This is a genomic window from Delftia sp. JD2 (assembly GCF_001682645.1).
Classification (GTDB): Bacteria; Pseudomonadota; Gammaproteobacteria; order Burkholderiales; family Burkholderiaceae_C; genus Comamonas; species Comamonas acidovorans.
The window spans coordinates 57,672-220,852 of record NZ_LFJT01000002.1 but is presented as its reverse complement, the minus strand read 5'-3'; the positions used below and the strand labels follow the sequence as shown (position 1 = coordinate 220,852).

At 67.1% G+C, this 163,181-nt stretch carries 156 protein-coding genes, 3 tRNA genes, 1 other RNA gene and 1 riboswitch (1 of these 161 only partly in view); of the genes, 78 read left to right on the top strand and 82 right to left on the bottom strand.

Going from position 1 to position 163,181, the window contains the following annotated elements; genetic code table 11:
- Positions 1 to 117: 117 nt before the first annotated feature.
- The 9 genes from ACM14_RS02155 to ACM14_RS02115 all read right to left on the bottom strand — a co-directional run bounded on the left by ACM14_RS02155 (position 118) and on the right by ACM14_RS02115 (position 9,912).
- Positions 118 to 915, bottom strand: coding sequence for an SDR family oxidoreductase (locus tag ACM14_RS02155; RefSeq protein WP_065345121.1), 798 nt, complete (start codon positions 913 to 915; stop codon positions 118 to 120).
- Position 916: 1 nt separating this feature from the next.
- Entirely contained in the window at positions 917 to 1,930 is a 1,014-nt protein-coding gene (locus tag ACM14_RS02150) for an ABC transporter substrate-binding protein (RefSeq protein ID WP_034395520.1), read from the bottom strand.
- Between the two features lie 37 nt (positions 1,931 to 1,967).
- On the bottom strand, positions 1,968 to 2,729 hold the full coding sequence (locus ACM14_RS02145; protein ID WP_016450562.1) for an ABC transporter permease: 762 nt from the start codon (positions 2,727 to 2,729) through the stop codon (positions 1,968 to 1,970).
- Complete coding sequence (locus tag ACM14_RS02140) at positions 2,726 to 3,502, bottom strand: ABC transporter ATP-binding protein (protein ID WP_065345125.1); 777 nt, start codon at positions 3,500 to 3,502, stop codon at positions 2,726 to 2,728. The genes ACM14_RS02145 and ACM14_RS02140 overlap by 4 nt, the downstream gene beginning before the upstream one ends.
- 35 nt (positions 3,503 to 3,537) lie before the next feature.
- Entirely contained in the window at positions 3,538 to 5,025 is a 1,488-nt protein-coding gene (locus ACM14_RS02135) for an acyl-CoA reductase (protein ID WP_065345120.1), read from the bottom strand.
- Positions 5,022 to 6,140, bottom strand: a complete 1,119-nt coding sequence (locus tag ACM14_RS02130) for a long-chain fatty acid--CoA ligase (protein ID WP_065345119.1) — start codon at positions 6,138 to 6,140, stop codon at positions 5,022 to 5,024. The genes ACM14_RS02135 and ACM14_RS02130 overlap by 4 nt, the downstream gene beginning before the upstream one ends.
- Before the next feature lie 67 nt (positions 6,141 to 6,207).
- Positions 6,208 to 6,299: riboswitch (TPP riboswitch) on the bottom strand.
- A 59-nt stretch (positions 6,300 to 6,358) separates the two neighbouring features.
- Positions 6,359 to 7,408: a DUF418 domain-containing protein gene (locus ACM14_RS02125; RefSeq protein WP_065345118.1), complete on the bottom strand. Its 1,050-nt coding sequence runs from the start codon at positions 7,406 to 7,408 to the stop codon at positions 6,359 to 6,361.
- Positions 7,405 to 8,031 carry a TetR/AcrR family transcriptional regulator gene (locus ACM14_RS02120; protein WP_063325956.1) on the bottom strand — a complete coding sequence of 209 codons (627 nt, stop codon included), beginning with the start codon at positions 8,029 to 8,031 and terminating at the stop codon, positions 7,405 to 7,407. Before ACM14_RS02120 ends, ACM14_RS02125 begins: the two co-directional genes overlap by 4 nt.
- Before the next feature lie 51 nt (positions 8,032 to 8,082).
- Positions 8,083 to 9,912 carry a CocE/NonD family hydrolase gene (locus ACM14_RS02115; RefSeq protein WP_065345117.1) on the bottom strand — a complete coding sequence of 610 codons (1,830 nt, stop codon included), beginning with the start codon at positions 9,910 to 9,912 and terminating at the stop codon, positions 8,083 to 8,085.
- Between the two features lie 357 nt (positions 9,913 to 10,269).
- On the opposite strand from ACM14_RS02115, the gene ACM14_RS02110 reads away from it, so the two are divergent.
- A complete protein-coding gene (locus ACM14_RS02110) occupies positions 10,270 to 10,566 on the top strand; it encodes a zf-TFIIB domain-containing protein (protein ID WP_065345116.1) in 297 nt (98 codons plus the stop codon).
- Between the two features lie 81 nt (positions 10,567 to 10,647).
- Positions 10,648 to 11,148: a MarR family winged helix-turn-helix transcriptional regulator gene (locus tag ACM14_RS02105; protein WP_013801754.1), complete on the top strand. Its 501-nt coding sequence runs from the start codon at positions 10,648 to 10,650 to the stop codon at positions 11,146 to 11,148.
- A gap of 6 nt (positions 11,149 to 11,154) precedes the next feature.
- On the opposite strand, the gene ACM14_RS02100 is transcribed toward ACM14_RS02105, so the two are convergent.
- Positions 11,155 to 12,042 carry a 4-hydroxyphenyl-beta-ketoacyl-CoA hydrolase gene (locus ACM14_RS02100; protein ID WP_013801753.1) on the bottom strand — a complete coding sequence of 296 codons (888 nt, stop codon included), beginning with the start codon at positions 12,040 to 12,042 and terminating at the stop codon, positions 11,155 to 11,157.
- 195 nt (positions 12,043 to 12,237) lie between these two features.
- Between ACM14_RS02100 and ACM14_RS02095 the strand changes: the two genes are divergently transcribed.
- The 9 genes from ACM14_RS02095 to ACM14_RS02055 all read left to right on the top strand — a co-directional run bounded on the left by ACM14_RS02095 (position 12,238) and on the right by ACM14_RS02055 (position 22,370).
- Entirely contained in the window at positions 12,238 to 13,947 is a 1,710-nt protein-coding gene (locus tag ACM14_RS02095) for a tannase/feruloyl esterase family alpha/beta hydrolase (protein WP_065345115.1), read from the top strand.
- Positions 13,948 to 14,120: 173 nt separating this feature from the next.
- The gene (locus ACM14_RS02090) at positions 14,121 to 15,269 is read left to right on the top strand and encodes a porin (protein WP_065345114.1); all 1,149 of its coding nucleotides are present in this window, start codon (positions 14,121 to 14,123) and stop codon (positions 15,267 to 15,269) included.
- A gap of 49 nt (positions 15,270 to 15,318) precedes the next feature.
- Positions 15,319 to 16,311: a tripartite tricarboxylate transporter substrate-binding protein gene (locus ACM14_RS02085; RefSeq protein WP_034395494.1), complete on the top strand. Its 993-nt coding sequence runs from the start codon at positions 15,319 to 15,321 to the stop codon at positions 16,309 to 16,311.
- A 66-nt stretch (positions 16,312 to 16,377) separates the two neighbouring features.
- Entirely contained in the window at positions 16,378 to 16,863 is a 486-nt protein-coding gene (locus ACM14_RS02080) for an Rrf2 family transcriptional regulator (RefSeq protein WP_063325713.1), read from the top strand.
- Positions 16,850 to 17,749, top strand: a complete 900-nt coding sequence (locus tag ACM14_RS02075) for an NAD(P)/FAD-dependent oxidoreductase (protein WP_065345113.1) — start codon at positions 16,850 to 16,852, stop codon at positions 17,747 to 17,749. The genes ACM14_RS02080 and ACM14_RS02075 overlap by 14 nt, the downstream gene beginning before the upstream one ends.
- A gap of 147 nt (positions 17,750 to 17,896) precedes the next feature.
- Positions 17,897 to 20,050, top strand: coding sequence for a TonB-dependent siderophore receptor (locus ACM14_RS02070; RefSeq protein ID WP_084027248.1), 2,154 nt, complete (start codon positions 17,897 to 17,899; stop codon positions 20,048 to 20,050).
- Positions 20,051 to 20,132: 82 nt separating this feature from the next.
- Positions 20,133 to 20,405: a hypothetical protein gene (locus ACM14_RS02065; protein WP_063325716.1), complete on the top strand. Its 273-nt coding sequence runs from the start codon at positions 20,133 to 20,135 to the stop codon at positions 20,403 to 20,405.
- Positions 20,386 to 20,724 (top strand): hypothetical protein, encoded by a 339-nt coding sequence (locus tag ACM14_RS02060; RefSeq protein WP_013801745.1) that lies wholly within the window; start codon positions 20,386 to 20,388, stop codon positions 20,722 to 20,724. The genes ACM14_RS02065 and ACM14_RS02060 overlap by 20 nt, the downstream gene beginning before the upstream one ends.
- Complete coding sequence (locus ACM14_RS02055) at positions 20,721 to 22,370, top strand: PepSY domain-containing protein (RefSeq protein ID WP_065345111.1); 1,650 nt, start codon at positions 20,721 to 20,723, stop codon at positions 22,368 to 22,370. Before ACM14_RS02060 ends, ACM14_RS02055 begins: the two co-directional genes overlap by 4 nt.
- 73 nt (positions 22,371 to 22,443) lie before the next feature.
- Here ACM14_RS02055 and ACM14_RS02050 read toward each other — a convergent pair whose 3' ends face one another.
- The 3 genes from ACM14_RS02050 to ACM14_RS02040 all read right to left on the bottom strand — a co-directional run bounded on the left by ACM14_RS02050 (position 22,444) and on the right by ACM14_RS02040 (position 25,423).
- On the bottom strand, positions 22,444 to 22,662 hold the full coding sequence (locus tag ACM14_RS02050; protein WP_013801743.1) for a hypothetical protein: 219 nt from the start codon (positions 22,660 to 22,662) through the stop codon (positions 22,444 to 22,446).
- 93 nt (positions 22,663 to 22,755) lie between these two features.
- Positions 22,756 to 23,556, bottom strand: coding sequence for a class D beta-lactamase (blaOXA, locus tag ACM14_RS02045; protein WP_065345110.1), 801 nt, complete (start codon positions 23,554 to 23,556; stop codon positions 22,756 to 22,758).
- 172 nt (positions 23,557 to 23,728) lie between these two features.
- Complete coding sequence (locus ACM14_RS02040) at positions 23,729 to 25,423, bottom strand: long-chain fatty acid--CoA ligase (protein WP_034395477.1); 1,695 nt, start codon at positions 25,421 to 25,423, stop codon at positions 23,729 to 23,731.
- A gap of 238 nt (positions 25,424 to 25,661) precedes the next feature.
- On the opposite strand from ACM14_RS02040, the gene ACM14_RS02035 reads away from it, so the two are divergent.
- Complete coding sequence (locus ACM14_RS02035) at positions 25,662 to 26,201, top strand: pyridoxamine 5'-phosphate oxidase family protein (protein ID WP_065345109.1); 540 nt, start codon at positions 25,662 to 25,664, stop codon at positions 26,199 to 26,201.
- A 1-nt stretch (position 26,202) separates the two neighbouring features.
- Here ACM14_RS02035 and ACM14_RS02030 read toward each other — a convergent pair whose 3' ends face one another.
- The 4 genes from ACM14_RS02030 to hrpA all read right to left on the bottom strand — a co-directional run bounded on the left by ACM14_RS02030 (position 26,203) and on the right by hrpA (position 32,672).
- Positions 26,203 to 26,706 (bottom strand): hypothetical protein, encoded by a 504-nt coding sequence (locus ACM14_RS02030; protein ID WP_065345108.1) that lies wholly within the window; start codon positions 26,704 to 26,706, stop codon positions 26,203 to 26,205.
- 2 nt (positions 26,707 to 26,708) lie between these two features.
- A complete protein-coding gene (locus ACM14_RS02025; protein WP_065345107.1) occupies positions 26,709 to 27,611 on the bottom strand; it encodes a LysR family transcriptional regulator in 903 nt (300 codons plus the stop codon).
- A gap of 70 nt (positions 27,612 to 27,681) precedes the next feature.
- Positions 27,682 to 28,332: a cysteine hydrolase family protein gene (locus tag ACM14_RS02020; RefSeq protein ID WP_065345106.1), complete on the bottom strand. Its 651-nt coding sequence runs from the start codon at positions 28,330 to 28,332 to the stop codon at positions 27,682 to 27,684.
- Between the two features lie 266 nt (positions 28,333 to 28,598).
- Positions 28,599 to 32,672 (bottom strand): ATP-dependent RNA helicase HrpA, encoded by a 4,074-nt coding sequence (hrpA, locus tag ACM14_RS02015; protein WP_065345105.1) that lies wholly within the window; start codon positions 32,670 to 32,672, stop codon positions 28,599 to 28,601.
- Positions 32,673 to 32,886: 214 nt separating this feature from the next.
- Here hrpA and ACM14_RS02010 point away from each other — a divergent pair, with 214 nt between their 5' ends.
- Positions 32,887 to 34,053, top strand: coding sequence for a metallophosphoesterase (locus tag ACM14_RS02010; protein WP_065345124.1), 1,167 nt, complete (start codon positions 32,887 to 32,889; stop codon positions 34,051 to 34,053).
- A gap of 27 nt (positions 34,054 to 34,080) precedes the next feature.
- Here the strand turns inward: ACM14_RS02010 and ACM14_RS02005 are convergent, their stop codons facing one another.
- A complete protein-coding gene (locus ACM14_RS02005; protein WP_065345104.1) occupies positions 34,081 to 35,190 on the bottom strand; it encodes a lactonase family protein in 1,110 nt (369 codons plus the stop codon).
- Positions 35,187 to 35,930 (bottom strand): ABC transporter substrate-binding protein, encoded by a 744-nt coding sequence (locus tag ACM14_RS02000; RefSeq protein ID WP_065345103.1) that lies wholly within the window; start codon positions 35,928 to 35,930, stop codon positions 35,187 to 35,189. Before ACM14_RS02000 ends, ACM14_RS02005 begins: the two co-directional genes overlap by 4 nt.
- 286 nt (positions 35,931 to 36,216) lie before the next feature.
- On the opposite strand from ACM14_RS02000, the gene ACM14_RS30365 reads away from it, so the two are divergent.
- Together ACM14_RS30365 and ACM14_RS01990 are read left to right on the top strand one after the other, a co-directional pair.
- The gene (locus ACM14_RS30365; protein ID WP_084027244.1) at positions 36,217 to 36,924 is read left to right on the top strand and encodes a hypothetical protein; all 708 of its coding nucleotides are present in this window, start codon (positions 36,217 to 36,219) and stop codon (positions 36,922 to 36,924) included.
- The gene (locus ACM14_RS01990) at positions 36,872 to 37,618 is read left to right on the top strand and encodes a Fic family protein (protein WP_065345101.1); all 747 of its coding nucleotides are present in this window, start codon (positions 36,872 to 36,874) and stop codon (positions 37,616 to 37,618) included. The genes ACM14_RS30365 and ACM14_RS01990 overlap by 53 nt, the downstream gene beginning before the upstream one ends.
- 15 nt (positions 37,619 to 37,633) lie before the next feature.
- On the opposite strand, the gene ACM14_RS01985 is transcribed toward ACM14_RS01990, so the two are convergent.
- The 3 genes from ACM14_RS01985 to ACM14_RS01975 all read right to left on the bottom strand — a co-directional run bounded on the left by ACM14_RS01985 (position 37,634) and on the right by ACM14_RS01975 (position 40,938).
- The gene (locus ACM14_RS01985; RefSeq protein ID WP_065345100.1) at positions 37,634 to 38,779 is read right to left on the bottom strand and encodes an AAA family ATPase; all 1,146 of its coding nucleotides are present in this window, start codon (positions 38,777 to 38,779) and stop codon (positions 37,634 to 37,636) included.
- Between the two features lie 35 nt (positions 38,780 to 38,814).
- Complete coding sequence (locus tag ACM14_RS01980) at positions 38,815 to 39,669, bottom strand: RNA ligase family protein (protein WP_065345099.1); 855 nt, start codon at positions 39,667 to 39,669, stop codon at positions 38,815 to 38,817.
- A gap of 411 nt (positions 39,670 to 40,080) precedes the next feature.
- The gene (locus ACM14_RS01975) at positions 40,081 to 40,938 is read right to left on the bottom strand and encodes a LysR family transcriptional regulator (protein ID WP_065345098.1); all 858 of its coding nucleotides are present in this window, start codon (positions 40,936 to 40,938) and stop codon (positions 40,081 to 40,083) included.
- 120 nt (positions 40,939 to 41,058) lie between these two features.
- On the opposite strand from ACM14_RS01975, the gene ACM14_RS01970 reads away from it, so the two are divergent.
- Positions 41,059 to 41,442: a tautomerase family protein gene (locus ACM14_RS01970; RefSeq protein ID WP_013801721.1), complete on the top strand. Its 384-nt coding sequence runs from the start codon at positions 41,059 to 41,061 to the stop codon at positions 41,440 to 41,442.
- Between the two features lie 36 nt (positions 41,443 to 41,478).
- Here the strand turns inward: ACM14_RS01970 and ACM14_RS01965 are convergent, their stop codons facing one another.
- On the bottom strand, positions 41,479 to 42,363 hold the full coding sequence (locus ACM14_RS01965; RefSeq protein ID WP_065345097.1) for a LysR family transcriptional regulator: 885 nt from the start codon (positions 42,361 to 42,363) through the stop codon (positions 41,479 to 41,481).
- A 132-nt stretch (positions 42,364 to 42,495) separates the two neighbouring features.
- On the opposite strand from ACM14_RS01965, the gene ACM14_RS01960 reads away from it, so the two are divergent.
- Together ACM14_RS01960 and ACM14_RS01955 are read left to right on the top strand one after the other, a co-directional pair.
- On the top strand, positions 42,496 to 43,485 hold the full coding sequence (locus ACM14_RS01960) for a tripartite tricarboxylate transporter substrate binding protein (RefSeq protein WP_065345096.1): 990 nt from the start codon (positions 42,496 to 42,498) through the stop codon (positions 43,483 to 43,485).
- Positions 43,486 to 43,498: 13 nt separating this feature from the next.
- Entirely contained in the window at positions 43,499 to 45,130 is a 1,632-nt protein-coding gene (locus ACM14_RS01955; protein WP_065345095.1) for a gamma-glutamyltransferase family protein, read from the top strand.
- Positions 45,131 to 45,145: 15 nt separating this feature from the next.
- Here the strand turns inward: ACM14_RS01955 and ACM14_RS01950 are convergent, their stop codons facing one another.
- On the bottom strand, positions 45,146 to 46,141 hold the full coding sequence (locus ACM14_RS01950) for a tripartite tricarboxylate transporter substrate binding protein (RefSeq protein ID WP_013801717.1): 996 nt from the start codon (positions 46,139 to 46,141) through the stop codon (positions 45,146 to 45,148).
- Positions 46,142 to 46,167: 26 nt separating this feature from the next.
- Positions 46,168 to 47,052, bottom strand: a complete 885-nt coding sequence (locus tag ACM14_RS01945; protein WP_084027242.1) for an amidohydrolase family protein — start codon at positions 47,050 to 47,052, stop codon at positions 46,168 to 46,170.
- Positions 47,053 to 47,128: 76 nt separating this feature from the next.
- Between ACM14_RS01945 and ACM14_RS01940 the strand changes: the two genes are divergently transcribed.
- The 3 genes from ACM14_RS01940 (at position 47,129) to ACM14_RS01930 (ending at position 50,092) form a co-directional block, all read left to right on the top strand.
- A complete protein-coding gene (locus ACM14_RS01940) occupies positions 47,129 to 48,127 on the top strand; it encodes a LysR family transcriptional regulator (protein WP_065345093.1) in 999 nt (332 codons plus the stop codon).
- 51 nt (positions 48,128 to 48,178) lie between these two features.
- Entirely contained in the window at positions 48,179 to 49,384 is a 1,206-nt protein-coding gene (locus ACM14_RS01935; protein WP_013801714.1) for an MFS transporter, read from the top strand.
- A gap of 78 nt (positions 49,385 to 49,462) precedes the next feature.
- On the top strand, positions 49,463 to 50,092 hold the full coding sequence (locus ACM14_RS01930) for a DUF4124 domain-containing protein (protein WP_065345092.1): 630 nt from the start codon (positions 49,463 to 49,465) through the stop codon (positions 50,090 to 50,092).
- Between the two features lie 62 nt (positions 50,093 to 50,154).
- Here ACM14_RS01930 and ACM14_RS01925 read toward each other — a convergent pair whose 3' ends face one another.
- The 4 genes from ACM14_RS01925 to ACM14_RS01910 are packed head-to-tail and all read right to left on the bottom strand — an operon-like array spanning position 50,155 to position 55,027.
- The gene (locus ACM14_RS01925) at positions 50,155 to 51,300 is read right to left on the bottom strand and encodes an ABC transporter permease (protein ID WP_065345091.1); all 1,146 of its coding nucleotides are present in this window, start codon (positions 51,298 to 51,300) and stop codon (positions 50,155 to 50,157) included.
- A 1-nt stretch (position 51,301) separates the two neighbouring features.
- The gene (locus tag ACM14_RS01920; RefSeq protein WP_047219430.1) at positions 51,302 to 52,516 is read right to left on the bottom strand and encodes an ABC transporter permease; all 1,215 of its coding nucleotides are present in this window, start codon (positions 52,514 to 52,516) and stop codon (positions 51,302 to 51,304) included.
- Positions 52,517 to 52,529: 13 nt separating this feature from the next.
- On the bottom strand, positions 52,530 to 53,579 hold the full coding sequence (locus tag ACM14_RS01915) for an HlyD family secretion protein (protein WP_013801710.1): 1,050 nt from the start codon (positions 53,577 to 53,579) through the stop codon (positions 52,530 to 52,532).
- Complete coding sequence (locus ACM14_RS01910) at positions 53,576 to 55,027, bottom strand: TolC family protein (RefSeq protein WP_065345090.1); 1,452 nt, start codon at positions 55,025 to 55,027, stop codon at positions 53,576 to 53,578. The genes ACM14_RS01915 and ACM14_RS01910 overlap by 4 nt, the downstream gene beginning before the upstream one ends.
- Positions 55,028 to 55,310: 283 nt before the next feature.
- Here ACM14_RS01910 and argA point away from each other — a divergent pair, with 283 nt between their 5' ends.
- The gene (gene argA, locus ACM14_RS01905) at positions 55,311 to 56,657 is read left to right on the top strand and encodes an amino-acid N-acetyltransferase (protein ID WP_012206372.1); all 1,347 of its coding nucleotides are present in this window, start codon (positions 55,311 to 55,313) and stop codon (positions 56,655 to 56,657) included.
- Positions 56,658 to 56,828: 171 nt separating this feature from the next.
- On the opposite strand, the gene bla is transcribed toward argA, so the two are convergent.
- Positions 56,829 to 57,740 carry a class A beta-lactamase gene (bla, locus tag ACM14_RS01900; RefSeq protein WP_065345089.1) on the bottom strand — a complete coding sequence of 304 codons (912 nt, stop codon included), beginning with the start codon at positions 57,738 to 57,740 and terminating at the stop codon, positions 56,829 to 56,831.
- A gap of 109 nt (positions 57,741 to 57,849) precedes the next feature.
- On the opposite strand from bla, the gene ACM14_RS01895 reads away from it, so the two are divergent.
- The 3 genes from ACM14_RS01895 (at position 57,850) to ACM14_RS01885 (ending at position 60,227) form a co-directional block, all read left to right on the top strand.
- Positions 57,850 to 58,707, top strand: a complete 858-nt coding sequence (locus ACM14_RS01895) for a LysR family transcriptional regulator (protein ID WP_065345088.1) — start codon at positions 57,850 to 57,852, stop codon at positions 58,705 to 58,707.
- A 93-nt stretch (positions 58,708 to 58,800) separates the two neighbouring features.
- The gene (locus ACM14_RS01890; protein ID WP_013801706.1) at positions 58,801 to 59,472 is read left to right on the top strand and encodes a glutathione S-transferase; all 672 of its coding nucleotides are present in this window, start codon (positions 58,801 to 58,803) and stop codon (positions 59,470 to 59,472) included.
- A 107-nt stretch (positions 59,473 to 59,579) separates the two neighbouring features.
- Positions 59,580 to 60,227: a LysE family translocator gene (locus ACM14_RS01885; RefSeq protein WP_013801705.1), complete on the top strand. Its 648-nt coding sequence runs from the start codon at positions 59,580 to 59,582 to the stop codon at positions 60,225 to 60,227.
- A 35-nt stretch (positions 60,228 to 60,262) separates the two neighbouring features.
- Here the strand turns inward: ACM14_RS01885 and ACM14_RS01880 are convergent, their stop codons facing one another.
- From ACM14_RS01880 to rpiB, 7 genes are all read right to left on the bottom strand, one after another.
- Positions 60,263 to 61,219 (bottom strand): sugar-binding transcriptional regulator, encoded by a 957-nt coding sequence (locus ACM14_RS01880; protein ID WP_012206377.1) that lies wholly within the window; start codon positions 61,217 to 61,219, stop codon positions 60,263 to 60,265.
- Positions 61,220 to 61,264: 45 nt separating this feature from the next.
- On the bottom strand, positions 61,265 to 62,386 hold the full coding sequence (locus ACM14_RS01875; protein ID WP_065345087.1) for an alcohol dehydrogenase catalytic domain-containing protein: 1,122 nt from the start codon (positions 62,384 to 62,386) through the stop codon (positions 61,265 to 61,267).
- A 48-nt stretch (positions 62,387 to 62,434) separates the two neighbouring features.
- The gene (locus ACM14_RS01870) at positions 62,435 to 63,415 is read right to left on the bottom strand and encodes an ABC transporter permease (protein WP_016448253.1); all 981 of its coding nucleotides are present in this window, start codon (positions 63,413 to 63,415) and stop codon (positions 62,435 to 62,437) included.
- Between the two features lie 48 nt (positions 63,416 to 63,463).
- On the bottom strand, positions 63,464 to 64,228 hold the full coding sequence (locus ACM14_RS01865; RefSeq protein WP_065345086.1) for a GolD/DthD family dehydrogenase: 765 nt from the start codon (positions 64,226 to 64,228) through the stop codon (positions 63,464 to 63,466).
- The gene (locus ACM14_RS01860) at positions 64,225 to 65,274 is read right to left on the bottom strand and encodes a substrate-binding domain-containing protein (RefSeq protein WP_065345123.1); all 1,050 of its coding nucleotides are present in this window, start codon (positions 65,272 to 65,274) and stop codon (positions 64,225 to 64,227) included. Before ACM14_RS01860 ends, ACM14_RS01865 begins: the two co-directional genes overlap by 4 nt.
- Positions 65,275 to 65,337: 63 nt before the next feature.
- Entirely contained in the window at positions 65,338 to 66,840 is a 1,503-nt protein-coding gene (locus tag ACM14_RS01855) for a sugar ABC transporter ATP-binding protein (protein WP_065345085.1), read from the bottom strand.
- Positions 66,841 to 66,842: 2 nt separating this feature from the next.
- Positions 66,843 to 67,316, bottom strand: a complete 474-nt coding sequence (gene rpiB / locus ACM14_RS01850; protein ID WP_012206383.1) for a ribose 5-phosphate isomerase B — start codon at positions 67,314 to 67,316, stop codon at positions 66,843 to 66,845.
- A 294-nt stretch (positions 67,317 to 67,610) separates the two neighbouring features.
- Between rpiB and dhaL the strand changes: the two genes are divergently transcribed.
- Positions 67,611 to 69,407 carry a dihydroxyacetone kinase subunit DhaL gene (gene dhaL / locus ACM14_RS01845; protein WP_065345084.1) on the top strand — a complete coding sequence of 599 codons (1,797 nt, stop codon included), beginning with the start codon at positions 67,611 to 67,613 and terminating at the stop codon, positions 69,405 to 69,407.
- A 3-nt stretch (positions 69,408 to 69,410) separates the two neighbouring features.
- Here dhaL and ACM14_RS01840 read toward each other — a convergent pair whose 3' ends face one another.
- The 7 genes from ACM14_RS01840 to ACM14_RS01810 form a co-directional block, all read right to left on the bottom strand.
- Positions 69,411 to 69,917: a disulfide bond formation protein B gene (locus tag ACM14_RS01840; RefSeq protein WP_065345083.1), complete on the bottom strand. Its 507-nt coding sequence runs from the start codon at positions 69,915 to 69,917 to the stop codon at positions 69,411 to 69,413.
- Positions 69,918 to 70,015: 98 nt separating this feature from the next.
- Positions 70,016 to 71,143 (bottom strand): sulfate/molybdate ABC transporter ATP-binding protein, encoded by a 1,128-nt coding sequence (locus ACM14_RS01835; RefSeq protein ID WP_013801698.1) that lies wholly within the window; start codon positions 71,141 to 71,143, stop codon positions 70,016 to 70,018.
- A gap of 38 nt (positions 71,144 to 71,181) precedes the next feature.
- Positions 71,182 to 72,180 carry a sulfate ABC transporter permease subunit CysW gene (gene cysW / locus ACM14_RS01830; RefSeq protein WP_013801697.1) on the bottom strand — a complete coding sequence of 333 codons (999 nt, stop codon included), beginning with the start codon at positions 72,178 to 72,180 and terminating at the stop codon, positions 71,182 to 71,184.
- A gap of 1 nt (position 72,181) precedes the next feature.
- Positions 72,182 to 73,087: a sulfate ABC transporter permease subunit CysT gene (gene cysT, locus ACM14_RS01825; protein ID WP_013801696.1), complete on the bottom strand. Its 906-nt coding sequence runs from the start codon at positions 73,085 to 73,087 to the stop codon at positions 72,182 to 72,184.
- A 74-nt stretch (positions 73,088 to 73,161) separates the two neighbouring features.
- Positions 73,162 to 74,163, bottom strand: coding sequence for a sulfate ABC transporter substrate-binding protein (locus tag ACM14_RS01820; protein ID WP_065345082.1), 1,002 nt, complete (start codon positions 74,161 to 74,163; stop codon positions 73,162 to 73,164).
- Positions 74,164 to 74,321: 158 nt separating this feature from the next.
- Complete coding sequence (locus ACM14_RS01815; RefSeq protein ID WP_013801694.1) at positions 74,322 to 74,981, bottom strand: alpha/beta hydrolase; 660 nt, start codon at positions 74,979 to 74,981, stop codon at positions 74,322 to 74,324.
- A gap of 115 nt (positions 74,982 to 75,096) precedes the next feature.
- Positions 75,097 to 76,026 (bottom strand): LysR family transcriptional regulator, encoded by a 930-nt coding sequence (locus ACM14_RS01810; protein ID WP_016453282.1) that lies wholly within the window; start codon positions 76,024 to 76,026, stop codon positions 75,097 to 75,099.
- Between the two features lie 176 nt (positions 76,027 to 76,202).
- Here ACM14_RS01810 and ACM14_RS01805 point away from each other — a divergent pair, with 176 nt between their 5' ends.
- A complete protein-coding gene (locus ACM14_RS01805; RefSeq protein ID WP_012206392.1) occupies positions 76,203 to 76,841 on the top strand; it encodes an FMN-dependent NADH-azoreductase in 639 nt (212 codons plus the stop codon).
- Between the two features lie 103 nt (positions 76,842 to 76,944).
- Here the strand turns inward: ACM14_RS01805 and ACM14_RS01800 are convergent, their stop codons facing one another.
- Positions 76,945 to 78,060 carry a hypothetical protein gene (locus ACM14_RS01800; RefSeq protein WP_065345081.1) on the bottom strand — a complete coding sequence of 372 codons (1,116 nt, stop codon included), beginning with the start codon at positions 78,058 to 78,060 and terminating at the stop codon, positions 76,945 to 76,947.
- Between the two features lie 263 nt (positions 78,061 to 78,323).
- Between ACM14_RS01800 and ACM14_RS01795 the strand changes: the two genes are divergently transcribed.
- Entirely contained in the window at positions 78,324 to 78,812 is a 489-nt protein-coding gene (locus ACM14_RS01795) for a hypothetical protein (RefSeq protein ID WP_012206393.1), read from the top strand.
- Positions 78,813 to 78,912: 100 nt separating this feature from the next.
- Here ACM14_RS01795 and ACM14_RS01790 read toward each other — a convergent pair whose 3' ends face one another.
- The 4 genes from ACM14_RS01790 to ACM14_RS01775 all read right to left on the bottom strand — a co-directional run bounded on the left by ACM14_RS01790 (position 78,913) and on the right by ACM14_RS01775 (position 82,054).
- Positions 78,913 to 79,461, bottom strand: a complete 549-nt coding sequence (locus tag ACM14_RS01790) for an NADPH-dependent FMN reductase (protein WP_065345080.1) — start codon at positions 79,459 to 79,461, stop codon at positions 78,913 to 78,915.
- Between the two features lie 84 nt (positions 79,462 to 79,545).
- Complete coding sequence (locus ACM14_RS01785) at positions 79,546 to 80,376, bottom strand: MetQ/NlpA family ABC transporter substrate-binding protein (RefSeq protein ID WP_065345079.1); 831 nt, start codon at positions 80,374 to 80,376, stop codon at positions 79,546 to 79,548.
- 62 nt (positions 80,377 to 80,438) lie between these two features.
- Positions 80,439 to 81,104, bottom strand: a complete 666-nt coding sequence (locus ACM14_RS01780) for a methionine ABC transporter permease (RefSeq protein ID WP_012206396.1) — start codon at positions 81,102 to 81,104, stop codon at positions 80,439 to 80,441.
- Between the two features lie 68 nt (positions 81,105 to 81,172).
- Positions 81,173 to 82,054, bottom strand: coding sequence for a methionine ABC transporter ATP-binding protein (locus ACM14_RS01775; RefSeq protein WP_065345078.1), 882 nt, complete (start codon positions 82,052 to 82,054; stop codon positions 81,173 to 81,175).
- A 386-nt stretch (positions 82,055 to 82,440) separates the two neighbouring features.
- On the opposite strand from ACM14_RS01775, the gene ACM14_RS01770 reads away from it, so the two are divergent.
- The 6 genes from ACM14_RS01770 to ACM14_RS01745 all read left to right on the top strand — a co-directional run bounded on the left by ACM14_RS01770 (position 82,441) and on the right by ACM14_RS01745 (position 87,892).
- The gene (locus ACM14_RS01770) at positions 82,441 to 83,181 is read left to right on the top strand and encodes an energy-coupling factor ABC transporter ATP-binding protein (RefSeq protein ID WP_065345077.1); all 741 of its coding nucleotides are present in this window, start codon (positions 82,441 to 82,443) and stop codon (positions 83,179 to 83,181) included.
- 17 nt (positions 83,182 to 83,198) lie between these two features.
- Positions 83,199 to 83,792 carry an energy-coupling factor transporter transmembrane protein EcfT gene (locus tag ACM14_RS01765; RefSeq protein WP_043820550.1) on the top strand — a complete coding sequence of 198 codons (594 nt, stop codon included), beginning with the start codon at positions 83,199 to 83,201 and terminating at the stop codon, positions 83,790 to 83,792.
- Between the two features lie 70 nt (positions 83,793 to 83,862).
- Entirely contained in the window at positions 83,863 to 84,456 is a 594-nt protein-coding gene (locus ACM14_RS01760; RefSeq protein WP_012206400.1) for a biotin transporter BioY, read from the top strand.
- On the top strand, positions 84,449 to 85,957 hold the full coding sequence (locus tag ACM14_RS01755) for an AMP-binding protein (protein WP_065345076.1): 1,509 nt from the start codon (positions 84,449 to 84,451) through the stop codon (positions 85,955 to 85,957). Before ACM14_RS01760 ends, ACM14_RS01755 begins: the two co-directional genes overlap by 8 nt.
- Positions 85,954 to 87,162 (top strand): thiolase family protein, encoded by a 1,209-nt coding sequence (locus ACM14_RS01750; protein ID WP_065345075.1) that lies wholly within the window; start codon positions 85,954 to 85,956, stop codon positions 87,160 to 87,162. Before ACM14_RS01755 ends, ACM14_RS01750 begins: the two co-directional genes overlap by 4 nt.
- Before the next feature lie 4 nt (positions 87,163 to 87,166).
- Positions 87,167 to 87,892, top strand: coding sequence for a nitroreductase (locus tag ACM14_RS01745; RefSeq protein WP_016453292.1), 726 nt, complete (start codon positions 87,167 to 87,169; stop codon positions 87,890 to 87,892).
- A gap of 187 nt (positions 87,893 to 88,079) precedes the next feature.
- On the opposite strand, the gene ACM14_RS01740 is transcribed toward ACM14_RS01745, so the two are convergent.
- The 4 genes from ACM14_RS01740 to ACM14_RS01725 form a co-directional block, all read right to left on the bottom strand.
- Positions 88,080 to 88,898 carry a MetQ/NlpA family ABC transporter substrate-binding protein gene (locus ACM14_RS01740; protein ID WP_012206404.1) on the bottom strand — a complete coding sequence of 273 codons (819 nt, stop codon included), beginning with the start codon at positions 88,896 to 88,898 and terminating at the stop codon, positions 88,080 to 88,082.
- Between the two features lie 134 nt (positions 88,899 to 89,032).
- Entirely contained in the window at positions 89,033 to 89,383 is a 351-nt protein-coding gene (locus ACM14_RS01735) for a single-stranded DNA-binding protein (RefSeq protein ID WP_012206405.1), read from the bottom strand.
- A gap of 230 nt (positions 89,384 to 89,613) precedes the next feature.
- Positions 89,614 to 89,690: transfer RNA gene (locus ACM14_RS01730), tRNA-Pro, on the bottom strand.
- A gap of 107 nt (positions 89,691 to 89,797) precedes the next feature.
- Positions 89,798 to 92,851 (bottom strand): FAD-binding and (Fe-S)-binding domain-containing protein, encoded by a 3,054-nt coding sequence (locus ACM14_RS01725; protein ID WP_065345074.1) that lies wholly within the window; start codon positions 92,849 to 92,851, stop codon positions 89,798 to 89,800.
- Positions 92,852 to 93,003: 152 nt separating this feature from the next.
- Here ACM14_RS01725 and ACM14_RS01720 point away from each other — a divergent pair, with 152 nt between their 5' ends.
- The gene (locus ACM14_RS01720; RefSeq protein ID WP_065345073.1) at positions 93,004 to 93,903 is read left to right on the top strand and encodes a LysR substrate-binding domain-containing protein; all 900 of its coding nucleotides are present in this window, start codon (positions 93,004 to 93,006) and stop codon (positions 93,901 to 93,903) included.
- A 100-nt stretch (positions 93,904 to 94,003) separates the two neighbouring features.
- On the opposite strand, the gene ACM14_RS01715 is transcribed toward ACM14_RS01720, so the two are convergent.
- The 10 genes from ACM14_RS01715 to aceA form a co-directional block, all read right to left on the bottom strand.
- Positions 94,004 to 94,080 (bottom strand) — tRNA-Pro (locus tag ACM14_RS01715).
- A 30-nt stretch (positions 94,081 to 94,110) separates the two neighbouring features.
- Positions 94,111 to 94,521, bottom strand: coding sequence for a MerR family transcriptional regulator (locus ACM14_RS01710; RefSeq protein ID WP_065345072.1), 411 nt, complete (start codon positions 94,519 to 94,521; stop codon positions 94,111 to 94,113).
- Between the two features lie 189 nt (positions 94,522 to 94,710).
- Complete coding sequence (locus ACM14_RS01705) at positions 94,711 to 95,043, bottom strand: integration host factor subunit alpha (RefSeq protein WP_012206409.1); 333 nt, start codon at positions 95,041 to 95,043, stop codon at positions 94,711 to 94,713.
- A gap of 33 nt (positions 95,044 to 95,076) precedes the next feature.
- Entirely contained in the window at positions 95,077 to 97,524 is a 2,448-nt protein-coding gene (pheT, locus tag ACM14_RS01700) for a phenylalanine--tRNA ligase subunit beta (RefSeq protein WP_065345071.1), read from the bottom strand.
- A gap of 75 nt (positions 97,525 to 97,599) precedes the next feature.
- A complete protein-coding gene (gene pheS / locus ACM14_RS01695; protein ID WP_012206411.1) occupies positions 97,600 to 98,652 on the bottom strand; it encodes a phenylalanine--tRNA ligase subunit alpha in 1,053 nt (350 codons plus the stop codon).
- Between the two features lie 110 nt (positions 98,653 to 98,762).
- Positions 98,763 to 99,122: a 50S ribosomal protein L20 gene (gene rplT, locus ACM14_RS01690; RefSeq protein ID WP_012206412.1), complete on the bottom strand. Its 360-nt coding sequence runs from the start codon at positions 99,120 to 99,122 to the stop codon at positions 98,763 to 98,765.
- 26 nt (positions 99,123 to 99,148) lie between these two features.
- Entirely contained in the window at positions 99,149 to 99,352 is a 204-nt protein-coding gene (rpmI, locus tag ACM14_RS01685) for a 50S ribosomal protein L35 (protein WP_012206413.1), read from the bottom strand.
- Positions 99,353 to 99,555: 203 nt separating this feature from the next.
- Entirely contained in the window at positions 99,556 to 100,173 is a 618-nt protein-coding gene (gene infC / locus ACM14_RS01680; RefSeq protein ID WP_012206414.1) for a translation initiation factor IF-3, read from the bottom strand.
- An 80-nt stretch (positions 100,174 to 100,253) separates the two neighbouring features.
- Complete coding sequence (gene thrS, locus ACM14_RS01675; RefSeq protein WP_065345070.1) at positions 100,254 to 102,185, bottom strand: threonine--tRNA ligase; 1,932 nt, start codon at positions 102,183 to 102,185, stop codon at positions 100,254 to 100,256.
- 308 nt (positions 102,186 to 102,493) lie between these two features.
- Positions 102,494 to 103,825, bottom strand: coding sequence for an isocitrate lyase (gene aceA, locus ACM14_RS01670; protein ID WP_013801675.1), 1,332 nt, complete (start codon positions 103,823 to 103,825; stop codon positions 102,494 to 102,496).
- Positions 103,826 to 104,187: 362 nt separating this feature from the next.
- Here aceA and ACM14_RS01665 point away from each other — a divergent pair, with 362 nt between their 5' ends.
- The 8 genes from ACM14_RS01665 (at position 104,188) to hemP (ending at position 109,664) form a co-directional block, all read left to right on the top strand.
- Complete coding sequence (locus ACM14_RS01665) at positions 104,188 to 105,144, top strand: DMT family transporter (RefSeq protein ID WP_065345069.1); 957 nt, start codon at positions 104,188 to 104,190, stop codon at positions 105,142 to 105,144.
- 216 nt (positions 105,145 to 105,360) lie between these two features.
- Positions 105,361 to 105,660 (top strand): SWIB/MDM2 domain-containing protein, encoded by a 300-nt coding sequence (locus tag ACM14_RS01660; protein ID WP_012206418.1) that lies wholly within the window; start codon positions 105,361 to 105,363, stop codon positions 105,658 to 105,660.
- 117 nt (positions 105,661 to 105,777) lie between these two features.
- Complete coding sequence (locus ACM14_RS01655; protein WP_065345068.1) at positions 105,778 to 106,905, top strand: alpha-hydroxy acid oxidase; 1,128 nt, start codon at positions 105,778 to 105,780, stop codon at positions 106,903 to 106,905.
- A 106-nt stretch (positions 106,906 to 107,011) separates the two neighbouring features.
- Positions 107,012 to 107,284: a bacterioferritin-associated ferredoxin gene (locus ACM14_RS01650; protein ID WP_012206420.1), complete on the top strand. Its 273-nt coding sequence runs from the start codon at positions 107,012 to 107,014 to the stop codon at positions 107,282 to 107,284.
- A 101-nt stretch (positions 107,285 to 107,385) separates the two neighbouring features.
- Positions 107,386 to 108,087, top strand: coding sequence for an energy transducer TonB (locus ACM14_RS01645; protein WP_013801672.1), 702 nt, complete (start codon positions 107,386 to 107,388; stop codon positions 108,085 to 108,087).
- Between the two features lie 15 nt (positions 108,088 to 108,102).
- Positions 108,103 to 108,825: a MotA/TolQ/ExbB proton channel family protein gene (locus ACM14_RS01640; protein WP_012206422.1), complete on the top strand. Its 723-nt coding sequence runs from the start codon at positions 108,103 to 108,105 to the stop codon at positions 108,823 to 108,825.
- Between the two features lie 3 nt (positions 108,826 to 108,828).
- On the top strand, positions 108,829 to 109,242 hold the full coding sequence (locus ACM14_RS01635; RefSeq protein WP_013801671.1) for a biopolymer transporter ExbD: 414 nt from the start codon (positions 108,829 to 108,831) through the stop codon (positions 109,240 to 109,242).
- Between the two features lie 200 nt (positions 109,243 to 109,442).
- Entirely contained in the window at positions 109,443 to 109,664 is a 222-nt protein-coding gene (gene hemP / locus ACM14_RS01630) for a hemin uptake protein HemP (protein WP_012206424.1), read from the top strand.
- Positions 109,665 to 109,925: 261 nt separating this feature from the next.
- Here the strand turns inward: hemP and ACM14_RS01625 are convergent, their stop codons facing one another.
- The gene (locus tag ACM14_RS01625; RefSeq protein WP_034395358.1) at positions 109,926 to 110,333 is read right to left on the bottom strand and encodes a heme-binding protein; all 408 of its coding nucleotides are present in this window, start codon (positions 110,331 to 110,333) and stop codon (positions 109,926 to 109,928) included.
- 190 nt (positions 110,334 to 110,523) lie between these two features.
- Here ACM14_RS01625 and ACM14_RS01620 point away from each other — a divergent pair, with 190 nt between their 5' ends.
- Both ACM14_RS01620 and ACM14_RS01615 read left to right on the top strand, forming a co-directional pair.
- Positions 110,524 to 111,216 carry a Bax inhibitor-1/YccA family protein gene (locus ACM14_RS01620; protein WP_012206426.1) on the top strand — a complete coding sequence of 231 codons (693 nt, stop codon included), beginning with the start codon at positions 110,524 to 110,526 and terminating at the stop codon, positions 111,214 to 111,216.
- A gap of 135 nt (positions 111,217 to 111,351) precedes the next feature.
- Positions 111,352 to 111,711 carry a hypothetical protein gene (locus ACM14_RS01615; RefSeq protein WP_198820203.1) on the top strand — a complete coding sequence of 120 codons (360 nt, stop codon included), beginning with the start codon at positions 111,352 to 111,354 and terminating at the stop codon, positions 111,709 to 111,711.
- Between the two features lie 101 nt (positions 111,712 to 111,812).
- Here the strand turns inward: ACM14_RS01615 and rlmD are convergent, their stop codons facing one another.
- Both rlmD and ACM14_RS01605 read right to left on the bottom strand, forming a co-directional pair.
- The gene (gene rlmD / locus ACM14_RS01610) at positions 111,813 to 113,285 is read right to left on the bottom strand and encodes a 23S rRNA (uracil(1939)-C(5))-methyltransferase RlmD (RefSeq protein ID WP_065345067.1); all 1,473 of its coding nucleotides are present in this window, start codon (positions 113,283 to 113,285) and stop codon (positions 111,813 to 111,815) included.
- A 76-nt stretch (positions 113,286 to 113,361) separates the two neighbouring features.
- Positions 113,362 to 113,679, bottom strand: a complete 318-nt coding sequence (locus ACM14_RS01605; protein ID WP_013801667.1) for a hypothetical protein — start codon at positions 113,677 to 113,679, stop codon at positions 113,362 to 113,364.
- A gap of 187 nt (positions 113,680 to 113,866) precedes the next feature.
- Here ACM14_RS01605 and ACM14_RS01600 point away from each other — a divergent pair, with 187 nt between their 5' ends.
- The 4 genes from ACM14_RS01600 to ACM14_RS01585 are packed head-to-tail and all read left to right on the top strand — an operon-like array spanning position 113,867 to position 116,202.
- Complete coding sequence (locus ACM14_RS01600) at positions 113,867 to 114,427, top strand: GbsR/MarR family transcriptional regulator (protein ID WP_034395350.1); 561 nt, start codon at positions 113,867 to 113,869, stop codon at positions 114,425 to 114,427.
- Between the two features lie 32 nt (positions 114,428 to 114,459).
- Positions 114,460 to 115,329: an NAD-dependent epimerase/dehydratase family protein gene (locus tag ACM14_RS01595; protein ID WP_065345066.1), complete on the top strand. Its 870-nt coding sequence runs from the start codon at positions 114,460 to 114,462 to the stop codon at positions 115,327 to 115,329.
- Complete coding sequence (locus tag ACM14_RS01590) at positions 115,322 to 115,726, top strand: DoxX-like family protein (RefSeq protein ID WP_065345065.1); 405 nt, start codon at positions 115,322 to 115,324, stop codon at positions 115,724 to 115,726. The genes ACM14_RS01595 and ACM14_RS01590 overlap by 8 nt, the downstream gene beginning before the upstream one ends.
- The gene (locus tag ACM14_RS01585) at positions 115,723 to 116,202 is read left to right on the top strand and encodes a DUF2269 domain-containing protein (RefSeq protein ID WP_012206433.1); all 480 of its coding nucleotides are present in this window, start codon (positions 115,723 to 115,725) and stop codon (positions 116,200 to 116,202) included. The genes ACM14_RS01590 and ACM14_RS01585 overlap by 4 nt, the downstream gene beginning before the upstream one ends.
- A 28-nt stretch (positions 116,203 to 116,230) precedes the next feature.
- Here ACM14_RS01585 and ACM14_RS01580 read toward each other — a convergent pair whose 3' ends face one another.
- The 7 genes from ACM14_RS01580 to ACM14_RS01550 all read right to left on the bottom strand — a co-directional run bounded on the left by ACM14_RS01580 (position 116,231) and on the right by ACM14_RS01550 (position 123,066).
- A complete protein-coding gene (locus ACM14_RS01580; protein ID WP_012206434.1) occupies positions 116,231 to 116,446 on the bottom strand; it encodes a molybdopterin-binding protein in 216 nt (71 codons plus the stop codon).
- A 54-nt stretch (positions 116,447 to 116,500) separates the two neighbouring features.
- Positions 116,501 to 117,481, bottom strand: coding sequence for an ATP-binding cassette domain-containing protein (locus ACM14_RS01575; protein WP_065345064.1), 981 nt, complete (start codon positions 117,479 to 117,481; stop codon positions 116,501 to 116,503).
- A gap of 15 nt (positions 117,482 to 117,496) precedes the next feature.
- Complete coding sequence (gene ssuC, locus ACM14_RS01570; RefSeq protein WP_065345063.1) at positions 117,497 to 118,348, bottom strand: aliphatic sulfonate ABC transporter permease SsuC; 852 nt, start codon at positions 118,346 to 118,348, stop codon at positions 117,497 to 117,499.
- 11 nt (positions 118,349 to 118,359) lie between these two features.
- Positions 118,360 to 119,520 (bottom strand): FMNH2-dependent alkanesulfonate monooxygenase, encoded by a 1,161-nt coding sequence (gene ssuD, locus ACM14_RS01565; protein ID WP_034395335.1) that lies wholly within the window; start codon positions 119,518 to 119,520, stop codon positions 118,360 to 118,362.
- A 38-nt stretch (positions 119,521 to 119,558) separates the two neighbouring features.
- Positions 119,559 to 120,614 carry an aliphatic sulfonate ABC transporter substrate-binding protein gene (locus tag ACM14_RS01560; RefSeq protein ID WP_043820577.1) on the bottom strand — a complete coding sequence of 352 codons (1,056 nt, stop codon included), beginning with the start codon at positions 120,612 to 120,614 and terminating at the stop codon, positions 119,559 to 119,561.
- A 23-nt stretch (positions 120,615 to 120,637) separates the two neighbouring features.
- The gene (locus ACM14_RS01555) at positions 120,638 to 121,639 is read right to left on the bottom strand and encodes a sulfonate ABC transporter substrate-binding protein (protein WP_016448337.1); all 1,002 of its coding nucleotides are present in this window, start codon (positions 121,637 to 121,639) and stop codon (positions 120,638 to 120,640) included.
- 404 nt (positions 121,640 to 122,043) lie between these two features.
- A complete protein-coding gene (locus ACM14_RS01550; RefSeq protein WP_013801660.1) occupies positions 122,044 to 123,066 on the bottom strand; it encodes a sulfate ABC transporter substrate-binding protein in 1,023 nt (340 codons plus the stop codon).
- A 144-nt stretch (positions 123,067 to 123,210) separates the two neighbouring features.
- On the opposite strand from ACM14_RS01550, the gene ACM14_RS01545 reads away from it, so the two are divergent.
- From ACM14_RS01545 to ACM14_RS01505, 9 genes are all read left to right on the top strand, one after another.
- Positions 123,211 to 123,483 carry an oxidative damage protection protein gene (locus ACM14_RS01545; RefSeq protein ID WP_013801659.1) on the top strand — a complete coding sequence of 91 codons (273 nt, stop codon included), beginning with the start codon at positions 123,211 to 123,213 and terminating at the stop codon, positions 123,481 to 123,483.
- A gap of 172 nt (positions 123,484 to 123,655) precedes the next feature.
- Positions 123,656 to 124,324 (top strand): trimeric intracellular cation channel family protein, encoded by a 669-nt coding sequence (locus ACM14_RS01540; RefSeq protein ID WP_012206442.1) that lies wholly within the window; start codon positions 123,656 to 123,658, stop codon positions 124,322 to 124,324.
- Positions 124,325 to 124,339: 15 nt separating this feature from the next.
- Positions 124,340 to 126,280, top strand: coding sequence for an FAD-dependent 5-carboxymethylaminomethyl-2-thiouridine(34) oxidoreductase MnmC (gene mnmC / locus ACM14_RS01535; RefSeq protein WP_065345062.1), 1,941 nt, complete (start codon positions 124,340 to 124,342; stop codon positions 126,278 to 126,280).
- Positions 126,281 to 126,471: 191 nt separating this feature from the next.
- Positions 126,472 to 128,553, top strand: a complete 2,082-nt coding sequence (locus ACM14_RS01530) for a TonB-dependent siderophore receptor (RefSeq protein WP_065345061.1) — start codon at positions 126,472 to 126,474, stop codon at positions 128,551 to 128,553.
- A 22-nt stretch (positions 128,554 to 128,575) separates the two neighbouring features.
- Positions 128,576 to 129,463: a tungsten ABC transporter permease gene (locus tag ACM14_RS01525; RefSeq protein ID WP_228676870.1), complete on the top strand. Its 888-nt coding sequence runs from the start codon at positions 128,576 to 128,578 to the stop codon at positions 129,461 to 129,463.
- Positions 129,464 to 129,496: 33 nt separating this feature from the next.
- The gene (locus ACM14_RS01520; protein WP_065345060.1) at positions 129,497 to 130,045 is read left to right on the top strand and encodes a DUF2478 domain-containing protein; all 549 of its coding nucleotides are present in this window, start codon (positions 129,497 to 129,499) and stop codon (positions 130,043 to 130,045) included.
- Positions 130,046 to 130,050: 5 nt separating this feature from the next.
- A complete protein-coding gene (locus ACM14_RS01515; protein ID WP_047326851.1) occupies positions 130,051 to 131,112 on the top strand; it encodes an iron ABC transporter substrate-binding protein in 1,062 nt (353 codons plus the stop codon).
- Entirely contained in the window at positions 131,112 to 132,125 is a 1,014-nt protein-coding gene (locus tag ACM14_RS01510) for an iron ABC transporter permease (RefSeq protein WP_065345059.1), read from the top strand. The genes ACM14_RS01515 and ACM14_RS01510 overlap by 1 nt, the downstream gene beginning before the upstream one ends.
- A complete protein-coding gene (locus tag ACM14_RS01505; protein ID WP_047326849.1) occupies positions 132,118 to 132,951 on the top strand; it encodes an ABC transporter ATP-binding protein in 834 nt (277 codons plus the stop codon). Before ACM14_RS01510 ends, ACM14_RS01505 begins: the two co-directional genes overlap by 8 nt.
- Here ACM14_RS01505 and ACM14_RS01500 read toward each other — a convergent pair.
- Entirely contained in the window at positions 132,887 to 133,735 is an 849-nt protein-coding gene (locus ACM14_RS01500) for a hypothetical protein (protein WP_235434607.1), read from the bottom strand. The genes ACM14_RS01505 and ACM14_RS01500 overlap by 65 nt on opposite strands.
- A 450-nt stretch (positions 133,736 to 134,185) precedes the next feature.
- Here ACM14_RS01500 and ACM14_RS01495 point away from each other — a divergent pair, with 450 nt between their 5' ends.
- The 8 genes from ACM14_RS01495 to ACM14_RS01460 all read left to right on the top strand — a co-directional run bounded on the left by ACM14_RS01495 (position 134,186) and on the right by ACM14_RS01460 (position 141,475).
- A complete protein-coding gene (locus ACM14_RS01495) occupies positions 134,186 to 136,018 on the top strand; it encodes a nitrite/sulfite reductase (protein ID WP_013801649.1) in 1,833 nt (610 codons plus the stop codon).
- Between the two features lie 28 nt (positions 136,019 to 136,046).
- Positions 136,047 to 136,430: a DUF934 domain-containing protein gene (locus ACM14_RS01490; RefSeq protein ID WP_034395300.1), complete on the top strand. Its 384-nt coding sequence runs from the start codon at positions 136,047 to 136,049 to the stop codon at positions 136,428 to 136,430.
- A 1-nt stretch (position 136,431) separates the two neighbouring features.
- The gene (locus ACM14_RS01485) at positions 136,432 to 137,190 is read left to right on the top strand and encodes a phosphoadenylyl-sulfate reductase (protein WP_065345058.1); all 759 of its coding nucleotides are present in this window, start codon (positions 136,432 to 136,434) and stop codon (positions 137,188 to 137,190) included.
- A 41-nt stretch (positions 137,191 to 137,231) separates the two neighbouring features.
- Positions 137,232 to 138,164 carry a sulfate adenylyltransferase subunit CysD gene (cysD, locus tag ACM14_RS01480; protein ID WP_013801646.1) on the top strand — a complete coding sequence of 311 codons (933 nt, stop codon included), beginning with the start codon at positions 137,232 to 137,234 and terminating at the stop codon, positions 138,162 to 138,164.
- Complete coding sequence (locus ACM14_RS01475; protein WP_065345057.1) at positions 138,164 to 139,555, top strand: sulfate adenylyltransferase subunit 1; 1,392 nt, start codon at positions 138,164 to 138,166, stop codon at positions 139,553 to 139,555. Before cysD ends, ACM14_RS01475 begins: the two co-directional genes overlap by 1 nt.
- A 164-nt stretch (positions 139,556 to 139,719) precedes the next feature.
- Entirely contained in the window at positions 139,720 to 140,049 is a 330-nt protein-coding gene (gene fdxA, locus ACM14_RS01470; RefSeq protein ID WP_012206456.1) for a ferredoxin FdxA, read from the top strand.
- Between the two features lie 13 nt (positions 140,050 to 140,062).
- The gene (locus ACM14_RS01465; protein WP_065345056.1) at positions 140,063 to 141,115 is read left to right on the top strand and encodes an NAD(P)/FAD-dependent oxidoreductase; all 1,053 of its coding nucleotides are present in this window, start codon (positions 140,063 to 140,065) and stop codon (positions 141,113 to 141,115) included.
- Between the two features lie 87 nt (positions 141,116 to 141,202).
- Positions 141,203 to 141,475, top strand: coding sequence for a hypothetical protein (locus tag ACM14_RS01460; RefSeq protein ID WP_224986237.1), 273 nt, complete (start codon positions 141,203 to 141,205; stop codon positions 141,473 to 141,475).
- A 45-nt stretch (positions 141,476 to 141,520) separates the two neighbouring features.
- On the opposite strand, the gene asd is transcribed toward ACM14_RS01460, so the two are convergent.
- Entirely contained in the window at positions 141,521 to 142,375 is an 855-nt protein-coding gene (gene asd, locus ACM14_RS01455; RefSeq protein ID WP_065345055.1) for an archaetidylserine decarboxylase, read from the bottom strand.
- Positions 142,376 to 142,825: 450 nt separating this feature from the next.
- Here asd and infA point away from each other — a divergent pair, with 450 nt between their 5' ends.
- From infA to ACM14_RS01440, 3 genes are all read left to right on the top strand, one after another.
- Entirely contained in the window at positions 142,826 to 143,074 is a 249-nt protein-coding gene (gene infA, locus ACM14_RS01450) for a translation initiation factor IF-1 (RefSeq protein WP_012206460.1), read from the top strand.
- Between the two features lie 60 nt (positions 143,075 to 143,134).
- Positions 143,135 to 143,211 (top strand) — tRNA-Pro (locus ACM14_RS01445).
- A 258-nt stretch (positions 143,212 to 143,469) separates the two neighbouring features.
- Complete coding sequence (locus tag ACM14_RS01440; RefSeq protein ID WP_065345054.1) at positions 143,470 to 143,904, top strand: YbaY family lipoprotein; 435 nt, start codon at positions 143,470 to 143,472, stop codon at positions 143,902 to 143,904.
- Positions 143,905 to 143,975: 71 nt separating this feature from the next.
- Here the strand turns inward: ACM14_RS01440 and ACM14_RS01435 are convergent, their stop codons facing one another.
- Positions 143,976 to 144,599, bottom strand: coding sequence for a glutathione S-transferase family protein (locus ACM14_RS01435; RefSeq protein ID WP_065345053.1), 624 nt, complete (start codon positions 144,597 to 144,599; stop codon positions 143,976 to 143,978).
- Between the two features lie 101 nt (positions 144,600 to 144,700).
- Between ACM14_RS01435 and ACM14_RS01430 the strand changes: the two genes are divergently transcribed.
- A complete protein-coding gene (locus ACM14_RS01430; RefSeq protein ID WP_084027239.1) occupies positions 144,701 to 145,165 on the top strand; it encodes a ribonuclease HI family protein in 465 nt (154 codons plus the stop codon).
- Between the two features lie 39 nt (positions 145,166 to 145,204).
- Here ACM14_RS01430 and ACM14_RS01425 read toward each other — a convergent pair whose 3' ends face one another.
- On the bottom strand, positions 145,205 to 145,531 hold the full coding sequence (locus ACM14_RS01425) for a tetratricopeptide repeat protein (protein ID WP_084027250.1): 327 nt from the start codon (positions 145,529 to 145,531) through the stop codon (positions 145,205 to 145,207).
- A 982-nt stretch (positions 145,532 to 146,513) separates the two neighbouring features.
- Complete coding sequence (locus ACM14_RS01420) at positions 146,514 to 150,332, bottom strand: ExeM/NucH family extracellular endonuclease (protein ID WP_065345050.1); 3,819 nt, start codon at positions 150,330 to 150,332, stop codon at positions 146,514 to 146,516.
- A 457-nt stretch (positions 150,333 to 150,789) separates the two neighbouring features.
- Here ACM14_RS01420 and ACM14_RS01415 point away from each other — a divergent pair, with 457 nt between their 5' ends.
- Together ACM14_RS01415 and ACM14_RS01410 are read left to right on the top strand one after the other, a co-directional pair.
- Positions 150,790 to 151,086 (top strand): H-NS histone family protein, encoded by a 297-nt coding sequence (locus ACM14_RS01415; protein ID WP_065345049.1) that lies wholly within the window; start codon positions 150,790 to 150,792, stop codon positions 151,084 to 151,086.
- A 97-nt stretch (positions 151,087 to 151,183) separates the two neighbouring features.
- Positions 151,184 to 151,402 carry a hypothetical protein gene (locus tag ACM14_RS01410; RefSeq protein ID WP_013801634.1) on the top strand — a complete coding sequence of 73 codons (219 nt, stop codon included), beginning with the start codon at positions 151,184 to 151,186 and terminating at the stop codon, positions 151,400 to 151,402.
- Positions 151,403 to 151,545: 143 nt separating this feature from the next.
- On the opposite strand, the gene ssrA is transcribed toward ACM14_RS01410, so the two are convergent.
- The 4 genes from ssrA to ompA form a co-directional block, all read right to left on the bottom strand.
- Positions 151,546 to 151,923: a transfer-messenger RNA gene (ssrA, locus tag ACM14_RS01405) on the bottom strand.
- 12 nt (positions 151,924 to 151,935) lie between these two features.
- Complete coding sequence (locus ACM14_RS01400) at positions 151,936 to 152,601, bottom strand: HAD family hydrolase (RefSeq protein WP_013801633.1); 666 nt, start codon at positions 152,599 to 152,601, stop codon at positions 151,936 to 151,938.
- A gap of 5 nt (positions 152,602 to 152,606) precedes the next feature.
- Positions 152,607 to 153,329, bottom strand: a complete 723-nt coding sequence (gene ubiG, locus ACM14_RS01395; RefSeq protein ID WP_012206516.1) for a bifunctional 2-polyprenyl-6-hydroxyphenol methylase/3-demethylubiquinol 3-O-methyltransferase UbiG — start codon at positions 153,327 to 153,329, stop codon at positions 152,607 to 152,609.
- An 84-nt stretch (positions 153,330 to 153,413) separates the two neighbouring features.
- Complete coding sequence (gene ompA / locus ACM14_RS01390; protein WP_012206517.1) at positions 153,414 to 154,073, bottom strand: outer membrane protein OmpA; 660 nt, start codon at positions 154,071 to 154,073, stop codon at positions 153,414 to 153,416.
- A gap of 229 nt (positions 154,074 to 154,302) precedes the next feature.
- Between ompA and gyrA the strand changes: the two genes are divergently transcribed.
- The 6 genes from gyrA to rpsA form a co-directional block, all read left to right on the top strand.
- Positions 154,303 to 156,969: a DNA gyrase subunit A gene (gene gyrA / locus ACM14_RS01385; RefSeq protein ID WP_034395021.1), complete on the top strand. Its 2,667-nt coding sequence runs from the start codon at positions 154,303 to 154,305 to the stop codon at positions 156,967 to 156,969.
- A 123-nt stretch (positions 156,970 to 157,092) separates the two neighbouring features.
- Positions 157,093 to 158,202: a 3-phosphoserine/phosphohydroxythreonine transaminase gene (gene serC / locus ACM14_RS01380; RefSeq protein WP_063325831.1), complete on the top strand. Its 1,110-nt coding sequence runs from the start codon at positions 157,093 to 157,095 to the stop codon at positions 158,200 to 158,202.
- Positions 158,203 to 158,221: 19 nt separating this feature from the next.
- Positions 158,222 to 159,322 (top strand): prephenate dehydratase, encoded by a 1,101-nt coding sequence (gene pheA, locus ACM14_RS01375; protein ID WP_013801628.1) that lies wholly within the window; start codon positions 158,222 to 158,224, stop codon positions 159,320 to 159,322.
- On the top strand, positions 159,322 to 160,200 hold the full coding sequence (locus ACM14_RS01370) for a prephenate dehydrogenase/arogenate dehydrogenase family protein (protein ID WP_065345048.1): 879 nt from the start codon (positions 159,322 to 159,324) through the stop codon (positions 160,198 to 160,200). The genes pheA and ACM14_RS01370 overlap by 1 nt, the downstream gene beginning before the upstream one ends.
- Positions 160,201 to 160,314: 114 nt before the next feature.
- A complete protein-coding gene (locus tag ACM14_RS01365; RefSeq protein WP_065345047.1) occupies positions 160,315 to 162,342 on the top strand; it encodes a bifunctional 3-phosphoshikimate 1-carboxyvinyltransferase/cytidylate kinase in 2,028 nt (675 codons plus the stop codon).
- A 166-nt stretch (positions 162,343 to 162,508) separates the two neighbouring features.
- A protein-coding gene (gene rpsA / locus ACM14_RS01360; protein ID WP_288124655.1) for a 30S ribosomal protein S1 crosses the window boundary here: on the top strand, positions 162,509 to 163,181 show its 5' end (the start). Its footprint extends 1,031 nt past the window's final position; only the first 673 of its 1,704 coding nucleotides appear in the window; its start codon is at positions 162,509 to 162,511; its stop codon lies beyond the right edge, outside the window.

Sequence of the window (163,181 nt, the reverse complement as noted above, 5' to 3'; positions counted from 1 at the left end):
GTGCGGCAGCGGCGGCGGCCTCCAGCGCGCCTGTGGCGCTGCCCGCCAGGACCACGGCACCCCGCCGCGCCACGGCGGCCGAGATGGCGGAGGAGTGGGAGCAGTTCTAGAACAGGCTCAGCGCATCACCAGGCCGCCATCGACGAACAGTACCTGTCCCGTCATGAAGCCGCTCAGTTCCGATGCCAGGAACAGCACCGGCCCCGCCACGTCTTCGGGGCTTGCCAGGCGGCGCAGCGGCGTGGCGGCCATCAGCGATTCTCGGAAGGACTCGCGCGTGTCCTGCGTGCCCTGCGTGGGATAGACCAGGCCCGGCGCCACGCAGTTGACGCGTATGCCCACGGGCCCCAGCTCGCTGGCCAGGTTGCGGCTGAAGGCCACCAGCGAGGCCTTGGCCGTGGTGTAGTCGTGGTAGGGCACGACGGGGTGCTCCACCAGGTTGCTGGCGATGTTGACGATGCTGCCCCGCGCGCGCTGGCGCATCTGCGGCAGCACCGCGCGGCAGACGTTGAAGGCCGCGCCCACGGCACCGTCGTACTGGGCCTGGTAGTCGCTCCATTGCAGGTCGTCGAAGCGGCGGCGGCGCTCGGGGTCGAAGGCGTAGGGTTTGAAGGCGTTGTTGACCACGATGTCGATGGCGCCGGCCTCGCGCGCAATGGCCTCGGTCATTGCCTGGACGGCGGGTTGCGAGCCCACATCGGCCTTGATGGCCCAGGCATCGCCTCCGGCCTGCTTGCCCGCCGCCTGGCAGGCCGCCACGGTGCGGGCGGCGGCTTCGTCGTTGGACAGGTGGTTGACCACCACGGTGGCACCCTCGCGCGCAAAGGCGATGGCAATGGCCGCGCCTATGCCGCGGCCAGCGCCGGTGACCAGCACCACCTTGCCTTGCAGGCCCAGGGAAGACGGCTGTGCCATCTCAGGCCCCGGGCAGCAGGCTGGTGTCCACCACGTCGGACACCTTGATCTGCCTTTGCACCATGCCCAGCGCGCGGTAGGCGTCGGCGCCCTTTTGCAGGGCGGCCAGGTCGAAACTGCCCAGCGGCTTGCCGGCCTGCAGCGGCTGCGAAGACGCATTGCGCAGGCGGATCACGTCCAGGTTGATATCGCGCTGGGTGCCGTCGATGGCGTGCTTGCCGGCCAGCGTGGCGGCTTCCTCGGGGTTGGCCATCATCCAGGCGGCGCTGTCGCGGTAGCCCTTGAGGAAGGCGCGCAGCAGGTCCTTCTTGTCGCGCAGCGTGTCCTCGCGCACCACGAACATGTCGCTGGAGATGTTGAGGTGGTCGCGCACCTGCATCACATCGACCTCGCCAATGCCTTTGCGCAGGCCCACGGCCAGGCCGGTGTCGGTGGCGGCCGTGGCATCGACCTGCCCCTGCATCAGCGGCGCGAAGTTGAGCAGGCCGGTGACGACGATGGTCACGTCCGATTCCTTGAGGCCGGCCTGGTGCAGCATCACCAGCAGGTTCTGGCGCGTGCCGCTGGACAGGCTGTAGACGCCGATCTTCTTGCCCTTGAGGTCCGCCGGCTTGCGGATGCCGGCCGACTTGAGCGAGACCACGTTGAACACGTTCTGCGGGTAGATGTCGTAGATGGCGACCAGCTTCTCGCCCTTGTCCAGCGCCATGAAGAAGGAGCCGGGGTCGGTGAAGGCCACATCGGCCTGGCCGCTGAGCATGTTGCGGATGGCGTCGCCGCCGCCCGCGCCGGGCAGGTAGGCCAGCTCCACGCCCTGGGCCTTGAAGAAGCCCTTGTCGGGCTCGGCCAGGATGTTGGTGATCTCGCTGATGGGCTTGCTCCAGCCGGCCAGGCGGATCTTGCCCTGGGCGGGCGCGGCGGCTGCCGAGGTGCCGGCCAGAGCCAAGCCTGCCAGGCCAGCGGTGGCGCCCAGCAGGCTGCGGCGGGTGAGGAAGGGGGATTGCGGTGTGTGCATGGCGCTTGGGGAAAAGGTTTCGGAAGTGTTCAGGGGGTCAGGCGGCGCGCGAGCGCAGCAGCCGGCGCTCCAGCACCAGGCAGGCCTGGTACAGCAGCAGGCCCATGGCGGCGATCAGTACCAGGGCCGCAAACATGAGGGTGGTGTCCATCATTCCCTGGGCGGCAATGACCACGGCGCCCAGGCCGCGGCTGGCGCCCATGAATTCGGCCACCACGGCGCCGACCAGGGCCAGCACCACGGCCACGCGCAGGCCCGCAAGAATGGCGGGCAGGCCCGTGGGCAGCTTCAGGCGCAGCAGCGTCTGCAGCCGCGTGGCGCCCAGCATGCGAAACAGCTGCAGCCGCTGGGCATCGACCTGGCGCAGGCCGGTCAGGGTGTTTTCCATCAGCGGGAAAAAGCAAATCAGCGCCGTGATCAGCACCGTGGGCAGCATGCCGAAGCCGAACCACAGCACGAACAGCGGCGCCAGCGCCAGCTTGGGCACGACCTGGCTGACCACCACATAGGGCTTGAGCACACGCTCGAGCAGCTCGGATTCAGCCAGGGCCATGCCCGCCAGCAAGCCGATCGCGCTGCCGGCCGCCAGCCCCAGCAGCAGGGCCTGGAGCGTCGCCCAGATGTGCGGCCAGAAATAGCCCGTGGCCAGCCCCGTCCACAGCGATGCCGCAATGGCCGAGGGCGCCGGCAGCACCAGGGCGGACAGGCCCCATTGCCGCACCAGCAGCTCCCACAGGCCCAGCAGGACCAGCGCCAGCGCGGCGGCCAGCAGGCGGGCATGGAACAAGGACACCGTCATGCCGCCGTCCTGTCCATGGCTGCGCGCACGCGGGCGCAGTGCTCGTTGAACGCCGGCCCGTGGCGCATGGCCTGGGTGCGCGGCGCGGGCAGATCGACCGCCATATCGGCCACGATGCGCCCGCCGTGCATGAGGGCGATGCGGTCGCCCAGGTAGGCGGCCTCGTTGATGTCGTGGGTGACGAAGAGCACCGTGGTGCCGCGCTCGCGGCAGGTGCGCAGCAGGTCGTCCTGCAGCTCGGCGCGCGTGATGGCGTCCAGCGCGGCAAAGGGCTCGTCCAGCAGTAGCAGCGGCGGATCGAGGACCAGCGCCCGTGCCAGCGCCACGCGGCTTTGCTGCCCGCCCGAGAGATGGCGCGGATGGCGCTGCGCGTGGCTGGCCAGGCCCAGCTGCTCCAGCAGCGCCAGGGCGCGTTGCTCGTCCTGCGGCGCGGGGCGCCTTTGCAGCGACACGGGCAGCAGCACATTGCCCAGCGCCGTATGCCACTCCAGCAGCGTGGGTGCCTGGAACATGAAGCCCAGCTGCGGGCCTGGCTCGGCCAGCTCCGCGCCACGCAGCAGAATGCGGCCCGACTGCGGCCTGAGCAGCCCCGCCGCCAGCTTGAGCAAGGTGGTCTTGCCGCAGCCGCTGCGGCCCAGCAGGCAGTGGATCTCACCGGCCTGCACGCGCCAGTCCACGCCGTCCACCACGGGCGGGCGGCCCGGGTAGGTGAACACCACCTGTTCGATATCGAGAAACGCCATGCCGTCAGTCCCGTCTGTGATGACCGTCATGCCCGTCATGCCCGTCGTGCCGGTGTGCATGGATGTCAATCCGCATACGGGGCGAACGGCTGCGCCGCCGCCTCGGCAGATTGCTCGATCTCGGTCATGCGCACCAGGTCCAGCAGGTTGAAGCGGCCGTCATGGTGCCAGCCGGCCTCGGGCATGCTCATGGAGCCGATGGCGCTGATGCGTGTGACGCCGGCCGCGCCCAGCAGGCCCGCCAGCCGGTACAGCTGCTCGGGCGAGGCGGCAATGCCGGCCGTCTGCAGGTAGTCACGCTGCGCGGCCACCACGGGCACGGCGTCATCCAGGCGGTCCACACCCACCACGGCAATCGTGCGGTACAGGGCCGTGGGCGCCAGCGGCTGCAGGCTGTCGCTGTACGCCACGCTCCAGGGTGCGTCAACGGGGCCCAGCAGTTGCTGCGCGTCGCCCGACCATTCCACGGACTGTTGCCAGCGGGCCACGGCGGCGCCCTCCTCCAGCTCCAACGGCCGGCGCGCAAAGCGCCGCTGCAGGTTGGCCAGCTCGGCCGCCAGATAGTCGGCAAAGGCACGCGCAGAGACGGGGGCGCCGCGCTCCACGTAGAAGACATGGGGCGAGTAGCAGCCCTGCTGGTCGTAGCGCATCACGTCCCAGGCCGCCAGCCGCGCCACGGCGGGCGCCTTGAGCGTGTCCAGCGCGGCAGCGCCCACCATGCCAAAGCCCAGCTTGTGGCCGTGCGGCAGAAAGCGCGTGGTCACGGGCAGGCGCTGGCGCAGTGCCTGCAGCGTCTGGTTGCCGCCGTAGGCGAGCACGGTGTCGGCCTCGGCGTGGAGCGCGGCGGCTCCACCGCCATCCACGCCATCGGCGCCATCCACACCCCCCGCACCACTCCACCACACCACGGCCAGGCAATCGGCCAGCGGCGGATGCACCTCGGCCAGCAGCCGTGCGAACCAGCCCGCGAACAGCGGCTCGGCGCTGGCCAGCTTGCCAATGGCGGGCGCCTTGACCAGCAGGCCGCAGACCAGGCTCCACAGCGACAGCGCAGGCACATTGCCGGCCCAGCTGTGCATCAGCAGGTCAGGCCCGAAGGCACGCACCGCGCCGCCCTTGGGCGCGGGCTGGAAGCCGTCCAGCACGGCCGGGTTGGCAAAGTCCTCGGCCACGAAGCGCCGCAGCTGCGCGGCGCGAAAGGTCTTGAAGAAGCCCGTCAGCCCCAGGCGCACCATGTCGGCGTCATAGCCGCTGACCACGGGCAGCCAGGTCTCGGCCTGGCGCCGATAGGGATCGCTGCGGTCCAGCAGGCGGGCGATGGCGCGGTCGATGGCGTCGATGATCTCGGCCACGGGCATGGCCCTGAGGTGGCGGTCGGCGGCTCGGCGCACATGGGCTGCCAGCGCATGCATCTGCGGGCCGGTCAGCAGGGGCACGGAGACTTCCAGCCGCACGCCGCCGCGTTCGAAGGGCAGCACATGCCACTGCACCTCGTCCTCGCGCAAACCAGGCAGTTCGGGCAGGTAGCCGGCCGTGATCCGCTCGATGTTCATGCAGCAGCGGCCTTCACGAATTCATCGACCGCCAGCGAGCAGCCCTTGGCCGCTGCGCCCTCGGCACGCCCCAGCAACAGGAAACCGCTGTTCTCGCCATGGCCGGCCCACAGGCCCACGTCCTCGGTGAGGATGGTGGTGACCGCGTTGTAGTTGGCCAGGTCGCAGTGCACGAGAATGCCGCGCTCGCCGGGCGCCACGCTGCGGCCGGTGACGGGCTCGACCAGGCGCGAGCGTATCCAGTGCGGCCCCGACTTGACCGAGGGCAGCGTGGCATTGCCATCGTCATAGAACTGCGTGCTCAACTCGGTCATGCCGTACATGTTGATGCAGTGGCTGCGCGGCACGCCCAGCAGCCGGGACAGGTCGGCGTAGAAATCCTCCAGCGGCAGCTCGCGCGACTGGCCCTTGTAGCCGCCCGTGTCCAGAATGCGGCTGCCCGGCGGCAGACGGAAGCTGCGGCCCTGCTCGCGCAGTGCGTCCATCACATGCACCAGGCTGAAGCTGGCGCCCAGCAGCGCATAGGGGCGGCCGCTGCGCTCGGATTCCTCCAGCACGGCGCACAGGCCGGGCATGTCCAGGCCGTCGGGGGTGAGGAAGTAGCGGCTGTCGGGAGTGCCGAATTCCGTCTTGGCCAGCGCCAGGTAGTGGGCCAGCGAAGAGTTGGGCATGGCCTGCTCGTCGGGAAAGAGGATGCCCATGGGCAGGCGCTCGTGCCCGGCCATGAAGCGCTGCGCGAAGTTGCGCGTCATCGACGCATCGTAGACATCGAGCGCGGGATGGAAGTGGCGCCCGCGCGAAGACAGTCCCTTGGCCTGGCCCGTGGTGCCGCTGGTCATGAACACGCGCTCCGAGGGCGAGGCCGGCTCGCTGCGCAGCTCCATGGCCTTGAACGCGTCAATGGGCACGGCGGGAATGTCGCTCCAGGTCTTCACATTGCGCAGCGTGGCACCGCGCCGCTGGCAGAAGCTGCGAAACGGCGCATTCGATTCGTATTGGTAGGCGAACAGCCGCAGCGCCAGTGCGTCGAACTGCTCGTCGGTGCAGCCGTCCATGGCGATGAATGCAAGCAGGTCTGCGACCAGAGAAGCCGCCTGGGGCCGGGCCTTGTCCATGGAATTCCTTCGAGAGCTGGGACGTGGTGCTCCGAAGGCTCCCCCGGCCGTGGCGCATGGGCGGCCACGCAGGGGTGCAAGCTCTTCTTCCGCCGGAATGACCCGGTTCAAGTTCTCGGGTGTGGATCTCAGCACTGGCGTGCACCCCGGAGCGGAGGGCTATCTTACAGCAGGGTCGCCAAGGGTGCAGGACCGGGACAATCCTGCTGCGGGCCGTATCAGCCCACGGCCGTCAGCCGCCGCATCACCCACTCCACGGGCCCCTGCGCCACCTTCTTGCTCCAGGCCCAGGCGGCCAGGCTGGCGATGATCACGTAAAGCGCGGCGGCCACGGCCACTTCGCGCAGGCTGCGTGATCCGTCCAGCGCGCCCATGGCCTCCAGCAGGCCCATGCCGATGAGGATGTGTGCCAGGTACAGGGTCAGCGTCATGCGCCCGGCCGGCAGCAGGCCGCGCCACGGTCCAGCGGGCCAGCGGTCGGCCAGCCGCAGGCAGGCGCCTATGGCAATGCTGGCGCAGCCCAGGCCCATCAGCAGGTAGGCTGGGCCGGGCGGCATGGGGCCGGTGGCCAGCCAGGCAGCCCATTCACTCTGTGCCGCAAGTACCGAGACGGCGCAGGCCGCGCCCACCATCAAGCCGCCCGCAGCCACCAGGCCCCATTGCACGCGCGGCTCGGCCAGCGGCAGGCGCGCCAGCAGCATGCCGCAGAGGAAGAACGCAAACCAGGGCAGCACCGGATGGAAGCCGTTGAACAGCAGGTTGCGCGCAAAGCCGGCCGGCTCCCACAGGCCCTGGTAGGACAGGCTCGCCCAGTCCCAGCCCTGGCTGTAGTCCAGCTGCAGCAAGGCCGTGGTGGACAGCACGGCCACTGCCGCCATGCCGGCCAGCAGCGCCCTTGCGCCGGCCTGCAGCCAGGCGATGGCCAGCACGAAGTAGATCGCGTAGTAGTGAATGATGTCGGCCGGAAAGATCAGCAGGTTCATGCCACCGGCCACCAGCAGGAACAGCGCGCGGCGCAGCGTCCAGAGGCGCGCCGTGGCCGGCTCCAGCGAGCGCGTGGCCAGCACCAGGCCCAGTCCCGCCAGCACCACGAAGGTGGCCGAGGCCTTGCCCTCCAGAAAATGGAAGAACGACAGCAGCCAGCCAGGCTCCTGCAGCGCGGGATGCATGGCCTGCTTGAAGTTGACGAACACCATGCCTGCCAGCGCCAGGTAGCGCGCCAAGTCCAGCCCCGCCAGGCGGGCGCCCCTGCCGGTGGCGTGCCTCATGTCGCGTCCCCCCGTGCCTCGCCTCCAAGAAGGCAGGCCAGCAAGGCGGGATGCAGCACATCGACCCCTTCATCCGCCCCCGCGTCTTCTTGCGGCGTCACCGCCAGCGCAAAGCGCAGCGCATCGCTTTCCACGGCGTCCAGCAGCAGTTGCGCGGCCAGGCGCACGGGCACGGCGGGCCGCAAGAGGCCCTGCTGCGCCCCGCGCTCCATGAAGCCTGCCAGGCCGTCGAGCATGCGCCTGCGGTTGGCCTCGAAGGCCGGCGCCAGCCCGGGCGAACGCGCGATCTCGGACAGGCATTCGGCGCTGAGCACGGCCCATTCCCGCTGGCGGCACAGCGCCTGGTAGGCGGCCAGGAATTGCGCCACCACAGGCAGCGAAGGGGCTGCGGCCCGCTCCAGCGCCTGCAGCAAGGGCAGCAGCTCGGTCTGCTCCTGCGTGGCGACCTCGGCAATCAAGGCCTGCTTGCTGTCGAAGTGGTTGTACAGATTGCCCAGGCTCACCGAGGCAGCCTGCGCGATGTCGCGCATGCTGGTGCAGTGAAAGCCGCGCTCCACGAAGCACTGCAGGGCGGCCTCCACGATGACAGCCCGGCGCTCGCTGATGTCTTCTTTCTTTTTCATGCCTCGAATGATGAACGAACGTTCATTCATAGTCAACACCGGGGCATGAAATCACAGCGGCGGCAGGGGGCCCACGCCCGAAGGAACGGCCTCCTCGTTGGGCCTGCAGGGCTGGCGCAGCATGCGCCGGCAGTCCGGCAGCTGCCGCTCATGGGCATAGGCGATGTGGCCCAGCACGATCTTCGAGGGCCGGCTGCGGTCCAGCCAGACGGTGTTGGTCGAAGGCGTGGACAGATGGTCGAAGGCCCAGTACCCGGTCTGCGAAGGCGTGTCCAGGGTCACGCGCAGGCTGGAGCCCGCGCGGAACACATGGGCGAATTTCTGGATTTCCACGCGCATCAGCGTGGGCTCGTCGGGGCGCAGCGGGCGCACGGCGGCCTCGGTGAAATCACCCCAGGGCCGCAAGGCGGTGGAGCGCTGGCCGTCCAGCGCACGCATGGAAGCACGCAGCCAGCCACGCTGCACGAACATCTCCTGGCCGTCGGGACGCACCTCCGAGACGGTGACCTGAACATCGGTGTCACCGGCCGTGGCGCTGAGCCACAGGTCCAGCGAGGCCTCGCCATAAAAGCTCAGCGCGCGCGGCAGCGGGGCCGTGGTGAAGCGCAGCAGGCCCTGCCCGGCGGGACTGGCCGTCCATTGGCCCGCGCCGGACTCGGTGTCCGCGTCGGGATGGTTGGCCTCGGCGCCCGGCAGCGGGTAGCGGTAGCTGGCCGACTGGCGCTCGGCCTGCGGCGGCGCATCGCCCAGCCCGCCGCCCGGCTGCAGCCACAGCGTCATGGGCGTGACGCGCACGGGCAGCCGGTCAAAGCTGGCCACGGCCGAGGGACGCAGCTGCCCATAGTCGCCCCCACCGTTCATCCACTGCATTTCCTGCGCCAGCAGCACGCGCGGCGTGTGCTCGAAGCCGTTGCTCTCGCCCTTGAGAAAGCGCGCGTAAAAGCGCTTCATGGTCTCGCGCAGAAAGGGGGCGTTGTCGGTGTGGTGGTCGCCGTTGGAGCTGATCAGCCACATCTTGTCCGGGGCGATGCTGTCCTCGTAGTAGCCCATGCGGGTGCCCACCTGCTCGTCCTGCCAGGACTGGGTGCCCAGCGTGGGGATGTCGATGCGGTGCGTGGAGTTCATGGCGCTCTTGAGCGCGTAGCGGGCGCCGAAGAAGCGGTCCTCGTCCAGCCAGCGCGCCATGTCCAGGTCAGGGCGCTGGATCTTGCGGATGTTGTCCTCCACGACCTGGGCGCATCCGGTATCGCCATCCAGCGCCCTGGCATCGTCGGCGGCCTTGCGCCATATCGCGGGGAACTGCCGCCACCAGTTGGCGGGAAAGCCGATGTTCTGGATGCCGCCCGGATAGGCCACGTCGCGGTAGGGATCGGCCACGTTCTTGCCCGGCGCGATCGCCTTGAGGCTGGGCGGACGCTGGGCCGCCACCCACAGCTGGTCGTAGCCCGAGTACGAATAGCCCACCATACCCACCTTGCCCGTGGACCACGCCTGGCGCGCCGCCCACTCCACCGCATGCGCCCCGGCCGCGCCCACGGAGGCGTCCGCCCACTGGTTCTCGCCGGTGGAGCAGCCCGTGCCGGGCACGTTCAGGCCCATCACGGCATAGCCTTCCTTGGTCCATTCCTGGGTGGTCTGTTCCGTGACCGAGCCCGATCCGTAGCCGTCGTACTCCATCAGCACGGGAAACGGCCCCGGCCCCTTGGGAAAGACCACCGAATAGCGCATCTTGTTGCCGTCAGGCAGCTGGATGTAGCCCCAGATGCGCGGCCCGGGGTTGGTGCTGCCCGAAGAGCCCCCGCCGCAGGCCGCGAGGCCCAGGGCAAGGGTGGCGATGCCGGCCGCGCCGAGCCACGCGCGGGAATGGCGAAAAGTCATCATGGATGGTCCTCCTGGTTGCTGATGCAGACATGCCCGCAAGGGGGCAGGCCGCAATGTAGGACCGTCCGGGCGCATGGCGCACGCGTAAGCTGAAGGGGGCTAAAGGGGGGATGAAGGGGCGCTGAAGCGCGCCTGAAGACAGGCTGAAGGCAAACGCGGCCAGTCGCCACGGCCTTCGGCCCCAGGCCACGGCGGCATGGACTGGCACGAGATGGTGATGGCGCTTGGAGCGACGGAACTATCCATCGCCCCCGCAGTCGAACGGCCTTCGCTGGAGACCTCAACGCATAACAGCCCGGCCCACACTCCATCGTTGCCGATGGAGCCACTGCCTGAACAGGCAAAGGTGAAACTGTCATGCAATGTCCCGCCTGCCGAGATGCCACGCTCATCATCTCCGAGCGCCAGAACATAGAGATCGACTACTGCCCCCAATGCCGCGGAGTCTGGCTGGACCGCGGAGAGCTGGACAAGCTCATCGAGCGCTCCGCCGCCCAGGCACCCTCCGTGCCCGCCTCGCCAGCAGCCTATGAACGCCCGCAGGAACGGCGCGCGGGCCCTGACGGATCCCATGACCGGCGCGAGCACTCCAGCCACGATGGTTACCGCCGCAAGAAGCGCGAGGGCTTTCTCTCCGATCTTTTCGACTTCTAGCACCAGGGCAAGTCCGCTGCGCCGGCATCGGGACATGGCAGCCGCACCCCACTATGATTCGGCTTTCAGTTCCTTGTCCCCATGCCCCGCGCCCGCACACCCAAGCCCGCTCCTGCCGCAGAGAACACGGCCCCGTCCAGCACTGCAGCGCCGGGGCCGTCCATCGACGCCTCCTTCCTGCACACCCTCGTGGGCTACAACGCCCGGCGTGCCTCGCTGTCCATCATCGAAGTGTTCGTGGAGCGCATGGCCACCCACGATCTCAAGATGGTGGAGTTCTCCGTGCTCTCCCTGGTGTCCCACAACCCCGGCATCACCTCGCGCCAGCTGTGCGCGGCGCTGGATGTGATGCCGCCCAACCTGGTGGGCCTGATCGCAGCGCTGGAGCGCCGCAAGCTGATCGAGCGGCGCACCCACCCCACCGACCGCCGCGCCGTGGGCGTGCACCTGACGCCGGCGGGCGCCGAGCTCACGGCCCGGGCGGAAAGAACGGCGGCGGAATTGGAAATGGATGCCACCTACCGCCTGACCGACGCCGAGCGCAGGACGCTGATCCAGCTGCTGCAGAAGATCTACAACTGAGCGCGCTCAGTCCGCCTTCTCCGCTGCCGGCTGCTCCAGCCCCAGCAGCCGCACCGCGTTGCCCTTGAGGATGCCGGGCATCACCTCGGGCTTGAAGCCGGCTTCCTGGAAATCCTTCATCCAGCGCTCGGGCGTGATCAGCGGATAGTCGCTGCCGAAGAGCACGCGGTCCTTGAGCAGGGTGTTGGCGTACTGCACCAGCTGCCGGGGAAAGTACTTGGGGCTCCAGCCCGACAGATCGATCCAGACATTGGGCTTGTGCAGGGCCACGGACAGGGCCTCGTCCTGCCAGGGAAAGCTGGGGTGGGCCATCACGATCTGCATATCGGGAAAGTCGATGGCCACGTCGTCCAGGTGCATGGGATTGCTGTAGGCCAGGCGCAGGCCGCCGCCGCAGCGCATGCCGCTGCCTATGCCGCTGTGGCCCGTGTGGAAGATGGCCGGCAGTTGGTACTCGGCCACCACCTCGTAGATCGGCCAGGCCATGCGGTCGTAGGGATGGAAGCCCTGCACCGTGGGGTGGAACTTGAAGCCCCTGACGCCCTCTTCCTCGATCAGCCGCCGCGCCTCGCGCGCACCCATGCGGCCCTTGTGCGGATCGATGCTGGCGAAGGCCACCATCATGTCGCTGTTGGCCCGCGCAGCCTCGGCGATCTCCTCGTTGGGAATGCGGCGCCGGCCCAGCTGCGACTCGCTGTCCACCGTGAACATCACCAGGCCCAGGTTGCGCTCGCGGTAATAGGCCACGGTCTCGGCGATGGTCGGGCGCCTGCCGTTGCCGAAGTACTTGTCGGCGGCGCGGTCGTACTCCTCGCCGTAGTTGTCGAACGGGTTCCAACAGCTCACCTCGGCATGCGTGTGGATGTCGATAGCAATGAGTTTTTCGTGGTCCATGTCTGTCTCCTGTGCGGCCTGCTGCCTGCCCCGGCATCAAGGGGAAGTCCCAATAAGAAATTCGCAAAGGCCGCTTGAATTGGTTATTAAATATAACCAAAATCGCGGCCATCAGAAAGCGATGCGGATGCGGGCAACGGCTGCCACGCACCGGTTTCGCGCTGAGGCTTCACACCACCTTCCGAGGAGACAGACATGGACAGAAAGATCCACAAGACCCGTTCCCGCGCCTTGCCGGCCACGCTGGCCGCCGCCCTTCCCGCCCTGCTGCTGTCGGCCTGCGGCGGCTCGAGCGACGGCATCGCGCAGCTGGCCGAGGCCCGCCCCGCCACGCTGCTGTCGTGCACGGACCTGGCCGCGAAAATATCCTTCCCCAACACCCGCATCACCGCCGCCGAGACCGTGGCCGCCGGCACGCTGACGGTGGCAGGCAAGCCCATTGCCGAGCACTGCCGCGTGACCGGCCGCATGCACGAGCGCGTCAGCACCGTCGATGGCCAGAACTACGCCGTGGGCTTCGAGATGCGCCTGCCGCGCGACTGGAACGGGCGCTTTTTCTACCAGGCCAACGGCGGCCTGGACGGCAGCGTGAGCACGGCCGTGGGCGCACTGGGCGGCGGGCCGCTGGGCAATGCGCTGCAGATGGGCTTTGCCGTGCTCAGCTCCGATGCGGGGCATGCAGGCAGCCTGGGCCCCTTCTTCGGCCTGGACCCGCAGGCGCGGCTGGACTACGGCTACCAGGCCGTGGGCAAGCTCACGCCCATGGCGCGCAGCGCGCTGCAGACGGCCTATGGCAAGGGCCCGGACCGCTCCTACCTGGGCGGCTGCTCCAACGGCGGGCGCCACGCCATGGTGGCCGCCTCGCGCTATGCCGACCAGTACGACGGCATCATTGCCGGCAACCCCGGCACGCGCCTGCCGCTGGCGGCCATTGCCAACATTGCCGGCGCCCAGGGCTATGCGAAGCTGGCCACCACGCCCACCGACCTGGGCACGGGCTTCACCCAGGCAGAGCGCCGCCTGGTCAGCCAGGCCGTGCTGGCCCGGTGCGATGCACTGGACGGCGCCACCGACGGCATGGTGCAGGCCGGCGCAGCCTGCCAGGCGAGCTTCGACCTGGCGCGCGACGTGCCCACCTGCGGCGGTGCGCGCGACGGCAGCTGCCTCAGCGCCGAGCAAAAGAGCACCATTGCCGGCCTGTTCAAGGGCGCCACCACCAGCGGCGGCAGCCGCATCTACAGCAGCTTCCCGTATGACGCAGGGCTGGATACGGCCGGCTGGGCCGGCTGGAAATTCTCCAACTCGCTGAACCTGGACACCGGCGCCGTGGGCCTGGTCTGGCAGGCGCCACCGGAGAGCCCGGCCAGCTTCAACGGCCCGCAGTTCGCGCTGACAGGCAGCGTGGACAGCATGCTGGCCAAGGTCCAGGCCACGACGGCGCTGTACACCGAAAGCGCGCTGTCCTTCATGCTCCCGCCCGACTACGGCAAGCTGCCCGTGCTGCGCAACCGGGGCGCCAAGCTCATGGTCTACCACGGCACGGCCGATCCCATCTTCTCCAGCGACGACACCGTGCAGTGGTACGACACGCTGCGCCGCAACCATGGCGATGCAGCCGACTTCGCCCGCCTGTACCTGGTGCCCGGCATGAACCACTGCAGCGGCGGCCCGGCCACCGAGCAGTTCGACATGCTCAGTTCCCTCGTGGCCTGGGTGGAGAAAGGCCAGGCCCCAGACCGCGTGATCGCCAGTGCGCGCGGCGCAGGCAATGCGGGCGGCGCCAACGCCGACCTGCCCGCCACCTGGTCGCCAACGCGCACCCGGCCGCTGTGCCCCCATCCGCTGGCCGCTCACTACAACGGCAGCGGCGACATGGAAAGCGCTGCCAGCTTCAGCTGCCGCTGACCGTGCACTGAAGGCGGGCGGCGCCTGAACGGTCCGCCCCCTTCCGCCCTCATCCACCCCCTTGTCCGCAGTCCCGCCCCCGGCGGGGCCGGGCAACGCTGCGCCTGAAAAAAAGGCGCGCGGACACCCACGCCAAGACGGCAACGATTTTTCAAACCAGAGGAGACATCACCATGCAAAAAACCCCTTCCCCGCTGACCCTAGCGGCCGCCGCCGTGCTGGCCCTGGCCGGCTCCAGCACCAGTTTCGGCGCCTTCGCGCAAGGCACCTCCAGCGTCACGCTCTACGGCATCGTCGATGTGGGCGTGGAGCACCTGAACAACGTGGCGGCGGGCGGTGGCCTCAGCCGCATGCCATCGACCACCAGCCTGGTGCCCTCGCGCTGGGGCCTGCGCGGCAGCGAGGACCTGGGCGGCGGCCTCAAGGCCATCTACACGCTGGAGTCGGGCTTTGCGCCCGACCAGGGCACCTTCAACCAGGGCGGGCGCGGCTTTGGGCGCCAAAGCTGGGTGGGACTGGGCGGCAACTGGGGCAGCCTGACCATGGGCCGCCAGAACTCCATGCTGTTCTGGTCGCTGCTCGATTCGGACATCATCGGCCCGGCCGTCTTCGCCATGGGCTCGCTGGACGCCTACATTCCCAACTCGCGCGCCGACAACATGCTGGCCTGGCGCGGCAACTTCGGCGGCCTGGCGCTGGGCGCGGGCTACAGCTTCGGGCGCGATGCCGTCAACGCAGGCCCCAGCCCGGCAGGCACCAACTGCCCGGGCGAGAGCGGATCGGACACGCAGGCCTGCCGCCAGTGGTCGCTGTATGCCAAGTACGACACGCCCGTCTGGGGCGTGGCGCTGGGCTACGAACAGCAAAACGGCCGCACGCCGGCCTCGTCCACCGACCCGGTGTTCGGCGGCATGACCTCCAGCGCCAAGCATGACGAGCGGCTGCACCTGGGCGGCTACTTCAAGCTGGCCGGCGTGAAGGTCGGCGGCGGCCTGCTGCGCCGCGACAACGATGGCGACGCCGTCAAGCCGCGCAGCAACCTCTGGTACGTGGGCGCCTCGTACCCGGTCACCGAGGCGCTGGTGCTCGAAACCCAGTGGCTGACGCTGCGCTACCGCGGCGTGTCGGGCTACGACTCCGACCTGCTGGTGGCACGCGCCATCTACAACCTGTCCAAGCGCACGGCGGTCTACACCCAGCTCGGCCACATCCGCAACGACCGCCTGGCCACCGTCTCGGTCAGCGGCGGCGCCCCGGGCAGCAACACCGCGCCGGGCCGCTCGCAGACCGGCATCAACGTCGGCATCCGCCACATGTTCTGAGCCTGTTCTTTCCAGCTTTTCCTTTTTTCGATTTCACCAGGAGACATCCATGCAGATGCATCGCCGTCATTTCGTCCAGGCCCTGGGCAGCGCCGCCGCCCTGGGGTCGCTGTCGCCACTGCAGGCCCTGGCCCAGGCACTGGACCAGGTCAAGATCATGTACGGCTTTCCGGCAGGCAGCTCGGGCGACAGCGTGGCCCGCCGCGTGGCCGAGCGGCTGGGCGGCACGCCCTACAGCAAAGGGCCGGGCTTTGTGGAAAACAAGCCCGGCGCCGGTGGCCGCATCGCGGTGGAGGCCCTGAAGAACGCCCCGCCCAACGGCTCGGTGCTGGCGCTGGCGCCCGTGTCGGCCTTCTCGGTCTACCCGCACATCTACCCCAAGCTGACCTACAAGCCCGAGGATGCGATCCCCGTCTCCATCGGCGCCGTCATCTACCACGGCCTGGCCGTGGGGCCTGCCGTGCCGGCCGAGGTCAAGACCCTCAAGGACTTCCTAGCCTGGGCCAAGGCCCACCCCGACCGGGCCAACTTCGGCTCGCCGGGCGCGGGCTCCATGCCGCACCTGCTGGGCGCGCTGCTGAGCCTGCGCTCGGGGGTGGAACTCAAGCACGCGCCCTATCGCGGCACCGTGCCCAGCATCACCGACCTGGTGGGCGGGCAGGTCGCGGCCACCATGAACCCCAGCGGGGACTACCTGCAGTATTTGAAGGCGGGCCGCCTGCGCGTGCTGGCCACCTCGGGCAAGCAGCGCTCGCCCTTCCTGCCCGACGTGCCCACCTTCACCGAACTGGGCTTCCCCGATGTCACGGTGGAGGAATGGTTCGGCTTCTACGCTCCCGCCAAGACCCCGGCCACCACCATTGCCAACGCCAACGCGGCCATCACGGCCGCGCTCAAGGACAAGGCCGTGATCGACGGGCTGGCCGCCCTGGGCCTGCTGGCGCGCGGCAGCACGCAGCAGGAAATGGCGGCCGACCAGCAGGCCGAGTTCGAGCGCTGGAGTTCGCTGGTCAAGCAGATCGGGTTCACGGGCGAGTCCTGATCAGTCGGCGGCAGGCCCATTCCCCTTCACGGGACAAGGCCACACTCATGCAACAAATAATGTTGCATGAAACAGAACAGCCAATTCTCGGACGTCCTCCATGTGCTGCTGCACATGGCCGAGGGCGATGGACCTGCCACCTCCGACATGCTCGCCGCCGCGCTGCAGACCAACCCGGTCGTGCTGCGCCGGTTGATGTCGGGCCTGCGCGATGCAGGCCTTGTCACCTCCGCCAAGGGCCACGGCGGCGGCTGGGTGCTTTCTTGCGAACTGGACCGCACCACGCTGCGCGACGTGCATGAGGCCCTGGGCGCGCCCGGCCTGGTGGCGCTGGGCTTCAGGGAGGACCGGCCCGAATGCCTGGTCGCCCAGGCCGTGAACGAAGCCCTGAGCAACGCGGTGCAGCAGGCCGAGGCCGCCCTGCTTGCACGCCTGGGCACGGTGACGCTGGCTGCCCTGTCCCATGACTTCCACGCCCGCCTGGCCCGCCATCGCGCAGCAGGCGGCCAGGGTTGGCACCAACTGCAGGAGCACTCGCATGAAACACGTTGATTTCGCCGTCATCGGCGGCAGCTATGCAGGCCTGTCCGCCGCGCTGCAACTGGCGCGTGCGCGCCGCCAGGTGCTGGTGGTCGATGCCGGACTGCGGCGCAACCGCTTCGTGGACCAGGCCGGCGAGACATCGCACGGCTTTCTCACCCAGGATGGCGTGGCCCCCGCCCAGATCGCCGCCCAGGCCCGGCAGCAGCTGATGGCCTATCCCACCGTGCAGTGGCTGGACGGCACGGCCGAAGACGCCCGCGTGGCGACCGATGGCCGGCTGGAGTTCCGTGCAGCGGGCACGGCCATCAGCGCTGCCCGCCTCGTCCTGGCGCCGGGCGTGCATGACAGCCTGCCGCCCGTGCCGGGACTGGCCGAGCGCTGGGGCCGCAGCATCTTTCACTGCCCGTACTGCCACGGCTACGAGATGAATGCAGGGCGCATCGGCATCATCGCCAGCTCGGCCCTGGCCCACCATCACGCCGTCATGCTGCCCGACTGGGGCCAGACCACGCTGCTGCTCAACGGTGCCTACACGCCCGGCGCCGAAGAACTTTCCACCCTTGCGCGCCGGGGCACCCAGGTGGAGACCACGCCCATCGCCCGCCTGGAAGGCCGGGCCGACGTGGTGCTGCAGGACGGCCGCCGCCTGGTGATGGACGGCCTGTTCACCCAGCCGCGCACCCGCATCGCCAGCCCCGTGGCCGAGCAGTTGGGCTGCGCCCTGGAAGAAGGCCCCATGGGCACCTTCATCAAGGTCGCGGAAGGCCAGGCCACCAGCGTCCCCAACGTGTTCGCCTGTGGCGACGCGGCCCGCGCGGCCGGCAACGTGGCCATGGCGGTGAGCGATGGCGCCATGGCGGGCATTGGCGCGCACCGGTCGATGATGGGGTGGTGATGGCGGCGGGCCTTGGGCCCGTGCATGGACGCAGATCAACTGCCCGCCGGACGATGCGTGGATACAACAACTTCCCATGCTAACTAAATCCGTAAATATAATTAAGACTGATTCTCATTGATATCTACAACATCAAGAGTCCAGTCCATGCACACCACCAACGGCCGCGCGCTGCGGTTCAACTCCATTGTTCTGGCCATGCTGGCCGCCGGCGCCGGGTCCACGGCGATCGCACAGGATGAAGCGCAGGCGCCGACCGCAACGACGCCGACGCTGTCGCAGATCGACGTGCGCGACAAGTACGAGCGCGAGGACCTGCCCACGCTGGCACCGGGGCGCAAGGCCGCCAAGGGTGCACGCCTGGGCATTCTGGGCGCCACCTCCATCGTGGACGCGCCGGTGCATGTCAACGCCTACACCCGCGAGCTGGCCGAGGACTGGTCCGCCCTGTCGCTGCAGGATGTGCTGGAAAACGATGCGGCCGTGGTCTTCACCACCAACAAGGGACACCTGCTGCAGAACTTCAACCTGCGCGGCCTGGATGTGACGGCCATGGACATCGCCACCAACGGCCTGTACGGCGTGGCGCCAGCCAATTCGGTGCCCATCGAGATGTTCGAGCGCGTGGAGGTGATGCGCGGCCCCAACGTGCTGCTGTCCGGCATGCCGCCGCTGGCCAGCGTGGCCGGCTCCGTCAACATGGTCACCAAGCGCGCGCTGGCCCAGCCCATGGCGGACCTGACGGCCACCTACGTCTCGGACTCCTACCTGCAGATGCATGCCGACGTGGGCCGGCGCTTCGGCCCCGAGCAGCGGCTGGGCCTGCGCTTCAACGGCGTCTACGGCTCGGGCGACATGGGCGCCAAGGATGAGAGCCAGAAGCGCCGCGTGGGCGCCCTGGGCCTGGACTACCTGGGCGACAGGGCCCGCTTCTCGCTGGACCTGTACAACAGCATCACCAAGATCGACGGCGGCAGCCCGGGCATGTTCAGCTTCCTGGGCAGCGCGGCCATCCCCGGCGTGGGCCGGCTGCTGGCACCGCCCAGCGGCGACGTGAACATGTTCCGCGGCACCCACGGCCAGTACGACAACAGCGGCCTGCTGGCGCGTGCCGAGGTGGACTTCACGCAGAACTGGCAGGGCTATTTCGCCTTCGGCGCCTCCGAGGCGCAGGGCAAGGGCCTGCTGTTCGGCACCCGCGCCATCGTCACGGGCCTGGACGGCACCACGCGCGGCGCCATCTACAACGTGCACACCGAGTCCGAGCGCCGCACGGCCGAGGCCGGCGTCATCGGCAAGCTGAGCACGGGCAGCGTGCAGCACCGTCTGCAACTGTCGTTCAACATCCTCAAGCACAAGGAAGGCACCTACAACACGGCCTGCAACTACTGCTACACCACCAACATGTACGAGCCGACGACGCCCACCTTCCCGGGCGCGCCGCAGTGGAAGGGCTACACCACCGAGAACGAATTCCGCTCGCTGGCCCTGGCCGACGTGATGAGCTTCGCCAACGACAAGGTGCTGCTGACGCTGGGCGCACGCCACCAGACGGTAAAGACGCCGCTGGTCAACGGCGTGTCGTCCAACTACAGCAAGAGCCGCGTCTCGCCCATGGCCGGCCTGGTCGTGCGGCCCTGGGGCGACAACGTCTCGCTGTACGCCAACTACACCGAAGGCCTGGAGCCCGGCCGCACCGTGGGCGCGGGCTTTGCCAACACCGGCGAGACCCTGGCGCCCATGCAGACCAAGCAGGGCGAGGTGGGCGTGAAGCTGCAGGCGGGCCAGACCACGCACACGCTGAGCGCCTTCCGCATCGAAAAGCCGTCCATCATCACCAACAGCGGCAATGCCCAGGTGCTCGATGGCGAGCAGCGCCTCAAGGGCCTGGAGTGGAGCGCCTTCGGCAAGCTCACGCAGACGCTGTCGCTGCTGGGTGGGGTGGAGTACATCAAGTCGCGCCAGATCAACTCCGGCCGTGAGAACTACGGCGTGCCCAAGCTGCGCGCGCGCATCGGCATCGACTGGGAAACGCCCGTGCAGGGCCTGTCGGTCGGCGGCCGCGTGCTGTACACCGGCTCGCAGTGGGTGGACTCCGGCAACAAGCTGCGCGCCCCGGCCTGGAACCGCTTCGACCTGATGGCCAAGTACGAGACCAGGTTCGGCGCCACGCCCGTGCGCTTCAATGCCAGCGTGGAGAACGTGACGGACAAGAACTACTGGATCGGCATGTTCACCGACGGCTTCGTCATGCCCGGCGCACCGCGCACCTTCCGGCTGTCGGCCACCGTGTCGTTCTGACCGCCTGACGCACTGCGCGGGCCACCCGGCGGGGCGCATGTTGTGTCCCGCCGGGTCTTTTGCTTCCCACGATCGAATTTCCATGCCGCTCTTCACCGTCGCCGGCCTGCTTGCCACCTCGCTGGCCTGCCTGTGCATCTACGCCGCCTCGCCCAACCAGAGGCTGTGGGCCGCCGCCTGGCCGCGCCGGCCTGCCCTCCTGGCCGGTGGCGGCCTGCTCGCAGCGGGCTGGCTGGCATTCGCCCAGGACATGCGGACGCTGGCCGCCACGTTCACCTGGCTCACCCTGCTGATGCTGGCCTTCGCCCTGCTGCCCTATATCGGAGCGCTGTTCCATGGCCGACGCACACCCTGAGGCCCGCCCGCGCAAGCCGGCCCCCATCCGGCCGGACTGGATCTCCAAGACCCTGGCCGGCCTGCTGCTGGGGCCGGGCCTGGCGATCAGCGCCAGTGGCCTGCTGGCCGCCCTGCTGCACGGCATGCCGCTGGCGGTGAGCGGGCAGCTGGTCATGTGGCTGGTGCCGCCGGTCTGGCTGCTGGTGCAGTCCCTGGTGTATTTCTTCTCCAGCGGCCTGCGCGCCTGGGCCTGGCTGGGCGGGGCCAACGCGCTGGCCCTGGCCGCCTGGTGGCTGGTGCGCGCGGCAATGCACAGCAGCGCAGGAGGCCTGTCATGAGAGCCGACTACATCCGCATCTACAAATCCGTACACACCTGGACGGGCATCCTCAGCGGCATGGCCTTGTTCATCGCCTTCTACGCGGGTGCGCTGACGGTGTTCAAGGAACCCATCCGGCGATGGTCCACGCCGCCTTCCGCCGTGGTGCAGGCCGTGCCCATGGACGAGGTGCAGCCGTTGATCGCCCGGACCCTGGCCAGCACGCCGGCGGCCGCGCGCGGCGCCATCGTGCAGCTGCAGGGCGACAACGCCATACCGCGCCTGCAATGGCAGGTGCGCGATCCCAAGGCCGACGACCATGACGAAAGCGCCGTACGCCACTACACGGCCCAGCTGTCGGCCGACGGCAGCGTGCAGATCAGCGAGCAGCGCCCGTCCCGCCTGGTGGAGTTCATCGACGTGCTGCACCGCGTGGTCGGCCTGCCCGTGGACTCGGACCCCAACCGCTGGATCATGGGCGCGATCTCGGCCCTGTACTTCCTGGCCCTGGTGTCGGGCGTGGTGATCCTGCTGCCCTCGCTGGTCAAGGACTTCTTCGCCCTGCGCGTGGGCAGGAACCTCAAGCGCATGTGGCTGGACGCGCACAACGTGGTGGGCATCGTCAGCCTGCCCTTTCACATCGTCATGGCCCTGAGCGCCGTGGTCTTCGCCTACCACGACCAGATCTTCGACGTGCAGGACAGGCTGATCCACGAAGGCCAATGGGCCCAGACCTTTGCGCGCCCCTCGGGCAAGGCCCCGGACGCGCCGGCACGCAATCCGGCCGACATGCTCACGCCCTCCCGACTGGTGGAGATCGTCAAGGCCGCCGCGCCCGGCTTCGAGCCCGAAAGACTGCAGTACGCCCAGGTCACCGGCCCCAAGCCCACCGTGCGCGTCTGGGGCAGGAATCCCCAGGCCGTATCGCCGCGCGCCGTGGGCGGCTTTGCCATGCTCGATCCGTACAGCGGCAAGCTGCTCTCGGCCGACTACCTGTCAGGCGGACAGAGCACGCCCAACCTGTTCATCAGCAGCTTCTTCGCGCTGCACATGGCCTCCTTCGGCGGACTCGCGGTCTGGTGGCTGTACTTCCTGCTGGGCCTGGCAGGCGCGTGGCTGTTCTACGGCGGCAATCTGCTGTGGGTGGAGACGCGGCGCAAGGCCCAGCGCAAAGGCGCAGACTTGCCCGTGCAGCGGCGCGACACGGCCCTCATGGCCTCGGCCACCGTCGGCGTCTGCCTGGGCTGCGTGGCCGGCATTTCCGCCACCATTGCCGCCGCCAAGTGGCTGCCGGGCCGCGTCGATGACCTGGCCGCATGGCACATGGGCATTTACTACGCCGTGTTCTTCACCAGCATGGCCTGGGCCTTCGTGCGCGGCGCGGCACGCGCGGCCCCGGCCTTGCTGTGGCTGGCCGCTGCCTGCACGGCCGCGATCGCGCTGTCATCGCTGGTGGGCTGGCTGGCGCCAGGCACCGGCGCGTGGGTGGACACCTCGCTGATCGGCCTGGACCTGACGGCCGTGGCCGGCGTGCTGGCCCTGGCCTGGATGGCGCGTGCCACGGCACGGCGCACGCGCAGCGGCCCGCAGGACAGCGTGTGGTCCGCGCCGCGCGACAGGCCGGCGCATCAGGACACCAAGGACTCACCGGCACCGGCCAGCTGACCTGGCCGGCACGCCATGGGAGTGCGCAGGTGGGCCGGTTGCCTGGTGGGCCGGCCCATCCCCGCTGCTGGGTCTATCCGAAAATGGCGCCGCCCGCATCCAGCGAGGGCGGCCGCAGAAGATCGGCATTGACGCCCATGGCCTCGCTGGCCCGCTCCACGGCCTGCCAAAGAGGGGCGGGCATCTGCAGTATTTCCTCGGGGGAGTTCGCGCGGGCAATCCAGTCGCTGATCTCAACGTGCTGCTCGGGGGTGAGCAGGTCCAGGTTCAGCATTTCGTCAATGGTCTTCATCGGGTGTCGGTCTGTCGCTCTTGTGCGGGAGATGTGCGGGAAATGTGCGGGAGATATGTGGGCGAGGTGCGGAAAGGAAACGCCCGTGCATTGTCAGCGGTCCGCGGCAGGCAGTCGCTGCAGCAGGGCATCGCGTGCGCGCAAGCCGGCATTGGGCTTTTGCGCCTGCTCATCCTGGATCAGTGTGGCGAACACCAGCCTGCGCTGGTCCTTGGTGGCCCAGCCCACATACCAGCCGTAGGCCCGGCTGGCATCGTAGCGGTTGTCGCTGCCGGGCGACCCGGTGCCGGTCTTGCCATGCACGGTCCAGCCGTCCACAGGCACGGGGTGCCGGGTGATGCGCGCAGTCATGTCGATGGCCTGACTGCTCACAGACAGTTCCCGGCGCACGATCTTGCGCATGAAGGCCACCTGCTCGGCCGCCGAGATGCGCAGCGAGGACACCACCCACGCGCCGTTGTGGCCGGGATGGGCCACGGCAACGGCGGAGACATCCTCGTTGCCGTACTGGAAGGCCCTCACGTAGGCGCCAAACCGCTGTTGGCCCAGCTCCCGCGCCACCTGCTGCGAGTACCAGAACACCGAGTCCTTCATCCAAGCCTGGGGCGTGATCTCGCGCCGCCAGGCATCGCCGCCCCAGTCCGGATACTCCGGTTGGTACGGCCACGCAGGCCGGGACTCGTCCTGCAGGATGCCGGCGTCATAGCCCATCAGGCTGATGGCGATCTTGAAGGTGGAGGCCGGCGTGACGCGCTCGGCACAGGCCGGGCCGCTGTGCACCAGGGACTGGCCCGTGTCGGCGTCGGCGACGATGGTGCACAGTTCGTGCGCGCAAGCGGGAAGGCAAAAAAATGCTGCCACGACCGTGGCAGCGGACCCAGGAAATCCAAGCATGTGCTGTGTACTGTGTGCTGTCTGATGCAGTGTTAGTGTCTGGCGCGCGATCATAGATGCGCGCGCAGCCTTCGCAACGCCCATGCAGCAAACATCCCCACAGCGTCCTCGGCGGCCGCGTCAGGAACGCGCCGAGGGCAAGGGCTTCAGGTTTTGAGGCCCTGAGGGCCGGTCAGCCGGCCTCCGCCTCCTGCAGCTGCCGCCACATCACCTTGCCGCTGCCGCTCTTGGGCAGGGCCTTGACGAACTGCACGATCTTGGGCGCCTTGTAGACGGCCATGTTCTCGCGGCACCACTGGATGATGTCCTCGGCCGTGGTGTCTTCCTTGCCGGCACGCAGCACGACGACCGCCTTGACCGACTCGCCGCGGTAGGCGTCTCGCGTGGAGATCACGCAGGCCTCCTGGATGGCGGGGTGGCGGAACATCAGCGATTCGACCTCGGCCGGCCAGACCTTGAAGCCGCTGGCGTTGATCATGCGCTTGAGGCGGTCGGTGATGAAGTAGTAGCCGTCCTCGTCCACGTGGCCCAGGTCGCCGGTGCGAAAGAAGCGCTTGCCGTCGATCTCCATGAAGACCTGGGCCGTGGCGTCGGGCCGCTTCCAGTAGCCGTCGAAGACCTCGGGGCCGTGGACGACGATTTCGCCCTGCTCGCCCTGCGGGACATCGGCGCCGGTTTCGGGGTCGATGACACGCGCCTCGGTGCTCATGAAGGGAATGCCCAGGCATTGCTGCTTGGGATGCTCGAACGGGTTGCTGTGCGTGGGCGCGGCCGTCTCGGTCAGGCCGTAGCCCTCGCTGAAGCGCAGGCCGTATTGCTCCAGCAGGCGCTGGGCCACGGCCTGTGGCATGGCCGCACCGCCGCCGCCGATGTACTTGAGGCTGGTGAGGTCGAACTGCGCAAAGTTGGGGCTGCCCAGCAGGTCGATGACCATGGTGGGGATGTTGGTCCAGCTGGTGACCTGGTAGCGAGAGATCAGCCGCCCCGCCAGCTCGCGGTCCCAGCGCGGCATGACGACCAGGGTGGCGCCCACGAAGATGGCCGTGTGCAGCACCGAGACCATACCCGTGATGTGGAACATGGGCACGACGGCCAGGACCACGGTCTCGCTGGTGCCGCTGCCCCAGTAGCTGCCCGCCACGGCGTTGTGGTTGATGGAGCGGTGCGGGTGCATGCAGCCCTTGGGGTGGCCCGTGGTGCCGCTGGTGTAGGGCAGCACGGCCATGTCGTCGCGGCCCACCACATGGGGCGGCGCGGCTTCGGTGCAGGCCAGGGCCTGCTGCCAGGTGTGGACGCTGCCGCCATCGAGCACGGCCGGCTCACGCCGGGTGAGCAGCCAGTCGTGCCACTGCACGGGCGGGGCGTCGTCGCCCTGCACCCCGGCATCGAAGGCGTCCGTGAACTGGGTGACGACCAGGTGCTCCAGCCGCTGGCCGGGCGCCAGCGCATTGCTGGCCTTGGCCAGTTCGGGGGCCAGGTCGGCCGTGGTGATGGCGACCTTGGCGTCGGCGTCGGTGATGTAGTGCCTGAGCTCCTCGGCCATGTTCATGGGGTTGACCGGCACCACCACCGCATTGGCGCGGAAGATGGCGTAGTGCGCCAGGATGAGTTGCGGCGTGTTCTGCATCAGCAAAATGACGCGGTCGCCGCGCTGCACGCCCAGGCTGTGCAGGTAGGCCGCCATGCGCTCCGTGCCCTCGCACAGCTCGCGGTAGCTGATGGAGCTGCCGAAGTAGCGGATGGCTGCCTTGTCCGGGTAGCGTCGCGCATTGACGGCCAGGTTGTCCCAGACGCTGGTAGCGGGCACGGTGATGGAATGGGGCAGGCGGCTGGGCCAGAAAGCGTGGTGCGCGGGCTGGGAGGGCATGGGTGGATGGGCTTTGAAGTGTCGGTGAGTGGAAGGGACGGCGGCAATCCGCCTTGCCAGCGAGGCTAGGCCCACACCCGCTTCCCGGCATTGGGGAAGGCCCCAGGAGATCGTCGCCAAAGTGACGCTTGAGCGCCCATGGCATACCGCTGGCACCGCAACTCGCCTTGTGCTTTCGCAAGCCGGCCACGGGCACGCCTTAAGTACGCCACAGGTACGCCACAGGTACGATGGCGCCATGCCCTCCACGCCCGCCATGCCCCACCTGTCCCGCCTGCAGCTGTCGCTGCGCGATCTGCTGGCCCGCCACCGCAGCGCGGCCCTGGCCACCCAGCCCGCCGACTCCCCTGCCCCCGGGGCTGGCGATGCACTGCCCGCTCCCCGGCTGTCCATGGTGCCCTGGGCCTGGAATGCGCAGTTTGGCTGCTTTGTGCTGCACGTCAGCGCACTGGCAGCGCACACGCGGGCCATGGAGTTGCACCCGGCCGTCAGCCTGCTGGTGTGCGCGGCCGAAGTGGACGGCGAGGGCGTGCATGCACTGGAGCGCGTGGCCATTGAAGGCGTGGCCAGCACACCGCCGCCCGGCAGCGTGCTGGCCGATGGCGCGCGCGACAGCTATGTGCTGCGCTTCCCCGAAGCCGCGTTCATGACCGATCTGGGCGACTTCCGCTTTGTCTGCATCACGCCATCCATCGCCCGGCACGTGGCGGGCTTTGGCGCGGCGCGCGATGTGTCGGCCCATGACCTGATCGAAGCACTGAGCATCCAGGCCAGCTGACTCACGCGCCCCGCACGTGGGCCGCGATCAGGGCGCCCGCCGCATCGCCCTGCCCCGCCACGCAGGCGCGCACATGGTCCTCCCACATCTGGCCCTGCTGCTCCACCTGGGCATGGACAAAGCGCTGCAGCATGCGCCGGGGATCATCGCAGCGCTCATAGGCATACGGATCGCTGCGCGTGCACAGCGCCTTGAACTGCAGCCAGGCGGCCTGCCGCGTCACGGGCATGCCCTGCAGGCGCTGCCACTGGTGCAGCAGCTCATGGGCAAAGATGCCTGCGATCTGCGGATGCGACAGGCGCAGCGGCTGGCGCGGATCGGACTGCGTGAAGAAGGCGCGCGGCATGAAGATGCGCCCGCCATTCATGGACAGCGCCCTGCGCGTATCGCCCAGCCGCCGCTGGTACAGGCGCAGGCGCGGCAGCAGCGCATCGAGCGAGGCGCCGAAATGCGTGCGCACAAAGGCCTGCTCCTGCGCATCCAGTGGCCGGCTCCAGAAGACCATGCTCAGCCGCCTGGCCCCTGCCGATAGCGCCGCGCCATGAAATCCACAAACGCGCGCACGGCCGGGCGCAGATGCCGCGTGCGCGGATACAGCGCGTGGTAGCTGTACTGCCCCAGATGAAAACAGGGCAGCACCCGCACCAGCTGGCCGCGCTCCACGGCCGAGCGCACGGTATGCCAGGTCAGCGCCGCAATGCCCCGGCCTGCGCGTGCGGCCTCGAAGATGGTGGCCACTGAATCGGTGCGCAGCGCCGTGTGCGGCTGCACCTCGGTCACGGCGCCCTGCCCGGACACCACACTCCAGCGCAATGGGGCCGGGCCCGCCGCAAAGGCCAGCGCGCGGTGCTCGGCCAATTGCCCGGGCGCCTGCACCACGCCCTGGCGCATCAGGTAGGCGGGCGACGCCACCAGCACCAGCGGCGAATGCGTGAGCAGCCGCGCTTGCAGCCCGCTGTCCGGCAATTGGCGGCTGATGCGCACGGCCGCATCCACGCCCTCGGCCACCAGGTCCACCAGCCGGTCGGTGCACAGCAGCTGCAGCTCCAGATCGGGGAATTGCTGCTCGAACTCGGGCAGCCAGTCGCCCAGCTCGATGGCGCCCACGGCCAGCGGCAGCGTGATGCGCAACACACCCGCCACGCGCGCACGACGCTGCGCCAGCGCGGCCTCGGCCGCATCGAGCTGCTCCAGCAACTGCACACAGCTCTGGTAGTAGCTGCGCCCCGCATCGGTCAGGCTCAGCCCGCGCGAATTGCGCTGCAGCAGCTGCGTGCCCAGCTCCGACTCCAGCCATTTGACATGGCGCGACGCCGTGGAATGCGTCATGCCCAGCCGGTCCTGGGCCGCCGTGAAACCCTGCGCGTCCACCACGCCGCAGAACACCCGCATGGCTTGCCATCTGTCCATTGCTCATGCACTCCTTTGGCGGGAATTGTGGAGCATGGACCGCTGATGCCGCCCAGCCCGCCCAGCCCGCTCAGCGCAGCGCCAGCTCCAGGATGCCGTCCGTGGACAGCACATCGCCGAACACATCCTCGATCTCGGCCAGCGCGGCACGGTGCAGGCTGTCGGCGTCCACGGATTCGCCGTTGCTGCGCGTGATGGCACGTGTGGCCACGGCATCGCTGGCCACGATGACCTCGAAGCCCAGCGGCGCGGCATCGCGTGCGGCGCCGGCCACGCAGGCGTGGGTCATGAGGCCGCAGATGACCACGGTGGTGATGCCACGCGCGCGCAGCTGGTCGGCCAGGTCGGTGCCGACGAAGGCGCTGACGCTGCGCTTTTGCACCACGGTGTCGCCCGCGCGCGGCTGCAGGCCGGGGTGGAACTGGACGGCGCTGCCATTGATGGCGAACACGGGCGCACCTTCAGGGGCAATGTGCTGGATGTGGAACACGGCAACCTGCCCGGCATCGGCCCATTGCAGCAGGCGCCGGGCCTGCTCCAGGACCTGCGGGCCGCGCGGGATGGGCAGGCGGCCGCTGAAGTACTCGTTCTGGAAGTCGATGACCAGCAGCGCCGTGGCACCCCGTGGCAACTGGCTGCGCCCCGGCGCGCCGGACAGGGCGCGGAGGGTGGGATGGCTGGTGGATTGGGTGGCCTGGCTGGCCTGTTCTGCGAGTGACATGCAGTGCTCCTGAAAACGGGAAGTGGTTGATGCCTGCAGTCTAGAAACGCACAGGCCCCGCCGCAACGCCATGGAGCGGCCAGCATCTGTGCAGGTTCTGCACAGATCGCCCGTGCTTTGAAAAATGCCCCATCTCTGTGATGGCGCATACGGCCTTGGGCCTTGCATCGCTCCAACCGGCCGCGTGCCGGTGAAGCCGGCGATGCCGCATTGAAACATGGCCTGCGGCCCTCCCGCTCAAGAAAGGGCCGCAGGCCGGCACGGCGCTAGTTCTGCAGCTGCTGCCAGACCTTGTCCAGCCGCTTGATGCTGACCGGGTACGGCGTGCGCAGCTCCTGGGCGAAGAAGCTCACGCGCAGCTCCTCCAGCATCCAGCGGTACTCCTGCATGCGCGCGTCGATGTGGCCCTTGCGCTCGGCCACCAGGCGCCAGTAGCGCTGCTCCAGCGGGCGCAGCTCGGTCAGGCGGCTGGCGTCGCGCGCAGGGTCGGCGCGGTACTTGTCCAGGCGGCTGGTGATGGCCTTGAGGTAGCGCGCGTAGTGCTGCAGCTGGGTCCAGGGCGCGGCCGCGATGAAGTTCTTGGGCACCAGGCGCTGCAGTTGCTGGGCGGCGTCGGCCGTGGCGTCAGGCGCGTTCTTGGTGTCCTTGATCTTGCGCTGCGCCGCCGCGTACTCGACCAGGATGGTGGAGGCCATGCGCGCCACCTCGTTGGCGATCAGCGTCAGCCGGCCGCGTCCGTCCTGCACGCGCTGCTTGAACTGCGCGTCGTTGGTGGGCAGCGGCTCCTGCAGGAAGGCGCGGTCTATGGCCACGTCGATGATCTGCTCGCGCAGTTCCTCCTGCGTGCCCAGCGGCATGTAGGCGACGGCCATCTTCTGCAGGTCTGGAATGTTCTTTTCCAGGTACTTGAGCGCGTCGCGGATCTGCAGCGCGAACAGGCGGCGCAGGCCCACGCGGTGGCGTGCGGCCGCAACCTCGGGCTCGTCGAAGACCTCGATGCCGACGGCATCGCCATGGTCGATCAGCGCAGGGAAGCCGATCAGCGTCTGCCCGCCCCGGCCGATCTCCATCAGCTCGGGCAGCTCGCCAAAACTCCATTCCTTGTAGCGGCTGTCGGCGGGCTGGCTGGGCTTGGCATTCCTGGCAGGCGTGGCCTGGTCGGGCTTTTCCGCCTTGGCAGCGGGCGCAGGCTTCCTGCCGGCTTCGGGCGCGGTGGCAGCGGGTGCAGAAGGGGCCTCCGTGACCGACGCCACCTTCAGCGCGGCCAGCGCCTGGAAGGCGCCGCGCGCCTTGGCGCCCAGTTCGGCCTTGAGCGCGCCCAGGTTGCGGCCCTGGCCCAGCTGGCGTCCATGCTCGTCCGTGATGCGGAAGTTCATGAACAGGTGCGGGCTGAGCATGTCCAGCTTGAAGTCGGCGCGCTTGACGTCCAGCGAGGTCTCGTCGCGCACCTGCTTGAGCAGGGCATCGATCAGCGATCCCTGGCCCCAGCGTTCGGGCGTGGTGAAGAGTTCGGCCAGGCGCTGGGCGCTTTCGGGCAGGGGCACGAAGCGGCTGCGCGGGCGCTGCGGCAGGCTCTTGAGCAGGGCCTGGAGCTTGTCCTTGAGCATGCCGGGCACCAGCCATTCCACGCGCTCGTCGCTGACCTGGTTGAGCACGAACAGCGGCACGGTGACGGTGATGCCGTCGCGCGCGTCGCCGGGGCTGTGCAGGTAGCTGGCCGTGCAGTCCACGCCGCCGAGCTTGACCACCTTGGGAAAGGCCTGGGTGGTGATGCCGGCCGCCTCGTGGCGCATCAGTTCGTCGCGCGACAGGCGCAGCAGGTCGGCGTTTTCCTTGGCCGCCTCGCGGAACCAATGGTCGAAGGTGGCGCCGCTGAACACGTCCTTGGGGATCTGCTGGTCGTAGAAGGCGTAGATCAGCTCGTCATCGACCAGCACGTCCTGGCGGCGGCTCTTGTGCTCCAGCTCCTCGACCTTGCGCACCAGCTTGAGGTTGGCGGGCAGGAAGTGCCAGCGCGTATCCCACTGCCCCTCCACCAGGGCCTGGCGGATGAAGATCTCGCGCGCGGACTGCGGATCGATGCGGCCATAGCTCATGCGGCGGCCGTTGTAGACCACCAGGCCATAGAGCGTGGCGCGCTCCAGCGCCACCACATCGGCCTGGTTCTTGGACCAGTGCGGATCGAGCAGCTGCTTCTTGAGCAGGTGGGCGCCGACTTCCTCCAGCCACTGCGGATCGATGGCGGCAATGCCCCGGCCGTACAGGCGCGAGGTTTCCACCAGCTCGGCCGCAACGATCCAGCGCCCCGGCTTCTTGGACAGGTGGGCGCCCGGGTGCGGGTAGAAGCGGATGCCGCGCGCGCCCAGGTAGGCGTCGCTTTCATCGCCCTTGTAGCCCAGGTTGCCCAGCAGGCCGGACAGCATGGACAGGTGCACGGCGTCGTAGCCTGCGGCCTCGGTGTTGATCTTCCACTTGTGCTCGTTGACCACGGTCAGCAGCTGCGAGTGGATGTCGCGCCATTCGCGCACGCGGCGGATGTTGATGAAGTTCTGGCGCAGCAGCTGCTCCCACTGGCGGTTGCTGAGCTTGTGCGAGGGCTCGTCATCCGTGCCGGGACCGGTGTCCTGCGGATGGAAGGCCGCCAGCGCCTCGGCCGCCGGGGCGGCCACGCTCTGCCCGCCGCTGCGCTGGGCCACGGGCAGGAAGGCGGCATTGCGCGCCGATGGCTTGGCGGCAGGCGCCTGGGCCGTGGCCATTTCCTTGCGGCTCTTGGCCACCACCTTGCCGCTACGCGCATCCTGCAGCCATTTCCACAGGCGCAGGTAGCCGCTGAATTCGCTTTTCTCGTCGTCGAACTTGGCGTGCTGCTGGTCGGCCTGCTGCTGGGCCTCCAGCGGCCGGTCGCGCACGTCCTGCACGGACAGGGCGGAGGCGATGACCAGCACCTCGGCCACGGCACCGCGCGTGCGCGCCTCCAGGATCATGCGGCCCACGCGCGGGTCCAGCGGCAGGCGCGACAGCTCGCGGCCCATGGGCAGCAGCTCGCCGCGCTCGTCCACGGCGCCCAGCTCGCCCAGCAGCTGGTAGCCGTCGGCAATGGCGCGGCCCGAGGGCGATTCAAGGAAGGGGAAATTCACCACGTCGCCCAGGCCCAGCGACTTCATGCGCAGGATGACGCCGGCCAGCGAGGAGCGCAGGATTTCTGGGTCGGTGAAGCGCGCGCGCGTGCCGAAGTCGGCCTCGTCGTACAGGCGGATGCAGATGCCGTTGGCCACGCGGCCGCAACGGCCCGCGCGCTGGTTGGCCGCTGCCTGGCTGATGGGCTCGACCAGCAGCTGCTCGACCTTGCTGCGGAAGGAATAGCGCTTGACGCGCGCCGTGCCCGCATCGATCACATAGCGGATGCCGGGCACGGTCAGCGAGGTCTCGGCCACGTTGGTGGCCAGCACGATGCGCCGGCCCGTGTGGCTGTCGAAGATGCGGTCCTGCTCGGCCTGCGACAGGCGCGAGAACAGCGGCAGCACCTCGGCATGGCGCAGCACGGGCTGCTGGGCCAGGTGCTTGCGCAGGTGGTCGGCGGCCTCGCGGATCTCGCGCTCGCCGGGCAGGAACACCAGGATGTCGCCGCTGACGCCGCCGGACCACAGCTCGTCCACGCCTTCGGCAATGGCGTCGTTGAGGTCGTGGTCGCGCTTTTCCTCGAAGGGGCGCCAGCGCATCTCCACGGGGTAGGTGCGGCCCGAGACCATGATCACCGGCGCAGGCCCCTTGGGGCCTTCGAAGTGCCTGGAGAACCGCTCGGCATCGATGGTGGCCGATGTCACCACCACCTTGAGGTCGGGGCGCCGGGGCAGGATCTGCTTGATGTAGCCCAGCAGGAAGTCGATGTTGAGGCTGCGCTCGTGGGCCTCGTCGATGATGAGGGTGTCGTAGGCCTTGAGCAGCGGGTCGGTCTGCGTCTCGGCCAGCAGGATGCCGTCCGTCATCAGCTTGACCGAGGCGTCCTTGGACAGCCGGTCCTGGAAACGCACCTTGTAGCCCACCACATCGCCCAGCGGCGTGTTCAGCTCCTCGGCAATGCGCTTGGCCACCGAGCTGGCGGCAATGCGGCGCGGCTGCGTGTGGCCGATCAGGTGGCCGCGCACCTGGCCCTTGTCGTCGGGCGTGGCGTTGACCTTGCCCCGGCCCAGCGCCAGCGCGATCTTGGGCAGCTGCGTGGTCTTGCCCGAGCCCGTCTCGCCGCACACGATGATGACCTGGTGCCGGTCCATGGCCTCCATGATTTCCTCACGGCGGGCGGATACGGGCAGGGATTCAGGGAAGCTGATCTTCAAAGGCATAAGGGGCTGGATTATCCCCGCGCCATGCCGGCGGCGCCACGCGGCTGCAGATTTCCATACGCCTGCCCTGTGCCGCCCGTATGAAAACCCCCGCAGGCCAGGGCCTTCGCCAGTGCGGGCCGGCCGCATGCAAGGCATTGCGCACAATCGGCGCTCGCCTTGCCGTCCGCGCCCGGCGCTGGCCGCCTCACCCGCCTTCCTCGATCTGCTCCCCATGGTTTCTCTTGCCGCCCTCGTCATTCCGCTATTGGCCCTGTGGCTGTGGTGGCCCGTCCGCCTGATGCCGCGCCGCGCACGCCTGATGGCGGCCGTCGCCACGGCGGCCCTGGGCTGCACGCCCGCCCTGCTGCTGGTGCTGCTGCGCGAGGGCACGGTGGAATACCGCACGCTGGCCTATCTGCAGGTGCCGGGCGGCTGGGTGCTGGCCATGCTGCTGATGCTGGCCGTCTTCATCGTGCTGCGCGACGGCCTCTGGGCGCTGGCCGCCGTGGCCCGGCGCGAGGACTGGAAGCAGCGCCTGCACGCGCCGCTGCTCACGGCCGGCGCCCTGGCCCTGGCGGGCCTGCTGTCGGCCTGGGGCGTGGCCAATGCGCTGCGCCCGCCCGAGGTGCACGAACGCACGCTGCGCCTGCCCGGCCTGCCCACCGGCCTGGAAGGCCTGCGCGTGGCCGTGCTGGCCGACATCCACGCCAGCCCCATCAACAACGCGCGCTATGTGCAGACCATCGTGGACCGCACGCTGGAGGCGCGGCCCGACCTCATCGTGCTGCCCGGCGACATGGTGGACGGCGACGTGGGCAGCGGCCGCGCCAACGTCGCGCCGCTGGCGCAGCTCAAGGCACGCTACGGCGTGTGGGCGGCGCCCGGCAACCATGAGTACTACAGCGGCTACGACGCCTGGATGGCCGAATTCCGCCGCCTGGGCCTGAACCTGCTGGAAAACCGCATGCAGCTGATCGATGTGCAGGGCGCGCGCCTGGCGCTGTCGGGCATCGGCGATCCGGCCTATGGCCGCCTGTCGCGCCAGAACACCGACCCGTCCGTGGCCGAAGGCGTGCCGCCCGACATCGACACCGTGGCCCGCCAGGCCAAAGAGGCCGGTGCGCAATACCACCTGCTGCTGGCCCACCAGCCCAAGACCGCCCGCGACAACGCTGCCCACGGCGTGGGCCTGCAGCTGTCGGGCCATACGCACGGCGGACTGATCCTGGGCATGGACCAATGGCTGGTGGCGCCCGCCAACGACGGCTTTGTGCGCGGCGAGTACGAGGTCGGCGCCATGAAGCTCTTCGTCAGCGCCGGCGCAGGCCTGTGGGCCGGCTTTGCCGTGCGCCTGGGCGTGCCGGCCAGCATCGACCTGCTGGTGCTGCGCGGCGCCTGATCCTGCCCCGGAGGGCAGCGTGGACGGCTACCGCGCGAACACCATGCACACCGGGCTGGCGCAGTGGGTGCTGACCAGCGGGCGCCAGACGTCATCCCGGGCATGGCAGACGATGCTGGCGCTGTCCTCGTTGAGCACATAGAGCAGGCGCCCGTCGGGCGAGGCCGTGAAAAAGCGCGGCGTGCGCCCGCCCGAGGCGAAGCCGCCACTGGCGTGCAGCAGCCCCGTCAAAGGATCGACATCGAAGACCGCAATGCCGTCAGCGCCGCGATTGGACACCAGCACCTGCCGGCCGTCGCGCAAGACCTCGATGCCCGCCGCCCGGCTGTTGCCCACAAAGCGCTCCGGCAGGGTGGACAGGATCTGCAAGCCCTGCAGCGCCCCGGTGGCCGCATCGAAGCGGCAGGTGAGCACGGTGTTGTCCAGTTCGTTGACCACATAGGCGCAGGCCAGCGCAGGATGGAAGGCGATATGCCGCGGGCCCGAGCCTTCGCGGCAGTCCAGCCAGGGCTGGGGCGCAGGCACCAGCCGCCCGTGCTCGAAGGCGAAGATGAAGATCCGGTCCTGCCCCTTGTCAGGCACCAGCACGAAGCGCCCGTCCGGCGAGAAGGGGTTGAAGTGCGGCTTGGCAAACGGCTGCTCCTTGCGATACGGCCCGGGTTGGCCCGGTAGCGCAAGCCGCTGCTGCACGGAGCCCAGGCGCCCGTCCGGTGCGATCGACATCACGGCCAGCGTACCGCCTGGCCCGCCATACCCCCGGTGGCCGTCGCTGGCAGCCGGCTCGCCCAGATGGTCGGAGACCACCAGCTGCCGTCCGCCCGGGGCGATGGCCAGGTGCACCGGGTTGCGCCCGCCGCAGTCCCGGGTCTGCAGCAACGCCAGGCGGCCCGTTGCGGTATCGCGTGCGAAGACGCTGACCTCATGGCCATCGCCATGCACGGTGTAGAGCCGGGTGGCGGCTGCATCCAGCGCCAGGAACGAGGGGTTGGCAAGCCCGTCCACGGTCTGCAGATGCTGCAGGCCGCCCGTGGCTTCGTCCACGCGATAGACGGTGATGCCCTCGCCACGTGCGTCGCGCTCGCGCGTGGTGCGCGAACCCACGTAGGCGTACAGGGGGCGCGACGCACAGGTGCTCATGCCGATGCGCCCGCCAGCGGTGCGACGGCCGCGCCCTGAATGCCATGGCGCTGCAGCGCCTCGGCCACAAAGCCGCAAGCCTTGGCCTCCTCCACAAAGGCCGCCAGCACGCGCAGGGCCTCATCGCCCCGCCCCTTGGGCAGGCCCATGGCCTGCTGGATCACCATGAAGCGGCCCGGCAGCAGGCGCAGGCCGGGCAGGCGTGCGGCATCGGCCTCCAATTGCTGCTTGACGCCGGCGGCCACGTCGGCCGTCGATTCCACAAAGGTCTGCACCACGGCGGGCGAGGACACGGCGCGCTCTATCTGCGCATGCTTGAGCTCTCGGCTCAGGTACAGGTCATAGGCGCTGCCCTTGCCGACCACCACGGTGTGCCCGGCCCGGTCCACCTGGGCGTTGTCGGTCAGCGGCGAATCCTGGCGCACCAGGTAGCTGCCCTCGATCAGCACATAGGGCGCGGTAAAGCCGATGCCCGCGCCACGCACGGGGTCCACGGCAAAGAAGCCGAAGTCGGCCTCCTCGCGCGTGACGGCATCCACCGACTTGGCGGCCGTATCGAAGACCACCAGGTCCAGCTCCAGCCCCAGCTGCTGCGCAAGGCGCCGGGCCAGGTCGATGGACACGCCTGCGGGCTGGCCATCGGCCTGCAGCCGCGCAAGGATGGGATTGCCGGTGTTGATGGATGCGCGGATGCGGCCAAGCGGCGCGAGGGTGGACAGCAGCTGGGAGGAAAGGTTCATGGATGGCTTTCGGGTTGGCAGACGGAAAGGGGCGGCAGTCTTCAAGACTTCATTGTCTGCGCACCAGCCATAACCAGGGTGCGCGGGTCTGCGGGTCCGCAGTAGGCGCGCATGGCGGGTTGGTGCCTGGTCCCTGTCTGCTGCGCAATCCATACGGAAACACCGGCTGAATTCCAGTGCAATACTTGCCGACCAAGCAGCATTTGACATGCGTATAAACTGTTGTGGTTCAATAAGAAATCATCGAATTACAATCAATCCATGTAGGAATCTATCGGGACGACAAATGAACTTGGGTAGCAAACTTCAGATATCGCTGAGCAAGCGTTCCGGCAACATCGTGCTCAGACGTGATTTGGCGAGGTTGGCAAGCGCATCCCACCTCAGTGAAGCTCTCCATGACCTGGTCACCGATGGTCGCCTGTTCCGCTTGAGCTCCGGTGTCTACGCCAAAGCAAGGCCGGATGCCAGCGGCGAGCCACAGTTGCCGGCCAGCAGCGACGTGCTGGTCAGGGAAGTTCTGGACAGGCTTGGCATCCGTTTTCGCAGCGTGGACCTGGTCAGCGAGGCAGGCTGTGACACCGTGCTGATCGATGCCGGCGGCCAACGACTCTCGCGCAGCTTTGATCTTGGTGACGTCACGGTGCGCTATGTCCATAGCCCGTTGGAGCCCGAGGAGCCCGACGAAGCCTTGTCCGGCGATGTGGACGCCTTGCCGACCGAAAGCGTACGCCAGTTTGTCGAGCGGCTGGCCCGCACGCACCACATCCAGCACCAGCGTACCGGACTGGACGACTATGCACAGGCAGTCACACGCGCTGCAGGAGATGAAGTGGAGCTCGACAGCACGGGCAAGCTGCTCGTGGCCTTGAAGAAAAAACATGTCATCAATGGCCGGCAGCTTGCCAGGCTGATGACCAATCACATGAGGGAGGTGCAGGATGTTCGATCCGTTCGGGGACTTCGAAAGCGCGGGCTACCTGCGCAACATTGAAGGACTGAAAGACGCCCGTGAGGTCAAGATCCAGGAACACCTCTTTTTCGAGGCCAACCTGGAAGAAGCACTTGCCTTTCTGGCAAGCATCCGGGGCCGGATTGGCTACCGCGATTTTTTGCGCGTTCACGCCATCCTGTTTTCCGACTTCTACCCCTGGGCCGGCCAGGACAGGCATGCGCTGGGCGTGGGCGGGCTCGTCGGCAGGGGTGCAGGCCTGCAATTCGAGGTGTCAGAGCTGTGCCAGCGCGCCGTCGAATGGGGCCTGGACATGGGCAACGATGCAGGCACCCTGCGCGACAAACCTGGTGCAGTCATGGGTGCGTTTGCCTGGGGCCACCCCTTTCTCGACGGCAATGGACGCAGCATGCTGCTGATCCACGCCGAGCTATGTCACCGCGCGGGCTTTGCCATCGACTGGCTGGCATCCAACAAGGATGCTTATCTGCAGGCACTGACCCAGGAGATCCAGAACCCGCAAGGCAGACACCTCGATGCCTATCTGCGCCCCTTGATCACCTCTGCCAACACGCAGGCCACCTTGCTTGATCATCTGCTGGCGTTGCCAGGGCTGAAGGGTCCGGGCGATGACGTGCATCGCCCGAACATGAACGTGGCATACCGGGCCGACGACCAGAAAGCAGCCCAGTCCTATCTGGAGATGAAGCGGGCACGCGGCGAACACGCCGCTTGACAGCGGTACAGCCCCCTACCCCTCATTGACCAGCAACGACAGCGCATGCGCCTCGGTAGGCAAAGGCACGTCCCAGCGCTGCAGCAGGCTGAGCAGGGCCGCGTTGGTCAGCGTGGTGTCGCGCGCGCGGTTGCGGGCCAGCAGGGTTGGGCGGCTGGCTTCCAGGTGCACGAGCTCCACGCGGGCGCCGTAGGCCAGGCACAGGTCCACGGTCTTGCCGCGCATCTGGCGCGACAGGTGGGTGGCGTTCCAGACAAAGGGCCGGCCCGCGCGCAGCAGGGCCTTGGCCTTGTCCACGGCGTGGTGGGCGGCCGCGCCCTCGTTCTGGCCGTGGCGCAGGCCCAGCTCCGTACGCGCATCGTCGAAGGAGACCACGGGCAGGTCGCCATGGTGGGCGGCCACCCAGGTGTTCTTGCCGCTGGCCGGCAGGCCGCACATGACGATGGCGCGGGAGCCGGCCTGCTCGTGCAGCGCATAGTCGGGATGCAGCTGCGCGCCCCGGAAGTAGCGCACCGCCGTCTCGGCCGAGGCAAAGCGGCGTGGCGTGCGCAGGCAGCCCTCCTCCAGCGCGAACTCGCGCACCAGTTCTATGTTGACGAGCACGGACGCAATGTCCGGGCAGATGCGCCCGCGCATGTCGGCCCGCGCCAGCAGGGTGAGCAGGTGCAGGTCCACCTGCCAGGACAGCTCGCGCACGATGAACTCGGGCGAGAGGCCGCGGCGCGAATCGGCAAAGGCGAAGAACGGCACCTGGTGCACGGCGATCAGCCGGCAGATGGCCTCGCGCTGGTCCACGGGCGCGCCGGCTTCCCAGAGCATGAGCCGCGCATCCAGCGCACCCCGGCGCGAGTGGCCAGGCTGGCCGATGCGGCCGTCCTCGCCCACCACGGTGGTCGAGCACTTGGCCACGTCGTGCAGCAGCGCGGCCAGGAAGACCGTCTCGCGCTCGGTGGCGGTGAGCGCCGCATGGCCGGGGTCGGCCAGCAGTTCGCGCACCACCATCTGCGTGTGCGTCCAGACATCGCCTTCGGCGTGATAGACGGGGTCCTGCGGCGTGGTTTTGGCCTGCTCCAGCTGGGGGAAGGCGGCCAGGCAGGCCACGAAGTCGGGGTCGGCGCCGGGCTGCGGCACCAGGGACTGGATCTGTTTCCAGTTCGTCATGGAAATCTCCTTGCGATGGGTCTGCGCTGCAGGCCTCACCAGCTTTTTGAAATATCGGCCGCAAAGATGTCTGCGCCCTCGCGCAGCCCGTTGGGGACGATGGGCCGCTCGCTGTGGTGCGAGCCCGAGTCGAGGATGACCTGCACGAAGTCCGGCCGCACGAACTTGTAGCGCGCTACGGTCTGGCCGCCCTCCTCCACCTTGAGGTACAGGCCCTCGGCCAGTTCGGAGCCGTCGGTCTGCCGCCAGCACAGCGGCAGGTCCAGCTTCTGGCGGGCCACCACCTGCTCGAAGGCCTGGCGCCAGCGCGCGCTGCGGCCCAGCGAGGGAGCCAGCAGCGCCAGCAGGTCCTGCATGCGCCGGGGCGCCGCCCCGCTGTAGAGCACGGGCACCGAGACCACGGGCACGCCGGCCAGCAGGGCATGGCGGCGCGGTGTGTCCAGGAAGCACTGCGCCGAGCGGTCCCAGATGTCGAACTCGCAGAACCAGTGCGGCAGCGCGTCGTAGAACAGCGAGTGCTTGGCGTACATCCACTCGCCAAACACCTGGTAGCGGTCGTCCAGCAGGGACAGCAGCGCGCCCTCATGGGCCTGGGCCCATTGCTTGAAGAGGTTGAACTGGCGCTCGCGCCCGCCGGGCCGCTCGCTGTCCAGGTAGTGGCCGCGCGACTGCAGCAGCAGCTGGCCGTCGCCGGCAAAGCTCAGCGCGGCGTTGGCGCCGTCGAGTTTTTCCTCGACGACGATGTGCCGGCCGGCCAGCCGCTCATAGGGCACGGCGTCGTCCTGGTCACCGGACTGCAGGCGCGAGCCGCGCAGGTGCGGCGTGCGGGGGTACTTGAGGATCTCGACGCTCGAAAGAAAGTGAGCGCCTTGGGCAATGGATGGGGTCATGTCGTGCTTTCCGAAAACGATGCAGCACCCCACGGCGCCATGCCATGGGGCGGGAAAAGCCGACGACGACGCCAGGCGCCGCAATGCAGGGGATGCAGCGACAGCGCGGCCTGGCCCGTGGTGGCCGGGCCGGCAGGCTGTCGAAGGGGAAGATGGCAGGACTGTCGGCACCGTCCGCAAACCGGACGGTCAGCCGCAAGCCCTCAAAAGGCCACGCACCGCAGCGCACACGCAAAAGACATCCGGGGCAATGCCAGGATCAGCGTGTGACGAAGTCGTTCAGCAGGAAGCTGTGCGGCGGGGCATGGTGCACCTCGAAAGGGTGAGGGTGGATGGGAGGGGTGCGAGTCTATCGCCCGTTGCCCCGCAGGCACAAGCGGCTGCGCGCCATGCCGGGCCGATTGTTGGCTGCTAGCCACGCACGGCGGACTTGAAGGCGGCGCCCAGCGCATCCAGCGCCGCGCGCGGCCGGCCTTCGCGCACGCGGGTGTGCAGCAGCACGGGCAGGCGCGGCAGCGTGGGCAGGCCCAGGCGCGGGCCCACGTCCACGGCGCCCAGGGCCAGCATGCGCGGCGCCAGCGCGGCCACGCCCAGCCCCGCCATGACGGCGGCCGAGACAGCGGCCACGCCGCCGCCCACGAACACCTCGGTCCACGGCATGCGCGCCGAATCCAGCAGTTGTCCGGCCATGGCGCGCACGCCGCAGGGTTCGGCCAGCGTGGCCAGCGGCAGGGGCTCGCCCGCGCGGTGCTGCCAGCCGGGCGCGGCAAACCAGCCGAAGGGCTCCTCGGCCAGCAGCTCGCCGTCATCGCGCCCGGCATGCGTGCGAACGATCACCGTGTCGTACTCGCGCCGGTCAAACCCCTGCAGCAGCGGGCCGGACGATGCGATGCGGATGTCGATCAGCAGCTGCGGGTCCTGCGCATTCATGCGGGCGATCAGTGCCGGCAGCTCAGGCCCGGCCACGTGGTCGCTGATGCCGATGGTCAGCCGCTGGCGCGTGCTGACGGCCAGCGCCAGTGCGCGCTCATGGGCCTGCAGCAGTTCGCGCGCATGGGGCAGGAAGTCGGCGCCCAGCGCCGACAGCTGCACGTGGCGCGGCGTGCGCTCGACCAGCCTGCAGCCCAGCCTCAGCTCCAGCCGCTTGAGCTTGAGGCTGACGGCGGCCTGCGTGGTCTGCATGGCTTCGGCCGCGCGCGTGAAGCTGCCCAGCTCCGCGATGTGCACGAAGCTCTGCACGGCATCCAGGTCAAGGGGTCGTTGAATCATTGCAATTCATTATTACTGATATCAGCAATCATGGCTTTTCAAAATAGCTGGCACGGCCTACCTTCGAGGCTCCCACAACGCAACTCAACTCAACTCAACTCAACGCAAAGGAGCCACACCATGCCCATGACCCGGATCAACATGCGCGCCGGCAAGTCCCCGGCCTACCGCCAGGCCATCTGCGACAGCCTCTACCGCGCCATGCGCGAGACCTTCAACGTGCCGGAGGACGACCAGTTCATGACCATCACCGAGCATGACGGCGACAACTTCCGCTACGGCGCCTCCTACCTGGGCGTGGCGCGCAGCGACGATCTGGTGCTGGTGCAGCTGACGGTCAGCAACACCCGCAGCCTGGAGCAGAAAAAGGCGCTTTTCCGCCGCATCGCCGAGCTGCTGGTCGAAAGCCCCGGCCTGCGGCCCGAGGACGTGTTCGTCAACCTGGTCGAGGTGGACAAGGAGAACTGGTCCATGGGCCACGGGCTCGCGCAATACGCAACTTAAGACACGCGGATCGGCGCAATACCCACAGCGCCGCGCTCAGGCCGGCACCGCCAGCGCCGCCACGAATTGCTGGCCCACGGCGGTGATGATCTCGGCGCGCGCCGCCGTGCGCAGCTGCACCAGGGCGATCTGCCGGCTCTCGGCGGTCTGGGCAATGGGCAGCACGCGCAGGCGTGGGTCGCCCTCCCAGCCATGCCGCGCCAGATTGGGCAGCATGGCCACGCCCATGCCGTCGCGCACCAGCTCCACGATGGTCTCGATGGAGTTGAGCTCCAGGAACTCCTGGGGCTTGGCCCGCAGGCGGCGCAGCGTGCGCTCCACCAGCTCGCCCGTGTGCTCGGTGCGGTCGAAGCGGATGAAGGGATAGCGCTCCACCATGTCGGCTGGCGCCGCGGACCGGGCGGCGCGCGGCGCCAGCAGCACCATGGGCTCGGCATACAGCGGTGTCCAGACCAGCGAGGGGCGCTTGATGGCCGGGTTGTAGACCACCACGGCCGCATCCAGCTCATGGTTCTCCACCTGGGCGATCAGCCGGTTGGACTTGCCCGAGACCACATGCAGGTCCACCGCCGGATGGTGGCGCTTGAGCTCCAGCGTGGCGCGCACCAGCTGGCTCAGCGCCGAGACGATGGAGCCGAACTGCACGGTGCCGGCCAGCGGTGCGTCGGCCCGCGTGCCGTGCTTGGCCTGCTCGTACAGCGCCACCAGCTGGGTGGCAATGGGCACCAGCGCCCGGCCCTGCTCGTTGAGCGTGACCAGCTTGCCCTGGCGCGCGAACAGCTTGCGCTTGAGGTCGTTTTCCAGCGTGCGCATCTGCAGCCCCACGGCCACCTGGGTCAGCGCCACGCGTTGGCCTGCCGCGGTGAAGGAGCCCTCGGCCGCCACGGCCAGAAAAGTGCGAAGAATGCGCAGGCTTGGCATAAAAGTTTTACTTTCAAGATTCGTAAGAAATTCCAGCTTTCACCAAACAGTTTCTATCATCAAAATCGCTGGCAACCGATAGCCGATCGTCCTGATCGCACCCTCCCACTTCCCGGATTTCTGGAGATCTCCATGCCTGCACCCGTGTCCCGCCGCCTGCTTGTCTGCTGCGCCGCCCTGTTGACCTGCGCCACGCCCGGCTGGGCCGCGCCCGCCGCCGATGCCTGGCCCTCGCAGCCGCTGAAGATCATGGTGGGCTTTGCCGCCGGCGGCGCCAACGACATCGTGGCCCGCATCCTGGCCAAGGAGCTGCAGCAGCGCCTGGGCCAAAGCGTGGTGGTGGAAAACCGCGGCGGCGCGGGCGGCCTGATCGCCAGCGAAGTGGTGGCCAAGGCGCCCAAGAACGGCTACACGCTGCTGCTGGGCTCCATCGGCAGCAACACCGTGGCGCCCGTACTGGCCAAGAAGCTGTCGTTCGACCCGCGCAAGGACCTGGAGCCCATCACCCTGGTGGCCGAGTCCGGCAACGCGCTGCTGGTGAACGCCGCCCTGCCCTACAAGACGGTGCAGGAAATGATCGAGGCCGCGCGCAAGGCGCCAGGCAGCATCAACTACGCATCGTCGGGCAACGGCTCCACGCTGCACCTGGCCGGCGCGCTGTTCGCGCAGCAGGCCGGCGTGAACCTGGTGCACGTGCCCTACCGCGGCAACGGCCCGGCCATCACCGATGTGCTGGGCGGCCAGGTGCAGGCCATTTTCTCGGGCATTCCGCCCGCCATCACCTCGGCCAAGACCGGCCAGACCCGCATCCTGGCCGTGACCACGAAGCAGCGCGTCAAGAACCTGCCCAACGTGCCCACCGTCGCCGAGGCCGGCCTGCCAGGCTATGCCTTCACGTCCTGGTACGGCCTGTTCACCACGGGCGGCACGGACCCGGCCATCGTCGAGCGGCTGGCCCAGGAAGTGCGCAAGATCATGGAGCGCCCCGAAGTGCAGGCCCAGTTCGAGGCCCAGGGCCTGGACCCCGAGACCAGCGACCCCAAGTCCTTCAAGCAGCAGATCGACCGCGAGCTGACGCGCTGGAGCCGTGACGTGAAGACCATGGGCATTACCGCCGACTGAGGCAGGTTCTTTCATGCACGCCTCTTCCTCTCCCTTCACTCCCGGCAATCCCTACGACTCCAGGCGGGTGCCCGTGTTCGCGCGCAATGCCGTGTCCACCTCCCACCCGCTGGCGGCGCAGGCCGGCCTGCGCATGCTGTGGGCAGGCGGCAACGCGGTGGACGCGGCCATTGCGGCGGCGGCGGCCATGACCATCGTCGAGCCGGTGAGCAACGGCCTGGGCTCGGACGCCTTCTGCATCCTCTGGGATGGCAAGGAACTGCACGGGCTCAACGCCAGCGGCCGCGCACCGCAGGGCTGGGCGCCCGAGTACTTCCACCAGCGCTATGGCCGCCAGGACAAGCCGCCGCGCCGGGGCGTGGACTCCATCACCGTGCCGGGCGCCGTCAGCGCCTGGGTGGCCCTGCACGAGCGCTTCGGCAAGCTGCCCTTTGACGCGCTGATGGAGCCGGCCGCCGAGATCGCCGAGCGCGGCTACCTGGTTCCGCCCGTGGTCCAGCAGAAATGGGCCGCAGGCGCGCCCGAGCTGCAATCGCAGCCGGGGTTCAGGGAAAGCTTCCTGCCCCGGGGCCGCGCGCCGGAAGTGGGCGAGCTGTTCCGCTTTCCCGCCGCAGCGCGCGCCCTGCGCGCCATCGGTGCCACGCGCGGCAAGGCCTTTTATGAAGGCGAGATTGCCCGGGCCGTGACCTCGTTCGTGCAGCAGCACGGCGGCTGCCTGGGCATGGCCGACATGGCCGCGCACGAGGTGCAATGGGTGCAGCCGCTGGCCAAGGACTACCGCGGCCACACGCTGCACGAGATCCCGCCGGGCGGGCAAGGCATTGCCGCGCAGATCGCGCTGGGCATTCTGTCCAACTTCGACCTGGCCAGCCTGCCCGTGGATGGCGTGGCCTCCCAGCATCTGCAGATCGAGGCCATGAAGCTGGCCTTTGCCGACATCTACCGCTACGTGGCCGACGCGGACATGGAGGTGACGCCCGCACAGATGCTCGACGACGCCTACCTGGCCTCGCGCGCCAGGCTCATCGATCCGCGCCGTGCGCAGGACTTCAAGGCCGGCAACCCCGTGAGCGGCGGCACCATCTACCTGACGGCAGCCGACGAGAACGGCATGATGGTCAGCTTCATCCAGAGCAACTTCTCGGGCTTTGGCTCGGGCGTGGTGGAGCCGACCTTCGGCATCAGCCTGCAAAACCGCGGCCACGGCTTCGGCACCGACCCCCAGCACCCCAACCGCGCCAATCTGGTGGGCCCGGGCAAGCGCCCCTTCCACACCATCATTCCGGCCTTCCTGACCCGCGACGGCCAGCCCGTGATGAGCTTCGGTGTCATGGGCGGCAACATGCAGCCCCAGGGCCACATGCAGACTGTGGTGCGCATGCTGGACTACCGCCAGTCGCCCCAGGCGGCCTGCGATGCGCCGCGCTGGCGCGTCAACGAAGGCCTGGCCATCAACGTGGAAGGCGGCATGGACCCGGCCACCATTGCCGGCCTGCAGGCGCTGGGCCACCAGGTGGAGGTCATCCACGACCCCTACCAGGACTTCGGTGCCGGCCAGTTCATCTGGCGCATGGGCGATCCCGCCGTAGAGGGCTATCAGATCGCCAGCGACCCGCGCCGCGACGGGCTGGCGGCCGGGTACTAGAAGTGCGCGCGGCGGCTACTCCGCGCGCAGACGCCCCTGCCGGGTCAGCCGCGCCGCCAGCGCGGCTTCTTCGCTGACCAGGCGCTGCAGCACGGCCGCGCTGGCCGGGAAGGGCTCGCTGCCCAGCTCGCGGATCAGGCGGCTGAACTCCGGGTCGGCCACAGACTGGGAGATCCAGCCATACAGGCTGTCCACGCTGGCCGTGGGCGCACCCTTGGGCGCGAACACGCCCACGAAGGTGGTGGCATCGAACACCGGCAGGCCCAGCTGGGCCAGGTCGGGCACATCGGCCAGCCCGCCCCCGGCGCGCGGCCCCAGCACGAACAGCGCGCGCAGGGCGCCGCTCTTGATATGCGGCGTGGAGCTGGTGATCTGGTCCACCACGGCGTCGATCTGCCCGCCGATCAAATCGACCAGGGCCGGCCCCGATCCCTTGTAGGGCACGGGATTGACGCGCACCTTCACGGCATCTTCCAGCTGCAGCACGGCCAGGTGATTGGGCGAGCCCGGGCCGGCATGGCCCACGGTCACGCTGCCATCCTTGGCCTTCATCGCCTTGATGAAATCGGCAGCGGTCTTGAAGCGCGCGTCGTTGGCGCGCACCACCACGACCACGGGCGTGCGGCTGACCACGGCAATGGGCGCAAAGCTGTCGGCGCGGTAGGGCAGCTTGATCATCTCGGGCAAGGTGCCCAACTGGCCCGGCGTGGCCACCAGCAGCGTATGCCCGTCCGGCTCGGCGCGCGCCACCCAGCCCGAACCCACGGCACCACCGCCCCCCGCACGGTTGTCCACGATCACGGACTGCCCCGCATGCCGGGCCAGCGGAATGCCCAGCGTGCGGGCCACGATGTCCACGTTGCCGCCCGGCGCAAAGGGCACGACCAGCGTGAGCGGCTTGGCGGGAAATGCGCGCGCCTGCACTGCCGATGCAGCCGATGCCGCAGCCAGCGCCGCGAAAGATACCGCCGTGCGGATAAAGCCTCTGCGGCCCGATGTGATTCGATTCATTTTCTCTGTCTCCTGCTATTTGAAAATCAATGACCCCAATACAGGCGCGCGGGGTTATCGACCAATACCGTGTGCCTGTATTCCTCTGGAACCCAATCCACCAATGCCTGCGCCAATTCGCCAGCGGAATTCGAACGGGCCTTTATTCCGGGATGCGGCCAGTCCGACCCCCATACGATCCGGTGCGGATTGGCCTGCACCAGGGCATGTGCAATGGGAACCACGGCCGGGTCCACGGCCGATGCCGTTGCCGATATCCGGTAGGCGCCCGAGAACTTCACCCAGGCCCGGCCTTCCTTCATCAGCGCCTGCAGGTTGCGGCTGCCCGGCCCATCGGCGCCCAGCTGGCGCGACGGGTGGCCGAAGTGATCCACCACCACGGCCACGCCCATGTCGGCCACGCGCTGCGCCAGGCCAGGGTCTTCATCCACGTTCACCAGCAATTGCACATGCCAGCCCAGGCCCCGGATGCGGTCGGCCACGGCCCGCAGGCTGGAGACGGAAACTCCGCCCGAAAACAGCGCATTGCACCGCGCGCCGCGCACGCCCAGGGCGTGCAGCGCTTCGATCTCTGTATCCGGCGTGTCCTCGTAGATCACGGCCACGCCCCGCATGCGGCCTGCTTCGGCATGGCGCAGCGTCTGCTTGAGCAGGCCGTGATCGCGGCCATACACGCTGGGCTGGACCAGAACGCAGCGGTCCACGCCCAATGGGCGAAAGGCTTTCCAATAACCGTCCATGGACGCGACGGCCGGTGTATAGGCGCGTTCCGCAATCAACGGAAAATCATCGGAACGACCAAATACATGGAAATGGGTATCGCAGGAATTTTCCGGAAACAGATATTGTTCCGCTGGATTTTCGACTGCGTCGGAATCACCGGCACAACGGTTGAAACTGGGTGAATTCATGGGCGTTCATTTCAAAGCTGATGCATTGTCGTGACGCACGTAAAATTCAGTCAAGCTCATCTTTGTCATCATCAAAATGAACAGCATTCAACATGCAGACGGCGCGCCCCGGGCTCCGATCAACCTGCGCAGCATTGACCTCAACCTGCTGGTGATCTTCGAGGCCCTGGTGGAGGAACGCAGCGTGGGCAAGGCCGCCGCGCGGCTGGGCATCACCTCCTCGGCCGTCAGCCACGCGCTGCGCCGGCTGCGCACCCAGTTCAACGACCCGCTGCTGCTGCGCACGGCCGAAGGCATGTCGCCCACGCCCGAGGCCGTGCGCCTGGCGCGCAGCTTCCGCAAGGCCTTCAGCGAGATCGAAAGCGCCATCGAGGTCAGCAAGGGCTTCGATCCGGCCACGGCGCGGCGCAATTTCCACCTGCGCCTGTCCGACTACGTGGGCGTGCTGCTGCTCCCGCAGCTGTGCATCCATCTGCGTGCGGTGGCGCCGGGCATCAGCCTGTCGGTGCAGTCCTTCGACGGCCGCCAGCCCTCGGACCGCGTCGAGTACGAAGGCGTGGAGATACGGTTGTCCGTCTCGCGCGGTCGCTCGGTGCTGTCGGCCTCCCGGCGCCTGCTGGACGACCAGTGGATGGTGCTGATGCGCAAGGACCATCCGGCCGCCGCCTCCCCGCTCACGCTGGAGAAATACCTGGAGCAGGGCCACCTGAAGGTCACGGGCGTGGGCAGCAGCATCGTGGACGAACTCCTGGCCGAGCGCGGGCTGGCGCGGCGCGTGATGTTCCAGGTGCCCACCTGGCTGGGCATGGTGCCCGTCATCGAATCCACCGACCTGGTGGCCGCCATGCCCGCGCACTGGATGCACAGCGTGCTGTCCGGCTCCAACTGCGTGGCGCGCCCCATGCCCCTGCCCGAGCTGGCCCTGTCCATCGACGCCGTCTGGCATCCGCGCAACGACCATGACGCGGGGCACAAATGGTTCAGGGATCTGATCCACCAGATCTTCCAGGAGGCGTACAGCAAATCCCTGCTCCAGCAGCGCCTGGACAGGGCTGGCACGCGGAGCAACGCTTAACCCAGCCCTCATGCTTTTCGGTGAAGATGCGGTCTTTCCGCCGCACAAGCCATGACACCAGAACAACACACTCCAGCGCTGCAGCGCCGCAACCTCGGCCTGCTCGTGGCCGCGCAATCGCTGGGGGGCGCGTCGCCGCCCATCATCATTTCGCTGGGCGGCCTGGTCGGCCAGCAGCTGTCCACCAATCCCACGGCCACCACGCTGCCGGTCAGCATCTACCAGCTGGGCCTGGCGCTGTCCACGCTGCCCGCGGCCTGGCTGATGCAGCGCATGGGGCGGCGCACGGCCTATGTGCTGGGAGCCATCCTGGGCGTGGTCTCGGGCGTGATCGCGGCCCAGGGCATTGCACACTCCGATTTCGTGACCTTCTGCATCGGCACGGCGCTGGCGGGCTTTTACGCGGCCTGCGTGCAGAGCTACCGCTTCGCGGCCACCGACGCCATGACCGACCCCGCCGAGCAGGCGCGCGCCATCTCGCGCGTGATGATCGGCGGGCTGATCGCGGCCATCATCGGCCCGCAGGTGGTGATCTGGACGCGCGACGCCCTGCCCATGACACCGTTCGCAGGCAGCTTCTACAGCCAGGCCGTGCTCGCCCTGCTGGCCTTGCCGCTGCTGCTGGGCCTGAAGCTGCCGCCGCCCCAGGCCCGTGCCGTGGCGGGCGAGGCCCGGCCGCTGGCCGAGATTGCGCGCACGCCGCAGTTCATCGTGGCGGCTTCCGCCGGCGTGGTCAGCTACGGCCTAATGGCCTTTCTGATGACGGCCGCGCCCATGGCCATGGTGGGCTGCGGCCACACGGTGGGCGAGGCGGCGCTGGGCATCCAGTGGCATGTGCTGGCTATGTTCGCGCCCAGCTTCTTCACGGGCCGGCTGATCGCGCGCTTCGGCAAGCGCCGCATCACGGCGCTGGGGCTGGTGATGATCGCCGCCTCGGCCCTGATGGCGTTGATGGGGCTGGAGCTGCTGCACTTCTGGGGCTCCCTGGTGCTGCTGGGCGTGGGCTGGAACTTCGGCTTCATCGGCGCCACGGCCATGGTGACCGAGTGCTACCGCCCTGCCGAGCGCGCCAAGGTGCAGGCCCTCAATGACTTCCTGGTCTTCGGCACCGTGGCCGTGGCCTCGTTCGGCTCGGGCCAGCTGCTGCACACGGCCGGCTGGGACGGCATCAACACCTGGCTGCTGCCCATCGTGGGCGTGGTGCTGCTGATGCTGGCCGTGCAGGGACGGGGTCGCGGCGCGGGCGCGCCGGCCTGAAGTGTGAAGCGCATGTCGGAACGGACGCCATGCCAAGCCATCGGAAATCGTGGTCCAGACCTCTTGTGGAGAGAATCCATGCGTGAAGCCATTGCGCTGTTGTGCGGCCTGGCATTGGCAGTTCCAGCCATGGCGCAGATCTATCAATGCAGGGATCCATCCGGAGAAATGAATTTCTCCGACCGTCCATGCAACAGCGCGCAAGTCGGCGGCATGATCGAGCGCCGAAAGACGGATGCGGAGATTCTCCAGGAGCGCGCCGAGGCCGCGCGGGCCAACGAGCGCAAATACCGCCAGCAGGCCGTCGACGCACAGCGGCGCCAGATCGATAGCCAGCAGCGCATGATCGACCAGCAGGCGCAGCAGCCCACGCCTGCATCAGCCTCCCCGGGCTGCAGCCAGGCTCGCAAGGAGCTGGAATTCGTCTCCAGCATACGCAGTCTCTCCGAAGGCGAAAAGCGCATGCGCATGAATGCGCAGATCTCCAACGTGAACGCATCCTGCGGCACGAATATGCCCTTGCTCCAGGAGCCACCCAAGATTGTCCTGACCCCTCCCGCCGGCACCCGCACCGTAAAGCTCGACCGGTGCAAGGCAGACAGCTGCTTCGACATCAAAGGCAACCTCTATCGCCGGTATCGCGACACCTTGACCGCCTACAACGGGCTGATCTGCCTGCTGGAAGGCGACACGATTCGCTGCGACTGAGCAGCGCCGTCCAACCCATGATGGGCCCGCCAAGGAGGGCCTGTGCTGAACGCAGCACCAGGCTACTTGCGGCCACCCTCGGGCAGGTCCACGCGGCGGCTGCCCAGCCAGAGCACGGCCACCCAGCCCAGCAGCGCCAGGGCCAGCAGCACGGACAGATGCCATAGCGCCGCCTCCAGCGGCGCGCCTGCCTGGTTCAGGCGCAGCGAGGCCTGGATGGCCGCCGTGCTGGGCGACAGCCAGCGCAGCGCCTGCAGCAGTTGCGGCAGGGCCTCGGCCGGCCAGCTGAAGCCGCCGACGAAGGCCAGCGGGATGGAGGTGAACAGCACCACCTGCATGGCACGCTCGCGGTTGGCCAGCCACCAGCCCAGCAGCGCCGCCGCCCCCGCCACGGCCGGGACGAAGACGGCCAGCAGCGCCAGCGCGCCCCAGGGATTGCCGCCGCGCGGATAGTCGTGCCAGACGAAGATCCAACCGAAGTAGTACAGACCCGAGAGCCAGCCCAGCGTGCACAGCGCCAGCAGCCGCGCCAGCCAGGTGCGTGCCGGCGCCCTGTCCAATCCCTGCTCGCGCCAGGTTCCCACCAGCAGCGCGCCGCCCATGAGCAGCGTCTGCTGCAGGATGATGATGGCCACGGCAGCGACGACGAAGCTGCCGTAGCCTTCCGTCGGATTGAACAGGGCCTGCATCTGCAGGTTGACGGGCGAGCGGCTGGCCTGGGCCTGCAGTGCGCTCTGTCCGCCGGCCGTCAGGCGCCGCAGTTCCACCCCGGCCGAGACCGTGCCGAAGGCCTCGGCAAAGCCGTACTGCACCTGCTTGGCGGCCAGCGGGTAGGCACCGTTGGCATAGACGGGGACCACGGCCTCTTCGCTGCGCACCACGCGGCGCTTGAGGTCGCGCGGCAGCAGCGCGTAGCCCATGACGCGGCCATCCAGCAGGGCCTGCTGCGCCTGGGCCTCGTCGCCCGTGACCAGGGTCACCTCGATGCGCGGGCTGGCCTGGGCAAAGCGCAGCATCTGGCGCGCCAGGCCGCTGTCGTCGTGCTGCACCACGGCCACGGGCACGCGCTGCACGACCTCCTGCCCATAGAACCAGGGATAGAAGAAGCCGTAGAGCACGGGCGCGCCCACCAGCAGCATGAGCACGCCCACGTCGCCGAACACGGCACGCAGGGCGCTGATGAAGTCTTGCGCAAAGCCCCTGGCCATCTCAACGCCCTCCCCATTTGTCGGGGCGGGAAAGGCCGCGCGCCAGGCCTGCCGTGGCCAGCAGCAGCAACACCAGCGCGGCCAGCAATAGCCCGGCCACCACGGGCAGGCTCTGCACGATGGGCGCGCCCATCTGCAATTGCTCTATCTGCAGCCGCGCATAGTGGGTATAGGGCATGGACAGGGCCCAGGCACGTGCCGAATCGGGCATGGCCAGCAGCGGAAAACCCACGCCGCTGAACGCAAAGGCCGGCGCCGACAGCAGGCCCGCGCCCGACAACGCCGTGCGCAGCGACAGCGTGAGCGCCGCCAGCAGCGCCCCCGCCGCCAGGCTCACGGCGATCAGCAGCAGCAGGGCCAGCGCCACCCAGGCCAGGCTGGCAGCGCCCTGCCCCGGATGCCAGCCCCGTCCGGCCGTGAGCCACAGCATGGCCAGCGTACCGCCCAGGCCCAGGCTGGCCCAGGACAGCGCCAGCTTGCCCGCCAAGGCGCCCGCAATGGCGCTCCAGCCGGGCTTTCCCGGGCCCGCAGCCTCGGCCATCCACTGGCCCAGCGTGCGGTCGCGCAGCTCGCGCCCCACGGACCAGGCGCCGGCCGTCATGCCCAGGATGTGCAGCAGCGCGGGAATCAGCGCCGCCGCCAGGAACTGCTCGTAGTTGGTGGAGATGTTGAACAGCGACACCAGGTTGGTGCGTATGGGCTCCATGCGCACGCGCAGCGCCTGGGCCGGGTCGCCGCGCTTGGCACGGGCCTGCATTTCCACGCCGGCCGACAGCGTTCCCACCACCTGGCGCAGGTCGCGCTGGATCAGGCTGGAATGCGTGGCCAGCTGGGCGTTGTGCATGAGCACCACGTCGGCCCCCTGGCCCCGCTTGATGTCGCGCGCAAAGCCGGGCGGGATCTGCACCACGGCGTAGGCATTCATGGACTGCAGCGCCCATTGCGCCTCCGAGGCATTGAGCGCCTGCGACTGCACGGCCAGGCCCGGCGTGGCGTCCAGCATGCGCACCAGCTGGCGCGACAGGGCGCTGTGGTCCTGGTCCCAGACGGCGACAGGCAGGCGCTGGACCAGCCCTGCCGAGAAGATCCAGACCATGAGCAGCAGCGCCAGCAGCGGCACCCAGCTGACCATGGCCAGGTCCCAGGGCCGCCCGCGCAGCAGCCGCCATTCGCGCCGCAGGCTGGCGGCAAAGGCCGTGGGCGGGTTCGCGCTCACTGCCGCCGGCCGCTCAACGGCCGCCTTCCACGACCACGCTCATGCCGGGCCGCGCGCCTGCAATGGGCTGCTGCGGCCGCGCGCGGACCTCGAAGGTGCGCGCATCGAAGCCCTGGCCGGCGCGCGTGGCGCGCCAGGTGGCGAAGTCGGGCAGCACACCCAGGTAGTAGACCTCGAAGCCGGCCTCGCGGTTGTCCAGGCCCGGCAGGCGGCCGGTGAAGCGGCTGCCCTGGGCAAAGCGTGCAAGCTGGTCCTCGCGCACATTGAGCACCACCCACTGGTCGGCCAGGTCCACCACGGTGACCACGGCCACGCCCTGCGGGGACAGCTCGCCCTGGCGGGCCAGCACCTGGACCACCTCGCCGCCCACGGGGCTGCGCAGCTCGGTCTCGGCACGCGCGGCCTCCACCTCGGCGACCACGCCCTGCACCTGGCGTGCCTGGGCCTGGGCAGCGCTGCGATCCTCCTGGCGCGCGCCCGAAGCCGCCATTTCATACTGCGCACGCGCAGCCAGCGCCTGGTCGCGCGAGGCGCGCCAGTTGGCATCGGCTTCATCGCGCTTCTGGGCCGCAACCAGTCCCTGGTCGAACAGGCTTTGCACGCGGCGCAGCGAGGTCTGGGCCAGGTCGGCGGCCGTCTGGGCGCGCTGCCAGTTCAGGCGTGCCATCTGCACTTCCTGCGGGCGGGCGCCGGCCTGCGCCTTGTCGGCCTGGGCCTGGGCGGCATCGCGCGCGGCCTCGGCCTGGGCCAGCTTGGCGCGCACCTCGGGGCTGTCCATCTCCACCAGCAGATCGCCAGGCTGGATCTTCTGGCCTTCGGTGACGCGCACCTTGGCGATGCGCGCCGTGACCTTGGGCGCGATGTCGGTCTCGCGTGCCTCCATCTGGCCCTGGAAATACAGGGGGGCGGGCTGCGCCGCACGCCAAAAGCCCCAGGCCACGAGCAGCAGCACGGCCAGCACGATGGCCAGGGCCAGCCAGGGGCGCCTGCGCCCCGGCGGCACGGGCGCGGGGCCGGGTGCTTCGGGGGCGCTGCGGGGATGGTCGGGCGTGGCTGTGCTCATGGTGCGTCGGGTGGGATCTGTATGTCGGCCTGGGCCATGAATCGGTCGAATTCCTCGCTCTGGCCCGTGCTCTCCAGCAGTGCGGCCAGGGCCTGCACATACTGGTTGGCCAGTTCGGCACGCTGGGTCTGGACCTTGGCGAGATTGAGGCTGGCATCGATCAGGTCCAGCGTGGTGCTGGTGCCTTCCCGCAGGCCGGCCTCGCGCAGCCGCAGCAGCTCGCGCGCAAGATCCTCCTGGGCCTGCTGGGCCTGGTACTGGCGGCGTGCCTGCTCCACGCCCAGCCAGTTCTTTTCGACCAGCAGCGCGATGTCGCTGAGCGCCTGGGCTTCGGTCAGCTCGGCCTGCTCGATCTTGCGCTGCGAGGAGGCGGCCAGCGCATCGCGGTCGATGCTGTCCCACAGCGTCCAGCGCACGGCCACGCCAGCCACCCAGTTGGGCTTGCCGCTGGTATTGACCTCGCGCGAACCGAAGGCCAGCAGCTGCGGCCGGCGCAGCGCCTCCTGGGCGTCGTGCAGGGACTCGGCCTGGCGCTTCTTGGCCTGGACCTTGTCCAGACCCGGATGGTGCGACTGGGCCGTGGCGACGAAGCCGTCCAGCGGCGGCAGAGGCCGGCTGCTGACGAACAGCGGCGTGCTGGGCAGCACCTGCCGCTGCGCCTTGACCGTGCGCGCCAGCGCCGCTGCGGCCAGGTCTGCGTCGTCGCGCGATTTGCGCGCCTGCTGCTCGGCGTCGGCCAGCGCGGCACGGGCCTGCAGGCGCTCCAGCCGGGAGATCACGCCCGCCTTGAGCATGCTTTGCGCGGCCGCGTCATGCACGCGCACGCCTTCAAGCGCACGCTCGCGCAGCCGTGCGGCCCGCTCGGCCAGCTGGGCGCCGAAGTAGCGCTGCACCAGCAGCGAATGCAGGGCGTGGCTGCTGCTGGCGGCATCGGCCAGGGCTTCGTCGGTGGCAGCGTCCAGGCCACTGCGTACCGCATCGGACAGGCCGCCCAGGTACAGCGGCCAGACCAGGGACAGGCTGGCCGAGGCATTCGTGCTCTTGCGCTGCAAGGCATAGGAAGTGGGCAGTTGCGGCAGCGAGGGAATGGCCGGCCCCACCGAGGGCGGCAGCTGGCCGAGGACGCCGTCCAGGGTGCGCCGCGCAGGATCGAGATCGATGTCGGCATTGGCCGAGTAGCGGTAGCCCAGGCCCGTGATGGCCACGGAAGGCCCGCCCAGCCCCTGCGTACCCTGGCGTCTGAGCCGCGCGCTTTCCACGGCCTTGGCCGAGGCGGCCAGTTGGTCGGAGCCCTGCAGCAGCGCCTGGCGGGCCTGCACGAAGCTCATCGCGGCGGCGGCCTGGGAGGCCGGAGCCTCCCCTGCAGCCTGGGCTGCCCCTGCGACCATGCCCAGCGCCGCCAGCCACGGCACAAGGCGCGCGGGCCGCGCAAGCAACGGAAAAAACATGGAAGCGCTCAATGGCATGAATGGGGGCGCCTTGCGTGGTTCACCGATGGTGGCGAAGCTTACACGGGCTTGCAGGCGGGCCCCCGTCGGACAAGGTCCTGTGCCTTGTGCCCCCGGCACTGTGCAGCAGGGCCGATTTGCGTGGCGTTCCATCCCATTTCTGTGCGCAGGTGTCGCGCCATGCCGCTACACTGGCGCCTGCCTGCGCGAGCATGTCCTGGCGGACCTGTCCGCAGGCCTTTTTTTTCTGCCCGGCATCGGCCCGATGCCCCGACTGACCACCATGTCCACCGTCTTCAACTTCACCTTCGTCCCCTGGTTCCGGTCCGTGGCTCCCTATATCCACAAGTTCCGACACCAGACCTTTGTGGTGGGACTGACGGGCGAGGCCATCGCATCGGGCAAGCTCAGCTCCATCGTCCAGGACCTGGCCATGATCCAGGCCATGGGCGTGAAGATCGTGCTGGTCCATGGCTTCCGTCCCCAGGTCAACGAACAGCTTGCCGCCAAGGGCCATGAGGCCCAGTACTCGCGCGGCGTGCGCATCACCGACTCCGTGGCGCTGGACTGCGCCCAGGAAGCCGCCGGCCAGCTGCGCTACGAGATCGAGGCCGCCTTCAGCCAGGGCCTGCCCAACACGCCCATGGCCGGCGCACGGGTGCGGGTGATCTCGGGCAACTTCCTCACGGCGCGGCCCGTGGGCATCGTGGACGGCGTGGATTTCAAGCATTCGGGCCTGGTGCGCAAGGTCGATGTCAGCGGCATCCGCAGCGCACTGGACATGGATGCCATGGTGCTGATGTCGCCCTTCGGCTTCTCGCCCACCGGCGAGGCCTTCAACCTGAGCATGGAAGAGGTGGCCACGCGCGTGGCCATCGAACTGAAGGCCGACAAGCTGATCTTCATGACCGAGGTGCCGGGCATCCGCATGGACCCCACGGGCCCGGCCGACGAGACCAACCCCATCGACACCGAGCTGCCGCTGGCCACGGCCCGCCGCATGCTGGCCGAGCTGCCCACGCCCGAGCAGCCCACGGACACGGGCTTTTACCTGCAGCACTGCGTGCATGCCTGCGAGCACGGCGTGGAGCGCAGCCACATCCTGCCCTTCGCCATCGACGGCGCGCTGCTGCTGGAGATCTATGTGCACGATGGCATCGGCACCATGATCATCGACGAGAAGCTGGAAGAGCTGCGCGAGGCCACGCCCGACGACGTGGCCGGCATCATCCAGCTGATCGAGCCCTTCGAGAAGGACGGCACCCTGGTCAAGCGCAGCCGCACCGAGATCGAGCGCGACATCGCCCACTACACCATCATCGAACACGATGGCGTGATCTTCGGCTGCGCCGCGCTCTACCCCTATCCCAGCGCCAGGACGGCCGAGATGGCGGCCGTCACCGTCTCGCCCAAGAGCCAGGGCACGGGCGACGGCGAGAAGCTGCTCAAGCGCATAGAGCAGCGCGCCAAGGCCCAGGGCCTGGACAGCCTGTTCGTGCTGACCACGCGCACCATGCACTGGTTCATCAAGCGCGGCTTCCAGCCCGTGGACCCCGACTGGCTGCCCGAGGCGCGCAAGGCCAAGTACAACTGGGACCGCAAAAGTCAGGTCCTGGTCAAGAAGTTGTAACCCCCTGAGGCGCTGTGCGCCTTCCCCCTCACGAGGGGGGCATACGGGCGGCCGGCGACACCCTCGGTGCGGGGGCGGCGCGGCCGGCCCAGGCCCTTCCTCGGTGTCTCTCGTCTTCAGGCCGCGCCAATTTTCTGAAATCGCCCAAATCAAGCGACATGGTGGCGCAACTTAGCCTTTCACCGCGGCCTGCCAGCGTGCGGCCGCCTTGCCGGCCGCTGCCAGCGCCGCATCGCGCTGCGGCGCGTCGGCCGGGCATTCGGTGAGGTAGCCCGTCACCAGCAGCGGTGCGCTTTGCGGCGTGGGCCAGGCGATGACGGCATCGTTGGCCGTGCCGCGATCGCCGGTGCCCGTCTTTCCACCCACGCGCCAGCCGGCCGGCATGCCTGCGCGCAGGCGCTTGTCGCCCGTGCGGCTGGCCACCAGCCATTGCTGCAGCAGGGCGCGGCCATGGCCGTCCAGCACCGATCCCAGCAGCAGGCGCTGCATGCTTTGCACCATGGCCAGCGGCGTGGTGGTGTCGCGCTCGTCGCCGGGCAGGCCTTCGTTGAGCTCGGGCTCCATGCGGTCCAGGCGCGTGGTCTCGTCGCCGCTGGCGCGCAGCCACTGCGTCAGCGCCTGCGGGCCGCCGCTGGCGTCCAGCAGCAGGTTGGCGGCCGTGTTGTCGCTGAGCACCACGGCGGCCTCGCACAGTTCGGAAATGGTCATGCCGCCGCCATCACCGGCACGCGGGCCGCTGGCCGGCGAGTAGGGAACCAGCCGGGAGCTGGCGTAGTGCACGCGGCGCGACAGGCGCTCATCGCCCTGCTGCACGCGGTCCAGCACCTGGGCGGCCAGCAGCAGCTTGAAGGTGCTGCACATGACAAAGCGCTCGTCGCCGCGGTGGTCCACGCTGGCGCCCGACTCCGCCTCCAGCACGGCCACGCCGAGCCGGCCGCCCACACTTTTCTCGATGCGCGCCAGCTCGGTCCTGAAGGCCTGGTCGGCAGCCCCCTGTTTTTTTGATGGCAGGGCGCAGCCGGCCAGCCCGGCCGCCATCCAGGCGGCCGCGCCGCCCGTCATCAGAAAATCGCGTCTTTGCATTGTTTTTCCTTTTCAGTTGCAGATCGACAACCGCAACGATAGCGCCGCACCCAATCTGCGACCAGCGTGAATAATTGGCAGCATCCCTTAGAAAAACTATTGGCTCACCATGCAACTGCCCCTCAATGCCCTGCGCATGTTCGATGCGGCCGCGCGCCATCTCAACCTGACGCGGGCGGCCGACGAGCTGTGCGTGACCCAGGCCGCCGTCAGCCAGCACATCCGCAACCTGGAGGAGCGCCTGGGCAAGCCGCTGTTCCGGCGCCTGCCGCGCGGCCTGGCGCTGACCGACGAGGGCCATGCGCTGTGGCCTGCCGTGGCCGAGAGCTTTGCGCGCATAGAGCATTCGCTGCAGCAGGTGGCCGAACCGCGCCCGCGCGAGGTCCTCACCGTGGGCGTGGTCGGCACCTTCGCCATCGGCTGGCTGATTCCCAGGCTGGGCCAGTTCCAGCAGCAGCACCCCTACATCGACCTGCGACTGCTCACGCACAACAACCGCGTGGACCTGGCCGGCGAAGGGCTGGATGCGGCCGTGCGCTTCGGCGACGGCGCCTGGCAGGGCACGCGCGCCGAGCTGCTGCTGCGCGCGCCGCTGACGCCCATGTGCACCCCGGCCCTGGCCCAGCGCGTGCGCCAGCCGGCCGACCTGGCCGGGCAGACGCTGCTGCGCTCGTACCGCCTGCAGGAGTGGGAGAGCTGGTTTGCCACGCTGGACCAGAGCGCGCCGCTGGCGCGCGGGGCCATGTTCGACTCCTCGCTGACGCTGGCCGAGGCGGCCGCCCAGGGCGCGGGCGTGGCCCTGCTGCCGGCGCGCATGTTCCAGCACCTGCTGCAGCAGGGCCGGCTGGTGCGCCCCTTCGAGCAGGAGGTGGACACGGGCGCCTACTGGCTGACCCACCTGCGCTCGCGCGCACCCAGCGCGGCGCTCAAGACCTTCAGGCAATGGCTGCTGGCGCAGCTGCAATAGCCACGGACGCCCGCGGCAAGACCCGCAGGCCGCCTGACTTTGGCCCCGGCGCTATCATCTGCCGCTTTTGGCCCCTAGCCCCGTCCCCGCTCCATGACCCAGACCCTGCCGGTTCTCTACTCGTTTCGCCGCTGCCCCTACGCCATCCGCGCCCGCCTGGCGCTGGCCCATGCCGGCCTGGCCTGCGAGCTGCGCGAAATCAACCTGCGCAACAAACCGCAGGCGCTGCTCGACGCTTCGCCCAAGGGCACGGTGCCCGTGCTGGTGCTGGAGGACGGCCGCGTGATCGAGCAGAGCCTGGATGTCATGCTGCACGCGCTGCGCGCCAATGACCCGGATGGCTGGCTGGCACCGACCAGCGGTTCGCTGCCGGACATGCTGGCGCTGATCGAGCGCAACGACGGCTTTTTCAAGCACGCCCTGGACCGCTGCAAGTACCCCGAGCGCTATACGGCCGAAGAGGTCAACCACGCCCAGGCCGATGCCCTGACCTGGCTGGCCGAGCTGGACGACCAGCTGGAGGCCACCGGCTACCTGTTCGGCCAGAACCCCAGCCTGGCCGACATGGCCCTGCGCCCCTTCGTGCGCCAGTACGCGCGCATCGACGAGTCGCAATGGAACGAGCAGCCCTGGCCGCACCTGCAGGCCTGGCTGCAGCGCTGGATCGATTCGGCCCTGTTCGCCGAAGTGATGGAAACCTACCCGGGCTGGGTGCCCGGCACGCGCGGCCCGGTCTTTGCCGCCGGCGGCGTGGGCAGCGACTGACGCCTGCCCCCCCCCGTGTGCCCTGCCCCGGGTCGGCAGGGGCTGCGCAAGGCAGGCAAAGCTGGCACAGTGGCAGGCTGTTGCCAACCGCATGAGCCTTCGCCGACATGACCCTCGCCACCCTGCTCGTCTTCTCCCTGGTCGCGCTGATCGCGATCATCACCCCCGGCCCCACCGTGCTGCTGGCGCTGGCCAATGGCTCGCGCCACGGCGTGCGCCGCGCCCTGCCGGGCATGCTGGGCGCCGTGCTGTCGGACTTCGTGCTGGTCGGCGCGGTCGCGCTGGGCCTGGGCGCGCTGCTGGCGGCTTCGGAGTTCTGGTTCTCGGTGGTCAAGTGGGCGGGAGCGGCCTACCTGGCCTGGCTGGGCCTGCGCATGCTGCGCAGCCAGGGCGGATCGCTGTCGGCACCCCAGGGTGACGGCAAGGCAGAGGCCGGCGCCGACGGCTACAGCGCCCGCACCGTGCTGTTCAAATCGTTCCTGGTCGCCGTGACCAATCCCAAGGGCTACCTGTTCTGCTCGGCCCTGCTGCCGCAGTTCATCGACCCGGCGGCCGCCCAGGCGCCGCAGTACATCGCCATTGCGCTGGTGTTCGCGCTCATCGATTTCCTGGTGATGCTGGCCTATGCCTTCGCCGGATCACGCGCCGCGCGGCTGCTGCGCGGGCGGGCCGTGATGTGGCTGGACCGCCTGTGCGGCGGCATGCTGCTGGCGCTGGCAGGCTCGCTGGCCTTCTACCGCCGCGCGTCGAACTAGGCGCGCCGCCCAAGAGCCGCGCCTCCCCCACTGCGTCAGCGCGTCGTCCCCATGACATCGTCCAGCTGCAGCACGGCCGCCGCGTTGGCCGTGGTGGTGGCCAGCGTGTCGATGGCGCCGGTGCGCAGTGCGCCCAGGATGGCCGTGACCTTGCTGGATTCGGCCGCCACGGCGATGACGTTGGGTATGCGCAGCAGGTCCTCGCGGCTCAGGCCGATGACGCGGTCCTGCATGGGGGTTGCGGCCGGCTGGCCGTGGATGTCGATGAAGTCGTAGCCCATCATGTCGCCCACCGTGCCCGCGCGGCGGGCGTCCGAGATCTCCTGCGCGGAAAACCAGCCCATGCGGGCCATGTTGCTGTCCACGCTGACATCGCCCACGCCGATGAGGGCGATGTCGGCGCGGCGCGCCTTGTCCAGGGTGTGCCTGACGGTGTCGTTGTCCAGCAGCGCCTTGCGCAGTTGCGGATCGCCCACCAGGGCCGGCGCATAGAGCGATTCGGACTTGCCGCCAAAGCGCGCGGCCAGGCGGCGCGCGATGTGGTCGGCGTTCATCGCCTCCCCGCCACGGTAGGAGCCGCCGATGGCGCTGACGAAGTGGCATTCCCGCCGTGTGGCGGACAGGGCGTGCTCGGAGACCGAGGACACGTTGCGCCCCATGCCCACGGCCACGATGGAGCCATCGACCAGGATGCGCTCCAGCTCGCTGGCCACCAGGCCTGCCAGCAGTTCGCGCTGCCGGTCGGCATCCTTGTGGTCCACCGCGATCAGCGCGCGCTTGATGTGAAAGCGCTCGGTCAGCTGCCGCTCCAGGTCGGCGGACACCAGCGAATGCGGCCGCACGCGGATCTCGACAATGCCCTCTTCCTGCGCGCGGCGCAGCAGCCGCCCGACGGTGGCGCGCGAGATGCCGAACTCCTTGGACAGTTGGTCCTGCGTGCATCCATCGACGTAGTACAGGGTCGCCAGTCGCGTCAGGTCGCTTTCAGTCAAGGGTGCCTCCAAGGGTGCCGGGAAAGGCGCGCAGTGTAGCGCCGCTCACCGGGCCTCGCCAGCGTGGGGCAGCAGCAGGACCTTGACCGAGTCCATGGAATCGGCCACCCGGATGGCGCTCTCCCACTCCGACAGCGCATAGCGGTGGGTGACGATGCCCTCGGAGGTGACCAGCCCGCGCGCCAGCAGGTCGATGGCGATGGGGTAGCAATGGGCGCTGAGGTGGGCGCCGCGCAGGTCCAGCTCCTTTTCCTCGCCGATGATGGACCAGTCCACCGTGGTCTCGCGCCCGAAGACGCTGAACTCCACGAAGCGGCCGAGCTTGCGCACCAGGTCCAGCCCCTGCGTCACGCCCGAGGGCGCGCCCGTGGTCTCTATGTACACATCACAGCCATAGCCGTCGGTCAGTGCGTGCACGATGGCGCGGGCATCCTCGCGCGCGGGGTTGATGGTCACGTCGGCGCCGCAGCGGCGTGCCAGCGCCAGGCGCTGGTCCGACAGGTCCATGACCACCAGCCTGCGCGGCGTCTTCAGGCGCGCCACCTGGGCCATGAGCAGGCCCAGCGTGCCCGCGCCGGCGATGACCACCACATCGTCGAGCTGGATGTCGCCGCGGTTGACGGCATGGATGGCGCAGGACAGTGGCTCGGTGATGGCCGCATCCTCGAAGTCCACGCTCTCGGGAATCCGGTGCACCACGGCGCGGGCCGACAGGCGCATGTACTCGGCCATGCCGCCATCGGCCACCTGGCCCTGGAAGCCGTAGACATCGTGCACCTCGCACATCCAGCGAAAGCCGGTCCTGCAATAGCGGCAGGCATGGCAGGGCACGATCTGCTCGGCGATCACCCGGTCACCCAGCTGCACGCCGTGGTGCTCCTGGGCACCCTCGCCCACCTCCACCACATGGCCCCAGAACTCGTGGCCCGCGATCACCGGCGGGCGCACATAGGCGGGGCGGCCTTTTTCCGGATCTCCCCAGAAGCGCGGCGCGCCAGCCCAGCATTTGCAGTCGCCCGCGCAAATGCCGCAGGAAGCCACGCGGATGACCAGCTCGCGCGGCCCGGCCTGCGGACGCGCGACGCGTTCGAGCCGGTAATCCCTGGGGCCGTGGCAGACCACGGCCAGCATGTTCGTATCGGCGGCGTCAGGCAGGGTGTTTTGCATGGAACTCTCCCGGATTGCAGATGGTGGACAGGACGTGGGCGCAGCGCTTCATGCCCTGCGGCGCGAACTGTCGAGCAGCACGGCGCCGACGATGATCACGCCCTTGATCAGCTGCTGGTAGTACGAGGACACGCCCAGCAGGTTCAGCCCGTTGTTGATCACGCCGATGAGCAGGGCGCCGACGACCGTGCCGCCCAGGCTGCCCGTGCCGCCCGACAGGCTGGTGCCGCCGATCACCACGGCCGCAATGGCGTCCAGCTCGTAGGACACGCCGGCCTGCGGCAGCGCCGCCGTGGTGCGCGACGCCAGCAAAATGCCGGCCAGCCCCGCGAGCAGGCCGCTGACCACATAGACCAGCAGCACGATGGCGCGGGTGTTGATGCCGCTGGTCTTGGCGCTGCGCAGGTTGCCGCCCACGGCGTAGATGTAGCGGCCATACACGGTGTAGCGCAGCACGAAGGCGAACACCGCGACGGCAACGGCAAAGATCACGATGGGCATGGGCACGGGTCCCAGCTGGCCGGCGCCGATGGCAAGAAAGCCGTCGGGCAGCTCGGACACCGGCATGCCGTCGTTGTAGATGTAGGTCAGGCCGCGCGCCGCACTGAGCATGCCCAGCGTGGCCACGAAGGGCGGCACCGCGAACCAGGCCACCAGCAGGCCGTTGACGCCGCCCAGCAGCATGCCCACGCCCAGCCCGGCGCCCACGCTCACCGCCAGCCCCTGGCCATCGGCCGCCAGCCAGGCGCCGACCATGCCGGCCAGCGCCAGGATGGCGCCCACCGACAGGTCGATGCCCGCCGTCAGCACCACGCACGTCATGCCGATGGCCAGGATGCCGTTGATGGAGGTCTGGCGCAGGATGTCGGCCCAGTTGCCCCAGGTCATGAAATGGGGGTTGGCCAGCGCCAGCGCGGCGCACAGCGCAACCAGCGCGATGACCACGCCGTAGCGCTCGCGCAGGCTGCGCAGGTCCAGCGCGCGCCGCCCCAAGAGCGGCGGCGAAGATGCGGCTTGAAGATTCGTCATGGAGGACTCCCGCGTTGATGGAAGAAAGGCGTGGGGCCGGCAGGCCGCTCACTGGATGGAGTAGCCCCCGTCGATGACGATGTTCTCGCCCGTCAGCATGCCGGCGTGCGTACCGGCCAGGAACACGGCCAGCCGCGCCACCTCCTCGGGCTGCGCAAAGCGGCCCGTGGGGATGAGTGCCCGCATGGCCTCCCCCACCTGCCCGGCCCAGGCCTGGCGGCCCAGCGGCGTGTCCACCACCGTCGGCGAGATGGCGTTGACGGTGATGCCGTCGGACGCCCACTCCAGCGCCAGCACGCGCGTCAGCCCCACCAGGCCCGCCTTGCTGGCGCAATAGGCGGCATGGCGCCTGAGCGCGACCACGCTGGCCTGCGAGGCCAGGTTGATGATGCGTCCGTGGCGCTGGCGTCGCATGGCCGGTGCCACCGCCTGGGCCAGCAGCAGCGGCGCCGTGAGATTGACGGCCAGCGTGCGCTCCCAGGCCGCCTCGCTGATTTCGCCGGCCGGCTCCAGCAGCGCCACGCCGGCGCTGTTGACCAGGATGTCGATGCGGCCCGTGGCCTCCAGCACCGTGGCCACCGCCTGCTCCACGCCCGCAGGCCTGGTCACATCCACTGCCAGCGCCAGGTGGGGCCTGGGCTCCGCCAGGCTGGCCGCGGCCACGTCCAGTGCCTGCCGCTCCAGGTCCAGCAAGGCGACGCGCGCCCCGCCCGCCGCGAGCTGCCGGGCAATCGCCAGGCCGATGCCGCCCGCGCCGCCGGTGACCAGGGCCGTGCGGCCGTCGAAGTCCCGCTCCAGGCTGTCGGCGCTCATTTGCGCACCTTCTGCAAGAATGCGTCGGCATTGGCGGGCACGATGGCGGTCCAGGGCACCTCGTAGGATTTGGCCGTGCCATCGCCCCAGGGCATGGCCTGGGCATACTCGCCCCATACCCCCGAGCGCGGCCGGTAGGACGGGCCGACAAGCTGGCGCAGCAGCACATCCAGCGCGCCCTGCGCCTGGGCCTGGGCGTCCTGGAAATTGGTGGTCATCTCGCCGCGCTTGACGGCCGTGATGGCGGCGGCCACACCGTCCACACCCACCACCGGGATGGTCTTGATATCGATGCCCTTGGTCTTGATGGCCTGCACCGCGCCCAGGGCCTCGTCGTCGTTCTGGGCGATCACGCCCTGGATCTGGCCCGGGAATGCGGTCAGCCAGTTCTCCATCAGCCCCATGGACTCGGCACGCGACCAGTTGGCGGTCTTGCGCGCCAGCACCTTCACGTCCTTGTGGCGGGCCAGCACCTCGTCATTGCCGCGCGCCCGCTCGATCTGTGCCGACTGGCCTATGGGCCCCTCGATGACGACGATATTGCCCTTGCCGCCGATGGCCTTCATCAATGCCTCGGCCTGCATGCGGCCGGCCACCACATCGTCATTGCCCACGTAGGAGGTCAGCACATCGCCCTGCACGCGCGTGTTGGAGCCCACCACGGGAATGCCGGCCTTCACCGCCTTCTGCACGGGCGCCGCACCCGCCTTCAGGTCGATGGGCACGAAGAGGATTCCGTCGTACTTCTGCGTGATCATGGTGTCGAACTGGTTGCTCTGCGTCAGCGCGTCGTAGTTGCCGTCGAACACGGTGATCTGCACCGTACCGTCCTTCACGGCCGGATGCGCCTTCAGCTCCTTGGTCCACATCTGCATGAACTCGCCCTTGAGCCCATAGACGGCCGCGCCTATGCGGTAGGGCTTGGCCGGTGCTGGTACTGGTGCCGACAGCGGGGCCGGAGCCTGGGCCCGGACCTGCGCCGCGGCCAGGAACAGCCCACCGGCAAGCGCGGCGGCAAGCACGGTGGTGAAGCGGAAAAACGGCATGGTCATGTCTCCTGTGTGTTGTGAAAGGCAAGGGGAAAAACGCAGCACGGGCATCGCCCGGGCTCAGGACGCGAGGTGCATCAGCGCCTCCTGCGTGATGCCGTGGCCGGCCACCACGCGGTCAAGCCGGCCTTTGCGGAAGATGGCAATGCGGTCGCTCAGCTCCAGCAGTTCCGGCGCCTCGGAGGACACCACCACCACGGCATGGCCCTGCTCGGCCAGCGAGGCCAGGAAGGCGTACACCTCGCGCTTGGCGCCTTCGTCGATGCCGCGCGTGGGCTCGTCGCACAGCAGGCAGACGGGATTGGTGGCCATGCAACGGGCCAGCACCACCTTCTGCTGGTTGCCGCCGCTCAGGCCCGAGACCGGCATGGCCGGGCTGGCCAGCTTCACGCGCAGGCGCTGCAGCAGGCCGCCCACCAGCACGCGCTCTGCCGCGCCATCCACCACCCCGGCGCGCTGCAGGCCCGGCAGTGCGGGCAAGCTGGTGTTGAAGCGCACCGAGGAGCTCATCACCAGCCCCGTGGCCTTGCGGTCCTCGGTCACCAGGGCCAGGCCCGCCTTGATCGACGCCGCCGGATTGCCGCGCGGCAGGGGCCGTCCGCCCAGGCTCGCCTGCCCCTGGTCGGCGTGCGTGAGGCCGTACAGGCAGTTGAGGAATTCGCTGCGGCCCGATCCCATCAGTCCGTAGATGCCCAGCACCTCGCCGGGGGCGACGTCCAGGCTGATGTCCTCGAACTCGCCCCGGCGCGTGAGCCCCTGCACCGACAGCAGCGGCTCGCCCGGCGCCGCAGCCCTGCGCTCGCTGGCGGCAGCGCGGACCTCCCGGCCCACGATAAGCTTCACCAGCTGCCGCCGGTCGATATCGGCCAGCGCGCCGGTCTGCACGAAGCCGCCATCGCGGAACACCGTGTAGCTGTCGGCAATGGTGAAGATCTCCGTCAGGCGGTGCGACACGTAGAGGATGCCGGCGCCCTGCGCGGTCACGCGGCGTATCGCGTCGAAGAGGATGGCGGTCTCGCTTTCGCCGATGGCCGAGGTGGGCTCGTCCATGATGATCAGCTCGCTTTGCCGGCTCAGGGCCTTGGCAATCTCCACCAGCTGGGTCTGCGCCAGGCTCAGGCGGCTCATCTGCGCACGCGGATCGATATCGAAGCCCAGCTGCCTGAGCAGCGCATCCGCCTGCTCCAGCAGCGCGGCATGGCGGACCACCACGCCAGCGCGCCGGGGCTCGCGGCCCAGGAAGATGTTCTCGGCCACGCTCATGCCCGGGATGGGCGACAGCTCCTGCGTGATGATGGACAGGCGGTGCGCCAGCGCCTCGTGCGGCGTGGCGAAATCCACCGGCCGGCCCTTGAGCAGTATCTCGCCGGCATCGCGCCGCAACAGGCCCATCACGATGTTCAGGAAGGTGGATTTGCCTGCGCCATTGCCGCCGCACAGCGCGTGCACGCTGCCCGCCTGCAGCTCAAGGCAGCCGTTGCGCAGCGCAGGCACGCCGCCGAAGCTCTTGGCCACCCCGCGAGCCTGCAGCAGTGCGGTGCCGGTGCGGGTGCCGGTGCCCATGGTCACGCGCCCTGCCCGCGCCCGGCCGCGGCGGCCTGCGAGCGTTCGAAGCCGGTGATGGCATCCACCTTCAGGGCCGAGCTGCCGCCATCGAAGCGCGATGCAAGGAAGCGGTCCACGATGGCCTTGGCCAGTTCCACCCCGATCACGCGCGAGCCCAGCGTGATGATCTGCGCGTCGTTGCTGCGGCTGGCGCGCTCGGCCGAATAGGTGTCATGCGCCTGCGCGGCGCGGATGCCTGCCACCTTGTTGGCCGCAATGGCCATGCCTATGCCCGTGCCGCACAGGAGAACGCCGCGCTCATGGCGGCCCTGGACGATGGCCTGCGCCACCGCGATGCCGATGTCGGGGTAGAGCACCGGCTCGCCGTCGTGCGTGCCGAAGTCGGCCACTTCGTGGCCCTGGGCCAGCAGATGCTGCTTCACGGCGTTCTTGAGGTCGCAGGCGGCTTCGTCGCAGCCGATGGCCAGCTTCATGGCATCCCCTTCATTACAAAAGACCATAACATGATCATTTGATCAATGTTTTTTGAGAGTCTTCTCAATCGAAGAGCAGTTGTCAAACAACGATAGCTATGTGAATCGGCAAGATGAATACGTAACCTGTTGAATTTTCTACAAAAACCATCAAATCCTATCGTTTTCCCCTGGCTATTGAATAGCCAAGGGGCATTGACATGCCAATTTCAACAAATCAAAAATGACCATTCAATGATCATATGAACGGTCTTCGGCACACCTGCCGGGACTGCACTTGGAGGAGACAAAGGCATGACTACCAACCGCGTGATCAACGACCCCGACCGGGTGGTGGAGGACATGCTCCAGGGATGGATCGCCGCCCATGGCGACACCCTGCGCATCGACGCCGGCAATGCCCGCGTCGTGCGCCTGCATGGCGCGCCACGCAGGGGCAAGGTGGGCATCGTGACGGGCGGCGGGTCGGGCCACGAACCGGCCTTTCTGGGCTATGTGGGCGCAGGCCTGTGCGACGCCGCCGCCGTGGGCGAGGTCTTCTCGTCCCCCACGGCCAGAAGCTTCTACGACGCCATGCGCGCAGCCGATGGCGGCGCCGGCGTGGCCTGCCTGTATGGCAACTACGCGGGCGACAACATGAACGTGGCCATGGCCGTGCAGATGGCGACAGCCGAAGGCATGGCGGTCAGGACCGTGGTGGCCAACGACGACGTGCCTTCAGCCGCGCGGGGCGACGAGGCCAGCCGCCGCGGCGTGGCCGGCGAGATCCTGATGTGGAAGGTGGCGGGCGCCCGGGCGGCCATGGGCGCCAGCCTCGACGAAGTGATCGCCCTCGCCCGGCATGCCATGACCCGCACGCGCAGCATCGGCATCGGCCTGTCGGCATGCACCATTCCCGCCGTGGGCAAGGCCAACTTCCATATCGAGCGCGACAGCATGGAAGTGGGCATAGGCCACCATGGCGAGCCCGGCATGTCCGTGCACCGCACGGCCACGGCGGCCGATATGGCCGAGCGCATGCTGGACGCCCTGCTGCCCGACCTGCCCTTCTCCCCGGGCGACCGCGTGGCCGTGCTGCTGTCCGGCCTGGGCGCCACGCCGCTGATGGAGCAGTACATCCTCTATGGCGAGGTGGCCCGGCGCCTGCAAGAACGCGGCATTCAGGTGGCCTTCCGGCTGGTGGGCAATCTCTTCACCTCGCTGGAGATGATGGGCATCACGCTCACGCTGATGCAGCTGGACGACGAGCTGCTGGCCTGCCTCCAGGCGCCCTGCCAGTCAGTCGCCCTGACCCTGGCCGGCGGGCTGCCGCCCCAGCCGCAGGACGCCATTCCAACGCCGCCCTCTGTTCCGGCAAGGACGCCGGCACAGGCCCAGGAACAAGCACAAACCGCCCGCCCCCAAGCCGCAAGGCGCACCAGCAAAGGGCCGGCCATCGCGCTCGATGGCGCGGGCAGCATCGTGCGAGAACTGATCACGGCCATCGTCAGCCACCGCGAGTTCCTGAGCGAGATCGACGGCCTGATCGGCGATGGCGATCACGGCATCAACATGGCCAAGGGCTTTTCCGGCTGCGGCGCACGGCTCGATGCCATGGAGGCCAGCCAGGCGGCGCAGCTGCCTGCGGCGCTTCAGCAGCTGTCCCAGGCCTTGATGGACGATATCGGCGGCTCCATGGGCCCGCTGTACGGCAGCTTCTTCCAAGGCTTCGCCGATGTTCTTGGGCCGGAGCAGGAGATGGATGCAGCCCTGTTCGGCCAGGCGCTGGCGCGGGCCGTCGCCGATGTGCAGGAGATGGGCAAGGCCCAGGTGGGCGACAAGACCCTCATCGACACGCTGGCCCCGGCACTGCAGGCCTACCGGCAATCGCTGCAGGCCGGCGCCGGTTTCCGCGAGGCGCTGCAGGCCATGGAGGCCGCGGCCGAGGCGGGCAAGGAATCCACGCGCCACCTGCAGGCCCGTATCGGGCGCTCGGCCCGGCTGGGGCCGCGCTCCATTGGCGTGCTGGACGCGGGCGCCACGTCCTGCTGGCTCATCCTGAGCACCCTGGCGCAGTCGCTGCAGCGGCGACTGGCGCAAGCCTCAGCCTAGGGCTCAGCGCCTGCGGGCAGAGCCGCGCACCAGCAGCACCAAGACGGCCACGCTCATGATCGCAAAGCAGATGAAGGACCAGTTGGCGATGGAGCCGCCCAGGAAGCTCCAGTCCACGGCGGCGCAGTCGCCCGAGCCACGGAAGATCATGGGCACGGCACGGCTGATGGAGTAGTTCTCGATCATTCCGTAGAAGTCGCGGCCGCAGGTGGCGAACTCGGGCGGATACCACTGCAGCCAGCTCTGGCGCGCGGCGACGAAGGCGCCAAAGCCCGCAGCCACCAGCGCCAGCACGCCCCAGCTGATCAGCCAGCCGCGACCGCCGCGCACACTGCCCAGGCCCGTGAAGAGGGCCACGCCGATCAATGCATAGCGCTGCACGATGCACATCGGGCAGGGCTCCAGCCCGACCACATGCTGCAGATACATGCCGAAGGCCAGCATGGCCACGCAGGCCAGGCTGATGAGCGCCAGGATGCGGCGCGGAGCGTTGTCAAACCATTGAAGCATTCTTGTCTTTCGTCACCCGGTTGAATGAAATCAGGGCTGCGGCGCCGGCCCGGCGCTGCAGCCCTGTTCAGCGGGTGCAGGAAGCCGTTGCCGCGCCGTCAGATGCCAGCCGCCTCGTCCAGAAACACCTTGGCACGGCGCGGTGTCACCACCAGGGTTTCCCCCTCGCGCAGGGCCATGTCCCTGAACTGCTGCGCAGGAATCTGCGCCTCGATCAGGCCACCCTCTTCGGCATTGTCCGTGCTTTCGGTGCTCTCCGATGGAATAAGTTCCAGGCGCGCAATGGGCCCCACGACGATGGCGCGGGCCAGCTGCACGACGATGCCCGTGGGCCGTCCCTGGACGTCCAGGTTCTGGCCGGGCGAGTAGCGCTCCACCTCCAGATCGTGCGGGCGCACATAGGCGAAGGCCTTGCTGTCGCTGGCGCCCTTGGCGTCGTGGCTGTCCAGCTGGGTGCCGTCGTCCAGGTAGACGCGGCCATCGCTGGCGCGACCCTTGAACAGGTTGACATCGCCCAGGAAGCCGTAGACGAAGGGCGTGGCCGGGTTGTCCCAGACCTGCTGGGGCGTGCCCTCCTGCTCGATGCGGCCCTGGTTGATGACGACCACGCGGTCGGCCACTTCCAGTGCCTCCTCCTGGTCGTGGGTCACGAAGATGGAGGTCACGTGCAGCTCGTCATGCAGGCGGCGCAGCCAGCGGCGCAGCTCCTTGCGCACCTTGGCATCCAGCGCACCGAAGGGCTCGTCGAGCAGCAGCACCTTGGGCTCCACCGCCAGGGCGCGGGCCAGGGCAATGCGCTGGCGCTGGCCGCCCGACAGCTGGGACGGGAAGCGCTCGGCAATCCAGTCCAGCTGCACCAGCTTGAGCAGGCTCATCACCTTCTCGCGGATCTGGGCCTCGCTGGGGCGCTGGCTGCGCGGCTTCACGCGCAGGCCGAAGGCCACGTTCTCGAACACGGTCATGTGGCGGAACAGCGCGTAGTGCTGGAACACGAAGCCCACGTTGCGCTCGCGCACATGGACATCGGTGGTGTCTTCGCCGCTGAAGTGGATGCTGCCCACGTCGGGCGTCTCCAGGCCCGCGATGATGCGCAGCAGCGTGGTCTTGCCGCAGCCCGAGGGGCCGAGCAGTGCGATGAGTTCGCCGGACTGGATGTCCAGGCTCACATCGCGCAGGGCCTGGAAATCGCCGAACTGCTTGCTGACGTTGCGTATTTCAATGCTCATGGTCTTGCTCTTGCTTTTGTCTGGTCGGGGGCCGGGGTTCAGGACACCTGCGGCACCTGGGATGCCTGGGATGCCGCCGTGGGGCGCTCGGGAGGCAGGTCGGCAGCGGCCTTGGCCTGCTGCTCGGCACGCCACTCGGCCACCGACTTGATGACCAGGGTCACCAGCGCCAGCAGGGCCAGCAGCGAGGCGGCAGCGAAGGCGGCAACGGACTGGTACTCGTTGTAGAGGATCTCCACATGCAGCGGAATGGTGTTGGTCTGGCCACGGATGTGGCCCGAGACCACCGACACCGCGCCGAACTCGCCCATGGCACGCGCATTGCACAGGATCACGCCGTACAGCAGGCCCCACTTGATGTTGGGCACGGTGACCTTCCAGAAGGTCTGCCAGCCCGTGGCACCCAGCACGATGGCGGCCTGCTCCTCGTCGCTGCCCTGCGCCTGCATCAGCGGGATCAGTTCGCGGGCAATGAAGGGGAAGGTCACGAAGATGGTGGCCAGCACGATGCCGGGCACGGCGAAGATGATCTTGATGTCATGCTCGGCCAGCCAGGGGCCGAACCAGCCATGGGCACCGAACACCAGCACGTACATCAGGCCCGCCACCACGGGCGAGATCGAGAACGGCAGGTCGATCAGGGTGATCAGAAAGGCCTTGCCCCGGAACTCGAACTTGGCGATGCACCAGGCCGCCGCCACGCCGAAAACCAGGTTCACCGGCACGGCGATCAGCGCCGTGATCAGGGTCAGCTTGATGGCCGACCAGGCATCGGGCTCCTGCAGGCCGGCGACATAGGCGTCCCAGCCCTTGCGCAGCGCCTCGGTGAACACGGCCGCCAGTGGCAGCACGAGGAACAGGCCGATGAAGATCAGCGCAATGCCCGTGAGAATCCAGCGCACGGCGCGCGGCTCGGTGGTGGTGAGCTTTTCGCGCCGGCCCTTCGGGGGCGCGGTGAGCCTGTACAGCACCAGCACGGCGACCAGCACCGCGCCAATGATCTTGAGAAGCAATGCTTCCTGTGGAGACAACGCCATCTCAAGCCCCTCCCGAATGCTTGCGCTGCCATGCCTGCAGCGCGTTGATGACCAGCAGCATCACGAAGGAGAACAGCAGCATCACCACGGCCACGGCCGTGGCGCCTGCGTAGTCGTATTGCTCCAGCTTGCCAATGATGATCAGCGGTGTGATCTCGGAAATCATGGGCATGTTGCCCGCGATGAAGATGACCGATCCGTACTCGCCGATGGCGCGTGCAAACGCCATGGCAAAGCCCGTGAGCAGCGCGGGCGTGATGGCCGGCAGGATCACCTTGTAGAAGATCTGCCAGCGCGAGGCGCCCAGGCTGGTGGCCGCCTCTTCCAGCTCCTTTTCGGAGTCTTCCAGCACCGGCTGCACCGTGCGTACGACAAAGGGCAGGCCGATGAAGATCAGCGCAATGACCACGCCGTTCGGGTTGAAGGCCAGCTGGATGCCGTAGGGCTCCAGGTACTGGCCCACCCAGCCGTTGCCGGCCAGCAAGGCGGTCAGCGAAATGCCGGCCACGGCCGTGGGCAGGGCAAAGGGCAGGTCCACCAGGGCATCGACGATCTTCTTGCCCGGGAACTTGTAGCGCACCAGCACCCAGGCGATCAGCAGGCCGAACACCAAGTTCACGCAGGCCGCCGCAAACGAGGCGCCAAACGTCAGCCGGTACGAGGCCAGCACGCGCGGCGAGGCCACGGCCTCCCAGAACTGGGGCCAGGTGAGCGAGAAGGTCTTGAACAGCAGTGCCGACAACGGGATCAGCACGATCAGGCTCAGATAAAACAGCGTATAGCCCAAGGTCAGCCCGAAGCCGGGCAAAACGCGCTTGGCGCCGCGCCCTTTGCGCGCCGCACCGGACGGTGCGGGCACAGGAGCGTCGGCGCCAGGCCTTGGGCTGGTCGGAACGGCAGACACCATGTTGGATTCCAAATCAGCCAGTGTGGGGAGGGGGCCTCAGGCGGACTGCGCCGCCTTCATGCCTGCTTGCGTGCTTACTTGCCGGGGACGTAGATCTTGTCGAACTGTCCGCCGTCGTTGAAGTGCACCTTCTGGGCTTCGGACAGCGAGCCGAAATACTTGGCCACGGTGAACTGCTTGATGGGCTTGAACACATCGGCATGCTTCTTGAGCACGGCCTCGGAGCGGGGGCGCAGCGCGTGCTGTGCGGCGATTTCCTGGGCTTCGTCGGAGTACAGCCAGGCCAGATAGTCATGGGCCAGCTGGCCCGTGCCCTTCTTGGCCACGGTGCGCTCGACCACGGCCACGGGGTTCTCGGCCACGATGGACACCGAGGGATGGACGGCATCGACCTTGCCCTTGCCGAATTCGCGGTCCACGGAAACCACTTCGGACTCGAACGTGATCAGCACGTCGCCGATGTTGCGCTGCAGGAAGATGCTGGTCGCGTCGCGGCCGCCCTTGCCCAGCACGGGCACGTTCTTGTAGAGCTGCTGCACGAACTCGGCCGCCTGCGCGTCGGTGCCGCCCTTCTCGCGCACAGAGCCCCAGGCAGCCAGGTAGGCGTAGCGGCCATTGCCGCCGGTCTTGGGATTGACCACCACGACCTTCACGTCGGGACGGATCAGGTCGCTCCAGTCCTTGATGTTCTTGGGATTGCCGTTGCGCACCAGGAACAGCATGGTCGATGTGGTGGGCGAGGCGTCATTGGGGAATTTCTTGGCCCAGTCCTTGGCGACCACGCCGCTGTCGGCCAGGAACTGCACGTCGGTGGTGGTGTTGAAGGTCACCACATCGGCGGCCAGGCCGTCGTTGACGGCGCGCGCCTGGGCGCTGGAGCCACCGTGCGACTGGTCCACCTTGATGTCCACGCCCCTGGTCTTCTTGTAGTGGGCGACGAAGGCGGCGTTGTAGTCCTTGTAGAACTCGCGTGCCACGTCGTAGGAAACGTTGAGCAGCTGGTTCTGCGCCGATACCGTTCCCGCGGCGGCCAGCGCCAGGGTGGCCAACAAAGTCTTGAGCTTCAAAGAATGCATGGTTCGCTGCCTTTTATTAGTGGACATCTCTGCGGTGTATTCACAGACAGTCACATTGTGCGAACGCTGACTTAAAACTCAAAAGAATATATTTTTGTTTGTTAATGGCCTGTCACCATATAAAGAACCTGCCCTGCCCGCGGTCACCCGCCGGCCCATCACAGACCGGCAGCCCATGGCGCGCCAGCGCCAGTACCCGCAGAGACGGAGGCATGCGCAGCCGCCACACGCGGCGGGCGCGGCGAGCGCGGCGAACGCACGGCAGGCCGGGGCTGCGCCGGCTGCCAGCTGTCGCCCTGCATCAGCGACTGCAGCAGCGCCAGGCCCAGGGGCCAGTCGCCAAAGCCCGATTCGACATTGATGTGCCCCGCGTTCTGCAGCCGCACGAACTCGCTTCCCCAGGCCCGCGCATAGGCGCCCGCCCGGCGGATCGGACAGTAGGGGTCGTTGCTGCTGGCCACCAGCACGCTGCGGTAAGGCAGGGGCGCATAGGGCACAGGCGCAAAGTCGGCCAGCTGGGCACGGCGCTCGGGATCGGCCGGCGCCACCAGCAGCGCACCGCGCACGCGCGCACTGGCCTCGGGACCCAGGTGCGCGGCCGTGATGCAGCCCAGGCTGTGGGCGGCCAGCACCACCGGTTCGGGCCGGGACAGCACCAGTTGCTCCAGCGCGGCCACCCAGGGATCGCGGTGGGGCACCAGCCAGTCGTCCTGCTCCACGCGCTCGGCATGCGGCAGCTGCTGCGCCCACAGGCTTTGCCAGTGGTCAGGACCGGAGTTGCGCCAGCCGGGCACGATGATGATGCGGTGGGGATTCATGGGTTCTCCTGGACTGTCCATTGCTGGACATGGGCCCCGATTGTGGAGAACACCGCCAACTATCCCAACGAACGTTTTGTTGTTTTCTTATGGCGTGGCGAGGTGCAACCCAACCCTAGCGTACCGCCGGCTCGCGCGTGGCATGGCTGTTGCGCCCCGGCACGGTCTCGCCGAGGAAGTCCAGGAAATGCCGCACGGCCGGCGCCAGGCCGCGCCGCGAGGGGAAGACCGCGTGCACGATGCCCTGGGGCGGCTCCCAGCCCGGCAGCAGGTGCACGAGCCGGCCCTCGGCCAGTTCCTCGTGACACATGTAGTCGGGCAGCCAGCACATGCCGCTGCCGGCCAGCGCCGCGAATTTCAGCGTCAGCAGGTCATCCACCACATAGCGCGGCTGCAGCTGCAGGCGTTGCTCGCGGCCTTCGGGGCCGACCAGCAGCAGGCTGGACTGGCCATCCACCGCCGACATGGACATGCTGTCCAGGTGCTGCAGGTCGGCCAGGGCGCGCGGCGTGCCCTGGCGCTCCAGCAGCTCCGGGCTGGCCACGAGGATCTGGCGCGCCACATCCAGCCGCTTGACGACCATGGAGCCGCTGTCCTCCAAGCTGGGGCGCACGCGCAACGCCACGTCGATGCCCTCCTCCACCAGGTTCACGGGCCGGTTGGTCACCTGCATCTCCACATGCACCAGCGGGCAGCGCTGCAGGAACTGGGGCATGAGCTCGCCCAGCACGGTCTGGGCCAGGGTCACGGGGCAGCTCACGCGGATGGTGCCGCGCGGCTCGGTCTGCACCTCGGCCACGGTGTCGGCGGCGGCCAGGGCCGCATCGCGCATGGCCTGGCAATGGCGCAGATAGGCCTCACCCACCTGGGTCAGCGAGAGCTTGCGCGTGGTGCGCTGCAGCAGGCGCACGCCCAGCCGGGCCTCCAGCTCGGCCACCCGCCGCGACAGCCGCGACTTGGGTATGCCCAGCGCCCGCCCGGCAGAGGCGAAGCCGCCGCGCTCCACCACCTCGGCGAAGTACAGCATGTCGTTGAGATCCATCATGTCGCGCGTCCCTCCCCTGTGCTCATTGACCGCAAATTCAGGACAATCTATCGCAATTTCGGCGGCTTATCAAAGACTCTGTCCAAATTCACAATTGATCCCATCGTCGGCCCTACAAGCTTTCCCGAGTGGCCGATCCCAACCGCGATCCCAACCGACATCTCAGGAGCTTTTTCATGCAAGTGCTGCACATCGACTCTTCCATCACCGGCGCCGCTTCGGTGTCCCGCCAGCTGACCGCCCAGACCGTGGCTGCCCTGGTGGCCGCCAACCCCGGCGCCAAGGTCGAATACCTGGATCTGGCCGTGAACGCCCCCGACCACCTGAACGCAGTGTCCATGGGCTTTCGCACCGGCCAGGCCGCCACGACGGAAGCCGAGCGCGCACAGAACGCCATCTCCGAGGCCCTGGTGAGCCAGTTCCTGGCGGCCGATGTGGTCGTGGTCGGCGCTCCGTTCTACAACTTCACCATCTCCAGCCAGCTCAAGGCCTGGATCGACCGCATCGCCCAGGGCGGCCGCACCTTCCGCTACACCGCAGCCGGCCCCGAAGGCCTGGCCAAGGGCAAGAAGGTCATCGTGGCCTCCACGCGCGGCGGCGTGTACTCCACCAGCGAAATGGGCCAGGCCCTGGAGCACCAGGAAAGCTATCTGAAGACGGTGTTCGGCTTCCTGGGCATCACCGATGTGAGCATCGTGCGCGCAGAGGGCGTGGCCATGGGCGATGAGTCCAAGGCCAAGGCCCTGGAATCGGCCCGCAGCGACATCGTGCGTGCAGCGGCTGCCGCCAATCAGGAAGCGGCCATCGCCGCCTGAACCCGGTCTTGCGCATAAAAAAGCGCAGGTGCCCTGACCGGGGCGCCTGCGCTTTTTGCTGGCTGCCGAGCCTGGCTGCCGAGCCTGGCAGCCGCCGTCGCAATCAGCGCACCAGCGGACTGGTGCGAACGACGGCGTACGCGCCGGCGATCAACAAGCGGTCCTGGCGGTCGAAAGCAATGGCTTTGACGTGCAGCAGCTTGCCAGGCAGTGGCCCGAGCTCGTATGCCAGGGGTGCGCTGTCCACACGTCCTGCCACGATGCTGAGCTGCCCGCTATCCGAAAGCTTTTGGACCAGGGTGCTGCGGTTGCTGGTCACAACGTAGATGCCATTCCTGCTGTCCAGGGCCATGGAAGTCACGTTGTCATCCAGCCTAGCCAGCGTTTGGCCTGTCGTGTAATTGAGGATTTCTCCACCACGGGCCACCAGCAGTTGCCCATTGCCAGCGACGGCGAGCGCGTTGAAACCTTCGCCCGGCAACGTGGTGACCTCACCCTCGGCCGTGACCTGACGCAGCCTGTTCCAATCCAGCACGAACAGTCGGCCATCGGGCGTACGCCGCATGGCATGGGGGCCGGAAAAAATCGCTGCAGCGCCAACGCCATCCTTAGGGCCACTTGAATTGGGCCCACCACCGGCCAGCGCCCGCACTGCGCCCGATGCCTGCTGCACCCAGACGCCCATGCCATTGCGGGGCATGCCTCCACTGAAGACAGCGCACTCTGCACAGGTCAGGCCATCCGCAACAAAGACCTCGCCACTGCCACCTGCTGCAATAGCGCGCGGATACAGATAGTTGCGGGGCTCGCCCCAGTCGCGGTCACCCCCTGTGGAGAAGGTGGACACCACACCTTCCCCCGCAATCCGGCGAATGCGAGAGCGCTCGGGCGTGGGGCAAGGCGGCTGCGGTGACACAGGCGGATAAACATCTTCCGACACATAAATGTCGCCAAGCGGCGAAAGGGCGAGATCGGTGATTCTCGAAAACCGCGCCTGCGCGCCCACGCCGTTGACCTGACCACAGTGGTCCTGAGCCAGTGCGTCGGGCTTGCTTGCCAGCGAACCCGCCAGCAGCGACATCTGCACAGGCGCCGGCTGCGGCTCGACAACTGAGCCATTGCCATCGCCTCCCCCACCGCCGCACGCCGCCAAAACGGTCACCAATGCCACGCTCAGCGCGCCGCCTCTGCACAGATTTCTCCAGCCCTTTTTTTGCATCTTGTCTCGCCCTTATGGATGAATGCCGTCATGAACGTCACGCCAGCAGTCTAGTGGGCGTTACCAAACAAAACAGGTATCCGCTGTTTCCGCTTCTTTGAAAAATCCAATGCCTGCCTGGCCTTGCACGACACACGAAGCTGTTAGGCTGAACCATCACCGCCATATTCGCGGCTTTGTCCGACACGAACCGTCTGTATTTCAGAAAGTCGGCGGACCTGCCGATATCCAGGCAGCCTCATTGCATTCACTGCCTTCCATCCATGCCAGCCACAAGCCACCGTCCCCATGCCCGGCCCCGCGGCCCTGTCCATGTCCATGTCCGCCCGCCGTCCGATGAAAACCTGGTGATCACGGTGATTGCCGTGTCCCTGCTGGCCATTACCGTGCTGGGCATTGGTGTCTACCAGTTCATGCAGTACCAGCGCGAGCAGGATCAGGAGCAGCTCAATTCGCGCGTGTACCGCAGCTATGTGCGCAACACCGACGAGGCACCTGCGCCCGAGGAGCCCGAGCAGCCCGCCGCCACGCCCACCCCCGCCAAGCCCAGCCAGCAACAACTGAACCAGGAAATGACCCGCAAGCTGCTGGCCCATCCCGGCGTGACGCCTGGTGCCGGCTTTTCGGCGCCCGGTGTCAAGTCGACGGGCGTGGTGATCATCGACGCCATCGACCAGGCCCAGGCGCGCGAGAAGGCATCGTCCGCCGCACGCCCTGCTGCGGCGATTGCCAACCCGTCTCCCGCTTCCTGACGCTTCTGACGCTTCCTGACATCTGCGCTCACAGGAGCCGCAACGCAAAAGCCCGGCATTGCCGGGCTTTTTTGTGTCTTGAGCGGCCTTGCCGCACCGCTCACTGGTGCTTGCGCGCCCAGGCAGCGAACTTCTGCACGAAGCCGTTCACGAAGTCGCGGCTGCCGGTGCCGATGGAGCCGTCTTCGGCAAACAGGCCGTCCTTGGCCTGGATGAAGATTTCGGGCTGGGCCAGCGTGGGCATGTCCAGGTAGGCCAGCACATTGCGCAGATGCTGCTGCGCCAGCGCCGTGCCGATGGCACCCACGGAGACGCCGGCCACGGCAGCGGGCTTGCCGGCCCAGACGCTCTTGCCGTAGGGGCGCGAGCCCTGGTCCAGCGCATTCTTGAGCACACCGGGAATCGAGCGGTTGTACTCGGGCGTCAGGAACAGCACGGCCTGGGCCGACTGGATCTGGGCGCGGAACTGCTTGACCACGTCCACCTCATTGCCGTCATGGTCCTGGTTGTACAGAGGCAGGTTGTCGATGGCGACCTGCTCGAAGACCAGGCCTTCGGGCGCCAGGCGCGCAATGGCGTCGGCGAATTTGCGGTTGAAGGAATCCTTGCGCAGGCTGCCCACGATGACAGCGACCTTGATCTGGCTCATGCATTGCTCCTGGAGGAAGTGGCGAAAAACCGGCGGGAGGCGCACCTCCCGCAAGCAGCCATTATGTGGCCGCCTTCAGCGGGCTCACTGTAGGAAGGAGGGCTTGGCGTAGCCCTGGAACTTGCTGTCCACCACGGCCTTGAATTCGGCGGAACGGTAGACCTCGGCCAGGTCCTTGGCCCATGCCGTGCCCTGGTCCTTCTTCTTGATGGCCACCACGTTCAGGTAGTGGTCGGGGGTCTTTTCCAGCGAGACGGCCTCGGTCAGCTTCAGGCCCGAAGAGATGGCGAAGTTGCCGTTGATGATGGCGTACTCGGTGTCGCCCAGCGAACGCGGCAGCTGTGCGGCTTCCAGCGGGATGAACTTGAGCTTGCGCGGATTCTCGGCCAGGTCCTTTTCGGACACGCGCAGCGGATCGATGCCGGGCTTGGCCTTGATCAGCCCGGCCTGCTCCAGCAGCACCAGGGCACGCGCCAGGTTGCTCGGGTCGTTGGGCAGGGTCACGCGGTCGCCTTCCTTGGCTTCGGCCAGGGTCTTGCGGGTCTTGGAATACACGCCCAGCGGGGCGATGGGGCCTTGCACCAGTTCCACCAGGTCCAGCTTCTGGTCGGCCGCGAACTTCTGCAGGTAGACGCGGTGCTGGAAGAAGTTGGCGTCCAGCGAGCCCTGGGCCAGCGCCAGGTTGGGCTGCACGTAGTCGTTGAACTCCACCAGCTTGACCTGGTAGCCCTTCTTTTGCAGCAGCGGCACGATGCCCTGCTTGAGCTGGTCGATGTTGGAGCCTGCCGTGCCGCCGATCACCAGCTGCTTCTTGTCGGCCTGGGCGTAGGCGGGCAGCGCCAGCACGCTGGCAGCGGCAAGGGCGGCGGCCGAGGCCAGCAGATGGCGGCGCACGAAGGAAAGGGATGCGGTCATGTCGGAATCCTTTTTTTGGGAAAGAGCGGGAAGAAAGAAGAAAGCGGGTCTGGACAGCGCGCTCAGCCGCGCTTGTCCAGGCGGCGGGCCGCCGTGTTGCCCACGAACTGGATGACCTGGACCATGGCCACGAGGATGGTCACGGTGAGCACCATCACATCGGTCTGGAAGCGGTAGTAGCCGTAGCGGATGGCCAGATCGCCAATGCCGCCGCCGCCCACTACGCCGGCAATGGCCGAGTACGACAGAAAGCTCACGGCCAGTACGGTCAGCGCCAGCACCAGGCCCGAACGCGCCTCGACGATGAGCACGCGCCAGACGATCTGCAGCTCCGAGGCGCCCATGGCGTGCGCGGCCTCGATTACGCCGCGCGGCACATCGCGCAGGCACTGGTCCACCAGGCGTGCCAGGTAGGGAATGGCCGCCACGGACAGCGGCACGGCCGCAGCCAGCGGGCCGATGGAGGTGCCGGCCAGCCAGCGCGTGAAAGGCACCAGCGCGACCAGCAAGATGATGAAGGGGAAGGACCGCACGGTATTGACCGTCCAGTTCAGCACGGCGAAGGCCGGGCGGTTGTCCAGCGACTGGCCGGGGCCCAGCAGGAACAGCAGCACGCCCAGCGGGCCGCCAATGAGCACGGCGGCCGACAGGCCGATGCCCAGCATCAAAAGGGTCTGGCCCATGGCCAGCCACAGCTCGGGCAGGATTTCGACGATGTTTTCAGACATGGGAATGCGGAATCGAAAAGAAGGGGAAAACGGGAAGAGGCGAAAAGCGGGAACGGGCGAAAGCCCCATCAGTGCTCGGAGCCGCCCACGGCGCGCAGCACCACGGGACGGGTGGCGCCGCGCTCGCGCAGGGCCTTGTCGGCGCGCTCCACGCGCAGGGCCTCGAGTTCGCTGCCCAGCAGCGTGGCGCGCTGCGGCGCCTCGTAGGCACGGCCCTGCGGCAGCGCGGGCAGCGTAAAGCGTTCGGCCACCTGGCCCTGCTCGATGATGGCCACCTCGCTGCACAGCGCATCGACGACGGCCAGCTCGTGCGTGACGATGACGATGGTCACGCCTAGGCGGCTGTTGATGTCCGCCAGCGTGGCCAGGATGGAGCGCGTGGTCTCGCTGTCCAGCGCCGAGGTGGGCTCGTCGCACAGCAGCACCTGCGGGCGCGGGGCCAGGGCGCGCGCAATCGCCACGCGCTGCTTCTGGCCGCCCGACAGCTGGGCAGGATGGCTGGCCGCCTTGTCGGTCAGGCCGACGATGTCCAGGCACTCGCGCACGCGCTGCTCGATCTGGGCACGCGAATGGCCACCGTGGATGCGCAGCGGAAAGGCCACGTTCTCGAACACGGTGGCGTTCTGCAGCAGGTTGAACTGCTGAAAGATCATGCCGATGTTCTGGCGCGCCTCGCGCAGCGCGCGGCGGCCCAGGTCGGTCAGGCGCTGGCCTGCCACCACCACCTCGCCGCTGTCGGGACGCTCCAGCAGGTTGATCAGGCGCAGCAGCGTGGACTTGCCCGCGCCGCTCTTGCCGATCAGGCCGAAGACCGTGCCGTGGCCAATGTCCAGTGATACCGAACGCACGGCATCGAAGTGCTTGCCATCGGCTGTTACAAATTTCTTTTGCAGGTCGCGCAGGCGGATCAGCGCGTTTTCCGGGGCCAAATGGGCGGTCTGGACGGTCATGGAGTCTCGGTTCGGCAGTGAAAACGGTCCTGGGATCGGCAACGGCAGCCTTTGCACCGCCATCTCCAGGCAATGGCGCGCAATTTCCGGGCCCTGTGCTGCGCAGTTGGACGCAGTTGCAAGCCGATGGGCATGCGTTGTCTCGCGTCGTCGCCAAGCACAGGCGAATCCCCAGGATCTGCCGTCATTAGTGTTCTAACGAGTGTGTTGCAAAACGTTGTTCAAACAAAAGAATAAAAAATACGGTGCTTATATCGATTGCCGTCTTTCAAGCCTTGATGTACGGCCTGGACGGCATTGCTAGAATCCGCCCCCGACAGGCCTGTACAACGGCAAGATCCCTTGCGGTTGCGTGCATTACAGGTAAGTGCCCGCTTTCCTTTGCCATGCCCGAATCCTCCCGAACTGCCGACCGTCCTGCCAGCACCGCCAGCCTGTGCGTGGAAGCCGTGCGCCTGCGGCGCGGCATCACAACAGTCTTTGACGGCCTCGACCTGCGGCTGGACGAGCCGCGCGTGGGCCTCATCGGCGACAACGGCGCCGGCAAGACCAGCCTGTTCCGCCTGCTGTGCGGCCTGGATGCGCCCGAGGCCGGGCGTGTGCTGCTGGACGGCACCGAACTGCACGAAGCCCGCGCCCAGCGCCCGGGCCAGGTCGGGCTGATGTTCCAGAACCCCGACGACCAGATCATCTTTCCCACCGTGGAGGAAGAGCTGGCCCTGGGTCTGCGCCCTTCGGGCATCTCGCGGCGCGAGGCCACGGAGCGCGCCCGCGCCCTGCTGGCCAGCCGCGGCCTGGCCGACTGGGCACCGCGCGCCGTGGCCGGACTCAGCCAGGGCCAGCGCCAGCAGGTGTGCTGGCTGGCCCTGCTCATTGCCGCGCCGCGCGTGCTGCTGATGGACGAGCCCTTCGCCAGCCTGGACCTGCCGGGCCAGGCGCGGCTGGCCCGGGACATCGCGGCCGCCGAGCAGCAGGTGCTGGTCTCCACCCATGTGCTGGACCACGTGCGCAGCTTTGGCCGCGTGCTCTGGCTGGAGCGCGGCAAAGTGCGCGCAGACGGCCCCGGCCATGAGGTCTGCGCAGCCTATGAAGCCGACGTGGCACGCCGGCTGCAAGCGCAGGACTGACGCAGGAGCCGGCCGCCATGGGAAGCCTCTACAGCGAATACACCAGTTGGCTCCATGCCTGGAGCGCGGGCCGCAAGCTGCTGCTCATGGCGCTGCTGGGAACGGGCCTGTTCCTCATCGATTCACCGTGGCTGCTGGCCCTGGCCGGCGCCGCCTGCGGCCTGCTGTGGCTGTCGCTGGGCCGTGCCACCGAGGGCGCTCGGCGGCTCATGCTGTCGGTCACCGTGGCCGCCTTGCTGGTCGCTGCCTTCCATGTGTGGATGCAGCACTACGCCCTGGCCGCCGCCAGCGCGCTGCGCCTGGTCTGCGCCTCCACGCTGGGCATGGCGCTGACCGTGAGCACACGCCCCAGCGATCTGGTCGATGTGCTGGAGCGGCTGCTGGCGCCGCTGGAGCGCATCGGCATCTCCCCCGAACAGGTGGCCCTGCAGCTGGCATTGATGCTGCGTTTCACCGAGCATTTCTTCGTGCAGTGGAAGCGCATGGACGATGCCCACCGACTGCGCACGGGCCGCGCCGGCGGCCTGCGCCTGATTGCGCCGCTGACCATCCACATGCTGCAGGCCACGCGCCGCGTGTCCGACGCGCTGTGGGCGCGCCTGGGCCGCTGAGGCCTGCCCTGCCCCATTTCCCGACCGATCCATACGCAAGAGCCTTGCGAGAACCTTCCGAGAACCGTCCATGACCGCCCCCTCCACCGTCTCACGCGCCTCCGCGCGCTCCATGGCCCAGGTCTCGCTGTTTGCGGCGCTGATGGCGGTCATGGGCCTGATTCCCAAGATCGACCTGCCGCTGGGCGTGCCCATCACCATCCAGTCGCTGGGCGTGATGCTGGCCGGCGTGATGCTCGGCCCCTGGCGCGGCATGCAGTCCATGCTGCTGTTCCTCGCGGCCGTGGCCGTGGGCCTGCCCCTGCTGTCGGGCGGGCGCGGCGGCATTGCCGTCTTCATGGCGCCCTCGGCCGGCTACCTGCTGGGCTACCCGCTGGCGGCCTGCATTGCCGGCCTGGTCATGCGTGCGCTGCCCCAGGGCGCGCCCCGGCGCGCGGCGTTCAGCGCCTTTGCAGCCTCGGCGCTGGGCGGGCTGGTGGCCCTGCATGCCTTTGGCGTGCTGGGCCTCATGCTGATGGCCAAGCTCAGCCTGTCGCAGGCCTTCATGGCCACCTTGCTGTTCGTGCCCGGCGATCTGATCAAGTGCGTGCTGTGCGCCCTGGTGGTGCACACGGTGGCGCGCGGCATGCCGGACTGGCCGTTCGGAGGCCGCCAGCATGGTTGAGCCACTCGCGCCCCACCCGCTGGCCGCGCCGCTGCAGCACCCGTGGACCCTGGTCCATGGCCCGCTGGAGCATTGGGCCCGGCAGCGCCCCGATGCGATGGCGCTGCAAAGCGAGGCGGGCCAATGGAGCTTTGCCGCGCTGCATGCCGCCGTGCTGCAGCGCTCGGCCGCGCTGGTGGCCGGCCAGGCGCCAGAGATGCTGCTGCTGGACACGGGTGGCAGCGCCAGCACCGTGGATGCCATCGTCGAATTCCTCGCCATCCTGCACAGCGGCCGCTGTGCCGCCGTGGCCGACCCTGATTGGCCCGATGCCGTGCGCAGCCGCATCGAGGGCTGGCTACCCACGGCGCCCAGCGCTCTGGCCGAGGCCACCGCCACCGGCGCCTTCTACACCGGCTTCACCTCGGGCAGCACCGGGCTGCCCAAGGGCTTCATGCGCCACCACCGTTCGTGGACAGAGAGCTTTCGCGTCTGCCTCGAGGACTTCGGCCCCGTGGCCGCGCAGCGCACCATGGCGCCCGGGCGCATCTCGCATTCGCTGTTCCTGTTCGGCGTGATGCAGGGCCTGTGGTGCGGCGAAGGCGCCGTGGTGCAGGAGCGGTTCTCGGCGGCGCGCTGCCTGGCCAGCCTGGCGCGCGGCGAGGCGCCCTGCCTGGTCGCCGTGCCCAGCCAATTGCTGCTGATGCTGCAGTGGGCCGCACACCGCGCGCTGGCGCCCATCCCCGAGGTGGAGCTGATCATGATCAGCGGCGCGCGCTGGATGCGCGCCCAGACCCCGGCCCTGCGCGCGCTGTTTCCGCGCGCACGCATCATCGAGTTCTACGGCGCCTCGGAAGCCAGCTTCATCGCCTGGATGGAGGCCGACGAACAGGCCCCGCCCCAGGCCGTGGGCCGGCCCTTCAGCAATGTGCAGTTGCAGATCCGCCCCGCCACGCAGCAGCCCGGCGACCAGCCCCTGCAGCCAGGCGAGGACGGCCTGATCTACATGCGCAGCCCCATGCTGTTCATGGACTATGTGGGCGAGGCGCGCGATGGCACGGCCGCGCTGCGCGACGGCGAATGGCTGTCCGTGCGCGACATGGGCCATATCGATGCCGGCGGCCAGCTGTGCCTGGCCGGACGCCAGAGCCGCATGCTCGTCACCCAGGGCAAGAACCTGTTCCCCGAAGAAGTCGAGACCCTGTTGGCCGCGCACCCGGGCGTGGCCCAGGTCTCCATCCAAGGCCTGCCCGACGCCCTGCGCGGCATGCAGGTGCACGCCGTCGTGCAATGGCACGGCGCCGCGCCCGCAGGCTCCGCACAGGCGCTGTCGGCCTGGCTGCGCGAGCGCCTGGAAAGCTACAAGCTGCCGCGCCAATGGTGGAGCTGCACCGACTGGCCGCAGACCGCCAGCGGCAAGACCGACCATGGCCGGCTGGCGCGCATGCTGGCGGCCACTGCCACTGCCACGGACACTGGCCGGGCACTGCCCGGCGAACCCGCGCTGCTGCCCCTGCCATGAACCCGCAAGACGCCCCCGTCATCCTGGCCTGGGCGCGCAGCCCCGTCGCCCCCGTGGGCGGTGCGCTGCGCGAGCTTGCGGCGCACGAACTGGGCGCGCCCGTGCTCCAGGCCCTTCTGGCCCGCGCCGGCCTGCCGGCCCAGGCCGTGGATGCCGTGGATGCCGTGGTCTTAGGCAACGCCCTGGGCGCAGGCGGCAACCCGGCCCGCATGCTGGCCCTGGCTGCGGGCCTGCCGGAGCGCTGCGCGGCCCACAGCGTGGACACTCAATGCTGCTCTGGCCTGGACAGCGTGGCCCTGGCTGCGGGCCTGCTGCTGTCGGGCCAGGCCGATATCGTGGTGGCCGGGGGTGCCGAAGCCTGGAGCCGCGCCCCCATCCGCCAGACACGCCCGCGCCATGCAGGCGAGTTGCCCGTCACCTATGACCGCCCCGCGTTCGCTCCCGACCCCGCACGCGACCCGGACCTGCTGCAATCGGCCGCAGACCATGCGCTGGCCCATGGCATCACCCGCGCCGTTCAGGAGGCCCATGCCATCCACAGCCACGCGCTGGCGCTCGCGCACCGCGACCGGCTGGCCCAAGAGATCGTGCCCATGGCCGGGCTGGACCATGACGCCTATCCGCGCGCCTTGAACCCGGCCCGCGTTGCCCGCATGCCCGTGGTGGCCGAAGCGGCTGGCGCCGTTGACGCCCATGCACGCCAGCGCCATGCGCTGAGCACGCCCACCATCTCGCCCAAGGCCGATGGCGCAGCCCTGGTGCTGCTGGCCACGCCGCAGGCCTGTGCACGCCTGGGCCTGCAGCCACGCGCCCGCTGGGTGGCCAGTGCCTCGCTGGGCCATGCGCCGGAAACACCGCTGGTCGCCGCCGCACTGGCGGCCCAGCAGGTGCTGGAGCGCGGAGCCGCAGCGCTGCAGCTGCCTCGCCTGACTGCGGCAGAGCTCCAGGCTGTGGAGCTGCACGATGCCTTCGCCGTGCAGGCCCTGGCCTTTGCCGAAACCCTGGGCCTGCCGCTGCAGCAGCTCAACACCGGCGGCGGTGGCCTGGCGCGCGGCCATCCCATAGGCGCATCGGGCGCGGTTGCGCTGGTGCGCATGCTCTCAGACCTGCACCGCACGCCAGCAGCCCACAGGCCGGCCCTGGGCCTGGCCGCCATTGCAGGGGCTGGCGGCATAGGCGCGGCCTGCCTGGTGCAGGCGCTTTGAATCCATGGACTCCGCATTTCCCATGTCCGCCAACCCACCGTCCGACACCCTTCCCTTTGGCGATGCGCATGAGGCCCTGGTGCACGCGCGCCGCTCCGTGCGCGCCTACCGGCCCGATCCCGTGCCGGATGCGCTGCTGCACCAGTTGCTGCAATCGGCCCGCCGGGCGCCCAGCGGCGGCAACCTGCAGCCCGGCCAGTTCATCCAGGTACGCGGCAGCCTGCGCGGCGCACTCACACAGGCGTTGCTGGCCGACTGGCAAGGCGGAGCACCTGAGCGCGAGGACTACGGCTACTTCCCCCGCCCCATGCCCATGGCGCTGCGCAAGCGCCAGGTGGCGTCGGCCCAGGCCCTGTACAGCGCCCTGGGCGTGGCCCGCGAGGACCGCGCCGGGCGCGACGCGCAGTTCGGCCGCAACTACCGCTTCTTCGACGCGCCCGTGGCTCTGGTCGTGAGCATCGACGCCCGCTTCGGCGCAGGCGGCTACATGGACCTGGGTATGACCCTGTACGGCCTGCAAATGGCCGCAGCCGCCCAGGGCCTGGGCAGCTGCGCCATCGGCGCCCTGGCCTCCTACCCCGACACCGTGCGCCGCGTGCTCGACCTTGCGCCCGGCGAGCACATCGTCTGCGGCCTGGCCCTGGGCTGGCCCGACGAGGCCGCCCCCGTCAACCGCACCCAGACCACCCGCGCACCGCTGACCGAATACTTCAGAGTGCTGGGAGAATAAAAAAAGCTGCCGAAATCGGCAGCTTTGCGAGCTCGCGCCCACTAGTACGGGTCATGGCGATGGCACCACCAAGGCCCAACTCGGGGACACCGAGGAAGGGCAGCCCCGCACCGAGGGTGTCGTCCCCCTCCCCCGCGAAGCGGGTAGAGAGGGGGAAGGCGCGTCAGCGCCTCAGGGGGTGCGTTCTTCAAAACGCAGGAATCACCGACCCCTTGAACTGCACATCGATGAACTGGCGCACTTCATCGGAGTGGTAGGCCTTGATCAGCTGCGCCACCCAGGGCTTGCCCTTGTCGGCATCGCGCGCGACCAGGATGTTCACATAGGGGTTCTTGGCGTTTTCCTGCGCAATGGCATCGGTCTTGGGGTTCAGGCCCGCCGAGATCGCGAAGTTGGTGTTGATGGCCGAGGCGTCCAGGTCATCCAGCGAGCGTGGCAGCTGGGCTGCGTCCAGCTCCACGAAGCGCAGCTTCTTGGGGTTGGAGACCACGTCCAGCGGCGTGGCCTTCAGGCCCGCGCTTTCCTTGAGCTTGATCAGGCCCTGGGCCTGCAGCAGCAGCAGCACGCGGCCACCGTTGGTGGGGTCGTTGGGGATGCCGAACTTGGCGCCCTGGGGCAGGTCGGCCAGCTGCTTGATCTTCTTGGAATAGATGCCGATGGGGAAATTCACCGTGTCGGCCACCCAGCCGATCTTGTAGCCGCGGTCGCGCACCTGGGCGTCGAGGTAGGGGCGGTGCTGGTAGCTGTTGGCGTCCAGGTCACCGGCAGACAGCGCGGCATTGGGCTGCACGTAGTCGCCGAATTCCACGATCTGGATCTTCAGGCCGTTCTTCTCGGCGACCTTCTTGACCTGTTCCATGATCTGGGCGTGCGGGCCGGCCGTGACGCCGACCTTGATGGGCTTGTCCTGCGCCTGCGCGGGCATGGCCAGCAGGGTCATGGCGGCGGTGCTGGCAATCGCGGCGGCCGTGAGCGTGCGGCGGAGGAAATGGCGCTTGGTGGGCATGGATGCGGTTCCTTGTAACCTGTCAAAAACACAGGCGCACACTGTAGCGCCAACACAGCGCGCGGCGGCCGTACCGGCACACTGCGGCTAGACAGTTTTTTCAGTAGCTCACAACCGGCGCCGCAGCGCGGACGTCAGCGGTCCTGGAACTCGGGCGTTGCCATCACCTGGTGGGCCACGACGTCCAGTACGGGATGGGGTTGTTCCTGGCGGTCTATCCAGACCTTGGGCGTGAAGCTGCCACGCAGCGCCACGGCATCGCCTTCGATCAGATTGCGCAGCACCTCGCAGGCCTGGGCATCGAATGCAACCACGTTGACCGGGATGGAGGTGCCATCGGATGCCTCGGAGCGCACGCGGGCCACCATGAAGGGGCGCCGATTGCGGTCGCTGCGGTGTTCGGGCGTACCGGTGAGTCTGCCGGTAATCAGTCCATCCATCATGTGCGAGACCAGGAAGAAATCGTCAGTTACAAAAGACGCCATTGTAGGTGCAGGTTTTACGTGCCCAGACCGGGACGCGCATCTTCGCGGTGCATGGACTTTTCATGCGCTGGCTGCCCTCGCCATCCGTGATGGACCTGCCTGGCGAAGCTGCACTTGCACATGCCCTTGCTCTTCGCGGCAAGGCGCCATCGCGCGCAAAATCGAACGCGCAAAAAAACGAACGTACAAAGCAAAAAGCTCCTGACGTTTCCGTCAGGAGCTTTGCGTTTTGGTCGGCGTGGCGGGATTCGAACTCGCGACCCCTTGCACCCCATGCAAGTGCGCTACCAGGCTGCGCTACACGCCGAAGCATTGAATTATAGAGACTAAAAACAGGCCTTCAGGGAAAACGCAGAGATTTTTCAAAAATGTCTGCAAATTCCTGAAATGGCGACGATCAGCCCACGCATCTTCTCACCCCTGATGCGTGGCGCGCACGTGGTCCAGCAAGGCCTCCAACGGATGGCGCAACTGGCGTGCAGACAGTCGCTTGACCTGGCTGCGGCAGGAGTAGCCGGTGGCCAGCGGCTCGCCCAGGTTCTGCTTGCTCTCGATCTGTTTCCCCCATGACTGGGCATAGATGGTCTTGGAGGTTTCGAGGTTGCGCGCCTCATGCCCGTAGGTGCCCGACATGCCGCAGCAGCCCGTGGCCTCCACGCTCAGGCGCAGCCCCCGCCGCTCGAAAAGCTGCGTCCACTGCTTGCCGCTGTCGGGCGCATTGGTCTTTTCAGTGCAGTGCGGCAGCAGCCGGTAGGCCACGCTGGCCACGCTGGTCACTGCCTCGGGCAGCACCTGCAGCAGCCATTCCTGGGGCAGCGCGACCTTCGGCACCTCGCCCATGCCCGGCACCTTGAGGTATTCCTGCCGATAGGCCAGCGTCATGGCCGGGTCCAGCCCCACCAGCGCAACGCCGGACTGCGCCAGTTGCGCCAGCTGCGCGGCATTGCGGATGGCCGCCTTGGCAAAGGCACCCATGAATCCCTGCACATGCAGCGGCTTGCCATTGGGCAGCAGCGGCGCCAGCCAGACCTGAAACCCCAGGCGCGCCGCAAGCTCGATCAGCACCTGCAGCTGGCCGGTCTCGAAGTAACGGGTAAAGCTGTCCTGCACGATGACCACGCTGCGCGCGCGCTGCTCGGGCGTGAGCGCGGCCAGCGCCTGCGCATCGGCCGCGCGCACCTTCCATTGCCGCAAGGTGGCTGCCAGGTCCAGCCGGCTCAGCAGCGGGCCATCGACCATGCCGATGCGACGGCTGAGCACATCGCGCATCCATGGCGAGCCCATCACCCCGTTGTAGAGCGCGGGCATGCGCGCCAGCCAGGGCATGGTGAACTCCAGCGAGCCGATCAGGTAGTCGCGCACGGGCCGCAGGTAGCGGCGGTGGTAGAGCTCCAGAAAGCGCGAGCGGAACTCGGGCACGTTGACCTTGACGGGACACTGCCCGGCGCAGGACTTGCAGGCCAGGCAGCCGGCCATGGCGTCATAGACCTCGTGCGAGAAATCGGCCTCGCCGCGGCGCGCCGCGCGGCTGTTGCGCCAGCGCGCGGCCAGGCTGGACAGGAAGGGCTGGGGCCGCTGCGCGACCTCCAGCACGTTCACGCCGGCCTGCCCCTGCAGGCGCAGCCATTCGCGCATCAGCGAGGCCCGGCCCTTGGGCGAATGCACGCGCTGGCGCGTGGCCTTCCAGGACGGGCACATGGCGTCGTCCGGGTCGAAGTTGTAGCAGGCGCCATTGCCGTTGCAGTGCATGGCCGCGCCATAGCTTTGCCATACGCGCTCGTCGATCTGCCGGTCCAGCTCGCCGCGCGTGGTGACGCCGTCCACCTTGAGCAGCAAGGTCTTGCTGGCCGGCGGCGTGGCGATCTTGCCGGGGTTGAGCTGGTTGTGCGGGTCGAAGGCGGCCTTGAGCTGCTGCAGCGAGGGATACAGCTCGCCGAAGAAGGCCGGCACATATTCGGAGCGCAGGCCCTTGCCGTGCTCGCCCCACAGCAGGCCGCCATGGCGCTGCGTGAGTTCGGCCACCGCGTCGGAGATGGGGCGCACCAGGGCGGCGTCCACGGGGTTCTTCATGTCCAGGATGGGGCGCACATGCAGCACGCCGGCATCGACGTGGCCGAACATGCCGTACTGCAGGCCGTGGCTGTCCAGCAGCGCGCGGAACTCGGCAATGAACTCGGGCAGGTTCTCGGGCGGCACGGCCGTGTCTTCGACAAAGGGCTGGGGCCGTGCCTCGCCCGCCACGTTGCCCAGCAGGCCCACGGCGCGCTTGCGCATGGCATAGACGCGGTGCACCGCTGCATTGCCCGCCGCCAGCGTGTGGCCCAGCCGCTCCACCGAGGCGTCGGCGCCCAGGTGGGCGAGGAAGGCCTGCACGCGGCCATCGACCTCCTGCGGATCGTCGCCGCTGAATTCCACCAGGTTGATGCCCAGCGTAGGGCGCTGGCCGTCCTGCGGGAAGTACTCGGCCACGCTGCTCCAGACGAAGTCCTTCATGGCCAGCAACAGCACCTTGGAATCCACCGTCTCGATGGACAGCGGCCGGTGCGCCATCAGCGCGCGCGCATCGCGCAGCGCATCCATGAAGCCCGCATAGCGCACGTTGACCAACACCGAATAGCGGGGAATGGGCAGCACGTTGAGCTTCGCCTCCACCACGAAGCCCAGCGAGCCTTCGGCGCCGCACAGCACGCTGTTGAGGTTGAAGCGCCCGTCGCCTACGCGCAGATGGGCCAGGTCATAGCCGGTGAGGCAGCGGTTGAGCTTGGGGAATCTGGCCTCGATCAACTCCGCCTGGTCCTCGCTGATGCGCCGCGCCGTGCGGTGCACCTTGCCGATGCGGCCCGAATCGGCGCACATGCGCTCCAGCGCCTCGGCATCCAGCGGCGCGCTGTGCAGGCGCTCGCCGCCGAGCAGCACGAAGTCCAGCGCCAGCACGTGGTCGCGCGTCTTGCCATAGGTGCAGCTGCCCTGCCCGCTGGCATCGGTGTTGATCATCCCGCCGATGGTGGCGCGGTTGGAGGTGGACAGCTCGGGGGCAAAGAACAGCCCGTATGGCTTGAGCGCGGCGTTGAGCTGGTCCTTGACCACGCCTGCCTGCACGCGCACCCAGCGCTGCTCGGCATTGATTTCGAGGATGCCGTTCATGTGCCGCGACAAGTCCATGGTCACGCCATGCGTGAGCGACTGCCCGTTCGTGCCTGTGCCGCCGCCGCGCGGTGTCAGCACCACATCGCGGAACTCAGGCCGCGCCAGCACCTGCGCCGCGCTGGCCACATCCTCGGCGTGACGCGGGTAGATGGCCGCCTGCGGCATGCGCTGGTAGATGGAGTTGTCCGTGGCCAGCACGGTGCGGCTGGCATGGTCCGTGTCCACGTCGCCCTCGAAGCCGGCGGCCTTCAACGCTTCAAGAAACTCAAGGTATTGGGCAGGCACGGGGGCGCTGGCGTGGGGCAGTGGGGCAATCGACATGGACGGCAAGGTGGGGAGATTTGTTGCAGGCGATCAGCCCAGAAAACCCATGCATGCAATACACGATTTCAGGCCGACCATGGCCGCAAGTATCCCTACACTCTTCCTCTGGAACAAACGAAAATTGCTGCCGCAAACACTGCATAAAACTCATGAATTACCGACGACTGACGCCCTCCATGTCCCTGCTGCTGGTCTTCGAGGCGGCCGCGCGCCACGAAAGCTATGCGCGTGCGGCCGAGGAGCTGTCGCTCAGCCAGAGCGCCATCAGCCGGCAGGTGCAGACGCTGGAGGCGCAGCTGGGCATCAGCCTGTTCCGCCGCGAGGGCCGCACGGTGCGCCTGACCGATGTGGGGCGCCGCTACTTCATCGACCTGGGCGCCGCGCTGGGCCGCATACGCAGCGCCACCCTGCAGGCCATGTCACGCCAGTCCGGCGGCGGCACGCTCAACCTGGCCACCCTGCCCACCTTCGGCTCCAAATGGCTGCTGCCGCACCTGCATGGCTTCTACCAGGCGCAGCCCGGGGTGACGATGCACATCCACTCGCGCATCGGCGATATCGATTTCGACAGCGCAGAGATAGACGCCGCCATCACCGTGGGCACGGGAGACTGGCCCGGGCTGACCGCGCATCGCCTGTACCACGAGTTTCTGGTGGCGGTGGCCAGCCCGCAGGCGCTGCAGCAGGCCGGGCAGGCAGCAGCCTCGCCGGATTGGGCGGGCCAGCAGGTGCTGCTCACGGTGGCCAGCAACCGGCAGGCCTGGAGCGAGTGGTTCACGCACTATCGGCTCGATCACCGGCAGATGCGGATAGGGCCGAGCTTCGAGCTGACCTCGCACCTGATACAGGCCGTGCTGGCAGGCATGGGCGTGGGCCTGGTGCCACGGGTACTGGTGGAAGAGGAGATAGCGCGCGGTGAGCTGCACGTGGTGGGAGACGCCATCCCCAGCCAGCGCAGCTACTACCTGGTCTATCCCGAGAGGAACGCGACACTGCCGGCGCTGGTAGCCTTCCGGCAATGGCTGCTTGCAACCTGCGCCCAGGGTTGATTCCTGCGCAACGGCCGCTCCCCTTCAGCGGTTGGTAGCGGCTGACGATGGCACAAAGAAAAACGGACCACAGCCAGAAGCTGTGGTCCGTATTCATTTATGGTCGGCGTGGCGGGATTCGAACTCGCGACCCCTTGCACCCCATGCAAGTGCGCTACCAGGCTGCGCTACACGCCGAAGAATTCAATTATATACAGCTTTTTGCTCTCAAATAGAAAGCAGCGCACGAATCTGCAAAAGCTCCTCGCGCACGGCCTCCGGCTCCAGCGGAACGCTGGCCGCGGCATCGCCACCGAGCAGCGGCGCGGCAGCCGGCGCCGACACCACGACACCGGCCTGCATCGCGGGAACCACGGCAGACCCCGAGGCCTCACGCAGGCGGTTGCGCGCGCCGTTGATGGTGAAGCCCTGTTCGTACAGCAGCTCACGGATGCGCCGGATCATGAGCACTTCGTGGTGCTGGTAGTAGCGGCGATTGCCGCGCCGCTTCATGGGACGCAGCTGCGTGAACTCCTGCTCCCAATAGCGCAGCACATGCGGCTTGACGTCGCACAGATCCGCGACCTCACCGATGGTGAAGTAGCGCTTGGCGGGAATCTGGGGCAGAAGTGAAGCCATGGCAAATGTGGATGAGGTCAGGATGTGCAATGCCGCTGGTGCGCGGATGCCGATCCGGGAAGAAGGCCGAGCCTACTGCACAGCTCGCTTGCAGGCCAGCACCCTGTCGTAAAAACAGCCCATCCACCGCAAGGCAGACAGGCTGACGACAGCTGGGCCACGGCAAGCCGGGCCCCGGGGGGCGACCCTTCAGGACGCGGAGCCCGTCGTGCCTTCCTGGATCTGCTCCTTGAGCTTGCTGCTCGCATGGAAGGTCACGACGCGGCGCGCCTCGATCGGAATGGCCTCGCCCGTGCGCGGATTGCGCCCCGGACGCGGTGCCTTGGTGCGGATCTGGAAGTTGCCGAAGCCCGACAGCTTCACATCCTCGCCCGTCACCAGGCTTTGCGAGATCAGCTCGAAGAACGCATCCACCATTTCCTTGGATTCGCGCTTGTTCAGGCCGATCTCGTCGAACAGCAGGTCCGCCAGTTGCGCCTTGGTCAGCGCGGGCGAATCAAGACTTTCCACCGTCAGTTCCATCACGGGATCTCCTTTCACGGCATGGGCCTTCCATCAGGCGCGCAGGCGCGCGCCCAGGCGTTGCTGCAGCTGCTCGAGCACGGCCTGCACGGCCTGTTCGATCTGCACATCGGTCAGCGAGCTGTCGTCATGGCCCAGCGTCAGGCGCACGGCCAGGCTCTTTTCGTCCTGCGCCAGCGCGCCCGGTGCCGCTGTCTCGCCGGCCTTGAGCGCCTTGGGACGGAACACATCGAACAGCACGGCAGAGCGCAGCAGGCCGCCGGTCTGGGCAGCTTCCACTGCCTGCATCAGCTGAGCATGCGTGGCCTTTTCGTTCACGACCACGGCAATGTCGCGCTCCACGGCCTGGTGCTTGGCCACGGGCTTGAACACCGGCACCTCGCGCGCCAGCACGGCATCGAGCTCCAGCTCGAACAGCACGGGCGCCTGGGCCAGATCCCATTGCTGGCGCCACTGGGGATGCAGCTCGCCGACGAAGCCGATGGACTGGCCATCGAGCAGCACGCGCGCGCAGCGGCCCGGGTGCATGGCAGGATGCTCGGCCGGCTCGAACACGGGCTTGCGCGGCGCCAGCAGCGCCTCGACATCGCCCTTGACGTCGTAGAAGTCCACCTTGGCTTCGGCGCGGCCCCATTGCAGCTGCTCTCCAGCACCCCAGGCCAGGCCCGCCACGCGCATGGGCTGGTAGAAGCCCTTGACCGTGGTGTCGCTGTCAACAACGCTGTCATCCTTGAGGAAGACACGGCCCAGCTCGAACACGCGCACGCGCTCGGCCTTGCGGTCGGCATTGAACTTGAGCACCTGCATGAGCGAGCCAATGAGGCTGGAGCGCATCACGCTGAGCTGGCTTGCGATGGGGTTGAGCAGCTGGATGGGATTGGCGTTGCCAGCCAGATCCTTCTCCCACGCGGCTTCCACAAAGCTGAAGTTGATGGTTTCCTGGTAGCCCAGATCGGCCAGCGCGCGGCGCACGGCGAACTGGCTGCGGCGGTTTTCGGCGCGCAGCTTGGGCGCAATGGGCGCCAGCGGCTTGGTCGTGGGCAGGTTCTCGTAACCCACCATGCGCGCCACTTCCTCGATCAGGTCTTCCTCGATGTTGATGTCGAAGCGGAAGCTGGGCGGCGTGACGGTGAGCACGCCATCGCCCTGCTCCACCGGCAGGCCCAGGCCGGCCAGCGCATCGAGGCACTGCTGCTGCGTGAGCGGCATGCCGATGACCTTGGCCGCACGCGCCACGCGCAGCGTGACGGGCTTGGGCTGGGGCATGTTGGCCTGCTGGTCGTCGATGGGGCCGCAGACGGTCTCGGGCGTGCCGCAGATCTGCAGCACCAGCTCGGTGATGCGCTCGATGTGCTCGACCGTCAGTTCGGGATCGACACCCCGCTCGAAGCGGTGGCCCGCATCGGTGGAGAAGTTGTAGCGGCGCGAACGGCCGGCAATCGACTTGGGCCACCAGAATGCGGCCTCGATGTAGATGTGGCGCGTGTCGTCGGACACGGCTGTGGCGTCGCCGCCCATGATGCCGGCCAGCGACTCGACTTCGCGGTCATCGGCGATCACGCCCACCTGTCCATCCACGGTGACGGTGTTGCCGTTGAGCAGCTTGAGCTGCTCGCCTTCCGTGCCCCAGCGCACCTGCAGGCCGCCGTGGATCTTGTCCAGGTCGAAGATGTGCGAAGGACGGCCCAGCTCGAACATCACATAGTTGGAGATGTCCACCAGCGGCGCCACGCTGCGCTGGCCGCAGCGCGCCAGGCGATCGACCATCCACTGCGGCGTCTTCGCCTGGGTGTTGACATTGCGCACCACGCGGCCCGAGAAGCGGCCGCACAGGTCGGGCGCCTCGATCTTCACGGCCAGCCTGTCCTGCACGCCCACGGCGGCAGGCGTGAACGACTGGGGCTTGAGCGGCGCGCCGGTCAGCGCAGCCACTTCGCGCGCCACGCCGTAGACGCTCAGGCAATGCGCCAGATTGGGCGTGAGCTTGAGCGTGAGCAGCGTGTCATCCAGGTTCAGGTATTCGCGGATGTTCTGGCCCAGAGGCGCGTCCAGCGGCAGCTCCATCAGGCCGCCATGGTCCTCGGACAGCTTGAGCTCGCGTGCCGAGCACAGCATGCCGAAGCTCTCCACACCGCGCAGCTTGCCGATCTTGATCAGGAAAGGCTTGCCATCTTCACCGGGCGGCAGCTCGGCGCCCACCGTGGCGCAGGGCACGCGGATGCCCACGCGCGCGTTGGGCGCGCCGCAGACGATGGTCAGCAGCTCGGGTCCGCCCACATCGACCTGGCACACGCGCAGGCGATCGGCATTGGGATGCTGCTCGGCAGCCTTGATCTCACCGACGACGATCTTGGTGAACGGCGGCGCCACGGGCTCCAGCTCCTCCACCTCCAGGCCGGCCATGGTCAGGGTGTCGGCCAGTTCTTGGGTGGTCAGCGGCGGATTGCAGAACTCGCGCAGCCAGGATTCGGGAAATTGCATATCAGACTCTTTGGCGTTGGTTCAGTCCGCGCGCCGTGGCGCTGGCGGACTCTTTGGCGAAGGCTTGCAGCCGGATCAACGGAATTGCGACAGGAAGCGGATATCGCCGTCAAAAAACAGTCGCAGATCGTTGACGCCATAGCGCAGCATGGTCAGGCGGTCAGGCCCCATGCCAAAGGCAAAGCCGATGTACTTTTCGGGGTCCAGCCCCATGTTGCGCACCACGTTGGGGTGCACCTGGCCGGAGCCGGCCACTTCCAGCCAGCGGCCGGCCAGCGGGCCGCTCTGGAACTGGATGTCGATCTCGGCGCTGGGCTCGGTGAAGGGGAAGAAGCTGGGGCGAAAGCGCAGCACCAGGTCGTCGCTCTCGAAGAAGGTCTTGCAGAAGTCGGTGAAGACCACCTTCAGGTCCTTGAAGCTGACGTTCTCGCCAATCCACAGGCCTTCGCACTGGTGGAACATGGGCGAGTGCGTGGCATCGCTGTCCACGCGGTAGGTGCGGCCCGGCGCGATCACGCGGATCTCGGGCATGCCCTGGCCGGCGTCGAGCCGCTCACGGTATTTCTTGACGTGCTGCACAGCGTGGCGCACCTGCATGGGGCTGGTGTGCGTGCGCAGCAGATTGGGAGCCTGTTCCGTGCCGCCTTCCACGTAGAAGGTGTCGTGCATGGAACGGGCGGGATGGTCTTCCGGCGTGTTCAGCGCCGTGAAGTTGAACCAGTCGGACTCGATCTCGGGGCCCTCGGCCACATCGAAGCCCATGGAGCCGAAGATGCCCTCGATGCGCTCCAGCGTCAGCGACACGGGGTGCAGGCCGCCCTGCCCGCGGCGACGGCCCGGCAAGGTCACATCCAGCACCTCGGCCTTCAGGTGGGCCTGCAGTTCGGCATCGGCCAGGGCCTTGCGGCGCGCGGTCAGCGCGGCCTCGATGCCTTGCTTGGCCACGTTGATGGCGGCTCCGCGCGACTTCTTCTCTTCGACGGAAAGCTGCGCCATGCCCTTCATGAGCTCGGTCACCTTGCCCGACTTGCCCAGAAACTGCGCCTTGGCGTTTTCCAGATCAGCGGGGGTTTGTGCCTGCGCGAACAGCTGCTGCGCGCTCTCGACCAGAGAATCCAACTCGTTCATATCGACTCTTTATCGACTGTGAAAAGAAACAAGGGCTAGCAGCCTTTTCAAGCCCTAGCCCTTGCTGTTTGCGCTGCAGACCATCACGAGGATGGCCGCAGACCGTTATCTCAAGCAGCCAGCTTGGCCTTGACTTGATCAACGATGCTGCTAAACGCAGCCTTGTCGTGCACCGCGATATCGGCCAGCATCTTGCGGTCGATCTCGATGGCTGCCTTCTTCAGGCCGTTGGCGAACTGGCTGTAGGTCAGGCCCAGTTCACGTGCAGCGGCGTTGATACGGGCGATCCACAGACGGCGGAACACGCGCTTCTTGGCACGGCGGTCACGGTAGGCATATTGCCCAGCCTTCATCACCGCCTGCTTGGCGATGCGGAAGACATTGCCGCGGCGGCCGCGGAAACCCTTGGAAAGGGCCAGAACTTTTTTGTGACGGGCGCGGGCCGTTACACCACGTTTGACGCGAGGCATGTGTTTTCTCCTTGTTCGTCAGTGAATTACAGGCCAGCCATCGGCAGCATTTGTGCGATAGAGCCCATGTTGGTCTCATGCACAGACACTGCACCACGCAGGTGACGCTTGTTCTTGGTGGTCTTCTTGGTCAAGATGTGACGCTTGAAGGCTTGACCGCGCTTGACGGTGCCACCGGGACGAACGCGAAAACGCTTCTTCGCGCTGCTCTTGGTCTTCATTTTGGGCATTTGAATGCTCCTGTTGTTTGTGCTCGTGAGGCGGCTCGCAACACTGCGCGCACTTGCTGGCCCCGAGACACTTCTGTGCCAGCCCGAAGGCCGGCAAGAACAAGGGACATGGAAACCATGTCCCTTGCATCGCACGCCCCGCGCAATCGACTCGCGCACGGCCTGCAAATTCTGTCGCCCCTCAACGAAGGGCGAAACCGCGATTATGCCTTATCAGCCACCGCAGGTGCAGCAGAAACTTCTGCCGGCTTGCCGCCAGCTGTGGGCTTCTTGCGCGCAGGGGCGATCATCATCACCATCTGGCGGCCTTCCAGCTTGGGGAACTGCTCCACCTGGATGGAATCCGCCAGATCGTCACGCAGACGGTTCAGCAGATCCAGACCAATCTGCTGGTGCGTGATTTCACGGCCGCGGAACCGCAGCGTGATCTTGCACTTGTCACCATCGGCCAGGAAACGGCGGATGTTGCGCAGCTTGATGTTGTAGTCGCCGTCGTCGGTACCAGGGCGGAATTTCACTTCCTTGATTTCGATGACGGTCTGCTTGGCCTTGGCTTCGGCAGCCTTCTTCTGTTCAAGGTACTTGAACTTGCCATAGTCCATCAACCGGCAGACAGGTGGAGTGGCAGTGGCGGCAATTTCCACCAGGTCCACGTCCAACTCGCCCGCCATGCGCAGCGCTTCCTGCAGAGGCACGATGCCCAGCGGCTCGTTCTCCGGGCCGGACAGACGCACTTCAGGCGCCATGATTTCACGGTTGAGACGATGCTTGCGCTCTTCACGGTGGCGCCGATCACGAAATTCAGTAGCTATGGTTCTCACCCTTGGATTTAAGTTGCTACAACAGCGTAGCCGCTTGTGTGCAGTACACGCAAGCGGCTACCGCCTTTGGAGATGCTCCATCAGGCCTTCGCCGCGATGTCCTTGGCCACGAGTTCAATGAACGCATCGACCGACATCACACCGAGGTCCTTGTTGCCCCGTGCGCGCACTGCCACTGCACCAGCGGCCTTCTCCTTGTCGCCAGCAACAAGGATGTAAGGCAGCTTTTGCAACGAATGCTCCCGTATTTTATACGTAATCTTTTCGTTGCGCAGATCTGTCGCCACCCTAAGGCCTTGATTCGGAAATGCTTTTTGCAGCTTTTGTGCGACTTCCCGCACATAGTCCGCCTGCGCGTCGGTGATATTGAGCACAGCGGCCTGCACGGGAGCCAACCAGGTCGGCATGGCACCAGCGTGCTGCTCGATGAGAATGCCGATGAAACGCTCCAGGCTGCCGACGATGGCACGGTGCAGCATCACGGGGCGATGGCGGTCGCCATCCTCGCCCACGTACTCCGCATCCAGGCGCTCGGGCATGGAGAAATCCACCTGGATGGTTCCGCACTGCCACTGGCGGCCGATGGCGTCCTTGAGCGTGTACTCGATCTTGGGGCCGTAGAACGCGCCATCGCCGGGCGAGATCACGTACTCGCAGCCCGAAGCCTCCAGGCTGTTGATCAGCGCAGCTTCTGCCTTGTCCCAGCTTTCATCGGAGCCGATGCGCGCCTCGGGGCGCGTGGCGACCTTGTAGATGATGTCGCTGAAGCCGAAGTCCGCGTAGACCTTTTGCAGCAGCGTGGTGAAGGCCAGCACTTCGGGCTGGATCTGGTCTTCGGTACAGAAGACGTGGCCGTCATCCTGCGTGAAGCCGCGCACGCGCATGATGCCGTGCAGGCCGCCCGTGGGCTCGTTGCGGTGGCACTGGCCGAATTCGCCGTAGCGCAGCGGCAGGTCGCGGTAGCTCTTGATGCCCTGCTTGAAGATCAGGATGTGGCCGGGGCAGTTCATCGGCTTGAGCGCGTAGTCGCGCTTTTCCGACTCGGTCGTGAACATGTTCTCGCGGTACTTGTCCCAGTGGCCAGTCTTCTCCCACAGGGTCTTGTCCAGGATCTGCGGACCCTTGACTTCCTGATAGCCGTTGTCGCGGTACACGCGGCGCATGTACTGCTCGACCTCTTGCCACAGGGACCAGCCCTTCGGGTGCCAGAACACGGTGCCCGGCGAGTGCTCGTCGATGTGGAACAGGTCCAGTTCGCGGCCCAGCTTGCGGTGGTCGCGCTTTTCAGCCTCCTCCAGCATGTGAAGGTACTGCTGCAGGTCGTCCTTCGATGCCCAGGCCGTGCCGTACACGCGCTGCAGCATCTCGTTGCGATGGTCGCCACGCCAGTAGGCGCCAGCCACCTTCATCAGCTTGAAGAACTTGAGCTTGCCGGTGCTGGGCACGTGCGGGCCGCGGCACAGATCCTCGAAGCTGCCTTCGCGGTACAGGCTCACATCCTCATTGGAGGGGATGCTGGCGATGATCTCGGCCTTGTAGTTCTCGCCGATGCCCTTGAAGTACGCAACGGCCTCGTCGCGCGGCAGCACGCGGCGCACCACGGGCTCGTCCTTGGCGGCCAGTTCGGCCATGCGCTTTTCGATGGCGACCAGATCCTCAGGGGTGAAGGGGCGCTTGTACGAGAAGTCGTAGTAGAAGCCGTTCTCGATCACGGGACCGATGGTGACCTGGGCCTCCGGGAATAGCTCCTTGACCGCATAGGCCAGCAAGTGGGCCGTGGAATGGCGGATCACCTCCAGGCCATCGGCGTCCTTGGCCGTCACGATGGACAAGGGCATGTCCTTGTCGATGACGAAGCTGGTGTCCACCACCTTGGCGTCATCGCCAGCCCCCACCTTGCCGGCCAGTGCCGCTTTGGCAAGGCCTGCGCCTATGGATGCGGCCACTTCGGCCACGGTGACGGGGCCGGGGTACTCACGTTGCGAACCATCGGGAAGCGTAATGTGGATCATGGGATTCCTAAAATATTTCTCAGGGGGCGCGCATCCCCCAAAAGCAAAAAGCGCGGAGCCAGGTCCGCGCTTTCTTGGGGTCGAGTGAATCTCGTGCAGGCGCGAACCGCCAGCCGCTAGCGGCCGGTGTACATCTCCGATGTAGTTCGCGGTGTCATAACCATGATGCCTTTCTCGCCCTTGTCAGTTGTTGTCAATTGAAAACTTCCGCCATTTTAACCCCAGCAAAGAAAAAGCGCCCGAAGCACAAGGCCCCGGACGCTTTCTCACCCCTATCTACCTGAAGTTGCACTCACCGAAGCCGCGCTTCAGTGGAATTGCTCCTCTTCCGTGGAGCCGGTCAGTGCCTTGACGCTGGACGAGCCACCCTGGATCACCGTGGTCACGTCGTCGAAGTAGCCTGCACCCACTTCCTGCTGGTGGGACACGAAGGTGTAGCCTTGTTCGCGGGCTGCGAATTCGGGCTCCTGCACCATGTTCACGTAGTGCTTCATGCCTTCGCCGTTGGCGTAGGCGTGGGCAAACTTGAAGGTGTTGAACCAGTTGATGTGAATGCCGGCCAGCGTGATGAACTGGAACTTGTAGCCCAGCGCAGACAGGTCTTCCTGGAAGGAGGCGATCTGGCTGTCGTTGAGGTTCTTCTTCCAGTTGAACGAAGGCGAGCAGTTGTAGCTCAGCAGCTTGCCTGGGCAGGCAGCATGCACGGCCTGGGCGAACTCGCGGGCAAAGCCGATGTCGGGCACGCCGGTTTCGCACCACACCAGGTCGGCATAGGGCGCATAGGCCACACCGCGGCTGATGGACTGCTCCATGCCATTGCGGACACGGTAGAAGCCTTCCTGTGTGCGCTCGCCGGTCAGGAACGGCTTGTCGTTGGCATCGTGATCGGAGGTGATCAGGTTGGCGGCTTCAGCGTCGGTGCGGGCCAGCACGATGGTAGGCACGCCCATCACGTCAGCGGCAAAGCGGGCGGAGATCAGCTTCTCGACGGCTTCCTGGGTGGGCACCAGAACCTTGCCGCCCATGTGGCCGCACTTCTTCACAGCAGCCAGTTGGTCCTCGAAGTGCACGCCGGCTGCGCCAGCGGCAATCATGTTCTTCATCAGTTCGAAAGCGTTGAGCACGCCGCCAAAGCCGGCTTCCGCATCGGCAACGATAGGCAGGAAGTAGTCGATGAATTCCTTGTCGCCGGGATTGATGCCACGGCCCCATTGGATTTCGTCGGCACGCTTGAAGGTATTGTTGATGCGGCGCACCATGGTGGGCACCGAGTCATAGGCGTACAGCGACTGGTCGGGGTACATGGTTTCGCTGGTGTTGCCATCGGCAGCCACCTGCCAGCCCGACAGGTACACCGCTTCCAGGCCAGCCTTGGCCTGTTGCATGGCCTGGCCTGCGGAGATGGCACCAAAGGCATTCACATAGCCTTTCTTGGCACCGCCGTTGATCCTGTCCCAGAGCAGTTCCGCGCCACGCTGGGCCAGTGTGTATTCAGGCTGCAGGCTGCCGCGCAGACGCACCACGTCGGCGGCGCTGTAGCCGCGCTTGACGCCCTTCCAACGGGGGTTCTGCGCCCAGTCTTTCTCAAGGGCGGAAATTTGCTGTTCACGGCTCAGTTGCTGGGTCAGGGATTGGGGCATGTTGCTCTCCTGGTAGGTGGTTGAAACAAGCGGCTTTCTTGCGTCGGCCTTGGGATCAAATTTAAGTCTTATAGAAGACCTCATCAACATCTTGTGTCTTATACAAGACTAAATTTTTCATCATATAAATCAACGAGTTATTTTCATATTTTTCAATATGAAATCACATTTCTCGTATTGAGAAAAATTGGCGCAATGCAGCATTTCAGTATTTCACAATGCAAAACATGAATTCCATGCCATGAAAAGTCACCACAGCATGGCAAGCGTCCGCGACAGGCACATGTCACGCACACCGAACGCGCTCACAGGTACCATCGCGCGTTCAGGTGGCGCTCCCGCCTCTCAAACCAGCACTTGCCGTGAACACCTCCCATCGCAGATCTGCCTATGCCTGCCTGGCGCTGAGCATGTCCCTGGTCGGCAGCTATGTCGCCCTCTCCAAGCCTCTGGCGGCCATTTTTCCGGTGCTGCTGCTGGCCTGGCTGCGCTTTGGCATCGGGGCCATCGCCATGCTGCGCTGGCTGCGCAAGCCGGCGGACGAGGCACCCCTGTCTCGGCGCACGCAGGGCCTGCTGTTTCTTGAGTCGCTGTTCGGCAACTTTCTCTTCACCATCTGCATGGTGACTGGAGTGAGCCTGACAAGTGCCGTCACGGCCGGCGTCACCATGGCTGCCATCCCTGCTGCCGTGGCCTTGATGAGCTGGCTGTTTCTGCGCGAGCGCGTGGCTGCGCGCACCTGGCTGGCCATCGCGCTGGCCGTGGCGGGCATCGGCCTGTATGCACTGTCCCGCCCGGACGCTGGCGCCGCCTCGGCAGCATCAGCATCAGCCTCACCGCAGGCTTGGCTGGGGCAGATGCTGCTGGTCGGCGCCGTGCTTTGCGAGGCGTTTTACGCCGTCATCGGCAAGCGCCTGACCACGTCCCTGGGGCCCAAGCGCATCACATCCATCGTCAATCTCTGGGGATTTGCGCTGTCTACGCCCTTCGGGCTGTATCTGGCCTGGCGCTTCGACTTCGGCAGCGTGGCATGGAGCATCTGGGGTCTGTTGCTGTTCTACGCCCTTGCCGCCTGTGTGTGGACCGTGTGGTTGTGGATGACGGGCTTGCGCAATGTGCCAGCCTCCCAGGCCGGCACCTTTACGGTACTGCTGCCGATCAGCGCTGCCGTGGTCGGCATGTGCGTGCTGGGCGAACGGATCACATCCATGCAGGCGCTGGCCTTTGCGATCGCCCTGCTGGGCATTCTCGTGGCCACCTGGCCGGGCAGAAAACGCCTTGCACAACACCCTTCCGCGAGCGGTGCCAGCCCCTTCTAAAAACGCTGCCGCCGACGGCCAACCTGCCAGGGCGGCCCTCGAAAGCAAGCCAGAATGCAAAAACTCCTCAAAAAACAGCGCCACAGCAACAAATCGAGGCAAAAATTTGACGGGTAAGCTTGGAAGAGCGTTTTTTTCCCATTAGCATCAGCCTGCCAGTGGATAGCGACGGTTTTTCGCTGGTAAAGAATCCACTCCATACTAGGAACAAGCAACATGGCAACTGCAAAGAAGGCAACGGCTGCTCCGGCAGCTCCCGCAAAGAAGCGCACTCCCAACGCCGCCTTCATGAAACCCCTCACCCCCAGCCCCGCTCTGGCTGCCGTGGTGGGTTCCACTCCCCTGCCCCGCACCGAGATCATCAGCAAGCTGTGGGTCTACATCAAGGCCAACAAGCTGCAAGACGCTGCCAACAAGCGCATGATCAACGCCGACGCGAAGCTCAAGGAAGTGTTCGGCAAGCCCCAAGTCTCGATGTTCGAGATGGCTGGCCTGATCGGCAAGCACGTCAAGTAATCCTCGGGCCTGCGCCACGACGGATGAAAGCCGGCCCCTGGGCCGGCTTTTCTTTTTTCCGGGATGCCATCTCCTCTTCTTGCCGGAGATGCTGCACACCGACAACATTCCAATGCCATGAGCCAAGTGCCCGCGCTGCAAGCCGTTCCCGACGGCATCATCAATCTGGCCGACCACGAGGCGCATGCGCAGCAGCGGATGGACGACAACGCCTGGGCCTATTTCTCGGGCGGCGCGGCCGATGAGCGCAGTCTTGCGGCCAACCGCAGCGCCTGGGACGCGCTCACACTGTGGCCGCGCGTGCTCCGCCCCCTTGCAGGCGGTCACACCCGGCTGCAGTTGCTGGGCAGGGAGCTGGCCTGCCCGCTGCTGGTGGCCCCCATGGCCTTCCAGCGCATGGCCCATGAGGACGCAGAGCTTGCAACCGCCTATGCCGCTGCGGCGCTGGGCGCGGGCATGGTGCTCAGCACACAGGCCAGCCTGCCGCTGGAGACAGTGGCACAGGCAGCCCGGCTCACGCCTGGCCATGGCCCTTTGTGGTTCCAACTCTATCTGCAGCATGACCGTGGCTTCACCACGCAACTGATCAAGCGCGCAGAGGCCGCAGGCTACGAAGCGCTGGTGCTGACGGTGGACGCACCCACCAGCGGTGTGCGGGACCGTGAACGCCGCACGCGCTTTTGTCTTCCGCCGGGAGTGTCTGCCGTCAATCTGCAGGGGATGGCGCCACTTGCAGCCATGCAACTCGCACCAGGCCAGAGCCCCCTGTTCGACGGCCTGCTGCACCATGCACCTACCTGGGATGACGTCGCCTGGCTGCAGCAGCAGACACGGCTGCCGCTGCTGCTCAAGGGCGTGCTCCACCCGGCCGATGCGCTGCAGGCCGCGAGACTGGGAGTAGCGGGCATCATCGTCTCCAACCATGGAGGGCGCACGCTGGACACCGCACCGGCCACGGCAACAGCCCTAGCCCGTGTGGCCAGGGCCGTGCGCGGCGCGGGCCACGAGCTCCCCTTGCTGGCCGACGGGGGCATACGGCGCGGCACAGACGTGCTCAAGGCGATCGCCCTCGGTGCGACGGCGGTTCTGATAGGCCGCCCCGTACTCTGGGGGCTGGCCAATGCGGGCGCCGCCGGCGTGGCCCATGTGCTCAGGTTGCTGCGCGATGAACTGGAGATCGCCATGGCGCTGACAGGGTGTGCCACCCTTGCCCAGGCCACTGTGGAACTACTGGATACCGAGTAAAGCCGAGCGCCATACAGCCCTACAGACAACCAAGAATTGCAAATGCGATGAATTCTCATTTATAATTTTTCATCCTATCAATAGCCAGCCACTACTGCCTGTAGCCATGATCGTCTGTGTATGCCGCCGGGTTTCCGACCGTGAGATCGCACGCCACGCTCATGCGGGCATGAGCTTTGACGAGATCCAATTCGAATTGGGTATCGCCATGCAGTGCGGCCGCTGCGAGAGCTGCGCCCGGGATGTGGTGGCGCAATGCTGCGCCAGCCAGCCCGTGGCGGCCATCCACAACGAGGTCGCGGCCCAGACCGTCCAGCTTGCCAACAACATTCTGGAGAGCAAAGCATGGTCCTCCTCTCAGCACTTGTCGGCAGCCTGATCCTCGTCGTTACATGCACCTGGTGGATTCTGCGCAGCTGATACTCCGTCTTCCGAGCGACAGCACCCGGCTCCCATACGCTGACCGCTCCTTCTGTCTCTATGTCCCAGTCTGATCGTTTTGGCCCCCCCGGGGGCCTTGGCCGTAACGTGGCCATCGCGGGTTCGGTCGTGGTCTTGCATGCAGCAACCCTTTGGGCGATGCAGCATGGCCTGCTCCAGCGCGCACCCGAAGAGGTCATCGTGCCAGCCCAGGTGATTGCGGAATTCATTTCGCCACCCGCTCCCGAGCCCGAGGCACCCAAGCCCCCTCCTCCGCCACCACCTCCCAAACCGCAGCCGGTCGTGAAGAAGGCACCGCCGCTGCCCAAGGCCATTGCCGACCCCAAGCCTGCACCTGCGGCGCCGCGCGGCACGCTGGACGACGAGCCCAAGCCCGTGGTGGAGGCACCGCCGGCACCGCCCGCCCCTCCTGCGCCGCCAGCGCCTCCCGCTCCCCCGGCACCACCGGCTCCGCCCAAGATCGAATTGCCGTCCAACAACGCGGCCTACCTCAACAACCCGGCCCCCAACTACCCCGCCATCAGCAGGCGCATGGGGGAACAGGGAACGGTCACGCTGCGCATCTTCGTGGACGCGCAAGGCCTGCCTCAAAAGATCGAGGTCAGCAAATCCAGCGGCTACGACCGTCTGGACCAGCAGGCCGTGGACGGCGTCAAGAACTGGAAATTCGTCCCCGGCAAGAGCAACGGCACGCCAACCCCCATGTGGGTCACCGTCCCGGTCAAATTCACCCTCAATTGATTCTCAGGAGTATCCATGGATTCCCAATTCGGCATTGCCCACGTCTGGACGCAGGGAGACTTCGTCACCCGTGCCGTCGCCATCATCCTGCTGGCCATGTCGGTGGCCTCTTGGCTCGTGATGATCATCAAGGCCCTGGACATCGTGAAGTTCAAGAAGCTGGCGCGCAACGCCCAGGATTTCTGGCACAGCCCCGACCTGGCCAGCGGCCTGGAAAAGCTGGGCGATGACCGCTCCAACCCCTTCCGCTACCTGGTGCTCGAAGGCCGCGAAGCCACCGCCCACCACCGCAAGACCAGCGCCCACCTGCATGACACGCTGGACATCAGCGACTGGGTGACCCGCTGCATGCGCAACGGCATCAGCGAGTTCACCGCCCGCCTGCAATCGGGCCTGGCCATTCTGGCTTCCGTGGGCTCGACCGCTCCCTTCATCGGCCTGTTCGGCACCGTCTGGGGCATCTACCACGCGCTGGTCGCCATCGGCCTGTCCGGCCAGTCCTCGATCGACAAGGTCGCGGGCCCCATCGGTGAAGCGCTGATCATGACCGCCCTGGGCCTGGCCGTGGCGATTCCCGCCGTGCTCGGCTACAACGCCGTGGTGCGTGGCAACAAGTCCATCCTCAACGCCCTCAACAGCTTTGCCCACGACATGCACGCCTACTTCGTGACCGGCGCCCGCGTGTCCATCGACGGCAAGGAAGCCGGCAACGTGCTGCCGCTGAAGAAAGGCGCGTAAGCCATGGCATTCGGAACAATGGACGATGACGGCGAAGAGGTGATGAACGAGATCAACATGACGCCGCTGGTCGACGTCATGCTGGTGCTCCTGATCATCTTCATCATCACCGTGCCGGTGATGAAGCATTCGGTGAACGTGGACCTGCCCCGCGCCACCAACCAGCCCGAGGACGTCAAGCCCGCCACCGTGCGCCTGGCCGTCTCCGCCGATGGCCAGTACCACTGGAATGGCGTTGCCGTCAGCGATACGCAGTTCGAGGAGAACCTCAAGGCCGAGGCGGCCAAGGAGCCGCAACCTGACCTGCATATCCAGGGTGACAAGGAAGTCCGCTACGAGCGCGTGGCCCAGGCCATGGCCGCCGCACAGCGTGCAGGCGTGCGCAAGATCGGCTTCGTGACGGACCCGGCCAAGTAGGCCGTGGCAGGCATTCCTTGCATGGCGATCAACGACAACGGCCCTTCGGGGCCGTTTTTCATTCTCTTCGCGTTGGCAGTGCATCGGGTCGCAGGGATAGGACTGGTCCCAGAAACCACAATGCGAGTAAGTCTCACTTGATTTTCAATTGAGAATTGTTATCATTCACAAAACTTTCCAATTTTTGAGGAATTCCCTGCATGTCTGCCACTTCCGCCGCCACCTCGCATCTGTCCGGCAACTCCAACGCCCAGGCCTTTGCAGCGCTGCAGGCCGCAGCATCTGCAGCCCTGACCGGGGCCGCCAGCGGACTCGACAGCACCTTGCTGCTCAATGGACAAAAGGCTGTGACCATCGTGCACAACGGCACGCCCTACCGCCTGCAGGCCACCAAGCTGGGCAAGCTCATCCTGACCAAATAAGCAAGATTCCGGCCGTCGTCGGATGCCCGACCGGCGGCTTCTTCGTTTCATCGTGGGGCGACCTTGGGACTTCCAGTCTCAGAGGTCGATTAGCCAGCCAACAAAATCTTCGGATTTTGCGTAGCCAAGCATTTTTTCCCCGCGCTGCAGCGCAGATTGACCAAAGAAAAAGCCCCTGTCCATCGGCACAGGGGCTTTTTCTTGGCTGCATGGATCAGTCCCCAGGGACCGATTCATGCAGCATGGGTGCACCAGGGGCTATTACAGGCCCAGAGCAGCAATGCCGGCGCCGGCAACCTGCGCATCCTCGCTGGCCTTGACGCCGCTGACGCCCACGGCGCCCAGGCATTGGCCGTCCTTCATGATGGCCACGCCACCTTCGAGCAGACCGTCCAGCGTGGGCGCGCTCAGGAAGGCCGTGCGGCCGTTGTTGATCATGTCTTCATAGCCCTTGGTGTCGCGGCGGCCCAGGGCCGCCGAGCGGGCCTTGGACGGAGCGATGTGGGCCGACACGGCGGCGGCGCCATCCAGGCGCTGCAGCCACAGCAGGTGGCCGCCGTCATCGACGATGGCAATGGTCACGGCCCACTTGTTCTTCAGCGCCTCGGCTTCTGCGGCGGCGGCAATGGCCTTCACGTCGGCCAGTTCGAGTTCATGCTTAGTCTTCATAAGATTCCAATTATCCATTCCATCACAAATGTCCTATAAGCATAGCAATCGTATGAGGACTGACAATGCATGCGCAGAACAAAACATTCGAAACCAAACCATGGCGGCGGCTCGGGGTATTGCAAGTCGCGCGCAAGCCGCCACCTAGAATGGGCAAGTCGCAACAACACTCCTTCGGAGGACTGGCCACATGAATGATCAAGTCACCACACTGGGCTCTGCGGGCTACGGTGTCTCGCAGCAAGAGCGCAATCGCGTATTGCGCAACACCTACTGGCTGCTGGCCCTGAGTCTTCTCCCCACCGTGCTGGGCGCTTGGCTGGGCGTGGCCACGGGCATCACGCGCTCGCTGAGCGGCGGGTTGGGGCTCATCGTCTTCCTGGGCGGCGCATTCGGCTTCATGTTCGCCATCGAGAAGACAAAGCACTCGGCAGCCGGCATTCCCGTGCTCCTGGGCTTCACGTTCTTCATGGGCCTGATGCTGTCGCGCATGATCGGCATGATCCTGGGCTTCAAGAACGGCTCCGAGCTGATCATGACCGCCTTTGCAGGCACGGCCGGCGTGTTCCTGGTCATGGCCTCGCTGGCCACGGTGATCAAGCGCGACCTGTCGGGCATGGGCAAGTTCCTGTTCGTCGGCGTGCTGGTACTGTTCGTGGGCTCCATCATCAACGTCTTCATCGGCTCCACGGCCGGCATGATGGCGATCTCGGTGGCGGCCATCGGCATCTTCAGCGCCTACATGCTCTATGACCTCAAGCAGATCATGGACGGCGGCGAGACCAACTACATCAGCGCCACGCTGGCTCTGTACCTGGACCTGTTCAACGTGTTCCAGAGCCTGCTGGCCCTGCTGGGCATCATGGGCGGCGAACGCGACTGATGCCGCACGCGGAAGGCTTCGCCTTCCCTGCCGCACACCAAAGGCCTCCTTCGGGAGGCCTTTTGCATGTCCGGGATCATCATTTGTGCAAAGCGGACTCAACTTCTTCCAGGGCCTGCCGATAATCTCCTCAAGATGACCATGCCTAATCTTCCCCGCACCTTCGCCATCCTGCTGCTGCCCACGCTGCTCGCCGGCTGCAAGCTGGATGATATTCCGGGCCTGGGACCGGACCCCCGCACCGTCGCCAAGGAGGCCGAGGCCAAGGCCATCGGCGGGGCGTGCCGCCATGCCCTGCGCGGGCTGGAGGACTGCTACACGCTCAACCCCAAATCTTCCAAGGCCCTGGTGTTTGCAGGCTGGAAGGATATGGACGAATACATGCGCGCCAACAAGATGGAGGGCACGCCTTCGGTCCTGGGCCAAAGCGACCGCCGCCGCAGCGACAAGGACGAGGCGCCTGCCGAGCCGACCTCAGGCCGCAATCGCAGCTGACCCCTTTTGAGATCCGGATTTGAGATCTGGATCCGCCCGTCAAAAAGCCGTGGCCGCCCGAGGGCTCCACGGCTTTTTTCATGGCACGGGCAGCCAGGCCGTCAGTCTGCGCAGCGCTCGAACACCGCCATGCTCTCCACGTGGGCCGTGTGGGGGAACATGTTGACCACGCCTGCCGACACACAGCGATAGCCGGCCAAATGCACCAGAAGGCCGGCATCGCGCGCCAGCGTTGCGGGATTGCAGCTGACATAGACGATGCGCTCGGGAAAGCGCCAGGCCTCATGCCCTGCCGGCAGGGGCTCGGCGCCTTCGGCACCGATGCGCGCCTGGTGGATGTCGGCCAGGGCCTTGGACAGCGCAAACGCGCCTTCGCGCGGCGGATCGACCAGCCACTTGCCGGCCACGCCGTCGGCGAACAGCATCTCGGGCGTCATCTCGAACAGGTTGCGCGCCACAAAGCGCGTGGGCGCGAGCTTGTCGCCCTCTGCGCGCTGTGCGTTGTTGGCCGCGTAGTTTTCATGGGAGCGCTTGACCAGGGTATCGCTGCCCTCGATGCCCAGCACCTCGCGCGCCTGCGTGGCCAGGGGAAGGGTGAAGTTGCCCAGACCGCAGAACCAGTCGATCACGCGCTCGTCATTCTTGACATCCAGCAGGCGCAGCGCACGCGTGACCAGCACGCGGTTGATGTGCGGATTGACCTGGGTGAAGTCCGTGGGCTTGAACGGCATGGTGATGCCGAAATCGGGCAGGCCGTAGTCAAGCTGGGCGCCTCCCTGCTCCATGAGGTGCACGGTGTCCGGGCCCTTGGGCTGCAGCCACCACTGCACGTTGTGCTCGACTGCGAAAGCGCGCAGCCTGGCCTGGTCGTCCTCGGACAGCGGCTCCAGATGGCGCAGCACCAGGGCCGTGACGGAGTCGCCGCAGGCAACCTCGATCTGCGGGCAGGTTTCGCGTGCATCCATGGAGGCGATCAGCGCGCGCATGGGCAGCAGCATGGCGTCCACATGGGGCGGCAGGATCTTGCAGGTCTCCATGTCGGCGATGTAGCGGCTCTTGCGCTCGTGAAAGCCCACCAGCACCTTGCCCTTCTTGGCCACATAGCGCACCGACAGGCGCGAGCGGAAACGGTAGGCCCAGGACGGACCTTCGATGGGGCGCAGCAGCGTCTCGGGCTTGACCTTGGCCAGATGCCAGAGATTGTCTTCCAGCACGCGCTGCTTGATGGCCACCTGGGCGCCCACGTGCAGATGCTGCATCTTGCAGCCGCCGCAGGCACCGGCGTGCAGACCGAAATTCGGGCAGCCGGGGCGCACACGCTGGGAAGATTCGCGGTGGATGGCCGTCAGGCTGGCGGCTTCCCAGTTGTTTTTCTTGCGATGGGTGTTGGCGCTGACCAGTTCGGTAGGCAGGGCGCCGTCGATGAATACAACCTTGCCATCGCTCTTGCGGGCCACGCCCTGGGCGTCCATATCCATGGACAGCACCTGCAGCCAGCCTTCGGGCAGTGCAGGGGCGTCGATGTCGGCTTCGGGCAGGTTGTCGGGGATCTTGTTGTCGCGGGGTTCACTCATGGGGCACGATTGTCTCAGGCTCTCCCCTTGCCCTGTTGGCGGCTCCCCAAAAAAGCCCCCAACTCGCTTTTGCCTCTCAGGACCGCGGAGTGCTGCTGCGGCCCAGGTCCCGCTGCCGCTCCTGGCGCGCCCGGGCCAGTTGCTCGCGTTCGGCCAGCAGGTTGATTTCGGTGATGCAGTTGAATTCGTCCAGCGTGAACACCATGGTGGCACCGCGCTCGATCTTGTCCACGGTCTGGTGCAGCGGCAAGGTCAGGTCCACCGGCGGGCGGTTGGAGCGGTAGATCAGTTCCTGCTCGGGCGTGTAGACGGAATAGCAGGCGGCAGACGCGGCCTGCGCCAGCGCGCAGGCGGCCAGCACGGTGATGGCACGCAGGTTTTGCACAGCAGTCATGGTGTTCCCCTCAAAACGGCGGCCCGCCTGTGTATGTACTGGGTGGCAGGCCAGGCTGCCCAGCATTATGGAGCAGCACATGCCGCGCCCCGCCAGGTGCCGCCTCCGCGCTGCAGCCGGTTTTGATTTTTCAGTTTTCACAAATTTCTCTCTTGACAGAAATTTCAGGCCTGCAGACACTGAGGCCATGCAACTGAGTCCCATCGCACACCGTTTCATCCACCATTGGGGAGACATGGGCAGCTCCTGGGGGGTGAACCGCACGGTCGCCCAGATCCACGCCCTGCTGTTCTTCCATGGCCGCCCGCTCAACGCGGAAGAGATTGCCGACACGCTGGGCGCCGCTCGCTCTAACGTGAGCAACAGCCTCAAGGAACTGCAAGGCTGGGAGCTGATCCGCACCAGCCGCAGGCCTGGCGACCGCCGCGACTACTTCGAGACCTCGTCCGATGTCTGGGAGCTGCTGCGCACCATCGTGCGAGAGCGCAAGCAGCGCGAGTTCGACCCGACCTCGGAGATGCTGCGAGAACTGATCGCCGAGCCTGGCTTCGACGACGAATCCCCCGACACCCAGGACCGCGTGCACGAGACGCTGCGCCTCATGGAATCGCTGGGCATCTGGACCGACGAGATGCTGCGGCTGTCGCCCTCCACTCTGGACAAGCTGCTGCGCCTGGGCGCCAGCGTGCAGCGCTTCGTGCGCTCCGAGGCTGCTGACACCCGCGTCAAGCGCGGACGCCGAGCCTGAAATTTCCGTCACAAGAGAAACTGGAGGTCACCATGCGCATTCTGGTCTGCGGCGGCAACGGCTTCATCGGCCGCCATATCGTCAACCTGCTGGCCCTGGCCGGCCATGATCCCGTGGCGCGCAGCCGCCATTCCCTGCCTGCGCTCGACTACGCCAAGGCCACCAAGCCCGAGGCCTGGCTGCCGCACCTGGCGGGCGTGGATGCCGTGGTCAATGCCGTGGGCGTGCTGCGCGACAGCCCCTCCCGGCCCATCGATGCCATGCACGCCCAGGCCCCCATCGCCCTGTTCGATGCCTGCGCGGCGGCCGGCGTGCGGCGCGTGGTACAGATCTCTGCCCTGGGCATAGAGGGCAGTGCCACGCGCTACGCCACCACCAAGCGCACCGCTGACGAGCACCTGCTGGCACTCACGGCAGCCGGACATCTGCAAGGCTGCGTGGTGCGCCCCAGCGTGGTGTTCGGCGCCGGCGGCGCCAGCAGCGAGATGTTCCTGTCCATGGCGCGCCTGCCGGCGCTGCTGCTGCCGCGCCCCGTGCTGCAGGCCCGCGTGCAGCCGGTGGCCGTGCGCGACCTGGCCGAGGCCGTGGCCGGCCTGGTGACGCGCCCCGAGCCCGTCGGCATGATCGAGATCGGTGGCCCCCTGCCCTTGCCGCTGGCCGCGCTGATTGCCAGCCTGCGCGCGCAGATGGGCCGCGCTCCGGCCCGCGTGGGCACGCTGCCCGGCTGGCTCACCCGCGCCAGCGCACGCGCTGGCGACTGGGTCAGCGCCTCACCGTGGTGCAGCGAGACACTGGCCATGCTGGCCAGCGACAACGTCACCGATCCGGCCGGATTGCAAGCCCTGCTGGGCCGGCCCGGCATTGCGCCCGCCCAGCTGCTGGCCACGCTGCGCCATGGGTGAACACCGCCTGCGCCAGGTTCCCCCTTCACAGCGCGCCATGCACTTGAGCCTGATCGCCGTCTGGCTGGGCACGGCCCTGGTCAGCGCCATCGAGCACCGCGGCCTGAGCGTGCAGGTGCTGGCCGATGCCGGCATCCACGATGCTCGCTGGCAGACATTCCTGGTCTGGAGCGGCCTGCTCGCCGACCTGGCCGTGGGCCTGGCGCTGTGGCTGCTGCCCGGCCGCAAGAGCTATCTGGCGGCCTTGCTGCTGATGGCCGCCATGACCGTGCTGGCCACGGCGCTGCAGCCGACGCTGTGGCTGCATCCGCTGGGGCCGCTGCTCAAGAACCTGCCGATCGCCGCCATGCTGCTGCACCTGATGTCGGCACCTGTCACCCCGAAGGAGTCCGCATGAATCTCTACCTGTTGCTCAAGACGCTGCATATCGCGTCCAGCGTGCTGCTGGTCGGCACCGGCCTGGGCTCGGCCTTCTACATGTTCTTCGCCAACCGCAGCGGCAGCGTCGCTGCCCAGGCCGTGGTCAGCCGCCTGGTGGTGCGTGCGGACTGGTGGTTCACCACGCCCTGCGTGGTCATACAGCCTGTGAGCGGCATTGCCCTGGCCCACATGGCGGGCTGGCCGTTGACCACGCCGTGGCTGGCACTGTCGCTGGGCCTGTACCTGCTGGCCGGCGCCTGCTGGCTGCCCGTGGTCTGGCTGCAGGTGCGCATGGCCGCCATGGCGCGCGGCGCGCACGCAGCGCAGGCCGCCCTGCCCGCGCTGTATGCCGTCTACGCCCGGCGCTGGGAGGCGCTGGGCTACCCGGCCTTCATTGCCATGGCCGTGACCTACTACCTCATGGTCAACAAGCCGATGCTCTGGGGCGGTTGAGCATCGGCAGTGCCTTCAGTGCCTGGCCTCAGAGCTTGGCAATGGACACTTCGGTGGACTTGACCAGGGCCACCACATCGGAGCCCACGACCAGGCCCAGCTCGTCCACCGAGCGCGTGGTGATCACCGAGGTGACCACGCCCCAGGGCGTTTGCACATCGACTTCGGAGACAACGTCGCCTCGGATGATTTCACGCACCTGGCCCTTGAACTGGTTGCGCACGTTGATGGCTTGAATGGACATGTTTTTCTCCTGGGGATCAAAAGGAATCAAAGTAAGGTTGGGGGAAACGGAAAGTCAGACGGCCCAGCGCAGGCCATGGGCCGGTACGCCGGGCCAGGCCGTGGTGTCGGTCAGCGGGTTGGATTCGGGCTCGGCGGCGGGCTTTTGCAGCACGCGGTCGAGAATGCGTTGCTCGATGGCCGCCAGCGCCACGCTGCCGTGCACGCGCGGCCGTGGCAGGGCGATGCGTTCGTCCAGCGCAATGCGGCCGTCCTCGATCAGCACCACGCGGTCGGCCAGGGCCACGGCCTCCTGCACGTCATGCGTGACCAGCAAGGCCGTGAAGCCGTGGCTCTGCCACAGGCCTTCGATCAGGCGGTGCATCTCTATGCGGGTGAGCGCATCGAGCGCGCCCAGCGGCTCGTCCAGCAGCAGCAGTTGCGGGCGGTGCACCAGGGCGCGCGCCAGGGCAACGCGCTGGCGCTGGCCGCCGGACAGGCGCGCCGGCCATTCGCCCTCGCGGTCGGCCAGGCCGACCTGGGCCAGCACTTCGCGGCCACGCTCCTGGGCCGAGGCGGGCAGGCCCAGCGTCACATTGGCCAGCACACGCCGCCAGGGCAGCAGGCGCGCGTCCTGGAACATGATGCGCGTGCCGCCCTGCGCGCCCTGCACGGCGCGGGCGGGCTCGCCGTCCAGCAGCAAGGTGCCGGCCGTGGCCTGCTCCAACCCAGCCACCAGGCGCAGCAAGGTGCTCTTGCCGCAGCCGCTGCGGCCCACGATGGCGACGAATTCGCCAGGCTCCACCTGCAGCTGTACTTCGTGCAGCACCTCGCGCTGGCCGTAGCGCTTGGTCAGCCCGCCGGCCTGCAGGCGCACGCCACGGCGTGGTGCGGATTGGGGGGATGCGGACTGCGGCGCATCGTCGTTCTGGGCCAGGCGGTCGCTGACGTCCAGGCCATCGGCATCGAACGAGGCCTCCCAGGCCATCGCCGGCGCGGTGGTGTTCAGCTCCACGGCCTGTGCCAGCGTGGTCTTCATGCGGTTCCATCGGCTCATGTCGTGCTCCTTGTGTCACTTGGGCTGGTAGCCCGGATGCCAGCGCAGCCACCAGTGCTCCAGCGCACGCGCAAACCAGTCGGCCAGCTTGCCCAGCAGGGCGTACAGCAGGATGCCGACAAGCACCACGTCGGTCTGCAGGAACTCGCGGGCGTTCATGGTCAGGTAGCCGATGCCCGACTGCGCCGAGATGGTCTCGGCCACGATCAGGATCACCCACATCAGGCCCAGCGAAAAACGCAGGCCGACGAGGATGGAGGACAGCGCGCCCGGCAGGATGACCTCGCGATACAGCTGCCAGCGCGTGAGGCCGTAGCTGCGCCCCATCTCGATCAGCGCAGGGTCCACATTGCGTATGCCGTGGAAGGTGTTCAGGTAGATGGGAAAGAACACCGACACGCTGATCAGGAACAGCTTGGCGCTCTCGTCGATGCCGAACCACAGGATGACCAGCGGAATCAGCGCCAGCGCGGGGATGTTGCGCACCATCTGGATGGTGGAGTCCAGCAGCGTCTCCGCCCAGCGCAGCGAGCCCGTGAGCAGGCCCAGTGCCAGCCCCAGCCCGCCGCCGATGGCCAGGCCGCCCAGCGCGCGGCCCGCGCTCACCTGTACATGCTTGAGCAGCTCTCCCGACTCGGCCAGCGCCTGCGCGGCGCGCAGCACATCCAGCGGAGCGGGCAGCACCCGCGTGGACAGCCAGCCCCACGCCGAGGCGGCCTGCCAGACGGCGATCAGCGCCAGCGGCACCAGCCAGGGCACCAGGCGGCGGCCCACGCCGACCGCAAAGCGCAGCAGCGGCGACCAGGAATCGCCGGCCGGGGGGGCCGATGAGGCCGGCAGGGCAGTAACGGTACGTGCATCGGACATGCGTGACTCCCTCAGCTTTGCGACGCGCGCGGCGAGTACAGGTTGGCAACGGTCTCGCCCAGCGGCCCGCCCACGCCGCCAGCCAGCCTGTCGCGCACGGACAGCGGCAGCAGCGGGAAGACCAGTTCGGCAAAGCGGTAGGCCTCTTCCAGGTGCGGATAGCCGGACAGCACGAAGGTGTCTATGCCCAGGTCCGCGTACTCCTTGATGCGGTCGGCCACGGTCTGCGCATCGCCCACCAGGGCCGTGCCCGCACCGCCGCGCACCAGGCCCACGCCGGCCCAGAGGTTGGGGCTGATCTCCAGCTCGGCGCGCGTGCGGCGGCTGCCGCCCGCATGCAGGGCGGCCATGCGGCGCTGGCCTTCCGAGTCCATGCGCGCGAAGGCGGCCTGGGCCTGGACCACGGTCTCGTCCTTGAGGCGGCTGATCAGGCGATCGGCATCGGCCCAGGCCTCGTCCTCGGTCTCGCGCACGATGACGTGCAGGCGGATGCCGAACTTCACGCTGCGGCCATGGCGCGCCGCCTTCTCGCGCACATCGGCAATCTTTTTGGCCACCTCGGCCGGGGGCTCGCCCCAGGTCAGGTAGGCATCGACCTGCTCGGCGGCCAGGTCGTGCGCGGCCTCGGACGAACCGCCGAAGTACACGGGCGGATACGGCTTTTGCAGCGGCGGGAACAACAGCTTGGCGCCCTTGACCGAGAGGTGTTCACCTTCGTAGTCGAGCGTGCCGCCCTCATGGCTGCGCTCAAGGATCTCGCGCCAGATGCGGATGAACTCGGCCGATTGCTCGTAGCGCTGGGCATGGTCGAGGAAGACGCCGTCGCCCTCCAGCTCGGCGCGGTCGCCGCCCGTGACCAGGTTGATCAGCAGCCGCCCGCCCGACAGGCGGTCGAACGAGGCGGCCATGCGCGCCGCCAGGCTGGGCTGGTGCAGGCCGGGCCGCACGGCGACCAGGAACTTCAGGCGCTTGGTGACCGGAATCAGGCTGGAGGCGACGACCCAGGGGTCCTCGCAGGAGCGGCCCGTGGGAATCAGCACGCCCTCGTAGCCCAGGCTATCGGCCGCGATGGCGACCTGCTTGACATAGTCGTGGCTGAGCGGGCGGGCGCCCTCGGCCGTGCCGAGGTAGCGGCTGTCGCCGTGGGTGGGAATGAACCAGAAAACCTGCATGCGCTGCTCCAGTCAGGGGACGGAATCGAGGAAGGGAATCAAAGGGCGGAAGAAGGCCGTGCCGCCGCCGGCTCGGCCAGCCGCGCGTACTCGGCCGCCGAGGGCCGCCAGACGATGTCGGCCACCTGCACCTGGCGCGGAATCAGGCCCAGCCGAAAAAATGCATCGGCCACGCGCTGCTGGTCCACCACGGTCTGCGCAGCCAGCAGGCCCACGGGGGAGCTGGGCCGGCGCGCAATGAAGCGGCTGACCACCGCCGCATCCAGGCCGCTGAAGCCGGCCACCAGGGCCACGGCCTCCTGGCGTGCGCTCTGGGCCAGGCGATCGGCGCGCGTGAGCTCGTCGAACAGCGCGCGCAGCACCTGCGGATGGCGCTCCACCAGGCCGCGAGAGGCCAGGTAGAACGAGGCGTTGCCCGACAGGCCTTCGCCATTGGCCAGCACGCGCGGGCGAATCGCCAGCTCGGTGGCCGCGTAGAACGGGTCCCAGATGGCCCAGGCGTCCACGCTCTTGCGCTCGAAGGCGGCGCGCGCATCGGCCGGGGCCAAGTACACGGGCTGGATCTCGTTCCAGGCCAGGCCCGCCTTGTCCAGCGCGCGCACCAGCAGGTAATGGGCGCTGGAGCCTTTTTGCAGCGCCACGCGCCGGCCCTTGAGATCGGCCAGGGCACGCAGCGGCGAGTCCGATGGCACGAGAATCGCCGAGCTCTCGGGCTTGGGCGGCTCGGCGCCCACGTACAGCAGGTCACGGCCCGCGGCCTGGGCAAAGACCGGGGGTGAATCGCCGGTCAGGCCGAAATCCAGGCTGCCGGCGGCCAGGGCCTCCAGCAGCTGGGGACCGGCCGGAAACTCCAGCCAGCTGACCTTGGTGCCCGCAAAGCGCTTTTCCAGCACGCCTTGCTGCTTGAGGATGACCAGGTTGACGGCCGACTTCTGGTAGCCGATGCGCAACTGCTCGGGCCCGGCCACGGCGGCCGGCGTCTCGGCGCGTGCGTACTGGCCGGCCAGGCTCCAGCTGAAGGCGGTGGTGCCCAGCAGTTGCAGGGCCTGGCGGCGCACGCGGTCCAGGCGGGGCTTCTTGGGGATGGCGTTCATGGTGCGGACTCCTTGCAGTGGGCTCAGGGGCGCGACGCGATCAGGTCCACGGGCGCGGCATGCAGCAGGTTGAGCTTGCGGGGAATGAGCTTGAGCTCGAAGAAGGTGTCGGCGATCTGCTGCTGCTCGGCCAGGATCTCGCGCGTCACGGACGAGGTGCCGAAGCGGGCACGGCTCAGGTACAGCTCGGTGATGGACTTGTCCAGGCCCAGGATGCTGGACAGCTCGGCGGCCGCCGCCGTCTGGTTCTTCGAGGCCCAGCGGTCAATCCCATCGACCTCTTCGATGGCAATGCGCAGCACATCGGCATTGCGCGTGGCGAAATCGCGCGAGGTGAAGTAGTAGGCGCGGTTGTTGACCACGCCCGTGGCATCGGCCAGCAGGCGGGCGTCCAGCGTCTTTTGCGCGGCAGCCAGGAAGGGGTCCCAGATCAGCCAGGCATCGACGGAGCCGCGCTCGAAGGCGGCACGCGCATCGGCCGGCGCCAGGAAGACGGACTGCACATCGCCGTACTTCAGGCCGTGCTTTTCCAGCAGCTTGACCAGGAAGTACTGCACGTTCGAGCCCTTGTTGTAGGCCACGCGCTTGCCCTTGAGGTCCTGCACGCTGCGGATGGGCGAATCCTTGGGCACGATCACCGCCTCCAGCCCGGGGCGCGGCACGGTGGCGCCCGCATAGACCAGGGGTGCCCCTGCGGCCTGCGCAAAGATGGGCGGGGCCTCGCCCACATCGCCGAAGTCGATGGAGCCCACGTTCAGCGCCTCCAGCTGCACGGGGCCGGCGTTGAACTCGATCCAGCGCACGGATACGCCCAGCGGCGCCAGCCGCTTTTCCAGCGTGCCCCGGCTCTTCAGGATGGACAGCCAGCCCTTTTGGTGGCCGACGCGCAGCACGCGGTCACCCGCCTTGTCCTGGGCCAGGGCCGGGCCGCCCACCGTGGCGACTGCTGCGGCAAGGCCCGCGCCCAGCAGTTGGCGTCGGCGCCAGTTGGCTGTGTGTCGGGGGAAAGAATCGAACGAGACCATGACGGACATCCTTGGAAGAGTGGTGCGTGGTGCGTGGTGCGTGGTGCGTGGCGCAGGCAAAGCGCTGCCCATGCATGCGCGCGGCATGCAGTCAGAAAACAAAAAAGGGAAGGCGGAGCAAGGGGCAGCAGCCCGCAGGACTAGGCCTGCAGACGCGCCGCACGGAGTCGTCAGGTGCTACATCGCCGGCTGGCGAAGGCCATGGTCTCGAAGCGAGGAAAAGAGCTGGATGCCACCACTCCTGCCTTGTGCATCCGCACGCCTGCCTGCGCCGTGCGGCGCGGGGCCTGCAAAGAGTGGCGGGAAGTCAGCAAGATGGACATGGCGGATCGTGGGGATTGGCAGGGGTCTGGGAACGCGGGTGAATTCAGTGGGTGGGCGCCGGCCGGGCCGGCGCGCCGCACTCACTTCTTGGTGTAGATCTGGTCGAAGCTGCCGCCGTCGGCAAAGTGGTCCTTGTCGGCCTTGGCCCAGCCGCCGAAGGCCTGGTCGATGGTGACCAGCTCCAGCTTGGGGAACTTGTCCGCGAACTCGGCCTTGACCTTGGCATCGGTGGGACGGTAGTAGTTGCGGCCGGCGATGCGCTGGCCTTCCTCGGAGTACAGGTACTTCAGGTACTCCTCGGCCACGGCGCGTGTGCCCTTCTTGTCCACGACCTTGTCGACCACGGCCACCGAAGGCTCGGCCAGGATGGACAGCGAAGGCACGACGATCTGGAACTTCTCGGGACCGAACTCCTTGAGTGCCAGGAAGGCCTCGTTCTCCCAGGCCAGCAGCACATCGCCCACGCCGCGCTGCACGAAGGTGATGGTGGCGCCGCGCGCGCCCGTGTCCAGCACGGGCACGTTCTTGAACAGCTTGCCGATGAAGTCCTTGGCCTGTGCGTCGCCGCCGTACTTGCGCTTTGCGAATTCCCAGGCGGCCAGGTAGTTCCAGCGCGCACCGCCGCTGGTCTTGGGGTTGGGCGTGATCACCTGCACACCGGGCTTGACCAGGTCGTCCCAGTCCTTGAGGTTCTTGGGATTGCCCTTCTTCACCAGGAAGACGATGGTGGAGCTGTAGGGCGCCGAGTTGTGCGGCAGGCGCTTTTGCCAGTCGGCCTTGAGCAGGTTGCCGTTCTTGACCAGGGCGTCGATGTCGCCGGCCAGCGCCAGCGTGGCCACGTCGGCGTCGATGCCGTCGATGATGGAACGCGCCTGCTTGCCCGAGCCGCCATGCGACTGCTTGACGCTCACGTCCTGGCCGCTCTTGGCCTTCCAGTGCTTGGCGAAGGCCTGGTTGTATTCCACGTACAGCTCGCGCGTCGGATCGTAGGAGACATTGAGCAGTTGCACCGACTGGGCCAACGCCGGCAGAGCCGACAGGGTCAAGCCCGCGATCAGGCCGGCGGCGACAGGAAACTTGATAAAGTGGCGGCGAATTTTCATTGGAGTGTCGGTAGAGAGTGGAGACGACGGTCTGGTGCCGTGGAAAGCATTCTCAAAGCCAACTCTTAAAACTCAAACCAATAAGATTTCAGTTTGTTATTCCCAAAACATCTGAATCTCCACAAGACAAGGACTCAATTCCCCATGGCACGTACCGTTCACTGCATCAAGCTTGGCGTTGACGCTGAAGGCCTGGATTTCCCGCCCTACCCCGGCGAGCTGGGCAAGCGCATTTTTGAAGGCGTGAGCAAGCAGGCCTGGGCCGACTGGCTCAAGCACCAGACGATGCTGGTCAACGAAAACCGCCTGAACCTGGCCGACGCACGCGCCCGCCAGTATCTGGCCCGCCAGATGGAAAACCACTTCTTCGGCGGCGGCGCCGATGCGGCGGCCGGCTACGTGCCTCCTTCGGCCTGAGCCGCTTCGCGCCCTTTCACCGCCCCCGTCGCACTGCGCCGGGGGCGGTTTCATTTGCGGTGCCGCAAACGGCCGCCGCCCAGAGACCGCCTACAATGCCCGCCTTCTTGCGCTGGACGGCGCAGTGGCCGCACACCCTGCGGCGCGGGCCGGTCTTCACCCGAGGTTTTCCGTGCTTCCATCCGTCTCCCTGCTGGAATCGTTCCAGGCATCGCAGTTCACCGTCATGCTGGTGATCTACCTCGTGGCCATCACGGCCGAAGCCATGTCGGGCGCGCTGGCGGCGGGCCGGCGCAACATGGACATCTTCGGCGTGGCCGTGATCGCCTTCGTCACCGCGCTGGGCGGCGGCACCATCCGCGACATGGTGCTGGGCCACTACCCCATCGGCTGGACGCAGCACCCTGAATATGTCTACCTGGTCATCTCGGCCGGGCTGCTGACCATCGTCGTGGCACGCCACATGCACCATCTCAAGCAGGTCTTTCTGCTGCTGGACGCCATGGGGCTGATCGCCTTCTCGCTGATCGGCTGCAACGTGGCGCTGGAGCTGGGCTACCCGCCCGTGGTGGTGGTGATGTCAGGCATGCTGACCGGCATCAGCGGCGGCATTCTGCGCGACGTGCTGTGCAACCAGGTGCCGGTCGTCTTCCGGCGCGAGCTGTACGCCAGCGTGTCCCTGGCCGTGTGCCTGCTGTTCCTGGGGCTGCGCACACTGGAAGTGGGCTCCAACCTCAGCACCGTCGTCTGCTTTGCCGGCGGACTCACGCTGCGCCTGGCTGCCATCCGCTTCAAGTGGCGGCTGCCCGTGTTCTCCTACCAGCAGCGCTGGGAGGAGTAGTTCTGCCCCTTGCCCATGCCCGAACCCATTGAATGGCTGCCCGATGGCACGCCCTACAGCCCGCGCTTCGGCGACCGCTACCACAGCGAACTCGGCGGCCTGGACCAGGCCCGCCACGTCTTTCTGGGCGGCTGCGGCCTGCCGGCGGCCTGGGCCGATGCGCCGCAATGGCGCATCCTGGAGACCGGCTTCGGGTTCGGGCTGAATTTCCTCGTGGCCTGGGAAGCCTGGAAGGCCGATCCCCAGCGCCCGAGGCTGCTGCATTTCGTCTCGGCCGAAGCCTTTCCCGTCAGCGCCGACGCCATGCGCCAGGCCATGCCGCGCGAGCCAGGATTGCGCCTGCTGGCCGAGGAGCTGGCCACCCGGTTCCAGGGCCTGCTGCCCGGCGTGCACCGCCTCGCCTTCGAGCAGGGCCGCGTGCTGCTGACGCTGTACATCGGTGATGCCCAGGCCATGCTGCGGCGCCAGCAGCTGACGGCCGACAGCATCTACCTGGACGGCTTCACGCCGGAACTCAACCCCGACCTCTGGAGCGCCGACACCCTGCGCGCGCTGGCGCGCCATTGCCGGCGCGGCACGCAGCTGTCCACCTGGTGCGTGGCGCGCACGGTGCGCGACGGCCTGGCCCAGCACGGCTTTCAGGTGCGCAAGGTGGATGGCGTGCGCCCCAAGCGCCACAACCTGCATGCCGTCTTTGACCCGGCCTGGCAACCGCGTGGGCCGCGCGGGCCGCGTGCGCAGCCGCAGGAAGCCATCACCCCACGGCGCTGCATGGTGCTGGGTGCAGGTATCGCCGGCGCGGCCGCTGCCGCCAGCCTGTCGCGCCGTGGCTGGCAGGTCACCGTGCTGGATGCTGCCGACGCGCCTGCAGCGGGCGCCTCGGCCCTGCCCGCGGGCCTGTTCTGCCCCCATGTCTCTCCCGATGACAGCCTGCTGTCCCGCCTGAGCCGCGACGGCGCACGCCTGACCCTGGCGCAGCTGCAAATGCTCTCCGGCCAGGGCCTGCTGCAACGGGGCACGGACTGGTGCGATACCGGCGTGCTGGAGCACGGCGTGGAAGCCCCCCCGCGGCTGCCGCGCGACTGGCAATCCCCCGGCCCGGGCGACCACTGGAGCCGGCCCGCAAGCGCCGATCAACTCTCGGCGGCCGGCCTGCCCGCCGACGCCCCGGCCTGCTGGCATGCGCAAGCTGGCTGGGTGCGCCCGGCGCGGCTGGTGCAGGCGCAGCTGGCGCTGCCCGGCGTGCGCTGGCAGGGCCGCGCCTGCGTGGCGCGTCTTGCACGCACCGACACAGCCGGTGGCGCGCCCGTCTGGCAGGCCCTGGATGTACAGGGCAATCTGCTGGCCGAGGCCGAACTGGTCGTTCTCGCACTGGGCCCTGCAACAAATACGCTGCTGGAGCACAGCCTGGGTGCGCAGGCCGCCTGGCCGCTGCAGCCCATACGCGGCCAGGTCAGCTGGGATGTTCACACCCCGGCCAGCGCGCAGGCCATGCCGCCCTTTCCAGTCAACGGCCATGGCAACCTGGTGCCTGCCATGCCGCTGCCCGGCGATGCAGCCGGGCCAGGCTGGGTCATGGGATCGACCTTCGAGCGCGACCAGACCGCGCTGCCGCCCAGTCCCGAAGACCAGGCCGCAGCCCATGCAGCCAATGGCGCCAAGCTGGCGCAGCTGCTGCCAGGTGCCTACCAGGGCCTGCAAGGCTTCTTCGACGCGCCACCGCGCGCCACCTGGGGCGCCGTGCGCGTGGCCTCGCCAGACCGGCTGCCCGTGGTCGGACCGGTGTCCGATCAGGCTCCCGGCCTGTGGGCGCTGACGGCCATGGGCTCGCGCGGGCTCACGCTGTCGCTGCTGTGCGGCGAGCTGCTGGCAGCACGCCTGCACGACGAACCGCTGCCCCTGGACGCCAGGCTGGCGGCTGCCCTGGCCAGCGAGCGCCTGGGCCGCAGGCGCTGAGCCGTTGAACCGCCCGGCCGCTGAACGGCACAGCATTCACACAACGGCCTGAAAGAAAACCCGAGTCTTCCCGCAGACGGTTTTTTGTCACTCGTTATGTTTTCTAGTGCATATCGCTAGAATCCGGAACCTGTTTTCAAAAGGAAACAACCAGCCGCTCCCCGCGTTCAACTACACAAGAACCTGAAACCGTGACCCGCCAGCCCCGCTCCTGCGCTCCCGCATCCTCACCCGCCCTCTGCTCACCCTCGTTCCGCCTTCGCTCCACGCTGACACACGCCCTGCTGCTCGCAGGCCTGGCCGCCAGCACGCAGGCGCAAGCCCAGGTCGAGGCCCAATCGGGTGCGCCTGCAGCCCAGGCTTCGCAGACCTTCCAGTTGGGCACGGTTGACGTGCACGGTGCGCGTGATGAAGCAGAGGCCATATCCGGCGATGAACAGCGACTGGGCGCCGCCGAGATGCGCCAGCGCAATGCCGACACCGTGGCCGACGCCGTGCGCCTGCTGCCGGGCGCCACGCTGTCGCGCAACAATCGCAACGAGGAAATGATCTACCTGCGCGGCTTCGATCCGCGCCAGGTGCCGGTCTTCGTGGACGGCGTGCCGCTGTACGTGCCCTATGACGGCTATGTGGACTTCGGCCGCTTCACCACGTTCGACCTGTCCGAGATCCGCGTGGCCAAGGCTGGCGCATCGCTGATGTATGGCCCCAATACGCTGGGCGGCGCCATCAACCTGGTCACGCGCAAGCCCGTCAAATCATTCGAGGGCGATGCGCGCATCGGCGCAGGCGCAGGCGGCGAACGCAAGGCCGCCGTGAACCTGGGCGGCAACCTGGGCACCTGGTACTACCAGCTGGGCGCCTCCTACCTGGACGCGGACAGTTTTCCGCTGCCCAAGGGCTTCAAGGACTTCAAGAAGCAGCCCACCGACACGGGCAACTACCGCGACAACGCCTACCGCACGGACAAGCGGCTGTCGTTCAAGCTGGGCCTCACGCCCAATGCCACGGACGAATACGCGCTGGGCTATGTGCGCCAGGAAGGCGAGAAGGGCAACCCCGTGTATACCGGCAGCGCCACGGGCAAGAACGTCATCCGCTACTGGCGCTGGCCCTATTGGGACAAGGACAGCGTGTACTTTCTGAGCACCACGCGCATCAATGCCGACAACCTGCTCAAGACACGCATCTACCACGACACCTACCAAAACGGCCTGGACATGTACACGGACGCGAGCTACACGCGCCATGACCCCACCAGCAGCTACAAGGACGTGAGCCAAGGCGCCAGCGTCGAGTGGGCCAACTACAGTTTCAAGGGCCATGCGCTGCGCCTGGGCGCGCACTACAAGATCGACGAGCACACCGATGCCGCCTCGGCCAAGGACCCCAGCAAGCACTACCGCGACGTAACGCGCTCGCTGGTGGTCGAGGACACGATCTCCCTGGCCGAACGCTGGAGCCTGAACCTGGCGCTCAGCCACGACCAGCGCGATGCGCGCGAGGTCTACCAGTGGCCCACGGGCTCCGCCAGCGCCACCAATGGCGTGGCCAAGCTCGGCTATGCGCTGGGCGGTGGCAGCGAGGCGTATTTCATCGCCTCGCACAAGACGCGCTTTCCCACCATCAAGGACCGCTACTCGGCACGCATGGGCACGGCCCTGGCCAACCCCGACCTGCAGCCCGAGACCGCCAACCACCTGGAGCTGGGCGTCAGCGGCTCGCCCTGGCAGGGCGGCCAGGGCCAAGCCGCGCTGTTCTACAGCCGCGTGCGCAACCAGATCCAGACCGTGGTCGTGGCGTCGGCCGAATGCGGCGGCACCACCTGCAACCAGGCGCAGAACGTGGGGCGCACGCGCAACATCGGCATGGAGCTGTCCCTGGCCCAGCAGCTGTCGGCACAGTGGAGCATGAACGCCGGCTACACCTACCTGAACCGCCGCAACACCAGCGACTCCAGCATCACGCTGACCAACACGCCGCGCCACCGCCTGCTGGCCGGCGTTCAGTGGCGTCCGCTGGCGCAGTGGGAATTCAATGCCGAGGTCGAGACCGAGAAGGGCCGCTACGTGCCGCTGTCGGGCAGCGGCCAGCTGCAGACGCTCAAGCTGCCCGGCTACGGCATTGCCAACCTGCGCGCACGCTACAAGCCGCGCAGCGACATCACCGTGGACTTCGGCGTGGCCAATATCGGCGACAAGTGGTACCAGTTCGATGACGGCCTGCCCATGCCGGGCCGCAGCTGGTATGTCAACCTGGGCTATCGCTTCTGAAACCGGGTCGGAGACTGTGCCCGTGCCCGATTCCATGGAACCGATCTGCCACCCTCGCCGTCGCCTGCTGGGCGCCCTGCCCGCGCTGGCAGCCCTGAGCGGCTGCGCCGCCCAGCCGGCCGAACCTGCCAGCGTGAACGTGGCCGTGGTCGGCGGCCTGTCGCTGTGCGGTGTGTGGCCGCACCTGGCCGACGCGGCGGGCCGCAGCCTGGGCCTGTCCGTGCGCACCGCCGTTGCCGCGCCCAAGGAGGGCGTGATCCCCGCCATGGCCCAGGGCCGCGCCCAGCTGCTGCTCATCCACGCCAGCGACGAAGCCATGTCGCTGGAGGCTGCCGGCCTGGCATCGGCCGCGCGTGTCTGGGGCTGGAACGAGCATGTGTTCGCTGGCCCAGCGCATGATCCGGCCGGGGTGCGCGGCGCGGCCGATGGCGTCGAGGCCATGCGCCGCATCGTTGCCAGCGGCTCGCCCTTCATCGCGCTGCGCGACCCCGGCAGCTATACCGTGGTCCAGCGGCTGTGGCGCCGCGCCGGCATACGGCCCGACGCACGCTGGCTGCGCGCCGATACCGGGCCGCGCCCCCAGGCCGTGCTGCAGTTGGCGGCCGAGCTCCAGGCCTATGCCGTGGTCGGCCATATCCCGCTGCATTTCGGCAAGATGGGCGCGCCCGGCATCGAGCTGCTGCTGCACGGCGACCCGCTGATGCGCCGGCCCTATGTGCTGCTCACGCCCGGGCCGCGCCATCCGGCCGACGCTGGCCAGCGCCGCAGCGCGCAACGGCTGGCCGAGCATTTGCTGTCCGCACCGGGCCAGCAGGAACTGGCGCTGGCCAATGTGGCAGCCGGAGGTCCCTGGATCTTCGGGCGCGACAGCATGCCCCTGGTCAACGACACCGGCGGCGGCCAGGAGTAAAAACCTGCCTGGATTCCACAAGCACCGCATGCCATGAACTCACCTGCCACCCTGCCCCTGGCCGCCCTGGTCCATCCAGACGACGAGCATGCAATGGAGCTGCTGCTCGAACGCGTGGCACGCCGCCTGCAAGGCGCGGGCTGGCGCGTGGGCGGCCTGGTGCATCGCCAGGACCGCTATGCCAACGGCAACAAGCGCATGCAGCTGTTCGACCTGCGCAGTGACCGCCAATTCGAGCTGTCCCAGGACCTGGGCTGCGCCTCGCGCGCCTGCAGTCTCAACCCCCAGGCCCTGGCCCAGGCCAGCGCCGTGCTGCGCCAGGCGCTGGACGATGGCGTGGATCTGGTGGTGATCAACCGCTTCGGCATCGTCGAGGCCTCGGGCCAGGGCTTTGCCGCCGAATTCGCGGCCTTTGTCGAGGCCGGCACGCCCGTGCTCACGGCCGTCACAGCCCGCCATCTTGAAGACTGGCGCAGGTACACCGGCAGCCTGCATGCCGAGCTGGCAGCCGATGAGGTGCAGATCGAGCAATGGTGCCAGGCACAGCTTGAGCGCCGTGGCTGCGCCAGCCCCATCCCCTGATTTTCATGACCGATCTTCTGTTCACCCGCCGCCGCTGGCTGGGCCAGGCCATGGCGGCACTGGCCTCATCGGCTCTTGTTCCCGGCCATGCCCAGGCAACCACGATTGCCGCCCGCATGGGACAGATGCCGGACCCCGCCAAGCTGCGCCGCGTATTCGCGGCCGGACCGCCCGCAGGCGTGCTGGTGGCCACGCTGGCACCGCACAAGCTGCTGGGCTGGCCCCAGCAGCTGGACGATGTCTCGCGCGCCTATCTGGGGCCCACACTGCAGGCGCTGCCGCATCTGGGCCGCCTGTCCGGGCGCGGCAGCACCATGCCGCTAGAGTCGCTGCTGAAGCTGCAGCCCGACCTGGTGCTGGACGCCGGCACGGCCGATGCCACCTATATCTCGGCCACCGAGCGGCTGGCACGCCAGACCGGCCTGCCCTGCGTGCTGATCCAGGGCTCGCTGACCGACCACGCACGCCAGTTGCGCGAGGTCGGCGCCCTGCTGGGCGAGGCCGCACGTGGCGAAACCCTGGCCCGCCATGCCGATGCCGTGGCGGCGCTGGCGCAGCGTGCCACCCAGGGCCTGGCACCGGCCGAGCGCCCGCGCGTGTACTTCGCGCGCAGCGCCAACGGCCTGGAAACGGGGCTGGCGGGCTCCATCAATGTGGAAGCCGTCGAATATGCGGGCGGGCGCAATGTGGCGGCCGATGCAGGGCGTGGCGGGCTCACGCGCGTGTCCATGGAGCAGATCCTGGCCTGGGACCCGCAGGTCATCGTCACGCAGGAACCCGGCCTTGCCGAGCGCATGCGCCAGGACCCGCTGTGGCGCGGCGTGGCCGCCATGCGCTCGGGCCGCGTGCACTGCGCGCCGGTCTGGCCCTTCGGCTGGCTGGATGGTCCGCCCGGCGTCAACCGGCTGATCGGCGTGCGCTGGCTGCTGGAAAAGCTCCACCCGCAGGCGCCGGCACTGCAGGGACTGCCGCCGTTGGAACGCGAGGTGCGCGACTTCTATCGCCTGTTCTACGGCGCCGACCTGTCGCCCGCAGCGCTGGGCAGGCTGATGGAGACCGCGCGTTGATGCCTGCCACAGGCCACCGCATGGGGTGGGTGCTCGCGCTGGCCTTGCTGGCCGCCGTGCTGCTGTGGGCGCTGGCGGCGGGTCAGTTCTCCATCGCGCCGCAGCAGCTGTGGCAGTCGCTGCTGGCGCGCGCCACGGGCACGGCGTCCCCCTTGTCCGCCAGCGCCGAGACCGTGCTCTGGAACATCCGCCTGCCGCGCATCGCCGCAGGCCTGGCCGTGGGCGCCACGCTGGCGGCGGCAGGCGCGGCCTACCAGGGCATGTTCCGCAACCCGCTGGTCTCGCCCGACATCCTGGGCGTCTCGGCCGGTGCCGGCCTGGGCGCGGTGCTGGGCATCTTCCTGGGCTGGTCCATGGCGGCCGTGCAGGCCCTGGCCTTTGGCGGCGGGCTGGCCGCCGTGGCCGTGGTGGTGGCCATCAGCGCCAGCGTGCGCCGCCATTACCCGGTGCTGGTCCTGGTGCTGGCCGGCATTGCGCTGGGCGCGCTGCTGGGCGCGGGCATCGCCCTGGTCAAGACGCTGGCCGACCCCAATACGCAGCTGCCATCCATCACCTTCTGGCTCATGGGCGGCCTGAGCGCCGTGACCCTGCCCGAGCTGGGTGCCACGGCACCCGTGATGCTGTGCGCCCTGCTGCCCCTGATGCTGCTGCGCTGGCGCATCAACCTGCTGGGCCTGCCCGACGAGGAGGCGCTGGCCCTGGGCGTGCCCGTGGCACGCCTGCGCCTGCTGCTGGTGGCCTGTGCCACGCTGGGCACGGCGGCGGCCGTGTCGCTGGCCGGCATCGTCGGCTGGGTGGGGCTGGTGGTGCCGCATGTGGCGCGCCTGCTGGTGGGCCCCAATTTCGTGCGCCTGCTGCCGGCCTCGGCGCTGCTGGGCGCGGGCTTCGTGGTTGCGGCCGACACCCTGGCGCGCAGCGCGACGCGCATCGAGCTGCCGCTGGGCATTCTCACGGCCCTGGTCGGCGCGCCCTTCTTTCTCTACCTGCTGTCGCGCACGGGGCGCAATGACTGAAGTGCAGGCCCCACCCGTGCTGCAGACGCTGGCCCTGGCCACGGGCCATGGGCGCCGGCGCGTCAGCCAGGGGCTTGACCTGGCCATTGCCGCAGGCGAGGTGCTGTGCCTGCTGGGCCCCAACGGCTGCGGCAAGACCACGCTGTTCCGCACCGTGCTGGGCCTGCTGGCGCCGCTGGCCGGAGAGGTGCGCGTGCAGGGCCAGCCCGTGCACAGCTGGCCGCGTGCCGAGTTTGCGCGGCGCGTGGGCTATGTGCCCCAGGCTCAGGCCGGCGTCTTCGGCTTCGAAGCGCTGGACATGGTGCTCATGGGCCGTGCCGCGCGCCTGCCTGCGCTGGCCCGGCCTTCAAGTGCCGACCGTGCCCTGGCGCTGGGCTGCCTTGAGCAGTTGGGCATCGCCCATCTGGCGCTGCGCCCCTATACCGAGCTGAGCGGCGGCGAGCGCCAGCTGGTGCTGATCGCACGCGCCCTGGCCCAGGAGCCCGCGCTGCTGGTCATGGACGAGCCCACGGCCAGCCTGGACTTCGGCAACCAGATCCGCGTGCTGGACCAGATTGCCGCGCTGCGTGCACGCGGCATGGCCGTGCTGCTGTCCACCCACCAGCCCGAGCATGCGCTGCAGGTGGCCGACCGCATCGCCCTGCTGGGCCGCGACGGACTGCAGGCCTGCGGTGCGGCGGAGCAGGTGGCGACACCGGCCGCGCTGGCTGCGCTCTATGGGGTGAGCGAGGCGGCGGTGGCGGCGCGGCTGCCGGCAATCCCTAAGGTCTGGGCGGGCGCCACTTCCAACACGGCGGCGGCGTCAAGGGCCGGCCTGCATCCTTGAGCAAGCGCTGCAGCAATTGCTGCTCGCTGTGGATGGAAGGATCGGCCAGCAGCCGGGCAAACCGGGTTCCCCCGTCCTGCATGCCGAGCGGGGCGGACGCTTGCATCAGCCACTCCAACTGGCGCCGCCGGGCCTGGGCCGCGGCGAGCTCGGCCGGGGTTTTGGCCAGCCGGCGTTGAATCGCCAGCCCAAAGCCCTCATCCAGCACGGTCGATGAGCGCTCCGTCAGCAGGTGGGCTACATGCAGGCAGTCGGCCTCGCCCGCCGGGGTTTTGCCCATCGCTTCGGGTTTGCAGGCATCCAGCAGCGCCTTGTAGCCCGTCAAGGGAAAGGCTGTCCAGATACCTATTGCAGTGATCACCGCGCCTTCCTCGAGCCGGTAGTTCGGACTGCCACCCAGCGCCTGCAGCTCCTGTGCCGTGGGCGGATGGCGCAGCAAAGCGGACTGCATCCAGCGCACGCCGTCATACATGTGCAGGTCCGCGTAGCGGCTTTCGCGCGCTGCAACCAGCAGTTCCTGCGGTCCCAGCGCCTGCTGCATCAGCGCAGAGAAATTGCTGGGCTCCAGCGCCAACCAGCGGCGGGCAGCCTCGGAGCGCACTTCGCCTTCGTCCTCAGGGGCCTTGGAGGCCAGCAGTTGATAGGCCAGCGCATCCTGCCCTGCCCGCTCCAGCGCGTCCTGGCGCCAGCCCTCGGCCTGGCTGACAGCGCTTTTGTCGCGGGGCGACAGATTGATCAGGATGGCCGCAAAGGCCAGATCGCGCCCGCTGCCGGAACCGGCCAACTGCGCCGCCACGCGATGCAGATACGCATCCCAGGCTGATTCCCGTGCGGATTCGTCGGGTTCAGGCGTGTCAGCTGTGTGCGCTGCTGACAACGGGGACGGCGGCGGTGCCGGCTTCTGGGCCTGCGCCTGAGCAGCAGTTGCCAATGCCAAGGCCAGCCCGATGGCGGCACAACGGTTTCGCATTCTGAAATCCTCCCTCTGGCCGGAAAGCATATCGGCCGCTCATGCGTTTGACATGCCCAGCCCCACAAAGCCTGCTGCCATTCACTTATATCCATATCCACATACTTGCAGGACAAAACAATCGTTTGCTTCTATAAGGCCATTGCTTACATTTCCGTCCATGCAGGGTTCTGCGCGCGTTTCCCGCAAGTGCCTCGGTGCCACGCAATGAACCCCTGCACCGCCGCCACTGGCGGCAGTCGAAGACCCCACATCCGAAGCGCCATGTACCAATACACCGAATTCGACAAACAGTTCATCCGCCTGCGCGCCGAGCAGTTCCGTGACCAGCTCGAACGCTGGCAGGCCGGCAAGCTCTCGGAGGATGAGTTCAAGCCCCTGCGCCTGCAAAACGGCTGGTATGTGCAGCGCTACGCGCCCATGCTGCGCGTGGCCGTGCCCTACGGCGAACTGTCCAGCGCCCAGTTGCGCGTGCTGGCCCGCGTGGCCCGCGAGTATGACCAGCCCGACGCCGCCCTGCTGGCCGAGGCCCGCGCCACCCAGGACCGGCTGGGCGACATCCCGCTGCACGACGGCCGCCGCATCGGCTCCGACCTGAAGTTCGGCTACGGCCACTTCACCACGCGCACCAACGTCCAGTACAACTGGATTCCGCTGTCCAAGGCCGCCGACGTGATGGACCTGCTGGCCAGCGTGAACCTGCACGGCATCCAGACCAGCGGCAACTGCATCCGCAACATCAACAGCGACGCGCTGGCGGGCATTGCCATCGACGAGATCGCCGACCCCCGCCCCTTCACCGAAATCCTGCGCCAGTGGAGCACGCTGCACCCCGAGTTCAGCTTCCTGCCGCGCAAGTTCAAGGTCTCCATCAGCGGTGCCGAGGAAGACCGCGCCGCGCTGGGCTGGTACGACGTGGGCCTGCAGTTGCTCAAGAACGAGGCTGGCGAGCTGGGCTTCAAGGTGCGCGTGGGCGGCGGCATGGGCCGCACGCCCACCATCAGCCCAGTGCTGCGCGAGTTCCTGCCCTGGAACCAGCTGATGAACTACCTGGAAGCCGTGATCCGCGTCTACAACCGCTACGGCCGCCGCGACAACGCCTGGAAGGCGCGCATCAAGATCCTCGTGAAGTCCGAAGGACAGAATTTCATCGACCAGGTCGATGAGGAATTCCGCCAGATCGTCGAGGTCGAGGGTGGCCCCCACACCATCACGCAAGCCGAGTACGACCGCGTGGCCGCCAATTTCCGCGAGCCCGAGCTGGACCTGTCGCCCGCCAATGCCGAGGCCGAGACCCTGGCCCTGCTGCGCACGGCCGCCGAGGAAGACAAGGACTTCGGCCGCTGGCTGATCAGCAACGTGCGCCCGCACCGCCACCCGCAACTTCGCGCCGTGCTGCTGTCGTTCAAGCGCCTGGGCTACGCGCCCGGCGACGCCACGGCAGACCAGATGGATGCCGCCGCCGCGCTGGCCGACCAGTTCTCGGCCGGCGAGATGCGCGTCACCCATGAGCAGAACCTGCTGCTGCCCTGGGTGCGCCGCGACCAGCTGCCCCAGCTGTACAAGGCGGCCAAGGCCCTGGGCCTGGCCAAGCCCAACATCGGCCTGCTGACCGACATGATCGCCTGCCCCGGCGGCGACTTCTGCTCGCTGGCCAATGCGCGCTCCCTGCCCATTGCCGAGGCCATCACCGAGCGCTACCAGGACCTGGACGAGCTGTGGGACCTGGGCGAGATCGACCTGCACATCAGCGGCTGCATCAACAGCTGCGGCCACCACCACAGCGGCCACATCGGCATCCTGGGCGTGGACAAGGACGGCAAGGAGTGGTACCAGATCACGCTGGGCGGCGCCGACGGCTCCCACCTGTCCGGCCCGGCCACTCCCGGCAAGATCATCGGCCCCTCGTTCAGCGCCGCCGAAGTGCCCGGCGTGATCGAAGCCCTGCTGGCCACCTACCGTGAGCAGCGCCAAAGCGAAGGCGGCCGTTTCGAGACCTTCATCGCCACCGTGCGCCGCGTGGGCATCGACCCGTTCAAGGCCGCCGGCAATGCCGCCCGCCACCCCGCCAAGCACACCGAGGAAGCGGCCGCCTGACCCCAGGTGAGAGCCGCAGGAGATCCCCATGAAAATCATCGCCGCCCAAGAGCACCAAAGCCCGGCCGAAGGCCAGCAGACCATCATCGCCCCAGCCAATGACGCCGATCCCTTCACGCTGGACCTGACCGGCGTGCAGCGCATCGACCTGCACTTTCCCAAGTTCACCGATGGCCGCGCCTTCAGCCAGGCCCGCCTGCTGCGCAAGCGCCTGGGCTTCCAGGGCGAGATCCGCGCCACCGGCGACGTGCTGATCGACCAGCTGGTGCAGATGCAGCGCTGCGGCTTCGACGTGGCCGTGCTGCGCGAAGGCGTGGACATCGCCGACGCCCAGCGCCAGCTGGACCGCTTCCACGGCTTCTACCAGGGTGATGCCGTCCATCCCGAGCCCCACTTCGTCAAGGCGGCCTGACATGGGTGCGCAAAGCTTTCTGTCGCGACAGGCATCGGCCAAGGCCACCGAGGTCAACGGCCGTGCCAGCAGCGGCTTTGCCGACAAGCTGGCCGCCACCGAGGCCCTGCTGCGCGAGGCTGCAGCCCTGGGCGCCGAGGCCGTGACGCAGGCCTCCAGCCTGGGCGCCGAGGATGTGGTGATCACCGACATCATCCACCGCCTGGGCCTGGGCATCCCCGTCTTCGTGCTGGACACCGGCGCCCTTCACACCGAGACCCTGGCCCTGCTGGAACGCACCCAGTCGCTGCCCGGCCTGAGCGTCAAGGTCTACCGGCCGCAGCTCGAATCGGTGATCCACTTCATCCGCGACAACGGCCAGGACGCCATGTACCGCAGCATCGAGCTGCGCAAGGCCTGCTGCGGCGTGCGCAAGATGGAGCCGCTGGCGCGCGCGCTGGCTGGCAAGAGCGCCTGGATCACGGGCCTGCGCCGCGAGCAGTCCAATGCCCGCGCCGACGTGCCCGCCGTGGACCGCAGCGAGGTCGAGACCAAGGGCCTGACCAAGTTCAACCCGCTGACCGACTGGACCCAGGGCGATGTCTGGCACTACATCGCCAGCCATGGTGTGGACTACAACCCGCTGCACGACCAGTTCTATCCCAGCATCGGCTGCGCACCCTGCACGCGCGCGGTCAGCCTTGGCGAGGACTTCCGCGCCGGCCGCTGGTGGTGGGAGGATGAAGCGGCCAAGGAATGCGGCCTGCATGCCAAGAAGTGAAGCCTGCAGGGTTTGACACCGATCTGATTGGAAACCAAGAAATGAATGCCCGTGTGGACACCTCCGTGCTGAGCCATCTCAGCAACCGCCACCTCGACGCCCTTGAAGAGGAAACCATCTTCGTGCTGCGCGAAGTGGCCGCCGCCTTCGAGCGCCCCACCCTGCTGTTTTCGGGCGGCAAGGACTCGCTGGTCATGCTGCGCTGCGCCGAGAAGGCCTTCGGCAAGGGCCGCATCCCCTACCCGCTGCTGATGATCGACACTGGCCACAACTTCCCGGAAGTGACCGATTTCCGCGACCTGCGTGCCAAGGAGCTCGGTGCCGAACTCATCGTGCGCAGCGTCGAGGACTCCATGGCACGCGGCACCGTGCGCCTGGCCCATCCGGGCGAAAGCCGCAACGTCCACCAGTCGGTGACGCTGCTGGAGGCCATCGATGAATTCCGCTTCGACGCCCTGATCGGCGGCGCCCGCCGCGACGAGGAAAAGGCCCGCGCCAAGGAACGCATCTTCAGCCACCGCGACAGCTTCGGCCAATGGCAGCCCAAGGCCCAGCGCCCCGAGCTGTGGACGCTGTTCAACACGCGTCTGGCCCCCGGCGAGCACTTCCGCGTGTTCCCCATCAGCAACTGGACTGAACTCGACGTGTGGCAATACATCGAGCGCGAGCAGATCGCCCTGCCCAGCATCTACTACACGCACAAGCGCGAAGTGGTGGAGCGCCGCGGCCTGCTGGTGCCCGTGACCGAACTCACGCCCCCACGCGACGGCGAGGAAGTCGTGGTGCGCGACGTGCGCTTTCGCACCGTGGGCGACATCACCTGCACCTGCCCCGTGGAAAGCGAAGCCGCAACGGCCGCCGACATCGTGCTCGAAACCCTGGCCGCCGAAGTCAGCGAACGCGGCGCCACGCGCATGGACGACAAGACCAGCGACGCCTCCATGGAAAAGCGCAAGAAGGACGGATATTTCTGATGACCACCGCAAGCATTGCCGCCGACGCAGCCGTCGCGGATTCCACGGCCACCCAGGCCAGCCAGGCCACACAGCAGACCGCCGCCAACGCCTCGGCCTTGCGCTTCATCACCTGCGGCTCCGTCGATGACGGCAAGAGCACGCTGATCGGCCGCCTTCTGGTGGACACGCGCGCCGTGCTGCAGGACCAGCTGGCCGGCGTCACCAAGAGCGGCGAGACCGACCTGGCGCTGCTGACCGACGGCCTGTCGGCCGAGCGCGAGCAGGGCATCACCATCGACGTGGCCTACCGCTACTTCGCCACCGAAGGCCGCAAGTTCATCATCGGCGACGCGCCGGGCCATGAGCAGTACACGCGCAACATGGTCACCGCCGCCAGCAGCGCCGACGCCGCCGTGGTGCTGGTCGATGCCACCAAGCTCGATTGGAAGAACCCGCAGCTCACCCTGCTGCCGCAGACGCGCCGCCACAGCCTGCTGGCCCACCTGCTGCGCGTGCATTCGCTGGTGTTTGCCGTCAACAAGCTCGACGCCGTCGAAGACCCGCAACAGGCCTTCGTCCACATCCGCGGCGCGCTGGAGCGCTTCACGGCCGAGGCCGGCATTGCCTCCGCGGCCACCGTGCCCGTCTCGGCTCTCAAGGGCTTCAATGTGGTCAACGCCGAGCCCGGCTGGGCCGGCTACGACGGCCCCAGCCTGCTGCAACTGCTGGAGCAGTTGCCCAACACGCCGACCGACACCGGCCTGGCGCTGGCCTTTCCCGTGCAATGGGTGGAGAAATTCTCGTCCTCGGCCGATACCAGCCAGGGCCGCCGCGTGTTCTGGGGCCGCGTGGCCGCAGGCCGCGCACGCGTGGGCGACGCCGTGCAGATCCTGCCCAGCGGCCAGCAGGCCGTGATTGCCCAGGTGCTGGACCATGCCCGCGTTCCCGGCTCCATCGACGCAGGCCTGTCGGCCGGCATCACGCTGGACCGCGAGGTCGATGTCTCGCGCGGCGACTGGCTCGTCGCAGCCCCTGCGGCTGCAGCGGCCGCTGCCGATGACGACTTCGACGCCCAGGAAGCGCAGCCCGCATGGCCCAGCAAGCGCGAGTTGACTGCCACCGTGGCCTGGATGGACGAGCAGCCGCTGGTCCCCGGCCGCACCTACCTGGCGCTGCACGGCCACCGCTGGATCAAGGCCAAGGCCCGTCGCGTGGTGCACCGCCTGAACATCCACACGCTGGCCCAGGAAGAGGCCACCCAGCTGGAGCCCAACGCCATCGGCCGCGTGGAGCTGCTGCTGCAGGAAAGCATTCCCGCAGCACCCTTCGCCCAGGCCCGCCAGTTGGGTGCGCTGATCCTTGTGGACACGGCCAGCCACGCTACCGCAGGCGCTGCACTGCTGGATTGAGCAACTGGACAGTCCCGCTTCGCGAGCCGGCACATGCCGGCTCGTGGGCTTTCGGAAAACCGCAGCAGTCCGCGCCAGAATCCTTGCCATGTGCGGGACTGGCTCCTGAAAAATTTTAGAATCCCGGGTTGATACCGACATTCACACTGCCATAAAAGACTCCCATGACTCACGTCGTCACCGAAAACTGCATCAAGTGCAAATACACAGATTGTGTGGATGTCTGCCCCGTGGACTGCTTCCGCGAAGGCCCCAACTTCCTCGTGATCGATCCTGACGAGTGCATCGATTGCGCCGTGTGCATTCCCGAATGCCCGGCCAATGCCATCTTTGCCGAGGAAGACGTCCCCGCCGACCAACTGGCCTTCATCAAGCTCAACGCCGAGCTGTCGCTGGAAAAGGGCTGGAAGAGCATCACCAAGCGCAAGGCCTCGCTGCCCGACGCCGACGACTGGAACGGCAAGCCCGGCAAGCTGGACCAGCTCGAACGCTGAAGCCGCGCAGCCCATGCAAGACACCTCCGGCACGCAACCGATCCAGACCGATGCCCTCGTCATAGGCGCGGGCCCGGCGGGCCTGTTCCAGGTGTTCCAGCTGGGCCTGCAAAGCATTCGCTGCCATGTCGTCGATGCCCTGCCCCATGTGGGCGGGCAGTGCGCGCAGCTGTACGGCGACAAGCCCATCTACGACATTCCCGGCATTCCGGTATGCACGGGCCATGAACTGGTCCAGCTGCTGCAGCGGCAGGTCGCGCCCATGGACGCGCAACTGCACCTTTCCCAGCAGGTCTCCCAGCTGCAGCGCATGGACGATGGCCGCTGGCTGGCGCAGACCACGCACGGCCTTGAACTGCATGCGCGCAGCGTCTTCATTGCAGCTGGCGTGGGCGCCTTTGTGCCCAAGGCGCTGAAGGTGCCCGGCGTGGAGCTGCTGGCTGCAGGCCAGCTTCACTACCATCCTGCCGATCTGGAAATGGTGCGCGGCCAGACCGCCATCGTCCACGGTGGCGACGAAGAGGCCGTGGCCGCGGCCATTGCCTGCGCCGACAGGGCCCAGGCCACCTATCTGCTCTACCGCCGCGACGCCTTCCAGGCTTCGGCCGCACTGCTGGAGCGCCTGCAGGAGCTGCGCGACAGCGGCGCCATCCGCGTGGTGATCGGCCAGATCACGCAACTGCATGCCGATGCAGGCCAACTGCGCGCCGTTCAGTGGATGGATGGCGAAGGCCAGGAGCACGAACTGGCGGCGCAGCAACTGGTCGTCTGCCTGGGCATCTCCCCTCGCCTGGGCCCGGTCGCCGAATGGGGCCTGGCCATGGAACGCAAGCAGCTGCTGGTGAACCCTGCAACCCAGGCCACCGATGCGCCAGGCATCTATGCGATTGGCGACATCGTCAGCTACCCGGGCAAGCACAAGCTGATCCTGTGCGGCTTCCATGAAGCCACCATGGCGGCCTTTGCCGCCGCCGAGTATCTGCAGGGCGAAAAACCGCTGCTGCAGTACACGACGACCAGCGCACGGCTGCACGCCATCCTTGGCGTTTCCCACCCGCAGGCATGATTGCTCGTGGCCGCACCCCCGCGGCCCTACAGTTTGGCGCGGCAGTGTCGATAGAGTTGGCAGCGTCCACTCATGCACATCAAGCCTATGGTTGCCACACTCGAAGCCCCTCCCAGCACCGCGATCGCGCCACCGGCCGATCCGCGCAGCTTCACCTTCCAGATGCCGCTGTTTCGCCCCGGCACGCATGTCACGCAAAACGGCAAGGCCGAGAAGGTCAGCCACGTGATACTGCGCCGTCGCGAACTGATGGTCTACCTGGTCGGCCATGAAGACCCCGTCAGGCCTGAACGGCTGAGCATCACGCCTTCGATGTTCACCACACAGAGGCGCCCTGAAGCCCTGAGCTGGATCCTTTGAAAGAAACCGGGCCTGGGCCCGGTTTCATCGATCATCCATCCAGGCTCAGGCCTCGTTGCGCCCGGCCATCTTCTGGCCCAGGCGCACGGGCGCAGCATGCGTCCACTGCTCGTTGAAGCGAAGCCCTGCCGATGCGGGAAACAGCATGACGACGGTGGAGCCCAGCTGGAAGCGCCCCATTTCCTCGCCCTGGCCCAGGACGATGGACTGGTCGTCATAGCGCCAGTCCTGGATGCGTCCGGGACGGGGCGGATTGACGATGCCGTGCCACACCGTTCCCATGCTGCCCACGATGGTGGCGCCCACCAGCACCAGCACCATGGGGCCATGGTCGGTATCGAAAACGCAGACCACGCGCTCGTTGCGCGCAAACAGGCCCGGCACGCCGCGCGCCGTGACCGGGTTGACCGAGAACAGTTCGCCCGGCACATAGATCATGCGCCGCAGCCGGCCCGCACAGGGCATGTGGATGCGGTGGTAGTCGCGTGGGCTCAGGTAGATGGTGGCGAAATGCCCGTTGTCGAACTGCCGCGCCAACTGCGCATCGCCGCCAACCAGCGCCGTGGCGCTGTAGCTGTGTCCCTTGGCCTGGAAGATCTGCTCGCCCTCGATGGCGCCGATCTGGCTGATGGCGCCATCCACCGGACAGACCCAGTCGGCCGAAGCCAGCGGCCGCACACCGGGCTTGAGCGCCCGCGTGAAGAACTCGTTGAAGCTGGCATAGGCCGCAGGATCGGAATCGGCCGCCTCCGACATGTCCACGCCATAGCGTGCAATGAAGCGCCGGATGACTGCCGTGGTCAGGTCGCCAGCACGCGCCTGGGCCAGGCGCCCCATGACGGCAGTCAGCGCCTGTTTGGGCAAAAGATACTGGGAGAGAACGGCAAGTCGATCAGACATCGAGGTTTTGCTATGAAAGTAATAGAAGTTGTGGGCGGATTCTAGCCAACCCACACCCCTCGCCCTCAACTCCTCCCGCCGCTTTCAGCACTTGTCATGCCCGCCTTGAAGCCAAGCGCACGATTTCCGGAGGCCGCGGATGAAACGCAGATGACAAAGGCAGCACCGTTCCAGCAAAAATCCAACCTGTGTTTTGCGTGCGACGGCCGCATTGGGCCGCGCACGCGCGGGAATGCAACGCTGTAGAATTGGGAGGTTTAGCTGTTGCCGGGCTTTGCCTTTGCGACACCATTGTGACCTGGCCTTCCGTTCGGTCTGCGCCTCTTGCGCAGAACATCCACTGCTTTTTCAGCCTCGGCCCACGTACCCCATGTTCTGTGGGCCAGGCAAGGCCTTCGTGGTTCCGACAAGTGAGTGCCGCAACCGACCCAGACCTGAGAGATTGAACACATGGCCAAAGAAGAACTGATTGAAATGCAGGGTTCCGTCACGGAAGTCCTGCCTGACTCTCGCTTTCGTGTGACGCTGGAAAACGGACACCAGCTGATCGCCTACACCGGCGGCAAGATGCGCAAGCACCACATCCGCATCCTGGCTGGCGACAAGGTGTCGCTGGAGATGTCGCCCTACGACCTGACCAAGGGCCGCATCACCTTCCGTCACCTGGCCAACCGCGGCCCGGGACCTGGCTCGCGTTGAGCAAAAAATTCGCCCATTGCGAAAATACCCATTTTTTTGACGCTACAATAGCGTTTTAGTCGGAGCGTAGCGCAGCCTGGTAGCGCATCTGCTTTGGGAGCAGAGGGTCGCGAGTTCGAATCCCGCCGCTCCGACCAAATGATTCAAGCCCCTGGTTCGAAAGAGCCAGGGGCTTTTGTCTGTCCAGATCGCAAGTGTTCAACCGAGCGTCGCCAGCGCAGCGCCTGCAGCACGGGCACAAACCTTTCACACCCTTGCCTCCAAGACTGGCAACCAGCCAGCAGATTGGCCCATGCGACTTTGGGAAATGGCAGCAGCTTGCGTTGAGTCTGCTCCTACAGCCCCTCAAGCCGCGTCAGGCCAGACTGGGTCTCCCAAATCAAGAAGGAGCTCCAATGAATTCCAACAGCCTTCAGCGCCGCACCGCCCTGGCCCTCGTGATGTCCGCAGCACTGCTGGGTGCATGCGCCCAGACCCAGCCGGCGCCCAATGCGCCCGTCACTGCGGTCATGGGAACGGTTGACCTGAGGGAGCCCGCTCCGCTTGCGTCCGATGCCGTGCTGGTCGTCGAATTGCAGGACACCTCGCGCGCCGATGCTCCCGCCCCGGTGATATCCCAGCAGTCCATGCGGCTCGAAGGCCTCAAGCCGCCCTACAGCTTCAAGCTGCCCGTCGAGCCCAGCCGCCTGAATCCTGCCGCGCAATACACGGTCACCTCACGCATTACCCAGGGCAACCAACTCATCTTCATCAATGACACCGTCCACCCGGTCCTGACCCGTGGTGCAGGCTCGAAGGCCGACATGATGCTGGTGCGCGTCGCTCCCTGACCCCACTCCTTGAACAACCAAAGCCCGCAGGAAACCTGGCGGGCTTTGTCACGCAGGGCGCCAGACCGCCATCAAGGCATGCCGTTGGCGCCGTGCAGGCGAAAGCCCGGCCGCTCGCAAAGCCGTTCGTAGTAGGCGCGGACTGCAGGCAATTCAGGGCGCTCCATGGGCGCCGACATCCAGCGGTGCGTGGACAGACCCAGCACGATATCGGCGAGGCTCAATTGCGTGCCAGCAGCAAAGGCGCCGGTGCGCGACAACTGGTCCTCCAGAATGCGCATGTGGCGATGCCAGTTCACCATGCTGCCAGCCAGTTGCGCGGGGTCCTGATGCTCAGGGCTGTTTCTCACCAACCCCATGAAGGCATAGCGCCAGGCATTGTTCAGCTCGGTGGCCTGCCAATCCATCCACTGCTCGACAAGCGCGCGTTCGGCGGGTGCTGAAGGCAGCAGGTCCTGCCGGTCATGGCGGGACGCCAGGTAGCGGCAGATGGTATTGGACTCCCACAGCACCAGCGGCCCATCAAGCAGCACGGGAACCATCGCATTCGGATTGAGCGCCAGAAATCCCGGCTCCTGCGTCGATCGATGGTCTGAACCCCATTCCTCCTGGTCGAAAGAAATTCCCAACTCCACGCAAAGCCACAGCACCTTGCGCACATTGATGGACGATGACTTGCCCAGAATCCTGATCATTCGCTGCCTTCTTCGGTTTCGGTGATTTGCAGACCTGCATTGTCCCGCGCCATCCGACAAGAAATGCGACCGAACCTCCACCGCTGCCGCATGATGCAGGCATGCCCCTGGAAAAGCCCCCATCACGCCCAAGCGCCTGCGGCCCCGCGCTCTCAGATGCAGACCTCTGGACTGCCTACATTGATGCAAGCGCCGTACCCAACCCCGGACGCATGGCCATGGGCGCCGTCATCATCGCACCCGACGGACGCCGCCACCTTCTGTCCGAGCCCTGCCCCGAGCGAGGCTGCAACAACGAAGCCGAACTGCGCGCCCTGATGGCCGCGCTGCAGGCCCTGCAAGTCCTGCAGGCGCGCCGCCTGACCATCTTCACGGACAGCAGCATCCTGGTGGAGCAGTTGACTCCATCGCCACGCCCCATCAAGTCCATCGCGCGCCTGGCAGACCTGTTTGATGAGGCCCGCACCATGCTGACCAGGTTCGAGCACGTGCAACTGCGCTGGATTCCCCGCCACCGCAACACCGAGGCCGACGCCCTGGCCAGGGAAGCTCTTTTGCAGACGTGAAACCCGCTCCGCACCCACACCCTTTCGCAGGGTCTCGACTCAGACCGCCTGCTGCCTGTCCAGGCGCTTGAGGAACACCCCAATCTCCTTTACGACCTGGGCATCCCCCTTCTGCTGCGCGCAGGCCAATCCCGTATTCCACGCCCGCCGCGCTCCAGCAGCGTCGCCCAGCGCCAGCAATGCCCGGCCCAGCAGCTTCCACGCCACCGAATAGCCGGGATCGAGTTCAATGGCCCGCTCCAGGTGTGAATGAGCCACCCCAGGCGCCTCGCTTTCAAGATAGGTCTTGCCCAAGGTACAGCGCAGCAGGGCCGAGTCCTTGCCGGATGCGAGCAGGCCCTCAAGCCTTTGCGTCATTTCATTCATCTTCAAACCCCTTCTGCGGCAACACAGGCCCATGGCTACAGCGGCAAATTCTGCCTCTGCTATAATCCCATGGTTGTCTGCGCAGGCAATGCTGTATCTCACGCCGGCGCGTCGTGCACTACGACGAAAAAAACAACGGTGACAGCCGCAGAGACGTTCTGCCGTAAAACGATGGTCGCGTAAGAGCCATCGTCCACATTCCCAGAAAAAAGCCCGCTCCACAGCGGGCTTTTTGCATTGCACGGCGCATTTGGCTTGAGGCGGTCGCATCGGAATACAAAAAAACAGCTTTACGGCTCAGATGCATGCAACTTCGGCTGCTTTGACCCCATCAAGCACCTTGTTTCAATTTACACTTGACAACCAGGAAGGACCGGAGACGCAGACGCAAGCGCTCTCATTCAAAACCCCTAGCATGTGTCCTTCCTGGATTGATCGCATGGAACGCTCCATTCAGCGCCCCGGCCGCCTCCGCAGCCGGGGCGTTTTTTCTTGAGCGGCACCACGCCAGATACCAGCCCAGCAGGCGAAATCCGCAAAACACAAGCTTTTTCTAATTCCAGAGGAAGTTCTAGGTTTATTTGAGAATGATTCTTGTTTGCGTATATCATTCAAACCATGCTGCAGCATTCATGGTGTTGCAGCAGTTCAGTTTCATCGTGGGGCGACTCGTCAGGCCAGTTCAGCCTGCAGTCGTTTTTGCCAGCCAGCGGTATGCCGGTTAGCCAGGCTCTTTTTCAAGCACGATCGTTTCTGGATATCTCTCTCATTCCTTGCACCGAGACGGCGTCCGCAGCAGCAGACGCGCCACTTTCGCACCCAGCCCGGCCATCATCAAGCATCGGCCTGCGGCTGCACACCAAGATCCTCTCCCACCCATCCCTCTTGCACGCAGTCGGGCAAATGCCTGTCCGCAGTTTCCCCTGCCCCAAAGCAAAAAGCCCGGCCTACACGTGGTGCAGACCGGGCTTTCACGGCAGCATCAAGGTTTGCGGCGGCGCAGACGGATAGCCAGCCCACCCATCATCAGGCTCAGCAGCGCGACCGCCCACTCGCTCAGTGACGGAATCGCCGCCGGCGTGCCGCCACCGACCGCTGCAGGCAGCACCAGAGCCGAAGGATCTTCCACACGGCCATTGGCCAGAAGATCGTCATCGCCCAGGCCGCCATCGCGCAGCACGAAGGAGACGACGCGACCCTGCAGCGTTGCAGGTATGCGGTACCAGTGCTGCGTGGTGTTATCTGCCGTGCGGCCCCACTTCCAGTATTCAGCACCACTGGGCAGATCGTTCGGATAGGTCAGCCTGACCGTCACGAGCGCACCCGCATCACAGCCATCGGTATTGAGCTTCAACAGCCCGTGTGGCACCACCGCCCCAGGACGTGGAGTACCCGGTGCCGCCACGACCTGCGGCGGCTCGGCCAGGCGGCAGTTGGCACCACCGCCCACGACCTCGCCCGCAACCGCAATCTGGCTTGCTCCGGTGATGTTGAATCGATTGGCCGGGCCCACCGCGCCCGCTGCGGTCGCCATCAGCGGATAGCTGGCCGTCACAGCCGCATGGACACCATCGCTCACGCTCAGTTGAAGGCTGGCCGGGCCGGCCACCGAAGCCATGTACATGGCGGCGCGCAATTGCTGCGATACCTGTTCGGGGCTGCCGCGCATTTGTATGCCGGGCTGTGCAGCATCGGCATCCTCCAGGCCCAGCACCTGTCCGCCGCTGGCGACGATGGACAGTGTGACGACGGGGCTGTCGGCATCGGCCACCACGACGTCCGCCAGATCGGCCGCCTGCCCCACCACCACGGCCTGCGCATTGGCAGGCACGCCACTGAACGAGGGCGCCTGACCACCGAAATTCAGGCCCAGGAGGATGGGGTTGTGATCACTTGAACGATAGGCGGTGGGCGCATAGAAGCTGGCCTGCTGATCCAGCGACTTGAACTCGACGTTGTAGTCGAGCACCTCGGGCTCCTCGGCATTGATGGCCCACTTGACCGCACGCCCCACGCTGGGCTGCAGACTGGTGCTTACCAGCACATGGTCCAGCGAACCCCACATTCCGTCGAATGCGTAGGACAGCCCCTGGGAGACCTTGACATAGCCGCCGGCCTCCAGCGTGGTGATGGGGTCTTCCTTCGCATAGGCGTTGAAATCGCCCACCAGCACCACGTGGGGGCTGGTCGCGCCTGTGGGCCGGGTTGCCAGCCAGTTGCTCAGTTGCTGGGCCGTCTTCACGCGCGCCGCGTTGTTGGCGCCCTGGCCGTCAAGCACGTCCGCATTGCCCGCGCCACCGAGCACGCTGCCCTTGGATTTGAAATGGTTCACCACCAGGGTGAACTGCTCCGTGCTGCCGCCCACGGCAAAGGTCTGCGCAATCGGCACTCGGGCTCCGCCGATGCTTGCGTTGAAGGCATCGTAAGTAGAGACATTGGGTGCCGCTGCGCTGCCCACCGGCGTGACGCGGTCGCTGCGATAGACGATGGCCACGGTAATCGCATCCGTGCCCGCACCTGGCACCGTGCCTGCAGCCTCACTGAAGGGTGCCTTGACTACCGCATACACGGCGCCGGCAGGCTTGTCCGCACTCGCGTTCAAGGCGTCGGCCAGATCCTGGATGGCGCTGCCTGGGCCAAAGCCATTGTTCTGCACCTCCATCAGGCCGTACACATCGGCGCCCAGCCCCAGCAGATTGGCCACGATCTTGGCGCGCTGCCTGTCCAGCTCGGCAATGCTGTTGGCGCCGCGAATGCCTTGCTGGTTGCCCAGCGGCGTGTTGAACATCACCTGGGAAGAGCCGCTTGTGGCACCGGTCAGGTTGAAGAAATTGAGAACGTTGGCAGACGCGATCTTGAGCGTAGCCGCTCCCACGGCCTGCTGCAATTCAGCAGCAGAAGGTCGCGCGGCTCCCGTGAACTGCGGCGTCTGCGTGGGCTGCACGCGGTAGCTGGTCAGATAGGGCTCGCTGGCGGCAGCATCAAAGAACTGGTCGAGCACGCCGATGATGCGATCCACGCCATCGCCAGCGCGCAGCGTGTTGGACGCCGACAGCGGCAGGCCGCCACGGCCCGGCACGGGCTCGGGATTCTGGGCCCCGGACCGATCATCGAGAATGATCTGGCTGCGCTGCAGCGTCTGCACGTAGGCTGCATAGCCCGCCACGCTGGGAGCGTTGACTTCGGTGTACTGCGCCAACGGCGTATCGGCAGACAGCGTGACATTGCCGTAGCGGCCCAGCGTGCGGTTGTCGCTCACCACCAGCTTGCCGCCTGCGGTGGCGGATGCCACCTCCACACGCATGCCTTCCAGACGCTCCCATTGCCCCATATCGCTGACAGGCAGTGCGATGCGCACCGGCTCCGGCAAGGCCGCCGCGCCGCGGACCACGAAGTCCGTGATGGCGCTGAGCTGGGTCTGATTGCGGAACTCGCTCACCGAGGCGGAAATCTGCACCAGCTTGCCCACCGTGCTCTCATCCACGCCAGGATTGGCGTTGCCGTAGTAGACAAAGATGCCCTCCGAGGTAGCAGCGTCTCCATCGGAGTCTGCCGCCTCTTCCTGCACGAAGAAGCCGCTCAGTCCAGGCATATAGGCCGTCACCACGGCACTCACCGTCACCTTCTGCCCCACCAGAGGAGACTGATCGCCAGAGCCCTGGACCGCAGAAATCCTGGTGACCGGCGGCTCGTCTCCTGTCGTGAAGCCCAGCGTCGTGCCGGTCCACACATTGCCCGAGGTATCCAACACCGGCTCACCCACGGAAACCAGGCTATAGGGCGTATTGACCGCCAGCCGCACACCCGCGTTGAGCGTGATGGTCGAGCCACTGAATTTCACCTGCGCCGCATCGCCAGCCTGCAGCGTTGCCACCACCGTGGCGCCCTGGCGCAGTTCGAAGCTGCCGCTACCGGGCTTCACCGCCTCATCGAAACTCAGCTTGATTTCGGGATTCAGCGCCACCCCGGTCGCCGCCGCCGCGGGAATGCTTGCCTGCAGCGTGGGCGCCGTGGTGTCGGGCAGCGCCAGAGTGATGGAGACGTCATCAATGGCCAGGCCGTGGTCGTTGCCCACATCATTGAGCTCCACCCAACGCAGCCACAGCGTGGCACCTGGCGCCCAGCCCAGGCCGCGCAGATCCCCGCCCACATTGTTCACCCGCCCGCCCACATTGCCGTCCACGGCGGCAGCAGTGCCGGTGGCAACAGGCGATTGCCAATTGAAGTTCGCGCCGGCAGGCAGCCATTCAGGCACGTCGGCAAAGGCGGCTCCCATGCCGTACTCCAGCACCATGGACTGCCGTTCCGTATTGCCACCATTGCGCCATTGCTCGCCGTTGAATCGCAAGGTGATGCCATCGACCGAGCCACCCGTGTCATTTCGCACTGCCAGCGCAATCCAACCCGCTACGGCGCCCTGGGCCGGGCTGCCAAAGTAGGCACCGCCTGATGCCACGCCCCCCAAGGCACGGTCCGCGCTCAGCCCCAGGCTGTAGAAGCTGCCGGTGTTGGAGGCACCATTGCCAGCGACGTAAGAGGTGATGGATGCCAGGCTCTTGTTGAAGAGAAACCAGCCCGGCAAGGTGCTGTTATTGGCCCAGGCCAGCCCCGCCCCGGACGCGGCCAGGGTGTCGAAATCCTGCGTGTAGGTGCCGTTGAAGGGAACCTGCGCCCATACCCCGGCAGATGCCGACAGAAGCAGGCCCGCACCATACAGACGCCAACGATGGCGCTGCAATGGCGCACTCATCGGATTGGCCGGGTTGAAAACAAATGGAATCAGCGTGGCAGCAATGGACATGGATGCGCAATAAAAAAACAATGCGCTTCCCCCCATGGTTGCGCAACTCCCGGTTTATCGCGCATGGAGATGACCAGCCTGTGACTCGGCAGATGCTCCCCCGTCCTACGTGCAGACTCGCTTCTCACCCATCGGCCGGCCTGCGCACGGCAGGCATCATCGCCATCAGTTTCTGCACCGTTTCATTGCCGGGTCTGGGGCATTTCCTCCTCCCTCCCTCTCATTCCCCCAGGAAGCTTTCAAAAAGCACCGGCTCTTTCTTCCCAGGCCAGCGCAAGCCGCTGGCCTTTTTCTTGGGCGCACCTCATCGCCCCAACCATCCCCATCACCTGTTCTGAACGCGCTACGTCGCTGGTGACCGTTCCTGCATTCGCACACTCTTTTTCTTACTCATAACTTACAAAATATTCATACCCGTGATATACACGCGCATCTCCCACTGAAAATCATCATTGCCATGACATCCGACTACAAGGCCCTGCTGCAACAAAAAGCCGAGCTTGAGAAAAAAATCGACGCCCTCATCCAGAATGCGAAAACCGATGCGATCGCTGAAGCAAAGGCGATGGTGCAGCAATATGGTTTGACGAAGGAGGATGTCTTCCCCTCCGCCAAGAGCAAATCCGGCAAGGCCAGCAAGCACAGCGTGGGAGAGCCCAAATTCCGCAACCCAGAAACCGGCGCCACCTGGACAGGCCGCGGCAAGCCGCCCAAGTGGATAGAAGGCAAGGACCGCGCAAGCCTCGCCATCTGAGAATCGACACCGGGCGCCGGCCATACCCCCCAGTCGGCGCCCCCTATTTCGCCGCGTTGCCATACCATGCGATTTCCAACACAAGGAGGAAACGCACATGAGCAAACAGAGCACAGAAACCCTGTTGGCAGCAGAACTGGCTGACCACTTCATAGAAGTCATCCTGTCCAACAAACCAGAGCTGTTGGTCTCGGGCATCGGCGGGGTGGCAGACCTGCACCACATACAGCATGGCGCCAAGGCCCTGGCGCATTTCCGCCTCACACTGATCCAGGAACTGTCGCAACAACCCATGCCCGACATGGGCAGCAGCTGAAGCAACCCTGGGCCAGCCTCCTTGCCGAACCCGTTCCCGCAGCCCGTGCGAAATCCGCGCGATTCCGACGACACCGCAGGACAGTTGAAGGCAAAAAAAAACCGCCACACGCTGAGGTCATCAGTGTGTGGCGGTGTCTTGGATGGTGGAGCTGGCGGGAATTGAACCCGCGTCCGCAAGCCTTCGCCGGGCAGATCTACATGTTTAGCGTTCTGTTTTGAGTCTCGCCTCCCAAGTCGCGCAGGCGCACGCTACCCGGGATGCCAGCTTCCTTGGATCTTGCCACGTACTAAGAAGCCCAGCACGCAGCCAGCTGATGTAAATTCCCTTGCAGCCGGGAGGTATTGCTACCCCCTTGCCCAGCCCATCAGCGTGCTGTTGCAAGGCTCACCGGATTTAAGCGGCGAGTGCGAAACGTTCGTCGTTTGCAGTTAGTTTTTTGAATGGAGATTTACGAGCGTCACTCAAGCTCGACATGCACCACACCGGTCCCGAACCCACGTCGAAACCAGGACAGCCCCAAGGCTCCTATCTTAGCCTCTTTCCAGCAGTTTCAAGAGCTCCAGTGGAGAATAGATTTGCGCATCCGCCTGCCACTGCAGTGTATCGCCCGCTGCGCCGAGGTAGCCGTAGCAGGCCGCCACGGTCTTCATGCCTGCGGCCTTGCCTGCAACGATGTCGCGCTCATCATCACCCACATAGACAAAACACTGCGGAGGCAGGCCGATACGCGCGGCAGCTTCCAGCAACGGTGCTGGATGGGGCTTTGCGTGGGGCGTGGTATCACCGCTGACGATGGCACCCGCGCTCGCGAAAAGCGGCATCTGCTGCGTCAGCGGATCGGTGAAACGCATGGATTTATTGGTGACCACTCCCCAGGGCATGGATGCCGCCTGAAGCTGTGCAATGAGCTCCGGGACACCATCGAACGCATAGGTGCGCTCGGTCATGCACTGCTCGTAGTTGCGGAAAAACTCCTCGCGCATCTCCGGAAACTCCGGCGAGTCAGGCGTGAGCCCGAAGCCCACTCCCAGCATCCCCCGTGCCCCGGCGCCCGCCATGGGCCGATACCGCTCATAGGGAAGCGACTGCAGGCCACGGTCAATGCGCATCCTGTCTGCGGCCGCACCCAGGTCGGGTGCACTGTCGATCAAGGTGCCGTCCAGGTCGAACAGAACAGCTCGGACTTCTTGCCACATGCGGCTCACCCTTCTGCCCGGCGCGTTGCCAGCATGTAGTTCACCGACGTGTCCGCGCTGAGCCAATAGCGCCCGGTGATGGGGTTGTGCTGCAGGCCCTTGCTGGCCTGCAGGTCAAGGCCAGCCTGACGGGCAAACATGGCGAGTTCGCTGGGCTGGATCAGCTTGGCGTACTCATGCGTCCCCTTGGGAATCATCTTGAGCAGGTACTCCGCCGCCACAATGGCCAGACCAAAGGCCTTGGCACTGCGGTTGATGGTGGAGAAGAACACCCAGCCCCCAGGCTTGACCAGCTCGGCGCAGGCCGCGACCACGGAAGCGGGATCGGGCACATGCTCGAGCATCTCCATGCAGGTCACCACGTCAAAGGAGCCCGGCTGCTCCTCGGCCAGACGTTCCACGCTGACTTCGTGGTAGTGGATGTTCGGAGTACCCGTTTCCAGCGCATGCAACTGGGCCACACGCAATGCCTTGGTGGCCAGGTCGATGCCCACCACCTCTCTCGCCCCCTTGCGGGCCATGGAATCGGCGAGGATGCCGCCGCCGCAGCCGACATCAAGGACCCTGCGGCCCTTCAAGGGAGCTTGCGCATCAATCCAGTCCAGGCGCAACGGATTGATCTGATGCAAAGGTTTGAACTCACTTTCCGGGTCCCACCAGCGATGGGCCAGGCTGGAGAATTTCTCCAGCTCCGCCGGGTCGGCATTGACGTTGATTGCGTTGCTCATGGCTCGATTGTCGGTGATTGCGACGACCGTTCGGCCATAAAAAAAGCCCCGTTGCCGGGGCTTTTGCGGGAAGCAATCGAAAGATTACTGAGCGGCGCGGGTGCCGACCACTTCGATTTCCACGCGACGGTTCTTTGCGCGGCCTTCCTTGGTCTTGTTGTCGGCGATGGGCTGCTTTTCGCCCTTGCCTTCAGTGTAGACGCGGTTCTTTTCGATGCCCTTGGACACCAGGTAAGCCTTCACAGCTTCAGCGCGGCGAACCGACAGCTTCTGGTTGTAGGCGTCAGAGCCAACGGAGTCGGTGTGACCGACGGCGATGACCACTTCCAGGTTGATACCCTTGACCTTGGAGGCCAGGTCATCCAGCTTGGCCTTGCCTTCGGGCTTCAGAACCGACTTGTCGAAGTCGAAGAAAGCGTCAGCAGAGAAGGTCACCTTGGAAGCCACGGCCGGAGCGGGAGCCGGTGCCGGAGCGGGAGCTGCCGGAGCGGGCGTTGCGGCAGGAGCCACAGCGGCTGCCACAGGCTTCAGGGCACCGTCGCAGTCAGCTGCTGCAGTGGCGGGCGTCCAGTTGGCATCGCGCCAGCACAGTTCGTTCGTGCCGTTCTTCCACACCAGTTCGCTGGTGCCGTTTTGCCAGTTGTCGATGGTCTTGCCACCGTCAGCAGCCTTCACTTGTGCGCCAGCAGCCGTTGCGAGGGCGGCAGAGGCAAACAACATCGCCACTTTGTTCAGTTTCTTCATGGTTCTCCTCTTGGGGAAAAAGCCGCAGCAGGGCTGCGAATCTGTGGACGTTATCAGTGACCATCACCAAAAACGTTGAATTGATTGTGCCATACGTCACAAGCAGACGGACCGCCAAGCGGGCGCCAACAAGTAGGACAGCGGCGGAATTCCAGGGTTATGTTGCTCGGCTGCTACACGTCATTCGACCTAAAATGGGCCTTTTCCCGCCGTCAGAGTATCGCCACACATGACCCAGTTTGCTAAAGAAACCCTGCCCATCAGCCTCGAAGAGGAGATGCGTCGCAGCTATCTCGATTACGCAATGAGCGTGATCGTGGGCCGGGCGCTGCCCGATGCGCGAGATGGTCTCAAGCCTGTGCATCGGCGCGTGCTGTTCGCCATGCACGAGCTCAACAACGACTGGAACCGGCCGTACAAGAAGTCGGCGCGTATCGTCGGCGACGTGATCGGCAAGTACCACCCGCACGGAGACAGCGCGGTGTACGACACCATCGTGCGCATGGCACAGGATTTCTCGCTGCGCCACATGCTGGTCGACGGGCAGGGCAACTTCGGTTCGGTGGACGGGGACAGCGCGGCGGCGATGCGTTACACCGAAATCCGCCTGTCCAAGATCTCCCACGAGATGCTGGGCGACATCGACAAGGAGACGGTGGACTACGGCCCGAACTACGACGGCAGCGAGCGCGAGCCGCTGGTGCTGCCTGCGCGGCTGCCCAACCTGCTGGTCAATGGTTCCTCGGGTATTGCCGTGGGCATGGCCACCAACATTCCTCCGCACAACCTCAACGAGGTGGTGGATGCCTGCCTGCACCTGCTGCAGACGCCTCAGGCCACCATCGACGAGCTGATGGAGATCATTCCCGCGCCTGACTTCCCCACGGCCGGCATCATCTATGGCATCAACGGTGTCAAGGAAGGCTACCGCACGGGTCGCGGACGCGTGGTGATGCGCGCCAAGTGCCACTTCGAGGACATCGATCGTGGCCAGCGCCAGGCCATCATCGTCGATGAGCTGCCCTACCAGGTCAACAAGAAGACGCTGCAGGAGCGCATGGCCGAGCTGGTGCACGAAAAGAAGATCGAGGGCATCAGCCACATCCAGGACGAGTCCGACAAGTCGGGCATGCGACTGGTGATCGAGCTCAAGCGCGGCGAAGTGCCCGAGGTCGTGCTCAACAACCTGTACAAGCTGACCCAGCTGCAAGACACCTTCGGCATGAACATGGTGGCGCTGGTCGATGGCCAGCCCAAGCTGTGCAATCTGAAGGATCTGGTCGAGGTCTTCCTGCAGCACCGCCGCGAAGTGGTCACGCGCCGCACGGTGTATGAGCTGCGCAAGGCGCGCGAGCGCGGCCATGTGCTGGAAGGCCTGGCGGTCGCGCTGGCCAACATCGACGACTTCATCGCCATCATCCGCAACGCGCCGACGCCGCCTGTGGCCAAGGCCGAGCTGATGACGCGCAACTGGGACAGCAAGCTGGTGCGCGAGATGCTCACGCGCACCCGCACCGATGGCGGCGTGGTCAACGCCGACGACTACCGCCCCGACGGGCTGGAGCGCGAATTCGGCATGCAGGCCGATGGCCTGTACCGCCTGTCCGAAACCCAGGCCCAGGAAATCCTGCAGATGCGCCTGCAGCGCCTGACCGGCCTGGAGCAGGACAAGATCGTCGCCGAGTACAAGGACGTGATGTCCGTCATCGAGGACCTGCTGGACATCCTGTCCAAGCCCGAGCGCGTGTCGGCCATCATTGGCGACGAGCTCAAGCAGATCAAGGCCGAGTTCGGCCAGAGCAAGGTCGGCGCCCGCCGCAGCACGGTCGAATACAGCGCGCAGGACCTGTCCACCGAGGACCTGATCACGCCCACCGACATGGTGGTCACGCTCAGCCACACGGGCTACATCAAGAGCCAGCCGCTGTCCGAGTACCGCTCGCAAAAGCGCGGCGGACGCGGCAAGCAGGCCACGGCCACCAAGGAAGACGACTGGATCGACCAGCTGTTCATCGCCAACACGCACGACTACCTGCTGTGCTTCTCCAACCGCGGCCGCCTGTACTGGCTCAAGGTCTGGGAAGTGCCCGCAGGTTCGCGCGGCTCGCGCGGACGCCCCATCGTCAACATGTTCCCGCTGCAGGATGGCGAGAAGATCAACGTGGTGCTGCCGCTGACGGGCGAGTACCGCAGCTTCCCGGCCGACCACTATGTGTTCATGTCCACCAGCATGGGCACCGTGAAGAAGACGGCGCTGGACGAGTTCTCCAACCCGCGCAAGGCCGGCATCATCGCCGTGGGCCTGGACGAGGGCGACTTCCTGATCGGCGCAGCCCTCACCGACGGCAAGCATGACGTGATGCTGTTCAGCGACGGCGGCAAGGCCGTGCGCTTCGACGAAAACGACGTGCGCCCAATGGGCCGCAACGCGCGTGGCGTCAAGGGCATGAACCTGGAAGAAGGCCAGAGCGTGATCGCCATGCTGGTGGCCGAGGACGAGTCGCAAAGCGTGCTCACGGCCACCGAGAACGGCTACGGCAAGCGCACCTCCATCGTCGAGTACACGCGCCATGGCCGCGGCACCAAGGGCATGATTGCCATCCAGCAGTCCGAGCGCAACGGCAAGGTCGTAGCCGCCACCCTGGTGCATGCCGATGACGAAATCATGCTGATCACCGACACTGGCGTACTGGTGCGCACCCGGGTCTCGGAAATCCGCGAACTGGGCCGCGCCACCCAGGGCGTGACGCTGATCTCCCTGGACGAAGGCGCCAAGCTCGGCGGCCTGCAGCGCATCGTTGAAAACGATGCCAACGAAGTCGAGGACGAGGCCACGGGCGAGGAGGCCACGGGCGGCGACGAAGCCGCTGCCGAAGGCACGGGCGAGCCCGCCTGATGACCCAGCCGCCGCTGGGACTGCCTCCCGCACCGGGAGCGCAGCCCCAGCGGCGGCCCAGATTTTTGACAGTTGCAGGCACCGCCCGAACTGGCGCCTGCGCGTGACTTGACAGTGAACTCCATGAACCGCCCTTACAACTTCTCCGCCGGCCCAGCCGCCATTCCCGCCGAAGTGCTGCAGCAGGCAGCCGCCGAAATGCTCGACTGGCACGGGTCCGGCATGAGCGTGATGGAGATGAGCCACCGCGGCAAGGAGTTCATCTCCATCTATGAACAGGCCGAGGCCGACCTGCGCGAGCTGCTGGCCGTACCGCCCGAGTTCAAGATCCTGTTCATGCAGGGCGGCGGCCTGGCCGAGAACGCCATCGTTCCCCTGAACCTCTCGCGCGCCGGCACGGTGGACTTCGTGCTCAGCGGCAGCTGGAGCCAGAAGTCGGCCAAGGAAGCACGCAAGTACGTGGCCGACGCGCACATCGCGGCCAGCGGCGAGGAGGGCAAGTTCACCGCCCTGCCCGCCCCCGAGAGCTGGCAACTGAGCCGCGGCGCCAGCTATGTGCACATCTGCAGCAACGAAACCATCCATGGCGTGGAATTCCAGGAGCTGCCCGACCTGAAGGCGCTGGGCTGCGATGCTCCGCTGGTGGTTGACTTCTCCTCGCACGTGGCCTCGCGCCCCGTCGATTGGAGCCGCGTGGGCCTGGCGTTCGGCGGCGCGCAGAAGAACCTGGGCCCGGCCGGCCTGACCCTGGTCATCGTGCGCGAGGATCTGCTGGGCCACGCCCTGCCGGCCTGCCCTTCGGCCTTCGACTACAAGACCGTGGCCGACAACCAGTCGATGTACAACACGCCTCCGACCTGGGGCATCTACATCGCGGGCCTCACGTTCCAATGGATCAAGCGCCAGACCGAAGGCGGCCTGACCGGCGTGGCCGCCCTGGAGGCGCGCAACATCGCCAAGGCCGACCTGTTCTACCAGTACGTGGACCAGTCCTCGTTCTACGTGAACAAGGTCGCTGCCAATTGCCGCTCGCGCATGAACATCCCCTTCTTCCTGCGCGACGAATCGCGCAATGACGCCTTCCTGGCCGGAGCCCGGGAACGCGGCCTGCTGCAGCTCAAGGGCCACAAGTCCGTCGGCGGCATGCGTGCCAGCATCTACAACGCCATGCCCATCGCTGGCGTGCAGGCGCTGGTGGAGTACATGCGCGAATTCGAACAGCGCAACGCCTGACCGACCCACACTCCCGCCCATGAGCACCACACCCCAAGCCTCTCCCGATCTGGCGCATCTGCGCGTGCAGATCGACGATATCGACCAGCAACTGCTGGACCTGCTGAACCGACGTGCCCGCGTGGCAGAGCAGGTCGGCGAGGTCAAGAAGCGTGAAGGCACGCCCTTCTTCCGCCCGGACCGCGTGGCCCAGGTCATCCAGAAGATCGAGTCCGCCAATCCCGGCCCGCTCAAGAACGGCCATGTCTCGGCCATCTGGCGCGAGATCATGTCGGCCTGCCTGGCGCTGGAGTCGCCCCAGCGCGTGGCCGTGCTGGGCCCGGCGGGCACGTTCTGCGAGGAAGCCGCCATCCAGTACTTCGGCGGCGCGGCCGATCTGATGTACTGCAACAGCTTCGACGAGGTGTTCCACGCCACGGCCGCAGGCAGCGCGCAGTACGGCGTGGTGGGCGTGGAGAACTCCAACGAAGGCGTGGTCACGCGCTCGCTGGACATGTTCCTGCACACGCCCTGCCACGTGGTGGGCGAGGTCAGCCTGCTGGTGCGCCACAACCTGCTTCGCAGCAGCAACACGACCGAGGGCATCGAGGTCGTGGCAGCCCATCCCCAGGCCCTGGCCCAGTGCCAGGGCTGGCTGGCCAAGCACCTGCCGCACGCCGAGCGCCGCCCGGTGTCCAGCAATGCCGAAGGCGCCCGCCTGGCCGCGCTGCACCCCAACATCGCCGGCCTGGCCAGCGAACGCGCGGCCCAGCAATTCGGCCTGCATGTGGTGGCGCATGCCATCCAGGACGATGCCTACAACCGCACGCGCTTCGCCGTCATCTGCCTGCCGCACACGCTGGCCACGCCCTCGCCCAGCGGCCAGGATTGCACCAGCATCATCATCTCCGTGCCCAACCGCCCCGGCGCCGTGCATGACCTGCTGGTGCCGCTCAAGAGGCACGGCGTGTCGATGACGCGCTTCGAGTCGCGCCCCGCGCGCACCGGCCAGTGGGAGTACTACTTCTACATCGACCTCGAAGGCCACCCGGCACAGCCCAATGTGGCCAGCGCGCTGGAAGAGTTGCGCGGCCTGTGTGCCTTCTACAAGGTGCTGGGCACCTACCCGGTATCCAAGTGATGCAGCCCTTTGAACAACTGGGCCTGATCGGCTGCGGCCTCATGGGCGGCTCGTTCGCCCTGGCGCTCAAGCAGGCAGGGCTGGTCAAGCGCGTCGTGGGTTACAGCAAGTCGCCTTCGACGACCGAACGCGCTCGCCAGATGGGCGTCATCGATGTGGAGGCCCCCTCCGCCCTGCTGGCCGCCGCCGGTGCCGACCTGGTGCTGCTGGCCGTGCCTGTGGCGGCGACCGAGGCCACGCTCAAGTCCATCAAGCACCTGGTCACGCCCGAGATGATGATCATGGACGTGGGCTCCACCAAGGTCGATGTGGTGCATGCCGCCCGCTCGGCCCTGCGCGACCAGCTCGGCTCCTTCGTGCCGGCCCATCCCATTGCAGGCAAGGAAGTCTCGGGCGTCGAGCACTCCGCCCCCCAGCTGTACAAGGGCGCACAGGTCATCCTGACGCCCACCGAACGCACGCTGACCGACCACCTGCAAAAGGCCCGCTCCCTGTGGGAACTGCTGGGCTGCCGCGTGCGCGCCATGTCGCCCGAAGCCCACGACAGCGCCTTTGCCACGGTCAGCCACCTGCCGCATCTGCTGGCCTTCGCCATGATGCAAAGCGTGATCACCCAGCCCGACTCCGACGACGTGCTGTCACTGGCCGGCCCCGGCTTCCGCGACTTCACACGCATTGCCGCAGGCGATCCCAAGATGTGGCGTGATGTGCTGCTGGCCAACAGCGAGCAGGTTCTGGCACAGTCGCGCCAGTTCCAGCAGGCGCTGCAGCAACTCGAATCCCTGATCCAGGCCGGTGACGGACAAGGTCTTGAAGACCGCCTGACCCTGGCCAGTGCCGCGCGCGCCCATTGGCGCATGGGCGCTCCGCGCCGCTGACGCGCAACGCAGGGCAAGCGTCAGACGCAAGCCCGGCGCACCCAAAGCGCTCCTGTGCATTGCGGCCGGCGCGGCCGCAATGCCTTCCGACAGCCTGTTTGCTTCCGAATTGCCATGTTCAGTACCGCCTTTCTCGATATCCCCCCTCTTTCCCGCGCGCAGGGTACGGTGAGCCTGCCGGGCTCCAAGAGCATCTCGAACCGCGTGCTGCTGCTCGCGGCACTGAGCCAGGGCACGACCGTGGTCCACGACCTGCTCGACTCGGACGACACGCGCGTCATGCTCCGGGCCCTGCAGCAACTGGGCTGCACGGTGGAGCCCGCAACCATCACCCTCGGCCAGCCCGTGCGCATCACCGGCCTGGGCGGCGTCCTGCCCTCTGGCGCCAGCGCCGAACTGTTCATGGGCAACGCCGGCACAGCAATGCGGCCGCTGACGGCAGCCCTGTCCGTGCTGGGCGGCGACTTCAAGCTCAGCGGCGTGCCGCGCATGCATGAGCGCCCCATCGGCGATCTGGTCGATGCGCTGCGCCAGCTCGGCTGCCGCATCGACTATCTGGGCAACGAGGGCTTTCCTCCGCTGCATATCCGCCAGCCCGATTCCTCGCAGTTGCCGCACAACCCCATCCAGGTGCGTGGCGATGTCTCCAGCCAGTTCCTGACCTCGCTGCTCATGGCGCTGCCGCTGCTGGCCAACACGCGCGACATCACCATCGAAGTCGTGGGCGAGCTGATCTCCAAGCCCTACATCCACATCACGCTGGAATTGCTGGCCCGCTTCGGCATTGCCGTGCACAACGAGAACTGGCAGCGCTTCACCATCCCGGCCGGCAGCCGCTACAGCTCGCCGGGCGAGATCCATGTCGAGGCAGACGCCTCGTCGGCCAGCTACTTCATCGCACTGGGCGCCATCGCCTCGGACAGCGCCGAAGGCATCCGCATCCTCGGCGTGGGACTGGACTCCATCCAGGGCGATATCCGCTTTGTCGAGGCCGCGCGCGCCATGGGCGCCGAGGTGGAAGGCGGCCCCAACTGGCTGCGCATCCGCCGTGGCGCATGGCCGCTCAAGGCCATCGACCTGGACTGCAACCACATCCCCGATGCCGCCATGACGCTGGCCGTCATGGCCCTGTATGCCGATGGCACGACCACGCTGCGCAACATCGCAAGCTGGCGTGTCAAGGAAACCGACCGCATCGCGGCCATGACCAAGGAACTGCGCAAGCTGGGCGCCGATGTCGAGGAGGGCGCGGACTACATCCGCATCACGCCGCCCGCGTCCACCGCCGCATGGCGTGCGGCCAGCATCCACACCTATGACGACCACCGCGTGGCCATGTGCTTCTCGCTGGCGGCCTTCAATCCGGCCGCCCTGCCCGTGCGCATCGAAGACCCCAAGTGCGTCGCCAAGACCTTCCCCGACTACTTCGAAGCCCTGTTCTCGGTCTGCGAGACGGCGCGCGCGCGCATTCCCGTGATCTGCATCGATGGCCCCACGGCCTCGGGCAAGGGCACGATTGCCGCCGAGGTCGCCCAGGCTCTTGGCTACCACCTGCTGGACTCGGGCGCGCTGTACCGGCTCACGGGGCTGGCCGCATCGCGCGCCGGCCTGGTGCTGGATGAACCGCACGCCCAGCAGATCGCCGTGCTGGCGCGTGAGCTGCCCGTGCGCTTTGACGCCGAGCAGCGCATCTGGCTGGGTGACGAGGATGTCACCCTCATCCTGCGCAGCGAGGAGTCGGGCATGAACGCCTCGCGCGTCTCGGCCCTGCCTGCCGTGCGCGACGCGCTGGTGGACCTGCAGCTGTCCTTCCAGCAGCTTCCGGGGCTGGTTGCCGATGGCCGCGACATGGGCACGGTGATCTTTCCCCATGCTCCCCTCAAGGTCTATTTGTCGGCCTCCGCCGCCTGTCGCGCCGAGCGCCGGCATAAGCAGTTGATTTCCAAAGGAATTGCCGCTAACATAAGCGCCCTTCGGGCTGACCTTGAAGCACGCGATGCGCGGGACATGAACCGCAGCGTCGCACCGCTCAAGCCCGCCCAGGATTCCATGCTGCTTGACAGCTCCGAACTCTCCATCGAAGAGGTGGCAGAGCAGGTGCTTTCGTGGTGGCAGGAACGCCAGCCGTTCGGCCGCGACTGATTGCCAGTTGCGCCGCACGTCGGCAAACCCGCCCTCCGGGCCCAGACATGGCGGCACCGCCCCATGTACGGCCCGAGGTCCATAGACTCCAACACAGTGGTTGAACCCACAACACCTCCGCAAACAGTCCTAGAAACGCCTGGCAATAGTGCCAGCGGAAACCTGCTTGCGGGCAAGGAAATACATGTCTGAATCTTTTGCCTCCCTGTTTGAAGAATCGCTGCAACGCACGGAAATGCGTCCTGGCGAGGTCATCACCGCTGAAGTCGTGCGCGTCGAGCACAACTTCGTCGTCGTGAACGCTGGCCTGAAGTCGGAAGCCTACGTGCCAATCGACGAATTCAAGAACGACCAGGGAGAAATCGAAGTCCAGGTGGGCGACTTTGTGTCGGTCGCCATCGGCTCGATCGAAAACGGCTACGGCGACACCATCCTGTCGCGCGACACCGCCAAGCGCCTGGCCTCGTGGCTGGCTCTGGAAAAGGCCCTGGAATCGGGCGAATTCGTGACCGGCACGACCTCCGGCAAGGTCAAGGGCGGCCTGACGGTGCTGGTCAACGGCATCCGCGCCTTCCTGCCCGGTTCGCTGATCGACACCCGTCCGATCAAGGACCTGACTCCGTACGAAAACAAGACGATGGAGTTCAAGGTCATCAAGCTGGACCGCAAGCGCAACAACGTGGTGCTGAGCCGCCGCGCCGTGGTCGAAGCCTCGATGGGCGAAGAGCGCGCCAAGCTGATGGAAACGCTGAAGGAAGGCGCCATCGTTCAAGGCGTGGTCAAGAACATCACCGAATACGGTGCGTTCGTGGACCTGGGCGGCATCGACGGCCTGCTGC

Excerpts from the sequence above, each read along its gene's own strand:
- ACM14_RS02145 (WP_016450562.1), bottom strand. The coding sequence starts at position 2,729 with ATGACGGTGTCCTTGTTCCATGCCCGCCTGCTGGCCGCCGCGCTGGCG.
- ACM14_RS01520 (WP_065345060.1), top strand. The coding sequence starts at position 129,497 with ATGAACTCACCTGCCACCCTGCCCCTGGCCGCCCTGGTCCATCCAGAC.
- ACM14_RS02095 (WP_065345115.1), top strand. The coding sequence starts at position 12,238 with ATGGACAGAAAGATCCACAAGACCCGTTCCCGCGCCTTGCCGGCCACG.
- ACM14_RS01735 (WP_012206405.1), bottom strand. The coding sequence starts at position 89,383 with ATGGCGTCTTTTGTAACTGACGATTTCTTCCTGGTCTCGCACATGATG.
- ACM14_RS02035 (WP_065345109.1), top strand. The coding sequence starts at position 25,662 with ATGCCCTCCACGCCCGCCATGCCCCACCTGTCCCGCCTGCAGCTGTCG.
- ACM14_RS02040 (WP_034395477.1), bottom strand. The coding sequence starts at position 25,423 with ATGCCCTCCCAGCCCGCGCACCACGCTTTCTGGCCCAGCCGCCTGCCC.
- ACM14_RS01420 (WP_065345050.1), bottom strand. The coding sequence starts at position 150,332 with ATGTCCATTGCTGCCACGCTGATTCCATTTGTTTTCAACCCGGCCAAT.
- ACM14_RS01460 (WP_224986237.1), top strand. The coding sequence starts at position 141,203 with ATGGTTGCCACACTCGAAGCCCCTCCCAGCACCGCGATCGCGCCACCG.
- ACM14_RS01370 (WP_065345048.1), top strand. The coding sequence starts at position 159,322 with ATGCAGCCCTTTGAACAACTGGGCCTGATCGGCTGCGGCCTCATGGGC.
- ACM14_RS02000 (WP_065345103.1), bottom strand. The coding sequence starts at position 35,930 with ATGAACCTTTCCTCCCAGCTGCTGTCCACCCTCGCGCCGCTTGGCCGC.
- cysD (WP_013801646.1), top strand. The coding sequence starts at position 137,232 with ATGAATGCCCGTGTGGACACCTCCGTGCTGAGCCATCTCAGCAACCGC.
- ACM14_RS02135 (WP_065345120.1), bottom strand. The coding sequence starts at position 5,025 with ATGAACATCGAGCGGATCACGGCCGGCTACCTGCCCGAACTGCCTGGT.
- ACM14_RS01765 (WP_043820550.1), top strand. The coding sequence starts at position 83,199 with ATGGGAAGCCTCTACAGCGAATACACCAGTTGGCTCCATGCCTGGAGC.
- ACM14_RS02075 (WP_065345113.1), top strand. The coding sequence starts at position 16,850 with ATGAAACACGTTGATTTCGCCGTCATCGGCGGCAGCTATGCAGGCCTG.
- ACM14_RS01795 (WP_012206393.1), top strand. The coding sequence starts at position 78,324 with ATGCCAGCCACAAGCCACCGTCCCCATGCCCGGCCCCGCGGCCCTGTC.
- rpiB (WP_012206383.1), bottom strand. The coding sequence starts at position 67,316 with ATGAAGCTGGCCATCGGCTGCGACGAAGCCGCCTGCGACCTCAAGAAC.
- ACM14_RS02115 (WP_065345117.1), bottom strand. The coding sequence starts at position 9,912 with ATGATGACTTTTCGCCATTCCCGCGCGTGGCTCGGCGCGGCCGGCATC.
- ACM14_RS01605 (WP_013801667.1), bottom strand. The coding sequence starts at position 113,679 with ATGACTGCTGTGCAAAACCTGCGTGCCATCACCGTGCTGGCCGCCTGC.
- ACM14_RS01495 (WP_013801649.1), top strand. The coding sequence starts at position 134,186 with ATGTACCAATACACCGAATTCGACAAACAGTTCATCCGCCTGCGCGCC.
- argA (WP_012206372.1), top strand. The coding sequence starts at position 55,311 with ATGTCCACCGTCTTCAACTTCACCTTCGTCCCCTGGTTCCGGTCCGTG.
- ACM14_RS01555 (WP_016448337.1), bottom strand. The coding sequence starts at position 121,639 with ATGGTCTCGTTCGATTCTTTCCCCCGACACACAGCCAACTGGCGCCGA.
- rlmD (WP_065345067.1), bottom strand. The coding sequence starts at position 113,285 with ATGAGTGAACCCCGCGACAACAAGATCCCCGACAACCTGCCCGAAGCC.
- ACM14_RS02125 (WP_065345118.1), bottom strand. The coding sequence starts at position 7,408 with ATGAGGCACGCCACCGGCAGGGGCGCCCGCCTGGCGGGGCTGGACTTG.
- hrpA (WP_065345105.1), bottom strand. The coding sequence starts at position 32,672 with ATGCCTTTGAAGATCAGCTTCCCTGAATCCCTGCCCGTATCCGCCCGC.
- ACM14_RS01945 (WP_084027242.1), bottom strand. The coding sequence starts at position 47,052 with ATGAATTCACCCAGTTTCAACCGTTGTGCCGGTGATTCCGACGCAGTC.
- ACM14_RS02090 (WP_065345114.1), top strand. The coding sequence starts at position 14,121 with ATGCAAAAAACCCCTTCCCCGCTGACCCTAGCGGCCGCCGCCGTGCTG.
- serC (WP_063325831.1), top strand. The coding sequence starts at position 157,093 with ATGAACCGCCCTTACAACTTCTCCGCCGGCCCAGCCGCCATTCCCGCC.
- ssuD (WP_034395335.1), bottom strand. The coding sequence starts at position 119,520 with ATGCAGGTTTTCTGGTTCATTCCCACCCACGGCGACAGCCGCTACCTC.
- ssuC (WP_065345063.1), bottom strand. The coding sequence starts at position 118,348 with ATGTCCGATGCACGTACCGTTACTGCCCTGCCGGCCTCATCGGCCCCC.
- mnmC (WP_065345062.1), top strand. The coding sequence starts at position 124,340 with ATGCCCGAACCCATTGAATGGCTGCCCGATGGCACGCCCTACAGCCCG.
- ACM14_RS01560 (WP_043820577.1), bottom strand. The coding sequence starts at position 120,614 with ATGAACGCCATCCCCAAGAAGCCCCGCCTGGACCGCGTGCGCCGCCAG.
- ACM14_RS01475 (WP_065345057.1), top strand. The coding sequence starts at position 138,164 with ATGACCACCGCAAGCATTGCCGCCGACGCAGCCGTCGCGGATTCCACG.
- ACM14_RS01975 (WP_065345098.1), bottom strand. The coding sequence starts at position 40,938 with ATGATTCAACGACCCCTTGACCTGGATGCCGTGCAGAGCTTCGTGCAC.
- ACM14_RS01585 (WP_012206433.1), top strand. The coding sequence starts at position 115,723 with ATGAATCTCTACCTGTTGCTCAAGACGCTGCATATCGCGTCCAGCGTG.
- ACM14_RS01430 (WP_084027239.1), top strand. The coding sequence starts at position 144,701 with ATGCCCCTGGAAAAGCCCCCATCACGCCCAAGCGCCTGCGGCCCCGCG.
- ACM14_RS01650 (WP_012206420.1), top strand. The coding sequence starts at position 107,012 with ATGATCGTCTGTGTATGCCGCCGGGTTTCCGACCGTGAGATCGCACGC.
- ACM14_RS30365 (WP_084027244.1), top strand. The coding sequence starts at position 36,217 with ATGAACTTGGGTAGCAAACTTCAGATATCGCTGAGCAAGCGTTCCGGC.
- aceA (WP_013801675.1), bottom strand. The coding sequence starts at position 103,825 with ATGCCCCAATCCCTGACCCAGCAACTGAGCCGTGAACAGCAAATTTCC.
- ACM14_RS01625 (WP_034395358.1), bottom strand. The coding sequence starts at position 110,333 with ATGAAGACTAAGCATGAACTCGAACTGGCCGACGTGAAGGCCATTGCC.
- ACM14_RS01400 (WP_013801633.1), bottom strand. The coding sequence starts at position 152,601 with ATGTGGCAAGAAGTCCGAGCTGTTCTGTTCGACCTGGACGGCACCTTG.
- ACM14_RS02120 (WP_063325956.1), bottom strand. The coding sequence starts at position 8,031 with ATGAAAAAGAAAGAAGACATCAGCGAGCGCCGGGCTGTCATCGTGGAG.
- ACM14_RS01990 (WP_065345101.1), top strand. The coding sequence starts at position 36,872 with ATGTTCGATCCGTTCGGGGACTTCGAAAGCGCGGGCTACCTGCGCAAC.
- ACM14_RS01410 (WP_013801634.1), top strand. The coding sequence starts at position 151,184 with ATGAGCAAACAGAGCACAGAAACCCTGTTGGCAGCAGAACTGGCTGAC.
- ACM14_RS01510 (WP_065345059.1), top strand. The coding sequence starts at position 131,112 with ATGCCTGCCACAGGCCACCGCATGGGGTGGGTGCTCGCGCTGGCCTTG.
- pheS (WP_012206411.1), bottom strand. The coding sequence starts at position 98,652 with ATGAACGAGTTGGATTCTCTGGTCGAGAGCGCGCAGCAGCTGTTCGCG.
- ACM14_RS01655 (WP_065345068.1), top strand. The coding sequence starts at position 105,778 with ATGAGCCAAGTGCCCGCGCTGCAAGCCGTTCCCGACGGCATCATCAAT.
- ACM14_RS01810 (WP_016453282.1), bottom strand. The coding sequence starts at position 76,026 with ATGATGGATCTCAACGACATGCTGTACTTCGCCGAGGTGGTGGAGCGC.
- cysW (WP_013801697.1), bottom strand. The coding sequence starts at position 72,180 with ATGGCGTTGTCTCCACAGGAAGCATTGCTTCTCAAGATCATTGGCGCG.
- ACM14_RS01645 (WP_013801672.1), top strand. The coding sequence starts at position 107,386 with ATGTCCCAGTCTGATCGTTTTGGCCCCCCCGGGGGCCTTGGCCGTAAC.
- ACM14_RS01615 (WP_198820203.1), top strand. The coding sequence starts at position 111,352 with ATGACCATGCCTAATCTTCCCCGCACCTTCGCCATCCTGCTGCTGCCC.
- ACM14_RS01580 (WP_012206434.1), bottom strand. The coding sequence starts at position 116,446 with ATGTCCATTCAAGCCATCAACGTGCGCAACCAGTTCAAGGGCCAGGTG.
- ACM14_RS01590 (WP_065345065.1), top strand. The coding sequence starts at position 115,322 with ATGGGTGAACACCGCCTGCGCCAGGTTCCCCCTTCACAGCGCGCCATG.
- ACM14_RS02085 (WP_034395494.1), top strand. The coding sequence starts at position 15,319 with ATGCAGATGCATCGCCGTCATTTCGTCCAGGCCCTGGGCAGCGCCGCC.
- ACM14_RS01820 (WP_065345082.1), bottom strand. The coding sequence starts at position 74,163 with ATGCATTCTTTGAAGCTCAAGACTTTGTTGGCCACCCTGGCGCTGGCC.
- ACM14_RS01550 (WP_013801660.1), bottom strand. The coding sequence starts at position 123,066 with ATGAAAATTCGCCGCCACTTTATCAAGTTTCCTGTCGCCGCCGGCCTG.
- pheA (WP_013801628.1), top strand. The coding sequence starts at position 158,222 with ATGAGCACCACACCCCAAGCCTCTCCCGATCTGGCGCATCTGCGCGTG.
- ACM14_RS02110 (WP_065345116.1), top strand. The coding sequence starts at position 10,270 with ATGCAATGTCCCGCCTGCCGAGATGCCACGCTCATCATCTCCGAGCGC.
- ACM14_RS01790 (WP_065345080.1), bottom strand. The coding sequence starts at position 79,461 with ATGAGCCAGATCAAGGTCGCTGTCATCGTGGGCAGCCTGCGCAAGGAT.
- ACM14_RS02060 (WP_013801745.1), top strand. The coding sequence starts at position 20,386 with ATGGCCGACGCACACCCTGAGGCCCGCCCGCGCAAGCCGGCCCCCATC.
- gyrA (WP_034395021.1), top strand. The coding sequence starts at position 154,303 with ATGACCCAGTTTGCTAAAGAAACCCTGCCCATCAGCCTCGAAGAGGAG.
- ACM14_RS01970 (WP_013801721.1), top strand. The coding sequence starts at position 41,059 with ATGCCCATGACCCGGATCAACATGCGCGCCGGCAAGTCCCCGGCCTAC.
- ACM14_RS02055 (WP_065345111.1), top strand. The coding sequence starts at position 20,721 with ATGAGAGCCGACTACATCCGCATCTACAAATCCGTACACACCTGGACG.
- ACM14_RS01750 (WP_065345075.1), top strand. The coding sequence starts at position 85,954 with ATGAACCCGCAAGACGCCCCCGTCATCCTGGCCTGGGCGCGCAGCCCC.
- ACM14_RS01875 (WP_065345087.1), bottom strand. The coding sequence starts at position 62,386 with ATGCAAAACACCCTGCCTGACGCCGCCGATACGAACATGCTGGCCGTG.
- ACM14_RS02080 (WP_063325713.1), top strand. The coding sequence starts at position 16,378 with ATGAAACAGAACAGCCAATTCTCGGACGTCCTCCATGTGCTGCTGCAC.
- ACM14_RS01950 (WP_013801717.1), bottom strand. The coding sequence starts at position 46,141 with ATGAATCGAATCACATCGGGCCGCAGAGGCTTTATCCGCACGGCGGTA.
- ACM14_RS01720 (WP_065345073.1), top strand. The coding sequence starts at position 93,004 with ATGAATTACCGACGACTGACGCCCTCCATGTCCCTGCTGCTGGTCTTC.
- ACM14_RS01760 (WP_012206400.1), top strand. The coding sequence starts at position 83,863 with ATGACCGCCCCCTCCACCGTCTCACGCGCCTCCGCGCGCTCCATGGCC.
- hemP (WP_012206424.1), top strand. The coding sequence starts at position 109,443 with ATGTCTGCCACTTCCGCCGCCACCTCGCATCTGTCCGGCAACTCCAAC.
- rpmI (WP_012206413.1), bottom strand. The coding sequence starts at position 99,352 with ATGCCCAAAATGAAGACCAAGAGCAGCGCGAAGAAGCGTTTTCGCGTT.
- blaOXA (WP_065345110.1), bottom strand. The coding sequence starts at position 23,556 with ATGCTTGGATTTCCTGGGTCCGCTGCCACGGTCGTGGCAGCATTTTTT.
- ACM14_RS01935 (WP_013801714.1), top strand. The coding sequence starts at position 48,179 with ATGACACCAGAACAACACACTCCAGCGCTGCAGCGCCGCAACCTCGGC.
- ACM14_RS01840 (WP_065345083.1), bottom strand. The coding sequence starts at position 69,917 with ATGCTTCAATGGTTTGACAACGCTCCGCGCCGCATCCTGGCGCTCATC.
- ACM14_RS01710 (WP_065345072.1), bottom strand. The coding sequence starts at position 94,521 with ATGGCTTCACTTCTGCCCCAGATTCCCGCCAAGCGCTACTTCACCATC.
- bla (WP_065345089.1), bottom strand. The coding sequence starts at position 57,740 with ATGCAAAGACGCGATTTTCTGATGACGGGCGGCGCGGCCGCCTGGATG.
- dhaL (WP_065345084.1), top strand. The coding sequence starts at position 67,611 with ATGACTACCAACCGCGTGATCAACGACCCCGACCGGGTGGTGGAGGAC.
- ubiG (WP_012206516.1), bottom strand. The coding sequence starts at position 153,329 with ATGAGCAACGCAATCAACGTCAATGCCGACCCGGCGGAGCTGGAGAAA.
- rplT (WP_012206412.1), bottom strand. The coding sequence starts at position 99,122 with ATGCCTCGCGTCAAACGTGGTGTAACGGCCCGCGCCCGTCACAAAAAA.
- ACM14_RS01805 (WP_012206392.1), top strand. The coding sequence starts at position 76,203 with ATGCAAGTGCTGCACATCGACTCTTCCATCACCGGCGCCGCTTCGGTG.
- ACM14_RS01890 (WP_013801706.1), top strand. The coding sequence starts at position 58,801 with ATGACCCAGACCCTGCCGGTTCTCTACTCGTTTCGCCGCTGCCCCTAC.
- ACM14_RS02150 (WP_034395520.1), bottom strand. The coding sequence starts at position 1,930 with ATGCACACACCGCAATCCCCCTTCCTCACCCGCCGCAGCCTGCTGGGC.
- ACM14_RS02005 (WP_065345104.1), bottom strand. The coding sequence starts at position 35,190 with ATGAGCACCTGTGCGTCGCGCCCCCTGTACGCCTACGTGGGTTCGCGC.
- ACM14_RS01940 (WP_065345093.1), top strand. The coding sequence starts at position 47,129 with ATGAACAGCATTCAACATGCAGACGGCGCGCCCCGGGCTCCGATCAAC.
- ACM14_RS01705 (WP_012206409.1), bottom strand. The coding sequence starts at position 95,043 with ATGGAACTGACGGTGGAAAGTCTTGATTCGCCCGCGCTGACCAAGGCG.
- ACM14_RS02050 (WP_013801743.1), bottom strand. The coding sequence starts at position 22,662 with ATGAAGACCATTGACGAAATGCTGAACCTGGACCTGCTCACCCCCGAG.
- ACM14_RS02130 (WP_065345119.1), bottom strand. The coding sequence starts at position 6,140 with ATGGACAAGGCCCGGCCCCAGGCGGCTTCTCTGGTCGCAGACCTGCTT.
- ACM14_RS01865 (WP_065345086.1), bottom strand. The coding sequence starts at position 64,228 with ATGAGCGCCGACAGCCTGGAGCGGGACTTCGACGGCCGCACGGCCCTG.
- pheT (WP_065345071.1), bottom strand. The coding sequence starts at position 97,524 with ATGCAATTTCCCGAATCCTGGCTGCGCGAGTTCTGCAATCCGCCGCTG.
- ACM14_RS01780 (WP_012206396.1), bottom strand. The coding sequence starts at position 81,104 with ATGTCTGAAAACATCGTCGAAATCCTGCCCGAGCTGTGGCTGGCCATG.
- ACM14_RS01660 (WP_012206418.1), top strand. The coding sequence starts at position 105,361 with ATGGCAACTGCAAAGAAGGCAACGGCTGCTCCGGCAGCTCCCGCAAAG.
- ACM14_RS02025 (WP_065345107.1), bottom strand. The coding sequence starts at position 27,611 with ATGGACAGATGGCAAGCCATGCGGGTGTTCTGCGGCGTGGTGGACGCG.
- ACM14_RS01770 (WP_065345077.1), top strand. The coding sequence starts at position 82,441 with ATGCCCGAATCCTCCCGAACTGCCGACCGTCCTGCCAGCACCGCCAGC.
- ACM14_RS01415 (WP_065345049.1), top strand. The coding sequence starts at position 150,790 with ATGACATCCGACTACAAGGCCCTGCTGCAACAAAAAGCCGAGCTTGAG.
- ACM14_RS01960 (WP_065345096.1), top strand. The coding sequence starts at position 42,496 with ATGCCTGCACCCGTGTCCCGCCGCCTGCTTGTCTGCTGCGCCGCCCTG.
- ACM14_RS01435 (WP_065345053.1), bottom strand. The coding sequence starts at position 144,599 with ATGATCAGGATTCTGGGCAAGTCATCGTCCATCAATGTGCGCAAGGTG.
- ACM14_RS01860 (WP_065345123.1), bottom strand. The coding sequence starts at position 65,274 with ATGCCGTTTTTCCGCTTCACCACCGTGCTTGCCGCCGCGCTTGCCGGT.
- ACM14_RS01985 (WP_065345100.1), bottom strand. The coding sequence starts at position 38,779 with ATGACGAACTGGAAACAGATCCAGTCCCTGGTGCCGCAGCCCGGCGCC.
- ACM14_RS01490 (WP_034395300.1), top strand. The coding sequence starts at position 136,047 with ATGAAAATCATCGCCGCCCAAGAGCACCAAAGCCCGGCCGAAGGCCAG.
- ACM14_RS01965 (WP_065345097.1), bottom strand. The coding sequence starts at position 42,363 with ATGCCAAGCCTGCGCATTCTTCGCACTTTTCTGGCCGTGGCGGCCGAG.
- ACM14_RS02020 (WP_065345106.1), bottom strand. The coding sequence starts at position 28,332 with ATGTCACTCGCAGAACAGGCCAGCCAGGCCACCCAATCCACCAGCCAT.
- thrS (WP_065345070.1), bottom strand. The coding sequence starts at position 102,185 with ATGATCCACATTACGCTTCCCGATGGTTCGCAACGTGAGTACCCCGGC.
- ACM14_RS01600 (WP_034395350.1), top strand. The coding sequence starts at position 113,867 with ATGCAACTGAGTCCCATCGCACACCGTTTCATCCACCATTGGGGAGAC.
- ACM14_RS01575 (WP_065345064.1), bottom strand. The coding sequence starts at position 117,481 with ATGAGCCGATGGAACCGCATGAAGACCACGCTGGCACAGGCCGTGGAG.
- ACM14_RS01885 (WP_013801705.1), top strand. The coding sequence starts at position 59,580 with ATGACCCTCGCCACCCTGCTCGTCTTCTCCCTGGTCGCGCTGATCGCG.
- ACM14_RS01895 (WP_065345088.1), top strand. The coding sequence starts at position 57,850 with ATGCAACTGCCCCTCAATGCCCTGCGCATGTTCGATGCGGCCGCGCGC.
- ACM14_RS02155 (WP_065345121.1), bottom strand. The coding sequence starts at position 915 with ATGGCACAGCCGTCTTCCCTGGGCCTGCAAGGCAAGGTGGTGCTGGTC.
- ACM14_RS01930 (WP_065345092.1), top strand. The coding sequence starts at position 49,463 with ATGCGTGAAGCCATTGCGCTGTTGTGCGGCCTGGCATTGGCAGTTCCA.
- ACM14_RS01485 (WP_065345058.1), top strand. The coding sequence starts at position 136,432 with ATGGGTGCGCAAAGCTTTCTGTCGCGACAGGCATCGGCCAAGGCCACC.
- ACM14_RS01545 (WP_013801659.1), top strand. The coding sequence starts at position 123,211 with ATGGCACGTACCGTTCACTGCATCAAGCTTGGCGTTGACGCTGAAGGC.
- ACM14_RS01910 (WP_065345090.1), bottom strand. The coding sequence starts at position 55,027 with ATGTTTTTTCCGTTGCTTGCGCGGCCCGCGCGCCTTGTGCCGTGGCTG.
- ACM14_RS02140 (WP_065345125.1), bottom strand. The coding sequence starts at position 3,502 with ATGACGGTCATCACAGACGGGACTGACGGCATGGCGTTTCTCGATATC.
- ACM14_RS02100 (WP_013801753.1), bottom strand. The coding sequence starts at position 12,042 with ATGGACCACGAAAAACTCATTGCTATCGACATCCACACGCATGCCGAG.
- ACM14_RS02070 (WP_084027248.1), top strand. The coding sequence starts at position 17,897 with ATGCACACCACCAACGGCCGCGCGCTGCGGTTCAACTCCATTGTTCTG.
- fdxA (WP_012206456.1), top strand. The coding sequence starts at position 139,720 with ATGACTCACGTCGTCACCGAAAACTGCATCAAGTGCAAATACACAGAT.
- ACM14_RS02065 (WP_063325716.1), top strand. The coding sequence starts at position 20,133 with ATGCCGCTCTTCACCGTCGCCGGCCTGCTTGCCACCTCGCTGGCCTGC.
- cysT (WP_013801696.1), bottom strand. The coding sequence starts at position 73,087 with ATGGTGTCTGCCGTTCCGACCAGCCCAAGGCCTGGCGCCGACGCTCCT.
- ompA (WP_012206517.1), bottom strand. The coding sequence starts at position 154,073 with ATGAAGAAACTGAACAAAGTGGCGATGTTGTTTGCCTCTGCCGCCCTC.
- ACM14_RS01365 (WP_065345047.1), top strand. The coding sequence starts at position 160,315 with ATGTTCAGTACCGCCTTTCTCGATATCCCCCCTCTTTCCCGCGCGCAG.
- ACM14_RS01725 (WP_065345074.1), bottom strand. The coding sequence starts at position 92,851 with ATGTCGATTGCCCCACTGCCCCACGCCAGCGCCCCCGTGCCTGCCCAA.
- ACM14_RS01640 (WP_012206422.1), top strand. The coding sequence starts at position 108,103 with ATGGATTCCCAATTCGGCATTGCCCACGTCTGGACGCAGGGAGACTTC.
- ACM14_RS01635 (WP_013801671.1), top strand. The coding sequence starts at position 108,829 with ATGGCATTCGGAACAATGGACGATGACGGCGAAGAGGTGATGAACGAG.
- ACM14_RS01925 (WP_065345091.1), bottom strand. The coding sequence starts at position 51,300 with ATGGCCAGGGGCTTTGCGCAAGACTTCATCAGCGCCCTGCGTGCCGTG.
- ACM14_RS02105 (WP_013801754.1), top strand. The coding sequence starts at position 10,648 with ATGCCCCGCGCCCGCACACCCAAGCCCGCTCCTGCCGCAGAGAACACG.
- ACM14_RS01815 (WP_013801694.1), bottom strand. The coding sequence starts at position 74,981 with ATGAATCCCCACCGCATCATCATCGTGCCCGGCTGGCGCAACTCCGGT.
- ACM14_RS01785 (WP_065345079.1), bottom strand. The coding sequence starts at position 80,376 with ATGACCGCATCCCTTTCCTTCGTGCGCCGCCATCTGCTGGCCTCGGCC.
- ACM14_RS01740 (WP_012206404.1), bottom strand. The coding sequence starts at position 88,898 with ATGCCCACCAAGCGCCATTTCCTCCGCCGCACGCTCACGGCCGCCGCG.
- ACM14_RS01745 (WP_016453292.1), top strand. The coding sequence starts at position 87,167 with ATGGACTCCGCATTTCCCATGTCCGCCAACCCACCGTCCGACACCCTT.
- ACM14_RS01755 (WP_065345076.1), top strand. The coding sequence starts at position 84,449 with ATGGTTGAGCCACTCGCGCCCCACCCGCTGGCCGCGCCGCTGCAGCAC.
- ACM14_RS01955 (WP_065345095.1), top strand. The coding sequence starts at position 43,499 with ATGCACGCCTCTTCCTCTCCCTTCACTCCCGGCAATCCCTACGACTCC.
- ACM14_RS01425 (WP_084027250.1), bottom strand. The coding sequence starts at position 145,531 with ATGAATGAAATGACGCAAAGGCTTGAGGGCCTGCTCGCATCCGGCAAG.
- ACM14_RS01800 (WP_065345081.1), bottom strand. The coding sequence starts at position 78,060 with ATGCAAAAAAAGGGCTGGAGAAATCTGTGCAGAGGCGGCGCGCTGAGC.
- ACM14_RS01595 (WP_065345066.1), top strand. The coding sequence starts at position 114,460 with ATGCGCATTCTGGTCTGCGGCGGCAACGGCTTCATCGGCCGCCATATC.
- ACM14_RS01980 (WP_065345099.1), bottom strand. The coding sequence starts at position 39,669 with ATGACCCCATCCATTGCCCAAGGCGCTCACTTTCTTTCGAGCGTCGAG.
- ACM14_RS02030 (WP_065345108.1), bottom strand. The coding sequence starts at position 26,706 with ATGGTCTTCTGGAGCCGGCCACTGGATGCGCAGGAGCAGGCCTTTGTG.
- ACM14_RS01505 (WP_047326849.1), top strand. The coding sequence starts at position 132,118 with ATGACTGAAGTGCAGGCCCCACCCGTGCTGCAGACGCTGGCCCTGGCC.
- ACM14_RS02010 (WP_065345124.1), top strand. The coding sequence starts at position 32,887 with ATGGTTTCTCTTGCCGCCCTCGTCATTCCGCTATTGGCCCTGTGGCTG.
- ACM14_RS01515 (WP_047326851.1), top strand. The coding sequence starts at position 130,051 with ATGACCGATCTTCTGTTCACCCGCCGCCGCTGGCTGGGCCAGGCCATG.
- ACM14_RS01620 (WP_012206426.1), top strand. The coding sequence starts at position 110,524 with ATGAATGATCAAGTCACCACACTGGGCTCTGCGGGCTACGGTGTCTCG.
- ACM14_RS01440 (WP_065345054.1), top strand. The coding sequence starts at position 143,470 with ATGAATTCCAACAGCCTTCAGCGCCGCACCGCCCTGGCCCTCGTGATG.
- ACM14_RS01775 (WP_065345078.1), bottom strand. The coding sequence starts at position 82,054 with ATGACCGTCCAGACCGCCCATTTGGCCCCGGAAAACGCGCTGATCCGC.
- ACM14_RS01855 (WP_065345085.1), bottom strand. The coding sequence starts at position 66,840 with ATGGGCACCGGCACCCGCACCGGCACCGCACTGCTGCAGGCTCGCGGG.
- ACM14_RS01870 (WP_016448253.1), bottom strand. The coding sequence starts at position 63,415 with ATGACGAATCTTCAAGCCGCATCTTCGCCGCCGCTCTTGGGGCGGCGC.
- asd (WP_065345055.1), bottom strand. The coding sequence starts at position 142,375 with ATGTCTGATCGACTTGCCGTTCTCTCCCAGTATCTTTTGCCCAAACAG.
- infA (WP_012206460.1), top strand. The coding sequence starts at position 142,826 with ATGGCCAAAGAAGAACTGATTGAAATGCAGGGTTCCGTCACGGAAGTC.
- ACM14_RS01465 (WP_065345056.1), top strand. The coding sequence starts at position 140,063 with ATGCAAGACACCTCCGGCACGCAACCGATCCAGACCGATGCCCTCGTC.
- ACM14_RS01915 (WP_013801710.1), bottom strand. The coding sequence starts at position 53,579 with ATGAGCACAGCCACGCCCGACCATCCCCGCAGCGCCCCCGAAGCACCC.
- ACM14_RS01835 (WP_013801698.1), bottom strand. The coding sequence starts at position 71,143 with ATGAGCATTGAAATACGCAACGTCAGCAAGCAGTTCGGCGATTTCCAG.